This is a genomic window from Sphingomonas sp. BLHR8, assembly GCF_056821725.1.
In genome coordinates, this window is sequence record NZ_JBPDIM010000001.1 from 1,241,385 (window position 1) to 1,468,267 (window position 226,883).

Sequence of the window (226,883 nt, forward strand, 5' to 3'; positions counted from 1 at the left end):
GTCGGCATGTTCGTCGCGCAGGGCGCGCGCGGTCGGCTGCGCGACGCGATGCGCTGCAATTTCTTCGACCATGTCTGGCCTCCCGTCGCGGAACAGATCCGCCTGCTCGACCTCGACCCGGCCGAGCTGATCGACCGGGCAAACGCCTAGAGAGCTTCGCTCGCCCAGCGCGCGTAAATCGCATTGGCGGGGTCGAGCTGGCGCGCCTTTCGCAACAATTCCTCCGCATCGCGCGGCCGCTCGCCAACGCGCCACAGGGCGCGACCGTAGACGGCGCTGGTCCGCGCACTCATCGGCATCAGGCGATAGGCGCGGGCCGCGTGCGGCAGTGCGTCTTCGGGACTCCCGATCTCGATCAGCGAGTGCGCCAGTTGCGCGAGGAGGAGCGCGTCGTTCGTCCCCAATCGCGATACCGCCGCCGCATATGCCACCGCCGCGTCCGCCCACCGCCCCGCGTCCGCCGCGAAATTGCCGGCCAGCCGCATCGCGCTCGCATCGTCCGGCCATCGTGCCAGATAGGCCGCAACCGTGGCTTCCGCGCCCCGACGATCGCCATTGCCGAGCTGAGCTTCGATGAGCCGCATCGCTGCACCACGATCGAAACGGAGCTCGGCCGCGCGCGTGTAGGCGCCGATCGCCGTCGACAGATCGCCGCGCGCCCGCGCGACATCGCCCACCACCAATGCCGCCTGCGGAACGCCCGGGTTCGCCTGCGCCAGACGCGCAGCCAACGCCGCCGCACCCGCGAAGTCCCCGCCCTTCGTCATGGCACGAATGCGCGCGATGTCCGCGCCGACGCCGCGATCGGTCGCGGTTGCGGGACTGAGCAGCGCCGACCCACCCTGCCCCATCCGGGAAGCCCGCGCGCGCGGTTCGATGGCGGCGAGTGGCTGGCCATAGGCCTCTGCCATCCGGCTCAGCAGCAGCAGCGACCAGGCATCGGCGTCGCTGCGGACCGTCAGCGGATCGAGCAGCGCGATCGCATCGCCACTCGCCCCGCTGCGTGCCACGGCGAACGCCAGCAGACGTCGCGCATCGCGGTCGTCCGGAACACGAGCTAGCAGCCCCGCCGCCTCGTCGCGCGCGCTCGCATCGTCGCGCAGGGATAGCGCGATTGCGGCGCGCAGCAGTGCTTCGCCCGGCCCGCCCGGCCCGCCGCGCGCGAGCAGCGCACGCGCCAGCGCAGGTTCGCCACCGCGAATGGCGAGCACGGCGCGCAGATAGGCGATGCGGCGATTGCCGGGATCGAGGTCCGCCGCGCGACGCAACTGCGCCACCGCCTCCTGCGCCCGCCCCGCTTCGCCCAGCGCGGCGGCGAAGCCGATCAGCGTCGGCACATCTTCGGGCGCGTCTTCGAGCGCGCTGGCGTACCAGGGCAAGGACGAGACCGGCCCCCCGCGCGTCGAGACGACATCGGCCTTTAACAGGCGTGCGGCGACGCCGGATCCTCGCACGCGCAGCGCCGCGTCGGCCGCGGCGTCGGCGCCGAGCATGTCCTGTTCGGCGAGACGCAGCCGCCCGAGCGCAACCCAGGCGGCTTCGCCCCCGCCACTGTCGATCGCGCGCGCGAACGCGGCGTTCGCGGATGCCGGGTCGCCGAGCGCTATGAACGCGTCGCCGCGCACCAGATCGACCGCAGCCCCCGGAGGCGCGGCCGCGACCGACGCCAGTGCCCCCGCCGCATCACCCTGAAGCAGGCGAGCGCGCGCAATATGCACCGCGAGCGGCGCGCCGGGCATGCCAAGCTCGACCGCACGACGCAGGTTGCGTTCCGCTTCCGCACCCCGCCCCAACGCAAGCTGTGCAAGCGCGAGGTCGCGATGAAGGCCAGGGTTGCGCGGCTGCTGTTGCAGGGCCGCCGTGAGGTCGACCCGTGCGCTGCGGGCATCGCCCGCGACCAGCGCCGCCCGCCCACGCTGCGCGGGATCGAAGGTCACGCCGCGGTAAGCGGCCAGCGCGGCGAGCAGCGCCAGGATGACTCCCGCGGCAACGACCAGCCGCCGCCGCTGCGCGCGGCGATGCGTCGACGCCGCAGCGTTCGCACGCGTCGCGCGGCGGCGTTCCTTACGCGCGCTCGGCGGCGAAGCCATGTTCACGCATCAGATCGTAGAGGGTCGGGCGGCTGATCCCAAGGCGACGGGCGGCGGCGGAAATATTATTCTGCGTGACGCTGAGCGCACGGGCGATGGCGTCGCGTTCGGCCGCGTCGCGCACCGCGCGCAGATTGATCGGCTCCGCGTCGCCGCTGACGGGGGACAGGTCGAGGTCCGCGGCCGTCACGATGCCGTTGTCGCACATGATCTGCGCACGTTTGACGCGGTTCTCGAGCTCGCGGACATTGCCTGGCCAACCCCACGCTTCGATCGCGTCGGCCGCCTCGGGGCTGAGCACCGCCGCCCGACCACCCCGCGCGCCGGCGTCACGCTGGAGGAAGTGGCGGGCGAGCAGTCCCGCATCGCCCGGGCGCTGTGCAAGGGAGGGCACGTGCAGCACCAACTCCGCCAGACGATAGTAGAGGTCTTCGCGAAAGCTGCCGTCGGCCACCATCGCCGGAATGTCGCGGTGCGTGGCGCAGACGACCCGCGTGTCGATCGCGATGGGTTTGCGCCCGCCGATGCGCTCGATGCTGCGCTCCTGGAGGAAACGGAGCAGTTTGACCTGCAGCGGCAGCGGGATATCGCCGATTTCGTCGAGGAACAGGGTGCCGCCAGCGGCGCTCTCGATCTTGCCTTCGGTCGTCCGCACCGCGCCGGTAAATGCGCCCTTCTCATGCCCGAACAGCTCGCTTTCGAGGAGCGTCTCCGGGATGGCGGCGCAATTGATGGCGACGAACGGCCCATCGGCGCGCGGCCCGCCGTCGTGCAGCGCGCGGGCGAGCAATTCCTTGCCCGTGCCGCTCGCCCCGAGCAGCATCACGGTCACGTCGGCAGGGGCAATCTTTTCGATCGTGCGCAGCAATTTCAGCATCACTGGCGCTGCCGTGACCAGTTTGCCGAGCGCGGTGGTGTCCGGGAGGGTGGCTGCCGCCAGCCGCCGGTTTTCCGCCTCCAGCGCATGGACATGCGCCGCTCGGGCGAGAATGCCGGTCAAAGTGTCGATGTCGAACGGCTTGGCGTAAAAATCCCATGCTCCCGCCGCGATCGCGTCGAGCGCGCTTTTGCGGGCGTTGTGGCCCGACGCGACGACCACCTTGGTCGACGGCGACAGGCGCAAAATGTCCGCCAGCGTGCGCAGTCCCTCGCTCACGCCGTCCGGGTCCGGCGGCAAGCCGAGGTCGAGCGACACCACCGCCGGCTCGTGCGCGCGCAGGGCGGCAATCGCCTCGTCGTGATTTCCGGCGACCACCACCTGAAACGCATCGAACGCCCAGCGCAGTTGCGCCTGCAACCCGGGATCGTCCTCCACGACCAGCAGCCGCGGCCGCCCGTCCGCGCCCGTCGTGCCGCTCATGCTGCCAGCGCTCCAAGCAGATCGGCGGGAAGCGTCAGGGTAAAGCGGGTCCCCGCCCCTTCGCGGCTCGTCACGTCGAGCCGCCCGCCCTGTCCTTCGGCGAGCCGGCGCGCCTGATAGGCGCCGATCCCGAAGCCGCCCTCCTTGGTCGAGGCAAATGGCCGGAACAGGTCGCGGCGGATGAAGCTTTCGCTCATGCCTCGGCCGCGATCGACGATTTCGACCCGCACGTGCGCGCTCTCGCGCTGCAACCGGATCGTGACCGGGTCGGCCGGGTCGCTCGCATCGATGGCGTTGTCGATCAGATGCACGAGAATGCTTTCGATCGCGGCCGGATCGCCCAACGCTCGCCCGGCCTCGCCGTGTATCTCGACCCCATGCCGCGAACGCGCGCGCAGCGCCACCGCCAGCGCCAGCGCATCGATCTCGACACTGACAGCGCCATCGCTCACCAGCGGTTCGTCCTGCTGGGCCAGGCGGCGGGTCAGGGTCTCGAGGCGATCGGCGCACAGCCGCAGCGTCGTCACCATGTCGCGGCGAAAATCCGCATTGTCGCCATGCCGCTGCGCGTTGCGCGCAAGCACGGTCATCTGGCTTGCCAGATTCTTCACGTCATGCATGACGAAGGCGAAGCGGCGGTGGAATTCCTCGAAGCGTTCGACCTCCGCGAGCGACGTCGCCGCCCGCGACTCGGCCAGCACACTGGCGGCCTGACGCCCCGCGACTTTCAGGAGGTCGAGGTCCTCCCAGTCGAGTTGGCGATCAACCACAGGCGAGGCGAGCAGCGCCAGTCCTTCGACCTCTCCGAAGTGAATCAGCGGGACCGCGATCCACCACCGCCGCAGCTCTTCGCATTCGTCGAGCAGTGTCAGCACGGCTGGCAGGGCGTGGCGCCGATCGCTGAACTGAGCGACATGTTCGTTCGGCCCGAGCGCCCTCGCAAGCGCCTCCACCGGCACGCTGGCGCCCCCGGCCGGCGGATCGACGCCCCGCGACGCGCCGAGTGCCCAGCCCTCCCCCTCGGGAACGAAGATTGCTCCGCCGCGCGCCTCGACGATGTCGGCGACCGCCTTGAGCGCGCGGCTGGCGACGCTCTCCCCATCGCCGTCGCTGCGATGGAGGGTATCGGTGAAGCGCAGCCATTCCGCCCGATAATCGTAGCGATGCTCGAACAGATATTTGAGCATCAGCACGCGGGCGTGCGCACGAAGGCGAGTGGAGACCAGAAACGCGCTCGCGGCGATCAACGCGCCCGTGATGAGCGCGAGCTGCGCCAGCAGGCCGGCCCCCGGGTGCGTCTGGGCGCCGGCGCCCAGCAGCAACAGCCACGCGCCAACGCCAACCAACGCGATCGATCGGAACGCCGCCGGGCGCGACAGGCGCGCATCGGGCGCGGCGAGGCGCGGGATGCCGATCGCGCAACCGACCAGCGCTGCCATCACCACCAAAGGCCGAAGCGCGATCAGCAGCGTCGGCGGGCCGCCGATCAACAGCGTGAAGCAATGGAGGTTGAGGTCGAACGCCCACAGCAGCCCCAGCGCTCCGAATGCGGGCGCGAGTGCGGACCGCTCGCGACCATTGGCCGCGGCGAGGAGATTATGGACCAGCACCAGCCCGCCCGCCGCCGCCACCATCTGGACGATGGACAGTCCCGGAAACAGCGGCGCGGGATTTGCGCCGGCCGCGAGCGTCGGAAGCGCGACCGCCAGCGCGATCGCCTGAAGCGTCGCGATGCCGACGTAGATCGCGCCGAGGGGAGTGACGCGCCAACCGCGCTCGCGACCGCCGGCGATCCCCGCCATCGCCCACAGCCACGCAAAGTTGCGGAACGCTTCCGCCGCCAGCTCGCCCACCTGCGCGGCGGGGCTGCGCTGTCCGACAGTAGCGACGATCAGCCACAGCGCCGTGGCTGCCAGCGCGAGCAAGGCCGCTCTCTTCGCGCGCGCGGGTCGGTTGCTGCGCGCCTCCCGCGCGGCCACGAAGGCGAAGCCGCCGGCGAGCAGCCAGTGCACCCACAGGACCAGCGGCGCCATCAGCGCGCGCCTGAAGGAAACATCACGACCCGGATCGTCTGCAGGATGATGACCAGATCGAGAAACGGCGTGTAATTCTTGACGTAGTACAGATCATATTCGAGCTTCGAGCGCGCATCCTCGATCGACGCGCCATAGGGGTAGTTGATCTGCGCCCAGCCGGTGAGGCCGGGTTTCACCATATGCCGCTCCGCATAATAAGGGATCGCGCGTTCCAGCTGGTCGACGAATGGAGGGCGTTCGGGGCGCGGGCCGACGAAGCTCATCTCGCCGCGGAGGACGTTGACGAGTTGCGGCACTTCATCGAGCCTGATGTTGCGCAGCAGGCGCCCGATGCGCGTGATGCGCGGATCGTGCGCCGCAGCCCAGACCGGCTTCCCCGCCGCCTCGGCGTCGGTCCGCATGGTGCGCAGCTTCAGGATGTCGAACGGCTCGCCATACAGGCCAACGCGGCGCTGACGGTACAATACTCCGCCCCGGCTATCGAGCGCGACGCCGATCGCCGCGACGATCATCAGCGGCAACGTAAGCACCAGCACCACCAGACTGACCGCAATGTCGAAGAACCGCTTGGCAAAGGTCGACAGCCGCTGCCCTGCGGTGAAACCATCGGAGAATATGAGGCTCGACGGGTTGACCGTGGCGAGGTCGATGCGGCCCGTCTCCCGCTCGAGGAAGGTCGCCATGTCGCTCACCTGCACACCGGTCGTCTTGACGCGCAGCAGGTCCTGCAGCGGCAACGACCCGCGGCGTTCCTCGATCGCGAGCACCACCTCGTCCGCGCCAAGCTGGGTCACATGCTCGCGCAGCGTTTCGATCTCGTCGCGCGGACGGGCGTTGGCGATGGTCGTTTCGCTGAGCGACATGCGTACGAATTCGCCGACCCGAAAGGAGGAACCGGGCTTATCGGCGAGCGCCCGCAACCGCTCCGCCCGGGCACCGGCGCCCAGCACCAGCACGCAGCGCTTCAGGCGAAGACCGGGCGCCACCCACCGCGCGGCGTAGCGGATGGCCATGGTGAAGAGGATCGACAGCGGCATCGCGAACGCGAGGTTCGATCGCCACAGCGCGACGGTCGGCATCAGGAAATAGAGGGTCGCCAGCAGGATCACCGCCAGGCTCACCCCGGCCATGATCCGCATCAGCGCAAAATTGCGGGAACGCAGACCGTCGCTGGTATAGGCCCCCACCGCCACCAGCGCGAGCGATGTCACTGCGGCAAAGAAGATCGCGGGGGTCCAGCGATAGCTGAATGGTTCGATCGCCATGCCGATCTGAGCCGCACGCAACAGCCACGCGATCTCTGCGGCGACGACCAGCGCGACGAAATCCGCCAACGCCAGCAGACCCGCGGCGCGAGAGATATAATGGCGGAACAGCCGGAACATGCCGTCGGGACGATCCCTTGACGTGGTCGCGCCATCACCTGACGCTAGTCCCGCTTAGCAAAGCGCCCGTTAACTGTCGGTATATTTTACATGCCAGCATCCAAGTGGGCGCGTGATGCGGTTGCCGTGGACGCGCCGCCACGCCACCTAGCGTGGAGATGGAACGCGTCGATCTTCGCACGATGCTGGGCGCTTACGCCGTCGGGGCCTTCCCGATGGCGGACGCGCATGACGCCGACGAACTCTTCTGGGTCGAGCCGAAGCTGCGTGCGGTCTTCCCTCTCGATCGTTTCCAGCCGTCGCGCTCGCTGAAGAAAGCGGTGCGGCAGAACCGGTTCTCGGTCACCGCTGACGGCGATTTCGACGCGGTCGTCACCGCTTGCGCCGAGAGCGCAGACGGTCGCGAAGAAACGTGGATCAACGCGCAGTTGCGCGACGCCTACACCCGGCTCCACGCGCTCGGTCATGCGCATTCGATCGAGTGCCGTGATCAAAGGGGGGCGATCGTCGGGGGCCTGTTCGGCGTGACGCTGGGGCGAGCGTTCTTTGGCGAATCGATGTTCAGCCGCGCGCGCGACGCCTCGAAAGTTGCGCTGGTCCATCTGGTCGCGCGCTTGCGGCTGGGCGGCTACAGCCTCCTCGACTGTCAGTTCATGACCGACCACCTCGCCTCGCTCGGTGCGGTCGCGGTTCCGCAGCGCGTATATCGCGCCGCGATGCTCTACCCTTCGGTGGCCGGCGTCGTCTCGCGCGCCGGCGTCGCCTTGGGTGCGGGCACCGCCTTGGGCGCGGGCGGCGGGCTCGGCGGTGCCTTGGGCTCGGCCGAGCGGGGGGTCGCGGACGGACGAGCCGCCGGCGTCGGACGGGTCGGCGACTGGGGCGCGCTCGACCGCTGGCTTGCTGCAGGCGCGCCATTCGATGAAGCGGGCGAGCCGCTGGTGCCCGTTGCATCCGATCCCGACGGCGCTTCGATCAGCCCGGTGCGTTCGTCGGCCCCCGGCACTTCCACTTCACCGGGCCATTCCATCGCGCAGCTTTTCACGAACACATCATAGATCGGATGCTGCACGACATTGCGCTCCGGCCGATCCTTGAACAGCCAGCCGGAAAACACGCGTCGCCACTGCCGCTCGCCCGCCTTGAGCACGTCGAGCTGCACAAACGCGCCGGTTTCCTGCGGATTCTCCCACTGCGCGGTGCGCTCGCAACTGCGCAGCCGCACGACGGCGCGACCAACCTGCCGCGCTTCTCCGGGCTTCAGCGTCAGTTCGGTAACGAACCCGTTTCGTTTGTTGAGGAGGCCCAGCACCGCGACGCGGTCGGCATTCGGCGTTACGCCCTCGTACATCTTTGCGACGTCTTCGGAAGGGCGCGCAGCGGCTTTCGCGGCGGGCTGGTTCGGCGGCGGCGGGGGCGCGGCGTCGCGCTCGCATCCGGCGATGAGCAGAGCCCCGCTCGCCGCCAGCACCAACCCTGCGTGGCGCATCATGCCCCGCCGGGGGTCCACGGGCGATAGTCGCCAGTCGCCGAGGCACGACGACCGCCGCGCTCGAGCGCGCCTGCGGGGCGATAGGCGGATGGCGTGCCGGTCAGGTTGGGAGCCGGCGGCGCCACCCATTCGCGCGGCGCAACCTCATATTCGTCCGGCGTCAGGTCATGCGTGCCATGCAGCCAGCCATGCCATTCGGGCGGGATCCGGCTCGAATCATTGGCCCCGTCGTACAGCACCCAGCGACGCCTGCCGTCCTTGGACGCGAAATATGCGTTGCCGAGCGCGTCGGTGCCGACTTGCCGCCCGTGCCGCCGGCTGAACAGACGCGTGCCGAGGGTGGCGCCGTTCCACCAGGTGAAGATCGAAGACAGGAAACCCATGGTGGTCGCTCGCTTATCCGCGCCAGCCTGTCGCGACAAGCACGCGCAGCGATCAGCGCGGCGGTGACCAGCGGACGACGCCGCTTTCGTCGAGACCGAGGCGCGCGGCCGTACCGCCCGGCAGCTCCAGCACGGCGCTGACGATGCCGCCGCTGGTCGTCGGCGTATCATCCTGCGGCGGGCGGTTTTCCGCGATGCGGTCGATCGTCCCGTCCGCGCGGATGAAGATCATGTCGAGCGGGATGAGCGTGTTGCGCATCCAGAAGCTGCCGAACCGCGGCGGGTCGAACGGGAACAGCATTCCTCGGTCGGGGGCCATCGACGTACGGAACATCATCCCCCGCGACTGCTGTTCCGGCGTTTCGGCGACCTCGACCGTGAAGCGGTGGACGCTCGGCCCCTGGGTGATGGTCAGCGCCGTCGTGCGAAGGCCGGTCTGCGCGCCGCTTCCACTGTCGGCGACCCCTGCAGCCCCCCCGTTGGGCGCCGCATTGCACGCAGCGAGCGGGGCAGTGAAGAGCAGCAGGGCTGCAGCGACGCGACCGAACGTCATGATGGCTGATCCGATGCAGAGGTGTATGGTGCGCCCGCTTGTCGCGCCACGCGCCCGCGCTGGCAAGGGTCAGCCCTCCAGCTGTTCACGCGCGTCCTGTTCGTCCGTCCCGCTCGGCATGCGCGCGATCTTCCAGGCGAGGGATGGCGCGTGGCCGGCCCGAATCAGCGCCGCGACCTGCCGCTTGACGAGCGCGGGGTCCTCGACCGCGCTCGCCCGCCATGGACCGATCCGCTTGCGCCGCGCGAAATCGAGCGCGCTGTCGGTGCGCGCCGCAGCGCCGATATCGAGCGCGCCTTCGCGATCGCCCTCTTCGAGACCGTCGTAGCGCAGTTGCTCGACCAGTCGGCGCTCGCCGAGCCCGCGCCGCGTCATGCTGCGGGCGCGGGCGTCGGCGAACGCCGCGTCGTCGACATAGCCCGCCGCCGCAATCCGTTCGACGAGCGCCGCGATATCCGGCGGCGCCGCCCCGCCCCAGCCGCGTTCGCGCACCTTGCGCTCGAGGTAGCGCGACAGGCGCGCGCGCGACGTCGCGAACCGCTCGACATAGCGGAGCGCGAGCGCCGACAGCGCCTCTGCATCGATCGGCGGCGGCGGCGTTCGGTCTTTGCGGCGTTGAGCGGGGCGAGCCATGGCGCGACCGTTCATGCCAGTGCAGTCCCGCATCCGCCAAGGGGCACTGGCGAGCATCGCCTCCTCGCACTATGACGCGCGCATGACAGGGCCTGAGGCATCGCGCGTCGCCGACGCATCGGGGGACGAAATGGACCAGATTTTGGCGACACGGCCGACGGACAGCAGCAGCGAAGATCGGCCTGCTTCGGTGGCGGACGCGCCCGTCCCCACCCCCACTGACGACGGTCGGCCGCGCCGCTACGCCGACTTTGAAACGCTGGGCGAAGCGCTCGACTATGCCGCCAGCGGAGAGCGCGGACTGAATTTCCATGATGCCCGCGGCAAGCTGGTGCGCCCTTACCCTTTCCGCGAACTGCGCGACGATGCGCTGCTCGCAGCGCAACGTCTGCTGGCGAGCGGCGTCGGTCGGGGCGACCGCGTCGCGCTGATCGCGGAGACAAGCCCTGAGTTCGCCGCACTTTTCTTCGGCGCGATCTACGCGGGTGCCTGGCCGGTACCGCTGCCGTTGCCGACCAGTTTCGGCGGGCGCGAAGCCTATGTCGACCAGCTCGCGGTCCAGCTCAACAGCTGCGAGCCCAAGCTGCTGCTCTATCCCCCCGAGATCGCAGCCATGGGCGCGGAAGCCGCGCGCCGACAGGGGACCGAGGGCATCGCCTGGGACGATTTCGCCACCCGCCCGGAGGCCGGGGCAGCGCTGCCGCAGGCGGAAAGCGGCGACATCGCCTACCTCCAGTACAGCAGCGGCTCGACGCGCTTTCCGCATGGCGTCGCGGTGACGCATCAGGCACTGCTCAACAACCTCGCCGCGCATAGCCACGGCACCGAAGTGCGCGACGGCGATCGCTGCATCAGCTGGCTGCCGTGGTATCACGACATGGGCCTCGTCGGCTGCTTCCTGTCGGTCGTCGCCAACCAGGTTTCCACCGACTATCTCAAGACCGAGGATTTCGCCCGGCGTCCGCTCGCGTGGCTCGACATCATCAGCCGCAATCCGGGCTATTCGCTGAGCTATTCTCCCACCTTTGGTTATGAGATCTGCGCCCGGCGTGTGTCGACGCAAACGAACGCCGCCGAACGCTTCGATCTGTCGCGCTGGCGGGTCGCGGGCAACGGCGCGGACATGATCCGTCCCGATGTCATGCAGCGTTTCGTCGACACCTTCGCTCAGTCCGGCTTCGAGGCGTCCGCCTTTCTGCCGAGCTACGGCCTCGCCGAAGCGACGCTGGCGGTGTCGATCATGCCGCCGGGCGAAGGCATCGTCGTCGAACTGGTCAAGGAATGCGAGCTGTCGGGCGTCGATTCCGCCCCCGACCTTCCCGAACGATTCCGCGCCGTCGTCAACTGCGGCCGCCCCGCGCGCGACATGAAGATCGAGGTGCGCGGCGACGATGGCGTCCCCGTACCCGAACGTCAGGTGGGCAAGGTCTGGTGCGCCGGCCCGTCGTTGATGGAAGGATATTTCCGCGATCCCGACGCGACCGCCGCGTGCATGGCGGACGGTTGGCTCGACACTGGCGACATGGGCTATCTCTCGGACGGCTATATTTACATCGTCGGCCGCGCCAAGGACATGATCATCGTCAACGGCCGCAACCACTGGCCGCAGGACATCGAGTGGGCAGTCGAGCAAATGCCCGGCTTCAAGGCTGGCGACATCGCGGCGTTCGCCATCGAAACACCGGGCGGCGAGGAGGGCGCCGGTGTGCTCGTCCAGTGCCGCACGTCCGATCCCGAAGAGCGTCGGCGCCTGCGCGACGCCATCCGCGAGCGGGTCCGGTCGATCACCGGCATGAACGCGCTGGTCGAACTGATCCCGCCCCGCACGCTCCCTCGAACGAGCTCCGGCAAGCTAAGCCGTTCAAAGGCAAGAGCAATGTATCTATCGGGCGACATCACCCCTTATGAGATCGCGCGATAACGCCATTTTCCGCGGCGTTCAGCGCAGGGATAACGGTTCCTAAACCGTCTCTCCCCTACCGCCGGCGCGATGGTTGAGGCAGGGACCAAATTCACAGCGACGATTTGCGGCGAACCCGTGCCGCTTCGCGCAGTCATCCTCGGCGAGGATATCTTCCCCAACGATCTGAGCGATCTTCGTCGCGGACAGATCCGCCAAGTCCAGGTGCGCAGCTGGCTGCCGTTCGTGGCCGCTGCGATCCTCGCTGTCGCCTATACATGGCATGGCTGGCGCGAGCTTCCGCTGGTGGTGGTCGCAGCGCTTGCGGCGATGCCATTGCTCGTCGCCCTGCTTCGTTACGTGACCGGCGCATCGCGCGCGAAATTCTGGATCGATCAGCCCGCAGGCTTCTACCGTCGGGAGGTTGTGCGGGGGACCCTCTCGGCCCTCGCGCTGGTCGCCCCGATCGCATATTTCGCAGCGCTCGGGGATGCCCGCGGGGTGGAGACCGGGTGGATCGGGCTGTGCACCGCGATGGTCCTCTACGCCATCGCCTCCGCCTCCGTGCCGCTGCTGTTCCTGGCTTATATGCCGATGGCCGGGCTGATTGCCGCGGGCCTGCTGATCTACGTTGGCAGCCCCATCGGCGCTCTCTCGGCGGTGATCGTCACCTACGCCTGCGGGCGCGCGATCGTCGCCAACGCCCAGCAGCAGATCGCGGGCGAACTGTGCGGGCGCGAGGCGAGCGAGAGAGGCGAGACGGTCAGTCTCCTGCTCAAGGAATTTGAGGACGCCGGCGCGGACTGGCTCTGGACGCTCGACGCGCAGCGCCGGGTGACCCGGCCCTCCCCGCGCTTCGCGCACGCGATGGGGCGCACCGCCGACCAGCTGCAGGGGACGAGCTTTCTGCAACTGCTCGCCGGCGATGCGTGGGAGACGGGCAATTTCCCCCCCGCGCTTCACGACCTCGCCAACCGCCTGAACCGGCGCGAAGCCTTTTCAACGTTGCTGGTGCCGGTGATGGTCGGCGGGCGGCAGCGTCATTGGGAGCTGTCGGCCTCCCCCACCTACGACCTGCAGAACCAGTTCACCGGCTTTCGCGGCGTCGGCTCGGACGTGACGCAGGCGCGCGAGTCCGCCGACCGTATCGAGCATCTCGCCCGCTTCGATGCGCTGACGGGATTGCCCAACCGGCTGTATCTCAATGAATCGCTTGGTGGCGCGTTGGAGCAGGCGACCGCGTGGCGCCGCACCTGCGCCTTCCTGATGATCGACCTCGATCGGTTTAAGGCGGTCAACGACACGCTCGGCCACCCGATCGGTGACCGGCTGCTGGCTCAGGTTGCGGCGCGCATTAAACAACTCGTCGGCGAAAACCTGATCGCGGGACGCCTCGGCGGTGACGAATTCGGCGTGGTCCTCCGTGAAGTGGAGGATGTCGACAGCGCCGAACAGGTGGGGCGCCGACTCGTCGAGCTGATCAGCCGACCCTATGAGATCGACCAGCACACGCTCTACGTCGGGGCGAGTGTCGGCTACGCGTTCGGCCCGCGCGACGGCACCACCGTCGAAGCCGTCATCCGCAACGCCGACCTCGCGCTCTATCGCTCCAAGGACCGTGGCGGCGGGACCGTGCACGGTTACGAGCCGACCCTTCACGACCAGGCGCGGGAGCGCCGCGAGATCGAAATCGAGCTTCGTCAGGCGCTCGGCCGCAACGAATTCGCGGTGCATTTCCAGCCGGTCGTCTGTGCCGATGGCCGCATCGACGGGTTTGAAGCCCTGATCCGCTGGACCTCGTCCAAGCTCGGCCCGGTGTCGCCGGTCAAATTCATCCCTGTCGCGGAGGACACCCGGCTGATCGGCCCGATCGGCGAATGGGTGCTCCAGACCGCTTGCCGGGAAGCCGCGCGCTGGCCGGCACCCGCCAAGGTTGCGGTCAACGTCTCCGCCGAACAGCTGTCGCTGCCCAATTTCACGCAGAGCGTCATCAAGGCCCTGTCCCATAGCGGCCTCGCGCCATCGCGGCTCGAGCTGGAAGTGACCGAGAGCGTGTTCCTGCGCGAAGTATCTGGCGCGATGGCGACACTCGACCAGATCCGCGCGCTCGGCGTGAAGCTGGTGCTCGACGATTTCGGGACAGGCTATTCCTCGCTCGGCTATCTGCGCATGGGCCAATTTTCGACGATCAAGGTCGACCGGAGTTTCGTGAAGGGCGCGTTGGCCGGAAACCCCGAATCCATCGCGATCATCCGCGCCGTGGTCGCGCTCGCCGACAGCCTTGACATGTCGACCACCGCCGAGGGTGTCGAGACACGCGACGAGGCGGAGGCGATCGTGCGTCTCGGCTGTGCGAAGCTGCAGGGCTACTATTATGGTCGCCCGATGCCTGCGGAGGATGCCGCGGGGATCTTCGAATCGCTGCGGCGGGAGAGCGCTTAAACCGGCCCTAACACAGTTCAGCAGGTGCTCGGCACGCTCCGTCGACCGGGGCGGAACCACCGCCACGGCTCACCTTCAGCGTTGCTCGCGTCATCGAAAGCGATTTGAGCCACCTCGGCATGACCGCCAACGGGTCCCCAACACGTTCTCATGGACCTGCGGGGGTTCCTCTCAATGTTTCGTTCGATCCGGATGGCCGCACTTGCCGGCGCGCTGTTTTGCACCATGGCGCCGGCGCCAGCGGCAGCCAAAAATTATCTGCAGTGTGTGCCGTTTGCGCGCGCCCTGTCGGGGATCGACATTCGCGGCAATGCGCGTGACTGGTGGGATCGCGCCTTCGGTCGCTACCAGCGCGGACAGCAGCCGCGGGTCGGCGCGGTCATGGCCTTCGCGCCGACGCGGGGGATGCCGGTCGGCCATGTCGCGGTCGTGTCGTCGGTCGTCTCGGCGCGCGAGCTGCTGATCAGCCACGCGAACTGGTCGCCGATCAACGGCCGTCGCGGTCAGGTCGAGCGCAACGTGCGCGTCGTCGACGTGTCGCCCGCGGGCGACTGGAGCCAAGTGCGCGTATGGTACGCGCCGCTTCGCGACCTCGGCACGCGCGTCAACCCGGTGCGCGGTTTCATCTACCCGAGCGCTGGCAGCGCGCTGGCCGCCAACGAAACCACCGACCGCAACGGCTAAGCCGCACTCGGCGCGGCGCGGACCTCAGCCGGCGGCTTCGTCCATCGGCGGCGCGGCGGGAAGCGCAACCGCGTCGGCCACGCCCACCGCCGGAGAGTCTTCCTGAGCGCCCGGCACGCCAACTTCATCGCCAACCGGCGCCGCCTCCGCCGCGGCCTGCTCGGCCCCGGCCGCTGCGGTCGTGTCGTGGAACCAGGTTTCGACCGTACCGGACAGCTTCAGCGTCATCGGCTGGCCGTAACGGTCGCGCGACTTGCCGGCAGCTACGCGGATCCAGCCTTCGCTGACCGAATACTCCTCGACGTCGGTCCGCTCGCGTCCGTTGAAGCGCACCCCGACGCCGCGCCGCAACAGCTCCTCATCGAAATGCGGGCTGCTCGGATTGACGGACATGCGGTCGGGGGGCGTATCGGTCACGATCTATCCTTTGACTGGCGCGGGGGTGGGGGTCGGAGGGACCCCGCTCAGGCGGCTTCGAGCTTGCGCTTGTGGCGCTTGCGCTCGTGCGGGTCGAGGTGGATCTTGCGCAGGCGGATCGACTTCGGCGTCACCTCGACCATCTCGTCATCGTCGATGTAGGCGATCGCCTGTTCGAGCGTCGCACGGCGCGGCGGGGTCAGCCGGATCGCGTCGTCCTTGCCGCTCGCGCGGAAGTTGGTGAGCTGCTTCGACTTGAGCGGATTGACCTCAAGGTCGTCGGGCTTGGCGTTCTCGCCGATGACCATGCCCTCGTACACCGCCTCGCCCGGGTCGACGAACAGCACGCCGCGCTCTTCCAGCGCGTTGAGCGCGTAGCTGACCGCTTCGCCGGTCGCGTTGGAGATGAGGACGCCGTTCTGGCGGCCCTCGATCGGGCCCTTGTACGGTCCATATTTCTCGAACAGCCGGTTCATGATGCCCGTGCCGCGCGTGTCGGACAGAAACTCGCCGTGATAGCCAATCAGCCCGCGCGAGGGGGCGGAGAAGCTGATGCGCGTCTTGCCACCGCCCGACGGACGCATGTCGGTGAGCTCGGCCTTGCGCAGCTGCATCTTTTCGATGACCGTGCCGGTGAAGTCGTCGTCGACGTCGACCACCACCGTCTCATAGGGTTCGGTGCGCGAACCGCCCTCTTCGCCGAACAGCACCTTGGGCCGGCTGATGCCGAGCTCAAAGCCTTCGCGGCGCATCGTTTCGATCAGCACGCCCAGCTGCAGTTCGCCGCGGCCGGCGACCTCGAAGCTGTCCTTGTCGTCGCTTTCGGTGATGCGGATGGCAACGTTCGATTCCGCTTCGCGAAGCAGGCGATCGCGGATCATGCGGCTCGTCACCTTATCGCCCTCGCGGCCCGCGAAGGGGCTGTCGTTGACGGCGAAGCGCATCGACAGCGTCGGCGGGTCGATCGGCTGCGCGGGGATCGCTTCGCTCACCGCCGGATCGGCGATGGTATGCGCGACCGTCGCAACGGTGAGCCCGGCGAGGCTGATGATGTCGCCCGCGCGCGCTTCGTCGACCGGCACACGCTCGAGCCCGCGAAAGGCGAACAGCTTGGACGCGCGGCCCGCCTCGACCACCTGCCCGTCGATGCCGAGCGCATGGATCGGCTGGTTCACCTTGACGACGCCGGTGGCGACGCGCCCGGTGAGGATACGGCCGAGGAAATTGTCGCGATCGAGCAGCGTCACCAGCATCGAGAACGGCGCGTCGACATCGACCTTGGGCGCGGGAACGTGGTTGACGATGGTTTCGAACAGTGGGGTGAGGTTGCCCTCGCGCGCCGCCATGTCGGGACTCGCGTAACCGTTGCGCCCCGATGCGTAGAGGATCGGGAAGTCGAGTTGCTCGTCATTGGCGCCGAGGTTGAGAAACAGCTCGAACACCTCGTCGAGCACTTCGGCGGCGCGCGCGTCGCTGCGGTCAATCTTGTTAACGACAACGATGGGCTTCAGGCCCAGCGCCAGCGCCTTGCCGGTCACGAACTTGGTCTGCGGCATCGGCCCTTCGGCAGCATCGACCAGCAGGATGACGCCGTCGACCATGCTGAGGATGCGCTCCACCTCGCCGCCGAAGTCGGCGTGGCCCGGGGTGTCGACGATGTTGATGCGCGTCGTCGTGTCGGGATCATTGGCGACGCCGTCGGGGTGCGACCATTCGACGCTGGTGCACTTGGCGAGGATGGTGATGCCGCGCTCTTTTTCGAGGTCGTTCGAATCCATCGCGCGCTCTTCGACGCGCTGATTGTCGCGAAACGTGCCCGACTGGCGAAACAGCTGGTCGACGAGGGTGGTCTTGCCATGATCGACGTGCGCGATGATGGCGATGTTGCGCAGGGACATCGGGTGCTCGAATTTTCCGGGAGGGAGGGGCGGCGCGCCCGTAGCGCATATGCTGCGTTGCGGCAAGGCACTCACCTGCCGCCTGTGCGCGCCAACCTCCTCTTAACTCCGACCGTCCTAAGTCCGACAAAGCGACCGCGACGGACCAGGCGCGGCGCTGGAGACATGATGAGCATGGATTTCGCAAAACTTGCGCCCGGGCTTGCCGACGGCGCCGACCTCACCCAGGCCAAGGCTCTGCGTGACCACGCGCTCGAACGCCTGGCGATCGGGCAAGTGATGGACATCGGCGGCGCGTCGTCGCAGCTGGTGCTTGACGCGACCGCGCTGAAATTGCTTGCGGATGACGCCGATACGACCGTCGCCATGGCCGGACAGGTCGGCAGCCAGGTGAAAATCCGCGTCGGCGACGTGTGGCTGATCGCGGGTATCCGCGAACAGAAAATGCACCCGCGCGAACATGGCCTGATCGTCGCCATCGTCGACTTCCTCGGCGAAGGGGACGAGGAACTGGTCACCGGCCGCATCCACAATTTCCGGCGCGGTGTGACGCGTTACCCGATTTCCGGCAGCCCGGTGTACGCCGCCACCTCGCGCGATCTCAGGCAGATCTACGCTGCCGACAACCGCCCGCATATCGAAGTCGGCACCGTCTATCCCACGCGCGACACGCGCGCGGCGCTCTATGTCGACCCGTTGCTGGGCAAACATTTCGCGCTGCTGGGATCGACCGGCACCGGCAAATCGACCGCGACCGCGCTGGTTCTGCACCGGATCGTCGATGCCAATCCGGAGGGTCATATCGTGATGATCGACCCCCACGGCGAATATGGCGCCGCGTTCAAGGGCAAGGGCGCGCTGTTCGACGTCGACAACCTGGCCATGCCCTACTGGCTGATGAATTTCGAGGAGCATTGCGAGGTGTTCGTGACCTCGCAAGGGGCGGAGCGGCAGACCGACTGCGATATTCTCGCACGCTGCCTGCTCGCGGCGCGCGCCAAGAATAAATCGTCGGAAGGGGTCGCCAAGCTGACGGTCGACAGCCCGGTCCCTTACCTCCTCTCCGACCTTCTCTCGATCCTCACGCTCGAGATGGGCAAGCTCGACAAGGCGACGTCGGCGGCCCCGTTCCTGCGGCTCAAGGGAAAGATCGACGAGCTGCGCGCGGACCCGCGCTACAACTTCATGTTCTCAGGCATGCTCGTCGGCGACACGCTGGCCAGCTTCATCGCCAAGATATTCCGTCTCCCCGCGGATGGACGCCCCATTTCGATTGTCGACGTGTCGGGGGTGCCTTCGGACGTCGTGCGGGTCGTCGTGGCGGTGCTGGCGCGGATGGTGTTCGACTTTGCCATCTGGTCGCGCGACGAACCGCAGCGCCCTGTGCTGCTGGTCTGCGAAGAGGCGCACCGCTACGTTCCCAACGAACGCGACGCCGACCGGTCGAGCGTCGGCCGCATCCTGTCGCGTATCGCCAAGGAAGGGCGGAAATACGGCGTCTCCCTCGGCCTCATCACGCAGCGCCCGTCCGATCTCGCGGAAAGCGTGTTGTCACAGTGCGGCACGATCATCGCCATGCGACTCAACAACGAGCGCGATCAGAATTTCGTGAAGGCGGCCATGCCCGAAGGCTCGCGCGGCTTCGTCGCCGCGATTGCCGCGCTGCGCAACCGCGAATGCATCGTCTGCGGCGAAGGGTCGGCCATCCCGATGCGGATCATGCTCGATACGCTGGAGGAGGAGCGCCGCCCCGCCTCGACCGACCCGCTGTTCAGCAATCTGTGGCGGGAAAGCGGCGGCGAGAAAGAGATTGTCGAACGCGTCGTTCGTCGCTGGCGCAGCCAGGGGCGCTAGCCGACGCGTCCGTCAGCGCGGGTCGCGGGGCGCAGCGGCGGGCACTCGCGCCGTTCCGCTGTTGCGATATTCCTCGCGGATGGAGCCCGAACCCGACAGCCGTGGGTCGGCGTAAACCGGCGGCTCGGCGGCAGCGGGCGCCGAAGCCTGCCCGGCCGGCCGCGGCGGTCCGACCGGCGCGCTTGCGACCGGCGCCGACGCGGCGGGCAACGCCGCGTCGCCCTTGAGGACTGGGACGATCGGCGGGGTCGTCGTGAAACCGGGCGCGGCGGGGACGGGGGTCGTCGGCGCGGCAACCACGGCGCCGAGCTGCTGCGCGATCGGGAGGTAGGGCCCCGGCGCCGGCTCGCGCCCGCTATAGGCGCGGAGGAAGGCGCCCGGCTCACCGAAGCGGCCGCGCCAACGGTGAAAGATGTGCGCGCCGACGACATTGGTCATCACCAGCGCCTTCCCCCAGCGCGGCCACACCGCCTGCGTGTGATAATGGGTGGCAAGCCCGACGCCGGAATAGACGCGCCCGGCGAGCGCCTCTGCCGCGATGCGGCTCGCACGCGACCACTGCTCGCGGTTCGGACGGCGGGCCATCGCGCCGTCGCAGGCAAAGGTGAACTGGCACACCCGCGCCCGCTCGCTGCCCTGAAATACGACGCCGCACACGCTGGCGGGAAAGCTCGGATGCCGCACGCGATTGAGCACGACCTGCGCAATTCCGCGCAGCCCGTCGTCGCTCTCGCTCGCGCCTTCGTAGTAAAGCGCCGCGGTTAGGCAGTAATGCGCCCGCGCGGTGTCGGTCGCGGTTGCGCCCTTGAACGCATAGGGGCGCGCGGGCGGCCCGATGTAGCTTTGCGCCTTGGCGAGCTCGATGCTCATGCCGGCGGCCGGGGCCAGTCCGGCTGCGCCGAGCGACTCGAGCGATGCCGGGTCGGGCAGGCTCGGGTCCAGCGCGCGCGCTTCGGCGAAGCTGCCGGCTTCCACGAGCGCCCACAAGGCGGGGTCGTGCGGGCGTAGCGTGACCGGAACGCTGACGCTGTAGGCACGGGCGTTGCCGACGCTGCCCGCGATGATGGCCACGATCGCTGCCGCGGCGGTTCCGCCGACAATGAGGCGGAGAACGCGCTGCCGCCGTCGGGCACGGTGCGCCATCCGCTCCGCCCCGTCGCGCGCTGGCGCTACGGCGCTAGGCGCGCTGGTCAGCGAGGTTGAGGTCGGCGCTGCTGGCGCAAGCGTGGCGATCGGACGGGCTCCCTTGTCGACCATGGCCTAACACAAAAGCGTTAATCAAAGTCTCGCGCTCAGCGAGCGTCGATCTGCGCCAATCGCTCGCTGACGTCGATCCCGGTCCGCTGCGCGACGGCGATGATGCTCGCCCGCAATTCGCGCGCTTCCGGCGCATCCTTGGGCGTGTCGGCGAGGAGGTCCAGCCAGCCGTCCACCGCGCCGCGTGCGTCGCCGTCCGCCATGTGCAGCGCCGCGGTGAAGAAGCGGGCGCGCGCATGTTTCGGATCGATCGCCAGCGCGCGGGCAAAGGCGGCCCGCGCCCCCGCCGGCACGGGAGCGCCGGCATTGCGGGCGACCATCAGCCGCGCCTCCCCTTCCGCGACGGCGAGGTCGGCGCGCCGTGGCGCTGCTGCGCTTGCCCGCGCAAAGGCTTCTGCCGCGCCGTCGGCGTCACCGCTCTCGATCAGCGCCGCTCCATATGCACCGAGCGCGTCGGGGTCGCCCGCTTGGGCGCGCAGACGCAGCGCCGAAAGCCGCTGCTCGGCCGATACCCGCGCCGCGATGGCTTCGCGCGGGAGCGCCCGGTCGCGCAACCACGCCAGGCCGATCGCCGCGATCAGCGCGATGCCGGTGATCAGGTAAAGCCACAGATCGCGCCCACCCGGCCGTCCGTTGCGGGGAATGTTCGCCGCCTCGCTCACCGCGCCGCGCGCGCCCAGGCGGGTCGGCCGCCGACCCAGGTTTCCATTACCCGCGCGTTGCGAAGCTCCTCGGCGCTCGCGCTCAGCGGATCGATCGCGCGTTCGAGGAGGATGAAGTCGGCACGCATGCCGGGCATCAGCGTGCCCAGCCGGTCCTCGGCCATGCCGGCATAGGCGGCGCCGCGGGTGAAACCGTCGAGCGCCTGTTCGCGCGTCAGCGCTTCCTCCACTCGCCAGCCGCCGACCGGCTGACCTTCGCGGTCGGTGCGCGACACGGCGGCGGCGAGTCCCGCGAACGGGTCGGCGCTTTCGACCGGAAAGTCCGAGCCAAGCGCCAGCCGCGCTCCGGTCCCGCGCACGCTGCGCCAGGCATAGGCTCCGGCGAGCCGCGCTTCGCCCAGCCGCGCGGTGGCCATGAGCCGGTCGCTGGACTGATGCACCGGCTGCATCGACGCGACGATGCCATGCCGCCCCAGCCGCGCGATGTCGGCGGTGTCGAGCACCTGCGCATGTTCGATCCGCCAGCGCCGGTCACCGGGATAGCTCGGAGCGACTTCCTCGATCGCCGACAGAAGTTCGGCGTTCGCGGCATCGCCGATCGCGTGGACCGCGATCTGAAAGCCGTCCATCGACGCGCGGACGACCTGGTTGCGAAGCTGCGACGGCGTGAGCAGCGGCAACCCGCGCTGTCCCGGCGCGTCGCTGTACGGCGCCTTCAGCCACGCCCCGCGCGAGCCGAGCGCGCCATCGAGGTACAGTTTCACACCCACCAGTCGCAGCCGGTCATTGTAGAGCCAGGGCGTCGGACCCGACCCGGCGATCAGCGTCATCTGCTCGGTTCCCGCGCCGTAGCCGATGATCCGGACGTTGAGCCGCCCGGCATCGCCCGCGCGGCGGAACGCCTGCCAGTCTTCGATCGTCGTTCCCATGTCGGCGACCGTGGTCACGCCAAGGCTGAGCAGGCGCTCCTGCGCGCGGGCGAGCGCTGCGTCGCGATCGCGCGCGAGCGGGGCCGGGCGGAACCGTTCGATCAGCGGCATCGCGGCATCGACGAACACGCCGGTTGCGCGCCCCGCGGCATCGCGTTCGATCCGCCCCCCCGCCGGCGCACGCGTGGTGTTGGCAATCCCCGCCACGCGCATCACGGCGCTGTTGGCCCAACCGGCATGCCCGTCGACGCGCTCGAGATAGGCGGGCTTGCCCCCCGTCACCGCGTCGAGTTCCGCCGCGGTCGGAAAGCGGCCGAGGCCCCACAGCTCCTGATTCCAGCCGCGGCCGATGATCCATGGCGCGTCGGGATTGGCCGCGACCCACCGGCGGATCGCCTCCTGCGCCTCGGCAAGGCTGCGAGTGCCGGAGAGGTCGAGCGTCAGCGCCTGGAAGCCGAGCCCCATGACGTGACCATGCGCGTCGATCAGCCCGGGCATCAGCGCCGCGCCGCGCCCATCCTTGCGGAATGTGAGCCGCGCGCTCGGCCGGCTCTCCCCCGGCCCGAGCAGCCGCACGACGCGGCCATCGTCGCTCACGACCATCCCGGTGAAGCGCCGCACCTGCCCTTCCGCATCGAGCGTGACCCCGGCGACATTGTCGATCAGTCCATCGGCCAGCGCGGGGCTCGCAGAGGCGACACCCAGCACCGCAACGGTCAGTTTGAGGAGGTGGCGAACCGTCACTTGGGAAGTCTCCGGATGAGGGCGCTGGCGTCCTGTCGCCCTGCACCCATGGCTTGCAATTCCGCGCAGAATTGGTCGATCATAGCGGCGACCGGCAGGCTGGCGCCGTTGCCGCGCGCTTCTTCGATGGCGAGGCCGAGATCCTTTCGCATCCAGTCGATGGCGAACCCGAAGTCGAACTCGTCGCGCGCCATCGTCGCCCAGCGGTTGTCCATCTGCCAGCTGGCCGCGGCCCCGGTAGAGATCGCCTCGAAGGTCTTGTCGAGATCGAGCCGCGCCGCCTGGGCGAAGCGCAGGGCTTCGCACAACCCCTCGACGGTGATGGCGAGTGCGATCTGGTTCGCCATCTTGGCGATCTGGCCGGTCCCCGCACCGCCGATGTGGACGATCCGTTTCGCGTAGGCTTGCATGATCGGCGTCGCCGCCGCGATCGCGCGCTCCTTGCCGCCGCACATCAGCGTCAGCGTGCCCGCCTCCGCGCCCGGCTGGCTGCCGGTCATCGGCGCATCGGCCACGAGAAGGTCGCGCGAGCCCGCCTCGACCGACAATTGCCGCGCGAGCTTGGCCGACACGGTGCTATGATCGATATGAAGCGTGCCAGCCGCCATCGTGCGATAGGCACCATCGCGCCCGAGCATCGCCTGGGTGACATCGTCGTCGGTGCCCACCACGCTGATCACCACATCCGCTCCGTCGGCCGCCTCCGCCGCGTGCACCACAACGCGCCCGCCGTGTTTGGCGACAAAGGCCTCCGCCTTCGCGTGCGTGCGGTTGACGAGCGTCAGCTCATGCCCCGCCGCGATGAGGTGGCGGGCGATGGGCGCGCCCATGACGCCGAGGCCGATGAACGCGATGCGAGCCATGCGCCGCGTGGCATAGCGGCGCTTTGCCACCCTTTCCAGATGCGATAGAGCGCGCCGCCATGACGCCGACCGAACCCGCCGCCGCCCCGCCCCCCTCGGCCGAGGACGCACAGCGCGCCTTTTCGATCGACGACGTACGCGCGGCGCGGGAGCGGATCGCCGGCGCGGTCATCCGCACTCCGACCATGTACGCCCGCACGCTCAGCGAAATGACCGGCGCGGACATCTGGCTGAAGTTCGAGAACCTGCAATTCACCGCCGCGTACAAGGAGCGCGGGGCGCTCAACACGTTGCTCCTGCTCGAACCCGAGCAGCGCACGCGCGGCGTGATCGCCGCGAGCGCCGGCAACCATGCGCAGGGCCTCGCCTATCATGGCGCGCGGCTCGGCGTCCCGGTGACCATCGTCATGCCGCGCACCACGCCGATCGTGAAGGTGCAACAGACCCAGGGCCACGGCGCGGAAGTCATCCTCGCCGGCGAGAAATATGACGACGCCTACGCCCATGCGACCCAGCTGGGCGAGGAGCGCGGGCTGACGTTCGTGCATCCGTTCGACGACCCGCGCATCGCTGCCGGCCAGGGCACCGTCGCGCTCGAGATGCTGGAGGACGCGCCCGACATCGACACGCTGATCATCCCGATCGGCGGCGGCGGGCTGTTTTCCGGCATGGGCACCGCCGCGCGTGCGCTGAAGCCCGACATCCGCCTGATCGGCGTGCAGGCCGAACTTTACCCCTCGATGTACGCGCGCCTGAACGGGGTCGACATGCCGAGCGATGGCGACACCATCGCCGAGGGCATCGCGGTCAAACAGCCCGGCGCCTTTACCAGCAAGGTCGTCGCATCGCTCGCGGACGAGATCATGCTGGTCGCCGAACGGCATCTCGAACGCGCGGTGTCGCTGCTGCTGCAGATCGAAAAGACGGTGGTCGAGGGCGCGGGGGCGGCGGGCTTCGCCGCGCTGCTGGCGCATGGCGACCGCTTTCAGGGCGCCAAGGTCGGGCTCGTCCTGTGCGGCGGCAACATCGACACGCGCCTGCTTGCCAATGTGCTGATGCGCGATCTCGCCCGCTCGGGTCGGCTCGCGCGGCTGCGCATCCGGCTGCAGGATCGGCCCGGCGCGATGTTCAACCTGATGCGGGTATTCAGCGAAAATCAGGTCAACATCGTCGAGATCTACCACCAGCGGATTTTCACGACGTCGCCTGCCAAGGGCCTCGTCACCGAAGTCGAGTGCGAGACGCGTGATCGCGCCCATCTCGAAACGCTGGTCGGCGCGCTGAAAACCGCCGGTTACCAGGTCGGACTGGCGGAGACCGGCTGACCCGCCACCCCTCGCGGGACATTCATGGTTAAGACTCTTTCACCGATGAATCGCTCTCGTCATAAGCCTCATCGGACAGCATCGAGGGGACCAGCCGCGCCGTGACCGCACCGTTTCGCTTCCCGCGCTTCTTTGTCACTGCGGCCAATCCCTGCCCCTATCTGCCCGATCGTCTCGAGCGAAAGGTGTTCACCGAGCTGACCGGCCTCAGCGCTGGCGAGCTCAACGATGCGTTGGGTCGTATCGGCTTTCGTCGCAGCCAGAATGTCGCGTACCGTCCGAGCTGCGCGGGATGCTCCGCTTGCGTGTCGGTGCGGGTGTGCGCGTCCGAATTCGTGCCCTCCGCGACGCAGCGCCGCACCCTGCGTCGCAACGCCGACCTAGTCGTCGAGGCGCGCTCCGCCTGGGCGACCGAGGAGCAGTACGACCTCCTAACCCGCTACCTCTCCGCGCGGCATCCCGACGGCGGCATGGTCGACATGAGCGAAGGCGATTTCGCCGCGATGATCGAACATTCGCCGGTGGAAACCTGCGTCGTCGAATATCGCGAGCGCGACACGAACGGCCGCCCCGGCCGCCTCGTCGGCGCGTGCATCAGCGACCGCCAGTCCGACGGCCTGTCGATGGTCTACAGCTTTTTCGAACCGGAAGGCACCGTGTCCGAGGACGGCGAGCCGGCGCGCAAGGGGCTCGGCACGTTCATCATCCTCGATCACATCGTGCGCGCCGCCCGCGCCGGGCTCCCCTACGTCTATCTCGGATACTGGGTCGAAGGGTCGCCGCGCATGGCCTATAAAGCGCGCTTCCAGCCGCTCGAGCGACTGACCCCCCACGGTTGGCGGCGGCTCAGCGTGAACGCGCCGCCGTCGCGCGTGGCTCCGGCGGGTTTCGCCCCGGCCTTCGCCTGACGCTCTTTCCCCGCGAGCGCTGCGCGGGTATCACGGGGCGATGCAACTCGCCACCGACCTGCCGACCGACCCGGCGCCCCGCCCCCCGCTGCGCGTGCTGCTGGCAGCGCCGCGCGGTTTCTGCGCGGGCGTCGACCGCGCGATCCGCATCGTCGAACTCGCCATCGAACGCTTTGGCGCGCCGGTCTATGTGCGGCACGAGATTGTCCACAACCGCTTCGTCGTGGACGCTCTGCGCGAGCGGGGGGCGGTGTTCGTCGAAACGCTCGACGACGTGCCCGACGGGGTGCCGGTAGTGTTCAGCGCCCACGGCGTCCCCAAGGCCGTGCCCGCCAAGGCCGAGGCGCGCGGGCTCAGCTATTTCGACGCCACCTGCCCACTGGTGAGCAAGGTTCACCGTCAGGCCGAGCGCGCCCATGATCAGGGGCTGCACGTCATATTCGTCGGCCATGCCGGGCACCCGGAGGTGATCGGAACCTTTGGCCAGTTGCCCGACGGCGCGATGACGCTGGTGGAAACAGTCGAGGATGTGGCCGCGCTGCCGGCCTACCCACTCGGCACGGTCGCGGTTCTGACCCAGACCACGTTGTCGGTCGACGATACCGCCACCGTCATCGCCGCGCTGCGCCAGCGCTTTCCCGGCATTGTCGAACCCAAGGGCGAGGATATCTGCTACGCGACCTCCAACCGCCAGGCTGCGGTCAAGGACATCGCCGCGCGTGCCGAGCTGGTGCTGGTGATCGGCGCACCCAACAGCAGCAACAGCGTGCGGCTCGTGGAAACGGCCGAACGCATGGGCGCCCCCGCACGGCTGATCCAGCGCGCGAGCGAGATCGACTGGGGCTGGATCGACAGCATTTCCGCGCTCGGCCTCACCGCCGGGGCGTCGGCGCCGGAACTGCTGGTGCGCGAGGTGATCGACCTTCTCTCCGACCGCCGCGACGTGACCGTCGAGGAGGTCGTGACGACGACCGAGGGCATGGTATTCAAGCTGCCCCGCGGGCTGGAAGCCCCGCAAGCCGCCGTTCCCGTCGCCTGATGGCTGTCTATACCGCCGTCGCGCCCGATGAGGTCGCGGCGCTGCTCGATCGCTACGGCATCGCCCCGGTGCACAGCATGAAGGGCATCGCCGAGGGGGTGGAGAACAGCAACTATCTCGTCGACGCGGGCGAAGGTCCCTCGCGCGCTCGCTACATCCTCACCCTCTACGAGCGGCGGGTGGACGTCGCCGACCTGCCCTTCTTCATCGCCCTGACCGAACATTTGAGCGCGCGGGGCTGTCCGGTTGCGCGCATGCTGCCCGACCGCGATGGCCGCGTGGTGCAACAGGTTGCCGACCGCGCCGCCTGCCTCATCCAGTTCCTGGACGGCCTGTCGCCTACGCATCCGACGCCGGCGCAGGCGGTCGAAGCGGGCCGCACCCTCGCAACGCTCCACCTCGCGGGGCAGGCTTTCGCGGACCATCGCCTGAACCCCTTCGCCATCGAGGGACTCGCCGCGCTCGCGCTGCTTATCGAAGGGCGCTGCGACGACATGTTGCCGAACCTCGCCAAGGCCGTGGCAGGCCTCGTCGATGCGGAGCGCCTGATCGATGTCGGCGCGCTGCCGAGCGGGGTCATTCACGCCGACGCCTTTCCCGACAATCTGCTGTTCAGCGGCGATCGGGTGAGCGGGGTGATCGATTTCTACTTTGCCTGCAACGACGCGCTCGCGTGGGATTATGCGGTGATGCATTCGGCCTGGTGCTTCAATGCCGATAACCACCTCGATCCGGCGATGAGCCGCGCGCTCAGCGACGGTTACCAGGCGGTGCGTCCATTCACTGCGGCGGAGCGGGCGGCGCTCCCCCACCTCGCCCAGCGCGCGGCCATGCGGTTTACGCTGACGCGGGCGATAGACTGGCTCGAAACCCCCGAGGATGCGCTCGTGCAGCGCAAGGATCCGCGCGTCTATTGGCAGCGGCTCGACAGCTATCGCACACTGACGCCCGACGACCTGCTCGGCGCATGAGCCGCGTCGAAATTTTTACCGATGGCGCCTGCAAGGGCAACCCCGGCCCCGGCGGCTGGGGCGCGGTGCTGCGCTATGGCGATCGCGAGCGTGAACTGTCGGGCGGCGAGAACCCGACGACCAACAACCGCATGGAGCTGATGGCCGCGATCGCCGCGCTCGAGGCCTTGTCGCGGCCGTGCGACGTCGATCTCACCACCGACTCCGTCTATGTTCGCGACGGCATCACCAAGTGGATCCACGGCTGGAAGCGCAACGGCTGGCGCACCGCGTCGCGCGACCCAGTCAAGAATGCCGAGCTGTGGCAGCGGCTCGATGCGGCAGCGGCGCGGCACCGCATTGCCTGGCACTGGGTCAAGGGCCATGCCGGCCATCCGGAAAACGAGCGCGCAGATCAGCTCGCCTGCGCGGCCGCACAAATCGCGCGCTAGTCGCGCCGTAACGCCTTAGCGGAAACGGTCGGGCAGATATCGTCCAGGGTCGACCGCCGCGTCGAGCGGATCGCTCGCGGCAGCATCGCCGACCAGCAACCGCGCCGCCATGCGCGCCACCGCCGGCGCGGTCTGGATGCCGAACCCGCCTTGCCCCGCCAGCCAGAAGAAGGCGGGTTGCTCCGGGTCGGCTCCGACCACCGGCAGCCGGTCGGGCGCAAAGCTGCGCAGCCCCGCCCAGCGGCGCTCGACCTTGGCGACGCGCCAGCTGACGGCATGTTCGAACCGGTCGATGGCGATGGCGACGTCGAGCTCTTCCGGCTGCACGTCGGAGGGCGTGTCCGGGGTTTCATCGTGCGGGCTGACCCAGACCCGGCCACCCGCTTCGGGCTTGATGTAGAAGTCCGCAGCAAGGCTCGCGAGGTGCGGCATTCCCTCCGGCGGGGCCGGGTCGGTCAGCAATTGCACGAGCGTGCGGCGGTACGGGGTAACGCCGATCGGCGCGACGCCGCTGCGCTCTGCGACCGGGTCGGCCCAGGCGCCCCCCGCATTGACGAGCACGGCCGCGCGAAACTCCTGCCCGCCGGCCATGATCGTCCACCCGCCGAGGCCATAAACGGCGCTTTCGAGCGGCGCGCGCACAACGAGCTCCGCCCCCGCGCGCCGTGCCCGGGCGAGGCCGTCGGCGTGGACTGCGGCTACGTCGATATAGGCGCAGGTCGGCTCGCGCACGCCGATGCACCATTCATCGCGCAGGCCGGGGACGATGGTGCGCGGATCGACGCTTTCGAGAGTGATGCCGCTGCCTTCGAACTGCTGCAGGAACGCATCGCGCAGCGGCGCATCGCCCGCGCGCCCGATCTGCACCGCACCCAGCGGCGCGAGCCAGCCGCCCGCCTCCAGCGCCGGTCCCGACGCGGTGGTCAGCGGCTGGATGGCCGCCCCGCCGTAGGTTTCGCTCCAGAAGGCCGCCGAGCGCCCGGTCGCATGATAGCCGGGCATGTCCTCCATCTCGAGCAGCAGGACGCGCGCGTGCGGCGCGACTTCGGCGGCGAGCGTCGCACCGGCGATCCCCGCTCCGACGATGGCAATGTCATAGGTCACGGCGCGACCATAGGCGGGGCGTGCGCGTCGAGAAAGGCCGCGATGCGGCGCATCGCATCGTCGCGGACGGCGTCGGTTTCACGCAGCAGCTCATGCGCTGCGGGCGGAGGATAGAGGTGGGTCTCGGCTCCCGGCAAGCGGACGCCCGCGCGGCGGATCGCTTGCGCGGACACCAGCGCATCGGCCTCCGCGCCCAGCAGCAGGACAGGCGTTGTCACCCCCTCGAGCGCGCCCTTCGCCTCCATCGCGGCAAATGAGGCATAGGCCTCGCTCACCCAGCGCCAGCTCCCGGGGCCAAGCGCGAGCTCGGGCCGCTGCTCCTGCCACCAGCCTTCGTCAGCATAGCGCGCGGCATCGCCGGTGAGCGCAGCGGCGCGCGCCGGTACGATTCCGCGCTCGCCGTCCGCCGGGATCGTCCACGCCGGCGCGTCCGCGCCCCGCCAACGCTCCATCGCGCCCGCCATGGCCCGCCCGAACGCGATCGGAAGGCGCCGTGCGAACCCCAGCATCGGCGACAGCAGCACGACTGCCGCCGGCGCGATGCGCCGCTCCACCAGCGCGCGCAGGGTCAGGTGGCCACCCATCGAATGCGCCACGATGACCCGCGGCGAAGCGCCTTGCGCGCACAAAGCCGCCCAGTCGTCGGAGAGATCGTCGACCCATCGCGCGTAACGATCGACGTGGCCGACGTTGCTTCCCGGTGCGTTCCGGCCCGAGCCGCCCTGTCCGCGCCAGTCGATGCTGTGCACCGCCCATCCGGCATCGGCCCAATGCATCAGCGACTCGAGATATTTCTCGTAATGGTCCGCGCGTCCGCCGAGAAACAGGAGCGTCCCCCGCCGCGCCGCCCTGCCCGCGCCCTCCCCGCCCGTCGGTGCGAGGCGGATGCGGCGGCGCGGCCAACCGTCGCGAGCCGCGACCATATCCTCGATCGCACCAGCCGGGATGGTGCGCCGGTCGACGCCCGCGCGCTGCCGATTACCGCTTTGCTGCGTCATGCTCGAACATGGTTACGGTTTGTGAAGAGGTGGCGTCTAGAGCGAACACCATGGGGGCCGATCAAATTTTGCTGCTGACGTGGCTGCCGCCGCTGCTGCTCGCCGCGATGCTGGTGGCGGCCGCCATGTGGGACCTTCGCAAGCGCATCATCCCGAACCGCCTGAACCTTGCCATCGCGCTCACGGCGCCAATTGCGTGGATCGCGAGCGGGCTCGACCCGTGGCCGGACATTGCCATTCAGATCGGCCTCGCCGCGCTCATCTTCGGGCTGTTCGTCGGGCTGTTCATGCTTGGCGGGATCGGGGGCGGTGACGTCAAGCTGATTGGGGCGGTCGCGCTCTGGATCCCGGCTGACCTGCTCATGCCCATGCTGATTCTGATGGCCATCGCCGGCGGCGTCATCGCGCTGGCGATGCTGCTGTGGCGCGCGCTGAGCCGCGGCCGCACGTCGGCTGAGGTGCCGTATGGCGTCGCCATCGCCTTCGCCGGGCTTTGGGCGATCCACCAACAGTATCTTAACCATTACTCGCTTACCGCTTTCAGTTGAAACAGAACGCCGCGCGACAGGGGCGCGCCGGTGAAGAGGGGCCGCAAGCGTCATGGACGTGAAGAAACTGATCTGGATCCTCGCCGCAGTGGTGGTGGCGCTGGCCGCCGCATTCGGCGTGCTGAGCATCCTGCGCGGATCGGCGGCGCCCGAAGCGCGCGCTGCCGCCGCGCCCGAGCGCATCGGCCCCAAGATCATCATCGCCACCCGGCCCCTACCCGTCGGCACGATCCTCACCGCGGAGGCGCTGCGCTACCAGCCCTGGCCCGAAGGACTGGTCCGCGCCGACCAGTATTTCGTCGAAGGCGCGAGCAACATCGCCGCGCTGACCGGTTCAGTGGTGCGCGTCGCGATGAGCGCGGGCACCCCGATCACGCGCGGCAGCCTCGTCAACCCGGGCGATCGCGGCTTTCTCGCCGCGGCACTGGGCCCGGGAATGCGCGCCGTCACCGTACCGATGTCGGCGGATCAGGGCGTTGCCGGCTTCGTCTTTCCGGGCGACCGCGTCGACCTGCTCCTCTCGCAGGAGATCGAGGGCGGCGACGGGGAAAAGCTCAACACCGCGGAAACCATCGTGCGCAACCTGCGCGTGCTCGCGGTCGACCAGCGCACCACGCCCGCGCAGGTTGAGGGCAGCACCACGCCGATCGTGTTCAGCACCGTGACGCTCGAAGCGACGCCGCGCATTGCGGAAACGATCGCCGTCGCGCGCACCAGTGGCACGATCAGCCTGTCGCTCCGCTCGATCGCCGACTCTGCGGGTGAGCTCGAAGCAGCGATTGCAGCCGGCAACGTCAACGTCGGTCGCGACGGGGACCGCACCGCCGAGGCGCGGCTGCTGGCCGGCAACGACCGCCGGCCCGAAGCGGGCACGCTCGGCGCAACCACCGGCGGCGACATATCGCGCTACCTTCCGCGCAGCGTGCCGAGCAAGGCGCAGGTCGCCGCACGACAGCGCGCGCAGGCCGCCGCCGAACGCGCGCAGATGCAGCAGCCGGCGCCCTCGCCCTACCCTGCCGCCGCTCCGCGCACGGCAGGGCCGCCGGTGGAGGGTGGCGTACAGAATGTTCCGACCGGACCCGTCGTCCGAGTCACGCGCGGCGACCAGGTGACGGTCGTCCCGGTCCGGGGGAATTGAGCATGACCAACGTCTCTTCGCAGCGGACTCGCGGTCCCGTGCGCAACCTCCGCATCGCAGCCGCGCTGGCGCTGGGGACCGCAACGGCGCTGCTCGCCCCGGCCCAGGCGATCGCCCAGGCCCGCACGGCCACGCCCGCGGGTTCGGAACTGCTGCTGTCGGCCGGGCGCGGGCGCCTCATCACTCTGCCGAGCGCGATGAACGACGTGTTCGTCGCCAACCAGGCGGTGGCCGACGTACAAGTCCGCTCGACCACCCAGCTCTACATCTTCGGCAAGGGGCCGGGCGAGACCAGCATCTACGCCACCGACAGGTCGGGACGTGTCGTGTATTCGACCGTCGTCCGCGTCGCGAACAACATCGAAACCGTCGACCAGATGCTCAACCTCGCCATGCCCGAGGCGGACATTCAGGTGACCACCATGAACGGCCTCGTCCTGCTGACCGGGACTGTCGCCAGCCCGGAGGACGCGGCCGAGGCCGACCGGCTGGTGACTGCGTTCGTCGGCGAAGGCACGCGCGTGCTCTCGCGCCTCCAGACCGCGACGCCGCTGCAGGTCAACCTGCAGGTCCGCATCGCCGAGGTGAACAAGTCGGTCGCGCGCCAGATCGGCGGCAACCTCACTAGCCGCGACAACGACGGCAACGGCTTCGTCTTTGTCCCGTCGCGCGGTCGTAACGCCGGGTCGATCACCACCGACCCGCAGACCGGCGGCACCAATTACGTCGTCAACCGCCTGGCGGATGCGGCGACGATCGGTTTTGGCGGGCGGCTGTTCGGGCTCGACCTGCTGGGCACGCTCGACCTCGCCGAACGTTCGGGGCTGGTCGCGACATTGGCACAGACCAACCTCGCCGCGCTCTCGGGTGAAACGGCAGACTTTCTGGCGGGGGGTGAATATCCCGTCCCATCGCCCGACCCGCTGACCGGCGCCATCGCCATCACCTACAAGAAGTTCGGCGTCGGCCTGACCTACACCCCGACGGTGCTGTCGAACGGCCGCATTTCGCTACGCGTCCGCCCGGAAGTGTCGGAGCTGTCGACGGAAGGTTCGATCCGCATCCAGGGCATCGACATCCCCGCGCTGTCGGTGCGCCGGACCGAAACGACCGTCGAGCTGGGTTCGGGCGAAAGCTTCATGATCGCCGGGCTCATGTCCAACCGCTCGACCGGAGCGATCGACCGCACGCCGGGCCTCGGCGACATCCCGATCCTCGGCATGCTGTTCAAATCCGACAGCTTCCGCCGCGGCGAGACGGAGCTGGTGATCGTCATCACGCCCTATCTCGTCCGACCGGTCGCCAACAGCCAGATCGCGCTGCCGACCGACGGCTATCAGGACGCGACCACGGCTGGCCGGCTGCTGTTCAACCAGATGCGCGGCGGCCAGTCGGGCGTCGGCCGGCCGATGCCGACAGTGGAGGGTGCCGCCGGCGCCGCTGTTGCGCCGACGCCGGGTGCCGCTGCCGCGGTGGGCATCACGGCCCCGCCGCCCGCAGCGCAGCGTCCGGCACCCGCCGCCAGCAACCGCGACCGGTCGCGCCGCAATGCGCGCGCCGAAGCGACCCCCGGTTTCAGCTTCGGCAACTGATCGCCGCCGGCTTTTCGCAAAGGAAGACGCATGACGCATCGTCCCCATTTCATGCTGGCCCCGTCGGCGGTGGCGCTGTCGCTGCTGCTCGGTGGCTGCGCGAGCTCCGGCGGCGCGGTCGGCAATCGCACGCTCGAATCGGTCCACCAGCCGGTCGTGCGCCTTGACCACTTCGCCTTCGACGCGGACACCCGCGCGGGCGAGCTGCTCCCAAGCGAAGCGGCGCGGCTCGACGGCTGGCTGAGCGCGCTCGACCTTCGCTATGGCGACCGCATCGCGATCGACGGGTCGCAGGGCGACGGTGGCCGCGCGGTGCGCGACGGCGTCGCGGCGTTGGCGGAGCGTCGCGGCCTGCTGCTCGCGGACAATGCGCCGATCACGCCCGGCGCGCTCCAGCCTGGCTTCACCCGGGTCGTCGTGACCCGCGCGACCGCTCGCGTCGATGGGTGCCCGAACTGGTCATCGCCCGGCGCGCTCGGCACGAGCAATACGACGAGCCCCAATTACGGCTGCGCGGTCAACGCCAATCTCGCGGCGATGATCGCCGACCCGGTCGACCTCGTGCGCACACCCCGCACCGGTCAGAGCGATCCGTTGACCGCCAGCAAGGCGATCCGAGCGTATCGCAACGCGCTACCCAGCGGTCGTGGCGGCTCCCTCGGCGGCAGCGGCGGCAGCGGCGGCAGCGGTGGGGGCAGCGCGGGCGGCGGCAATCAGAACGGAGGAGGGGGCCAGTGAACGCGCCATTCCGTCTCGGCACCCAGACCCGCGATGCGTTCGCCGCCTATCTGTGCGACGACGACACCGCCGAAATCATCAAGCCGGTCGTCGCCGACCTCGGCTGGACGGTCGAAAAGGTCTACAAGGGCGGGCTGCGTAACGCCGTCCAGTCACTGTCGATCACCGCGAGCCCGTCGATCCTGCTGGTCGACCTGTCGGAATCGTCCGACCCGATCAACGACATCAACAGCCTCGCCGAAGTGTGCGAGCCGGGAACGGTGGTCATCGCCATCGGCCAGGTCAACGACGTTCGGCTGTTCCGCGACCTGATGGCCAGCGGCATCCAGGACTACCTCCTAAAGCCGGTGTTCCCCGATCAGGTGCGCGACGTGCTGATGCAGGCGCAGGTCGCACTGTCGACCCCGCGCGGGCACGAACCGGTGGACAAGGTGGACCAGCTGGTCACCGCCGTCGTCGGCGCGCGTGGTGGCGTCGGGGCGTCGACGATCGCGACGTCGATGGCGTGGCTCGCCGGGCATTCGCACAAACGCAGCGCCGCGCTGCTCGATCTCGACGTGCACTTCGGCACCGGCGCGCTCAGCCTCGATCTCGAGGCGGGCCGCGGGCTGATCGATGCGATCGACAACCCGACGCGCATCGACGGGCTGTTAATCGAGCGCGCGATGGTCCGCGCGAGCGAACAGCTTGCCATCCTCAGCGCCGAAGCCCCGCTCAACCAGCCCCTGCTGAGCGATGGCGGCACCTTCTTCCATCTGCGTGAGGAAATCTCGGCGAGCTTTCCGTTCACGGTGGTCGACCTGCCCCGTCACATGCTGGTCGCCTATCCGCACTTGCTGCAGGACATCGACCGTTTCGTGCTGGTCACCGATCTGACGCTGGCCGGCGCTCGCGACACGATCCGGCTGCTGTCGAACGCCAAGCAGATCTGTCCCAATGCGCGGGTGATCCTCGTCGCCAACCGCGTGCTGCCGCAGCCGGAGATCAGCCGGCGCGACTTCGAAACATCGATCGAGCGCAAGGTCGACGTGGTGGTGCCGTTCGAGCCCAAGATCGCGGTCAAGGCGGCGAAGCTTGGCAAGACGCTGGCCGACGCCGCGCGCGGGTCAAAGCTTTCGCAGCCGCTCGAAGCGTTGCTGACGATGATCGTTCAGCCCGATGAGGCCGACGAAAGCGCCAGTGCGACGCCCGACAAAAAGGCGGGCAAATCGCTGCTCAGCAAGCTGTCGGCGCTCCCCAGGAAAGCTAAGGCCTGACGGTTCCCGCCACGCCATTTTCATAATCGACACTTCGGGGCAACCGCCATGGACCTCCTGTTCCTGACCATCGCCATACCGCTGATTCTGGTAGCGATCGGTGCGGTCCTCCTGCTCGGCGGTCCGAATGCCGACAAGCGGGTGCGCGGTCGCCTACAGAAGATGCGGGCGCGGGTGGCGCCCTCGGGCGAAGATGTGCTGGCGGCGCAGATGCGGCGGACCATCGCCGCGCGCCTGCCGACCAAGCAGGGCGGCCTGGTGTCGCTGCTGCCCAACCGCGACCGCATCCAGCTGCGCCTGCAGCAGACGGGCAAGGACTGGTCGCTCAGCAACTACCTGATGATCTCGGTCGGAATTGGCGTGGTGGTGATCGGGATGTTGAGCCTGCAGGGCGCTCCCGTAATGCTGACCCTGCTGATCGGCGCCCTGCTCGGCGGAGCGCTTCCCCACATGGTCGTCTCCAAGATGATCGCGAAGCGCCAGAAGGCCTTCACCTCGCGCTTTCCAGATGCCATCGACCTGCTCACGCGCGGGCTGCGCGCCGGCCTTCCGATTGCGGAGACGCTGTCCGCAGTCAGCGCGGAAATTCCCGGGCCGGTGGGCGTCGAATTCCGTCAGGTGATCGAGCGCGTGCGCATCGGCAAGACGCTGGAGCAGGCGTTGCAGGAAAGCGCCGACGTGATCGACACGCCCGAATTCCAGTTCTTCGTCATCACCCTCGCGATTCAGCGAGAGACCGGCGGCAATCTCACCGAAACGCTCGTCAACCTCAGCGAAGTGCTACGCAAGCGCGCGCAGATGAAGCTGAAGATCAAGGCGATGTCATCGGAGGCCAAGGCGTCGGCCTGGATCGTCGGTGCGCTGCCGTTCTGCGTCTTTGGCCTGATGTACATGATGAATCCCGAATATGTGTCCGCCTTTTTCCCATGGGCCGGCGAGCTTTATGACGAACGCGTCATGGTGGCCGGGCTGGGCGGGCTGGTGTGGATGGGCATCGGCGTGTTCATGATGGCCAAGATGGTCAATTTCGAGATCTGACGGGGGAACAGGACCATGGCACCCAATCCCCCGCCCCTGACGCTGCTCGGCGTCGATGTCATATGGACTGCGACGTTGCTCGCCGCGGTCGCGGTCGGGGCGGTGTTTTTCGCGATCTACCAGGCGACGACCGTGCGCGATCCGATGACGCGCCGCGTGAAGTCGCTCAACGAACGGCGTGAGCAGCTCAAGGCGGGCATCACCGCGTCCACCGGCAAGCGGCGCGCCAAGCTGGTACGCAAGAACGCCACCACCAGCCAGATGCGCGACGTCCTCAGCAAGCTCAAGGTGCTGCAGGACAGCCAGCTCAAGGATGTGCAGCAGCGTCTGGCGCAGGCGGGCGTGCGGTCCAAGGACATCGCCTTCGCGATCATCTTCGCGCGCATGATGCTGCCGATCGTCGTCGGTCTGACGATGGGCATCCTCGTTTACGGCGTCAATTTCTTCCCCGAGTTCAGCGCGTTCAAGAAATTTGCGAGCTTCGCCGTGCCGCTGCTGCTCGCGTACAAGGCGCCCGACCTGTGGCTCAACAACCGCCGGCAGAAGCGCACCGACAAGATCCGCAAGGGCCTGCCCGACGCGCTCGACCTCCTCGTCATCTGCGCGGAGGCCGGCCTGACCGTCGACACCGCCTTCGCCCGCGTCAGCCGCGAGCTGGGCAAGGCCTATCCCGACCTTGGCGAAGAGCTTGCGCTCACGTCGATCGAACTGGGCTTCCTCACCGAACGCCGCCAGGCGCTCGACAACCTTGCCTATCGCGTCAATCTGGAGGCGGTGAAGGGCGTGGTCACGACGCTCATCCAGACCGAGAAATACGGTACTCCGCTGGCGTCGTCACTGCGCGTCTTGTCGGCCGAATTCCGCAACGAGCGGATGATGAAGGCCGAGGAAAAGGCGGCGCGACTGCCGGCGATCATGACCGTGCCGCTGATCGTGTTCATCCTGCCGGTGCTGTTCATCGTCATTCTGGGGCCTGCGGGCTGCAAGCTCGGCGACGCGCTGAGCGCCAACGCCTGACGCTTCGCGCCGCGCCCTCCTGCGAGGATAGGGGGCGCGCGACGGCGAGGTCAGTCGTCGTGATGTCCGCTGCGAATTTCGTTTTCGAGCGTGTCGGCCGCGTCGCGCAGCCGCAGCAGGATCGAGCATAAGGTATCGCGCTCGCCCGGTTCGAGCTGCGCCAGCAACCGCGTTTCGAGCTGCAATGCGATCGGCGCGATTTCCCGATAGAGCGCGTCGCCATCCCCGGTGAGCGCGATCAGATGCGAACGGCGGTCGCCTTCGCGCGACTGACGCTTCACCAGCCCGCGTTCGACCAGCGCGGCGGAGGCGCGGCTGACGGTCACCTTGTCCATCCGCGTTCGGTCGACGAGGTCGCGTTGCGAGCGCGGCCCGCCCTCCCCCAGCACCGCCATCAGCCGCCACTGCGGCACGTTGATGCCAAATCGCCGCTCGTAATGCCGCGCGATCCGCTCCGACACCGCGTTCGACGCGATGGAGAGCTGATAGGGCAGGAAGTCGTCGAGCCTGAGCGTGGTCGTCGCCATCGGACTCAGAGGTCTTCGGGTTTGACGCGGTCGGGTGCGGCAGCGGCAAAGGCCTCCAGCGCGCACGCCGCCGCGTCGGCAGCGACCAGCGTCGGGTAGGGCGACAGGTCGACCTCGAACCGACGCGCGTTGTACATTTGCGGCACCAGAAACACGTCCGCGATGTCGGGCGCAGCGCCGCCGAGATACGGCCCCTCCCTCTCCGCCGCCATGACTTCGAGCGCGGCGAAGCCTTCGGCGATCCAGTGCCGAATCCAGCGGTCGCGGATCTCCTCGCGCAGGCCGAGGTCGCCGGTCAGATATTTGAGCACGCGCAGGTTGTTGAGCGGGTGAATGTCGCAGCCGATCGCCATCGCCATCGCGATACTGCGCGCACGCGCCACGGGCTCATCGGGGATCAATCGCGGTTGGGGGTGCGCGCGGTCGAGCCAGTCGATGATCGCGAAGCTTTGCGTCACCACCGCGCCCCCCGCCTCCAGCGCGGGCACGAACCCTTGCGGGTTGAGCGTGCGATAGGCCTCGCTCTTCTGCTCGCCGGCGAGCAGGCTGGTCGGCGCCGCGGTGTAGGGCAGCCCTTTCAGATTCAACGCAATCCGCACCCGGTAACTGGCCGAGGAGCGGAAATAGTCGTGCAGAACGAGCTCCTCGGCCATCGTCTCGCTCCCGATCAGGCGACGGTCGCCTTGACGATCTTCCCCGGGCTGCGCGGCGGCTCGCCCTTTGGCAGCGCGTCGACATGCTCCATGCCGCTCTCGACCTGGCCCCAGACGGTGTACTGCTTGTCGAGGAAGCGCGCGTCGTCGAAGCAGATGAAGAACTGGCTGTTGGCGCTGTTCGGCGCCGACGTACGCGCCATCGAACAGGTGCCCCGGACGTGCGGTTCGGCGTTGAATTCGGCCTTGAGGTCGGGGAGCTTCGATCCGCCCGACCCAGTGCCGGTGGGATCGCCGCCCTGCGCCATGAAGCCCGGAATGACGCGGTGGAACACGACGCCGTCGTAGAAGCCCTCCTGCGCCAGCTTCGTGATGCGCTCGACATGGCCCGGCGCGACGTCGGGACGCAGGCGAATGACCACGTCGCCGGTCTGACCGTTGCCGGTGTCGAGGGTGAAGGTCAGCGTGTTCGCGGTCATGACGGGCCTTTCGATAGGGGTCTTCCCAAGCGCTATAACCAGCGAAGGGCGCCGCGTCACGGACTTGCGATTTCGCGTCGCCCCGCTATGGGAGACCGCGACGGGGCGGCGTGGTCATCCACGCGCGCCCCGTTTGACATGACTTGACGACAGCCGGAGGGGCGTTCGCATCGGGCGGCGTCAGCGATCGGCCAATGTAAGGAAAACAACATGGCTCATTACGAGCATGTCTTCCTCGCGCGTCAGGATCTCACCCAGGCGCAGGTCGATGCCCTGGCGGAGAGCGCGACGAAGATCATCGAGGACAACGAAGGTTCGGTCGTCCGGACCGAAACCTGGGGCCTCAAGCAGCTCGCCTATCGTATCGCGAAGAACCGCAAGGCGCACTTCGTGATGCTCGCGATCGACGCGCCTGGCGCGACCGTGACCGAACTCGAGCGCCAGTCCTCGATCAACGAAGACATCATCCGTTTCCTCACCATCCGCGTCGACGAGCATGAAAACGGCCCGTCCGCGATGATGCGCAAGAGCGACCGTGCCGGCCGCGGCCGTCGCGAGCGCGATGGTGACGAGCCGCGCCGCGAACGCGACGGCGACGAAGCTCGGGGAGAATAAGACATGGCACGCCCCTTTTTCCGCCGCCGCAAGACTTGCCCGTTCTCGGCCAAGGACGCTCCGCGCATCGATTACAAGGACGTCCGCCTGCTGTCGGGCTTCCTCTCGGAGCGCGGCAAGATCATGCCGAGCCGCATCACCGCGGTGTCCACCAAGAAGCAGCGTGAGCTGGCCCGTGCGATCAAGCGCGCGCGCCACATCGGCCTGCTGCCCTACCTCGTGAAGTAAGGAGCAAGGGCCATGGAAATCATCCTGCTCGAACGGATCGAGAAGCTCGGCGGCATCGGCGATGTCGTCAGCGTCAAGGACGGCTACGCGCGCAACTTCCTTCTTCCCAACAAGAAGGCGCTGCGCTCGAACGAAGCCAACAAAAAGGTGTTCGAGGCGAACCGCGCGCGGATCGAAGCGGACAACGCCGCCCGCCGCGACGACGCATCGAAGCTCGCCGAAAAGGTGGAGGGCACGCAGGTCGTGCTCATCCGCCAGTCGTCGAACGCCGGCCAGCTCTACGGTTCGGTCAGCGTGCGCGACATCGTCGAGGCGCTCACCGCAGAGGGCCACGACCACGTCACCCGTGCGATGGTCGTGCTCGAACGCCCGATCAAGACCATCGGCATGTACGACGTGCGCGTGAATCTTCACCCGGAGGTCGCCTCGACCGTCCAGGTCAACGTCGCCCGCTCGCCGGAAGAGGCCGAGAAGCAGGCGCAGGGCATCAACGTGCTCGAAGAGCAGTTCGCCGAAGCCGCTGCCGAAGAGCAGGCCGCCGCGAGCGAGTTTCTCGACACGCAGGCCGAAGCGACTGCCGAACAGGACGACGCCGCCGCCTGAGCGCTGCGCTCTCCTCCGCGAACAAAAGGCCGCGTCCTCACAAGGGACGCGGCCTTTGGCTTTGAATTTTCCGGCGCTGCAGGACCCCACTCCCCAAGCGGTCTGCGTCACCCCGGACTTGATCCGGGGTCCAGCTTCGCGACGCGGCCGCACCGACACGTCGCCTCAATGTCGATTAGGGCGGCAGCTCCATGCGCGCCAACGGGCGATTCCCGCCACCCCCGAGTTCGTCTTTGCAGGGGAGCACAGGGTCGGTCGAATAACCCACGCCACGCACACGGAAAAGGCCGCACCCCGGTGCAGGGATGCGGCCTTTCGAGACTTACTGAAATAGCCCTCAGCTCATTCGTACTCGCCCACGCCGGCGGTCGGGCGCGGGGGCGCGGCGGCGGTGAGGCGCAGAGCCTCCGCGCTGCGGGCGATGTTGCCGATCTCATCCGGCGAATCGTCGTCGTCGAGCAGCACCTTCTGGTGGCCGCCAATCAGCGCCGCTTCCATATCGTCGGGACGGATCGTTTCCTCCGCGATCTCGCGCAGCGCCACCACCGGATTCTTGTCGCGGTCGCGGTCGATGGTCAGCTCCGACCCGCCCGAAATGTCGCGCGCACGCTGCGCGGCGAACAGCACGAGGTTGAAGCGATTGGGAATCTTGTCGACACAATCTTCGACGGTCACGCGCGCCATGCGGCGGTGCTCCTTGGAAACGGTGCAGCCGGGAAAGCGTGCGCCCTAGCGACGCCGGCGTGAAAGGTCAAGAAATTCGGCAGCCGGTCAGGCCTCGCCGCCGCCATCCTTGTGCGCCCAGAACAGGTAGCAGGGCGGCACGTTGACCCATTCGAACCCGTCGTCGATCCGGCCGAACTGCGCGAGATAATCGCGCGCCTTGCGACGGAACTGATAGACGAGGAACGTGCCCCCCGGCCGCAGCACGCGGTGCGTTGCGTCGGCAATTGCGGGGCCGACGCCCGCTGGCAGCGTCGAAAAGGGCAGCCCGGAAATCACTTGGTCCGCCGCGTCGAAACCGTGCGCGCGGACGATCGCCTCCACGTCGGCCGCCGAACCATGGACGGGGAGGAAACGGCTGTCCGCGATCTCCCGCCGCAGATAGGCAATGAAATCTTCGTTGGTGTCGATCGCAATCAGGGCCGCATCGCCGCGCAGGCGCTCGAGGATCGGCCTGGAGAAGGTGCCGACGCCCGGCCCATATTCGACGAACAGCTTCACCTCGTCCCACGGCACGCGCGACAGCATGTGGTCGATCAGCTTGGGCGAGGACGGGATGATCGATCCGACCATCACCGGGTGCTTCACAAAGCCTTTGAGGAACATCCCCCACGGCCCCATCGCGCGAACCAGGCGGTCGATCCCGCGCGCCGGCAGGCGTTCCTCGGTACGAAGCATGATGTCGGAAGGTCCTCGACAGGAGCGCGCGCTCAGCGTCGCCCAGGGAAGCGACCGCTTTTGCAGAACCGCCGCTCCGATTCAACCGGGCAGCAATGTATCGTCACAGCCGGGCCATCGCCGCGTCGATGTCGTCCATCGTCACGATGCTGGCGACGCTCGCGTCGGGGGCGATGCGCTTGACCATCGGTGCCAGCACCTTGCCGCCGACCTCGACGAAGTCGGTGACGCCGGCCTCCCACATATGCGCGATCGTTTCGCGCCAGCGCACGCGGCCGGTGACCTGCTCGGCGAGAAGTTCCGCGATGCGCGCGCCGTCGCTCTCCGGCGCGGCGCTGACGTTGGCCCAGACGGGCCGGCGCGGCGCACGCGGCGGATGCTGTTCGAGCGCCGCGCGCATCGCCTCGGCCGCAGGCGCCATCAGCGGCGAGTGGAACGGCGCCGACACGGGCAGCTTCACCGCGCGGCGGATGCCGTGATCCTTGGCGACAGCGATGGCGCGCTCGACCGCGGCGGCGTGGCCGGAGATGACCACCTGCGTCGGATCATTGTCGTTCGCGACCGCGAGCACCTCGCCCTCCGCCGCCGCGTCGCACAGGGCCTGCGCCGCACCGAGGTCAGCGCCGAGCAGCGCGGCCATCGCGCCCTCCCCCACCGGCACCGCCGCCTGCATCGCATCGCCGCGCACGCGCAGCAGCCGCGCGGTGGTGGCGAGGTCAAAGCTCTCGCCCGCGCACAGCGCGCTATATTCGCCGAGGCTGTGCCCCGCGAGCGCATCCGCTTTCGCGCCAAGGTCGAGCCCGCCCTCGCGCTGCATCACCCGCAGCGTGGCGATGGCGTTGGCCATGATCGCCGGCTGCGCATTGGCGGTGAGCGTAAGGTCCGCCTCCGGCCCCTCCGCCATCAGAACGGAGAGCTTCTGCCCCAGCGCATCGTCCACTTCCTCGAGCGTCTCGCGAGCGACCGTGCTCGCTGCGGCGAGGTCGCGGCCCATGCCGACCGCCTGGCTGCCCTGACCCGGAAACAGGAACGCGCGCATCATCTCTCCCTTGGGTTTGCAATCAGCCGAGGCGCCCGAACGGCACCACCTTGTTGGCGTTGTCGTGGCCGATGTCGGCGCGGCCGCCGTAGCGGATGTTCGCGCGTTCGCACCAGTATCGTGCGATCCCGACCTCATCGTCGCCAAAGGGGCGGTCGTTGTCCTTGACGTCGCTGATCCGCCCGAGCCGCAGCTCTTTCGGCGGGTGGCGCCACATCGAGCTGGTCACGGCGAACATGCAGCGGTCGACCGAATAGAGATATTCGCTCACCTCTTCGACCATCACGACGCTGTTCGACAGGTCGGGCATCAGCGGCGTGCCGACCAGCATGGCGAGGGTGATGAGGTTGAAGCCGACGTGGGTGTCGCCGGGGCGCATGGTCGGTTCGAGCGCGCGCGGGTCCTTACGCGAAAGCCAGGCAAGCGCCCGGCTCGCCGGCTCCTCGCCGCCGCTGCGGTTGACGTCCACGACCATCGGCCCATGCGCGACGTGCGGAAAACCCGCACGGTAGAGCGCCGCCAGCAGATAGCCCGCGTCGCTGTAGCCCATGTAGGTCTTGCGTCGCGCGATCGGCGACAGGCGCGGCAGAATGTCGGGTGCGATCCGCCCCGCGCCATAGCCTCCGCGCGCGAACCAGATCGCGTCGATGTCCTCGCGGTTGGCGAATTCGATAAAGGCATCGCGGCGCTGCGCATCATTGCCCGCAAAATGGCCATGCCGCATCGGGTCGGGCACAACCTCCTCGTTGGAGACGGTGAAGCCGGTCTCCCCGCCCATGACGTTAGACGATCGCGCGAACACCTGCGGGTGGATGACGAGTTCGACGTCAGGAAACTGCGCCGCGGCAAGCGCGCGGATCTTCTGCACGTGCACCGGCAGCAGATAGACGCTCGGCGCGACCACTCCGATCTTCACGCGGCCACTCCCCCGGTTGCAACTGCGTTGCCGTGCCGGATTTGGGCCGAGCGGGCAAGGGAGGGGCGCGGACGAAGCGCCAGAATGCAGCGTCGCCCCGGACTTGATCCGGGGCTGGTCGCCTCGTCCCGCAGCCAAAAGGATAGCCTTGGCCCGGATCAGGTGCGGGCCGACGAAATACGCATGACAACCCTTGTCCCTCCGCCTTCCCCCGCCTAGCGCGCGGGACGATGAGCGTTCCTGCGAAAACCTTCTTCTGCGGCATCGGCGGGTCCGGGATGCTCCCGCTCGCGCTGATCGCCAAGGCGCGGGGGAGCGAGGTGGCGGGGAGCGATCGTAGCCGCGACGCGGGGCGGTCGGCAGAGAAGTTCGCCTTTCTCGAACGCAAGGGCATCGCGCTCTACCCGCAGGACGGCAGCGGGCTGACATCCCCCGAGCAGACGCTGGTTGCCTCCGCCGCGATCGAGGACAGCGTGCCGGAGGTCGCCAAGGCCCGCGCGCTCGGCGCCCCACGCATGACCCGCGCGGAGCTCAACGCGGCTTTGTTCAACGACGCAGCCGTCGCGGTCGGCATCGGCGGCACAAGCGGCAAATCGACCGCGACGGCGATGCTGGGGCACATCCTGTCACACGTGGGTCTCAATCCGACGGTGATGAATGGCGCGGTGATGCGCAATTTCGCGACCCCCGACATGCCCTTCGCCAGCGCCGTCGTCGGCGACGCGGACCTCTACGTCTCTGAGGTGGACGAGAGCGACGGTTCGATCGCGCTCTATCGCCCGAGCGTCGCGGTGGTCACCAACATCAGCCTCGACCACAAGAGCCTCGACGAGTTGCAGCTGCTGTTCGGCGCGTTCCTCGCCTCCGCCGGGCACGCCATCGTCAATGCCGACGATGCGGACAGCGCCGATCTGCCCGCCACGTCGCGCTTCGGGTTTGCCGAGCACGCCGACGTTCGCGCGGTGGTCGTGCGCCCGCGCGGCGACGGCATCGACTTCACGCTCAGCGCGAACGGGGAGACCCACCCGGTCGCGCTGCGCCAGCCGGGACGGCACAATGTCAGCAACGCGCTCGCCGCCTGCGCCGCCGCCAATGCGCTGGGGGTGAGCTACGCCGACGCCGCGCGCGCGCTCACCAGCTTTGCGGGCACCGCGCGGCGTTACGAGATCGTCGGCACTGCGGGCGGCGTCACGGTCATCGACGATTTCGCGCACAACCCCGATAAGGTCGCCGCGACCCTCTCCGCCGTCGCCGACACGCCGGGCCGCGCGCTCATATTCTTCCAGCCGCACGGCTATGGCCCGCTGCGGCAGATGGGCGCGGAACTGGCGAAGAGCTTTGCTGCCGGGATGCGCGAGGGCGACCGGCTGTGGGTGTGCGACCCGGTCTATTTCGGCGGCACCGTCGACCGCAGCGTCGGCAGCGAGCGGCTGGTGGCGGACATCCGCGCGGGCGGCGGTGACGCCACCCATCTCCCCTCGCGCGAAGAATGCGGAGCGGCGCTCCTGTCCGAGGCGCGCGAGGGCGACCGCATCCTCATCCTGGGCGCGCGCGACGACACGCTGACCGACTTCGCGCGCTCGCTGTTCGAGGGTCTGGCGGCGCGATGAGCGTCGACGAACTCGCCCCCGCGCCGCCGGCCTCGCAACTCGACGAGGACGACCGGCTGCGCCCCGAATTCGTCCGCCAGGTGCTCGCCGCGGTCGAGGCGGGCGACGATGCGGCCGCGCGCGCGCTGGTCGAACCGCTCCACCCCGCCGACCGCGCCGACCTGTTCGAGACGGTCGGCGAAGGCCAGCGCGGCGCACTCGCGCAAGCTCTGGGCGATCTGATCGACGCCGACGTCATCGCCGAAATGAACGACTATGTCCGCGAAGGACTGGTCGACACGCTCGGCCCGGCGCAGGTGGCGGAGATCGCCGCCGAGCTCGATACCGACGACGCGGTCGCGATGATCGAGGACATGGAGGCCGACGATCAGGCCGCCGTCCTCGCCCAGCTCGGCCCCGAAGACCGCGCGGCGATCGAGAACGCGCTCTCCTACCCCGAAGAGACCGCCGGCCGCCTGATGCAGCGCGACCTCGTCGCGGTGGGCGAACATGTCACCGTGGGCGACATCATCGACCGCCTGCGCGAAGATCGGGAGGCGGCGGAAGACTTCTACGAAATCTACGTCGTCGACCCCGCGCATCGGCCGATCGGCTACGTCCAGCTCTCTCGCTTGTTGCGCACCGCGCGGGCGGAGAAAGTGGCCGACATCATGGTCCGCCAGCAGACGCTGATTCCGGTCGACATGGACCAGGAAGAGGTCGCGCTGCGCTTCCAGAAATATGCGCTGATCTCCGCCGCGGTCATCGACCCCGCCGGGCGGCTGGTCGGCATGATCACCGCCGACGACATCGTCCACATCGTCCAGGAAGAGGCGAGCGAGGACGTCACCCGCCTCGCAGGTGCGGGCGATGGCGACATCAACCAGCCGATCCACCTCGCGGTGCGCACGCGGCTTTCGTGGCTGATCGTCAACCTCGGCACCGCCATGCTCGCGGCGAGCGTGGTCGGCATGTTTCAAGCGGAGATCGCCGCACTCGCCCTGCTCGCGGTGCTGATGCCGATCGTGTCGGGCATGGGCGGCAATGCGGGGACTCAGACACTGGCGGTGACGGTCCGCGCGCTGGCCACCAACCAGCTGACCAGCGCCAACACCGCACGCATGGTGGCGCGGGAGATCACCATCGCGCTCGCCAATGGCGCCGCTCTGGGCACGATCATCGGGTTCGGCGTGACGCTGATCTTTGGCAACCCGACGCTCGGCGTGGTCATCGCCGCAGCAATGGCAATCACTAACCTGGCAGCAGGGCTCGCAGGGTTTTTCGTGCCGGTGCTGCTCGATCGCATGGATGTAGACCCCGCCGTATCCTCTGCGGTGTTCGTCACCGCGACGACCGACATCATCGGCTTTTTCAGCTTTCTCTCGCTGGCAGGCGCGGTCGGTCTCGCCGGTTGAGGTGCGCCCCGCCGCGCGCTAGCGTCGCGCGATGATCAGCCGCACCCTCCTCGCGCTCGGCGCGAGCTTCGCCGCCCTCACCGCCACCCCTGCCCTCGCCCGGCCGATGACGCCGGAGGACCTCGCCACCATCCCGCGCGTGGCGGCGCCGGTGGCCTCGCCCGATGGGCGCTGGGTGGTGTTCCAGCGCACCGACACCGACCCCGCGAGCTATGCGCGCACCACCGGCCTGTGGATCGTTCCGAGCACCGGCGGCGAACCGCGCCGGATCGCCGACATCGACGGCGCCAGCGAATCGTCGCCCGCGTTCAGCGCCGACGGCCGCCGCCTCTATTTCACCAGCGCCAAGAGCGGGAAGTCGCAGCTGTGGTTCGTCGCCTTCGACGGTGCGGGCAACGCCATGGGCGCGCCGGTGCAGGCGAGCGACACCATGGCCGACGTCGACGGCTTCCGCCTCGCCCCCGATGGGCGGCAGGTGGTGATGTGGGGTTCGATTCGACAGGATTGCCCGACCTTTGGCTGCGCCGCGGACACCACGCCGCGAGGCTCGGGCCGACTGTACAATGACGGCGAAGGCTTCGTCCGCCACTGGGACAGCTGGAAGGAGCCGGGCACCTTCAACCGCGCCTTTTCCTTCGCGCTCGGCGAGGACGGCCGCGTCGCGGGCGATGCGCGCGCGCTGATGCCCGAAGTGCGCGGCAACACGCCCTCCGCGCCGTTCGGCGGTGCCGAGGAGATCACGTGGAGCCCTGATTCGCGCACCGTCTACGTCACCCGCCGCGTCACCGACCGGGGTGAGGCGCGTTCGACCAACCTCGACATCTACAGCGTTGCCGCTGGCGGGGGGGCGGGCACCAACCTCACCGCCAACAACCAGGCGACCGACACGCTGCCGACGCCCTCGCCCGACGGGCGTTGGCTGGCGTGGGCGGCGATGTCGCGGCCGAGCTACGAGGCCGACCGGCAGGTGCTGATGCTGCGCGATCTGCGCACCGGCGCCGTGCGCGCGCTGACGCAAGGCTGGGACCGTTCGGTCGCTTCGATCGCCTGGGCGCCCGACAGCCGCAGCCTGATCGTCACCGCCCAGGATACGCTCGAGCATCCCGCGTTCCGCGTCGACGCGCGCACCGGCCGCGTCACGCGCCTGACGCAGCGCGGCAACATCGGCGATGTGACCGTGATGCGCGACGGGCGCATCCTCGCCAGCCGCAACGACATCACCGCGCCGACCGAGCTGGTGACGCTCCCGGCTCGCGGCGGCGCGCCGATGACGCTGACCCGTGTCACCGACGCTGCGCGGTCGGGTATCGACGGCTTCGACTATCGCCAGTTCAGCTTCCCCGGCGCGGGCGGCGAGACGGTGTGGGGGCAAATCATCGCCCCGCAAGGGACCGCCGGCCGCCCCCTCCCCACCATCCTGATGATCCACGGCGGCCCGCAGGGGAGCTTTGGCAACAGCTGGTCGACGCGCTGGAACCCAGCAACCTGGGCGGCGCAGGGCATGGCGGTCGTGACCATCGATTTCCACGGCTCGACGGGTTACGGCCAGGCCTTCACCGACAGCATCAACCGCGACTGGGGCGGCAAGCCGCTTGAGGATCTGCGCCTCGGCCTCGCCGCGGCGGCAAGGCTCGACCCGCGCGTGCAGCCCAACAACGCCTGCGCCGCGGGCGGCTCCTACGGCGGCTACATGGTGAACTGGATCGCGGGCAACTGGAGCGATCAGTTCAAATGCCTGATCAACCACGCCGGCGTGTTCGACCTGCGCGCGATGGCCTATGAAACCGAAGAGCAGTGGTTCGACGAATGGGACCACGGCGGCCCGTGGTACCAGCGTGAGAATGCCGAGCGCTGGAATCCGGTCAACTACGTCCGGAACTGGCGCACGCCGATGCTCGTCATCCACGGCGAAAAGGATTTCCGCATCCCCTACAGCCAGGGCCTCGCGTCGTGGAGCGCAGCGCAGCGGCGGGACGTCCCGGCGCAGCTGCTGATCTTCCCCGACGAGAACCACTGGATCCTGAAGGGCCGCAACAGCGTGCAGTGGCACCGCACCGTGTTCGACTGGGTGCGCCGCTGGACGGGGGCGGAGAATATCATGCCGGCGCCGGCGCCGACCACAGGCACGACGACGGGGGAATAACGCCCCCGTCGCCCCGGACTTGATTTGGGGCTGGGCTTTCCCATTCGGCGTCGCAAAGCCTTGGCCCGGATCAAGTCCGCGCCGACGTTGTGGGTCGGGCGGGTTTGAGTCCGCCCTCCATCTTGCCCCGCCGCCCTTGCGCGGTAAGGGCGGGGCATGACGCACCCGCCTGAGCCGACCGCCGCCCCGACCCTCGACAAGACCTTCGATCCCGCTGCGATCGAAGCGAAGTGGAGCGCGCATTGGGAGGCGAGCGGCGGCTATCGTCCGCATCGGCCCGACGCGCAGCCCTTCACCATCGTCAACCCGCCGCCCAACGTCACCGGCGCGCTGCACATCGGCCACGCGCTCGACAACACGCTGCAGGACGTGCTCGTCCGCTACCAGCGGCTGCGCGGCAAGGATGCGCTGTGGGTGGTCGGCACCGACCACGCAGGCATCGCGACGCAAATGGTGGTCGAGCGCCAGATGGCGGAGCGCCAGCAGAGGCGCACCGACATGAGCCGCGAGGATTTCGTTGCGAAAGTGTGGGAGTGGAAGGAGGAGAGCGGCGGCCAGATAACCCGCCAGCTCCGCCGGCTCGGCTGCTCGATGGACTGGAGCCGCGAGCAGTTCACCATGGACCCGCACTTCAGCCGCGCGGTCACCAAGGTGTTCGTCGAATTCTACCGACAGGGCCTCATCTACCGCGACAAGCGGCTGGTGAACTGGGACCCCAAGCTCGGCACCGCGATCAGCGATCTCGAAGTCGAGACACGCGAGGTCGAAGGGAGCTTCTGGCACCTGCGCTATCCGCTCGCCGACGGCGCGCGCACCGCGGACGGCGCGGACCACATCATCGTCGCCACCACGCGGCCCGAAACGCTGCTCGCCGATATGGCGGTGGCGGTGCACCCGGTGGACGAGCGCTACATGGCGCTGGTCGCGAGCGGGGCGAAGGTCGTGCTGCCGATCACCGGGCGCATCGTGCCGATCATCGCCGACGAACATGCCGATCCCGAACTCGGCTCGGGCGCGGTCAAGATCACGCCGGGGCACGACTTCAACGACTTCGAGGTCGGCCGCCGCGCCGACATCGCCGCCGCCGACATGCTCAACATGCTCGATGCGCAGGCGCGAGTGGTGCAGGTCGCCGACGGGCTGATCCCGGCGGAGCTGATCGGCCTCGACCGCTTCGACGCGCGCAAGGCGGTGGTAGCTCGGCTTGAGGCGGACGCCCTCCTCGACCACGTCGAACCGCGCACGATTCAGACCCCCTACGGCGACCGCTCGGGCGTGGTGATCGAACCGTGGCTGACCGACCAATGGTACGTCGACGCCAAAACCCTCGCCCAGCCCGCAATCGAGGCGGTGCGCTCGGGCGAAGTGAAGATCGTCCCCGCCAGCTGGGAGAAGACCTTTTTCCACTGGATGGAGAACATCCAGCCCTGGTGCATTTCCCGCCAGCTGTGGTGGGGGCATCGGGTGCCGGTGTGGTACGCCGACGACGGCCGCGTGATAGTCGCGGAAACTGAGGCCGAAGCACAGGCCGAGGCCGGCGAAGGCATGACGCTGCGTCAGGACGAAGACGTGCTCGACACCTGGTTCAGCTCCGCGCTGTGGCCGTTTGCGACGCTGGGCTGGCCAGAAAGCGACGCCCCCCTCCCCTTCAGGGGAGGGGCTGGGGGTGGGGTCCCTCCGGCGAGCGCCGAGCCAACCGCACCACCCCACCCCAACCCCTCCCCTGAAGGGGAGGGGCTTGTCGCACACGACCGTGCCTCCGCCCTCCCCCGTCATGCTGAACTTGTTTCAGCATCCAGCGGCGAGGCGCTGACGTCGACGACCGCGGAATGGACCCTGAAACAAGTTCAGGGTGACGAAGGCAATCGGGGCGACGAATCTGCTCCCCCTCCCCAGCAAGCCGGGGAGGATTTGCTGGCCCGGCATTACCCCAACGACGTGCTGATCTCCGGTTTCGACATCCTGTTTTTCTGGGATGCGCGGATGCTGATGCAGGGGCTGCATTTCATGGGGGAGGTGCCGTGGCGGACGCTGTACCTCCACGGACTCGTGCGCGCGCCTGACGGGCAGAAAATGTCCAAGTCCAAGGGCAATGTGGTCGATCCGCTCGGCCTCATCGACCGCTACGGCGCCGACGCGCTGCGTTTCTTCATGAGCGCGATGGAGAGCCAGGGCCGCGACATCAAGATGGATGACGCGCGCCTCCAAGGCTACCGCAACTTCGCGACCAAGCTGTGGAACGCCGCCCGGTTCGCGCAGGCCAACGGCATCGGCGCCAGCGACACGCTCGCCGCGCCGGAGGCGACGCTGCCGGTCAACCGCTGGATCATCGGCGAGCTCGCCGACACCGTCGCCGCGGTCGAGGCGGCCTTCGCCGCCTACCGCTTCGACGAGGCGGCGAACGCGATCTACCGCTTCACCTGGGACCGGTTCTGCGACTGGTATCTGGAGCTGATCAAGGGTCAGGTCGACGACGAAACCCGCCGCGTCGCGGGCTGGGTGCTCGACCAGATCCTCGTCACGCTGCACCCGTTCATGCCGTTCGTGACCGAAGAGCTGTGGCACGCGATGGGTGCGCGCAGCTACGACCTGATTGTTGCCAAATGGCCCGAGCCGCGCGCGACCCGCGACGCGCAGGCGAGCGCCGACATCGACTGGCTGATCGACCTCGTCAGCCAGTTGCGCGGTGCCAAGGCGGCGATCGGCCTAGCCCCGGGCGCGCGCTTGCCGCTCCACGTCGCGGGCGGTGATGCGGGCCGGATCGAGCGGCTTTCGGCAGCTCTCGATCGCGTCGGTCGGGTCAGCGCAGTGTCGCACGACCCCCTCCCCGCCGGCACCCCCGCGATCAACCTTGTCGTCGGCGGGGTCAGCGTCGCGGCGCCGATCGGAGACCTGATCGACGTAGATGCGGAGCGCGCGCGGCTCGACAAGGCGCTGTCGGTGGCGACCAAGGACCGTGACGGGCTCGCCGTGCGGCTCGGCAACGCCAGCTTCGTCGAGCGCGCCAAACCCGAAGCCGTCGCCAAAGCCCGCACCGACCTCGCCACGCGTGAGGAGGAGATTGCGGCACTGACCACTGCCCGCGCCGCGCTGGGCTGAGGCCGAGCGGCCCGGTTATTCGGGGCGCACGTCCGCGGCGTTGATGTCACGCGAACGTGGCTGCGGCCTCTCGCTGACGCGCGGCGCCGACTCGCGCACCACGTCATGCACCGGCGCGGGCGTCTCCACCCGCTCGGCCCGGGTCGGCGCACTCGCCTGCGGGCGTTCGACCGACTGTCGCGGCGGGGGAGCGATCGTGTCGCGCCCGGAGCTTTCGACGATCCCGTCGCGCCACCGCCCGCCGTCGGGCGATCGCGCCGCGGCCGGGGCGTCGCGCCGCAGCGGCACCGCTTGCGATCGATCGGCGGGCGCGGTCCACATCGGCGCGCTGCTCCGCCGCCCCGCCTCCAGCTCCGCCTGAGTCGGCTGGCGCGGCTGCGGTGCCACGGGCGGCCGGTACCGGTCGCGGCGACGCCCGTAATACCAGTCGTTGCGCGAACGCCAGTAGGGGTCGCCCCAGCCATAGCTGTTGCCGATGAAAATGCTGCCGACGACCGGCATCCAGGTCGACCAGTCCGGCACGCGATTGCGCGAGCCACGCCAGCGCGTCGACTGCGCCGCGGCCAGCAGCGCGCGGCCGCGCTCCCACGCCGCAGTCGCTTCGCCGGGATCGAAGCCCTGTCCCTGCCAGCCGCGCAGCAGCCCCGAACTCGCGTAGCGCGCCACCGCGACATTGCCGTCGAAGGCGAACGCGCCATCGGCATCGCGCACGAGGTAGGGGGCCATCGCACCGGCATCGTAAAAGAACTGCAGCACGTCGTTGCGGCGCGGTTCGATGATCATCATCTCGCCCGTCCGCGTGCGCCAGGCGTAGGCATAGCCGCCGTCGAAGGGAAAGCCAAAGTCCGGTTCGGCGTTGCCGAACATCCGCGCCAGCATGTCGGCGCGGTCGATCGGGTCGTAGGCCTCGACCGGGCCCGCGTTCCAGCCGGCCCGGTTCATGCCGCTTCGCCAGTCGCCCTCAGCCGAGCCGTAACGGCCATATCCGTCGTCTCGGTAGCCATAGCCATAGCCCTCGTCATAGCCGCCGGGCATCATCATGCAGCCGGATAGCGCCAACGCCCCTGCTGCGACGACCAGCCACCTTGCCTGACCCCGGTGCTGCATTATCTTTACCCCGATCCGGACGCGGCCCCCAGCGAGTGCGACCGGCGCCACCCTTCCGCGTTACGTCTGCACCTTCGCTGAACGTGTCGCGGCTTGCCCGTAACGAACAAATGTGGAACTGCGTGCGGATATGAGCCTCACCCATATCAAGGTGCGCGGGGCGCGCGAACATAACCTCAAAGGGGTCGACATCGACCTCCCGCGCGACAAGCTGATCGTCATCACCGGCCTGTCGGGCAGCGGCAAATCGAGCCTCGCGTTCGACACCATCTATGCCGAGGGGCAGCGCCGCTACGTCGAATCGCTGTCCGCCTACGCGCGCCAGTTTCTCGAGATGATGCAAAAGCCGGACGTCGAGCATATCGACGGCCTCTCCCCCGCCATCTCGATCGAACAGAAAACCACCAGCCGCAATCCCCGCTCGACCGTGGCGACGGTGACCGAGATCTACGACTATATGCGCCTCCTCTGGGCGCGGGTCGGCGTTCCCTACTCCCCCGCCACCGGCGAGCCGATCAGCGCCCAGTCGGTGAGCCAGATGGTCGACCGGGTGATGGCCTTGCCGGAGGGGACGCGCGCCTATCTTCTCGCCCCCGTGGTGAGGGGTCGTAAGGGTGAATATCGTAAAGAACTCGCCCAGTGGCAAAAGGACGGCTTCACCCGCGTCCGCATCGACGGCGAATTCTACGAGGTCGATGAAGCCCCCGCCCTCGACAAGCAGAAGAAGCACGACATCGAGGTGGTGGTCGACCGCATCGTCGTGCGCGAGGGGATCGAGGCGCGGCTCGCCGACAGTTTCGAACAGGCGCTGAAGCTGGCCGAGGGGCTGGCCTATGTCGACCTGGCGGACACGACGGTGGCGGAGGCGGCTGGCGGGGCCTCTGGGGCGGGTCAAGACGCGACGGCGGCGGGCGCGCTCAAGGGCGCCGCCCTCCCCGCCAACCGCATCGTCTTTTCCGAGAAGTTCGCCTGCCCCGTCTCCGGCTTCACCATTGCCGAGGTCGAACCGCGGCTGTTCAGCTTCAACGCACCGCAGGGCGCGTGTCCGGCGTGCGACGGGCTGGGCGAGAAGCTCGAATTCGACGCCGACCTCGTAGTGCCGAACCACAACCTCAGCCTCAAGCAGGGCGCAGTTGTGCCATGGGCGAAGTCGAACCCGCCCTCGCCCTATTATATGCAGGTGCTGGGCAGCCTCGCGAAAGCGTTCGGGTTCGAGCTGACCACGCTGTGGCGCGATCTCCCGCCCGAGGCGCAAGACGCGGTGCTGCACGGCACGCACGGTCGCGCCATCCCGCTAACCTTTCAGGATGGGCGCAAGAGCTACACCGTCAACAAGCCGTTCGAAGGCGTGCTCGGCAACCTCCAGCGGCGCATGGCGCAGACCGAAAGCGCGTGGATGCGCGAGGAACTGTCGCGCTTTCAGCAGCCGCATCCGTGCGAAACCTGCCACGGCGCGCGGTTGAAGCCCGAAGCGCTTTCGGTGAAGGTGGCGGGCGAGGACATCAGCCTCTCCGCGCGTCGCTCGGTGGCGGCGGCGCTGGCGTGGTTCGAGGAACTCGCGCCGCGCCTGACCGAACAACAGCGCACCATCGCCACCCCGATCCTCAAGGAGATCGTCGAGCGACTGGGCTTCCTCAACAATGTCGGGCTCGATTATCTCAACCTCGACCGCACGTCGGGCACCCTGTCGGGGGGCGAGAGCCAGCGCATCCGCCTCGCCTCGCAGATCGGGTCGGGACTGTCGGGCGTGCTCTACGTCCTCGACGAACCGTCGATCGGCCTTCACCAGCGCGACAACGACCGACTGCTGGCGACGCTACGCCGTCTGCGCGATCTCGGCAACACGGTGATCGTCGTCGAACATGACGAGGACGCGATCCGCAGCGCCGACTGGGTGGTCGACATGGGCCCCGGCGCGGGCGTGCACGGCGGCGAAGTCGTGGCGGAAGGCCCGCTCAAGACCGTGCTCAAGAGCCGCAAAAGCCTCACCGCCGACTATCTCACCGGGCGGCGCTCGATTGCGGTTCCGGCGGAGCGACGCGTTGCGAATGCCGAGGACCGCTCGACCCTGCGCACCCGCGCGCCCAAGGCCAAGCGCACCGCGCGCGAAGCCAAGAAGCTGGCGCAGGCGGGCAAATGGCTGACGCTAACCGGCGCGAAGGCCAACAACCTCCACGACGTGACGCTCAAGATACCTGTCGGCACCTTCACCTGCATCACCGGCGTGTCGGGTTCGGGCAAATCGAGCCTCGTCATCGACACGTTGCAGGCGGTGGCGAGCCGCACGCTCAACGGCGCGCGCGTGCTGGCCGGGCCGTACGACTCGATCGACGGGCTCGAATGGTTCGACAAGGTGATCGACATCGACCAGTCGCCGATCGGCCGCACCCCGCGGTCGAACCCCGCCACCTACACCGGCGCGTTCACGCTCATCCGCGACTGGTTTGCGGGCCTGCCGGAGTCGCAGGCGCGAGGCTACAAACCCGGCCGCTTCAGCTTCAACGTCAAGGGCGGGCGCTGCGAAAGCTGTCAGGGCGACGGCGTCATCAAGATTGAGATGCACTTCCTGCCCGACGTCTATGTGACGTGCGAAACGTGCAACGGCGCGCGCTACAATCGCGAGACGCTGGAGGTGAAGTTCAAGGGCAAGTCGATCGCCGACATTCTCGACATGACCGTCGAGGACGCGCACGAATTCTTCAAGGCGGTGCCGCCGTTGCGCGAACGCATGGCGATGCTGGAGGAGGTCGGACTCGGCTACCTCAAGGTGGGGCAGCAGGCGACAACGCTGTCGGGCGGTGAGGCACAGCGAGTGAAGCTCTCCAAGGAACTGTCCCGCCGTGCCACGGGCAACACGCTTTACATCCTCGACGAGCCCACCACGGGCCTACATTTCGAGGACGTCCGCAAGCTGCTCGAAGTGCTGCATGCCCTAGTCGACCAGGGCAACACGGTGGTGGTGATCGAGCATAATCTCGACGTCATCAAGACCGCGGACTGGATCGTCGATCTCGGCCCCGAAGGCGGGGTCAAGGGCGGCGAGATCGTCGCCGAGGGGACCCCCGAGCAAGTTGCCCGCGAGCCGCGCAGCTTCACCGGGCGCTACCTCGCGCCACTGCTGGGGATGACGGCGAGCGAGGAGGCGGCGTGATCGCGCGGTCTACGAAAGTTTCGTGACCCCGGACCTGTTTCGGGGTCCAGCTGACTCGGCGCGACCATACTGAAGCCGTCAGCTCGTCCTAGGATCAAGTCCGGGTGACGGTGATTTGACGATCGGGTGGGCTGTCATGGGACTAAATCCCATGACGTCGGACGGGTTGGCCTTGCGGCCACCCGCCGGCCGGGATCGGCGTCCCTGACAGGACTGGGGCGCAGCTACGCTGCGTCCCTCGCCTCAACCTACGATTTCTTCGTCTTTGAAGAAGTGCGCGATCTCGATCTTCGCGTTCTCTTCGCTGTCGCTGCCGTGGACCGAATTAGCCTCGATCGATTCCGCGAACGCCTTGCGGATGGTGCCTTCGGTGGCGTCGGCGGGGTTGGTCGCGCCCATCACGTCGCGGTTCTTCTTCACCGCGTCCTCGCCTTCGAGCACCTGCACCACCACCGGGCCGGAGGTCATGAAGTCGCACAGTTCGCCGTAAAAGGGGCGTTCCTTGTGCACCTCGTAAAACTTCTCCGCCTGCTCGCGGGTCATGTGGATGCGCTTGGATGCGATGACGCGCAGGCCCGCGTCCTCGAGCATCTTGGTCACCGCCCCGGTGAGGTTGCGGCGGGTGGCGTCGGGCTTGATGATCGAAAAGGTGCGGGTGACCGCCATGGGAGAGCTCCGGATTACGCGGGATTGTGGCGCGCGCCCTAGCGGCGACGGCGCCCACGCTCAAGGGTGGGCGTCACGGCGTCACATCGAAGTTGAGCGTAACGTTGGTCCATTCGCCCTTGTCGATGGCCACCGCGCCGAATGTCCGGGGGCGACCCTCGCCCTGGCGGCGCGCCTCGTAGCTGCGGTTTGAGTCGGTGTCATAGCGTCCCGCATAGGCCATGCCCTGCCGCTTGGAGACGTCCTCGTAGAACCCCACCACCTCGGCCGCGGTCGCCTGCACCGAGAAGGTGGCGATGGTGCCGCCCTGGCTGGTCTTCATCACCTCCAGCGCCCGCGCACCGGTCGCGCCGAGGTAGATGGGAAAGCCATCGGGCAGGCGCGGATCGGGTCGCGATGCCGCGGTCGACGCGGCGGCCTTCGTCGTCGTTCCGCCCGCTGACCGTTCGCCACACGCGGCCAACGTCATCGCCGCCGCCGCCAGTCCCGCCACCATCCAACGCATGTCGTCTCTCCCGTCAGGGGCCTTCCCGCCAACCGCGCGGTCCCTGTGTCCAATAGCGGCAGTCGACCTCCGGTTCCTTGTTCAACCGTCGCCAGAGCCCGCGCGCCTCGTCGATGGTGGCCTGCCCGAACAGGAACAGCGCGCGGGCGTAGGTCAGCGCCTCGTCCCGCCAGCGTCCGTCGACCAGCGCCACCGCCCCCGCCGCCGCCTCCTGTGCACAGGGCGCGGTGCGGCAGAGGCGGATGGGGTCGTCGCTGTCGGCGTCATCGGGAAGCCCGTGCGGCAGGAAGCTCGCCGGTCGGGCGCACCATAGCGCTCGATCGACGGCCATCAGCGCCTCTTCCGCGTCGGCGACGATGGTTAGCGGGAGCCCCGCCGCCATCACCTTTTCCGCGAGCGCCGCCACCACCTGCGCCGGGTCGGCATCGCCGGTGAGGTGGTAGAAATCGACCCGCGTCGCGCTCATCGCCGCTGCGTCAGCCCTTCAGGCGCGCGTCGACAAAGGCGTTGAGCAGCCGCACCCCATAGCCGGTTGCGCCCTTGGCATGGGTCGCGCCCTCCTTGTCCGACCAGACCATCCCCGCGATGTCGAGGTGCGCCCAGTGCACGCCCTTTTCGACGAAGCGCTGCAGGAACTGCGCCGCCGTGATCGACCCGCCTTCGCGCGGCCCGATGTTCTTGATGTCCGCGATCGGGCTGTCGATCAGCTTGTCATACGCCTCGCCCAGCGGGAAGCGCCAAAGCTTCTCGCCGACCGTCGCGCCGGCTGCGAGCAGCTCGCTCGCGAGCGCGTCGTCATTGGCGAAGATTCCGCCATGTTCGCGCCCGAGGCTGATGATCATCGCGCCCGTCAGCGTGGCGAGGTCGATTACCACGTCGGGCGAATAGGTGCGCTGCGCCCAGGTCATCGCGTCGCACAGGATGAGCCGCCCTTCCGCGTCGGTGTTGAGCACCTCCACCGTCTGCCCCGACATGGTGGTGACGATGTCGCCCGGACGCTGTGCATTGCCGTCAGGCATGTTCTCCGCGAGCACGCAAACGCCGACGACATGCGCCGCCACGTTGCGCTTGGCGAGCGCAAGCATCGCGCCGGAGACCGCGCCCGCGCCGCCCATGTCCCACTTCATGTCCTCCATGCCCGGCCCGGGCTTGAGGCTGATGCCGCCCGTGTCGAACGTCACGCCTTTGCCGATCAACACCAGCGGCGGGCCGGAGGACGCGCCCTCCCCCTTCCACTCGAGCGCCAGTATGCGCGGCGGTCGCGCGGAGCCCTGTCCGACGCCGATCAGCGCGCCCATGCCAAGATCGCGCATCTTCGCATCGTCAAGCACGCTCACCGCGATCCCCGCCTCTGCGTGCCCGCGGCAGCGTTCGACGAAGCTTTCGGGGTAGAGGATATTGCCCGGCTCGCTCACCAGCTCGCGGGTGAAGGCGACGCCCTCCGCCAACGCCGCGACATCGCGGACCATCGCCTCGCTGCCTGCGCCCGAGATCGAGAGCGTGGCGAGCACGGGTTTGGCATCGTCCTTGATCTTCGTCTTGTAGCGCTCGATCCGCCAGCTGCGCAGCAGCGCCGCCAGCGCGAAGCGGCGCGCGGCGTCTTCGTCGAGGCCGGTGAGATCGGCGTGGGCACTCGTCGCTTTCGACGCCAGCAGCCGTCCGATCGCGGCGCCGGCGCCCTTCTCCACATCCGCGCCCTCGCCCGAGCCGATGCCGATGAAGATGATCCGCCGCGGCGCCCCGTTCGCGTTCACGAACTGCTCCAGTGCCGACCCCGCGCTGCCGTCGAAACGGGTCTGGTCGGCCGCACCGGCGGCAATTGCCGCAACCTCCCCCGGGGCGCGCGCAAAGCCTTCGTCGAGGCCAGTCTTGCGCACCGGAATGATGAGCGGGGTCGACGCATCGGCGGGCGCGGCGGCGAACTGAATGGTCAGCAAAGAGGGCGTTCCTTGTCGCTAGGCCGCCGCCGTATTGGGACGACCGGATTCCTGGCCTGCGATAGGAGCGTCCGCGCGGCGTTGCAAAGCCTCCCTCGGGCGCTATCAGCGCCAACGGGCGCGGCGACCCCCTTCGCATCCCCGCGCCGGAGAGCGATACTGCCCATGTCCGACGCCCGCCACGACACGCCTTGGGCGATGCGGCGCTGCCGGATGGTCGGCGTCGCGCTGATCGCGCTCGTGGCGACCCCTGCGTTGGGTCAGGAATCGCCGGCGCCGGCCGCTTCGACCGAAGCCGCGCGCACCGTCGATTTTTCAGCCGACACGATCGACTATGACTCAACCGGCGACATCGTCACCGCGCGCGGTCGCGTGCTCCTCGAGCGGGAGGCCTGGCGCGTTCGCGCGGACGAGGTGAGGTGGGACCGGCGCACCGGCGAAGTCGTCGCGCGCGGCAATGTCGCGCTCACCAATCCGGAGGGCGACACGGCGTTCGGGGAGGCGGTGACCCTCACCGATTCGCTGCGCGATGGGATGGTCGACCAGCTGCTGGTCGTGTTCGGCGAAGGCGGGCGGCTGGCGGCGGCGCGGGGGGAGAGGCTCGCCAACGGCGACCTGTGGCTCGAACGCGCGACCTATTCGCCCTGCCCTGTCGAGAACGTCGATGGCTGTCCGAAGCGGCCGACCTGGCTCGTCCGCGCCGACCGCGTGACCTATGACGCCGCGAACGAGCGGGTGCGTTATGAAGGCGCGCGCATCTCGCTGCTAGGCCTTGCGACGCTGCCGCTGCCGCGCTTCTCGCACCCGATCGGGCGGGGGACGAGCGAGGGGTTTCTGACCCCCGACCTCCGCTTCGACAGCGTCAACGGGGTCGAGATCGCAGTCCCCTATTACAAGCGCTTTTCCGACCGGCTCGACCTCGTCGCCACCCCGCACCTGTTCACCAATGCGTTGCCGATGGCGGAAGCGGAGTTGCGCGGCCTCACCGACCGCGGCGCCTACACCGTGCGCGGCTGGCTGACGGCGAGCCGCCAGCTGACCCCCGGCGCGAGCAACGTCGACGGCAGCTTTCGCGCGCGTGGCGCGATCGACGCGGCGGCGGGCTACCAGTTCACACCCAACTGGAGCGCCGACAGCTCGATCCGCTGGGCGAGCGACCGCACCTTTCTGCGCCGCTACGATATCAGCCGCGATGACCGGCTGCGATCGACCGTCGTCGTGCGCCGCCTCGACGATCGCAGCATGTTCAGCATCTCGGGCTGGGCGACGCAGACGCTGCGCGTGGCGGACCCGCAGGGACAGCAGCCCATCGCGCTACCGCTGATCGACTATCGCCGGCGGGTCGATACACTGCCCGTACCGGGCTCGCTCCTGCTCGAGGCCAACACGCTGTCGCTGCTCCGCACCGAAGGGCAGGACACGCAGCGGCTGTTCGCGGGCGGCACCTGGTCGACGCGCGGTCTGTTGCCGATGGGCATCGAATATACGCTGACCGGTCTCGGCCGCGTCGACCTCTACCACACGCAATCGACCGCGCTGTCGCCGATCGTCGACTATCGCGGCAGCGAAGGGTGGCAGACACGCGCCATCGCGCTCGCCGCGGCGGAGGCGAGCTGGCCGCTGGTGGGGGCGCTCGGCGGCGGCATCCAGCGCCTCACCCCGCGCGTGCAGATCGTCGCGGCGACTCCGGTCAACAATGTCGACATCCCCAACGAGGACAGCCGCGCCTTCGAGCTTGAAGACGTCAACATCTTCGCCCTCAACCGCTTCCCCGGTTACGACCGCGTCGAGGACGGTAGTCGGGCGACCTACGGCGTCGAGTGGAACTGGCAACGCCGCGACGTCGCAGTCACGACTCAGGTCGCGCAAAGCTTTCGCCTCGATTCGCAGCCGCAGCTGTTCGTGCCCGGGACGGGGCTCGACGACCGGCTGAGCGACATCGTCGGTCGGACGAGCGTCGCCTGGCGCGATCTCCTTCGCCTCACCCACCGCTTCCGGCTCGACAAGGATGGTTTCGCCATCCGCCGGAACGAAATCGACATGGCGGTCGGCGGCGCGCGCACCTACGCGGTGCTTGGCTACTCGCGGCTCAACCGCGACATCCTTTCCCGCGGGGAGGATTTGCGCGACCGGGAAGAAGCGCGCGTCGGCGGGCGCTGGCAGATCACCCGCAACTGGTCGGCCTTTGGCTCGGCCATCGTCGACCTTACCGGGCCGCGCGACGATCCGCTGGTCATTAGCGACGGTTTTCAGCCGATCCGGCATCGCATCGGCTTTGGCTATGACGATGATTGCTTTGCCTTCAGCCTTACCTGGCGCCGCGATTATATCGACACCGGCGACGCGCGGCGCGGCAACAGCTTCCTCGTGCGGGTGGCATTCCGCAACCTCGGCGTGTAGGAGCGCGAGCGTCCTGTCGCATGGCCGTTCGGCGCGGGTTCAGCACCGCCCGGCCAGATGACGGACCGTTCCGGGCGACCCCGCCCTTTCGTCAAGCAGGACATCGCGTGAAGCCTTCGACCCATACCGCCCCCCGCCGCCCGATCGCCCGCGCCATGCTGGTGAGCGCCGCTGCGGCCGTTGTGGCTGCGCCGATCGCGGTCAGCGCGCAGACGACGCGAACCACCGGCACCCGTCCGGGCGCCACCGCGCCGCGCACCACGACCAGCCGCACGACCGGGACGCGCACGCCGATCAATCGCCCCGGTGCGACGACGGCCGCCGCCCGCGCCGCCGCCGCTCGCGATGCGACCCGCGCGCAGGCGACGACGCCCGCGCCCGCGACGCCTGCACCGGCACCGGCACCGGGGGCGGTGCAGATCCTCCCCGGGCAGACCGGTGGCAACAACGTCTTCCGCCCGACCGCGCGCATCAACGACGAAATTCTGACTGCGACCGACGTCGAACAGCGCGTGGCGCTGGTCCGGCTGGCCAACCGGGGCGTCATTCCCGACGACCAGCTGGCTGGCGTGCGACAGGAGGTGTTCCAGACGCTCGTCGACGAAATCCTCAAGATTCAGGAAGCGCGCGCCAACGACATCACCGTGCCGCAGGCCGACGTCGACGCCGAATTTGCGCGCATTGCCGCCTCGCAACGGCTTACCCCGGCGCAGTTCACGCGTAACCTCGCCCAGGCGGGCTCGTCGGCGACTACCCTCAAACAGCAGATTCGCGGCGACATGGCTTGGCAGCGCCTGCTCGCCCGCAATATCCAGCCGTTCACCAACGTCTCCGAGGAGGAGGTGCGCGGCCGGCTCACGCAGCTTGAGGCACAGCGCGGAGCGGTCGAATATCGCGTCGGCGAAATCTACCTCCCGGCCACCCCGGAAACGCTTCAGGCGACCGCGGAGACCGCGCGGCGGATGATGCAGGCGCTGGCGCAGGGCGCGAATTTCCAGGAGCTCGCGACGCGCAATTCGCGCGCGTCGAGCGCCGCGGCAGGCGGCGACCTCGGCTGGGTCCGGCTCGATCAGCTGCCGACCACGATGGCGAGCGCGCTGGGGGAGATGCAGCCGGGCCAGCTCAACGGGCCGATCGAGGTTCCCGGCGGCGTGTCGGTGTTGCTGCTGATCGACAAGCGCCAGGTGCTGACCGCCGACCCGCGCGATGCGGTGCTGAGCCTCAAGCAGATCACCCTGAGCTTCCCGGCGGGCACGCCCGAGCCGCGCGCGGCGGAGCTTGCCAACAATTTCATCGCGCGCACCCGCACGATCAACGGCTGCGGTCAGGCCGATGCGGTCGCGCAGAGCCTCGGCGCGGAAGTGCGGAGCCAGGACAGCGTCGCGGTGCGGTCGCTCCCCGCGCCCCTGCAGACCGCGCTCACCCAGCTGCAGGTCGGCCAGGTCACTCAAGCGTTCGGATCGCCGCAGACCGGCGTCAGCGTCCTCGTTCTGTGCGGTCGCGAAGCCCCGCAAAGTGCGGCGACACCGTCGGCGGAGCAACTCGCCGATCGTCTGCGCGAGGAACGCATTCAGCTGCGAGCGACGCGTTATCTGCGTGACATCCGGCGCGACGCGGTGATCGAATATCGTTGAGCGAACGGCGCGAAGAGGCTGCGTGCATGCTTTGAAAAGTGTTGGAGGGCATAACGCCCTCGCCATGGAACGAGGTCGATCGTGCCGATAGCTGCCGCGCTAGGCGACCCGGCGGGCGTCGGGCCGGAGCTGTTCGCCCGGGCCTGGGCCGCGCGCCGCGAGCGCGGTCTGCCGCGCTTCTTCGGCGTGGGCTGCGCCCAGTCGGTGCGGCGGGTGTGGGACGGGCCGGTGGTCGATGTGTCCGGGCCCGAAGAAGCGCGCGAGCGGTTCGACGAAGGCTTCCCTGTCTGGACGATATGCGATTCCGGCAACACCGAGCTGGGCGTCCCGAGCGCGGAGGCGGCGCAGTGCGCATTGCAGGCGCTGGAGTTCGGCATCGGCCTCGCCCGCAATGGCGCCGCGCGCGCGCTGGTGACCGGGCCGGTGAGCAAAGACCAGCTCTACCGCGTCGGTTTTCAGCACGCCGGGCAGACAGAATTCATCGCCGATCGCTGCGGCATCGCGCGCAGCAACGCCATCATGTTGCTGGCGAGCGATGCGTTGAAGGTCGTCCCGCTCACCGTCCACGTCCCGCTGCGACAGGTGCCCGACCTCATCACGCAGGAACTGGTGGTCGCGCGCACGCAGGCGGCCGCACGGGGCCTGGCGCGCAGTTTTGGGATCGAACAGCCGCGGCTTGCGCTCGCGGGGCTCAACCCCCACGCGGGTGAGGCTGGCGCGCTCGGGACGGAGGAGGTGGAGGTGCTTCGCCCTGCGGTCGAACAACTCCGCGCCGAAGGGTATGACGTGACCGGGCCCCACTCACCCGACGCGATGTTTACTCCCGCCGCGCGCGCGACCTATGACGCAGCGCTGTGCCTCTATCACGACCAGGGGCTGATCCCGCTGAAGGCGCTGGCGTTCGACGAGGGGGTCAACGTCACGCTCGGCTTGCCGATCGTGCGCACGTCGCCCGACCACGGCACCGCGTTCGACATTGCGGGCAAGGGGGTCGCGAGCCCCGGCCCGACCATCGCCGCGATCCGCATGGCGGCACAGATCGTGCGGTCGCGGCAGGACGCTGCCGCCTCGACCGGAAAGTGAGCGCGGCCACCCGACCGCCGCTGCCCCCGTTGCGCGACGTGATCGCCGCGCATGGTCTGCGAGCGGACAAGGCGCTCGGCCAAAACTTCCTGTTCGACGAACAGCTGCTCGATCGTATCGCGGCGATCCCCGGCGACTTATCCAACCGTCAGGTGTTCGAGGTCGGGCCCGGTCCGGGCGGGCTGACGCGCGCGCTGCTGCGTGCGGGCGCCTGCGTGACCGCGGTCGAGCGTGACCCCCGCTGCATTCCCGCGCTGCAGGAGGTGGCCGCAGCGTTCGACGATCGGCTGACGATTATCGAAGGCGACGCGCTCGCGGTCGATCCAGCCGAGCTGTGCGGGACGGGCCACCACATCGTCGCCAACCTTCCTTACAATGTCGGCACGGCGCTCCTCGTCCGCTGGCTGTCGGGGGCAACATGGCCGCCGGCGTGGGCATCGCTGACGCTGATGTTTCAGCAGGAGGTCGCCGAGCGGATTGTCGCTGCGCCCGACACCTCCGCTTACGGTCGCCTCGCGGTACTCGCGCAGTGGCGCAGCCGCGCTAAGATCGCGATGAAGGTACACCGCAGCGCCTTCACCCCGCCGCCCAAGGTGATGTCGGCGGTGGTACATATCACGCCCGCCCCCGCACCGGCCGGCGTTCGTTCAAGCACGCTCGAACGGCTGACGGCCGCCGCATTCGGCCAGCGCCGCAAGATGCTGCGCCAATCGCTCAAGGGCGTGGCTAACGCTCAGGACGCGATGGCCGCGCTCGGCATCGACTCTACTCGGCGCGCCGAAACGTTGACGATCGCCGAATTCGTCGAGCTCGCGAGAACGCTCGATCAGTTCTGAGTCGGGGCGGGCGGCGCTGCCGGCGTCGGCGCGGGCGTCCGCGCCGCCGTGCGCGCGCCGGCGGCAGTTACGCTCCGGGAAAGCGTGTCCGCCTCCGGACAAGCAGCATTCGCGCACAGCCGCCGCAGTTCGACGAGGTTCGCGCGCGCACGGTCGAGCGCACCACGCGCCACCAGCGCTTCGCCTTGCGCTGCGACGATCGATCGGTCGCCCGGCCGCAGCTTCAGCGCCTCGCGATAAAAGCCGATCGCTTTCCCCGGAAGGTTCTGCGCCGACGCAACCCGCGCCAGCCCGACAAAGGCCGACGCGTTGCGCGGATCGGCGATGAGCGCGCTTTCGAACGCGTTGGCGGCATCGTCCCAACGCCCCGCGGAAGAGGCAGCCTCCCCTTGGCGCTGAAACTGCTGCGACAGCGCGTTGATGGGGGCGTTTTGCGCCGGCGCTGGTTCCGAATGCGCCGTGAGCGCTGCCGCCAGCGCAAGCGCGCCTAGCCCCACCGGCGTCAATCGAATGGCCATCCTGCGCACCTTTTCATTCACCGGCGATGTCCCTCTTCGCCGCTTTGGCCGCGGATCAGCCGGGCCATGAAGAAACCATCGGTGCCATCATGCGCGGGCGTGAGCAAGCGTCCCCCGCCGGCGGGTCGGCCGACCAGCGCCGCCAGCGGATCCTCGGCACGCCAGCCGGGGGACCCCGCCAAGAAGCTCTCGACCTGCCCCGCGCCCTCTTCGCGGGTCAGCGAACAGACGGCGTAGATCAGCGCGCCGCCGGGTCGCACCAGCTGCGCCGCGACGCCGACCAGATGCGCCTGCAATGCCGTCAGCCGCGCCAGCCGGTCGGGCGTGATGCGCCAGCGTGCCTCGGGATTGCGGCGCCAGGTGCCGCTCCCCGAACAGGGCGCGTCGACCAGCACGACGTCGGCCTGCCCAATGAGGTCGTCGAGCGCCGGGAGCTCGCGGCCGGGGTGGAGCAGGCGGCTTTCGATGACGTCGGCCAAGCCCGCCCGATGCGCCCGCGGCGGCAGCTCGGCGAGGCGTCGCCGGTCGCTGTCGCACGCGACGATGCGCCCCTCTCCGACCAACGCCGAAGCAAGCGCGAGCGTCTTGCCCCCAGCGCCTGCGCACAGGTCGATCGCGCGCATGCCCGGCCGCACTCCGCACAGATGCGCGATCCACTGCGAGCCCGCGTCCTGAACCTCGATTGCCCCGGCAGCAAAGGCCGCGCTCTCGGTGACCTGCGTATCGGGCGGATAACGCGTCCCATCGAGCGGGGCAGGCAGCGGCGTTCCGCCATCGGGCAAGGCCGTGGTGAGCCTCGGCCGATGGATGCGAACATCGACCGGCGCGCGATCCACCAGCGCGCGGAGTTCGCCATCGTCGATCAGCAGGTCGAGCCGCGCTCGCAACCAGCCCGGCGCCAGCGTCGCCACGGCGCGAGGCTCGCCTGAAGCGATCGTTGCCGGTCCGCGCGCACTCCCGTCGAACAGCGCGGCGAGCGCAGGGTCCGCGTCCGCGAGCGTCACGAGTGCCGCGCGAGCGTCGGCGGGCGGTTCGCCAAATGCGCGGATCGCCTGCCAGACCAGCGCTCGGATCGCACGGCGGTCGCCCGACCCGGCGTAGCGGCGCTCGGCGAACCAGCGGCGCGCCACCGTGTCCGCCGCCGCGCTCCCTTCGCGCGCGGCCTTGAGGATGGCGTCGGTTAGCTCGATCGCCGCCTGGACGCGCGCTGCTGGCGTCATCGCGTCGGGTAGTTGGGGGCTTCGCGGGTGATGGTCACGTCGTGGACATGGCTCTCGCGCAGGCCCGCGTTGGTGATGCGTACGAATTGCGCGCGCTGCTGCAGGTCCGCGATAGTGGCCGACCCGGTGTAGCCCATCGCCGCCTTAATGCCGCCGACGAGCTGGTGGACCACGTCGCGCGCCGGACCCTTGTAGGGGACCTGCCCCTCGATCCCTTCGGGCACGAGCTTCATCTGGTCCTTGATGTCGCCCTGGAAATAGCGATCGGCGCTGCCCCGACCCATCGCCCCGACCGAGCCCATACCGCGATAGCTTTTGTAGGCACGACCCTGGTAGAGGAACGTCTCGCCCGGCGCCTCCTCGGTGCCGGCCAGCATCGACCCGACCATGATCGAGCTCGCCCCGGCCGCAAGCGCCTTGGCGGCATCGCCCGATGTGCGCAGGCCGCCGTCGGCGATCACCGGCACGCCGCTCGCGTTGGCGGCGCGCGCGGCGTCGGCAATGGCGGTCAGCTGCGGCACGCCGACCCCTGCGACGACCCGGGTGGTGCAGATCGACCCCGGCCCGATCCCGACCTTCACCGCGTCCGCACCCGCATCGATCAGCGCGCGCGTTGCGTCATAGGTGGCGACGTTGCCGGCGATCACCTGCGCCGAATCGGACAGCGCCTTCACCCGCTCGACCGCGCGCGCCACGTCGCGATTGTGGCCGTGCGCGGTGTCGATGATCACCACGTCGCATTCGGCATCGATCAGCGCCTCGGTGCGCTCGAACCCTTTGTCGCCGACCGTCGTCGCCGCAGCGACCCGAAGCCGCCCCGCCGCGTCCTTGGTCGCGTCCGGGTAGGTCACGGCCTTCTCGATATCCTTGACGGTGATGAGGCCGATGCAGTGAAAGTCATCGTCCACCACCAGCAGTTTTTCGATCCGGCGCTGATGGAGCAACCGCCGCGCCTCGTCGCGCGTGACGCCCGGCCGCACAATCGCGAGCGACTGATGGGTCATGAGCTCGCGCACCGGCTGCATGGGGTTGTCGGCAAAGCGCACGTCGCGGTTGGTGAGGATGCCGCACAGCTTGCCGCCCGCTTCGACGACGGGGATGCCGGAGATGCGGTTAGCCTGCATCAGCGCGCGCGCCTCGCCCAGCGTCGCATCGGGTTGGATGGTGATCGGATTGACCACCATCCCGCTTTCGAACCGCTTCACCTGGCGCACTGCAGCGCACTGTTCCTCGACCGTCAGGTTGCGGTGGAGGACGCCGATGCCGCCGAGCTGCGCCATGACGATCGCCATGTCCGCTTCGGTCACGGTGTCCATCGCCGACGACAGGATCGGAATAGCGAGCTCGATCGAGCCGGTCAGCCTGGTCGAAGTGTCGGCGCTCGACGGCAGCACATCCGACTCGGCTGGAACCAGCAGCACATCGTCGAACGTCAGGCCAAGGCGGATATCCATAGCGGCGCGGGTGTCCTGGGTTGGTGGCGGGGCGGGCGGGCAACGCCTCTACCCGCCCGCGCCGCCCCGCGCCAGCCTGTCAGGGCATCCGGTCGAGCGCTCGCACCGCTGCGACGTGCAGGTCCGCGTCGTCCGCTGCACCACCCAGCGGGGTGGCGTCGGTCAGCTCGTCGTCCGGCCCGTGATAAGGGCCCGAGAGGTAGGCCTGAAGCGGTGCCATGTCGGCGAAGCTGCCGCCGGCCATCACCGCCGGAATGCCCTCGGCGACGAACGCGGCGCCATCCTGCCGCATGATGAAGGCGTTCGCTTCGAGATCAGGGTCGACCGCCCGGCCCAGCGCGCGCGCGGTGTCGTCAAGCACCGTGTCGAGCCACGGATTGCTGCCGCGGCCTACGATCGCCATCGGCGCCCCGCGCGGCGGGATCGCGACCGTGTCGACGTTGAGCACGGCGCGGATGCTGGTTTTGGGGAGCGGCAGGTTGGCGACGAACTCGCGCGCGCCGACGAGGCCCAGCTCCTCCGCTCCGGTGGCGACGACATAGACGTCGTGGTCGAGGCGCTGCCCCGCTCCGAGCCGGCGTGCCGCCGCCAGCATCACCGCGATCCCGCTCGCATTGTCGACGGCGCCGTTGCAAATGCGATCGGGCGCGCCCTCCGGCCGACAGGCGGCACCGATATGATCCCAGTGCCCGGTCAGCAGGATTGCGCCGCGTTCCGGCCGCCGCCCCGGCAGCTTTGCCACGAGATTGTAGGTCGGCGCCGGATAAGTCGCGACCGCGGGCACGTCGAGCCGCACCGTCACGCCCAGGTCGCGGGCAGTGTCGAGGTTCTCCGCCGCCGCAGTGGCGCCAACCGCTTGCGCGAACGTCGCCGGAACCAGCCCGAAGGGACGACCCGACGGGACGTCGGCGGTGCGAACCACGCGGCGACCAGTGACGCTCCGCGCGGCGGCCGCGAAGGGTACATTCTCCGGCGCGGCGACAAGCACCGCAACCGCCCCCGCCTCCTCGAGCGCGGCGCGGCGGGCCGGCGCCGAAGCCATCGCCGCCGGGGACGAGCTCATCAACACAACCTTGCCTGAGACACCGGCGGGCGCGCTCGTGTCGCCTGCACGCCCCTCGCCGATATAGACGAGCGGATATTCGCCCTGCACCGCCTGCGTCCCGCTGCGCGCGGCGAAGTCGCCAATGGTTAGCGCGGTGCCGTCGCGACGCCGCGCCGTCATGGTTGCGGCGCGTTGCTGAAGGATGCGCGTCATCGGTACCGGCTGGTACCAGCCGCCGTCGGCCATGCCGCCCGCGAAGCCCGAACGATGGAGCGCAGTGCCGATGTAGCTGAGCGTCAGCGTCTCGCCCGGGGTCGCCCCCTCACGCCCGCCATATTCGTCGCTGGCCAGCACCGCGATATCGTTGCGCAGCTCGGCCTCGGTCACGGGCGCATCCGCGCGCGCCATGGCCACGGTTGCGCTGCTCAGCAGCAACAGTCCCAACATCGTTCGTTTGATCATGATCTCGCCCAACTTGCGTCTGCCCATCGCTCGCCCCTGTGACGCCGCACAGGGAGCGTGACAAGCAACGGTTTTCCATGACAGGCCGCAGCGGGTCGGATAGCATCGCTGGCAACGCACCGGCCCCGGGTCGCCGGCGCAGCCGGGGGTCGTTTCATGAGCTATGGCGTCATCATCATCATCGCCTTGGCGGTGCTGTTCCTGTTCAGCGCCGTCAAAATGGTGCGACAGGGGTTCAACTACACCATCGAACGTTTCGGGCGCTTCACCAAGGTGGCGCAGCCCGGTCTCACCATCATCATGCCGTTCTTCGAACGCGTAGGGCACAAGATCAACATGATGGAGCAGGTGCTCGACATTCCGGGGCAGGAGATCATCACCCGCGACAACGCCATGGTCGGGGTCGATGCGGTGGTGTTCTTTCAAGTACTCGACGCGGCGAAGGCCGCTTATGAGGTGAGCGACGTCTATCGCGCGATCATGCAGCTCACGACGACCAATCTGCGCACCGTCATGGGGTCGATGGACCTCGACGAGACGCTGTCCAAGCGCGACGAGATCAATGCCCGGCTGCTATCGGTGGTCGACCACGCGACGACGCCGTGGGGGGTCAAGATCACCCGCGTCGAAATCAAGGACATTCGCCCGCCCGCGGACATCTCGAACGCGATGGCGCGGCAGATGAAGGCGGAGCGCGAAAAGCGCGCGCAGATCCTCGAATCGGAGGGGCTTCGCGCGGCTGCCATCCTGCGCGCCGAAGGTGAGAAGCAGGCGCAGATCCTCTCCGCCGAAGGTCGCCGCGAGGCGGCGTTCCGCGACTCCGAAGCCCGCGAGCGCGAGGCAGAGGCGGAGGCCAAGGCGACGCGACTCGTCAGCGACGCCATCGCCGGATCGGGCAGCCAGGCGATCAACTATTTCGTCGCGCAGAAATATGTCGAAGCGATCGGCGCTTTCGCCACCTCCCCCAACGCCAAGACCGTGCTGTTCCCGGTCGAGGCGACGCAACTGGTCGGCACGCTGGGCGGGATTGGCGAGCTGATCCGCGACGCGGTCGGCGGCGATACCAAGCCCGCGCCGCAACCGCCCGCTCGTCCCCTACGCCAATCGGCAACCGATCCCCTGCCCGCCTATGCGACCGGGTCCGACGGACTCCCCGTCGTTCCGGCGACCAAGCGACCTGCCGGTAGCTGATCGCGATGGACGGGCTCGATCTCTCCGGCGCCACCGGCTGGTGGCTGGCGGGCGGAGCGCTGCTGCTGCTGCTCGAGTTGGTCGTGCCGGGCGTGTTCCTGATGTGGGTCGGCATCGCCGCGTTGCTGACCGGTGCGGCGGCTCTCCTTATGCCGGGCCTGCCGCTGCTGGTGCAGGCGATCATGTTTGCGGCGCTGTCGCTTGTGTCGGTCTATATCGGCCGCCGCTTTACCTACCACGATAGAGACGAGAGCGAAGACCCGCTGCTCAACGACCGGCTCGCACGACTGCTCGGGGAGACGGTGGTCGTCGCCGAAGCGATCGAGGACGGGCGCGGGCGCGTCACCGTCGGCGACAGCGTCTGGCCCGCCCGCGGTCCCGACCTTCCCGTCGGCACCCGCGCCAAGGTCGTCGCGACCACCGGCGGCGTGCTCGTCGTCGAACCACTCCCCGCCCGCATCGGCACGATCGCGTAACGCGATAAAGCGTCGCCCGACAGCACCCGCGCGATCCGACGTGTCGGCTTAGTTGAGTTGCGATGGTAGCGGAGGAGGGACTTGAACCCCCGACACGCGGATTATGATTCCGCTGCTCTAACCAGCTGAGCTACTCCGCCGTCCATCGGCGCGTCGCGGCGGGCATGGCCCGCGTGCGGCGACGGCGGGGCTATATGGAGCGCCTGCGCAGGGGTCAAGCGGCTGGCCGGCGAAAGCGATGCTCCGCCAGCCCGCGCCACGGCCCGCCGAGGTATTCCCAGATCGCGACGCCGGCGATGGCCAGCGGGCGGGCGGCAAATCCGTCGCTGAGTTCGCGCAACGTCGCGTGAGCGGTGTCCGCATCGACCTTGTTCTGCACCGTGATGTGCAGCCGCGGGCGGGAGCGATCCTGCGGGATGAGGTCGCTCCCGAAGCGTTCGGCGATCTCCTCGCGCACCGCCAGCAGCTCAGGTGAACGCACGTCGAACGCCACCCCGCGTCCGAGCGAGCGCGGCGGCTCAAGCATCGCGGCCGGCACGGTACCGCGCGTCAGCTCGCGTATCAACCGGTCGAGCTCGCCAAATCGCGCGGGCGGCAGGTGGTGGAACAGGCTGACATGCGCCGGCACCACATTCCGCTCGGGCGGAAAATGCGCCCGGCGGAGGCCGTCCAACCAGGCGAAATCAGCCCGCCCGAGCGTCGCGGTGACGATCAGCGGGCCGGTCGGACCCGCGACCTCAGGCGTCGACCGTCTCGCGGACGCGCGCCGGGTTGGCTTTGACCCATGCGAGTACCTTGGCGGGGTCGGTTTCGCCGTATGGGTCCTGATCGCTGCCGCAGTCGTTGCAGCCGGGCTCGACGAACATCCGCGTGATCACGCCGTCGTCGATCACCATCGCATAGCGCCAGCTGCGCATGCCGAAGCCGAGGTGATCCTTGTTGATCAGCATGCCCATGCGGCGGGTAAAGTTGCCGCTGCCGTCGGGCAGCAGCTTCACATGTTCGACGCCCTGCGCCTTGCCCCACTGGTACATGACGAAGGCGTCGTTGACCGAGATGCAGTAGATTTCGTCGACGCCTTCGGCCTTAAACGCATCATATTGCTGTTCGAACCCCGGAAGCTGGCTGTTCGAGCAGGTCGGGGTGAATGCGCCCGGCAGGCTGAAAACGACGATGCGCCCCTTGCCGAACAGCTCGCCGGTCTGCGCATCCTCCCAGCGGAACGGGTTGTCGCCGCCGACGCTTTCGTCGCGCACCCGGGTTTTGAGGCAGATGTCGGGGACTGGTTGGCCGATCATGGTGCAGTTCCTTCGGACAGATTAGGACGCGTTTTCGCGGGCGACCTTTGCAGCGCGGATTTCGCGCCACCGCGCATGATTGGCGTTATGCTCCGCCAGCGTGCGCGCGAAGATGTGCCCGCCGGTGCCGTCGGCGACGAAGTAGAGATTATCGGTCGCAAGCGGATCGAGCGCCGCACGCAGCGATTCGCGGCCCGGATTGGCGATGGGCCCGACCGGTAGCCCGGCCATCGAATAGGTGTTGTAGCCATTGACCGCGTCGATTTCCGACCGGCGAATCTCGCGACCGAGCGGCTTGCCGCGCGTAATCGGGTAGATGATGGTCGGGTCCGCGCCGAGCCGCATCCCCTGCCGCAGCCGGTTGGTGTAAACCCCGGCAACCATCCGCCGCTCCTCCGGCTTCGACGTTTCCTTCTCGATAATCGACGCGAGCGTCACGGCCTGAAGCCGGTTCTGCGGGTAGGCGGTCGGGCTTTTCTTGGCCCACGCCTCCGCGAAGGCGCGGTCCATCGCCGCCTGCATCCGCCGCACGACCGCCGACCGCGTTTCGCCACGGCGATAGGCGTAGGTGTCAGGGAGCAGGCTGCCCTCCGCCGGCACTTCGATCGTGCCGGTGAGCAGCGGAGTCGCGTTCAACCGCTCCCACACCATGATCGACGGCATGCCTTCGGGCACGGTGACGAAGCGCTGTAGCGTCCGGCCCGACTGCAGCAGCCGCAGCACCGCGGCGGTGCTCATGCCCTTGTCGATCTTATATTCGCCGGGCTTGATCGAACCCCCGCGGCCAAGCGTCTGGGCATAGCGGCGGAATGCCGCCGCGCTGTCGACCGCCCCCGCCTCTTCGAGGATTTCGCCCGCGCGCGCGACGCTCGCGCCCTCGGGGATATAAACCTCCATATCGCGCGGCGCGCCGCCGCATGCCGCGAGCAGCAGCAGCACAGGCGCGAACCCCGCAGCAAGCCGACGCGGCACGCGCATCAGGCGTCCTCGACCGCCTTGAGGATGATGCTGGCGTTGGTGCCGCCGAAGCCAAAGCTGTTCGACAGCGCCGCTTTCACCTCGCGCTTTTTCGCGTGATGGGGGACGAGGTCGACGCCTTCCGTCCCGTCATCGGGATCGTCGAGGTTCAGCGTCGGCGGCACGATCTGGTCGCGGATGGCGAGGATGCAGAAGATCGCCTCCACCGCCCCCGCGCCGCCGAGCAAATGCCCGATTGCCGACTTGGTGCTCGACATCGATGCGCCGTGGAGGTCGTCGCCCAGCACGCGCTTCACTGCGGCGAGCTCGATCGTGTCGGCCATGGTGCTAGTGCCGTGCGCGTTCACATAATCGATGTCGCCCGGCTCCATCCCCGCCTTTTTGAGCGCCATGCGCATCGCCAGTTCCGCGCCCTTTCCTTCGGGGTGCGGGGCCGTCACGTGGTAGGCATCGCCCGACAGGCCATAGCCGACCACCTCGGCATAGATTTTGGCGCCGCGCGCCTTGGCGTGCTCATACTCCTCGAGCACGACCACGCCCGCGCCCTCGCCCATGACGAACCCGTCGCGGTTCTTGTCATAGGGACGACTCGCCTTTTCGGGTTGGTCGTTCATGCTCGTGTTGAGCGCGCGCGCCTGCGCGAATCCGGCAACACCGAGCGGATTGACCGTCGACTCGGCACCGCCTGCCAGCATGATGTCCGCATCGCCATCCTTGATCATCCGCGCCGCGTCGCCGATCGAATGCGCGCCGGTCGAGCAAGCGGTGACGACCGCGTGGTTTGGACCCATCAGTCCATATTTGATCGAAACCTGCCCACCAACGAGGTTGATCAGCCGGCCGTGGACGAAGTGCGGAGAAACGCGGCTCGGCCCTTTTTCGTGCAGGTTGACCGACTCGAGCTCGATCCCCGGCAACCCGCCGATGCCGGCGCCGATGGAAACGCCCGTGCGCTCCTTGGTCGCATCGTCCATGTCGGTAAGGCCGGCGTCCTCGAGCGCCTGACCGGCGGCGTCGATACCGTAGACGATGAACGGATCGACCTGCCGCTGGATCTTGTGATCGACCCGTTTGTCGGGGTCGAAGCCCATCGGGTGATCCTTGGGCTTCACCTCGCAGGCGATGGTGCATTTCTGATTGCTGGCGTCGAAGTGCGTGATCTGCGCCGCGCCACTCTTGCCGTCGATCAGATTGCGCCAGGTCGTTTCGACGTCACCCCCCAGCGGTGTCACCAGCCCCAGCCCCGTCACCACTACGCGCCGCATGCGAAACTCCCGTTTGTGCTGCCGCCGCTTCTAGTCGCAAGCGCAGGGGGTCGACAAGGCGGCGACGCTCCCCGCCTGGCGCGCCTTGGCGACGAGGGCGGGGCGTATCTCCCGTCGGTCGCGCACGAAAAAGGCGGCGCCGGGTTCCCCGTACGCCGCCTTCGATCGTCCGCCATCGGCGCCGCAGCGCCGCGCGGGTCAGGCGTTGTTGGCGTCGATGAAGTCGATCGCGTCCTTCACGGTCGAAATCTTTTCCGCCGCATCGTCGGGAATTTCGACGCCGAACTCTTCCTCGAACGCCATCACCAGCTCGACGATGTCGAGGCTGTCCGCGCCCAGATCGTCGATGAAGCTCGCTTCTTCGGTGACCTTGTCCGCTTCGACGCCGAGGTGCTCGACGACGATGTTCTTCACCCGGGTCGCGGTGTCGCTCATGGTTACAGTCCTTGCTCGTATGAACAGAAATTCAGGCGCTGCCCTATCCGCCTCCCCGCGCCCCTGCAAGGGGTTCGCAGCGCACGACACGCCGATGACGGGAGGGCGGCGGAAAGCTCAGATCATCGCCATGCCGCCGTTGACGTGCAGCGTCTGGCCGGTGACGTACCCCGCCTCGCGGCTGCCAAGGTAAGCGACGGCGGCGCCGATATCCGCGCCCTCACCCATCCGCCCCATCGGGATTCGGCCGTTGAGCGCGTCCTTCTGCGCGTCGGGCAGCGCGTCGGTCATCGCGCTGGCGATAAAGCCCGGAGCGACGCAGTTGACCGTCACGTTGCGGCTGGCAACCTCAGCGGCGAGCGCCTTCGACATGCCGATCAGTCCGGCCTTGGACGCGGCGTAGTTCGCCTGACCCGGATTGCCGGTGACGCCGACGACGCTGGTGATCGAGATAATCCGCCCGAAGCGAGCCTTCATCATCGGCTTCAGCGACGCGCGCGCGAGGCGAAAAGCGGCTTCGAGATTGACGCGAATGACCGCGTCCCATTCCTCGTCCTTCATCCGCATGGCGAGGTTGTCGCGGGTGATGCCGGCGTTGTTGACGAGGATGTCGAGCTTGCCGCCAAGCGCCTCGACCGCGGACGGCACCAGCGCGTCCACCGCCGCCCCGTCGCTGAGGTCGCAGGTCATCGTGACGTGATCGCCGCCCAGTTCGCCTGCAAATGCCTGCAGCTTTTCCGCGTTGGAGCCCGACAGCGCGAGCCGCGCGCCCTGCTCCGCCAACGCTCGCGCCACCGCCGAACCGATGCCGCCACTTGCGCCGGTGATCAGCGCCGTCATGCCTGAAAGATCGAACATGGCCGCCGCGGTAGCCCCGCGCGGCGATCGTGGCAACGCGCACAACGACGACGCTCACCCCTTTGCCGCAGGCGCGCTTTCGATTAGGCGAGCGGTTACCTCCCACCCGCTTCGAAAGCGCCATTCCTGCTGCGCAAGCTCTCCTGGACAGCGATCGACCGCTACATCGCCCGGCTGATCGCCGCGCCGCTGGCGGGGACGATGCTGCTCGCGGCGATGCTGCTGGTGCTCGACCGGATGTTGCGGCTGTTCGATTTCGTTGCGACCGAAGGCGGGCCGGTCAATGTGGTGTGGCGAATGCTCGCCAACCTGCTGCCCGAATATCTCAGCCTCGGCATTCCGATCGGGCTGACGATGGGCATCCTTCTCGCCTTTCGCAAACTGGCGACGTCGAGCGAGCTCGACACGATGCGCGCGGTCGGCCTTGGCTACACGCAGCTGCTGAAGGCCCCGTTCGCCTACGCCCTCGCACTCGCCGCGGTGAATCTCGCCATCGTCGGCTATGTCCAGCCGGTCGCCAAATATGCCTATGAAGGGCTGCGTTATGAACTGCGGACCGGCGCGCTGGGCGCTTCGATCAAGGTCGGCGAGTTCGTGAAGATGGGCGACCGCCTCACCCTGCGGGTCGAACGCAGCGAGGATGACGGGGCAAAGCTGTCGGGCATGTTCGCGCGCTTTCGCCTGCCTGATGGTCAGAGCATCGCCGCCAGCGCGGCGAGCGGGCGCTTCCTCGCCACCGAAGACCGCGACACCGTCGTGCTGCGGCTGATCGATGGCATGCTGGTCCACGATGGGCCTGATTTCCCCACACCGCGCACGCTGAGCTTCTCGAGCCACGACTTCCCCATCCCTCTGCCGCAAAGCGAACGGTTCCGCAGCCGCGGCACCGGTGATCAGGAGCTTACTCTGCCCGAACTGGTCCGCGTCGGGGAGGATGACCGAACGCCTGACGCACAGCGTGCGGTGGTGCGCGCCAATTTTCATTTTCGCATGGTCGAAGTCGCCGCGATGTTCGTGCTGCCGTTGCTGGCAATCGCTCTCGCTGTGCCGCCGAAGCGATCGACCTCCGCGCTCGGCGTCTTCCTCGCGATCATCATTCTCGTCGCGCAGCACAAGGTGAATGAATATGCCGCGGGCGTGGCTGCGCTTGGGCGGACCGACCCGGTGCTCGCGCTGTGGGGGCCGTTCGTGCTGTTCACCCTCCTCTACGGCTGGATGTTCTACACCCTCGCCTACAAGCCGGGCGGTCAGCCGATCGGCGCGCTTGAGCGTGTCTTTGCCGGCCTCGGCGCAAGGCTGCGACGGTGGCGCGCGGGGAAGGCGCCGGCATGAACCTGCTGCGATTTTTCCCGTCGCGACGCATCGCGCTCTACATGGCCAAACTGTTCCTGGTGCGGACCTTTGCCATTTTGGCGATGCTGGCGCTCGTGCTGCAGACACTCGACCTGCTGACCGAGAGCGGGAAGATCCTGGCGACGCCGGGCAACGGCGATGCCGAAATCTGGCATTACATGACGCTACGCCTGCCGCAGATCGTAGCCACGTTCCTGCCCTTTTCGGTGCTGCTCGGCACGCTTCTGACGCTGGTGACGCTCAACCAGAACAGCGAGGTGGTGGCGATGAAGGCGGGCGGGATGTCCGCGCACCAGATCCTCGCGCCGCTGTTTCTCGCCGCCCTGTTCGTCGCCGCCGTCAGTTTCGCGTTCAACGATCGCATCGTTGCGCCCGCCGCGGGCCGGCTGGCGGCATGGGAGCGCGTTGAGTTTCGCGAGCTGCCACGCGACACCGGGGTCCGCAACAATCTGTGGGTGCGCAGCGGTGACATGCTGGTCGCCGCCGACACGGCGGGCGGCCAAGGTGCCGCATTCAGCGCCAGCAACCTCACCATCTACGAGCGGGAAGCGGACCGCGTCATCGCCATCCTGTCGGCTCGCCGCGCCACGATGATCGCTCCGGAGCGCTGGCGCTTCGAAGGCGCGCGACGCTTCGACCCCGTCTCCGGCCGCGTCGAGGAGCTGGGCACGATCGAGCGGCGCTTCGACATGACACCGGCACGGCTGACGCTCGAAGCGGTCAACGGCGAAGCGCTGGGAGTGGCCGATTTGCGCCAAGCGATCGCTGCGCTCGACGCCGCCGGTCGTCCGACGCAAGAGCTCAAGACCGCGCTGCATTCAAAATTTGCGGTGCCGCTGTCGGCAGTGCTGATGCCGCTGCTCGGCGCGGTAGCGGGCATGGGGCTCGCGCGGTCGGGCAAGACGCTGGTGCGCGCCGCGGTCGGGATGGCGCTCGGCTTCGGCTATTTTGTCGCGAGCAACTTCGGCATCGCGATGGGTAACCTTGGCGCCTACCCGCCGTGGCTCGCGGCGTGGGGTCCGTTTGCGCTGTTCGCGCTGATCGGCGAGCTCGTTCTCCTGCGCGCCGAGGAATGAGCGCTCAGCGTCGCGGCTCGGTCCGATAATTCCGCACCGGCGCCGCTACGAGCCGCGCCACGAGACCCGGCAGCCCGCGATAATTGGCGCGGTCGTAGGTCGAGCCATCGCCCAAGGCCGCCTTCAGCCGCCGATGCGCCTCACCCAGCCCATGGTAGGGCACACCCGGCAGCAGGTGGTGGAGCGCGTGATAGCGTAGCCCGACCGGCGCCCACAGCGCGGGCAGCAGGCCCGGCGGCGGCACATTGACGCTGTCGAGATACTGCTCGGTCACGCTCATCACCTCACCGTCATTATCCCACAGATGCGCGACGAGCGTGCGGATCTGATTGAGCACGAGCGATGCCGATACGATCGCCAGCGCGATGAGGAACGTCTTGAGCGGGATGAACCCCGTCGCCACGCCGACGATCACCGCGATCGCCCAGGCACTCGCGAGCGTTTCGAGGATCACCCACTCGCGTCGCGCTCCGCCCTCCGCCGGGCGGCGGCGGAAGTCCGGGTTGATGACGAGCCCCGAGTAGCGCTCGACCACCCGCTTGCGCAGTGGCGGGACCACCAGCGACAGCGGCGTGAGGATGCCGTAACGAAACAGCAGCGCAATCGGGCCGAGCGCCGATACCAGCACGAATACCGGCACCGTCCAGGGCTTCATGCGCGCGAGCGGGAGATATTCGGGGTCCTCGATCGTCCCGTAGCGCGTCTTGGCATGATGGAGGTTGTGGATCCCCTCATACATAAATGACGGGATCAGCAGCGGAATGCCGACAACGAGATTGTAACCCCACCAGAAGCCCGGCACCTGCGCGCGCTTCATGTGGGTGATCTCGTGAATGAAGCTGCCCGCGCGATACAGCGCCAGCACCGACACGAGCCCCGCGAAAATCGCCAGCGGCACGCTCGCCGATGTGACCGCGACAGCAAGTGCCGCGTAGCCGAGCAGCGCAGATCCCAGAAAGTCGGGCCAGTAGATCGACGGCTTCGCGGCGTTGAGGTCGCGGGTCAGTTCGGCGGCGGTGCGCAGCATCGCACGGTCTTCGGGCGAACGGCTGGGGCGCACGGGCGCGCTGGTCTTTACGCCGGCTTCCTCCGCATCGATCACCGCGGCATCCACGCCCGGAACCACTGCCCCGCTCATACTCGAACTCATCGATCCGATCCTCTTGGACGTCGCTCTGCTTGAAGCCGCGTGACGCCACGCTTAACCCGGCGGCTGGCCCAGCCATCGCAGTCATGGAGCATATAATATGGCGGACGCGGGAATCGAGATCGTCAACGTCCGCACTCCGCTGGAACGGCGCGAATTCATCGATCTGGCTTATCGACTGAACCGCGGCGACCCCCATTGGGTGCCGCCACTTCGCGATGAAATGAAGGGGCTGATCGATCCGGCGAAGAACCCATGGTTCGGGCATGGTCGCGCGCAGTTGATGCTCGCCCGGCGCGACGGGCGGCCCGTCGGACGCATCAGCGCGCACCTCGACGACCTCGCGCTCGCGCAACCGGCCGAGCAGGGCATGGGTCCCGGCACCGGCAACTTCGGCCTGTTCGAGGCGGAGGATGCGGACGTGTCCGGAGCGCTGCTCGCCGCGGCGGAGGCGAGGCTGCGCGAACAGGGTATGACCCGCGCGCTCGGTCCCCTCTCGCTGTCGATTTGGGATGAGCCCGGCCTCCTCACCCTCGGGCACGACCACCCGCCCACCGTGATGATGGGCCACAATCGCCCGCACTATCAGGGCTGGATTGAAGCGGCGGGATATACGGCAGCCAAGGCGCTGCACACCTGGGACGTCGACATTACCCAGCCGTTCCCGGAGATCGTCCAGCGCATCGTCGCCAGCGGCGAGAGAAGCTCGCGCATCCGGATTCGCAAAGTAGACAAGAGTCGTTTCGATGAGGAAGCGGCGCTGATTCTTGGCATCCTCAACGACGCCTGGTCGTCCAACTGGGGTTTCGTGCCGCTCACCGACGCTGAGATCGCCTATGTCGGCAAGAAGCTGAAGCCGATCGTCTTTGAAGACCTGATCCGTGTCGCCGAGGTCGAGGGCGAGCCGGTCGCGTTCATGATCGTCCTGCCGAACATCAACGAAAAGCTCGCGCAGTTCGATGGCTCGTTGCTGCCATTCAACTGGGCGCGGCTGTTGTGGTGGCTGCGGGCGCCCAAGGTGCGCACGATGCGCGTGCCGCTGATGGGCGTCGTCAAACGCCTGCAGGCAAGCCGGCTTGCGAGCCAGCTCGCCTTCATGATGATCGAATATATTCGCCGCGCTTCCGTCGCAGACTATGGCGCAACGCGAGGGGAGATCGGCTGGATCCTCGACGACAATCAGGGGATGAACGCGATTGCCGAAGCGATCGGCGCCCGGATCAACCGGACTTACACCATTTACGAGAAGGCTCTGTAACGTCGCGTCAGGTGCGGAGTTGAACCCAGGTCGGCGCGTGATCGCTCGCACGCTCGCGTCCTCGGTGCGCCTTGTCCACCCCGGCGTCGGTCAGCCGGTCGGCAAGCGCCGGGCTGAGCAGCAAATGATCGATGCGAAAACCGGCGTCACGCTGCCAGCAACCTGCCTGATAGTCCCAGAACGTCCACACGCCCCCGCTCGGGAAACGGCTGCGCAGCGCGTCGGTCCAGCCCGACGCGGTCAGGCGCCGGTATGCCGCGCGCGATTCAGGCTGCATCAGCGCGTCGGACGCCATCGCTTCGGGACGGAACACGTCATCGTCAAACGGGATGACGTTGAAATCGCCGGCGATGACCGTCGGCCGCTCCTCCGCGAGAAGCGCGTCTGCGCGTTTCTGCAAACGCTCCATCCAGCGCAGCTTATACTCGAACTTCGGCCCCGGCACCGGATTGCCGTTAGGGAGGTACAGTCCCGCAATACGAACCCCCGCGACGTCCGCCTCGATATAGCGGCTGTGATCATCGTCCGGATCGCCCTCGAGGCCGCGCTGAACTTCGATCGGCTGTTCGCGCGCGAGGATGGCGACGCCGTTGAACCCCTTCTGCCCGTGCCACACCCCCTGGTAGCCGGCCTCCGCGACCTCGCGGATCGGCAGCGTCTCGTCGGTGGACTTCAGTTCCTGCAGGCACACCACGTCGGGCTGCGTTTCGCCGAGCCATTCGATCAGCCGCGGCAGCCGCGCCTTGATGCCGTTGACGTTGTAGGTGGCGATGCGCACGCGGTGGGTCAGGCGGCGAAGCTGGAGCCGCAGCCGCAGCCCGACGTCGCATTGGGATTGGTCACGCGGAAGCTCGCGCCACCAAGGTTTTCGACGAAATCGACCTCCGCGCCCGCCACCAGCGGCAGGCTGATGGGGTCGACAACCAGTTCCACGCCATCCGTCGCGGTCATCTGATCGCCCTCCTCCGGCCCTTCGTCGAGCGCGAAGCGATAGGTGAAGCCCGAACATCCGCCGCCATCCACGGCTAGGCGCAGACGTGCCGGCCGGCCCTGTCGGTCAGCAATTGCTGCGACGCGGCTGGCGGCGCTGGCGGTGAGGGTGGGGAGCGCGGTCATGTCCACACCCGACAAATAGAAACGCGCGCCACCTCAAGCAAGGCGACGCGCGTCGAAACTGGGAGAGGGGCGCTGCGATCTTATTCGCGCGGGCCGCCAACCGCGCTGCGGCCATGCCCGGCCGCTGCGACCATCACGCCGTCATCGGCGATGAAGGGGGTCGGGTTGACCGGAGCGCCGGCGATGCGGACTTCGTAATGAAGGTGCGGGCCGGTCGAACGGCCGGTTGAGCCCATCAGCGCGATCAGGTCGCCGCGACGCACGCGCTGACCGGGCTGCACGATGATGCGCGACAGGTGGCCATAGCGGGTCTGCAGCGACGTGCCGTGCTCCAGCTCGACGAAGTTGCCGTAGCCGTTGACCCATTGCGCACGGCCGACGATGCCGTCCGCGGTAGCGTAAATGGGGGTGCCGGTCGGGCCAGGAATGTCGATGCCGTTGTGACGAGCGCGGCGACCGTTGAACGGATCGTTGCGCACACCAAACATCGACGTCAGCGACATCGCATCGACCGGCTTGCGCGACGGAATGGCGAGCGGTTGCGCGGCCGGGCCATCCATGTTGCGCCAAGCCGAAAACAGCGTGCGGAATCGGGTGTCGCCGGAAGCGCCGCCATTGACCCGCTGCGCCAGCGTCGGGCTCGCCGCGACAAACGCCGCCGCCACGTTGTCGGCGCGACCCACCGCGGCGGCGGCTTCGGCGGTGTCGACGACGGTGTCGGGGCTGTCCATGTCGACCGGGGGGACGCTCGGCGCGCTGTTGGCGCTCGCCGCGGTGGTCAATCCAAGAAACGCCAGGGCGGTCAGTCGAAGGGTGGTCGCTCGCATAAACTCGTTCAGCCTTGCCATGCTGGAACCGTGGGAAAGCGCGATTCCAGGTGGGTTTCTGATCGGCCGATGTTTCGGTCCCCGCTCGGGAACCGTCATGCGAGTGAAGTGTTTACCGGGCAACTAACGCAGGTCAAAGCTGCGTCGAGTTGCGGTCGTCGCACGGCGAACCGTTCAAATGAGCCCATTAGCGGGCGTCGGCTCACTCTAACTCGCCTGCTCTGCAAGCTTCGAGCACCTCCTGCGCATGGCCTGCCACCCGGACTTTGCGCCAGATTCGCCGAATGATGCCCTTGGCGTCGATTAGAAACGTCGACCGTTCGACACCCATCGACGACCGCCCGTACAGCCTCTTCTGGACCCAAGCCCCCAGCGACTTAATGAGGGCGCCGTCTTCATCCGACACCGGCTCGACAGATAGCCCGCGTCGCTCCGCAAATCGGTCGAGCTTGGCAGGGGGATCGTTGGATACGCCAATCACCCGGACACCCAGCGATGCGAAGTCCTCACGCAGGCCGGTAAAGTCGAGCGCCTCCTGGGTGCAGCCAGGCGTGTCGGCGCGCGGATAGAGGAACAGGACGCAAGGTGTGCCGACGAGACTGGCCGTCTCGAATGCGGTCCCAGCACGGGTGCGCAGCGACACTGCGGGCAATGCTTCTCCAACGATCATGTCGCCTCCCTCACGTTTCGCCACCAGCGTGCGACCACGTTACGCGCCCAGTCGATCTCTCCAGACAGCGTCGCCCAGTCGTCGGCGCCCGCCGCGACGGCGATGCGGGCGCGGGTCGCTTCATCCGATACGTCGCCTTCGGGCGCCATCAAGCGCACCGCGACGAGCACGCGCGTCAGCCGCTGATGCGCACCTACGACGTCCGCGGGTGCAAGGCGGCGTTCGACCAGCGACGCCAACGCGTTCGACAGATCGGGCTCCGGGGGGGTGCGATGAACGATCTGAAGCACCTGCGCCGCGAATTCGGCGTCGATCAGCCCACCCGACAGGTGCTTCACGTCGAGCCGCCCGCGCGCCGATTTGTGCCGCGCCATCTCCTCGCGCATCGCCGCAGCCTCTGTCCGCACGGCAGCCACGTCGCGTGGCTTGCCGAGCGCATCGTCGATGGCGCGTTCCACTTGCTCACGTGCGGCGGCCAAGCCGAAGATCACCCGGGCCCGCGTCAGCGCGAGATGCTCCCATAACCAGGCCTGTTCGCGCTGATATCGCGCAAAGGCGCGGGTCCAAACCACCAGCGGCCCCTTCGCGCCCTCCGGTCGGAGCCGCGTGTCCACTTCGTAAAGCCGCCCAGCCGCGGTTGGTACCGACAGGGCGGCGATCACCCGCTGACCTAGCCGATTGAAATAGGCGGTTGCGCCGAGCGGACGCGGGCCATCGGACTCCGCGAGCAAATCGTCGGTGGTGAACAGCAGCACGATGTCGAGGTCCGACGCGTGAGTGAGAAGGCCGCTCCCGAGCCGGCCGAGCGCCAGGACGACCAGTTCCGCCCCGGCGATGCGCCCATGCGCCCGTTCGAATTCGGCGATGGTTGCCGCACACAGCACCTCGACCGCCGCCTGAGCCACGACCGCGTAACCGCGCCCGATCGCCAGCGCATCGGTCCGCGCCTCAAGCGTCTGTACCGCCAGCGCAAAGCGCTGCTCGGCGACGACCCGGCGCACCGTGTCGAGCCGCCGTTCATACCCTTCATCAAGCCCACGCGTCATCGCCTGGACGAGCGTTGCATGGTCCGGCGGGTCAAAGGCGTTGGCATCGATCATGGCCTCGATGAGCGTCGGGCGGATCGCCAGCTCCTGCGCCAACGGTGGCGCATGCGCGGCAACCGCGACCAATGTGTCGATCAGCGCGTGACGCGCGTGCAGCAACTCGATCAGGCCCAAAGCGCTCGGCATGCCCGCAAAGGTGCTGTCGAGCCGCTGGAGCACGCCATCCGGATTGTGCGCACTGGCCACACGCTGGAGGATTTGCGGGAGGACGCGTTCAAGCGCGTCGCGGGCAGCGTTGGAGCGGGTAATCCGCAGGCCACCCGAACGCCATCCTTCGATGCGGCGCGCAGCATCGGCGCAATCGACGAACTTCATCGCCGCCAGCATCGCCATCAAGGCGTCCCGCTCATGCGGCACGTGTTGATCAATCGCGTCTTCATCGTCGACCCCGCCAATATCGCGGAAAATCGCGGACACTCGCTCCGCATGCTGCGCAAGATCGGTGTAGAGCGCATCCGGGGCATCGCAGCCGGCGAGGATCGCCACATCATGCGCCTCTTGCTGATCGACGGGCAGCGCGTGCGTCTGGCGGTCGTCGCGCATCTGCACGCGATGTTCGACCGTCCGGTAGCGGCGATAGGCGCTCGCCAAGGCTTCGCCATCATCGTCGGAAAGGTGCCCGGCGACGCTCAGTGCGCGCAATGCGTCCAGCGTCGCGGGCGCGCGCAGCTGCGCGTCGCGCCCGCCGTGGATAAGCTGCAACGCCTGCGCCGCGAACTCTACCTCGCGAATGCCGCCGCGCGCCTTCTTGATGTCCCATCCCGGTCCGACCAAAAGCGTCGACCGGGCGTTTTCGCGGATACGGCGCGCCATGTCGCCGATGCGCCGCAACTGCCCGAAGTCCGCCGAACGCCGCCAGACGAAGGGCGCGATCTCGCGAAGGAAGTCCCGGCCCAATTCGATATCGCCCGCGCAGGCGCGGGCACGGATGAAGGCCGCCTGCTCCCATCCGACCGCCTGCGATTCATAGTAGGCGATCGCGCCTGCGACCGGCACGACGATTGGCGTCACTTCGGGCGTAGGCCGCAGGCGCAGATCGACGCGGTGAACATATCCCTCGGCCGTCCGCTCGGCGAGCAGCGCGACCCACCGTTTGGCGACGCGCAGCGCGACCTCCGCCGGGTCGCGCCGACGCACGGGCGGGAGGCGCTCGGCGTCGAACAGCAAGATCGGGTCGATGTCGGAGGAGTAATTGAGCTCGCGCGAGCCATGCTTGCCGAGCGCGAGGATGGCAAAACCGTGAGTGTCCCCGACGCCCGTCACTTCCAGCATGGCCTGACGCGCCGCCGCCGCCGAATTGCGGTCGGCCTCGTCACTGAGCGTGTTGACCACTTGCTCGAGCGACCATTCGCCGGCCAGATCCGCCAAGGCGACGATCAGCGCGACGCGCGAGCGCCGCCGGCGCAAGGAAGACGCAAGGTCGCCGTCCAGCGTCCCCGCTTGCGCCAGCGCAGCGTCCGGGCCGCGCTCCGCGAACAGCGGTACGATGTCCGGGGCTTGCTCAGCGACATGCGCGAGAAATGGCGAATGAGCGCGGGCACGCTCGATCGCGGCACCACGATCGAAGCGCGCAACCGACAACGCGTCAGCCCTCGCTGAGCTGGTCGACCTGTCCGAGGATACTGGTCATTGCGGCCGAACCGCCGAGATCGTCCGACGTCCGTTTCGGCAGTTCGCCGCGCGTGATCAGCGCTTCAAGTGCGGCGCGGCCGCGCGCGACGCGACTTTTGATCGTGCCGACCGCCACGCCGCAGATTTCTGCCGCTTCTTCATAGGCAAAGCCGCCGGCACCGATCAGGATCAACGCCTCGCGCTGCGCCGTCGGCAATTGCTGCATCGCACGGTGGAGGTCCGACAGCTCAACATGCCGATCCTGCGAGGCGGGTGCCGCGAGCGTGCGTTCCGCCGTCAGATCGTCCCACTCGCCGCGAAAGCGATTGCGCCGCATCTGCGACAGAAAGGCGTTGCGCAGAATGATGAAGGTCCACGCACGCATGTTGGTGCCCGCCTGGAACCGCTTGCGCGCGTTCCACGCCTTTAGCAGTGCCTCCTGTACCAGATCGTCCGCCAACTCGCGCGAACCGGCGAGGCTGCGCCCAAATGCACGCAGGTGAGGAATGACTTCGGCCAGCTGCGTGCGGAAGTCGTCATCGCTGAGCGATGTCCGCTCAACCTGCGGCGTCTCGTGCTGCACGCTTGTCAAAGGACTCGTCTTCCCCCTTCTCGACCGGCGGCTAGAGCATAACGCCGGCCCGTGACGGGGCCGTGACGGTCAGCTCGCCGGAACCGTCGCTTCGTCGAAGAACAGGGCCTGTGCAATGGTGGCCTTGAGCGTCGTCTGCTGGAACGGCTTGGTGATGAGAAAGGTGGGTTCGGCCCGCTCGCCCGTCAATAGCCGCTCGGGGAAAGCGGTGATGAAGATCACCGGCACGTCGACCTCGGCCAGAATGTCGGCCACCGCATCGATTCCCGAGCTGTCGTCGGCAAGCTGAATATCGGCGAGGATCAGACCCGGCTCGGATTCGCGTGCAAGCGACACCGCCTCGTCGCGCGTGACGGCAATCCCGACCACATCGTGACCAAGGTCGCGGACGATCGATTCGATATCCATCGCGATGATCGGCTCATCCTCGATGATAAGAACGCGCGAGCGGGTTTGGCGGTCGATTTCGCCGATGGCCTCCTGAATCAGGTCGTCCACATCGCTCTCGTCGACATCGATGATCCGCGCGATGTCGGCGTGACCGAAACCCTCGAGCGCCGACAGCAGCAGCGCCTGACGCGGCAACGGCGTGACCGATGCCAGTCGGGCGCGGGCCACGCCCTCGTCCCCGTCGGCATCGCGCCCCGTCGCCTCATCCCCCCGGTCGTCATGCGCGCTCGACCAGATGCGATGGAACAGCTCGAACAAGGCGACGCGCGGCGCGCCTTCGTCAAAATCGGCCGGCGCCTCGATGATCGTCTGCAGCGTTGCGCGGACGAAAGCGTCCCCGCTTGTCTGCGACCCGGTCATTGCGCGAGCGTAACGGCGCAGGAACGGAAGATAAGGAGCAAGCTTCTGACCGAGCGACATAAGAGGTCCTGTTCCAGGAAGACGCGGGTTCGGTACCTCACGCCCATGGTGATCGGCCCGGCGAGCGGGCAGTCGGGACCCTCCCTAACGACATTTCTGCGACACGCCAATTCCCCGCTGCGAACCTTCAGCAAGCCTCCCGTCGCGGGAAAAAATGCGGGAACGCTTTGGCGTCAGGAGTAGTTACCCGCCTACATAAAAGTTAGTAGCGCCAGCCATCGACCCCTTTTGAGGCTCTCATTTTCCTATGCCGGCTCACACTTCCACGCACTCCGACCCCGCTTCGCCCCGGCCCGATGCCGATCGGACGGGCGGTGAGGCGGTGCGTACCGCGGAGGCTGCGGCATCGAAGGCTGGCGCGTCTCCAAAGGGGCGAAGCTCCGGGGAGCGTGGCGAAGCTCTGGACCGCGTCGCGGCCTCGCTCCGCAACGCGTATGAGTCGACCGTGACGGAAGCGGTGCCGGACTCGATCCTCGATCTGCTTCGTCAACTGGATTGACTGGCCAAGCGCCGGGCGTCGGCGAAACTGCTCTGACCCCTCCCGGCCGGATTCCGCAGTTCAGAAAGCAGGTCGTGCGCGCGGTCGGGAAAGCGGGATCGAAAACCGCGCGGTGGCTGCTCGTCACGCTTCTGGTGGCGCTCGCGCCGGTGGGCCTTTTGTCGTTCATTGCAGCGTTGCAAAGCGCACTGGATAACGAACGTCAGCGGATCGCGACGATGACGCTGGTCGCTCAGCGGCAGGCCGCGATGACCGACCTGCGCTTGCGCGAGGACCGGGCGGCGATCGCGCGCGCGCTCGTCACCGCGGAGGCGGCTGGGGGCACCCTCCCGCAGATTGCACGGCTGGGGGTCGCGGCGGATCATCGATGCGTCATCGTCCAACGCACGCGACCCCCACGTGAAGGCGCACGCCTCCGCCTGGTCGATGGCGCAAGCGGGCGCGACCTCTGCACCGGTGAGGCAGGCGAGCAGCCGGTCACCGCCGACACGTTACGTATCGATGCCGCGCGGCAGGAAGCGGCCATTGCCACTCCGCTTGGCGGCGGTGCGCTGCTCGACACTGTTTACAGCGGCACAGCTCTTGAGATGATGGCCCCGGCGATCAACGCAGGCGCTCGCTACCGGTTGGAATTGCGCGCGGGGGAGGATCTGCTGTCGCTGCGCAACCTGCTTGGTGGGCCCCGGCGATTCACCGAACGTGGCCGGGCGGTGCAGATCCCCGGGACGGGTGGAGCAACGATCGTCGCCAGCTCGCCGACGGTCCTGCTTCGTCTCGACGTTCTGACGACCTTGCTGACCCCGCTCGCCATGTGGCTGCTTGCGGCGGGGATGGCATGGTTCGTCGCCGACCGCATTCTGCTCGACCCGATCCAGCGCCTATCCCGCCGTATGCGGGATTTTACCCCCGGCGAAGTGATTGCGGCTCCGCCGCCGCGGTTCATGAACGCGCCGGAGGTGCTCGACCTCGGTCACAATTTCGAGGCGCTCACGCGTGAGGTCGCGGACAGTCAGACCGAAATGGCGCAAGCGCTTAGCACGCAAAAGGCGCTGACCAAGGAGGTTCACCACCGGGTCAAGAACAACCTCCAGATCATCCTGTCCCTCATCAACCTGCACAGCCGTCAGCCTACGCGGTCAAAGCCGGCGCATGAGGTCTTCCGCACCGTCCAGCGACGGGTCGAGGCGTTGGCGGTCGTGCACCGTCATCTCCACGCCGAATCGGAAAGCGCGCGGGGCATCGATCTCGGCGCCATGCTGTCGGAATTGCTGGTTGGTCTCGGCGGCAGCTTGGCGATCTCGTCGAAGAATATGTTGACGATCGACGCGCAGACCGAGGTCGGGGTGGTTCAGGACGTAGCCCTTCCGGCGGCCTTCTTCGTGACCGAGCTGGTCGAGCTGGCCCATCTGATCGATGACACGGCCCCGACCCATGTCGACCTTGCGATGCGCGGTGCCGACGAGATTGCGCTGCACGTCACGAGCCGAGCGCTGGCCGGGCACGGCGGTGAGTTCGCCGAAGACCATCTCATCTACGACCGCGTGCTGACCGGCCTCGCGCGGCAGTTGCGGCGGGAGGTCGTGCGCGATGAAGAGATCGGGCGCTATTCGCTCACCGTGCCGACGGTGGTTCAATCGTCTCGGTCGGCCGCATAATAGTCGGACCGGAACTGCCGGACATAGTCGACAAATCGTTGCTGCTCGATCGCGGCTCGCATCCCGGCCATTAGCGACTGGTAGAAATGGATGTTGTGCTGCGTCAGCAACATCGCTCCCAGGATCTCGCCGCTGCGGACGAGGTGGTGCAGGTAGGCGCGGGTCCATCTCGTGCAGACCGGGCACTCGCAGCGCGCGTCGACGGGCTGTTGGCTTTCGGCATGCCGGGCGTTGCGCAGGTTGACCGGACCAAGGCTGGTAAAGGCCTGCCCGTTGCGACCCGACCGTGTCGGCAGGACGCAGTCGAACATATCGACGCCGCGCTCCACCGCACCGACCAGATCGTCCGGCTTCCCCACCCCCATCAGGTAGCGCGGCGCATCGGCGGGTAGCATGGCGGGAGCGCTGTCGAGAACGCCGAACATCGCCTCCTGCCCCTCCCCCACCGCAAGACCCCCGATGGCGTAACCGTCCAAGCCGATCTCCTGCAGCGCGTCCGACGATTCGCGGCGTAGCGCTGCATCGAGGCTGCCCTGCTGGATCCCGAATAGCGCCGCTCGCCCCGAGTGGGCGGCATCGCCATCGAACGCCTCGCGGGATCGCCGCGCCCAACGCATCGACCGACGCATGCTCGCCGCGGCCCGATCGCGGTCCACGCCAGCGGGTGGACATTCGTCGAACACCATGACGATGTCCGAGCCCAGGCGGCGCTGGATGTCGATCGAGCGCTCCGGGGTCAGGAGGTGACGCGACCCATCAAGGTGCGATCTGAACTCGACACCATCTTCGCTCTGCCTGGTCAGCGCGGACAGGCTCATCACCTGATATCCGCCGCTGTCGGTCAGGATGGGGCGATCCCACCCCATGAACCTGTGCAGCCCGCCGAGCCGCTCGAGCCGCTCCGCCCCGGGCCGCAGCATGAGGTGATAAGTGTTGCCGAGGATGATGTCGGCGCCGCTCGCCCGTACTTCATCCGGGCGCATTGCCTTGACCGTCGCCGCGGTTCCGACCGGCATGAAGGCGGGCGTTTGGATCGAACCGCGCTGCATGTGGATGACACCGCGGCGCGCGGCACCATCGGTGGCCTGGACGGAAAAGCTGAAGCGAGGGTTGTTCACGCGCCGCCCGTAACGAAAAGGGGGCGGTGTCGCCACCGCCCCCTTCCAATCTGGCGTTGTCGCGCTGACGAGATCAGAACTTGAAGATCAGACCCGCCGTCCCGCGAATGGTGTCGAAGCCGAGCGTATCGACGCCGACCCGCACACTCATGCCGCCGAGGCGGGCACCGCCGAATTCAACGCCGGCGCCGACCAGATAATCTCCGCCAGTCGTGTCGAGCGTCGCGGGCGGCGTCGGCAGGATGTCGCTCACATCCAGCTTCACCCACTGATACCCGCCGCGCACATAGCCCTGGCTGGTTTCCGAAAGCGGGAACGCGAGGCGGCCGGCGACGCCATATTCGTTGTCGATACGACCGGTGCCGACATTGAAGTTGCCTTCGACACCGACCTTCACAGCCTCCGACAGCGGGAAGTCGACACCCCCGACAACGCCGAAGATGGCGCCTCCGGTCGAGATATCGTAGTTGCCGAGCTCGTCGCCGCCGTCGAGCTCATGGTAGCCTCCGGTGACGCCGAGATAGGGCTGCGCCGGCAGGGGGGCGGTCTGCGCCGAGGCGGCTGTCGCGCCAGCAAAAGCAGCGACGGTGGCGGCAAGAACCGTGAGCTTACGCATCGAAAATCTTCCTTGTGTTTGACGCCCTTGTCGGCGCCGACGGCCCCGGACATGGGTGGCCGACCCTGAACGACAAGCAACAAGCGGCGAATTTCGTCGCAACATCGCGAGACATTCGACATTGATGCGAAGCTGCAACGGTTTCTGTCGATGCGTTCAGCTTAGGCCGCCAGTTCCAGCGCGATGCGATGCGCTGCGGCCAGGTCGTCGATAAACCGCCGCCGTTCTTCCGCCGCAACATCCCGGTCGGGCAGACGCAGCAGGTAGCTCGGGTGCACGGCGATCCGCGCTACTGTACCGTTGGCGAGGTGGTGCGTTTCGCCACGGCTGCGCGCGATCGTCACAGGCTTCCCCAGCAGGCTTCGTGCCGCACTGGCCCCAAGCGCGAGCACGAGGCGCGGTCGCACCAACTCCAGTTCCTGATCGAGCCACCAGCGGCATGCGCTAATTTCATTGGCGGTCGGCGTCTGGTGAATGCGCCGCTTGCCGCGCACGGTGAAGCTGAAATGCTTGACCGCGTTGGTGATATAAAGCCGTCCGCGATCAATCCCGGCTTCCGCCAGCGCATCGTCGAGCAACTGTCCCGCCGGCCCGACGAACGGACGGCCCGCCAGATCCTCCTGGTCGCCCGGCTGTTCGCCGACAAGGACCATCGCCGCGTCGATCGGACCTTCGCCGAACACCAGTTGCGTCGCGTTGGCGTGCAGCGGGCAGCGCGTGCACCCTCTCGCCTCCTCCCGCAGCGCCGGCCATGCGGCCGAACTGTTGCTGAGTTCGGAGTCTGGACGGGTTTCGAATGCCATTTTCACGCTATCCATCTTCGCTGCGGACGCATCCAGCATCGACGCCGACCGCGCCTGCGCTCCCGCGATCAGTTCCGGGATGAGGCTCGTCTCCGGCATGTTCGCCCAATATTTCTTGGGCATTTCATTCAGCATGGCCTTCACCTTGACCCGCGCCGGGTTGAAGATGCTGGCGTAATAACGCCGCCACGTGTCCTCGACCGGGTCACCGTCGGGCGCATCCCCCCGAACCGCGCCCGGCCCTTCGCTCAATCGCTCACCGTCCCAGTGCAGCGACAATTCGGGCGTCAGGATCGACCAGCGCATCGCGGCGAAGCGGTTGACGAAGAAGCCGGCGTTGGCGCGCACGATATGATGCTCCGGCTCGAACCAGGCGACATATCGCTGGCCGCCATCATCGCTCTCCACCGCGCGAAAGCGAACGAATGCGTGCATCTTGTGAATGTCCCGCCGCACCGATTTCGACAGAGCCTCGATCCGCGCAACCAACGCATCGGCGCGATCGTCGAGCCGGCGCGCGCGGGCCGCGAGATCGGCGATGAGCCGGTGACACAGAACAAACCGTTCAGCGTCCGAATGCAAAAGCGCGGTCGACACAAGCGCAAGCGCGCCCTTCGGCACGGACAGCGCCGCCGGTTCGCGCACGGGTTTCAGGTCGACACCGGCGCTCGCGAGGAGATCGCCACCGCCCTCCCCCACGACCCAGCGGATACGCTCGGGTGCGATGCCGCGCGCGATGGCGCTGCGGACATGCGCGCGCCATCCGTCGACATCATCTTCGTCCGACAGGCGAGCGACGTAGGCCGCTTCCGCCGTCACGCGACGAGATCGGTAAATGCGTCGAGCTGAACCGCTGGCGGGCGCACGAAGGCATCGAGATCGCTGCGATCGGCCAGCAAGGTCGGTCGCCAGTCGGCGGTGACGATAAATGGCCGCAGCTTCTTGATCGATCGGCTGATGCGCGCGACGTCATCCATGCGCAGCCGACGATCCCGCCGCGCGGCAATGATCGCGTTGACCGCCTTCGGCCCCAGTCCGGGAACACGCAACAGCATCTCTCGCGACGCGCTGTTCACGTCGAGCGGAAAGATATGCCGGTTGGCGAGCGCCCAAGCGAGCTTCGGGTCGATGTCGAGCGGCAGCATGCCCTCCCCGTCGGTCGCGGCGGCGACCTCGGTGGGGGAAAAGCCATAGAAACGCATCATCCAGTCCGACTGGTAGAGGCGATGTTCGCGCATCAGCGGCGGCGATTTGAGGGGCAGCACCGTGCTCGCGTCCGGGATCGGCGAGAACGCGCTGTAATAGACGCGCCGCATGCCGTGACGGCGATACAGCGACTCCGCCGTCCCGATGATAGTCGCGTCATTGGCCGCATCGGCGCCGACGATCATCTGTGTTGACTGCCCCGCGGGCGCGAATTTTGGCGCGTGGCGATAGCGTCTGCGCGCGTCGCGCGTGTCGGTGATCGCCTCCGCCATCCCCGCCATCGCCCCGTCGATCTGCTGGGCATCCTTGTCGGGCGCGAGCTGCCGCAGTCCGCCGATCGTCGGCAGCTCGATATTGATCGACACGCGGTCCGCCCACAGCCCCGCCTCGTGCACCAGCTGGGGGTCGGCGTCGGGGATTGTCTTGAGGTGGATGTAGCCGCGGAAGCCATGGTCAACGCGTAGCGCTTTTGCGACGCGAATAAGTTGCTCCATCGTATAGTCCGACGAGCGGATGATGCCCGACGACAGGAACAGCCCTTCGATATAGTTGCGGCGATAGAAATCGAGCGTCAGCGCGACCACTTCTTCCGGTGTGAAGCGCGCTCGCCGCACGTTGCTCGATTTGCGGTTGATGCAATAATGGCAGTCGAAAATGCAGCTATTGGTCAGCAGCAGCTTGAGCAACGAGATGCACCGTCCATCCGGGGCATAGGCATGGCAGATGCCCGCCCCGGTCGTCGAGCCAATACCCTTTCCGTCGCGGCTGTTGCGTTTCGATCCGCCCGAGGACGCGCAGCTCGCGTCATATTTCGCGGCGTCGGCGAGAATCTCCAACTTCTCCGAGAGCGAAAGCTGCGCCATTCGTACCATATATGTTCACGGCCGCCCCCTGTCGAGGCGACGTGCCAATAACATCCTCGCCGACCGCTGCGTTCCCGGGGGCCGAACGGAAAAAGGGCGCCGGAGCCAAGCTCCGACGCCCCCCTTATTCTTGCGATCGAGCGGATCAGAAGCCGATCGAAAGCGTCGCGCTGACGGTCCGCGGGGCACCGATCTGAGCGTTCGGGAAGCTCGTCTGATAGAGCCCGCCCTGGTAGCTGCCGACGTAGAGCTCATCGAACAGATTGTAGACGTTGAGCTGAACGAACGTCCGCTCGAGGCCCCACTGCGCAAGGCTCAACCGCGCGTCGAGGTTCACCAGCCAATAGGGGTCCGTCGCCGCCGGATAGACCTGCTGCGAAACGTTGTTGATGACCGCAATCACCGGCACGTTGGTGTCGAACAGATAGCGCTCACCCGTGCGCTTGGCGGTCACGCCGAGCTCAAGCGGACCGAGGATGCCGCGCGCCGTCGCACCATAGGTGTAGACCGGCGCACCCGCTTCACGCTTGCCGGCCGTCGGCGCGAACACCGGCTGGCCGTTGACGGTGCCGATGCGAATATCTTCCTTGATGTCCGACCACAGGTACGAACCGAAGGCGTAGAGGACGAGGTTCGGACTGGGCGCGAACGACACCGACCCGTCGAGGCCATATTTGTCGACGCGGCCGAGGTTGCGATACACCGTCCGCTGCGTTTCTTCGTCGAACGCCGAGGCGAGACGGTTCTCGTAGCGCGTGTACCAGCCCGACAGCTGCGCCTGCACCCGGCCGCTGCGATAGCGCAGGCCGAGGTCGAAGTTGTCCGACGTCTCCGGCTCAGGCCGCGCAGCATCGCTGTCCGGCGCAAAGAAGAAGCTGTTATAGAGCGCGTCCGTGCCCGGCACCTGGATGCCGCGCGAATAGTTACCGAACAGGCTCAGCGCGTCGGTGAGGTCATAGGTGAGGCCGGCGTTGGGCAGCACCGCGCTATAGTTCAGCACGCGCTGCTGCGGCCCCTGCACCGTCGGGTTAAGGCCCGCGTAGGTCGCATTGCGCGCATTGCCTTCACCGAAGCAGTCGACAAAGCCCGAATCCGACGTCGTGAAGCAGTAGTTGTTCAGCTCACGCCGGAAGAACGGCGCGCGCAGACCGAGGTTGACCACCAGCGGACCGAACTCGCCGCGATATTCGCCCGCGATCTGATGCAGAATGGCGTAGGACAGACGGTCACGCTTTTGCAGCGTGGCGCCAGTCACGTCAGTCAGCCCACCATTCACCGGGAAAACGTCGAGCGGCTCGCCGTTGACCTGCAGGCCGCCGACCTCGCCGGTCTGGCGGTGACGCGCGCGATCCCACGAATAGGCGAGGCGCACCGTGTGCTCGTCGTTGATGTCGTAGCGCAGGCCCGCGATCACGCCGTAACGATGCGTCTGCGTCTGGCTCGGCGCCAGCAGCGTCACTTCGTCGAGCAGGTCACCGTCGCCATTGAGGTCGCGCCCGAAATAGGGGCGACCGCGGACGTAGCCCGTCACATTCGTGATCGCACCCGCGGCAGGGTCGACATCGGCGACGCCTTCACGCGCGGCCACGGTGCCGCCGCCGTTCGCCTTCACATACTGGTAGCTCGGGTCGACGGTCAGCGTGAACTGGCCGAAGGTGAAGCGCGACGAACCGCGGATGTTGCCGGTGTTCGACGGATTGTAGCGACGGTCGAATTCGGTGCCGCAGCTCGTCGCCGCGTCGGCAACGCCGGGGCGCGCCGCAACGAACGTCGAGCACGGGAAGTTGATGTTGTACTCACGCTCGTCGTTGGTGAGCGGGAAGCGGTTGCCCGAACCCGCACCGACGACGCGGTTGGCGTCGAGCCGCAGCGGCACCGAACCAAAAAAGTTGTTGCGGTTCTGGTTATAGTTGCCGGCGACCGAGATGAAGTCGCCCTCGCCGCCGATCGGCTGCCAGATGCGCGCGTTGAACTGCTGCTTGTCAACGCGGCCGTAGTTGTTGAACGGGTTGTCGTTGGTCGCCTTCGACGCGGCCACGAACATGCGCGTGCCCCACGGCGTGAACTCGCCGAGCTCGAGCTTCCCGAACACGCGGAAGAAATTATATTCGCCGATCGAGGCCGACAGCATGGCGCCCAGCTCTTCGCTCGGCACGATCGTGCGATAGTTGACGGTCGAACCCGACGCGGCGGCGGTCGGGCTGTCGACGTCGGTCGAACCGAGGTTGACGTTGACCTGCTCGATCAGCTCCGGATCAAGCTGCTGGTTCGAATAGATCGCATAGTTGCCCGAATCGTTGAGCGGCACGCCGTCGAAGGTCAGGCTGATCCGGTCCGCCGAAAAGCCGCGGATGGTCAGCTGGCCGCCCGACGAACCATAAGCGTCGTTGTTGGTGAAGTTGACGCCCGGAACGACGTTGATCGTGTCGAGGATCGTCTGGCCGGGGTTCTGCCGTTCGATCGTCTCCTGCGTCAGGACCTGCTTGGCCTTGGTCGTGTCCGGGGTGATGACGCCGCCCACGCCGCGGTCGGTGCGGCTGCCGGTGACGACGATCGCATCATCCTCTTCGAAATCGACCGAGCCCGTCGACTGCGCAAACGCGGCGCCCGGGACCATCAGCGCAGCGAATGCAACGCCGCGGAACAACATGCTTTTCATCGTCAAACCCCTGTTGGCCTGTGCGCCACTGGCGCCGGCGATCTCGCGTGAAGACCCAGTCCCAATCGGCGTGGTATGTTATGATTCGTGGACGCGCCTGAGCGCCGGACCCGCCTTTGGCGCGCCCGTGCGTCAGTTATGTTACAAAATCAAGTCCGCAGCGGAACTCGCCGCGTCAGGCGGCGTTTTCGGCGCCCTCGCGGCCGTGGTCCGCAAACACCCGGATCGGCTCTTTGCGCCCTTCGACCACGTCCTTGTCGATGACGACTTCGCTCACCCCGTCGAGCTGAGGCAAATCGAACATCGTGTCGAGCAGGATCGCTTCAACGATCGAGCGGAGGCCGCGCGCGCCGGTCTTGCGGACGATCGCCTTGCGCGCGATCGCGCCCAGCGCGTCGTCGGTGAAGCTGAGCTTCACATCTTCGAGGTCGAACAGCTTGGCATACTGCTTGACCAGCGCATTGCGCGGTTCGGACAGGATCTGCACCAGCGCCGCCTCGTCGAGATCCTCGAGCGTGGCGATCACGGGCAGTCGCCCGACGAATTCGGGGATGAGCCCAAACTTGAGCAGATCCTCCGGTTCGACGCTCTTCAGCGTCTCGCCCGTCTTGCGCTCCTCCGGCGCGGCGACGTGCGCGCCAAAGCCGATCGACTTCCCCTGCATGCGGTCGCCGATGATCTTTTCGAGCCCGGCAAAGGCGCCGCCGCAGATGAACAGGATGTTGGTCGTATCGACCTGGAGGAATTCCTGCTGCGGATGTTTGCGCCCACCCTGCGGCGGGACGCTCGCAACTGTCCCTTCCATCATCTTGAGCAGCGCCTGCTGCACGCCCTCGCCCGACACGTCGCGGGTGATAGACGGATTCTCGGCTTTGCGGCTGATCTTGTCGATCTCGTCGATGTAGACGATGCCGCGCTGCGCCTTCTCGACATTATAGTCGGCGGCCTGCAGCAGCTTGAGGATGATGTTCTCGACATCCTCGCCGACATAACCCGCTTCGGTGAGCGTCGTCGCGTCGGCCATGGTGAAGGGCACGTCGAAGGTGCGCGCCAGCGTCTGCGCCAGCAACGTCTTGCCGCACCCGGTCGGCCCGACAAGGAGGATGTTCGACTTGGCGAGCTCGACCTCGTCGCCCCCCTTGCCGCTGTGGTTCAGGCGTTTGTAGTGGTTGTGCACCGCCACCGACAGCACGCGCTTCGCCGCGGCCTGTCCGATGACATAGTCGTCAAGAACCTCGCAGATTTCGCGTGGGGACGGCACGCCACCGCCCTTCTTGGCGGGACCGCTGCCCTTGGCCTCTTCGCGGATGATGTCGTTGCAAAGCTCGACGCATTCATCGCAGATGAAGACGGTGGGTCCGGCAATCAGCTTGCGGACCTCGTGCTGCGATTTGCCGCAGAAGCTGCAGTAGAGCGTCGACTTGGAGTCGCTGCCGCTGATCTTGGTCATTCGAACCCTTCGATGGCGTGCGAAGCCGGTTGTGGCACGGCCTGAAGCCTCACCATACCCCCGAGCGCCTTAACATTGTCATGGCAGGATATGCGCGTGTCGTCCGGGCCTCGCAACCCCGACGCGCCCGCCCCGCCCCTCAGCTCGTCGACTTGTCCGCCTCGGGTGCGGGGGTGACCGGCGTGATATCCGCGTTGGCAGGACGCTGGTCGAACACCTGGTCTACAATGCCGAACGCCTTCGCTTCCTCGGCCTCGAGGAAGGTATCGCGGTCCATCGCCCGTTCGATATCTTCGAGGCTCTTGCCGGTATATTTGACGTAAAGCTCGTTCATCCGGCGACGAATGCGCAGGATTTCCCGCGCCTGAATCTCGATATCCGAAGCCATGCCCCGAGCGCCGCCCGAAGGCTGGTGCACCATGATCCGCGCGTTGGAGAGCGCGATGCGCATCCCCGGCTCGCCTGCCGCCAGGAGGAAACTCCCCATCGACGCCGCCTGCCCGATGCACACCGTCCCCACGCGCGGACGGATATATTGCATCGTGTCGTGGATCGCCATGCCGGCGGTCACCACGCCGCCCGGCGAGTTGATATACATGTAGATGTCGCGCGTCGGATTCTCGCTCTCGAGAAACAGCAGCTGCGCGACGATCAGCGACGCCATATTGTCCTCGACCTCGCCGGTCACGAACACGATCCGTTCGCGCAGCAGGCGCGAGAAAATATCGAAGCTGCGTTCGCCACGGCTCGACTGTTCGATGACGATCGGAACGAGGGCGTTGGTCAGCGGCGCAATTGCGTCGCCCGGAAACATCGGGGTCATGAAAAGTCCTGGCAGTGGAACCGCGGCCTATATCGGGCCGCGCTCGCCCCACGCAAGGGGGCGCCGGTTCGCGCGCCGGGAGCCCGCCCTCCCCCTTGATCTTACCGGCGCAACCGCCGACCTAGCATCCATCCACTCAGCGGAGACTTTCCCTTGATCCACGACCGCCCGACCCCGTTCCGCCTCGACGATCCGGAGCCGGAAACCGACGTCGATCGCCCGAACCCGGTCGGCACGCCGGCGCTGATGGCAAAGTTTCTCGAGGCGCGGACGGTGTTGATCTTTGGCGGGATCGATCAAAAGCTGGCCGAGCGCGTCTGCACGCAGCTCCTGTACCTCGACCACATCAGCCACGAACCGATCAAGCTGCTGATCAATTCGCCCGGCGGGCATGTCGAGTCCGGCGACACCATCCACGATCTCATCCACTATATTGCGTCGCCCGTGGCGGTGGTCGGGACCGGATGGGTTGCGAGTGCCGGGGCGCATATTTTCCTCGGCGCGGCCAAGGAGCGGCGTTTCTGTCTGCCCAACACGCGCTTCCTCATCCACCAGCCCTCGGGCGGGGCGGGCGGGCGCGCGACCGATATCGAGATTCAGGCCAAGGAAATCATCAAGATGCGCGAACGTTTGGCGCGCGTCATCGCCGATGCGACCGGTCAGGACATCGAACGCGTGCGCAAGGATATCGACCGCGATTACTGGATGAGCACCGAAGAAGCGATCGACTATGGCATCCTCGGCAAGGTCATCCGTTCGGTCAGCGAAGTGACCTTCTAGGTTTTTCAATCCGCATGAAAAAAGGCCCCGGCGCAAACCGGGGCCTTTTTTTTCATGTTCGGACCTGACGGCTTATTCGGCAGCCGGCTTCTTGGCGCGTGACTTGGGCTTGGGCGCAGCGGTGTCGGCGGACGCCGGCGCTTCGGCCGCACCAGCATCGTCACCGGCCTTGGCCGCCTTGGGCTTGCGCGCAGCCTTCGGCTTGTCCGCCTTCGTTGGAGCCTCGGTTACGGCCGCGGCTGCGTTCGCTTCCTCCGCAGCATCACCGCTCTTCGACGCTGTTTCGTCACTCGAGGCAGCCTTGCCCTTCTTCGCCGCCGGCTTCGCCTGATCATGATCGTGGTCGTGGTCGCAATCCGGCCCGTGGACGTGAGCCGCAGGCGCAACGTCCTCGTCCGCCTCGATCGCTGCTTCCAGCTCGGCGCGCGTCACTTCGCGATCGGTGACCGTGGCCTTGCCAAACAGGAAGTCGACTACCTTTTCCTCGAACAGCGGTGCCCGCAGTTGCGCAGCGGCGAGCGGGTCGTTCTGGATATACTCGACGAAGCGCTGACGATCTTCGGGGCGATATTGCTGCGCTGCCTGCGCGATCAGCCGGTTCATCTCGTTGCTGTCGATGGTGACCCCGTTGGCCTGGCCGATTTCCGACAACAAGAGTCCAAGCCGCACGCGACGTTCGGCGATCTTGCGATATTCATCGCGATCATTTTCGAGCTCGGCCCTAGCGGCTTCCGGGTCGGCCTCGTTCGCGATTTCGCTCTCCAGCTGGCGCCAGATCTGCGCGAACTCCGCTTCGACCATCGACGGCGGCACCTCGAAATCATGCGCGTCCGCCAGCTGGTCGAGCAGGCGCCGCTTCATGTGCGTGCGGGTGAGCCCATTATGCTCCTGTTCGACCTGCTCGGTCATGATCTTGCGCAGCTGGTCGATGCCCTGCAGCCCGAGTTGCTTGGCGAAATCATCGTCGAGCTTCGTCTCGGCCGCCTGCTTGACCGCAGTCACGGTGACCGCGAACACCGCGTCCTTGCCCGCAAGATTCTCGGCGGGATAGTCGGCCGGAAAGGTGACTTTCACCTCGCGCTCGTCGCCGACCTTGGCGCCGGCAAGCTGTTCTTCAAAGCCGGGGATCAACTGACCCGAGCCGAGCTCGACCGCCATCCCGCTGCCCGTGCCGCCATCGAAGGCGACCCCGTCGACGCTGCCGGCGAAGTCCATCACCACCTGGTCACCAGTCGCGGCGGAGTGACCTTCCGGCGCGTCCTCGAAGCGCTTGGACTGGCTGGCGATCCGCTCGAGCTGCGCGTCGACCGCGGCGTCGTCGACCGGCACCTGCAGTCGTTCGAGCTTCAGATCGTCGAGCGCGGGCACGTCGAACGCCGGCAGGACTTCGAGCGCGACCTTGACCGCCGCGTCGCCGCCGACCTCATAGCCTTCCTCAAGTTCGATGGTCGGCGCCATTGCCGGGCGCAGCTTCTCGCCCGCTACCAGCGCATCGACGCCCTCACGCACGCTGCGCTCCAGCGCCTGCTGCATCAGCTGCGGGCCGTGCATCTTGCGGACCAAATTCGCCGGCACCTTGCCGGGGCGGAAGCCGGGCATGCGCACCGACGGCGCGATCGCCTTCAGCTCGGTATCCACCCGCGCCTCGATGTCGGCAGCGGGGATGGTCAGCGTGTAAGCGCGCTTGAGGCCTTCGTTCAGCGTCTCGACGTGCGGCATCGGTCTCTTTCTCAAAGCTCTTGGCGAGCGGTAGCTGGACGGGTCACATCCAGCCGCCGCCCGGACGGAAATTCTCGCGTCGAACCGGCCATGCGGACGGCTTGGTTGGTGCGGGCGAAGGGACTCGAACCCCCACGTCTTTCGACACTGGAACCTAAATCCAGCGCGTCTACCAATTCCGCCACGCCCGCAGCGCCGTCACCAGCCACCTGCCCCAAGGGAGCCCGGAAGCGCGGTCGACGTGAACGCGCGGCTCTATAGCAAGCGCGCCCTCAAGGGCAAGCGAGCGCGGGAACGTGCCGTGCCTCGCCCGCGTTGACTCGCTGAACCCTGCACCGTCCTGCCCAGCAGAGCTGATAAGGAACGATGATGGCGAGTGACCCCAACGCCCCGCTGCCGAACCCCGGCGCGCCCGATCTCCCGCTCAACCCAGTCCCCTCGCCGCCGTCGGAGGCGCCGGGCAATCCCAACCCAGCGGAAATCCCCGAAGACCCCTCGCCAGGTCATGCCGATCCCAGTCAGATCCCGGGCGGCGGCGACGTCATCCAGCCGGGCAACACGCCCGACGAGATCGTGCCCCTCTGATCGTCAGAGATCGATCAGCAACCGGGTCGGGTCTTCGATCGCTTCCTTGACGCGCACCAGGAACGTCACCGCCTCGCGACCGTCAATCAGACGGTGGTCATAGGAGAGGGCGAGGTACATCGTCGGGCGCACGACAACCTGGCCGTCGCGCACGACCGGGCGCTCCTCGATGCGGTGGAGCCCCAGCACCGCGCTCTGCGGCGGGTTGATGATCGGCGTCGACATCAGCGACCCGAACACGCCGCCGTTGGAAATGGTGAAGGTGCCGCCCTGCATCTCCTCCATCTTGAGCGTGCCGGCCTTGGCGCGCGCACCGAAGTCGCCGATCGCCTTTTCGATCTCGGCGAAGCTCATTTGGTCGGCGTTGCGAACCACCGGCACGACGAGGCCGTTGGGCGCCGACACCGCCACCGACACGTCGAGATAGTCGTGATAAACGATCTCATCGCCTTCGATCGCCGCGTTGACCGCCGGCACATCCTTTGCCGCCAGCGCCACCGCCTTGGTGAAGAAACCCATGAAGCCGAGGCGGACCTGGTGCTTCTTCTCGAACAGGTCCTTGTACTTGGTACGCGCCTCGATGACCGCGCTCATGTCCACATCGTTGAACGTGGTGAGCAGCGCGGCGGTGTTCTGCGCCTCCTTCAGGCGCCGCGCGACCGTCTGCCGCAGCCGCGACATGCGCACGCGCTCCTCGCGCCGCTCGCCGCCGGCGGCGGGCGCGGGGCTCGGCGTCGGGGCACTTGCGGGAGCTTCCGGCGCCTTCGCCGCCGCCTCGATATCCGCGCGCGTCACGCGGCCGTCTCGGCCCGAGCCGGCGACAGCGGCCGGGTCGATCCCGGTTTCCCCCGCCGCACGACGGGCTGACGGCGCAAGCGTCGCCGGATCGGCGCTCTTTGCGGGCGAATCCGTCTTGGCTAGCTGAGCCTCCGTCGGAGCCGGCTTCGGCTCGCTCGCCACCGCCGGCGCGGACGCAGCCGCCGCAGCGCCCGACCCCTCTTCGATCGTCGCGATTACCGCGCCGACCGCGACCGTGTCGCCTTCCTGCGCGACATAGGCGCCCATCACCCCCGCCACCGGGCTCGGCACCTCCACCGCCACCTTGTCGGTTTCGAGGCTGGCGATCGGCTCGTCGAGCGCAACCGGGTCGCCGGGCTTCTTCAGCCACTGGCCGATGGTCGCCTCGGTTACCGACTCACCAAGCGTGGGGACTTTGACTTCCGAGCTCATCACGTTCCTCTGAAGCTGCGCTGGGGCTTTGGGTTCCGCCCCTAACGATTGCACGCGGCAGGGTCCACCAGCGCGGTCAGGCCCCCGCCTTGCCGACCTCGCTCGGTTTGGAGGTGGGGTTGCCGCCCTCCGCGCGCACGCGGCGGATTTCGCCGCGCACGCTGAGGCCGAGCGCGTCGGCGACCAGCGCCGCCTGCTCGGTCTGGTGGCGACTCATCAGCCCCGTTGCAGGCGACGCTGCCGGCGCGCGACCGGCGTAACGGGCACGCATCCCCGCCTTGCCCGCCGCCGCGAGCGCATCTTCGATGAACGGTTCGACGAAGAACCAGGCGCCGTTATTCTTCGGCTCCTCCTGGCACCACACCACCTCTTCGAGGTTCGGCATCTTCGCCACCCGCGCCGCCAGCGGTTCGCCGGGGAAGGGATAGAGCTGCTCGAGGCGCACGACGGTGGTGTCGCCGAGGCCATTCTTGTCGCGCGCTTCCATCAGGTCATAAGCGACCTTGCCCGAACACAACACGAGCCGCTTGACCGCCTCGTCGGCGGGCGCGGTGCGGTCGGACATGATGCGCCGGAAGTGCGCTTCGCCGATGAAATCCGCCCGCGCCGATACCGCCAGCTTGTGCCGCAGCAGCGACTTCGGCGTCATGATCACCAGCGGCTTGCGGAACGGACGAAGCATCTGGCGCCGCAGCACATGGAAATAGTTGCTCGGCGTGGTGATGTTGCAGACCTGGATATTGTCGCCTGCGCACAGTTGCAGGAAGCGTTCGAGCCGCGCCGAGCTATGCTCCGGCCCCTGACCTTCATAGCCGTGGGGCAGCAGCATCACGAGCCCGTTGGCGCGGAGCCATTTGGCCTCGCCCGCCGCTATGAACTGGTCGATCATGGTCTGCGCGCCGTTGGCAAAATCGCCAAACTGGGCTTCCCACAGCACCAGCGTGCGCGGATCGGCGAGCGCATAGCCATATTCGAAGCCGAGCACGCCGTATTCGGAAAGCGGGCTGTCGAGCACTTCGAACTTCGCTTCAGGCAGCGTCGCGAGCGGGACGTAGCGGCGTTCGCTCGCCTGATCGACCCACACCGCATGTCGCTGGCTGAACGTGCCGCGGCCTGAATCCTGCCCCGACAGGCGGACATCGTGCCCCTCCGCCACCAGCGTGCCGAAGGCGAGGCTCTCCGCCGTCGCCCAATCGAACACGTCGCCTTCGCTGGCAGCGAACATCGCCGCGCGGCCGTCGATGACCCGCTTCAGCGTCTTGTGCACTTCGAGGTCGCCGGGGATGGTGGTCAGCACCTGCCCGACGCGATCGAACAAGTCGTCGTAGACGCCGGTCGCGACGTTGCGGCGCCCCTCCTCGGGTTCGGCCGGCGCATGCAGTCCCGACCAGCGCCCTGCGAACCAGTCGGCCTGATTGGCCTTGTAGCTGGCGCCGGCGGCGAACTCTTCCTCCAGCCGCGCCACGAACCCCTGCCGCATCGCGTCGGCATCGGCATCGCTAACCACGCCCTGCTGCGTCAGCCGCTCCTGGTAAAGCGTCGACACCGGCGGATGCTGGCGGATCGCCTGATACATGACCGGCTGGGTGAAGCTCGGCTCGTCGCCCTCATTGTGCCCGAAGCGGCGGTAGCACCACATGTCGATCACGATGTCGCGCTTGAACCGCTGGCGGAAATCGATCGCCAGCTTGCACGCGAAGGTCACGGCCTCCGGATCGTCGCCGTTGACGTGCAGAATCGGCGCCTGAATCCCCTTCGCGACGTCCGACGGATAGGGCGAGGACCGCGCGAACTGCGGGCTGGTCGTAAAACCGATCTGATTGTTGACGATGAAGTGAATGCAACCGCCGGTGTTATACCCACGCACGCCCGAGAAGCCGAGGCATTCCCAAACGATGCCCTGCCCGGCGAAGGCAGCGTCGCCGTGGATCAGCACCGGCAGCACTTCGTCGTTGGCATCGAGATTGTCGCGCATCGTCTGCTGCGCGCGCACCTTGCCCAGCACGACGGGGTTCACCGCCTCCAGGTGACTGGGGTTGGGGACGAGGCTCATGTGCACCTCGATCCCGTCGAAGCTGCGGTCCGACGAGGTGCCGAGGTGATATTTGACGTCGCCCGAACCGGCCACGTCATCGGGGTTGGCACTGCCGCCCGCGAATTCGTGGAAGATCACGCGGTACGGCTTGGCCATCACGTTCGCGAGGACGCTCAGCCGCCCTCGGTGCGCCATGCCGTACACGATCTCGCGCACGCCATATTGGCCGCCGTACTTGATGATCGCCTCGAGCGCGGGGATCATCGATTCGCCGCCGTCGAGCCCAAAGCGCTTGGTGCCGACATATTTGCGGGCGAGGAATTTTTCCCACTCCTCCGCTTCGATCACCTTGTTGAGGATCGCGCGCTTGCCTTCGGGCGTGAAGTCGATCGCCTTGTCCGCGCCCTCCATCCGGTCCTGAAGAAACCGACGCTCGTCGAGGTCGGTGATGTGCATATATTCTATGCCGACCTTGCCGCAGTAGTTGGCGCGCAGCACCGCTAGCAGCTCGCGAATCGTCGCCCATTCCAACCCGAGCGTTCCGCCAAGATAGACGCGTGTGTCGAGTTGGTCCGCACCGAAGCCATGATATTCGGGCGTCAGGTCCGCCGGAATCTCGCTGTGCTTGAGGCCGAGCGGATCGAGGTCCGCCGCCAGATGCCCGCGCACGCGATAGGTGCGCACCAGCATCATCGCCCGGATCGACGCATCCGCCGCGGCGGTCGCCTGCGCCTCGCTCAACGCGGGCACCGCGCCCGCCTTCGCCGCCTTGTCCGCCGCGGCCTTGACCGCGACCTGCATCTGCGTCGGGTCGAGCCCCGCGGTCAGCGCGTCGGTGTCGAGCAGAGGCCACGCATCGCGCGCCCACGAGGGCCGAGCTTCGGGGGTTGCGAAATCCTGGGGGGAGAGGTCGTTCACAGCTCTATCCGTTAGGCGGCGGGTCTCACCGCAGCCCTAATGGCAACTCCAGCGCACGTCACCATGCGAAGGGCGTTATTGCGGCCGCGACGCAATCGACTCCGCGATGCGTCGCAGCCGGCAATCGTCAGCCCTTGAGCACCTCGACCAGCGTGGTACCGAGTTCACTGGGGCTCGCCGCGACTTTGATGCCGGCGGCTTCCATTGCGGCGATCTTGTCTTCGGCGCCGCCCTTGCCGCCCGACACGATCGCGCCGGCGTGGCCCATGCGGCGACCGGGAGGCGCGGTGCGGCCGGCGATGAAGCCGACCATCGGCTTCTTGCGGCCGCGCTTGGCTTCGTCGGCGAGGAATTGCGCTGCGTCTTCCTCGGCGCTTCCGCCAATCTCACCGATCATGATGATCGATTTGGTTTCGTCGTCGGCAAGGAACAGTTCGAGCACATCGATGAAGTTGGTGCCGTTGACCGGATCGCCGCCGATACCGACCGCGGTCGACTGGCCGAGCCCGGCGTTCGTCGTCTGGAACACCGCCTCATAGGTGAGTGTGCCCGAACGCGACACCACGCCGACGCTGCCCTTCTTGAAGATCGAGCCCGGCATGATGCCGATCTTGCACTCGTTCGGCGTCAGCACGCCCGGGCAGTTCGGCCCGATCAGTCGGGACTTCGAACCTTCGAGCTTGGCCTTCACCTTGACCATGTCGAGCACCGGGATGCCTTCGGTAATGCACACGATCAGCGGCATCTCCGCCTCGATCGCCTCGATGATCGAAGCGGCGGCGAACTTCGGCGGCACATAGATGCACGACGCGGTGGCGCCGGTGCGCTCCATGCCCTCGGCGACCGAGTTGAACACGGGCAGGCCGATATGCGTCGTCCCGCCCTTCCCCGGCGTCACCCCGCCGACCATCTGCGTCCCGTAGGCGAGCGCCTGTTCGGTATGAAAGGTACCGGTCGCCCCGGTCATGCCCTGCGTCAGGACCTTGGTGTTCTTGTCGACGAGGATGGACATGAGGGTCGAGCGCTCCAATTATCTTCGATGGGTCGCAGATGGGGATAAAGGCTGCTCGAGGTCGAGCGGCCAGGACGCCATTGGCCCAAAATTATCGTCCGCGCCAGCGTCTAACGCAATTCCGCCAGCGGCCGGCGCGGTCAGACGTGCTTAGCGCGTGGCAGGCATCGGGACAGTGATGATACGAAATCCGGGGCTTTCCCGCGTCCCGGTCTGCGCAAGGTGCATAAGCGTTTCCGGCGTACTGAACACGGGGTCGCCCGATGACCGCCCGCGGGCGGTGAAATGGGTCGATAGGGTCGCGACAAGCTGATCGAACGCGCTTGCGCCGGACAGCCGTCCCACGATTGCGCAGGTCTGGCTGCCACTTGCGGACGCAGGCGGGAGCAGGAGCAGCGGATCACCGTGACCCTTGGAAAAGATCGGCAAAGGCGTCCCGGTCGGACGACCGTTCACCTCGGCCCGAGCACGCCTCCAACCGAGCTCTTGTACGCGATCCGCCGCGACGACGCCCGGCCCGACAGCCGCGATGCAATCACGCACTCCTGCAACGACGGCCTCAGGCTGCGCGGTTGGAATCTGCGCCGCGACGGGCGTTGAGAAGGCCAACGCCAAGGCGACAGCCCCGGCACGCCCCGCCATCAGAGACTTGCACACGCAAATTTCCTCTCGCTTAACCCTCAGGCGAGGCTTGGATCGAGCGTCTTGCACGCGGTCAGCAGCTCTTCCACCGCGTCGGTCGAGACCTTGAGGTTCGCCTTTTCCGAATCGGAGAGGTTGATTTCGACCACCTCCTCGATGCCGCCCGCGCCGATCACCGCGGGAACGCCGACGTAAAGGCCGTTGAGCCCGTATTTGCCGTCGACATAGGCCGCGACCGGGAGGATGCGCTTCTGGTCGCGGAGGTAGGCTTCGGCCATGGCGATGGCGCTCGTCGCGGGGGCGTAAAAGGCGCTGCCGGTCTTGAGCAGACCGACGATTTCACCGCCGCCACCGCGGGTGCGGGTGACGATTTCGTCGAGGCGCGCGGCGTCGACGCCCTTGATCTTGGCCATGTCGGCGACGGGGATGCCGCTGATGGTGGAATAGCTGAGCACCGGCACCATCGTGTCGCCGTGGCCACCCAGCACGAAGGCGTTGACGTCGCGCACGCTCACACCGAACTCCCACGCGAGGAAGGTCGCGAAGCGCGCGCTGTCGAGCACGCCCGCCATGCCCACGACCTTGTTGTGCGGCAGACCCGAGAACTCGCGCAGCGCCCACACCATCGCGTCGAGCGGATTGGTGATGCAGATCACGAAAGCGTCGGGGCAGTTGGCCTTGATGCCCTCACCCACCGCCTTCATGACCTTGAGGTTGATGCCGAGGAGGTCGTCTCGGCTCATCCCCGGCCGGCGCGGAACGCCCGCGGTGACGATCACCACGTCCGCGCCTGCGATGTCGGCATAATCATTGGTGCCGGTGATTTTGGCATCGAAGCCATCGACCGGGCCGCACTGCGCGAGGTCGAGCGCTTTGCCCTGAGGCACGCCCTCGGCGATGTCGAACAGCACCACGTCGCCCAGCTCGCGCAGCGCGGCGAGATGCGCCAGCGTGCCACCGATATTGCCTGCGCCGACGAGCGCGATCTTCTTGCGAGCCATGTGCGGTTGGACCCCTGTCTCAAGCGGTTCGGATTCGCCGCGCACCGGCGCGCGCAGCCTCGCGGCGTGCGTTAGGCGCGGGGGGTGCGATTGGCAACGGGTTCCCGGGCGCTTCCCCCCACCCCTTGTGGGGAGGGGGTGTCATTACGTCAGTGCGAGCCGTGCCCGCGTTCGAGCCAGTCGTCCGACAGCATTTCTTCGATGCGGCTGACGGTGCGCTCGAACTCGAACGCGCCGTCGCCGGCGGGATAGAGCTCCGCCGGAAGCGCATCGGCGCTGGCCAGCAGCTTCACGCCATATTCGTAGAGCGCATCGATCAGCGTGTTGAATCGTGCGGCTTCGTTGCGGAGCTCCGGCCCCATGCGCGGGATGCCGACGATGATGACGGTATGATAATTGCGCGCGATGGCAAGATAGTCCGCCGCACCGCGCGCCTCTCCGCACAGCCGCTTGAAGGAAAAAACCGCGACGCCCTTCAGGCTTTTGGGAACATGCAGCGTGCGGCCTCCGCCGACGTCGAGTTCAGCCGAGGGCACGCTGTCGCGGTCGTCGACCTGCCAGTCGGTCATGCGAAAGAAGGCGACCGACAGCGCGGCCGTGGCTTCCGCGCCATTAGGCACGTGCCAGCGCGTCAGCCCCGCCATGCGGTCACGGCGATAGTCGGTCGGACCATTCAGCGCGATCACCTCCAGCCGCCGCTCGATCAGCGCGATAAAGGGCAGGAAATGCTCGCGGTTGAGGCCGTTGAGATAAAGCTGGTTCGGCGCGCGATTGGAGGTGGTAACGATCGTCACCCCGCCCTCGATCAGCGCTGTGAACAGTCGCGACATGATCATCGCATCGGCACTGTTGTTGACGATCATCTCGTCGAAGCAAAGCAACCGCGCCTCCCCCGCCATGTCGCGAGCGACGGCGATGACCGGATCGCCCGCCTCGCTCGCACGCGCAGCGCGCAGCCGGGCGTGGACCTCGGCCATGAAGGCGTGGAAGTGCGCGCGACGTTTGTCGGCAACGGCGACCTGATCGTGGAACAGGTCCATCAGCATCGACTTGCCGCGGCCGACGCCACCCCAGAGGTAGATGCCCGCGGGCGCCTCTGCCCGTCGGGCAAGCCCGATACGCATGAGGAAGCGCTGGGGCCTGGCCTCGGCGCTCAGCGCGTCGGCCAGCGCGTCAAGCCGCATCGCCGCTGCGCGCTGCTCGGCATCGGGCCGCAGCTCGCCGCCCGCGACCAGCGCGTCGTAAGCGGCGAGGACAGCGCTCATCGCGGCGACGGTTTGCGAATGGTACCGGCGAAGCTCGCCACCATCGTATCGCCTTGCACGACGAGCCCGCGCAGAAAAACGAGCCGCCCCGTCTCGCGCACCAGTTCGGTCACCGCGTCGAGCGGCTCGCCGATGCGACCCGCCCCCACGAACTGCGTCGACAGGTCGAGCGTCACCGCCGGCCCTGCGCCCATCACCCCGAACTGATGCGAAGCGGCGAACAGCGCGATGTCGATGAAGCCCAGCGTGACGGCGCCGTGCACGTGATCGCCGAGGTTGCTGTGCTGGCGCGTCGGCAGCATCCGCACCCGCGCGACAGGGCGTCCATCGGGCAGATCCGCCTCGCGCCGTACCGACAGCGGTTCGAGCAGCGCGTTGAAGCGCGTCGGATCGGCGAGGTTCCAGCTGACCCAACCGTCAGCAAGCGGCGCCGACACAAAGTGCGTGCCCGCCCGCTCGCCCGCCTCACCGGCGAGCCGCGTGGTCGGCGCGAGCCCCTTCATCACCTCGCTCAGACGGTGCGCTCCACCATCAGCTTCTTCACCTCGGCAATCGCCCGTGCGGGGTTGAGCCCCTTGGGGCAGGCGTTGGCGCAGTTCATGATCGTGTGGCAGCGGTAAAGGCGGAACGGGTCTTCCAGCTCGTCGAGCCGTTCGCCCGCAAATTCATCGCGACTGTCCGCCAGCCAGCGATACGCCTGCAGAAGAATCGCCGGACCCAGGAACTTATCGCTGTTCCACCAGTAGCTCGGGCAGCTCGACGAACAGCAGGCGCACAGGATGCATTCGTAGAGGCCGTCGAGCTCGGCGCGCTGCTCAGGCGACTGCAGCCGCTCCTTGCCCGACGGCGCCGTCGTCTTGGTCTTCAGCCACGGCTCGATCGAGGCATATTGCGCGTAGAAATGCGTGAAGTCGGGGACGAGGTCCTTGATCACCTCCATCGTGGGCAACGGCGTGATCGTCACATCGCCCTTCAGATCCTCGATCGCCGTGGTGCACGCGAGCCCGTTGAGCCCGTTCATGTTCATCGAACACGACCCGCAAATCCCCTCGCGGCACGAGCGGCGAAAAGTCAGCGTCGAATCGATCTCGCCCTTGATCTTGAACAGCGCGTCGAGAACCATCGGGCCGCAATCGTCGAGATCGATCTCGAACGTGTCATAGCGCGGATTCTGGCCGCTCTCTGGGTCGTAGCGGTAAATCTTGAACCGCTTGACCCGCTTGCCGCCCTCCACGCGATTGACGACGCGCGGGGCGCTGATGCGGCTGTTGGCGGGCAGGCGGAATTGAGCCATCGGTGTTCAAGTCTCTCGGTCAGACGCGCGCGGATGGGACTTGGGCGCGGCCCTTCGCACTTGGCTTGTCGCACGGCGCGTTGCAAGTATTTGCGTCAGCGATCGCCGCCGGGTTCCGCCCGCCCTTGCGCCAGCATCCGCCGCGCCGCCGCCACCGCGTCGTCAAGCAGCGGCGCATCCCGCCGAAACGGACGAGCGAGCGGCATGACGCTGCCGGCATGGGTCATGCCCGGGTAAAGCTGAACCTCTACCGGCGCGCCCACCCGGCGCAGCGCGGCACTGAGGTTGTCGATATTGCGCCGTTTGACGCTCGTATCCGCCGTCCCCCACGCGAGCCACATCGGCGGGGCATCCGCGCGAGCGAAATTGACCGGCTGCGTGTCGCCGATTGGCTGCGCGCGGCCCATCACGCGATCCGAGCCCGAGCCCGGCTCGAACGGCAGCCAGTCGTACGGACCGGCAAGGCCGATCACCCCGGCCACCACCGCATTGTCGCTGCCCAGCCAGCGGCGGTCGAGCGCCACCAGCGTCGCGATATGCGCGCCGGCGCTGTGCCCGGCGAGCACCAGCCGCTCCCCATCGCCGCCGTAGCGCGATGCATTGTGTCGTGCCCAGCGCACTGCCGCAGCGGCATCCTCCATGAAGCGCGGCCACCGTCCAGCCTCGCCCAGACGATAGCCCGCCACCACGGTTACAAAGCCACGGCTCGCAAAGGCGCGGCCAGCGAAGCCATAGGCTTCACGACTGCCGCTCGTCCAACCGCCGCCGTGAAACCAGACGATCACCGGCGCACGCTGACCGGGCGCGAGCCGTGCTGGCGCCCAGACATCGACTCGCTCCACTTCGTCCGGGCCGTAGGAGACCGCTCGCGCGACCTGCCGCACCGGAACTTCGCGCGCGTCGGGCGGGCTCAGCCGATCGAGCAGATTGAGGAGGCCGGGCTGCGTCCAGCCCGAGGCGGACCCCGCCCCCACCGCCATCAAACCGAGCAGCGCCGCAAGCCTGACCAGCCACTTTCGCATTATCAGCCTCTTTGACTTGCCTTGCGCTCCACAGGCCCGCACAGTCGCACCATGACACAGCTTTGGCTCATCGTGAATCGTGCGAGCGGCAGCTTCGATGAGGCGATCATCGAGCAAGTCCTCGAAGCGGCCCAGCAGCACGGCGGCACGCTCGCCAAGGTCGTGTCGCTGCCCGACGATGAACTGCCAACCCGCGAGGCGCTGGAGGCCGCGGGGGTCGACATGCTCGCCATCTATACCGGCGATGGCACCATCAACGGCACCTGCGCCAGGATCGGGGAGTGGCCGGGCCGCGTGCTGGTCCTGCCGGGTGGGACCATGAATCTGCTGGCGCGACGCCTCCACGGCGACGACGCCGATCCCGCCGAGATCGTTGCGAGGGCACTTTCGACGCCCGATCGCAGCCAGTCGGTGACGGTGCTCGAAAGTGATGATCCCGAGCTCGACATCACTGGGCTCGTCGGGGCGTTCGTCGGGCCGACCACGGCCTGGGGGGACGTGCGAGAGGTGCTGCGCCGCCGCGACATCGGCGGCCTCCTCGAAGCGATCCCTCGCGCGGTGCGCGAGACATTTCAGGGGCACCAGGTGTTCGTTGCCGGCAGCGATCGGACGTATCCCGCGATCTATGTCGAGCCGGTCGACGGGCGGCTCGACCTGATGGGCTACAGTGCGGACGGCGCGGGCGATCTCCTCAGCCACGGATTTGCCTGGATGGGTGGCGATTTTCGCAACGGCCCCCACGACGACCTGGGCTCCTGCACCGAGGTCACGATCAATTCGCAAGCGGGCACGGTCGGCTTGCTCGTCGATGGCGAGCGCGGTGAGGCGGGGACCCCGCTCGTCCTGCGCGCGCGCACGTCGCCGTTGCAGTTTGTCGCCACCAAAAGCGATGCTACCGCGCCGGCATGATCCGACTTTTCCACGCGAGCGACCTTCATTTCGGTTGTGAGGACCGCGCCGCGCTCGACTGGTTCGCCGCCTGCGTGGAGCGGGAGAAGCCCGAGGCGTTGGCGATCACCGGCGACCTCACCATGCGCGCGCGCCAGCGCGAATTCGACGCCGCGGGGGACTGGATCGCCGCATTGAAGGCGCCGGCGACGGTCGAGGTTGGCAACCACGACCTCCCTTATTTTAACCCGCTCGAACGCTTCACCCGCCCATACAAGCGCATCCGCCGCATTGAGCGGCTGGTGGAACGCGAGATCGAATTGCAGGGGCTCGCCATCGTCCCGCTTAAGACCACGGCGCGCGCGCAATGGCGGCTCGACTGGTCCAAGGGCGCGGTCGGCGACAAGGCCCTCGCCAAGACGATGGATGCGCTCGCGAAACTGCCGCCCGACCCACAGCGCGTCACGCTGATCACCGCGCACCATCCGCTCGAGGAGGCGGGGACGCGCGGCCAGGCGCTCACCGCGGGGGGCAAGCGCGCGCTCGCAGCGCTCGCGGGCGCTGGCGTTACCGCGGTGCTGTCGGGTCACGTCCACGACGCGTTCGACCTGATGCGAGAAACCGCCAACGGCCCGATTCGCATGATTGGGGCGGGCACACTGTCACAGCGCATCCGCTCGACACCCCCATCCTTCAACGAACTGCGCATCGCGAACGGCATCGTCGACGTGCGCGTGCGGACCTACGGCGAAAACCCGCCGACCGAGGACATGCAGATCCCTGACGTGCCCGAGGATTCGCAGGTGCGCCCCGGGGAACCCGTTGCCCCGCGCGCGGCGCCGTCGACCACGAGTTGAGAGCGGACGCGCTGCCGCGTCACTCGCGCCACCAGCGCTGGGTCCAGATATAGGCGCCCGGAATCGGCTCGCCGCGACCGTTGCGCGCGGGTTCGAACCGAAAGCGCTGGGTGATGAGCTCGCAGGTGATACGGTCGAGTTCCGGCTGACCGCTCGACCGTAACGTGCTGCAACCACTGACTCGCCCCGACGGGTCGATCAGCAACCGGACGGTCGTGTCACCGGTGCCCTGAAAGCGGCGATATTCCCGCGGCAACTGGCGCTCGGTGAATGCCCCCGACCGATATATGACGCGGCTTCCTCCACCGCCGCCCCCGCCATCGCCGCTGCCCCCCGCGCCGCTGCCTGTGCCAGTACCGACGCCGCCCGCCCCGGTGCCGGTGCCCGCGCTGGCAGCGCCCGCGCTGTTGGCGTCGCTGGAGCCTCTGACCGGGGCTGCCAGCGGCGCGTCGACTTTCAGCTTCGGCGGCGGGGCGACGACCTCGCGCGGCGTCGCCTTCTTCGCCGGGGGCGCGGCGGCAGCCTCCTTGCGCGGTGGGCGGGGGTCCGCCCGCTTTTCCGGCTTGGGAGGTGGTGGCGGCGGCGGAGGCGGCGGCGGCGGCGGCGGTGGCTCGACCTTGACGGTGCTCGCGCGCAAGCTTTCGACCAACTCACCGGGCGTCGGCATCCGGATGCCGTTGACCAGCCCCCAGCCGATTAGCGCCGCAATGGCCAGCGATGCTGCCAGTGCGACCGTCCGCACGCCGCCGTCGCTGCTATCCCCATAGGCCATGACCGCCAACCTAATGCGGATGACTGGCCAAACAATGAACCACGCCGAGCGGCCGATCTCCAACGAAAAGGGGGAGGAGTGTTGCCACCCCTCCCCCTTTCCGAAACTTGCGAAATCGCCGTGTTTTAGCGCTTCGAGAACTGGAAGCTGCGGCGAGCCTTGGCCCGGCCGTACTTCTTGCGCTCGACCACGCGGCTGTCGCGGGTGAGAAAGCCCGCGGCCTTCACCGCGCCGCGCAGCGCCGGTTCGTAACGGGACAGCGCCTGCGCGATGCCGTGCTTGACCGCGCCGGCCTGGCCGGAAAGCCCACCGCCCTTGACCGTCGCGACCACGTCATACTGACCATCGCGGCCGGCAACGCCGAACGGCTGGTTGATGACGAGGCGCAGCGTCGGACGCGCGAAATAGATTTCCTGGTCGCGGCCGTTGACGACGATCTTGCCCGTGCCCGGCTTCACCCAGACGCGCGCGATGGCGTTCTTACGGCGACCGGTGGCATAGGCGCGACCCTGCTTGTCGATCTGCTGCTCACGCAGCGGCGCGGTCTGCACCGGCGCGGCAGGCGCCTCGTCGGTGCCGGTGGCGATCGTGCCGATGTCGGCGAGCGAGTTGACGGTATCGGCCATTACGCACCCACCTTGTTCTTGCGGTTCATACCCGCGACGTCGAGAGTTTCAGGGTTCTGCGCGAGGTGCGGATGCGTGTCCCCGGCATAAATCCGCAGGTTGCGCATCTGTTGGCGACCGAGCGGGCCGCGCGGGATCATGCGCTCGACCGCCTTTTCCAGCACGCGCTCCGGGAAGCGGCCGGCGAGCACCTTGTCCGCGGTCACTTCCTTGATGCCGCCGACGTAGCCGGTGTGCTTGTAATAGGTCTTGGTCTTGAGCTTGTTGCCCGTGAACCGAACCTTGTCCGCATTGATGATGACGACGTGATCGCCATTGTCGACGTGCGGGGTGAAATCCGGCTTGTGCTTGCCGCGCAGCAGGTTGGCGACGATCGTCGCGACGCGGCCGACCACCAGCCCGTCCGCGTCGATCAGCACCCATTTCTTGTCGACGGTCGCGGCGTTCGCCGATCGCGTCGTCTTGGTCAGCGCCTTCATCGAAGGGTCCTCGAACAAGGGAGCGGCCGCGCAACGCAGACCGCTCAGCATAACAATCGCCACCCGGTCACCCGAGCGACGTTGCAGGCGCCTCTACGCGATGGCGTAAAAAGATCAAGTCTCCTGCGGCTTCCACGACAGGTATCTAGTTACCGTTGCCCGATGCGGTGCGCGGAGGTCGTTGCCGCCACGACCAAAAGCGCGGCCGACGCCTGGTGAGCGACGGCAATCCACAGTGCGACGCCCGACGTTAAGGTCGCGATGCCGAGCAGGAATTGGAGGGTGACGAGCGCGTGCAGCGCGCGCCCTTCGGCACGGCCTCCGGCCCGAACGGCGCGCACGCCAAGCCAGATCATCGCACCAAAGGCCACCACCGCCCACCAGCGATGCGCAAATTGCACGACCACCGGATTATGAACCAGGTCGGCGAGCGCATTGGGCAGCATGGGCGTGCCCGACGGAAACAATTCATCGCCCATCAGCGGCCAGGTGGGGAACGCGTAGCCAGCACGCAATCCCGCGACGAACGCTCCCCAGAGGATCTGCACCGCCAGGATCGTCAGCGTTATCACCGTGACCCGCGTCAGCAGGGCGGGGTGCGCAGCCTCGTCGCGTGCCTTCTCCGCGAGGTCCCGGGCGGTCCACACGATCCCCCCGAGCAGGATCAGCGCCAACGAAAGATGGACCGCGAGCCGCAGGTGAGAGACGTCGACCCGCCCGCTCAGTCCCGATGAAACCATCCACCAGCCGACCGCGCCCTGCAGACCGCCCAGCGCCAACAGAGCCGACAGCCGCACCCCGTAGCCGCGCGGGATTGCCCGACGAACCGCGAACCATAGCAGCGGCAGGGCGTAAACGACGCCGATCAGCCGCCCCAGCAGGCGATGCGCCCACTCCCAGAAAAAGATGAACTTGAATTCGTCGAGCGTCATCGACGCGTTGACGGTCTGCGCTTCCGTCGTCGTGCGGTAGAGCGCGAACGCATGTTCCCAGTCGGTCTGGCTGATTGGAAACACGACGCCGGTGATCGGGCGCCATTCGGTGATCGACAGGCCGGATTCGGTGAGGCGCGTGATCCCGCCGACGATCACCATCATCACGATCAGCGCCGCGACGACATAAAGCCACCGGACCATCGAACGCAGCTGGCGCGTGTCCGACCCGGCAATGCTGTGCGAACGTGGGGGAGCGAGCATCGGCCCGCTATCGGACTCTGCGCGCGCGTCCGCAAGTCAGACCTTGTGCACGATCCCGTACGCCAGCAGGCGACGCGCGAGCGCCTCCCCATGCGCATAGTCGAGGTCCGCGATGCGAAACGGACGCCCGTCCAGCGCCCGCGTCAGCGCCGCGCCGCTGTCGGCGATGAACCACAGCACCCCGCCAGGCGCGAGCAGGCGCCAACGATGCTCGCCGGCATCTTCGCGCTCCAGGCGGACGAGGACATGCGGCACGCGGGCAAACTCGGCTTCGGCCACGTCCGCGCGCGCGCCGAGGATGGTCCCGTCGTTAAATGCCGCGCGGGTCCGGAGAAAGCTGTCCGACAGGATGTCCATCGCCGGATCGAGCCGCATTTCGCGCGCGAGAGTTCCCCCGAGCTCCGCGAGCGTCGCGCGCGCCTCAGTCCGGTCGAAATCCGGGCGAGCGTAGCCGGCCGGGAGGCTGCGGCGAAAAGCGGGTTCGCGCAGCGCGACCTCCGACACCGCCTCGAGCACCAGGTCGGCCCAGGTCCGGCTGATCACACCGGCGGTGATGTGCAGGCTGGCTTCCGTGCCGGACGTGGCAGCGTCATGCATCAGGCCGCGCGGCACGTAGGCGACGTCGCCCGCGCGCAGCGTGAACTCGGCGACGCATTCGCCCTTTATGTGGCGACCGGAATGATAGCGTTCGCCGCGATACGGCGTGTCGAGCGGCACATTGTAAAGCCGCCACAGCTTCTCCCCCTCGACCTGCATCACGAACACATCATGATTGTCGAAGTGGGTCGGAAAGCCCTGCGCGTCGCTCGGCGTCAGATAAAGGTTGGTTTGAAGGTGCGCTGACAGCGCCCATTCGAGGCCCTGGCACAGCCGTCCCAGCGCCGGCACCAGCCGCTGCCCCTGGTTGATGATGACCGTCGCGCCCAGCCGATAATGCTGCGCCACGGCGCCGCGGTCGATGCAACCCTGATCATCGATATAAGCGCTGTCGGCGACGCCATCGTCACGGCTCGCGTCCGCGAGCAGCAGGTCGCCCTCCTTGAGGTCGGTGCCGGTGACGATCCGATCGATCTCGGCAATGCTGACGAGCGAGCGAAACCGGTCGCTGGCTGCGCCCGCTTCGGCAGCACGGACGACCAGCCAGTCCCGCTCGTAAACTTCCTCGAGGAAGCGCGCCGCCGCCGCCCGGCCCAACAAGGCTGCCAGCGGATCGCGGTGCCAGTCTGCGTGATCGAGCATGCCCCTCCCCCCGCGGCGCCGCAACATCTTGGACGCCGGATATAGAAAAGGCGAGACGCGATCCTTCGCGCTCGCCCTTTTGATCGAATCGCTGCGCACCGTCACGGCGCGCAGCGTTCGATTGCCGTTAACCCGGACGCCCGCGGCCCACGCCGTCGGTGGGATCGCTGTCGGTGCGACCCGTGCGACCCTGGCCCGCCGAGTCGGTCGGATCGCTGTCGCTGCGCCCGTTATGCGTTCCGCGGCCGCGGCCCGCGCCGTCGGTCGGGTCGCTGTCCGTGCGGCCACGGTTGCCGCCGCGACCGCGACCAGCGCCGTCTGTGGGATCGCTGTCGGTGCGACCAGTGCGGCCCTGCCCCACGCTATCGGTCGGATCGCTATCGCTGCGCCCGGTTCCCGACCCACGGCCGCGCCCGGCCCCGTCGGTCGGATCGCTATCCGTCCGCCCCGTGCGGCCACGACCCGCCGCATCGGTGGGATCGCTGTCCGACACCTGCGCGCGCGCAGCCGTCCCGCCGAGGACGGTCGCCGCACCGGCAATGGCGACGCCGCCCATCACGCGGCCCAGGAAAGACCGGCGGTCGAGCTTCGATTCTTCGGACATTCGAACCCCCAAAATTCACAGGCCACGTCGGCCCTGCCAGAACTGCCCTGCGCATAACGTCGGCAGTTGCCGGCAATATGAACAATCGGGATTGCGGTTTCTACCCCCTTTTGGGGGTGACCTAGGTACAATGTCGTGGAGCGCACAAATGATATGTTGTAACATCGCGCTGTCCGCTCTAGATAACGCGCATGCGCCCCTCCGCCACTCATCACCACCGATGGTTTGATCGTGCCGGGGTCTTCCTGTCGCTCGCCTGCGCCGTGCACTGCACCCTCGGTGGCTTGCTGGTGGCATCGCTGGCAAGTGTGGGGGCGATGTTCGGTGGGCATGAGGTGCATCAGATCGGCCTCGTCCTCGCCATCCTGATCGGAGGCGGCGCGCTGTGGTTTGGCATCAGTGCCGGCCGACCACTGCGGGTGGTCCAGCTCGGCGTCGCCGGGCTGGCGCTGATGGCGTTGGCGCTGATCGCACCGCACGACCGTCCGATGTGGGAGACGCTGCTGACCCTCGCCGGCGCCGCGCTGCTGGCGCTTGCCCACGTGCTGAACCTGCGTACGTCGCGAAAGGCCGCGGCCGCCTGAAGCGCTTGGCAGCCGGCACCGGCGGCACTAGCTTGCGGCCATGCCTGCCGCGCTCGATCACGACCACCACGCTCACGGACGCGCGTTGACCGTGGCGGCACGGCGCGCGCTGGAGAGCGCGGGCGAACAGTGGACGCAAATGCGTGCTAACGTCTTCGACGAGCTTGCCGCACAGACGCGCCCCGCCTCCGCCTATGACATCGCCGCAAGGCTATCCGATCGCGCGGGTCGTCGCATCGCGGCCAACAGCGTCTATCGCATTCTCGCGTTGTTCGTGGCGAACAACCTTGCCCGCCGCATCGAAAGCGCGAACGCGTTCATGGTCAACAGCCATCCCGGCTGCGTGCACGATTGCATCTTTCTGATCTGTGAGAGCTGCGGCGCGGTCGCGCATATCGACGACGATGCTTTGGCCAACGACGTGCGCGCCGCATCGCGCGAAAGCGGATTTCGACCGACGCGCCCGGTCATCGAAGTGCACGGACGGTGCGCGGCGTGCGCGGCAGCCGACGCGTGAACTCGACAGGCCGCCTTGAGCAGGATAGCGCCTAGCACATGACCGAGGCTTCCCCGACCCCGCTGCTCGACCAGGTTCACCTGCCCGCCGACCTGCGTAAATTGTCGCAGGAAGAGCTGCGGCAGGTCGCGGACGAACTGCGACACGAAACGATCAGCGCGGTCGGCGTGACCGGGGGGCATCTCGGTTCGGGGCTGGGCGTGGTCGAGCTGACGGTCGCCATCCACCACGTCTTCAACACGCCCGACGACCGGCTGGTGTGGGACGTCGGGCACCAATGCTACCCGCACAAGATCCTGACCGGCCGCCGCGATCGCATCCGCACGCTGCGCCAGGGCGGCGGGCTGTCGGGCTTCACCAAGCGCAGCGAGAGCGAATATGACCCGTTCGGTGCGGCGCATAGCTCGACCAGCATTTCGGCCGCGCTCGGCTTTGCCATCGCCAACAAGCTGACCGGCGCCCCGGGGAAGGCAATCGCCGTGATCGGCGACGGGTCGATGTCCGCCGGCATGGCCTATGAGGCGATGAACAATGCCGCCCAAGCCGGCAATCGCCTCGTCGTCATCCTTAACGACAACGACATGTCGATCGCGCCGCCGGTCGGTGGGCTGTCTGCCTATCTTTCGCGGATTGTGTCGAGCAGGGAATTCCTCGGCGTGCGCGATGCGCTCAAGCGGCTCGCGCGCAAGCTTCCGGAGCCGCTGCACAAGGCGGCCCGCAAGACCGACGAATTCGCCCGCGGCATGGCCATGGGCGGCACCCTGTTTGAGGAGTTGGGCTTCTACTATGTCGGTCCGATCGACGGGCATAATCTCGACCATCTGATCCCGGTGCTCGAAAATGTGCGCGATGCGGCAGATGGGCCGTGTCTCGTCCACGTCGTCACCAAGAAGGGCAAGGGCTATGCCCCGGCCGAAGCGAGCGCCGACAAATATCACGGCGTCCAGAAATTCGACGTCGTCACCGGCGAACAGGTAAGGGGCCCCGCTGGTCCCCCCGCCTATCAAAATGTCTTTGGCGATACGCTCGCCAAACTCGCGGAAAGCGATCCGCGCATCGTTGCCATCACCGCCGCGATGCCGTCGGGCACGGGCGTCGACCGCTTTGCCCAGGCGCACCCCGACCGCGCGTTCGACGTCGGCATTGCCGAACAGCATGCGGTGACGTTCGCGGCCGGACTTGCGGCGCAGGGTCTGCGCCCCTTTTGCGCGATTTACTCCACCTTCCTCCAGCGCGCCTACGACCAGGTCGTGCATGACGTCGCGATTCAGAACCTCCCCGTCCGCTTCGCCATCGATCGCGCGGGGCTGGTGGGCGCGGATGGCGCTACCCACGCGGGCAGTTTCGACGTCACCTACCTCGCCACGCTGCCCAACTTCGTCGTGATGGCCCCCTCGGACGAGGCGGAGCTGGTGCACATGACCTACACCGCCGCTCTCCATGACAGCGGGCCGATTGCGTTCCGCTACCCGCGTGGCGGCGGCACCGGCGTGGCGCTGCCGGAGACGCCCGAGCAACTCGAGATCGGGAAGGGTCGCATCGTTCGTCAGGGCCAGAAGGTCGCGATCCTGTCGCTTGGCACCCGGTTGGGCGAGGCGCTCAAGGCGGCCGACCAGCTTGATGCTAAGGGCCTCAGCACCACGGTCGCCGACCTACGCTTCGCCAAGCCTTTGGACGAAACGCTGATCCGCCAGCTCCTTACCACGCATGAGGTGTGCGTGACGGTCGAGGAAAACGCCGTCGGCGGTTTCGGCGCGCACGTGCTGACGATGGCCAGCGATTCCGGGCTGATCGACGCAGGCCTGAAGCTCCGGACACTGCGGCTCCCCGACCTTTTCCAGGACCAGGACGCGCCCGACAAACAGTATGACGACGCCGGGCTCAACGCGCCGCACATCGTCGAAACGGTGCTGCGGGCGCTGCGCCACAACAGCGCCGGCGTCGAGGATGTCGGCGTCGCGTGATCCGCGGGCCCGGGGCGTCTGGGCCTCTCGTGAAACTCAGGCGAAGCGTTCCCGCACCTGCATCAGCGCCAGCGCTGCGCGCGCCGCGTCGCCGCCCTTGTCGAGCTGCGCGGGGTCGGCACGCCGGATCGCCTGGGCTTCGTTTTCAGTGGTGAGGATGCCGTTCCCGACCGCGAGGCCGTCCAGCGTCAGCGCCATGATGCCGCGTGCGCTCTCGCCGGCGACGATGTCGAAATGATAGGTCTCGCCACGGATCACCACGCCGAGGGCAACGAACGCATCATACGCCCCGCCCTCGCTCGCCAGCGAAATCGCGCCGGGGATTTCGAGCGCGCCCGGCACCGTGAGCACTTCGACGGAATGGCCCGCCGCCTCCAGCGCCGCCCGCGCCCCGGCGAGCAGCATGTCGTTGAGGTGCGCATAGTAACGTGCTTCGACAATCAGCACCTTCGCCATCAGCGTGCTCCCTCGACCGTCTCACCCGGGATCGAACGTTCGCCCACGATTTCAAGCCCGTAGCCTTCCAGCGCCACGAGATTGGTGTGGGTCGGGGTTAGCAATTCCATTCGGTGAACGCCCAGGTCAGCGAGGATCTGCGCCCCGATGCCGTAGCTGCGGAGGTCCATGTTGGCGGGCACCGACGCCCCGTCGCGGGTCGCTGGGGCGGGTGCGGGCGGCGCCGCGCCCGGATCGCCGGCGGGCATGAGCAGGACGATCAGGCCACTGCCCGCGCTCCCGACTGCCTCCATTGCGCGCTGGAGCCGCCGCTTGCGCGGTCCCGGCGCCCCGAGCACGTCATGCGCGACCGACAGGGCGTGCATGCGCACCAGCGTCACCCCGTCGGGGTCCACCGCGCCCTTTTGCAGCACCAGATGCGTCGCGCCATCGACCCGGTTGCGATAGCGTTTCAAGCGCCAGTCCCCGCCGTAATCGCTCTCGAACGGCTCGTCGGCGATGCATTCGACCAGACTGTCATTGCGATGGCGATAGGCAATGAGGTCGGCGATGGTGCCGATCTTCAGCCCATGCCGCCGCGCGAAGGGGATGAGATCGTCGAGCCGGGCCATGGACCCGTCCTCGTTCATGATCTCGCAGATCACGCCCGACGGGTTCAGCCCCGCGAGGCGGCTGATGTCGACCGCGGCTTCGGTGTGGCCGGCGCGCACCAGCACGCCGCCGTCGCGTGCCGTCAGCGGAAAGACGTGGCCCGGTGTGACGATGTCCTCGCGTTGCCGCGATGCGTCGATGGCAACGGAGATGGTGCGCGCGCGATCGGCGGCGCTGATGCCGGTCGTAACGCCTTCGCGCGCTTCGATCGATACGGTGAAGGCGGTCTCGTAAACGGTGCCGTTCGACCGGCTCATCGCCTCCAGCCCAAGCGCGTCGCAGCGCGCCTTGGAGAGGGCCAGGCAGATCAGCCCACGCCCGTGCATGGCCATGAAATTGATCGCGGCGGGCGTCGCCATCTGCGCCGGAATGACGAGGTCGCCTTCATTCTCGCGATCTTCGTCGTCGACGAGAATGAACATGCGCCCGTTGCGCGCCTCGTCGATGATTTCCTCGGGCGTCGCCATTGGCGAGGCATCGCTGCCGTAGGCGAGCCAGTCCTCCAGCTTGCGTAGCGTCTCGGCGGTCGGGTTCCAGCCGGGCGCGTCGAGGTCGCGCAGGCTGTTGGCATGCAGCCCCGCAGCCCGAGCGAGACCGGATTTCGTGACTTCGCCGTCAGCAACGAGGCCGCGAACGCGCGAGATAAGGTCGGTAGCCATTGGAGAGAACTATCACAGTCTGGTGTGACCGCCAACCAATGAATCACATTGTCAACTTTTAAGCACGTCCTTCATCCGCTTCAAATAGCGCGCGAGCGTGTCGATCTCGACGTTGACCTGTCGGTCGACCCGCCAGTCGGCAAGCGTCGTGACGTCCCAGCTGTGCGGAATGATGTTGACCGACAGCGTCGTACCACCGTCCGCTGCGTCAGCCACTTCGTTAACGGTGAGGGACACGCCATCCAGCGCGATCGAGCCCTTGGTCGCCACAAACGGCGCGAGCGCGGCCGGGACGCGTAGCTGCACCCGGCGGCTGTCGCCGACCGGGTCGATCGCAACCACCGCGGCGACTCCGTCGACGTGGCCGGTCACGATATGGCCCCCGAGTTCATCGCCGACTCGTAACGAGCGTTCGAGGTTCAGTCGCGCCCCCTCGCGCCACATGTCGGGCGCGGTGCGCGCCACCGTTTCGGCACTCACGTCGACCGCGAACCAGTCATCGCCCTTGTCGACGACGGTGAGGCAGGTGCCCGAGCACGCGATCGACGCCCCAATCGCCACCGTATCAAGCGGCTGACCGGTGCCGATGGTCAGCCTGAGGTCACCGCGCGGCTCGACGCTGCGGACGGTCCCGATGTCGGTTACGATGCCAGTGAACATCCGTTCGCTCCCAGATCTGCGCGGCGCTCGTAAAGCTCCATGCGATCATCGCCAAGATTTCTCGCTTCGACCAACCGCCAGCGTCCATGCGCCGCGGACAGGTTGGCGAGCCGGATCGCGTCCAGTGCCGCCGCGCCGTCCCCGCCGATCAGGAGCGGCGCCCGATACAGGAGGAGGCGATCCACGCAATCGGCGGCGACGAACGCCGCAGCAGCGCCAGCGCCGCCCTCCACCAGCAGGTCATTCACCCCAACCAGCGTGTGCAACTGCTCCACACCCTCCAGACGCTCCCAGCCGGCAGCACCGCCCGGCAGAGGCCGGCGCGTGAGGATGAGACGTCGTAGCGGCAGACGCTCGACGCCCGGCAGGCGAACATCGAGCCGCGGTGCGTCGGTTTCGAACGTGCCCCGCCCGACGAGGATAGCGTCCATCTCCGCTCGCACACGATGCGCGTGGGCGCGAGCAACGTCGCCCGTAATCCAGCGGCTCTCCCCGGTGGCGAGCGCTATCCGACCATCGAGGCTCGTCGCCAGCTTGAGCGTGACGCGCGGGCGCCCCAGCGTCTGACGGGTAAGGAACCCGCCGAGCGCCTCGCGCGCATCGCCTTCGCCGGTTCCGGCCGCGACCTCCACACCGGCGGCGCGCAGCAGATCGAACCCGCCGCCGCTGGTGCGGGGATCGGGGTCGGTCAGCGCGGCAACGACGCGTGCAACCCCGGCCTCCGCGAGGGCAGCGGCGCAGGCCGGTCCGCGCTCGCTTCGGTGCGCGCAGGGTTCGAGCGTGACATAGGCGGTCGCGCCGCGCACCGCGTCGAGCGCCTGCGCCAGCGCCACGCCCTCCGCATGGGGACGACCGCCGGGCTGGGTCCAGCCGCGTCCGACGACTCGGCCATCGCGCACGATGATGCAGCCGACGGCGGGGTTGGCGCCGGTCGTGCCGAGCCCACGGCGCCCAAGCGCTATCGCCGCCGCCATCCAACGCGCGTCTTCCGGCGCTGCTGTCACGGGCGCGGGGGTGCAGCGGCGGCCGTTGAAGTCGCGTTGTCGGCAGCACGGCGCGGCAGCGGCGGCGGCGCGGCGTCGCCTCGCGCCTGCGCGGCGTCATTCTCCGCGATGAGCCGCTCGATCTCGCGTCGGGCGTCGTCGAATTCGGTGTCCGCCGCCTGCTGGTCGTAACTCTGCCCGATTGCACGCCCGACGGCGCCGTAAGCTGCGCGCCGCTTGCGATTATTTTCATTGTCGACGAGCGCGCGGTTCAGCCAGTCGCGGCGAACATCGAATTCGCTGCGGTCGGCGCGCCAGCTGTCGAAATAGACCACCCGCGGCCCTTCCGCGCGCGGGGCTTCCTGCCGGAATATGCCCCACATGACGAGGCCGGCGATGGTGATCGACAGCCCGAGCAAGGGCCAGCGATGGGGGCGGTCCGCCCGCACATAATGGATGAAATCGCGCATCCCGCCCGCCACATCGGCCGAACGGCGCCGCGCGCCGAACACTTCGCCCAGTTCGTCTGCCATACGATCAGGATAGGGGGGTGGGGCGGATTTTGCGAGAGCCGGATGGGCACGCTAGACAGAGCGCATGACGCAACACGCTCGCTTGTCCGCCATCGCCGCCGTCAGCGTCGGCGCCCTTGCGCTCTCGGCCTGCGCCGGGGGGAGCGCCATCCCGCCGGCGCGGTCGAGCGCAGGGGTGCCGAGCCGCACCGCCGACCGCCCCGCGGGCAATCTCCATCGCGCGCCGGCCCTCCCCACCGCGCGGGGCACCGCGAGCGGCCTCACCGGAAGCGACGCCGCCGCCCTCTCCGCTGCGTTCGGATCGCCCAGGCTCGACGTGGCGGAGGGACCTGCGCGCAAGCTTCAGTGGGTGGGGCCCGGCTGCGTCCTCGACGCCTACCTCTACCCCGTGCGCGATGGCGCGGCGCCGACCGTCACCCACGTCGATGCGCGCACCCGCGAAGGCTTGGACACCGACGTCGCCGCCTGCGTGTCAGCCCTGCGGCGGCGCTAGGCGCGGTCGGTGCGCACCGCTCCTGCGGCGCGCACGTCAGCGATGGTCGGCATGCCGTTGACTGCCATCAACAGGTCCGCTTCGGCGAGGATGCAGCGCAGGACGTGCGCGGCGCCCTCCGCCCCTTCGAGCGCGAGGCCCCAGGCGTAGGGGCGGCCGATCCCGACCGCCCGCGCGCCGAGCGCCAGCGCCTTCACCACGTCGGTACCCGAGCGCACCCCGCTGTCGAATAGCACCGGCGTATCGCTCGCCGCCGCGACCACGCCCGGTAGCATGTCGATCGCCGCGATGCCGCCGTTTGCCTGCCGCCCTCCATGATTGGAGCAGTAGATCGCATCGACGCCCGCATCGACCGCGCGACGCGCGTCGTCGGGATGGCAGATGCCCTTGAGCGCGATCGGCAGCTTGGTCGCGCCGCGTAGCCAGGCAAGGTCGTCCCACGTCAGCACCCGCCCGAACATTTGCCCGAACAGCATGATCGCCGCGGCCAGGTCCTCCTGCGGCGGCTTGGCGAGCTTCGAGCGGAAGACGGGATCGCTGAAGTAATTCTCGAGCACCGCCCCGCGGAGCTGCGGGAAGTTGCTGGCGTTGAGGTCGCGCGGGCGCCAGCCGGTGACCCAGGTGTCGAGTGTCACCACCAGCGCCGCATAGCCCGCCGCTTCCGCGCGCATGATGAGGCTCTCGGCGAATTCGGTGTCACGCGGCGTGTAGAGCTGGAAGAAGGCCGGCGCCCCCTTCAATTCCTCCGCCACACGCTCGAGCGAATCGTTGCCGAGCGTCGAAAGCATCAGCGGTACACCGGTCGCCACGCTCGCCCGCGCGGCATGGAGGTCGCCGTGGCCGTCGGGGGTCATGATGCCGTTGACCCCGATCGGCGCCATGAAGATCGGTGTGTCGTAGCGGCGCCCGAACAGCTCGATTCCCACGTCGCGGGTCGATCCGTCGACCAGCATGCGCGGCACCATGCCCCAGTGGTGAAACGCGCGGACATTTTCGTCCTGCGTATGCTCATCGCCGCAGCCGCCCTGCACATAGTTCAGCACATGCGCCGGCATCGCCGCCTCCGCCCGTGCGCGCAGCGTTTTGGCATCGACCGGCAGCCGGGGGAGAATGCCCCGCGTGCCCGCAGCGTAGATCAGATTCTGAAAGTCGCCCCAGTGCGGCATGGTCATCCTTTGATCCCGTCCCCTCCTCACAAGTGCGAGGAGGAGGTGCGTCACACCTCAGCCATCTCGAAATCCGCCTTGCCGCTGCCGCATTGCGGGCAGATCCAGTCATCGGGCACGTCCGCCCAGCGCGTACCGGGGGCGAGGCCTTCGAGCGGGTCGCCGGCTTCCTCGTCATAGACATAGCCGCAGTTGAGGCACTGCCAGACCTTATAGGGCTCCATCACGCCACCTCGAAGCGGATCGGGACATGCTTTGGCCCGCAGACGAAGCTCGACAGCGTGCGCTGCGGCGGCGCGGTTAGCTCGACGCGCTTCATGCGCGGAAACAGCTCCTCCCAGAACAATCGCATCTCCAGCCGCGCGAGGTGCTGGCCGAGGCAGACGTGCGGGCCATAGCCAAAGGCGACGTGGCGGTTGGGCTGGCGGTCGATGCGGAACTCGAACGGATCGTCGAACACATCCTCGTCGCGGTTGGCCGAGTGGTAGGGCAGCATCAGCCACTCGCCGGCGCTGAACAGCTCCTGCGTCAGCCGCATGAGGTAGGGTTCGTCCTCTTCCGGCAGGCCGAGCACGCCCATGATCACCCGCAACGGGTACCAAAAGGCGATCTCCTCGGCGAAATCGCATTCGGGTGCGCGGGCGAGCATGTCGTCGAAATATTGTTTGGCGATCGTGCGTACGCGCGCTTCGAGCTGGCGCACCGCGGCGGGGGTCATCGCCGGAAAGACCACGCCGCGCAGCGCCTTGTGCTCTGCCCCGTCGACCGCGACCAGGCTGCGGATGAGGTTGCCTTCACCGCCGGTGAGGAAGCGCACCGCCGCCTCGTTCTGCATGTTCGAGACGACCGAACTGCGCGGCCCGTTGAGGAAGTCGCTCGCGCGGCGCTCCACCTCCATCACGTCGGCGTGGCGGGAGACGACCCAGAATTTGTCGAACTCGCGCGGCTGTGCCTGCGCGAAGGGGGTGTCGCGCCGAATCTGTCGAAACGCCGCATCGATCGGCTCACCCGCCTGATAGGCTTCGGGGGAGACGATGGTGTCGGCGAGCTGCTGGTCGATCATGCGTTGCTCTCTCTTCCCACGCGCCCGCCTGTTCGCGGCGGATCACCAGGAAGAGTGGACGGGATCGGGCCGCGCTTGGCAAGGGCGCACGCCGCGGACGCTACGGCAGGCTTACGGCGTCAGCACCGTATCCTCGGCGACCGGCAGCAGCCCGGGATAGTCGAGCGTGTAGTGGAGCCCTCGGCTTTCCTTGCGCGCGAGCGCCGAGCGCACGATCAGCCTGGCGACCTCGACCAGGTTGCGCAGTTCGATGAGGTCGGGGGTAACGCGGACGTTGCCGTAATATTCGTCCACCTCGCGACTGAGCAGTTCGACGCGGTGCATCGCGCGCTCGAGCCGCTTGGTTGTCCGGACGATGCCGACATAGTCCCACATGAAGCGCCGCAGCTCGCGCCAGTTGTGCGCGACGATCACCTCCTCGTCGGGTTCACTAACGCGGCTTTCGTCCCACCCGCGCACCGGCGGCGGGGGCGGCAATTCGTCGAAGCGCGTGATGATGTCGCGCGCCACCGCCTCGCCAAACACAAAACATTCGAGCAGCGAATTGGAGGCCAGCCGGTTGGCGCCGTGCAGCCCAGACATGGTGCACTCGCCCGCGGCGTAGAGGCCGGGAAGGTCGGTGCGTCCGTTGCGATCGACCACGACACCGCCGCAGGTGTAATGCTGCGCTGGCACGACCGGGATCGGCGCCTGCGTAATATCGATGCCGAGCCCGAGCAGCTTTTCGTAGATGTTGGGGAAGTGCCCCTTCACAAAATCCGCGGGCTGGTGGCTGATGTCGAGATGGACGTAATCGAGCCCGTCGCGCTTGATCTCCGCATCGTTCGCGCGCGCCACAATGTCGCGCGGCGCCAGTTCCGCCCGCAGATCATAGTCGGGCATGTAGCGATGCCCGGTCTTGGGATTGATCAGCCGCCCGCCTTCGCCGCGCACCGCTTCGGTGATGAGGAAGTTTTTGACGTCGAGGTTGTAGAGGCAGGTCGGGTGGAACTGCATGAATTCCATGTTAGCGACCCGCGCGCCCGCCCGCCACGCCATCGCGATGCCGTCGCCGGTCGCCCCGCGCGGCGCGGTGGAGAACAGGTAGGTGCGCCCCGCCCCGCCCGTCGCCAGCAGCGTCGCTCGCCCGGTGAAGGCCTCCACCCTGCCGCTCGCCTTATCGTAACCGTAAACGCCCCAGACGTTGCCGGCGCCCGAATAAGCCTCCTGGTGCCGCGAGGTGATGAGGTCGATCGCGACAATGTCGGGGCGCAGCGTGATGTTGGGATTGGCGTGCGCTGCGCGCTCAAGCGCATGCTGCACCGCCCACCCGGTCGCATCGTCGACATGGACGATGCGCCGGTGCGAGTGCCCGCCTTCGCGCGTCAGGTGCCAGCGCTCGCCAAAGGCGACGCCTTCGCCATCCGCGCCCGGATTGAACGGCACGCCGAGCGCGGCCAGCCGCTCGATCGCCGCGGGGGCGCTTTCGATCACGAATTCGACGATGTCGCGGTGGTTGAGGCCTGCGCCGGCGACCATCGTGTCTTCGATATGACTGTCGAACGTGTCGCCCGCGTCGAGCACCGCCGCGATGCCGCCCTGCGCCCAGGCGGTCGATCCGTCGCTCAACGCCCCCTTGGCGAGAACGAGGACGCGACATTTTTCGGCGAGGCTCAGCGCCGCAGTCAGCCCGGCTGCACCCGAACCGATGATCACCACATCATGCAACATCGGCCTGCCCATAACCGTTTCGTATCTGGAACCAACCGCGTTACAACCGGTTCGCAACTTTAACGACCGGTCCGGTCGGGAAAAGGGAGGGTATCCAATGAACAAGCTCACCATGGCCGCGGTTGGGGCAGCGATGATGGCGGCAGCTCCGGCGATCGCGCAAGACGCGACCACCGACACGACGCGCACGACCGAAACCACCACGCAGGAAGGGCGCGACGGCTTCCAGTGGGGAATCCTTGGCCTGCTCGGCCTTGCAGGCCTGCTCGGTCGCGGCAAGCGTGAAGAGCATCATCACACGACCACCACCCGCACCCATGCGGACCCGGTCGGTCGTCCCGGCACTGCCGATCCGACGGATCCCAACGGCCGCAATCGCCTCTGACAGAAGCGATCGGTTGTGACGAAGGCCCTGCCGCGCTGCGGCGGGGCCTTTTTCATGAAGCGCGAGTGAGACCCAGGAATACGTCCTCAAGGTCCGCTTCGCGCGTCGATACGTCGACGACTTTCAGCCCCGCCGACTGAGCGATCGCCAGCACATCGCCCGCGTTGGCGCGATCCTTGTTGTAGGTGATGGTGATCTCGCGCTCGCCGGTCTGCTCGACCTTTTCGAACGCGCCCCCCTCTGGCAGCGCTACGGTCGCACCGGGCTCGAGCGTCAGCACAACCGCTTTCTCCCGCGCCATTCCGACGAGGTCGCGAGTCGGCTGGTCGGCGATCAAACGGCCGTGATTGATGATCGCGATGCGATCGCACAGTTGCTCCGCTTCCTCGAGATAATGGGTGGTCAGCACCACCGTCACCCCTTCGTCGTTGAGGCTTTTTACGTAGTTCCAGAGCTGCTGGCGGAGATCGATGTCGACCCCGGCCGTCGGCTCGTCCAGCACCACGATCGGCGGGGCATGCACCAGCGCCTTCGCCACCAGCAGGCGCCGTTTCATCCCTCCCGAGAGTGTGCGGGCATAGGCGTGCGCCTTGTCCTCCAGCCCGACCGCTGCCAGCAGCTCCATCGAACGCCGACGCGCTTTGGGCACGCCATAGAGTCCGGCGACCAATTCCAGCGTCTCGAAGGGCGTGAAAAAGGGGTCGAAGACAATCTCCTGCGGGACGATGCCGATCGACGCCTTGGCGTTGCGCGGGTGCTCGTCGATGTCGAAACCCCAGATGCTCGCCCGCCCGCTGGTCTTCATCACCATCCCCGACAGGATGTTGATCAGCGTCGATTTCCCTGCCCCGTTGGGACCCAGCAAGCCGTAGATGCTGCCGCGCGGCACCGACAATGACACCCCATCGAGCGCGCGTTTGCCGCCTTTGTAGGTTTTTGAGAGCTGGTCGATGACGATCGCAAGGTCGGATGACGATTTCATGCGGTGTGGATACTCGCCTCGGGTTCCAGTGCAAACCGTGTCGGCCAGTTAACGCCGGGCTAACCATGTCGCTGAACCGAGTCTTGCGGCACTGCCGGCTAACCCTCGATGCGTGATGGGGACCAGACCACACAAGGCGGGCGCGACGCGTCCGGCGGCCTTGCGCCGTGCGGTTCGTGACGGCCTAGCGTCGGCGACCGTGCTGATGTTGCTGGCGTCGTCCGGGGCGTTCGCGCGCACCGGTCGGGCGCAGGCACAGGTCACGCGGCCGCTGACGCTCGTCAACTCAGGCCCGCTCGATTTCGGACAGATCACGGCCGGGCAACGCGGCGCTACGGTCACTGTGAGTCCCGCCGGGGTGCGCTCGATCAACGTCAATTTCGGCTTTGGCAGCGCGCCGACGTTGGTCGGCGGGAGTGTTCGCGCAGCGCAATTCGTCGGCATGGGCCGGCCCGGTCAGACGGTGCTGATTTCGACCACGACGAACAGCATCACGCTAGCCAATGCCAGCAATGCGCGGATGACGGTCAATAATTTCCAGATGGCCGCCAACCCGGTGACCCCGCTGACGACCACCCCGCGCCAGTTCACCATCTCCAGCACGAATGGTTCGTTCGCCTTTTCCGTCGGCGGGTCGTTGGTGGTGGGCGCCAACCAAGCGCCCGGCCAATATGTCGGCAGCTTTACGGTCAACATCGAATATCAGTGACAGGAGCCCCTTCGCCGGCCATTGCCGACACGAGACCGCTTTGCTAGCCGCGCAAGCCATGCTCCGACCGCCCGAAATCGTCCGCACCGACACGCCGCGCAACGCCTGCATGGGCGCCAGCGACGTTGCAGGGACAGCGCTCGGCCATCCGCGGGTCTGGCTCCAGATCGATCCCGATATCGGCCATGTCGATTGCGGCTACTGCGACCGGCGTTTCGTGCTGATCGGTGGGCCGGCCGATGATGCCAACGCCGGCGCCGGGCGCGACGTCGGGGACGGCGCGGGGCTCTGACATCCGCAAAGGGTGGCGTAGCGACCATCGCGCCGCCATATCGCGCTGCATGACCCGACCGGTTGACCCAGGCACGCTGCTGTTTCCCGATCATGCGCTCGATCCCGACGAGGCGCTCGCGATTACGCGCGCCGCGATCGGTAGCGCCGAGGATGGCGAACTCTACCTTGCCCATCACGAAAGTGAGACGCTGGGATTCGACGACGGGCGGCTGACCACCGCCGACCGGTCGAGCGATGCGGGCTTTGGCTTGCGCGCCGTCTCGGGCGAGCAGACAGGTTTTGCGCACGCCAACCGCATCGACGCTGCGACGATCCGCCGCGCGGGCGATTCGCTGCGCCTGATCGAGCCACATCGCGGAGCGCCTTCCCCGCCCCCGCGAGCGACGAACGCGCGGCTCTATGACGATGCATCACCGCTCGACGCCCCCGGCTTCGCTGACAAGGTCGCGCTCTGCCAGCGCATCGATGCCGCCGCCCGCGCGCGCGATCCGCGCGTCGTGCAAGTCAGCGTGAGCCTCTCGACGAGCTGGAACGTCGTCGCCATCGTCCGCGCCGACGGCATGCGGACACAGGACGTGCGCCCGCTCGTGCGCCTCAACCTCAACATCGTCGCCGAAGCGAACGGGCGTCGCGAAAGTGGCAGCTTCGGCATCGGCGGCCGAAGGCAGGCGGACGATCTGCTCGACCCCCTCACCTGGCAGCGCGGCATCGACGAGGCGCTGGCGCAGGCGCTTCACAACCTGGAGGCGAAGCCCGCCCCCGCGGGCACCGCGATGGTCCTGCTTGGTCCGGGCTGGCCCGGCATCCTGCTGCACGAGGCCGTCGGCCACGGCCTCGAAGGCGACTTCAATCGCAAGGGCACCAGCGCGTTCGCCGGCCGGATGGGCACGCGCGTCGCCGCACCCGGGGTTACAGTGATCGACGACGGCTCGCTCCTCTCCCCCGTTGCCGGCGCGCGCCGCGGTTCGCTCAGCATCGACGACGAGGGCACGCCCACCGGCGAGACGATCCTGATCGAAGACGGCATCCTCGTCGGATATATGCAGGATCGGCAGAACGCTCGGCTGATGGGCATGGCGCCAACCGGAAACGGCCGCCGCGAAAGCTTCGCGCACCCGCCGATGCCGCGCATGACGAATACGTACATGCGCGGCGGGAACGACGACCCCGCCGAACTGTTGAGCCGGGTCAAGGACGGCATTTACTGCACGAGCTTTGGCGGGGGACAGGTGGACATCGTGTCGGGGCGCTTCACCTTTTCCTGCACCAAGGCGTGGAAGGTTGAAAACGGCGCGCTCGCTTATCCCATTCGCGGCGCAACCTTGACCGGCGACGGCCCGGACGTGCTGACCCGGGTGATCGGGATCGGCAACGACCTCGCGTTTGATGAAGGTATCGGCATGTGTGGCAAGGGCGGCCAAGGCGTTCCCGCGGGGGTCGGTCAGCCCACCTTGCTCATCGACGCCATGACCGTCGGGGGGACAGCCGCATGACCGGGGCACCGGACGAACGTGACGAGGACGCCCTGCCCCCGCCGCCGCCGGCGGACTGGGCGAAACGCACGCTGAAGTTCTGGTTCGATGACCACGACCGGCAGCACTGGTTCAACGGCGGCGATGCATTCGACGCCGAGGTGAGCGAGCGGCTTGGTCCGTGGCGCGACGCGCTGCGTCACCATCCCGTCGAGCACTTCCTAGACGACGCGGACACCGCGCTCGCGGCGATTGTCCTGTTCGATCAGGCGCCGCGCAATATCTTTCGCGACAGCGCCGAAGCCTTTGCGACCGACGAGCATGCGCTCGCCATCGCGCGCGAGGCGGTTGCGCGCCAGTTCGACAACGGCCGCACGGTGGACGAGCGTCTGTTCCTCTACCTTCCCTTCGAGCACAGCGAAGATCTCGACGATCAAAAGGAAGCCGTCCGGCTGGTCTCGCAACTGGGCGATGCAGAATACACCGATTACGCGCAGCGCCATCTCGAGGTGATCAAGCGTTTCGGCCGTTTTCCGCACCGCAATGCCGTGCTCGGCCGAGCGGATCGACGGGGGGAGCGCGAAGCGGTCGCTGCCGGAGCGGCATTTTGATGTCTGCGGACAAGTCGGGAGATACGCTCAAGGTCGCGACCTATAATATCCACAAGGCGATCGGACTCGACCGCCGCCGCGATCCCGAACGCATTCTGACCGTGCTGCACGAAATCGACGCGGATGTCGTCGCATTGCAGGAGGCCGATCGGCGCTTCGGTCGACGCGCAAGTGCGCTCCCGATCGACATGATCGACAACCATGGTCGCTATGTGCCCGTGCAGCTCGACACGCGGCCTGACAGTATCGGTTGGCATGGCAACGCGATTCTCGTCCGACGCGGGGTGAAGGTGCTCGCCACCCGCGTCGTTCCGATTCCAACGGTCGAACCGCGTGGCGCCATTTCGGTCGACCTCGCCATCCGCGACAAGCGAGTGCGCGTCGTCGCGATGCATCTCGACCTGTCCGGCATCCGTCGTCGCCGGCAGGTGCAGGCGATCCTCGCCCATTGCGATGAATGCGAGCCGGCACTGCCGACGGTCATGATGGGCGATCTCAACGAATGGTGTCCCCAGGGCGGGGCGCTGCGCGAGTTTACCGGACGCGGGCATCACGTCCTCGCACCCGGGCGCAGCTTTCACACGCGCCGGCCAGTCGCGATGCTCGACCGGATCATTCACTGCGGCGCGGTCTCGGCCAAAAACTGCGGCGTTCATCACAGCGCCAACGCGGCGAAGGCGAGCGACCACCTGCCGGTGTGGGCCGAACTCGCCGTTCGGTGATTGCGTCAGACGCAATCGTCGTTTTTTCGATTGCAACTCGCATCGAATCGCGCATAGTCCCGGCACGAGTTTCGGGAGGGGAGAGCCCGGAAGGCTGGCCGGAGCGCGCTACAGCGCCTCCGGCCTTTTTTTGCGCGGCGCGTCTCGCTACGCGCAGCGGATGATCACCATCCGCGACACCGACATCATCGACAGCGTCGCCGACGCGCTGCAGTACATCAGCTACTATCACCCGCTCGACTATATCCGCGCGCTGGGCGACGCCTATATCCGCGAGGAGAGCCCAGCGGCGAAGGACGCGATCGCGCAGATCCTCACCAACAGCCGCATGTGCGCGGAGGGCCACCGCCCGATCTGTCAGGACACCGGCATCGTCACCGTGTTCGTACGCTGGGGGCAGGATTGCCGGCTCGAATCGAAGCTGTCGTTGCAGCAGGTGGTCGATGAAGGGGTGCGCCGAGCCTACCTCCATCCCGACAACCCGCTGCGCGCCTCGATCCTCGCCGACCCGGCGTTCAGCCGCGTCAACACGCGCGATAACACCCCCTGCGTGCTGCACGTCGAAATGGTGCCCGGCGCGACCGTTTCGATCGACGTCGCGGCGAAGGGCGGCGGCAGCGAGAACAAGTCCAAGTTCAAGATGATGAACCCCAGCGAATCGATCGTCGACTGGGTGGTCGAGACGGTGCCGACGATGGGCGCGGGCTGGTGCCCGCCGGGGATGCTCGGAATCGGCATTGGCGGCACCGCGGAAAAAGCGATGCTGCTCGCCAAGCAGAGCCTGATGGCGCCGATCGACATGGCCGAGTTGAAGGCGCGCGGGCCGCGCTCGCCAATCGAAGAGCTGCGCATCGAGCTGCACGACCGCGTCAATGCGCTTGGCATCGGCGCGCAGGGACTAGGCGGGCTCTCGACCGTGCTCGATGTGAAGATTCTCGACTGGCCGACGCACGCAGCTTCGAAGCCGGTGGCGATGATCCCCAACTGCGCCGCCACCCGCCACGCGCACGTCACGCTCGACGGCAGCGGCCCGGCGAAGCTGCCGTTGCCCGACCTTTCGCAGTGGCCCGACGTCGCCTGGGCGCCCGACGCGGCGGCGAAGCGCGTCGACCTCGATACGCTGACTCGTGAGGAGGTGGCGAGCTGGCAGCCGGGCGACCGCCTGCTGCTCAACGGGCGCATGCTCACCGGTCGCGATGCCGCGCACAAGCGCATACGCGACATGCTCAGCCGCGGCGAGCCGCTGCCGGTCGAGTTCGCTGGCCGCGTCATCTATTATGTCGGCCCGGTCGATCCGGTGGCGGGCGAAGTCGTCGGCCCCGCGGGTCCGACCACCGCGACGCGGATGGACAGCTTCTCCGACATGATGCTCGACCTCGGTCTCCTCGCCAGCGTCGGCAAGGCCGAGCGCGGCCCCACCGCAACGCAAAGCATCGCCGCGCACGGCACCGCCTATCTGATGGCGGTGGGCGGCGCGGCCTATCTCGTCGCGCGTGCGATCACCGCCGCCAAGGTCGTCGCATTCGAGGATCTGGGCATGGAGGCGATCTACGAATTTGCGGTGCGCGACATGCCCGTCACCGTCGCCGTCGACGCCCGCGGTGCCAACGTCCACGTCACCGCCCCGCAAGTCTGGCGCCAACGCATCGCGGAGAGTGTCAAAGCGTAAGTCTTCATGCTTGGCTGAAGCAGCGATTTTTAGGTTCGATCCGCAGCTTGCGGAATGCGAGGCGACGTTTAAGCTCCGACCCAAGAGGTAATTTTGTGACGGACGAGCTTCAGGATAGGAGACATCGGCACAGACGGCGGTGGCGGGGTTTGGCGTTCGCCGCGCTGCTTGTGCCAGCTACGGCCTTCGCCAGTCCGCGTGTCCTGATGTTTCCCGAGCGCACGCCGATCGGTGACACCGTCATCTATTCGGTTTCGCCGGTGGACCGCATTGCAATGGCGCAAGTCCTTCTGCGCGCCGACGAGCTCGCCAGGGAAGGACCCTTGGGCAACATAAAGGTCGGTCGACGAGTTTATCTGACCGATGGCGGGTGGCGGTGGAAGTTGCTGTCAGCCGGGGGCGGTGGCACGTTTGGCTTTACTCGCCCGATCAGCGACATTGTCGATGACGCTGTGGTACTAAATCGCGCGAACATCGCCCGAGACGAGATTCGCGGACATAGCGGGATCGGCGGGCGACGGACGTTGAGCGGGACAACCGCGCACGAACGCGCGCACATCGCCGCGCGACAACGATACGGCGCTATCGCGCTCGTCTTCACACCAGCCTGGCTGCGGGAAGGTCTGAGCGACGTGGTCGCCCAAGAAAGCAGCCTTTCCGCTGACGACGTTATGAAACTTGAGGAGACGGGAACACGTCACCCGGCCTTGCTCTATTATCATGGCCGCAGGCGCGTCGCAGATGAGTTGGCGCAGGCTGGGGGCGACGTAGATAAGATGATGGCCCGCCATGGGGTGCGTCGCTAGCGCGTTTGACGTGACCCCGCTCCCTCCCGAAAGTTGGCTGTCCGTCGGGCTCGTGTTCATGCTCGGCGTCGCCAATTTCGCCATGCATCGTTGGGTGCTGGAGAGCGGCGATGATCGCGTGCTGGAGGCGCTGGCACCGATTCGGCGGCTGCTCGGGCATAACGCAAGCTACGTGCTCGAATATGTGCTGCTCGCGCTGGCGATGGGCACGGCGACGCGGGCGCACCTGCTCGCCCCGGTCCTCTACGGCGTTTACACGTCGATGAGCGCGCTCACCGTCGTCTGGGTGAAGCGCGGCTGATCGGCCCGGGGTAGCCGGCGGCGGTGAGGGCGGCCTCCTCCGCCGCGCTGAAATCGGACCGGGTTCCGCGCGCCGCGCCATTTTCCGGAAGGCCGGTGACGATCCACACTACGCCGGTGCGCCGGCGGGGGTCGATGAAGAGACCCGAGCGTAGCGAATAGGCTTCGCCCGAATGGCCGAACCGCGTCACGCCGTCGCCGAAGGGGTCGTCGCGGCATCCCGCGCGCGGTGTGGCGAGCGCGTGGAGGGCGAGCCCGTAGCGGCAATAAAAGCCCCCCTCCCCGCCTTCGCCGATATCCGCGCCGAGCCCGCGGACGTGCGCCGGCGACGACAGCAACGCACGCACGGACGCTGGGCGGAGGACGTTATCGCCGCCGCGCAGCAGCATCTGGCCGATCCGCGCCAGACCCCGCGCGGAAATCCGCAGTCCACCTTGCGGCGAAAACGCGCTGCCATTGTGCGCGAGGCGATAGCGAGAAAGGTCGCAACTCCCGTCGGTCGCCGGCGTCACCGGACAAGCGGGCAGAACGCCGCGCAAATCGTCGCGGGCGACCTCTCCCGAAGGGCGGTAGAGCGTCTGCGCTCGCGTTGCCGCATCCGCCGGGCAACCCGACCAGTTGAAGCACGCCTCAATGCCGAGCGGTTGAAAGAGCAAGCGTTGCATCAACCGATCAAAGCGCTCGCCGGTGGCGCCTTCCATGGCGGCGGCAATGATCGGAAAGTTGGTGTTGGCGTAACGAAAGTCCCCGCCCGGCGCACGTCGCATCTCCCAGGCGTCGGGATTGCGAAGGTGCGCTTCGAGGTCTCCATCGAGCGGCAGGGTATAGCCTGCGGCATCGGTCAAACCTGCGCGATGCGACAGCAACTGCCGCAGGGTGATCGTCCGGGCGGGAAAGCCCGGATGGCGCAGTCGCCAGCCAAGGTAGCGGGACACGTCAGCGTCGAGATCGACGCGGCGCTGCTCGGCGAGGCGCATCACCGCGATGGCGACCGTCAGCTTCGAGATCGAGGCAACGCGCACAAGCCGGTCCCCGTCGACCGGGTGACCAGCGACATCCGCGACTCCTTGCGCCAACCGCGTCTGCTCCGCTCCGGTCGCATCGAATCCAAGCACGACCCGCGTTCGCCAGGTCGCCGGGTCGTCGGCGGGGGGCGCCTCCGGCGGGACGGCGGGCGCGGGCACCGGTGTTGGCTCAACGCCTTGGCTCGACGCGGGCGAGGTCAGCATCAATATGGGTCCGAGCAGGAAACGCATGGCACCACGCTATCGGCAATCGCTCACCGCGCAAGGATCACCGGTCCATTCGCCAAGTCGAACAGGCTAATCGATAAAAGCGACCGTAGTCCCCTTGTCGGGCAAAGTCGGTCGCCTTAGATCGGCCTCGTACGACCCGGGCCCCTCTGGCGCGGTGGCTGACCCTCCCCCCTTCTGGTCGCCGCTGCGTGATGTCGGTTCGTATCGGGACTGCCGCGTCCGCGCGGGTTGCCCGAGGGTCCGGCGTAGATACCCTCCTCCCCCTAACTACGCCGGACCCGTCCCCGGGCAACGGCCCGCTGTGCGCTGCACGGCGGGCCGCGTTCCGTTCACGTCAACGGAGCCAAGGGGCACGAAATGGATTTATGGGCGGATTTTGCGGGCACGCCGGTCATTTTCTGGCTGGGCTTTCTCGCGCTGGTCGTTGTGCTGACGGCGTTCGACCTCGGCCTGCTGCACCGCAAGAACACGGAAATGGGGATCGCCGAATCGCTCAAGCTGTCGGCCTTTTATATCGGGATCGCCATGCTGTTTGGCGTGTGGGTCTGGATCAAGCGTGGTCCCGAACTCGGCATGGCCTATTACACCGGTTTCTTTATCGAGAAGGCGCTGTCGATCGACAATGTCTTTGTGATCAGCCTGATCTTCACCTACTTCGCGATCCCGCGCATGTATCAGTATCGCGCGCTTCTGTGGGGGATCATCGCGGTGATCGTCCTGCGCGGCATCATGATTGCTGCGGGCGCGGCATTGGTGCAGGAATATTATTGGGTTCTCTACATCTTTGCAGCGTTCCTGATCTTTACTGGGGTGAAGATGATGTTCGCCGGCGACCAGGAAATGGACGTCGCGCGCAATCCGGTGGTCCGGTTCCTGTCGCGTCACCTCAACGTGACGCCGCAACTCCATGGCGAAAAGTTTATCGTCCGGGTTCCGGACCCCAAAACCGGCAAACTCGTCCGTGCGGTGACCCCGCTTTTCCTGGCGCTGGTGGTGATCAACCTTGCCGACCTCGTGTTCGCCGTCGATTCCGTGCCAGCAATCTTTGCGATCACGACCGATACGTTCATCGTTTACACGTCGAACATCATGGCCATCCTTGGCCTGCGCGCGCTCTACTTTGCGCTCGCCGCGATGGTGCATCGGTTCCACTATCTCAAATATGCGCTGGCCATGGTGCTGGTGTTTATCGGGTCGAAGATCTTCGTCGCCGACTTTCTGCTCGGCGGGGGGAAGTTCCCGACGTCGATCAGCCTTGGCGTAACCTTTGCGCTGATCCTTGGCGGAGTCCTCTACTCACTGTGGAAGACGAAAAAGGACGATGCCGCAATTGCGCACAGCCGCCCGCCGACAACATAAACTGGAGTCTGGGGGACCTACACGGCCCCGCAACGTCGGAGCCATACCAACGAAATTGATGTCGCCGACCCTACTCCCGCTGCACGCGGGGGAGGGCTGCGCGTCAGGCGAAGGAGCGCACAAACTCCGGCGTGCTGACATGCACGCCGCGCCGGCGATCGATCGCGTAGCTGACGATCCGACGAATAATCTCGGGTGTGCAGGGCTTCTGCACGACGCCGAAGGCGCCGGGCACGCCGCCCTTCAACAAGCGCGGGTTGCCGGTGATGAACAGCACAGAGATGCCGCGCGCGATCAGCGATTGGGCAATCTCCACCCCCGTCGGACCATCCGAGAGGTTGAGGTCGACCAGTGCGAGGTCGGGAGTTTCGTTGGCGAGCGCCAGCGCTTCGTCCGTGTCCGACGCAATCCCGACCGACTGGCAGCCGGCATCCTCCACTGCGCACTCGAGGTCCGCAGCAATCAGAAACTCGTCTTCCACGATCATAACCCGGGCCAAAACGCACTCCGATGACATCACAAAACTACCTGTAATGCGCGCGAACGGCTGATGAGCGCTCGGGTTCCAAAGCTTTTCCGTCCGAAGCTAACATGGGCGGGTTGTGGTTAACGGCGCGTCAACGGCTTCGCAAGCCGGCGGTCACCATCCTGTCACGCAATTGGGCATCGACGACAACGCCGATCCGCTCGACCGCAACCTGCTAAGCGCGTTCGCCTAGCCCGTGAACGCGGCCGCTGTTAGGACGCCGCGCATGGCGCGCAACCACCTCTATCTCGTCGACGGCTCAGGCTATATTTTCCGCGCCTACCATCGCCTCCCGCCGCTGACGAACCCGCAGGGCGTGCCGGTGGGAGCGGTGTACGGTTATACGGCGATGCTGTGGAAGCTCGCCGACGGGCTCGACAAGGCGGAGGGGCCGACGCACCTCGCGGTGATCCTCGACCACAGCGCCGCCTCTTTCCGCAACGAGATGTACGATCAGTACAAGGCGCACCGCCCGGAGCCGCCGTCCGACCTGGTGCCACAGTTCCCGCTCATCCGTGACGCCACCCGCGCCTTCTCCCTGCCGTGCATCGAACTCGAGGGCTATGAGGCGGACGATCTGATCGCGGCTTATACGACGCAGGCGCTCGGACTCGGCTGGGACGTGACGATCGTGTCTGGGGACAAGGACCTGATGCAGCTCGTCACCCCCGACAAGGGCGACGGCAGCCCGCACGTCGACCTTTACGACACGATGAAGAACGCGCGCATCGACGTCGCGGCGGTGGAGGAGAAGTTCGGCGTCGGCCCCGACCGGCTCGCCGATGTGCTCGCGCTGATGGGCGACAGCGTCGACAACATCCCCGGCATCGCGGGCATCGGTCCCAAGACCGCGGCGAAACTGATCCAGGAGCATGGCGACCTCGAGAGCGCCCTCGCCGCGGCGGCGACGATGAAGCCGGGCAAGCTGCGCGACAACCTCATCCAGTTCGCCGACGATGCGCGGCTGTCGCGGCAGCTGGTCGAGCTGTGCCGCGACTGCCCGACGCCCGAACCGCTGGAGAGCTTCAAGCTCGACGGCATCCCGCCCGATCCGCTGCGCGCGTTCCTCCTCGAACATGGCTTTCGCGCGATGGCCAACCGGCTCGAGGGCGGCGCGGCGAGCGGGCCGGTGCGCCCATCGACAATGGTCGAGCCGCTCCCCGGCACCGCGCGCGGCCAGCGTAACGCCGCACGGCCGCCCAGCGCGGGCGAGGGGCTGCCCAAGCGCCCCGACATCGACCACAGCCGCTACAGCCTGATCACCACCGCAGAGCAGCTCGACATCGTCATCGCCGCGGCGCGGCAGTCGGGGACGCTCGGGCTGCATGTGGTTTCGGACACGAGCGTGATGCACCAGCCGCTGATCGTGGGTTTGGGGCTGGCAATCCAGCCGGGACAGGCGGCCTATGTCCCGCTCGGTCACCGCGGCGCGGACCTGCTGGCTGCGCCGCCGCAGCAGCTCGACACCGCCGCCGCGATCGCGCAGCTGGCGCCGCTGCTGGCCGATGCGAGCGTGCTCAAGGTCGGCCACGACCTCAAACCCGAGCTGCTGTTGCTGGGTGAGGCGGGGGTCTGCGCGGCCGGCTATGACGACACTATCCTCCTCTCCTTCGCGCTCGACGCGGGCAATCAGGGCCATGGTTTCGAGGAGGTGGCGCGGCGGCTGACCGGGCACGAGCCGCTGACCGCCAAGGGGCTCACCGGTTCGGGCCGCAACGCAGTGCCGCTGGCAGCGCAGGAGCCCGCCGCGGTGATGACGCTCGCCTGCGAGCGCGCCGAACTCGCGCTGCGGATGCACGAGGTGCTGAAGGACCGGTTGTGGCGCGAGGGCGCGACGCGGGTGTACGAGATGGTCGACCGCGGCCTCGTCACTACGGTTGCCCGGATGGAACGGCGCGGCGTGCTCGTCGACCGCGCGGAGTTGGCGCAGCTGTCGGAGGTGTTCTCCACCGAGACCGCTAAGCTCGAAACCGCGATCTTCGCTGAGGCGGGCGGTCCGTTCACCATCGGCAGCCCCAAGCAGCTGGGCGAGGTGCTGTTCGACCGGCTCGGCCTCAAGGGTGGACGCAAGGGCAAGTCGGGCGAATATTCGACCGACCAGAGCGAACTCGAACGTCTGGAGCGCGACGGGGTGAAAGTCGCGCGCCAAGTGCTCGAGTGGCGCCAGCTGACCAAGTTGCGCTCCACCTACACCGACGCATTGCAGCAGCAGATCGACCCCGTCACCGGCCGCGTGCACACGCGCTACAGCCTGACTGGCGCGCAGACGGGGCGGCTATCCTCGACCGACCCGAACCTTCAGAACATCCCGATCCGCACCGTAACCGGGCGCCAGATCCGCGAGGCGTTCGTCGCCGCGCCGGGCAACGTGCTGATCGCCGCCGATTACAGCCAGATCGAGCTGCGGCTGGCGGCGCACATGGCCGACGTGCCGCAGCTGAAGGAGGCGTTTCTCGAAGGCGCGGACATCCACAACCGCACCGCGCAGGAGCTGTTCGGCGAGGTCACCCGCGATACCCGCGCCAAGGCGAAAACGGTCAACTTCGCCATCCTCTATGGCATCTCGCGCTGGGGCCTCGCCAGTCGGCTGGAGATCGGCCAGGACGAGGCGCAGGCGATCATCAGCCGCTATTTCGAACGCTTCCCCGGCATCAGCGACTATATGCAGCGCACGCTCGAGGAGGTGCGCAGCTGCGGTTACACGCAGACCCTATTCGGGCGACGGACGTGGTTCCCACGCATCAATTCACGCAACCAAGCGGAGCGCGCGGGCGCCGAGCGCGCGGCGATCAATGCTCCGATCCAGGGCACCAGCGCCGACATCATCAAGCGCGCGATGACGCGCATGGACAAGGCGCTCGGCGATGCGGGGCTGGGCGAGGTGAAGATGCTCCTTCAGGTCCACGACGAACTGCTGTTCGAGGCACCCGAGGGGCTGGTCGAAGCCGCGACTCCGGTGATCCGCGAAACGATGGCCAATGCGGCGGGGCCGTCGGTAACGCTGGACGTGCCGCTCGGCGTGGATGTCGGCTTCGGCAAGAGCTGGGGCGACGCGCACTGAGTTGACGTCGATCAATCGACGACGCATTCAAGGCGAAGGGGATCGCCTTGCAAGCGATAAAGGGGACTTCCATGACCAAATTTCCCAAGGCACTGGCGGCGGTGCCGTTGATGGCGGGCGCGCTGATCGCCACGTCGGCGACCGCGCAAGACGCCGCGCTCCGCGCCACGTACGCCACGGTGCGCCTCGTCGCCGGCTTTCAGCCCGATCCGTGGTGGGTGCCGGTGCAGTCCGGGGGCAACATCGACGCATCGAAGCTGAATGGCTGCCGCGGCATGGTCAGCGCCGCGCCAGACGTCGAGCTGACCTACAGTGCCGGCAATCTGCCGCTCTACCTGCAGACGTTCGCTCAGAGCGACACGACGCTGGTCGTCAACGGACCCGACGGCCGCTGGTACTGTGACGACGACAGCGGTGGCGGACGCAATGCGCGGGTCATCTTCCAGCGCCCGCAAAGCGGCACCTACGACATCTGGATCGGCAGCTATGGTGGCGGCATCAACAACGCCCAGCTTCGAGTGAGCGAGGTCCAGTAACGGCGAATGCCTCTGCGCTCCGGCGGAGCCATCAGTCCGCCGGAGCGCGGGTCGGCAGGCGCACCAGGACGAGGCCTGCGGCGACCAGTACGCCCCCGATCGACTCGATCGGCGAGAGGCCCTCGGCATAGACGATCCAGCCGATCAGCGCCGCCACGACCGGTTGGGTCAGCAGCGTCAGCCCGACGACGAGCGCGCTGTAATGCGGCAGCGCGTACACCAGCAGCCCCTGCCCGATCACCTGGCTCGACAAGGCCAGTGCAATCACCGGCCACCAGACCGTCGGCACGATCGTCTCACCCAGCACGGCCGCGATCCCGAGCAGCGGCAACATACCCGCAGCGCTGGCGATGGTGAGCGTCTGGAACGGCGACAGCCCGCCGCGCGCGCGCTGCATCGCGAGCACGTATCCGGCGTACAGCACCCCCGCCAATACGCACAGGAGATCGCCGACCAGCCGCGCGTCGCCCGCCTGGCCGCTGTCGTGCATCAGCATCGCGGCGCCCGCCACGGCGAGGCTGATCGCCAAGGCTTCGATGCGGGTCGCCCAGCGCCGCGCGACGATCAACGTCGTGACTGCAAGGATCAGGCTGGCGGCGTTTCCGAACAGCGTCGCGTGCGCCATCTTGGTCATCAGAATACCGGCGTGCCAGCTCGCGAGGTCCGCAGCGAAGAAGAGCCCGGCCAGCACCGCAAGCATGATCAGGCCACGCGAGGGGGTAGTTCCTTGAAAGTCGCGGCGCGCAAACAGGAGCAGCAACGGCAGCGCCAGCGCCAATCGCCAGAACGCCGCACTGACCGGGCCGACATCGGCCAGCCGCACGAACAGCGGCCCCGCCGCCAGCGTCGCGTTGCCGACAAGCAAAGCAAGAAAGGATCCCCGCGGCGGCGTGCGTGTCTCGGCGACGGTGGCCGTAGCGTCGGCGGCGGGGTGGCTTGCGGCGGTCATGGGCGCGCCCTAGCTCCTCGGACCAGCGCCGACCAGCGTCTCACCCTGCGGAGTTCGTTCCAATATGCCCGACCTTTTCGACCCCATCCGCTTAGGCGCGATCGAAGCGTCCAATCGCATCGTCATGGCGCCGCTCACCCGCGGGCGCAGCGACGTGCCCGGGCATATTCCCCAGACGGCGCTCAAGGCCGAATATTACACGCAACGGGCAGCGGCAGGGCTGATCATTGCCGAAGCAACCGGCATCAGCGTCGAAGGCCTCGGCTGGCCCAAAGCGCCGGGGATTTGGTCGGACGAGCAGGTCGCGGCATGGGCGCCGGTGACGCAGGCGGTGCATGATGCCGGCGGACGTATCGTCCTCCAGCTCTGGCATATGGGCCGGCTCGTGCATCCCGACTTTCTCGACGGCGCGCCGCCGGTCAGTGCCAGCGCCACCACCGCGCCAGGATACGCGCACACCCCCAGCGGCAAAAAGGACTATGAGCAGGCGCGCGAGCTCGCCATCGAGGAGATGCCGCGGCTGCGCGAGGATTATGCCCGCGCCGCGACAAATGCGATGCGCGCTGGCTTCGACGGCGTCCAGCTCCATGCCGCCAATGGCTATCTGATCGATCAATTCCTGCGCGACGGCACCAACCAGCGTGGCGACACTTATGGCGGTCCGATCGAGAACCGTATCCGGCTGTTGTCGGAGGTAACCCAGACGCTGATCGACACCGTCGGCGCGGAACGCGTCGGCGTGCGCCTGTCGCCCAATGGAGAAACGCAGGGTTGCGACGATCGCGATCCCGCCGCGACCTTCACCGCCGCGGCGGCGGAGCTTCAGCGGTTGGGCATCGCCTGGCTCGAGCTGCGTGAGCAGAAAGAGTATGGCAACTTCGGCAAAACCGACGTTCCCCGCGTCAGTCCGTCGATCCGCCGCGTGTTCACCAACCCGCTCGTGCTCAATCAGGAATATCGCCGCGACAGCGCGCTCGCCGATCTGTCGAGCGGCCTTGCCGATGCGATCAGCTTTGGACGGCCGTTCATTTCAAATCCCGACCTCGTCGAACGGCTGCGGATCGATGCCGAGCTGGCGCCCGATGATTACCGGACCTGGTACTCGGACGGGCCGCATGGCTACACCGACTATCCGACGCTCGCGCGCGGCGAGGCCGCCTAGGCTTATCCGACGGGGCCCGTCCGCCGATAGCTGAGCGCTTCGGCGACGTGAATGCGGCCGACGCGGTCAGCCTGGGCGAGGTCGGCGATGGTGCGCGCCACGCGCAGCACGCGGGTGTAGCCGCGCGCGGTCAGGCGCAGCGTGGCCGCAGCCTGCGACAGCAGCGCCTGCCCAGCCTCGTCCGGGGTCGCGCACGCGTCGAGCACCGCGCCGTCGGCTTCGGCGTTGGTGCGCGCAGCTTCGCCTGCGTATCGCGCGGTTTGCCGGGCGCGCGCGTCGGCGACGCGGGTTGCGACCGTCGCGCTGCTCTCGGACAGGCTGCGCGTCACCAGGTCGGCGGCGCTCACCGCTTCAACGTCGACCGCGAGATCGATCCGGTCGAGCAACGGGCCCGAGACCTTCGCCTGATAGTCGGCGGCGCAGCGCGGCGCCCGGCTGCACGCGCGCGACGCATCGCCGAGCCAGCCGCAGCGGCACGGATTCATGGCCGCGACCAGCTGCACGCGGGCGGGGAAGGTGACGTGGGCATTCGCCCGCGCGACGCTGACGACGCCGGATTCGAGCGGTTGCCGAAGCGAATCGAGCACGCCGCGCTGAAACTCGGGCAATTCGTCAAGGAACAGGACGCCGAGGTGGGCGAGGCTGACTTCGCCCGGCCGCACGCGCAGCCCGCCCCCGACCAGCGCGGCCATCGATGCGCTGTGATGCGGCGCGCGATAGGGGCGGTCGCGCATCATCCGCCCGCCCTCCAGCGCCCCCGCGACCGAGGCGACCATCGAAACCTCGAGCGCTTCCGCCGCCGTCAGATCGGGCAGAATGCCCGGCAGGCAGGATGCGAGCAGCGACTTGCCCGCACCGGGCGGGCCGACCAGCAACAGGTTGGATATGGCTACACCGATCATGCGAAAGCCTGTGGCTTGGCGATCAAACGGCAACTAGTGGGCCGTTTCCGGACAGTCTGCTATCGAGCGCCGGACCTGGTCACGCGGACGTTCGGCTTACGACCCCATTGGGGTCATTTGGAGATTTGAGTGTAACTCCCGAGAGCGGTCGCAGAACTGTGCTTCACTCTCCGTCCAACAGCCCGACAGTATTTCCTTCCGGATCGCTGAACTCCGCATAGCGAAGAGTGTCGAACCCTTCGACTTTCACTGGGTCAGGAACCTCGATGCCCGCCTTCCGCAGCCGGGCGATCTGCGCGTCGGCGTCGGCGACGTGTAGCGTAACGGTCACCGGCTCACCCTTGGCATTATCGAGTACCTGAAACCATACGCCCTCGCGCAGATCCCACTCATGACAACTCGGCATCGGTTCGCGATCCCAGTCCCGGCCGAGTAGATCGCTCCACCATTTCGATTGCGCCGCGAAATCCTTGGCGTTCACGCTCAGGAAGACATTGTCGACTTTCATAACAGTTCTCTGGATTTATTCTTGTTGCCAAAATCCAACTCGCACGACGGCTACCAAGTTCCAGCCGCCCAGCCTCACGTCAGCTATCCTGCCTCGATTGCTGAAAGCAGACAGTCGCAAAACCACTCAATTGCAGCCAACCGCACCTTTCGAGGCGCAACCCGAAAGCGGTCGACCAGGTGAGGTCGACCGCCCGAAGGTGTCAGATTTCCGTGCGCTCCGCCAGTAGTAGTGCGTCTTCGACATCGACCCCAAGATAGCGAACGGTGTTCTCGATCTTGGTGTGACCTAGAAGTATCCGAATTGCGCGGATGTTCTCCGTAGCGCGGTAGATCATCGCGGCCTTCGTCCGTCGAAGCGAGTGCGTCCGGTACTCAGATTTCCGTAGGCCAATCGCGGTAACCCACTCATCCACCAAACGCGCATACTGGCGCGTGCTCATGTGTCCGGCGTGGTCGATCCTGCTTGGAAAGAGGTGCTCGCTGGTCGAGCCGCCCCGAGGTTCTAACCAGGAAAGCAGGGTTGAACGGATATCGGCTGTGAGCTCGAACTGAACTGGCCGATTGGTCAGACCGGTCGCCATCCGCGCTGGCGGCTTGCTCCTTTGGCGGCTGTTCTGTTCGCCTCGCTCGGCGCAATAGTCCGCGTCGTCTCCGGAACCGGTCCGATCCCCTTGCAGGAAGGATGGCTCCTCGCCGGCGAGCTTTGGATGCTTGGGTTCGGCGTTTTTCTTATTTACTTCGCACCGATGCTTGTTCTTCCGCGGGTGCGTCGTGGATCGCGCTAGGTCAATGTCCCCTCCAGGCACGCATCCGTTCTGCATGCCCTTGAAATTCCTGCCGTGCGATGGCCCGCAGATGAACCTCGTCCGGCCCGTCGGCGATGCGGAGTGAGCGCATTCCGGCATAGGCCTGTGCAAGCCCGAAGTCATCGGACAAGCCGCCCGCACCATGAGCCTGCATCGCATCGTCGATGACCCGCAAGGCCGTTCGCGGTGCGGCAACCTTGATCATCGCGATTTCCCGTCGCGCGGCCTTGTTGCCCACCTTGTCCATCATGTCGGCGGTCTTGAGGCAGAGCAGGCGCGTCCTTTCGATGTCCAACCGCGCCTCGCCTATCCGCTGCTCCCATATCGACTGATCCGCCAGCCGTTGTCCAAAAGCCACTCGCGACAGAAGACGGTCGATCATTTTCTCGATCGCCACCTCCGCAGCGCCGATTGCGCGCATGCAGTGATGGATTCGTCCCGGCCCGAGACGGACCTGCGCAATTTCGAACCCCCGGCCTTCGCCCAGGATGATGTTCGAGGCGGGAACCCTGACGTTGCGCAGCAGGACTTCCGCGTGACCATGAGGGGCATCGTCGTATCCGAACACCGGCAGCATCCGCACGACTTCGACCCCATCGGCATCGAGTGGCACGATGATCTGCGATTGCTGGGCGTGTCGTTCCGCTTCCGGATCGGTCTTGCCCATCACGATCGCCATCTTGCAGCGCGGATCACCGACTTCGGACGACCACCATTTCCGCCCGTTTAGAACGCAGTCGTCACCTTCCCTGCGAATGGAGGTCTGGATGTTCGTGGCGTCCGATGACGCCACGTCCGGCTCGGTCATCAGGAATGCCGAGCGGATTTCACCATCCAGTAGCGGCCGCAGCCAAGTGGCCTTTTGCTCTGGCGAGCCATATCTGTGCAGCATTTCCATATTACCGGTATCAGGCGCCGAGCAATTGAATGCTTCGGAGGCAAAGCCCACACGGCCCATCTCCTCGGCGCACAATGCGTATTCGAGATTGCTCAGTCCGGCACCGCGGTAGTTCTCGTCGTCACTTTCAGAAGGTGGAAGGAAGAGGTTCCATAGCCCCTCGGCGAAGGCACGAGCCTTGAGTTCCTCAATGACAGGCGGAGGCGACCAGCGGGAAATACCTTCAGCCTGCATATGCTCATCATAGGCAGGAACTGCTGGATAGACGAACGAACGCATGAAGCTGCGCACCCGGTCACGCCATGCGGTTTGTCTCTCTGATAAAGTGAAATCCATCTGTGCATCTCGCTAGTCGAGGTCGTTCTTCGACATCGATTTCACGTGAATGCTACTTTGCCGTTCCACAGTTCGCCTTGATGCAGATCATAGCTCACCGCGTCCGTCGAACGTGCGCGATATCGCGAGCGGAAATGATCTGCCGCAAACCCATCAGGAAGCGGACAGGCTAGGCGGCGTGGACAAATTGGAGCCAGTATCTGGCGGCGGCGATATGGACCATGCTTAGGAAGCTTTCGGCGAGCTGGTCATATCGAGTGGCGATGGCGCGGTTGATTTTCAGGCGACCGAAGAATCGTTCGATGTGATTGCGTTCCTTGTAGAGCGCTCGGTCATGTTCGATCTTGACCCGGCGATTTGAGCGGCCCGGGATGACGGCCTGGATGTTGCGACCTGCAAGGTCGGTTCGGATGGCATCGGAGTCATAACCCTTGTCGGCCAACAGCGCCGTAGGTGGGCGCTCAGGCAAGGCGATCAACGTGTCGTAGGCCTTGCAATCGGCTGCTTCGCCGACCGTCAGGTGGAAGGCGATGGGTCGTCCTCGGGCATCGGCCAGACAGTGAAGCTTACTGGTGAACCCGCCCCGCGAGCGGCCAAGAGCGCGTCGACAAGCCCCCCTTTCCCGCCCGCCGCCGAGACGTGGGCGCGAACCGTGGTGCTGTCTATGCTGTAGTGGCCGCTGTCCGCCATGACCTCGGCCAGGGTGACCGATAGCGCCTCCCAGACCCCGGCCTCGCTCCAGCGCCGGAAGCGCCGGTAGATCGTGTTCCAGTTGCCGTATCTGGGCGGCACATCGCGCCACGGCGTCCCGCAACGCAGCCGCCAGAGTAGACCGTTGCTGATGGAGCGGTTCTCTTCAGGCGGTCGCCCACGGCCCCGGTTTGCCACGTCAATCGCTCGAGGGCCTCAAGGCCGCCAATGACGACCAGCAGTCCGGTATCAACATCGTGCGTCGCGCCCTGCGCGCCCCGGCTCGCCAGATTGCCGAGAACGCGGGCGAGGACGGTGCCTATATCGTCGGCAAGCTGCTCGAAGGCGACGACTAAAACCATGGCTTCAACGCCGCGACCGGCGAATATGAAGACCTGGTGAAGTCGGGTGTGATCGATCCAGCGAAGGTGGTACGCACCGCGCTGCAGGATGCGGCTTCGGTTGCCTAGCTGCTGATCACCACCGAGGCGCTGGTTGCCGAACTGCCGAAAGAAGACACGCCCGCTCCGATGCCGGCGATGGACTTCTGAGGCTGCCATTTCTCTTGGAAGCGGGATAGGCGCTCGCATGGGCGCGCCGGTCTTTTTTGGTCTGTAACCGCGCTGGCTACGGCTTCAGACAGGCCCTATTCCTGTAGCTGCTCAAGCCGCTCCTGCCTATCCTGATCGCGAACAAGCCAGAATACCGCACCGAGTGCCAGCACAGCTCCTGAAAGCGCGGCGACTTTCGCGGCGCTCGTGTCTGCCAAATCCAGGATGATGAACTTGCGCACAATTGCCAGCAGCGCAATCAGGATTATCGTGCGCACCTGCAGGATACCGAAACCCCTGTCGGCAGCTACGAGCAATGAGCGCTTGAACTCAAGCGCAATCACAACGGTGAAAATCATGCCGAAGACAGCCTGGAAGGTGGAAAAATCGAGCGGATCGAGAGCGCCCAAGACAAGACTTGTGACAACTTCGCGCAGCAATGACCAAACCGCCGCGATCACGACGATTGCAATTATTCCGCTGAGAACGATAACAACTGCGTCCTCGAATTTCTCGTAGAGAGACATCGCAGACCATTCTGCACGTGTCATTTTGCGCAATCTCAGACAATTCGCGAGCATTAGTTTATCCTTGCGGCCGTCTTTTAAACATTCTTCACTACAGCATCGGTTTGTCCAAGCAGGATGTTCAGCGGAGGGGCAGGGCTCCTTCGGAAGCCCCGGATACAGGGTAAGGTGCTGGAATGGTATTTCGATGCCAGTCTCGTCGAACGCCTGCTCGATCCTGCGGAAGAACTCCCTGCGCACTTTCCATTCCGCCCTGGCTTCACCTTCGGGCGCAGTCGCAAGATGACGGCACTTTCACCTAGCGCTTCCACACCGACAATCTCGGGTTCATCAATTATGCGCTCGGCAAAGGCGCGATCCTGCCCCATCTGCGAGGCAGCGCAGTGCATAATGCCCAACGCCTCGTCTGTCTTTTTTCGATAGGCGATACCGACATCGATCACCGACCTGGAATATACCATGGTCATGTTCACGATATGGGTAATGTTCCCACATGGCACGAATATCACGTTGCCATCGTAATCGCGCAGGCGAACGCTTCGCAGCGTGATTTCTTCTACCACTCCAATATGGCCACCGATCTCGACTATGTCATCGACGCGCAGCTGCCCTTCAAGCAGAATGATGAATTCGGAAAAATAGTCTTTCACACGGCCCTGCGCGGCAAAACCTGCTGCAATTCCGGCCACTCCCGCAGCAGTCAGCAAAGGCGCTATGGATACGCCCATGATCGAGAGCAATGTCACCCCGGCAACTGACCATATCACGATGCGCCTGCATATCAGACCAGTCCTGTATGCAGTTGTAACCCTCCCAACAGAATCTGGATCACTCCGTTTGCTTGTCATCTTCTGTTTTATGCGCCGCATCAGGCGCGAAGGCACAGCTGCCGCCATCGAAGCGAGAAACACGACCAACACGATCCGCACTGCGTCTTTAAGCAAGGATGAGGAAACGGAGAGAGTTCGCAATTCAAATTCGTCGATTACATTTTCCACCTGATACTCGCTTATTTTCGACTGTATCGACCTTTCGGCCTAGCCAATTGTTGCGCCCGTAAATGCTGGCGGGTCGGAGGCAGGAAAGCTTTCGAGCAGCGCTTCATCCACCGGGTCGAACTCCTTCTCGCGCTCAGCCCGCTCACCGGCTTGCGCACCTCGATACAGCCGGTTTTGGGAAATCTGTTTGCCCTCTCCTGACCATCGTATCGGCCAGTTCCCGGGCGCATCAGAGCCACGATAGAGTTGGTCGATCTTAGAACTGAGATGCCGCGACTCCGGATTGTGGATGACCCTGTATTCCCACCCCTGTCGCTCGGCGAATGCGATAGCGCTGTCCCGGTCAGGAAACTGAACACGGATATGGCGATATGGATCATCATTGGTGATCCATCCCGTGTATGCGTCGTAGCCCAGTGATCTTCTCGCCTCGAACTCAAGGTACCACGGTCGCGGGCGGTGCCCGCCCTGAAGCGTGGAGCGCGGCTCCTGATAGATCTTTGCCATTGGAATTTCGGCGGAAATAGTATTCGTGCCGGGCTGCTTCGATAGGCGCGGCGGGCAATTATGGCCTCTGTGCATGTTCAAGTCCTTTACCCTTCTATCGTCACTGCCCGTTACGCTTCGTTCAGATCATCGAGCCGTTCCATCTGTCGAGAGTTCCGGCGGATCAGTTCCTGTGCGGTGTCATTCTTGGCGCTCCCGACCTCGTCAAGCATGTCGCATCGCATGCCGAGGGTCAGGTGGGCGACGGCATGCATTCATCGATAAGAGCCGGGCCGGAGTCGCGTTTTGCGGCGATTTCTGCGACTTTTTCGATCGCTGCCATGTAAACCGAGTTCTTCTGGTCGAACAGATGGACGCGGGCCTCTTTGCTGAGTTCGAGTTCGGTCTGGCGGTTGAGTAACATCGCGGTGAGAAAGATCGTCGCGACAGCGCCAAGGAAGACAAGGATGGTTTCCTGCACGAACGGAAATCTGGACGCGCCGACATAGAGCTCATGGTAAAGCGCATATCCAAAGACCAATGCGGCAAGGATGCCAGGAGCCATACGATCTCACGAATGCGCGGCCTTGTTACCTCCATCGCCCGCCCTTGCAGTCGGATGCTTGCCGACCCGCTCCGAATCTAGTGCCCCGCCGAGGCGATACTTCGGGATAGGCTCATGTGATTGATCCTGAAGCCAGAAACCGCTTCATGATGCGGCAAAGCCACCTAGCTCGCCGACTGCGTCAGTGCATCATCCCCCTTCGATGCGCGCCGCAAGCGAAAGCCAAGGAGCAGCATGACCGTTCCGAACATCGCGGCGTAGAACGCGAGGACCCAGCCCAAGGCGAGGAATGTCTCGACGGGAGCAGTCAAGAGCATCCAGATTACGAAGCCGGCCAGCGCAAGGGACAACAGACCCCCTAGCCCGAGCCAAAACTCGCCCTTGATTTCCTTGCGCAGCCGAATGGCGGTCACGATCTGGGCGATGCCCGAGGCAGACGACCAGAATGCGATCATCCACCAAAAGAACAGCGAAAGCACGAAACTGGCCATCATTGGAGTAATCAGCACAACAATACCAGTGCCGATGCCGACCACGCCGTTGAATGCCAGCCAACCCCACTTCTCACCCGCGCGGATGTTGCGAAAAGCCGCGATAAGCGAGAATATTCCGTCTGCCATCGAGAAGGCGCCGAAGATGATTGTCAGCCCGAGCAAGGCGCTGGCAGGCAACAGCACCGCGAGCACCGCAAGGATCAGCGCAAGCACACCGCGCAAAACGAATGTCCACCAGTTTCCTGCTAGACTACAGACCGGGAAAGGGATTTTATGTGCCAGTGTTGCCATATCGATAGCCCCATACGTTGAGATCGGAATTCAACGAAGACAATATTTCTGACGGTACGCTGCCTTCATTGCATAACGGACCGCCAGGGTATAGCTCTCAATTCTTTGTCGGCTGTACTGCTTCGCGGGCCTTGCCGAAAAGCCCCTTGATGCGTTCGAATAAGCGAGTTGCAGCATTGCCCCCGCCAGTCTCTCGCTCAAGTTCTTTGATCGCGTCCTGCAGATCGTCAAGATCCTTCTTGGTTGCATAACCGAGCGCTTGCGCCATCTCGATTTGCTCACGGGCCTTTAGCAGTTCCGCAGCGATTGCCTGGTTGTCTTGTTCCGTGCGGTTCTCCTTTGCCGCAACGAGCCGCGCAGCCTCGACGCTTGCCTCTGCACGGACGATCGGCAAGGGAATTACGGTTTCGGTCACGACAATGGTGCTCAGGGCGTTTAGCAAGACGAGCTTGGCCTCCTGAGGCTTCTGTTCGTTCAGCAGTGCGGCCGCGCGTTTGATGGCATCAGGATAGGTACCCAGCGGAAGGTTGCTGGTCCGGATAACCATCTCGCTTGCGAGGCTTTCCATGAGCCGCCTCGCTTCCTGCAAACGTCCATTGTCAGTCAGATCCGCGATCCGGTCGGAGAGCGCCTTGACATCGCCTGGGGTTGCAAGAACATCATGTTCGATGACCGAATTGGCCACCGGAGCAAGTGCCAGCATAGGTTCGCGCGCCAGGATGATCTCAAGTTTGCCCGTGGCCCTGGCCAGAGCGTCGATCGCCTCCTGATTATTGCCCGCGTGAATGGCGTTGATAGCCGCCTGCGTTTCATCGAGAGCGGAAACCGCTTCCGCCAGCAGAGTTCCGAGTTGCGCCTGATCCTTAGCCGCGGCGCCGCGCGCAGCCTGATCCGTATCGGTTGCGCTAGCCGAAGCTTCCTGTCCGTCCGCCGCCTCCTCGGCATTATCGGAACAGGCCGTAGCCGCAAGCAATGCGATGACGGCAACGCCATGGGCAAGATTTCTGAATTTCATGGCTGAACTCCCTCTTTGATGGTTGGACCACAAGTTGGTTTATGGAAGTAAAGCTTAATCGGCAGGGGGGGGCAACTTAAGCGGATCCCGGAATGATACGAGATGCCGCACACCTTCCCTGTCCAAAATAAGGACTGCCTCGATATTATCGTCGTAGCCTTTGGTCTGGATATCGACCGGATGAGGGATCAGGTGAGCAAGCCCCTCAAGGGCGATGACCACGACATCGTCTTTGTGATCATAGGTGATACCGAGGATTGGAAGAAATTCGGCCTCGATCTGATCGCCCAAATCCAGCGATTGGACCTCGATTTCGGCGCGCAGGCCATGCAACCGCTTGCTGATGCGATCGCACAATTCTGCCCACTCGATTTTGGCAATTTGCTCCATCACTACCTCCATCAAGGTTTCAAACGGGTGAAATCGCTGACGGCGCCTCCGTTCGTAAACTCGCGAAAGCCGCATCTCAATGCCGTTTCCGCTATCCTCGCCGACTCGACAGTCATCTGGCGATGCGAGCGTATCATAGGAAGCAGATCGACCCGCCCATTTATTTGTGTCAGGACCAAAATGGCTTTTCTATCTAGGTTCAGGACCCATTAGATCGCTTGCGCGGGAGGCAATCGGTTGATTCAATGGCAGCATCAAGGAGGTGGTGCTGTTGTCAGATCTGTGGTTGTTGAGCGAGGCGCAGATGCGCCGGATCGAGCCCTATTTCCCCTGTCGCACGGCATTCCGCGGGTCGATGATCGCCGTATCGTGAGCGGCTGTCTGCGACGGCAAGGGCCGCCCGTGATCATGCTGCTCAGCGAAGGGCAGATGAGCGACTACAAGGGCGCTGCGCTGATGATCGATGCCTTCCCCAAGGCCAGGGCTTTGCTCGCCGATCGGGGCTACGATGCCGACTGGTTCCGCGCCGCGCTGGCCGAGCGTGGCATAGCCGCCTGCATCCCGTCAAAGAACAACCGCAAAGTCCCCATCCCGCACGACACAGCCCTCTACCGCCAGCGCCACAAGGTCGAGAACATGTTCGGCAGGCTCAAGGACTGGCGACGCATCCACACCCGCTACCACCGATGCGCCCACACCTTCATGTCCGCCATATGTATCGCTGCAACCGTCATCTTCTGGCTGCCGCAATGAGTCCTGAGCCTAGAGGCTGGCGTCGTTGCGGGTTGATATGTGAGCAGACGGGAATTCGATTTCCTGCTAGTGCCTACTCAAAGTCCCATTTAAGATTTTAATTACGCTTGGAGACCCTTTGCGATGAACCTCGAGAAATTCACCGACCGGGCCAAGGGCTTTCTACAGAGCGCCCAGACAGTTGCCGTCCGCATGAGCCATCAGCGCATCACGCCAGTCCATATTCTCAAGGCATTGCTCGAAGATGAGGAGGGCATGGCCGCGCAGCTCATCCAGCGAGCAGGCGGTAGCCCCCCTGCCGCCATTGGCGAGGTTGAAAAGTCATTGCATAAATTCCCGGCGGTTTCCGGCTCCGGAGCGCAGACGCCGCCCGCCCTAGACAATGATTCGGCTCGCCTGCTCGATCAGGCCGAACAGCTGGCAAAGAAGGCCGGCGACAGCTTCGTTCCTGTACAGCGCATATTGCAGGCCATGGCCCTTTCCGACAGCACCGACGCAGGCAAGGCTTTGCAGGCTGCCGGCGTGAATGCGAAGTCGCTCGAGGCGGTGATTCAGGAAGTGACCGGCGGTCGCACCGCAGACAGCGCAAGCGCAGAAGAGAGCTACGATGCGCTCAAGAAATACGCCCGCGACCTGACCCAAGCGGCGCGCGACGGCAAGCTCGACCCGGTGATCGGCCGCGACGAAGAGATTCGTCGCACAATCCAGATTCTGGCCCGCAGGACCAAGAACAATCCCGTTCTTATCGGTGATCCCGGCGTGGGCAAGACCGCGATCGCCGAGGGGCTGGCGCTGCGCATCGCCAATGGCGATGTGCCCGACAGCCTCAAGGGCCGCACGCTAATGGCGCTTGACATGGGCGCGCTGATTGCGGGTGCGAAATATCGCGGCGAATTCGAGGAACGCTTGAAGGCCGTGATCGACGAGGTGAAAAATTCCGATGGGCAGATCATCCTGTTCATCGACGAGATGCACACTCTGATTGGCGCGGGCGCCAGCGAAGGCAGCATGGACGCCGCGAACCTCCTGAAGCCGGCGCTGTCGCGCGGCGAGTTGCACGTGATCGGCGCTACTACGCTCGACGAATACCAGAAATATGTCGAGAAGGATGCGGCACTCCAGCGGCGCTTCCAGCCGGTCTATATCGTTGAGCCGAGCGTCGAGGACACGATATCCATCCTGCGTGGTCTGAAGGAAAAATACGAACTGCACCACGGGGTAAACATTACCGACAGCGCGATCGTGGCCGCTGCGCAGCTATCCGATCGCTATATCCAAAACCGCTTCCTTCCCGACAAGGCGATCGACCTGATGGACGAGGCGGCGAGTCGCATCCGCATGGAAGTAGAAAGCAAACCCGAAGAGATCGAAAACCTCGACCGCCGCATTATCCAGCTCAAGATCGAGGAAAGCGCGCTCGCTAAGGAAAGCGACGAGGCGAGCAAGGACCGGCTCGCCACCTTGCGCAAAGAATTGGCCGAGCTCGAGCAGAAATCGAGCGAGCTGACCACGCGCTGGCAGAACGAACGCGACAAGATTCAGGCTGAGGCAAAGATCAAGGAACAGCTCGACCTGGCCCGGCTCGAGCTGGAGCAGGCGCAGCGCGCGGGCGACCTGCGAAAGGCGGGCGAGCTGTCCTATGGCACGATACCGAGCCTCGAAAAGCAGCTTGAGGAGGCACGTGGTGCAAATAAGACTGCGTTATTGCGCGAGGAAGTGACCGAGGAGGACATCGCCTCTGTCGTCAGCCGCTGGACAGGCGTGCCGGTGGACAAGATGATGGAAGGCGAGCGCGAGAAGCTGCTCAAGATGGAAGAGTTTCTCGGTCGTCGCGTGATCGGGCAGCAGCAGGCGGTACAGGCTGTCTCGAAGGCCGTGCGCCGAGCACGCGCTGGCTTGCAGGATCCCAACCGGCCATTGGGCAGCTTCCTGTTCCTTGGCCCTACGGGCGTTGGCAAAACCGAGCTGACCAAGGCGCTGGCCGAGTTCATGTTCGACGACGAGCGCGCCATGGTGCGCATCGACATGAGCGAATTCATGGAAAAGCACGCGGTCGCCAGACTGATCGGCGCGCCTCCGGGTTATGTAGGTTACGAGGAAGGCGGCGTACTTACCGAGGCGGTGCGGCGGCGACCTTACCAGGTGGTACTGTTCGACGAAGTGGAGAAGGCGCATCAGGACGTGTTCAACGTTCTGCTGCAGGTACTCGACGACGGTCGCCTGACCGACGGGCAGGGCCGGGTGGTGGACTTCTCGAACACGCTGATCATCTTGACCAGCAACCTCGGCAGCCAATTCCTCTCCAGCCTCACCGACGATCAGAAGGTGGAAGATGTCGAGCCGCAGGTGATGGACGTGGTGCGCAGCCACTTCCGCCCCGAGTTCCTCAACCGGCTTGATGAAATCATTCTGTTCCATCGCCTGAGCCAAGAACACATGGCACCGATCGTCGATATCCAGGTCAAGCGCGTCCAGAAGCTGCTGAAGGACCGGAAGATCACGCTCGACCTCACCGAAGGCGCGCGCAACTGGCTCGGTCGGGTGGGTTACGACCCGGTATATGGCGCCAGGCCGCTCAAGCGAGCGGTACAGCGCTATCTGCAAGATCCGCTGGCGGAAAAGCTGCTGGCCGGCGAGATCCCTGACGGTTCGACCGTCAAGGTGGACGAGGGCGAAGAAGGTCTCGTTTTCGTCATTCCATCCCAGATCTGAGCAGCGCGAGCGCACGACAAGCAAGGGAAGGGCGCGAATGGAAGCCGACAAGATCAAGGTAGTTTGCCCACATTGTGAAGCGGTCAACGCTATCCCGCCTGATCGGCCAGCTCAGGCCGCAAAATGCGGCAAATGCCACAAGGCGCTGTTCAATGGTTCGCCCGTCGACCTGCTGGGCCAGAAGTTCGATCGCCATATCACACGATCCGACATACCTGTTGTTGTGGATTTCTGGGCGACGTGGTGCGGTCCCTGCCGCGCCATGGCTCCATCATTTGCCCAGCTCACGATTGCAATCGAACCGCGCGCCAGGTTCGCAAAGGTCGATATCGACAAGGCTCCCCAACTTGCCGCCCGGTACGGCGTGCAGGGCGTCCCCGCCTTGTTAATATTCAAAAATGGACGGCTGGCCGATCAACCATCCGGTGCCTTACACCCCTCAGCGCTTCGCCAATGGGTGGAGGCACATATTGGCTGACCCGCATTGCCCCCGCATCCTAATTTCAGGTGATTTAGTTAATGGCAGATCCTTATACGATACTCGGCCTATCGCGCACTGCAGATCAGTCTGCAATCAAGAAAGCCTATCGCAAACTCGCCAAAGAGCTTCATCCTGATCGCAACAAGGACAAGCCAGATGCGGCGGCCCGGTTCGCGGAAGTCACGCAAGCATATGATCTTTTGAGCGATGTCGAGCAACGCGCACGATACGACCGCGGCGAGATCGACGAGCACGGCAACCCGCGCGCACCTTACGGTTTCGAAGATTTCCAGGGCCATGGGCCGTTCTCGGGCGGAGGACCCTTTCGATCGGCGCAGGATGGAGCGACATCCTTTCATTTCTCTGGCGATTCGGAGGAATTGGGGGACATCTTCGCCGATCTCTTTGGGCGGGGTCGCGGGGCTGGCGGGCGCGAATATCGCCCGCGAGGAAGCGATGTGCTCTATGCGGTAAATGTCCCGTTCGAAAATATCGCCACTGCAAAACCATTCGCAATCAACCTCGATGGCGGCGAACAAATCGAGGTCAAGATCCCTCCGGGAACCCAGAGTGGAGATCGCCTGCGCGTTGCGGGCAAAGGGCGGCCCGGACTGGGAGGGCGCGGTGACGCGATTCTTGAACTGACCGTCACGCTCCACCCTTTCTTCCGACAGGATGAGGACGACATTCGCCTCGACCTGCCAATCCGGTGGGACGAGGCCGTACTCGGCGCAAAAGTGCGCGTACCCACGATCGATGGACCGATCATGCTAACAGTGCCGAAGGGATCCACCTCGGGCAGAATTCTGCGCATCAAGGGTAAAGGAATGGCGCGTCGCCAAGGTGGGCGCGGCAATCAACTGGTGCGGTTGATGGTTGACCTTCCGCAGAACGATAAAAGCTTGGAAGCGTGGGCCAAGGAATGGCGAGAAAAGAATGAATACAATCCCCGCTCGAAGCTGGGGGTCTAATGTGATAACATTGGGACAGGCAAGGCCGATCCGAAACGCATAATCTGGATCAGCGGAGAAGCGACTAGAGGTACATTTTCGCATAGGAGGCCGGTCATGAAGCGTCAATTTCAAAGTGGCTTTCGGGACATGATGCCAGCAGGAACGTTGTTAATGACCCCTCTGCCATCGACGGAAGACCTGACAAGCATGCTTGCCGTGCTGGCTGCGGGCCTGGAAACGTTGGAATTCGCCGATGAGCAGGAGGCGATCAAGCTTCGTCGCAAGATGCGTATGGCGCTCCTCAATTCGGCAAGATTAGTGAGCAAATGGTCTGTTCTGGCTGCTAATTCGCCGCTTCAGGAATTGGTCGATGTGCCAGAATTGATCAAGCATTTGATGGACCAGATCCAGTCAGGGATTCCAGTGGAGGTGGAGTTTGAAAAGATACTTGAAACAGGTTTGTGGCCGGTTCGGGTTGCCCCTGCCTCTTTCGCCAGCGCTTTATCGGCCCTGCTTGAAAATGCATTCCTGGCTGCAGGAGGAAATGGTGGGAAAGTATCTTTGCGCTTGAGGAACCGCCCAGAAATTGACGCTCTCCCCGAGCGGATTGAAATTGAAGTTGCTGACAATGGCCCTGGGCTCAGACCCGATACGATCGCGCTGGCTTTCGAGCCGTTCTATTCGAATTGGGGCGCTGATCATCGCCTTGGGCTCGGACTTACTCATGCACAGCGCTTCGCACAGAAGTCTGGAGGCAGCATAAGCTTGGTGCCTCGATCACCCCGTGGGGTCCGCGCAGTCTTGTGGCTGCCGCGCGCATACGACCATTCCACCAGCCGATCCAGCCAGAGCGCTGACGTGATCCTTCTGCGTTAGGGGAACGACGAACCCACGCCCGAACACATCTTAATCTATTGTTTTCTGGAGCTCCAATCCATGTCTAAAGTTATCGGCATCGACCTCGGAACAACCAACAGCTGCGTTGCCGTTATGGAAGGCGGCAAGCCCAAAGTGATCGAGAATTCGGAAGGTGCGCGCACCACGCCGTCCGTCGTCGCCTTCACCAAGGATGGCGAACGCCTGATCGGCCAGCCCGCCAAGCGCCAGGCCGTGACCAACCCGGATAACACCCTGTTCGCGATCAAGCGCCTGATCGGTCGGCGGTTTGACGATCCGACCACCAAGAAAGACATGGAGCTTGTTCCATACAAGATTGTCGAGGGGCCCAACGGCGATGCATGGGTTGAAGCGGGCGGTGAGAAGTACAGCCCTTCCCAGGTTTCCGCTTTCATCCTGCAAAAGATGAAGGAAACCGCCGAAGAGTACCTGGGCCAAAAAGTCGAGAAGGCGGTAATAACAGTCCCGGCCTACTTCAATGATGCCCAGCGCCAGGCGACCAAGGATGCCGGCAAAATCGCCGGTCTCGAAGTCGAGCGCATTATTAACGAGCCGACTGCTGCGGCGCTCGCCTATGGACTCGATAAGGATGAAGGCAAGACTATTGCTGTTTACGACCTCGGCGGCGGTACGTTTGACGTATCGATCCTCGAAATCGGTGATGGCGTATTCGAGGTGAAGTCGACCAATGGCGATACCTTCCTCGGCGGCGAAGACTTCGACAGCGCGGTGGTGGAATATCTGGCCGACTCCTTCAAGAAGAAGGAAAATATGGACCTCAGACCCGACAAGCTCGCCCTGCAGCGCCTCAAGGAAGCGGCGGAAAAGGCCAAGATAGAGCTGTCAAGCGCGGCACAGACCGAGATCAACCTTCCCTTTATCACTGCGCGCATGGAAGGCGGCACCACGACGCCGCTGCATTTGGTCCAGACAATCACCCGCTCCGACCTCGAAAAACTGGTTGACGGCCTGATAAAGCGCACGCTCGAACCCTGCAAAAAGGCCATGGCTGACGCTGGGATCGACAAAGGGGCGATAGACGAAGTGATACTGGTAGGTGGCATGACCCGCATGCCCAAGGTACGCGAGGTGGTCGAGGATTTCTTTGGCAAGAAGCCGCACACTGGCGTTAACCCCGACGAGGTTGTCGCCATGGGTGCCGCCATCCAGGCGGGTGTCTTGCAGGGCGACGTCGAGGATGTTCTCCTGCTCGACGTGACCCCGCTGTCGCTCGGTATCGAGACGCTGGGCGGCGTGTTCACCCGCATGATCGACCGCAACACCACGATTCCGACCAAGAAAACGCAGACCTACTCGACCGCGGATGACAACCAGCAAGCCGTCACCATCCGCGTGTTTCAGGGCGAACGTGAGATGGCGGCCGACAACAAGCTGCTCGGCCAATTCGATCTGGTTGGGATTCCGCCTGCGCCGCGCGGCGTGCCGCAGATCGAGGTCACGTTCGACATCGACGCCAACGGCATCGTGAACGTTTCGGCCAAGGACAAGGGCACGGGCAAGGAACAGCAGATCCGTATCCAGGCATCGGGCGGTCTCAGCGAAGCCGACATCGACCAGATGGTGCGTGATGCCGAGAAGTTCGCCGAGGAAGACAAGAAGCGGCGTGAAGCCGCCGAGGCTCGCAATCAGGCCGACAGCCTGGTCCATGCGACCGAAAAGCAGCTCGAAGATCATGGCGACAAGATTGCTGCCGACACCAAGGCAGCCGTCGAAGCTGCGATCGCCGAAACCAAGACGGCGCTTGAAGGCGACGATCACGATGCGATCAACGCGAAGGCTCAGGCCCTCACCGACGCTGCCATGAAGATGGGGCAGCAGATCTACGAGAAGGAGCAGGCCTCTGCCGCCGGCTCTGCCGATGCCGGTAGAGCTGCCGGTTCGGAAGCTTCGGATGATGAAGAAGTCGTCGACGCCGAATTCTCCGAGGTCGATGACGACAAGAAAGACTAAGTACGGGGGTTCAGGCCGTGTCGGACAATGCAAAGAATGGCGAGAACGAGGACGGATTGCCCTCGACAGTTGGTAAAAGCGTAGAGTCGGAGGTCCTGCCGGAACCGGAAGAAGGGGACGCGTTACAGGATCGATTGCTTCGTGCACTGGCGGAAGCTGAGAATGCGCGAAAGCGCGCAGAAAAAGCGGGAGCCGAAGGTCGACAGGCCGGGATGGCGCAACTGTTATCCGAATTAGCACCAGCGCTCGACAATCTCGACCTTGCCTTGGAGGCCTTGGCGGGTTCACACGAGATCGAGCCATCGTTGATCAAGGGGCTGGAGGCGACGCGGCGAGCAATCAACGATGCCTTGCACAAGGCCGGGGTAAAAATACTGCGTCCTTCGATTGGCGAAGATCCTGATCCCCACGTGCATGAAATTATCGGCACCGTGGCGAGTACGGGATCCAATACAGGCCAGATCGTGAGCGTCGCGCAGTCAGGTTACATGATTGGGCCCAGACTGGTTCGCGCCGCGAGAGTCATTGTTTCACGAGAACGTGATGCTTCCTGACGTGACATGACCAGCCTCTTTCGGCGCGGAACCGGCGGCCAAGCGAAAAGGCCTGGAGACGGACCGCGTTATAGCGGCGAGCTGACGTGACCCCCAGCTGGGATTAGAGCCGGGCTGACGGGACCCCCTGATTTTCCTCCAAGTTGGATTAGAGTCCGGCCCTAGTAGAAGGACGGACGAGATGAAGAGAACGAGGTTTTCAGAAGAGCAGATCATCGGAGTGCTGAAGGAGGCTGAGGCGGGTGCGAAGACTGCTGACCTGGCTCGGCGGCACGGTGTGTCGGAAGCGACGATCTACAACTGGAAGTCGAAGTATGGCGGGCTGGAGGTGTCCGATGCCCGCCGACTGAAGGAGCTCGAGAGCGAGAACGCGAAGCTCAAGCGTTTGCTTGCCAATGAGATGCTGGATCAGGCCGCGTTGAAGGATCTTCTGGCAAAAAAGTTTTGACGCCCGCCGCGCAGCGAGAAGCTGTTGCTCATCTCCAGGCGTGCCATGGGATGAGCGAGCGGCGGGCGTGCCGTGTCATCGATGCTGATCGCAAGAGCGTGCGCTACCGTTCCACCCGGGACGATGACGTCGATCTGCGTGAGAAGCTGCGCGAGCTGGCCAACCAGCGTCGGCGGTTCGGTTATCGCCGTTTGCATATCCTGCTGCGCCGGGAGGGCGTGATGATCAACCGCAAGAAGACCCAGAGACTTTACGAGGAGGAAGGGCTTGCAGTCAGGCGACGACGAAGCCGCAGGCGTGCTGTCGGCACAAGAGCGCCTGCTTCGGTTCTGGCGTTCCCGAACCAGCGCTGGAGCCTGGACTTCGTGCACGACCAGATGGCATCCGGCAGGCGGTTCCGGGTGCTCAACGTGGTCGATGACGTGACGAGGGAGTGCCTGGCAGCGGTGCCGGACACGTCGATCTCTGGGCGCCGTGTCGTGCGCGAGCTGACCGCGCTGATCGAACGGCGTGGCAAGCCCGGCATGATCGTCAGCGACAATGGGACGGAACTCACCAGCAACGCCGTGCTGGCATGGTGCGGCGAGATCGGCGTCGAGTGGCATTACATCGCGCCCGGAAGGCCGATGCAGAATGGCTATGTCGATAGGTTGGCTCCGCCGCCCTACGGGTCAATGGCCGGATGCGGGACGAGCTCCTCAACGAGACGTTGTTCCTGAGCATGGCTCACGCCCGGGTCGAGATCGCTGCCTGGGTGGAGGACTACAACCGGGAGAGGCCGCATTCTTTCCTCGACTACAACACCCCGGCGGCGTTCGCCGCCGAAGTGGATAAGCAATGGCCTGCTTCGCTACGCCCTACGGGCTCCGCTACGCAGCCCATTGCTTCAACCGCGCTGATGCGCAAAACAACCGCCCGGCTCTAATCCCAGCTGGGGGAAAGCTGGGGGTCACGTCACTCTGAGAAACTGGCGCCCCGGAAGATTTCGGTGAAGGCCGGATAAGAAGGAGGAGCGATAATGAAGATCAAGGATCTTGTGCCATGGACGCGCTCTGAGAACCCGCGCCAGCCCGTACCGAATGCTGTGCAGGAAGAACCGCATCACTCTCTCAAACGTGACATCAACGCGCTTGTCGATAAATTTGTCGAGAAGATCGGCAACCTCGATTTGCCGTGGCAGGATAATGAAGCCAAATCGGATGTAGTCCAGGCAGGCGATGTAGTCGAAATTTCGATTGAGTTGCCCGGCATGGATTTGGCTGACATCGATCTTTCAATTTCGGGCGACATGCTGGTGGTGAAAGGAGAAAAGAAGGTCGAGCGGCAGGAGGAAAAGCAAGGATACTTCCTCTCAGAGCGGGCCTACGGGCAAATCTATCGCGCCATTCCCCTGCCCCCGGGCCTCGACACCGATGCCGCCAAGGCCGATCTGAAACACGGCGTATTGACCATTTCAATACCGCAGTCGGCCGAAGCGCGATCCTCGATGAAGAAGATTTCGGTCAACAAGGTATAACCTAGTCCGGGCGGGCCTTAGGCCGCCCGGACATACCGCCACCGGCTAAGCACAAGCGCTTTAAATCTGGTCTCGTAATATGATTTGCGTGAAAGAATTGCTCTTGCGCTTCCAGCGACGAGAAAGCACGCAGCATATGTCCGATCGAGAGGATGATCAAACAGTCGACGCGGTTGAAATCCGGGAAGTGGTTGGACTTGTTTACAATCACAACGCTCTTGAAGAAATGGCAACACAACTGGTTGCTGCAGGGGTCGACCGCAATGACATATCCCTCATGGCCGATTGGAATACGGTCATCAAAAAACTCGGCCTGACCTATCCCGATCCGGGCGCGGTCGTCGACAACCCCGAGACTCCGAGGCGACGCCTAACGACCAGGGATGAACATGCCACGGTCACCGGAACCGTTTTTGGAACCTTGATTGCGACCGGTGCCTTAGCAGCCGGAGTACCCATCATAGCTTCAGGAGGTGCAATTCCGCTTGCACTTGCGGCATGTACTGCTGGCAGCGGAATAGGATCGATGTTGGCCAAACTTGTTCGCAAGAATTTGCTGACGCGGGATGATGCCGATGCAATCGAGCACGATATAAATCGCGGCGGCATTGCAGTTTTTGTCAGGGTGGATAACGCGGATGAGGAGCAACGCGCAATCAACATCATGAGGCGCAATGGTACGCATAATGTCCATGCTCATACCATCACATTACGCAAGGAATTGAGCGACCTCTTGCTCGCAAACGTACAGCCCGATCCATGGCTAGCCGACGACTGACACGACAGATAAGGCCTTGCCGCTCATTGTAAATTTGCGCGCAGCGCAGATGTCAAGGATTGTCTACATCATTGGAAGTCAACGCGCGGGAAATTTTCTCGACCTCATCTTTAGGAAGATCGACAGCCGACAATACCAGACGTGCCAAATCCATTCCCAGATATAGCTCCGGGTCTAACTGCAGGATCCGCTGGTCGGTGTGCATCGTCTCATCCCTATTCTGAGATGTGCCGAGCAAGACGATTTTCCCGTGAGCGTTTCCTTCGAGAAACCAGTTCACAATCCGGTTTTGCCTTTGCAAAGACGGTTTCGTTATCACGATTGCATCCGCGACGTTTGCGCGCGCCGCCTCGAGCGTAGCGGTGCGACCCGGGTCGCCGAGAATGACTGGCAGCCCTTCTTCGCGAGCGGTCAAATAAAGTCTCAAATCTGGTTCGATCATCACAAAGTCGAGTTCTGCCAGCCTCACCGCTTTCGCCGCTAATCGCGCAAGGTTGTCCGCGCCGCAGAAAACGATGTGATTGATGGAAGCCCTGACTTCGCGAGCGACTTCCACCTCCTCCCTTTGCGGTAGATTGGTCATTCTGGACTTCCCGCCGCAGAGGTTCCGCGCGATGGTTTCCGAAGATCGGAAAAGAATTGGCCCAAGACCCATCGAAACGACAAGCGCCAGCAGCAGTGGCTGGCCCATTTCGGTCGATATCAGCGAAGCGGTAAGACCTCCGGAAAGGAGCAAAAGTCCGAATTCCCCACCATGCGCCAGAATTACAGCCGTCTGCAGCGCATCACGCGCAGAGGATCCGGATATCTTCAGTGCGATAAAATTCAGCAATGCTTTTGCAGGAAGGAGAACCAATAGCCAGGCAAGGACCGCCAGCGGACTGCTCCCAAGCTGGCTCAGGTCCAGCTGCAAGCCGATCGAGACGAAGAAAATACTGGCGAAAACGTCCCGAAAAGGCCGCAAGTCTTCCTCGATCCGGTGCCGGACATCGCTTTCACCCAAAATAAGTCCCGCTAGGAATGCACCCAGAGCAGCGGAAGCTCCGGCGAGATGGGCGGATTGCGCTGCCATGGCAATAATCGCGAGAGCGGCAAGGACCAGCAGTTCGGAATTGCCGCGCCGATAGATTGCCATCAGCAGGCTGTGGAGTACAGGCCTCGCCAAAACCAGCGCGACTGCGAAGATTGCCAGGACCTTGAGGATTTCGAGCGATATCTCGACCGGACCGGGCTGTCCTCCAGATTGCCAGATCGCGAGCATGGCAAGTAGTGGAATGGCCGCCAAGTCTTGAAAGACCAGCACCGAAATGGCCATACGCCCGTGCCGGGTGGTCAATTCCCCGTGGTCTGCCAACTGCTTTGCCGACAATGCGGTCGAGGACATTGCGACCGACGCACCCAGCAAGATCGCGGGCGCGATTCCCCACCCCAGGCACCAAACGAGGCTTCCCACGGGCAGCCCGACAAGAAACCCCTGCAGCGCGCCAGCCTTTAGTATTTTGCCCTTGTCACTCCAGAATTCGGTAAGCGAAAATTCCAAGCCTACCATGAACAACAGGAGGATAATGCCTGCCTCGGCCATGAAGTCCAGCGCCGGACCATCGGGAAACAATCCGGTGACTGAGGAACCCAGAAGAATACCGACAGCAATATAGCCCAGGATCGTTGGAGCCTGCATGATATGAAACAGCAAGCCGGCCGCCAGGATGGAAACAAAGAGAATCAATACAGAGAAAAAGAGTTCTTCCATTATCGCCTCATGCCAGTTTCAAAGGATCGGCGAAAAGAGCCGCGCAAAGCCATATCGCAGTTTCAAGAAATATGACATGCTGGATAGGTCGGTCGGCCTCACTTTCTTCGACGCAGCTCTGATTCGGGCGAAATCATCACCAAGCTCCAGCGCCAGCCTGCGATCGTAAATTTCCAGGTTGAATTCGAAGTTCAGGCGCAGGCTACGCGCATCCCAGTTGGCCGAGCCGACACACACCCAGGCATCGTCAATTATCATCAGCTTGCCATGATCGAACGGGCCGGGACGCTCATAAATGCAGACGCCGTGTTCGATTATCTGCCAGTAATGCGCTTTAGATGCCCACTGCACGAACGGATGGTCGCTGTTTTGCGGGACCACGATCTCGACCCGAACCCCTCGCAAAGCAGCTGCGCCCAGCGCGGCAATAGTAGGCTGATCAGGCAGGAAATAAGGGGTGCGAATGCAAACCTTTTTCTGAGCGGCATTGATTGCGCCTATAAAAATCCACCGCATCCGGTCCAGCGTTTCGTCAGGTCCGGATTCGATCCCGCGCGCAAGGCTACATCCGTCGGTGATCGGACCGCCCGATTTGCCAGTCCAGAAGCTTTCGTCCAGCTCTTCTTCCTTGCTATCGTTCCAGTCCCGCTCGAAGGTCTCCCGCATTTGCCCGACGACTGGACCCGAAACCTCAAGGTGCAGATCGCGGAAAGCGCTTTCCGGGGCCTTGGGACACCAATAGGGCCTATGGATGTTCATGCCGCCCGTAAAGCCCCGGTACCCGTCAACGATGAGCAGTTTGCGATGATTGCGCAGATGCAACACGTGCAGGCGTGCCGGAATCACAGGGGGATTGAACAGGGCGACATCAATACCGTGAAGCCGCAACGCTCCGTAGGCGTCCGATCTGGATAACCTGGCATAGGCATCATCGATCAGGACCTTGACGCTGACCCCGCGCGACCGCGCTTTCGCGAGCGCGTCGACGAACAGAGCTCCAATCCCCTTGCCCTCGAAGATGTAAGCGGCAAGAGCGATGGAATGCCTAGCTTCCGAAATTGCCTGGAGCATCTGCGGATAGGCGTCTGTACCCCCAAAAAGGGGAATGCAGCGATTTCCGGGCAAGAGCTCTTTGCGTGACACGGTTCCCCCGAAACGCGCAAGACCAGCCAGATGACGCGGCAAACCCCTGCCCGCCGAACCTAGATTCGAAAATTCGCTTTTCGCTGGGCGCGCCGCGCGTAGCCGCGTTGCGTTGCGGTTGACCCGATTTATCCCGAATAGAAGGTAGCAAAGCGAGCCGGCTAGAGGAACAAGAGCAACCGCGAGCAGCCAGATGGTCGCTGACCGCGGATCGCGCTTGTGGATGACCGCGTGGCTGGCGGTGGCAATCGCAGCGATAAACGCGATTCCACCTACCATCCAGCCTAGAGACGAAGTTTCGGCGATATTCATACCTGGCGCGCATCGGTGCCTGACGGCAGCAGCGTCAACCGTTGCTCTGAAAAATTTCTTCCCAAGAGTTGGCACCCGACTCGGCGAGGCGCGCGTCCAGAAGGGCGGATACCTTTTCGAAAATCTTCGATCTCATCGAGCGCGCGGTCGAACACTTCCGAAACCTGCTTTGGTGCGAAGAGATCCTGCTGGCGCAAGACGAACACCCTGCGCCAGAGATTCGGCAGGTCGCGCAGAGCCGCGACCACGCCTGCAACGTGCACCTCATCGAGCGCGTCTTTGGTCTGCGAGCGCTCAACTGGCAGGACATTGGCCAACGTGACATGATCGTCGGGTTGATAGAATTCGTAGAATTCCTCTTCGACCATAGCTTCCGCTTCATCTTCTGCATCTTGCGGCACTTCGTTGTCTACCGGTATGGCCGACATCGAACTCTGCTGAGCGGCGATTTCCGCGTCGATCACCGCGAAGACTTCGCGCAAGGCGGCAATCTGTATTTCCCCTGGATCCATGACCCCATGATCGCTCGCAATGACGCGCATGATGGCTTCGTCAACAATATCGGCGACTTCGGCATAGCCGGTTGGAAGTTTGCTCACGGCACGCAGATAGGCCAATTCACGCCTGGCAGCTGTTTCCAACTTGGGCCGGATTGGGCCGGATTTCGGCCAGTCTCGCCTCTATCAGGCTGCGCTCCCTTTTAGGGCGCTGATCGGCCCCGGCCGTGAGCTTGTGGAGACGCTCGCGCCGCCTGTTGCGGGCGAATTCGGTACCATGGGCCAGTCTTTCCAAATGCCTGCGAGTAGCAGATGTTAGCTTGTCGATGACGTCCCTGGCCAATGAACGTAGATCATCTCCCTTGCTGTGAACGCCCACGGTCTTTCGGCCGGGCAAATGCAAATGCGCCGCCAGGCTGAATGTCGCATCTTTGTCCCGCGAGCGCCCAAGAATAGCTTGGATACGGGTAGCAGATGCTCCGCGTGCACGGAAAATTGGTTGAAGGGCCCCGACAGCCTCCTCCAGCAAAGCCGTGCACACGGTTGCCGCATCCTGTTTCGATGTAGTTTCGTCTGTAACCGACAGGCTGATGAAGATTGCCATGCTCTTTATCCTGCGATGAGGTGTTGTGCACGCTGTGTCCGTCGTCAGAACACTCGGCACAACTCGCGGCGTAGATTGGCGGAGTGCGGGCCTCGTCTCGGGGTTGATGTTATGCGGCGAGCTTGAGGTGTTGCAAGCGTCGATATTCGAAATCGTGAGTATCCCATTGTCTTTTCTCCTAGGCCATCATTGGCCAAGGGAGAGCATCCGAAGAAGGTAAAGATCTGGGCCGGGAGCGGACTGTCGGCTTAGCAGGTTCAGCTACGAGGAAGCGGTCGACCGTCAAACAATCGACCGCCCTCAAGGCCGGACTTATACCTTCGCTTGAGCTAAATCTCTGTCCTTTCGGCAAGCAGCAGCGCATCCTCGATGTCGACACCGAGGTAACGAACGGTGTTCTCGATCTTGGTGTGGCCGAGCAGGATCTGGATGGCGCGGATGTTACCGGTCGCCCGATAGATCATCGCGGCCTTCGTGCGTCTGAGAGAGTGCGTGCCATAGTCCTCTCTGCGCAGACCGATTGCGGTCACCCACTCATCGACGAGGCGGGCATATTGACGTGTGCTCATGTGGCGGGTGTGTTTGACGCGGCTTGGAAAGAGGAACTCGCCGACCGAGCCGCCGCGGTGTTCTAGCCAAGCAAACAGGGTCGCACGAACATCGCTAGTGAGCTCGAACTGGACAGGCTTGCCGGTCTTCTGCTGGACCACCATGGCGCGCGTACGGATGTCTGCACCCGTTACCACATCGCCGATCCGAATCTTGACGAGATCGCAGCCGCGCAACTTGCTGTCCAAGGCCAAGTCGAAAAGCGCTCGGTCGCGTAGCCGCTTCTCCCGGTCCAGGTGGAAGCGGATTGCCCAGATTTGCTTCTGCGTCTGCGACGACGTTGGAGCGGATTGGTCCTGTTCTCGAGCGCGGATTTGTCAGTCAGATCGAATATGACCGGCGTCGCGAAGCTCTGCTGGCTCAGCAGCGTCAACTCGCACAACTTCGGGCCAATGCGGCCGAATTGGCCGCTAAGGAACAACAGAAGGCTGCGGAACTCCGGCGCATCAGGGTTGAGGCGGCAGCAAATGTCGATGCCGCTCGAAACGCCATTCAGAATGTTCGGATTCAGGAGGCGCGCATGTCGTCAGAGCGTGCCTACCAGCTTCGTTCTCCGATAGACGGGCGGGTTACCGCCATCCAAGGCGCGGTCGGGCGGGCGGTTGAGATGCCCCTGCCGCTTATGACCATCGTGCCCACGCAGACAGACCTGAAGGTGAGCCTGTTCGCCCCGAGCCGCGCAATCGGCTTCGTTGAGGAGGGTCAAGAGGTCCGTATCCTGTATGATGCGTTCCCCTACCAGCGGTACGGCAGCGGTGAAGCCACCATCAGACAGGTGTCGCGGACCACAATAGCGCCGGCCGATCTTCAAGCGCCGTTCCGGTTCGACGAACCCGTGTATTATGTGGAAGCGTCCCTCCGGCGACAGACCGTTACCGCGTTCGGCAGAGACCATCATCTGCAACCCGGAATGACGCTTCGCGCGAACATTATTCTAGATCGGTCTTCGTTCGCGGATTGGCTCCTTCGGCCCCTGCGGGCGGTCATGAGGCGATCGGACCCGTGAAAAGGACGTCGGAGCGGACCGCGGTCCCCGTCCTTTTTCAGCGCGCGGTCGGGAGAGTAAAATGCGCAGCTTGACTTTACAGGAACTCGACGTCGTTAGCGGCGGCTACGACGAGAGCGGCGATATCGTCGTTACCGCTTACAGATCTAAAGGCTTGTCCGATTTCGATCGCATGTTGCTGGAGAATGCTCTTCGACAAGAAAGCTACATGGACGACGACCGTTGGTCCGACGGCGGCGGCGGCGGGGTTGCCGGCACGATTGAAGATTTTCTCGAAGACCGCGAAGCAGTCTTCAAAGCTACTGTTAAGGCTCTGATCCCTGGCGATCCGATCACCAAGGAAATCGTCGCTGAAGCCGTCGCCCAAGTTCGCAACTTCTTAATCACGTTGACGTCTCTGGAGACCAAGGCGGCTCTTTCCAACTGGTTCGATCGCAACGTTGAGAAGGTGGCCAACTTAGTCTTTTCAGACTACAACAATCAGACCGGCGGCGTAAGCAACCCGGTCGATTTTTTCCGTGGCCTCTTTGGTCAGCCCGGCGATCCGGCGCCGTTCGACCCTGATTAGGCATTAGGTGAGTAGCGCAACATGGGGGCTGAAAGATCCGTCCTGACCCTCATGTTGCGTTCGCTCCTGTGCGCCGCCTTGACATTTGCAGCTACCGCACACGCGTCGGGGAGCGGTCTGCCTGCGGACGCCCGCGACCCGACGTCGCTCAGACTTATTTTGGACATCGGTTCGGCCACCAGCCTCTCAAGTCAATGTCCGGATCAGCATCTCATCGAGCATGTTTACGCGCGCTTGCTGGATGACATGCTCCGGAGAGAAACTGCATGGTCCTACGAACTTGATGCCACCTCGAGCTTCGACAAAATCTTGTTCGAACTTCGGGTCCGGGTTCCGTCGGGAGGGCAGCCCGTCTTAATGAGGTTGATCGACGAAGCTTTTCGCGCGCAGCCGCCCGATGCACTTATCGCCTACGAAAGTGTTCAAATCGCTTTCGAGGAAAGCGCTCACATTGCAGGCACCACACTTCCCGCGCCACTTCGTCCTCTCGACGACAGTTCGGCCGGCTGTGGAGGATTTCGCAAAGAACTTGCAACGCCCGAGAGGCGCTCAACTTCGCTATCGTCTCGCCTATCGATCTATCAGGTCATGCCCGCCCTCCCCGCCGAGCTCCGGCCATTGCGACGCAGCGTGCCCGTCCAAGGCGCGCCCCCCCCGCCGAACCCCGTTCAACTCGCCCAACCAGCGCATTCTGGTGCCCTGTTGATTTCTTTGCAGACCGGCACCGGCGCGTACGAGCATGCTTATGTTCTCGCCCGACTTGGTCATGCCCTGGCCAGCCACCGAATTCCCGCCACATTCGTGCGTCCGTACGGCATAGGGCGTTTCATCGCTCCAGTTCCACTCGACCTACTCGCGGCGGTCCAGCAAACCTTCGACACGGAACTCCCGACGCCCGTTGAAGTACAGTCCGCGCTTCGGCGAGTTTGCCAAGCTGCCTTGGCTGGCGACCGGACCGACGCTGAGACTTGGGCGACCGCTGGCGCACTTCACCCATATTTCTTCCTTCAGGAGCATGATCCCGCGTGCGAACAGAGTACCGACACACCAATCGGCACTCGGGCGGGGCCAGACAGCGCAATACCGTCATGGCGCATCGAGTCCGTTTCCGCCGCCCTTCTCCTACTTGGACCAACTCTCCGTAGGAGCCTACCAGCAATCAGCCTCCAAATCTGCGAAGTCGGACCGGCCCGCCCCCTAAGCGCGCATGACTGGCGATTGCTGGTTTACGCGCTGCGTGCGCATGCTCGGTTTGACGATGAAAGCGCTCTCGACATCCGCCTAGACCGTAGCGAAGGGCCGTGCGCAGACATCAGTGTAATGATTGCGCCGGCTCACTCCGAAATCGCCCTCCAACGACTCTTGGCATTTGACGGTACGGATACCCGCTTCGCTCGGAGGCTGACATCCGCGCGACGTCTTTGCCGAACTACAAATACTGCCCGTGGTTGCTCCAGCGACGCCGCTCGCCGATTGTTCAAAGTGATCCGTACCAACCAAAATCGGAATGATGAATGAGAAACTGTCCAAACTGCGGGCACCCACTGAACTTGCGCTCCTTTTTTGCTCGTTTGCCTGACTTGCGGCGGCGCTGTGAGTTTTGCAAAACGCGACTTAGCCACCCCGGCATATGGAACTTTATGATATCTTTGATTTACGGCGTTCTGTCGCTCGGGCTATATCTCTCTATCCAGAATAGTCTTCTAGAGACCGCGGTCGTGGCGGTGGTGGGTCTGGCTGTTCTCCACGTGCAAGCTGCTTTTTTGCCACTGCGCGCCGAACCCGATCGAACGACGCGCTAATTTGGACTTTTTGCCTCGCTCGCAGATGCGAAAGCCAAAATGAAGATCTATCCCGACGCATCGCGCCGCACCGAGTTCATCGGTCAGTCGGAAGCTGCCGAGTGCGGCATCGCCTGTCTCGCCATGGTTTCGTCATACCACGGCCTGAAGACAGATTTGGCAGCAATGCGACAGCGCTTCAGCGTGAGCCTAAAGGGGCAACTCTCAAGACCCTGATGCGCATCGCCGAGCAAGTCGGCTTCAACGCGCGGCCCCTCCGGGGGGAGATCGAAGATCTGGGACAGGTGCACCTGCCGGCAGTTCTCCATTGGGATGCAAATCACTTTGTCGTCCTCAGCGAGATCAAAGGACTGGGCGCCAAAAGGTACACGATCCTTGATCCGGCGCATGGGAAAATAAGCCTCAAGCGAGCGAGGCTCAAATCCCTGCAGGAAAACTTCTCACGCATAAACTTCGAAAGAGGGGAAAAAGCGTGACGCCTGATAGATTTTTATCACAACATCTGCTCCGGACTGCGACCAAATTTCTAGGACCTGTGACCGTTCTAGATCTCGAAACCCGCTTCGATCCCCTCTTGGTCGGCCTCACTACCTCGACCAAATCGGCGAACGTCTTCGCTCAGCGGATTGTCAGTTGCGCAATCCTGAAAGCTTGCGAGCCGAGCATCGGGACATGGGAGGTCGACAGCCTCACGTCACACTCCGATCATGAGGAAGACGTTCTCGCGGCGATAGACGCTGCCTTGGCCACACCGACAACGCTCGTGACCTACAACGGCATTCGCCACGACCTGCCTGTCATCAGACGCCGGATCATGCGCTTCCGCCGCTTCGACCTGCAGTACGCCGCGGCCAGTCGGCTCGACCACCTCGATCTCTACGAATGTCCTCCTCTGCCCCCGGGAGGGGTCGCAGGTAGTCTTCAAGACCGGTGCGCTAGCCTCGGCATCGACTCGAAAACTTACTTGGAAGCGGACGAGGACGAGCGGCCGCGAGCAGTGCTGAAAGGTGAGACGGACGTCGTCGCGACATTCGTACTCCTGCTGCATGAGCTAGCCGCACTGCGCGGAGACGGACGCGTCTGGGCCTCAGGCATGGATGCGCTTCGACAAGCCGACCACGGCGCACTACGGAAAAAAGGCCACTTGCGCCGCATCATCGGCTGACGCTCGAGGCGGTGCTTAAGAGGGAAGCTTTTCCTACCCCCCAAAGGCAGGTCCCAACCACGAGCGCAGTGTTGTGATCCCATGCCGCGGTAGGCGGTACACTCGGCGATCGACGCGTCCCAATGTGCCAATCCGAGACGGGTGTCGTTCCAATTGTTCCGGACCTATTGAATCGTTGAACTGACTCGCTAGGTATGTCGGGATCGGTGCCGGAACGGCTGGCGCCACAGTTCGAAAGGCGGAGCGATGCGCGACGTCGAACATAACGGCTCACTTGGCGAGACGCCTTCGGAGACGCGGGTCTGGGCGCTTGACCCCCTCGCCGAGGCATCAGGCGAAACGCTGAGCGTCACGCAGGTCGAACTCGTCCGCGTCGCCATGGTCGCAGCCGAAACCGGCGCGAGGATGCAGCGTGATGGGATCGCGGTTGATCCGATGGACTGGATGATCTCACCGCGCAAACTGTTCGACGGCCGCCCCGCCATCGAAGCCGCGATGAAGCGCGACGGATGCACGGTCGCTCTGCTCCTTCACGGCCTCGGCCTCGACCTCGACGCCGATCCGACCTTCATCAATGAAGTGCTCGCCTCCCGGCGGAGGGCGCCCGGCCATGACTGAGCCGCCGAAAGACGATGTGCGCGAATTGCGCAGGATCGCCCTCCCCCCGGGTCCGACCGCCGTCGGCGCAGCCGACGCCATCGCAGGCGTCGCGGCCGTCATCGATGTCGAGACCACCGGGCTCGATGCAGCAAGCGACAAGATCATCGAATTGGCTGTGCGCCGATTCAAGTTCGACGCGGCGGGCAACATCGTCGAGATCGGGAAGTCGTGGTGCTGGCGCGAAGATCCCGGTGCTCCGCTGGCGGAGGATATCTCTCGCCTGACCGGCATCCGTGACGAAGACCTCGTCGGTCAGATGATCGACACCGAAGCGGCGGTCCGGATCATCGGCTCGGCAGACTTGGTGATCGCGCACAACGCGAGTTTCGATCGGCCGTTGGTCGACCGTCGACTGCCGACCCTCCCGCCGAAGGCCTGGGCCTGCTCGTGTCGCGAGATCGATTGGACGGGCGCCGGCTTCGAAGGACGCTCTCTCGGCTGGCTCTGCGCACAGGCCGGCTGGTTCTACGATGCCCACCGCGCCGATGGCGACGTCGACGCTGTGATCCAGCTGCTGTCGCACCGGCGCAGCGACGGCACGACGTTGCTGTCAGAACTCCTTGCCAATGCTGCTTCGGAAAGCTGGCTGATCGAGGCGATCGGCGCCGACTACGCGGTCAAGGACGTGCTCCGGCATCGTGGTTACCGCTGGGACCCCAAGGCCCAGCACTGGTGGCGCGAGGTGTCCGACAGCGACCGCCTCGCCGAAGAGTATTGGTTGGCGGGCGAAGTCTACGCCCCGGACAAGCGCTCACGCGCTATGGCGCCGCGGATCACTCGCAGAACCGCCCACGAGCGGTATCGCTAGGCGGGAGCAAAGAGAGATGAAAAAGAAGCGCTCCATCGGTTTGACCCGCGCAGCGGTCACGATCCCTCCTCCGATGTCGATCAGCGGCACTGTTATCCTGCCGGCGGCGGTTTTCCGTGTGCCCAGTCGCCGACCGTTCGGTAACGGTCCCTGGCGCGACGAATATGAAAAGATCAGCTGGGTCGACGAGGCGACGGGCCTCAACTGCATCATCCTGCGCCAGCGTGACGGCACGCTGTCCGGCTACGTCGGTATCAGCAGCAAGCATCCGCTGTTCGGCTATGCGCACGAGGCGGTGCCGGACGCCTTCGGGCTGCACGTGCATGGTGGTCTCACCTACTCGTCGCTTTGCGAGGCCATGGCGCCCGAACCGATCTCGGTGTGCCACGTACCAACGAGTCCGGCCAAGCCCCAGCTGCTCCTCGCTCCTCGCTCGGTCGAGGAGGAAGTGTGGTGGTTCGGCTTCGACAGCAATCACGAGACTGACTTGGTGCCGATCACCCCGAAACGTGCCCTGCGTGAGAGCGGCCAAATCTACCGCGATCAGCATTTCGTATATCGGGAGTGTGTAGGGCTGGCAGCAGGACTTGAGGCCATTCGCCGCGGCGCAAAGTTGCTCGGCCTTACCGGTCATGACTGTGAGGGCAACGGGGCATGAAACCTGCGCCCGAAAGTAAGCGTTACGAAGATCGGCGCGATCCGCTGCTGCCGTGGGGCTACTGGTACACCCTTGTCGAATCCGATGATCGGGGCAAACCGTTCGAAGACGAGAACGGCATGCGCTGGGGCTCGTTGCGCGAAGCGCTATGGGAGCAGCGCTTCGGCATGGCGACCGTTAGCCACAGCGAGCTCGATCGACAACTCGAGTTTCTGCTCTCGGTCCTCGTCATCCTCGACCGTCGCAATCCCGACATCGAAGAGAAGGTATACGACATCTTCTCGACTGACTGGCCCGGTCAGGCATTCTACGCCGCATGGATGCATGGGCAGCGCTTGTTGATCACGGTCAACGGGGCTGCGCTTTTGAATTCGCCGCTGACGCCCGAGGCAAAGGCCATCCTCGCGATGTTGGCGATGACAAGGGCACCGGCCGAAGCCCCGGTCGCGATGGGCATGACGTGGATCCGGGCGCGCGGAGGCCGGCAAGGAAAGCAGGATCGCGAGAAGCTGAGAGACCTGCTCCTCCGTCAGGAGCGCTTTGCGGAGCATCTCCCGTATCGATTCATCCGTGGCGAGACTTTGTCCAAGCCGACGATTACGTTGGTTGGGGACCGGCTTGGGCCCAATCTGCCGATGCGCAGGGTGGTCTGGTCGATGATGTTCGGCGACGAGTATTCACGCGACCGCATGTATCTTTGGCTACACGAACGCATCGATCGCTGGGTGAAGTGGGGTGAGATTGCCCACATCCGCGGTGCGCGAGCACTAAGCGAACACCTGCTCGGGCTGGCTTTCTGCGAAGTCGAAATCGAACTCGCCTGATGAGCGCCGTGTCGTGGTCGAAAATCTCGTTACCCGCCGAGCGCGGCCGCAAGGATGGGCTTGGACCCGAGCCGCTCGTGCGGGTTTGCGAGCATATCGAGCCCGATGCGATGACGAGCGTCTATGGCCACGTTTCGCCAGCGGAACATTACAGTTCGTTGCTGAACGAACTGCCGCTGCGCGGCTGGGCGGGCCTCAAGCGCGATGCTGTGGGCACACTGCAGATGATCGCGTCGCTGCGTACGGCGGCGCCCTGGATGGACGCTGCGACTGATAGCTTGGAGCGCCAGATGGAAATCGCCCTCTGGACAGGCCGCCCCTGGGCCGCGTTCAGACCTTTGCTGCTGGTCGGTCCGACAGGCACAGGCAAATCTCACTATGCCAGTCTGGTCGCCGAGTCAGCAGGCTTACCGCTCGTGTTGCTGCCGATAGGTGGAGACAGCGACAATCGTTCGCTTGCCGGCACCGCTCGAGGTTACACGGGAGCACAGCCGGCGCTTCCCATCGTGGCAATGGCCCAGCATCGCACCGCCAATCCGCTGATCGTGCTGGACGAGGTCGAGAAGGTGTCCAGCGACCGCCGTTACGGCAATCCGCACGACACGCTGCTCGGCATGCTTGAGCCGGCTACCTCCCTTCACTGGTACGATCGATGCCTGATGGCACCGGTCGACCTCCGGCACGTGCTGTGGATAGCCACAGCAAATACTTTGTCCGGAGTGCCCGTTCCATTACGTTCGCGGTTTGAAATGGTGCACGTCGAAAGCCCGACAACGGACCAGATGAGAGACCTGCTGCTTAAAATGGAACGCGAAACGCTTCGGGACTGGGGGCTCACTTATATCGACCGTCTCTCAAAGCCGATCGAAGTCGAAAGCCTCCTAGGGGTTCATCAAGCGTCTGGCTCGATCCGATCTGCACAACGCGCACTCCAGTCTTTGCTTGCCGACCGGCTCCGATCGAGCCGTCTGATCATGCAATAACCTGCCGCAGTCTGCGCGCGTAAAGGAACTCCGTTAGTCGACGGCATTGATTTGCCCGCCGGTAGATCTTCAAGTGTGCGAGCCGCGATCCCAACTCGGCCCTCGTGCAGGCCACCGAAGATACGAAACAGGCTCGCCCCCCACAGTAGGGCGCCAACCGCCCGGTGCACGGCACGAGCCGGGCCTGAAACCTACGCGAGCGTGAGCGGATTTTGCGAGCGTCAAAAAGACTTTCGCAAGCTCACTCTCAAAGTCCGGCCGAGAGGATCGAGATAGCCGGATTGATAGATGATCGGTGTCGAGCCGTTTCGATCGGTGACGTGCGGGCGAGTGTTAAAGAGATTGGTGATGCTCAGTCCGATCCTCGTCCCCTTGATCCAACCAGGAGCGCTCGCTCCACCCAGTCGCTCCGCGGGATTTGCGAAAAGGCTGAAATTGACCGTCGTGAAATCAGAAAGCGTGAGGTCGGGGTTCGGACTCGTTGGCGCTGGAGAGAAACTGCGGGCCGCCGCTTTGCTGCGCCAGTCAACCGTCAGCCGAGCGCCGAACCAGGATTGGAAGACCCCGGCTTGGAAGCTGAGCTGATGTCGGGGCGGCACCCCTTGGATGTCGGTTGCGAAGCCCTCGAGAAGATCGAACGTGGGCCCTCCCATCGGCGCCGTGAGTTCGTTCGTGATGTTCCAAGTGTGATACAGAGCGATCGTGTAACGACTGCTCAAACTCTCAATCCGCCGAGCGTCATCGCTTCCTGGGGCGGCCTCAACAACCACTGTCCCAGGAGGTAACGATGCACGCATCGCCGCCTCGCTCGGATAAACCGTCACGTTCGAGTAAAAAGTTCCTTGGGGCGGGGGCGGGCCTTTGGTGAGTTGCCTGCTAAAGCTTATGCCAGAACGGAGGATCCGTTGTCTCGCGCTTCGAGAGTTCACGGGCCTGGCGTCGATTAGCTGCAGCCTGCCTTGGAGATCGCGTAAGAACCGTTCCGGAAAAACAAACTCGAAATCGCTGCTACCCACATTGATGGTCGAAATCGGGAAATCTACTCGTGCATCGACGTAGTTGAGGCTGAGGCCGAGATCGGTCTCACTGAACGGCTTGCTGTAGAGGCCTAGGCTGAACTCCCTCCTGGCCTCGGGACGCAACAGCGAGTTCCCGCCGGATATGCGCGTGACATCGACCGTTTCACCTCGGAGGGGGTCATAGACACGAAGCCCCGGGGTCAGGAGCTGGGGTGCACCCAACTGTTCAACCGACGGAGCGCGCTCTTCACTGGTGAGAGAGGCGTAGATTTTCAGGGCGGCGACCGGCGACCAGTTGAGACCAGCGCCGTAAGTTTCCAAAAGGCCGGCATCCGACAATCGGGCAACAGCAACGTTCGCATTCGCGGAGAGGACGCCCAACCAAGACGGCCGTGCGCGCGTGCCCATTATGGGAACGTCCAAGCTGCCTTGAACCGATACTCTATTCCTCTGCAGCTCGGTCTCCGGACCGTTTTGCGCCAAGACCGATGACCCCAGGAAGTTGAGCGTACTCACCCCGGCACGAAGCGAGAGGGTGGCGGCACCGGCCGGCAGGGTGACGAAGGGCCCACCCAGAACAAAATCCGCATCGACGAGGGTGCTCGTAGAAGCCGCTCGATCAGGAGACGATCGCGTGCCGCCAGCCTGGCTCAGGATCTCGGTTTCCGTCCGGTCGAGGGTTGCAGCCAGGGTCCAGATCCACCTTTCCCTCCGCCCATTCAAAACGACACCAATATGAAAAGCATTGCTGTCAATTTCGCGTTCGAGCGGGCCCTGCGACTGTAAGCCGAACAGGAAGGTGTTCCTGTCGCTTGTGAAACGGGTATTCAGCGTGGCGGACAGATTACTGGATAGCGGCCTCGACAGAGTGCCGTTCAGCGACAGCCGCTGGCTGTCCGGAAGAAGAGTGCGAAAGTCTCCGAGGCCAGGGCTGCCCTCAGGCGATTGCAGATTTCGCTCGCTTTCGAGCAACGCCCCTGCTCCTCGGTAAGTAGCATCGATGTTGAAGCGAGTGTTGTCCCTGATCCGCAAAAAGCCACCGGAGAATTCCGTATCGGTGCGCCCCCCTTCCGTCGGAATAGCCAAGTTGATTTCTCCAGTGCGCCTGGAGAACCGCTCGAAAGTTACAACGTTGACGACCTTCTGGTTGGGGCGATAACCGTAAGCGAGCGCCAGGGCTTCTGGAAACACCTCCATTCGTTCGATCGCCTCGGTCGGGATGCGGGCGATGTCGGCGAAGCTCGATACTCGTTGACCGTTTAACAGCACGATGGGAGGGCTTTCTTCGCCACCCTGTATACTGGTCGCGACCGGCCCCAAGCCTCGAATAAGCGTTCCGATGTCGGTCGCATTATAGGTCCTGATCTCGAAAGGTCTTAACACCCTCTCCGGCGGTATTTTGCCGATCACCGCGCCTCGCTCAGGCCTCCCGGTCACAACGATTTCGCTACCGCCAGCCGCAGGAGGAGACGCCACCGGGGTCGGCCCGGGTTGCGAGGCTTGAGGCCTCCTTTGCGCCGCTGGAGTTCCTTGAGCAGCGGGACTCGACGCAGGCGCCTGTTGCTCCTCTATCACTGGGGCGCTCGGTTCAGGCGCAGCGGCGCAAGCCGTGCAGAGCATGAACTCAGTCATCAGAAATGGAAGAGTTATCATCTCGCGCGTCAGCCCGTCACGATCGAATACTCAGGGGTGGGAGCAAAACAGCAAGGGGGGGCTCCGTGGCCATCGATATCGCCAGCTACCTGGCCACTGCCGGCTGCGCTTCGCTTTCAAACCAGCGCACGAAGTCGGCGTTCATTAGCGCAAGCGAACTCCCCTCCCTGCCGTAGCCAAGACGGTCCGGGAGCCACAGTTCAAGATCTTCACCACGCGTGAAGGCTTGGGCTAGTTCGGCGACGATGCTCGGCCTGCCGGTCTTCTCGGCTAGGAACTCATACAGACAACTCACTGTCGCATAGAACGGCATCGTCTGAGGCGATGAAACAGCGCTACTTGTGAACGCCTGCCCCGCCTCCCTGACAACTGGAGCCTCAAGCTCGGGATGGTCCATCCGCAGCAAGGACGCGAGGCTCAACAGCCGCAGATTTGCGGCGTCCCGCCTCCTGGCGGCACGCTGGTCGGCACCCTCGAACGCGATGGCCGCCATCTCGTCGAGCCAATCGGGGGCGTCCGTTCCGTATCGATTGGCGTGGGTGGACGGAACGAGGTGACGCGCAAACAGATGGTGAGCTATCTCGTGTCGAAGCAGAGAGATGGCAGGGCGCGACTTAAAGCGGCGCGAACCATGAGGGAACGTCCAGGTGTAGGTCACAAGGCCGCCGTCGGTGCCGCCCCAACGAGCGTCGCCGCTGCCCTCTTCGACAATCGCAAACCTCGCGTCTTCGAGCAAGAAGACACTGTCGGCAGCCCGTCGAGCCGCCGCGCCTTCGGTGATCGCTGCGGCGACATCCCGAGGATCGACAGCAACGTAGCCAAAGTCAGCGTCGACTTTCTGGTATCCGGCTGCCAATCCCCCATCGATGGAGAATGCGCCCGCTACCAGCAATGCGATCAGCGGGGCAGACGACAGAGTCACAGCGGATCTTACATGCGACGAAGTGTCTGCGGCAGGGCACTGCCGTCCGGCAACGTAATAATGCCCGTCAGCGTGTTCCTGTCCGATCCACGCTCGAGAGAGAAAACGAGATTGGGCCGCGACATATGCCTAAACGTGACTGCAGCCTCGGTGATCTCAACATCGTTGAGCGGATACAGTGAACCGTCTCTCTTTGAGACGAACCACCCACGCCATGCACCGTTCTCGACGTGAAAACGGAAACGAAGAGAGCCTTCGCCAAAGGGCGCCTCCCAGTCGCCTTCGAGACCATGTCCCTCGTTCGCAGGGGCAGTGGCAGAAACGGCAGGAGCACTCGCGGCCGATGGGGATGAACCCGCACCAATCAGCGACAGCCCAGCGATTATGAAGGTCTTGATCTTCATCTCTTCTTCCTACCGCTCTTTGCCAACTTCGCCCCGTCAGGAGGTGACGGGCGTCAAACCTTCGCAGCGCCCGTCACCCAGTTCAAGTGTTACCGGCTTCCGTCACTGTTGATCGTGCAACGAGTGGTCGACTCACCGCTGCCGTCCGGGTTCAGAATTTCAACGGTCACGCAGACCGATTGACGGACACCCTCGGTCGTTGAGGCTGCATTGGCCGAGAAGGGAACCGAGAGAGCCATCAGAGCAGAAGCTGCCAATCCGAACTTGATCATAACATCCTCCCTTTTTAGGGGCGTATTCGCGTGTTCGAATACGTTGAGCAGTCCACATCCGTTTTGAACGAGCAGCAACCTCAATTCGGTCCGAAACGAACTCAACATATGGGCATGGCTGACAGGAATGCGCTGATCCACTAACGCCGGTCGAACTGTTCGCGGAGGTCGCAGCGCAGAGCCCCGGACTTAGCGTCTGCTCACGCATTCGGTCGGCGGCGGCCGCTGTAACCAGATTAGCGCGTGGGGTTATGCGCACAGAGCCCGGGCGCCATTGGGGATGTGAGCCTGTCAGCCGCGACATCGAGGCCATCGCAGACATGGTGTGTTTTGTCGAGACCCTGACCGATGCACTCCATCGGCATCCGCTCACCTAGCGGAAAACCCGTCAGAGGCAGAGGCTAGGAAATGCGGCTTCCCCAGCTTGGTTCGCTTGATGACGCGAACGCCGATTTGTCACGGGTGCGGCCGGGATCTGCTAGGCACCCAACATACGCGGTTCACCCACATTTGAACGCCATTTGACGCCTAGGCGGAGCAGCGCCAGTAGCGAGGAACCATGCTACATAAAGATGAAGTGCTCGACCGGCTTGCCGATCGGGGGAATGTCGCACAGTTTGTGGCGTTCCGCCCTACAGACAGGAAGTTGCCGAAACAGACTTTCGCCCGCATCCGCGGCCATTCCCCAAACGATCGCTTTTTGAACCCTCGCCAAGCGATCGACGCGCTCCTCACCGCGAGTAGCGAAGGCCGGGTCAACGTGCGGAGCTACCTGCCAGACGATCCCCGCAGCAAGGATTTTGTCTACGGCTTGGGGACAACCGACGATGCAGTCGATACCCTCATCAGCCTAACCAGCGCAGGTCTCCACACCATCGTCAACGAGACCATCGACGTGTGCGACGGCGGCGTCTCGGGCGTCGTGCAAGGCGGGACGATCGAATTCACCCCCGACGACACGCCCCGGGGTGTCGAAAAGCCTGGAATCGCATCGTTGCCGTTCGATCAAGGCCTTAAGTTGCTTGAGATGGTCTACGGCTTTGCTCCCGAACTCGCCTCGGCCGAAGGTGACCGAACTGAGTTTAGCATCCATCCAAAAGCTCGCGGCTGGCGTCACTCTCACACCATTCTATGGGAGCATGAAAGCGGACTTGTCTCTGCGCCCCACACCGCCCTGCGGTGGCCCAACCGGTTCAGCCGCATGATCGGCGACAAAGCCTTCGGCCTGATGATGGCGGATCACCTGAGGGTACCGGTTCCCCGCACGCTCGTCATACCCCGTCGCATCGCACCGTTCCGGTTCGGTCGCCAAACCGGTTGCGGGGAAATATGGACGCGAACCTGCCCAACGGAGCCTCAACCCGGCCTCTACACGACCGTCAAAGGCTGGATCGATCCGTTCGCACTACTTCAAGCCGAGGATCCGACGAAGGAATGCTTGGCCTCCGTACTGTGCCAGGACGCAGTGCCAGCCCTCTATAGCGGCGCGGCCATCGTAAACGAGCTCGGGAAGCTGACGATTGAGGGCCGGTCCGGTGAAGGGGATCGGCTCATGCTCGGGCTGGACCGCCCGGAGCAACTTCCCGAAAAAGTCTTGGATGACGTTCGCGCAGTCCACGCTCGGCTCACGGAACCACTCGGGCCCGTGCGGTTGGAGTGGGTGCACGACGGCGCTCGGGTCTGGGTTGTGCAACTCCATCTCGGCGCCACCAAGAGCGATGGCGTCACCGTCGTACCCGGCGAAGCAGAACGGTGGGTAGAGATCCCAGTCGAACTCGGACTTGCCAATCTGCGTGCCACCCTGAGCTGTCTCGAGCCCGGCGACGGCGCACTACTTGTCGGCGATGTCGGGATGACCAGCCACATTGCCGACCTCGTTCGTAAAGCTGGCCTACCAGCCCGCCTAACGCACCAGTCCTCTCAGGGCTGATCCTCCGGCCCAGCGTCATCGCTGAGCCAAAGCTCCTCCAGGACGTCGGAGTTGCGAACCCGATGAACTGCTCGAACATGCGTCGCCACATCCGGGACGGCGCGTTCGACCAGCAACTCGACAACATTGTTTGCGGGCCCGCGGGTGGCGGACCGCTCGGTGAATGGAAAGTCCGAGATGCGCTTGAAGGTCGCGGCGCCGCGTGACTGCGGCTTGAACAGGGTGCTGCCGCTGTTGATGGGACTCAGCCAGATTCGGTCCCGGTGTGCCGCCACCAACCCGCGCGTGTCGATCGTTAGCACCGTCTGGGGTCGGTCGCGATAAGCTCGCGCCCTGAGGAGGGTCCAAATGCGCTCACGCGACAGCCAGAAGAAACTGCGGGAGTTGAGCAACGCGTACCAATCGGCTGGCGTCACACCAGGCTCAAGACAGCCGATCAAGGCGCCGTCGCTCATTGGCTTTTGATCACGCAAGACTGCGCCAGGCAGGCCGATACGATGCAAGGCAACGGACTGGGGCCGGCGTTGTCGCAACAACGCATCCCGCCGGGCACCTGTGACGCCGTAAGTGTCCACCAATGCCTCGGCGCTCATCAGTCCGTGGTCGCGGATAGCAGGCCACGCGCCGTCGTGAGCCATATGCCAGAGGCGTGGATACGTCTCGACCAGCTCATCTTCGGTCATTGCCAGTCTCCTCGCTCCAATACGCCATCCGCCGCAAAAGCTTTGGATACAAGACCCACTTTTAAACCGGTGACGGCCTCGACGCGCCGTATGAAGTTCAACGCTTCAGGACTGAGACTCGCAAAGTCGCGCGCTCCACGATTTGCAGCGCCGAGATAGTCGACGAACGTTAGCGCTATCATCGTCGCCCCATTAAGCTCGGTAGCACGCCTCAGCTGACCCCAATCAAAATCGGCGATCCTGCGCAGGCGACCGGATACCGTGCCCTTCTCGGCTTCTTTCAACTCGTTTTCCGGAATGCCCGATCTGTTAGAAACCTCCTCCCACGTAATCTCATTGCCCATGTAGCCCGACGTTCCACCGACCCGGATTGGCAGCGTGCGGACGACCATAATCACATCACGAACCCGCAGGTGCGAGATGCCCGCATCGGACAAGCAGCCCGATGAGGACGTTTCCCTGGATGTCACCCATGGATATGGCCCATGGTGGATGCTGAGCGCAGTGCCCTGAGTTCCCTCGACAAGAACACGCCCTCCATCGCGGTACACGCTGTCTAAGACCTCCCGGACGTCGCTGACGTAGTCAGCCAGTTCAGGAACATCTCGCGCCAGTCTGACCGGCGGACCGAACATTGCACCTTTTCCGCGATTGGCGATCTTGCGTGCCGCCGCCGCTCCCACGCCTTGCTTGGTCGTGGCGATCGAGGCGAGCTCTTCCTCCGCCCGCCGATCTGCATCGTCGATCACCATGGCCTGCGGGTCGATCGATAGACGACGATTGGTCAGAGCGTGGTCAATAATCTCTTTGAGTAGCGTCGGCAGCCAGAGCGTCGAGCCGGCGGCAATTAGTATCTTGGCGTCTGGGTTTGAGCCTGTACCCGACGGGAGTTGCACAAATTTGTACGGCGGATCGAACACGCGATGGCCGGCATTGGGTCCGCCGATCCGCACCAGCGCCGCATAATCGTTCGCAATCGCCGCGCAGATATTGCCCTTACCCTCGCTGCCATATTGGCCGCCTACTACAACGTCTACGAGCCGCTCGATCGGTGGGATATCACGACTGAGAATCGCCATGACCGTTACCGCAAGCGTTTCCGCACAGGAATAATCAGTCTCGAGAACGACGTCGGCGACGTCGGCGAGCTCGTGAACCTTGGCCTCCGTGCCGTGCGCTCGCGCTTGTGCGTAGCTTGAGAATTCTCGCAACGACGTCTGCCTGCCCGCATAGCGGCGCTCGAGCTCCTCCGCTTCAGCCCGGAGATGCACATGGAAAACACAATCGCCCCATCGATCGCGCAGCGATTGAATTTGCTCAATGGTTCGCGCTGCATCGAAAAGCAGCACGTCAGCGGCCTTCGAACCTAGGGCGCTCTCTACAACCTCGAGGACCCACCGACCGTTGGTCTCGTCATCGAGACGGGCACCGGAGTCCTGAAGCCACGCGCGCTCATCCTTCGCCCCTTCTCGCTGCAGCAGCCACGCCCTCGTCGACACCCTTGTCACGTCGAAGAGTTTCTGCAGCGCATCAGCGAAGGACGATTTGCCGACGCCGATCGGCCCAGACAGCACTAAAATTTGCAAATCGCCCCTCCCAGGTGGCCGGCCTTGACAAAGGCTCGGGACCATAAGCCCCGCCACCCGGTGCGCGAACAAAACTGTGTCCAAATAGAACTCAAATCAGGTGTGGATAAGCCTGTGGATGCTTCGCTGGGATCGCCCTGGCGAGGTTGGCCTCGCCCTAAGAACGTGAAATGAAGGAGGATGAACATGTACCAGCGCGTGGTAGCCGTTAATGTGGCAAGGGGGCCGACGATCACGCTTGCCAGCGGCAAGCTGTTCGACTTCCTCGACCCACACGGCAGCGATTTTGACATCGACGACATCGCCCACGGTCTGGCGCATGTGTGCCGCTACGCGGGGCAGTGCCGGGCATTCTACTCCGTTGCCGAACACAGCATGCTCGTCGCCGATACAGTAGATGAATTCGCCTATGAGGCGCTGCTGCACGACGCCGCCGAAGCGTTCATCGGCGACGTTACTCGACCACTCAAACAACTGCTGCCCGAGTACAAACGCATCGAAGCAGCTGTCGAAAACGCGATCATCGAACGTTTCGGCATGGATCGACGCTACAGAGAAATCGTCAAACAGGCCGACCTCAGGGTACTTGCCGCAGAACAGGCTCAAATCATGGCGGCTGGGTGCGCGGACTGGGCGGCAAGCGGGGGGATCGAGCCCGCGCCCATCACCGTCCGACATCTGTCGCCCGCCGCGGCCAAACGCGCGTTTCTGGCACGCTATCGAGGCTATCTTGCCACGCGGTGATAGCGCCAGCATGCGACCGACGAACGCATCACACGATCGCTCCCTCTCGAACGGCCTGCACTCTGCTAACGCATGATCACGCCATAAGGCGGCGCTTCAGCCGAACCGGCGAGAAATGCCCGAGCCCACTTCGTTTAGCACGTCGACGATAGACGCAGCCGTTTCCTCAGAGAGCTCGACGAACACTCGCCGCCGGTCGGCGCAGTCATGCACCCGTTGCACCATACCGCGACATTCGAGATCGCGCAGATAACGCAACGCCGTTGTTGTAGGGACCAGCGAAGCCAGGCACGCACTCGACACACTGGTTTGGCAACCGCGCCGCTCGCGCACGAATAGATCTAGCAGAATATTCCAGCTACCATCAACGAACTCTCCCTCAAAAAGCCGTTCGGCCACGAGAAGCCGAAGCTTTAGAAGGAAAACTGCCACCTCATGCGCGGCGACTTGCGTGGTCTCGACAGCCCCGTGTCTCGCCGCCTGATCGGTACGGTTCTGCATCACAGGAATCCATCGGCAGCCATGCTGCTCCACTCTCCGCGAGCAACAATAATATGATCGACAAGCCGGATACCGGCCGCGCGCAGAATAACTTCGCTGGCTATTGTCGACGAGATGTCAGCGAGCGAAGCTCGGGCGTCGCCCGACGGGTGATTGTGCACGAAGATGATGGTCGCTGATCCGCACAGGACAGCATGGCGCACAAGGCCTCCGACCCGCGCGCGCACACCACTCACTCCGCCATCGGAGTAAGCGCTGGCGGACAGCAGTCGCATGTCGGCATCCGCGTACAACACAACGAAGCGCTCTGATCGATCCACATCGTCCCACCTGGCCGCCCAGGCCGCAACGCCGGGACTGGTCAGCAGATCGAGCCCAATCAGAGCAGACCGTGATAGGGGCGAGGCGGATGGCGCACCGACGCGGGTCCGGCGATCGTCACCGCGATCAACAGCACGACAGGCATTAGCCAAGAGAGCGCAGTTTGCATTACGCCGTACGTGTAGCTCTCGATGCCAGGCAGCAACAATCGGACCGGATGGGCGATCAACAGAACTCCCTGAAGAGACGTCATCACCATCGGCCAAACCCGATCTGCCCGCAGCGAAACGGTCAAGAAGAGCGCGCAAAGCAAAGCATCCAGGATAAAATGTGAGAGAAATATGCCTCCCGGGTGGTACGGGATGAGCCAGTCGAGGACCGGGTCCAACCCTTGAACCCCCACAAGCACAAACCCGCCCAACCTCTCTATCTGCCCGCCCCGACGCAGTGCCACGAGTGCTACCAGCAGCGTCAGCAGGAGATAGAGAAGTGGACGGATCGCCATTATGAAGCGCGCTGCGCTTCAACGAGGTGGCCCGACGGTTTGCAGTCTTCGTGAACGTCGGGCACATACAGTGCGCGCACATCATCTAGCGAGGAGTGCACCCGGAGGATGTCGCTCGACGCTTCCACCAGGCTTTTCTGTGCGGCGACGAGCCGAAGAATTGCGGCCTGCCCCGTCGCCGCCGGCGCATCGCTCGACAGACGAGCGCGCATCATCTCCTGCAGCAAGCCCGCCGACGTGAGCAACGCCTGATCAGTAGCTTGCTCAGCCTCACGCACCGCTCGCCCAATGCGCATCGCTGCAACTGACTTATCGGTAGTGGTCATCACTCAATCCTTTGCGAGCGATGCGTCCCTAGTCCGACAGAAGGGTGTCCAATGTGAGGGCAATCGAGGTGCCGATGAGGAGGATCACGACAATCAGCACCATCATAGCCACGATCACTAACAACCTTCCGCCGGCCCCCAGGCCGAGCACCGCGAGTTGGAGGCGATCGAAGGGAGCGGACCGAACTTGGCGAAATGCTACACCGCTATCGCAAAATTCAAGGACGCTCGACTCGTCGCCGACCTCCTCGTTATCGGCAGCTACACAGCCACCATCGAGCCGGACCGCGTCGCATGTGATCCCGTCATACGTGGCCATTTTCACATATATTCGAGCGGCTTCGTCGCGGCTCGAAGCACCCAGCACGGCGATCGCTCGCTCCAAACGAGCGTCAACCGCATGCTTGGACAGCGAAAGGCGCCGGGCGATCTCTTTGGAACTGAGGTGCTCGAAGGCGACGAGCTCAAGTGCCTCTCTCTGCTTTGGCGACAGCAACCTCAAGTCCGGACCGGAAGGATCAGCCATCACTTCCGCCTGCCGCGTCCCGGCAGGTGCCGATCTGCCCGGCTCCTTCGACCCTATGTATCGCGAGGCTGATGTCCGCCGCCGCTGTGTGCAAACCCTGCTCATCCGCTATCCGAAGGGCGTCACGGAGGACCAGTAGGAGCTCACGATGCGCGGATCCCTTAGCTGACCCGATCCTCACTACCGCGCGCGCGTCAGTTGCGGTTCCGCCCATCCCTACGTGGTAAACCAGGCACAGTGCCGACGCAATGAGGCTCCTTTTTGGTGCCTCCTGGGGCCGCATTCCCGAAGAATTGTCGCGGTGGCACGCCCCACTGCTACCAAGACAGCATCGAGGAACGACAATTGGCTGCATCGGAAGAACTCGAGAAACTGCGCGGGCGCTCGATCACGAAGCTCGGCGACGACGACGCGCTCGAGCACATCGGCATCCTGATAGACGCCTCGAATGACGCCGGCTACGGCCGCGGCGCAGACCGTGCTCTCCACCTGCTCGACGAGCTCGCCAGGCGCGAGCTCGCGCCCCGCGACGGCGCCCTGGTCGAATACTTCCGCGCCAACGCCTGGAGCGTGAAGGAAGAGATCGCGGGCGACCGCGGCTCGTGGGCCTGGGAGCATCCGGAGCGCGAACAGCAGATGCTCGCCCTTTCGCGGGCGGCGGTCCATCCCGGCTTCGTGGATCTCGACTTGCTTCGGTGCTGCCAGATCCTGACCAACCGCGCGAATCAGCTCGACACTATGGGGCGCTTCATCGACGCGATCGAAGGCTGGGACCACGCGCTTATGATCATCCCCCGTTTCGCGATGGCGCAGGCCAACCGCGGCTACGGGCTCAAGCGTTACGGCGGCCTGCTGGACGACAACCGGCACCGCGCAATATTTCAGCTCCACGCGCACGACGGCTTGGTCGCCGCCAGCTCGGCCGGCGCGATATACGATTCCGAATACCCCGACGCCCTGCTCCAACAGATCGCCGACGCCGCGGGGTCGTTCGCCCAGGCCGGGGACCTTGACCGTATCAGGGAACTCCAGGACCTTGACGGCCCGTCGCTCGGACGGAGCAAAGCCGAGCGCGCCTATCGGGAATGGTGCCTCAGGCGCCGGCTGTTCCTGAATCCTTTGAACGACATCGGCCCGCATTCGGCGGCGGCTACCGACGACCTTGTGCTGCCGCCGATCCTAGAGGGCTTCGGAGACCGCCCGGACGCCCATCTTCCGCCCCCGGTCATCGGCTTCTTCAATCAGATGAAGCAGGAATACGCGTCCGCCCGGTTCATGCTCTACGAGGGGCTCAAGCACACCGGCACGCACTTCGCGGACCGTGGCGTGCAGCTGTTCGACACCCTCGACTACCCGATGCACTCGCTCGCTACTGAACGCATCCGCACCGCCTTCCGCGTCGCATACTCGCTGCTCGACAAGGTAGCATTCTTGGTCGACCACCACTTCAAGCTGGGGAAGATTCCCGACCGCATCAACTTCCGGAACGTGTGGATGGCGGAGGGAAGGCCGCGACTGCTCGACCGGTTCAAGGAATACGAAAACTGGCCGCTGCGGGGGCTCTACTGGCTCTCCAAGGAATTGTTCGACGGGAACCTGAACAAGACGACGGGTCCGGACGCGCGCGAGCTCCACGAAATTCGCAATGCGCTCGAGCACAAGTATCTGCAGGTCCACGAGGGGTGGGCCTGGAATCTCATGATAACCTCGCCCAACTCCCGGGGGCTCGGACTCTCGATCGCCAGCGACCGTCTCGAGGCGAAGGCCCTGCGGATGATGAAGATGGCGCGGTCGGCGCTCATTCAGCTCGCGCTTGCCATCGGGGTCGAGCAGCGGGCGAAGGCCGTCCCCGACGAGCTTATCGGCACGATGCCCCTGATCGGGCTCGACGACCGCCGCAGGAGGCGCAACCCATCCTGACGGTGCCCCCACGCTTGTTACTGTGGGCATGCCGATACAACATCTGCCATCACCGCAGATGACCGAGAGGATATCGTCTCACGGCACCTCAACGCGGGGGCACAGCTGCGGGCGCGTAAAATTTGAGTCCTGAATAGTTCTAGGGACATCAATTGGATAATTGTATGAGTGTTGATGCCTCCTGCTCTGCCTGAGCACGCGTCTGGTCTTGAGCCGTCAGGAGACAGGCCGCTAACTTAGCGCCTATGGGAGAAAGCGGACGTCAGTCCGACGCAAGAAATTTGGGAGGCCCGCGGACTGCGTCGCAGGGTATTATGCAACCCTTCAAGGGAATCTCATGAAGCACCTCCAAGCCATAGACGAGATAACTAATTCGCTTAGTCTGCTGCACCGGCGGTGTGCGCCGGAGCTGACTGTTCGCCCAAGGTGTTCCCGGTAAGCGGCTTCCAGCTAAGCGCTTGTCCAGTAGGACAACCGACTGCCCGTGTCCCAGTCACGGGGAAGCTCAGAGCAAATGACAAGGATAGATTGTGTGTCGAATGATGGTCCGGCCCCATTTCGGATTCTGAGCCTCGATGGTGGCGGCGCCAAGGGGTTTTATTCGCTCGGTGTCCTGCGAGAAATTGAAGGCCATGCCGGCAAGCGCCTTTGCGAAGTCTTCGACCTGATCTTCGGGACAAGCACGGGGGCAATCATCGCGTCGCTGCTCGCCCTTGGGCACTCAGTCGATGAGATTTACGCGTTGTACGCAGAGCACGTCGTGCGCGTCATGAAGCGCAAGTCATCGCGCGAGAAGACCGCTGCGCTCTCTGACCTTGCCCGCGAGGTCTACCGCGACACCCAGTTCGATGCTGTGAAAACCGGCATCGGCATCGTTGCCACGAAGTGGGAGATTGAGCGCCCCATGATCTTCAAGGCGAGCGTGGCCCAAGCACATGGGCGCAAGGGCACATTTGTTCCCGGCTTCGGCGTGCCGGTGGGCGACGCGGTTGTCGCCTCATGCTCGGCCTACCCCTTTTTCGAACGAAAGTTGGTGACCACCGCCCAGGGCGACCGCGTGGAGCTGGTCGACGGGGGCTATTGCGCCAACAATCCCACACTCTACGCGATCGCGGACGCCTTGAGCGCGATGGAGCAGCCCGCCGCCGCGCTACGCGTCGTCAGCGTCGGAGTTGGTATCTACCCGCAACCCAAGCCAACTCTATTCAGTACAATCTGGTTCGCGCGATATTTCAAAAGTGTGCAGCTCCTCCAAAAGACTCTTGAAATCAACACCCAGTCGATGGATCAGCTTCGGCACATTCTATACAAGCACGTCCCGACGGTCCGCATCAGCGACACTTTCGAGCGGCCGGAGATGGCTACCGATTTGTTCGAGCACGACCTCGATAAACTGAATCTATTGCGCCAGCGCGGGGTAGAGTCATTCGCTAAAAGGGAACTCGAGCTTGCGGCGTTGCTGTCGTAGCCGGACCGAGCCCTTGCTGGCGCAGTTGCTTGGCAAGGACTCGCCACGCCTCCTGTTCACGCTTTGTGCTTGAATCCAGCACGTTACGTCGGTAGACTGGTAGACCAACTAAGCTGCGGATAGGGTCCGTCCAATCGACTTCGATTTGCCAGAGGAAGACTATGTACGACGCGTCCGCTGAACTGCTGGGCTACCATAATGCCGAGGTGAACCTACCCAGCACTGAGCGCACCAACATGCGCAAGCGGCGGGACGCCAATCGCGCCCGATTGAAGAAGGGCCTTGCCGATGCCGGTAAACCCGCACCGATTGGGCAGCACACGCAAGGCTCCTACGCCATGCACACGATGGTGCAGGATGAGAACACCGATTACGACATCGACGACGGCGTCTACTTCCGTAAGGATAAACTCGTCGGCCCGAACGGTGGAGAACTGTCGGCCCTGAGCGTGCGCCAGATGGTTTGCGACGCGCTCCAAGACGATCGCTTCAACACGCCTCCTGAGGTGCTCAAGAACTGCGTACGGGTCTACTACAACGAGGGCTTTCACGTTGACGTGCCCTCCTATCGCCGGATCGAATCCACCGATCCTTGGACCGGAAAGGCGGTCTACTCCTACGATCTGGCGAGCTCCGACTGGAAGGCCTCAGACGCACTTGCGGTTACTCGCTGGTTCAAGCAGCGCAATGAGCATCATAGTACCGATTTTGACGACACGGATGGACAGTTCTGCCGCGTAGTGCGACTGCTCAAGGCCTTCGCGCGAAGTCGATCATCGTGGAAGTCTCTGACTGCGACCGGCTTTATGATCACCAAACTCGCCGACGACTCGTTTTCGGCGTCCGCTGGTCGCGACGACATTGCGCTCCGAGAGACGATGAAGGCGATCCGCTGGCGTCTGGAGCGGAACGCGACCATTGCCCACCCCACCATCAACGGTGAAACGATCGGGCACGACAACGATGCCCGACCGGGTCACTTCAAGGATCGGCTGATGGAGAACCTGAAGCATCTGGAAGTGCTCGACACCGCCGACTGCACGCATGAGGCCGCTATGGCCGCGTGGGACAAGGCGTTCTATACTGATTGGTTTTCGCAACAGCCGCCACCAGAGGAAGGGAGTGACGGCTCAGGGAGCAAGAGCGCCCGCTCGCCGACTCGGCCCGTCGAGAAACGCGAGGGTGGTCGCTACGCGGGGTCGGCGTTGCCTTGAGTTTTCTCGCAACGAGGCGTTTGGCGGCGATCGAGCAAGTCAGGGCCTGGGTCGAGACTGAAATTCCCAACGCTCAGCGTCTTTCCAGCGCACAGCTCCTGGCGCTCGGGCTCAATGAAAGCTGGGACGGATGGAGGTTGCCGCTTCCCGGCAGCGAAGCAGGTTCGTTGAACCTGCTCCTCAATGCCGAGTTCCCCTATTCACTGCCGCGCTTCTCGCTGGATGGCCGCAGCGACCTGCTGCGTGCCCCGCACATCGAAGCAGGCGGGCGGCTCTGTCTCGCTGGTGACGGTGGCCGGGCAGACACGCTCGATCCAGTGGCCGTGGTCGAATATTCCCACCGCGAAGCGCTTGCGCTCATCGCCGAAAACGAAGCCGGCGGCAACCGAGACGATTATCTGCTCGACTTCGATGCATATTGGCGGCGCGATGTCACCCGCGACTTCCCAATCCGCACGTGGCTGCGCCCCGAGGCACGCAGCCGAGCCTTAGCGGCGTGGCACGGTCAGGAATTCTACCTCGTCGCGGAGAACACCGACGACTGCCGCACGTGGTTGAACAACCGCTACGGAGTCGACGACACTCGAACGTTCAAGGACGCCGTCGTCATTTGGCTAGATCGCCTGCCCGAGCCGGACAACTTTCCCAACGACGCAGGCTCGTTACGACGCTTGGTCGCTGAGCGCTCACCGGATGGTCTCAGGATATTCGACCGGCTCATGACCACCATGATCGAGCGGGCGACCGTGGTGCTAACCGGAGCCACGTCGGCAGGCGAGATCGCCCAAGCACCGGCTGTGATCGAAGATCCCAACGTGGCAAGAGCCAGCGGGAAGGCTCCGAAGCCGAGAGTGTCGAAGGGGTTCCGACCAGGGCACGTTCCGCCCAACATTTTGGCTGTCCGACGTTCGGCCCGCCGGGTAACCGTGGAGCGGGTCGACGCCTGGCTAGGTCGGATGCGCGCCGGCGAAGGTGGACAGCTCGCGGAGAAGCGTGTTGCCGTGCTCGGATGCGGCTCAGTGGGCGCCGGTGTCGCGAAGCTGCTGCTTCAATCTGGCCTGGGTCGCGTTGTGTTGGTCGATCCTGACACCTTCGCTTGGGCCAATTTGGGCCGCCATGAGCTCGGCGCAAACAGCATCGGGAAGAACAAGGCAGCGGCACTCGCGGACCAGTTCAGGCCGATGTACCCGCACGCGCGCGAAGTCCGGGCGGAACCGCTCAGTTGGCAATCGCTCTTGAGGCGAGAGCCCGACGCACTGCGCGGTTGTGATCTGGTGCTTTCGTTGATCGGCGACTGGAATGCCGAGAGTGCGCTAAACGACCTGCAGAGGTCCGGCACGGGGGAACTCAGTTCACCGGTCCTGTATGGATGGCTCGAAGAGCAGGCCGGCGCGGCGCACGCCCTTGCTATTGGATGCAACGGAGCCTGTCTTCGCTGCGGCTTCGGCGCGACGGGGACAATACGGATTCCCGCGACCGCTTGGCGCCGCCAGAGCCCAGTCGCGTGCGGTGGCCCGACGAGCATCTACGGCGCGATCGAACTCGCACCCGCACAGGCCGCCATCGCTTCCCTCGCCCTGGATCTCCTCCTCGGCCGCTGTTCAACGCCAGTCAGGCGCGCTTGGCTGGCCCCTCAGCTGGTGCTTGAGCATGGCGGGGGATATTGGCATCCATCCTGGGTCGATCGCTTTGGAGACCCTGGTCGCGGGGGCGTTCTGACCGCAACTCCTTGGCCGGAAGATCCTGAGTGTCCATGCCCTCATCACCCAGCGACCTAACTTTCACCGACCCGACTGGGGATCTTCGCGTCTTAGTTCGTGGAGCTGTGCTTCTGCACGTCTCACACCATCGCCAAACTTCGTGCTGGAGACGAGAGGCTGGTGGACAGCTATTCGCGCGAATTCATGGGGACGAATGGTCAGTCGAGCAGGCCACCGGACCACGGCAAAGCGACTTTCGTAGCCGTTTCGGCTTCCGTCCCAATCGGAAAGCCGAGCAGCAAGAAATAGTAGAGCGCTTCACTGCGGGATTACACTATGTTGGAGACTGGCACACCCACCCCGAGAGCAGTCCGAAGCCGTCTTCGACTGACCTATCAAGCATGAATGATATGGTGAGCGCCTCGCGTCATGAACTGCCGGGGTTCCTTATGATGATCGTCGGCACACGGCCTGGCCCCTCCGGTATTTGGCTGTCCATTCACCATGCGAATGGTGAGTGGAGCCGCCTTGATCAGTCGCAACCAACAATGGACGACACTTGATTTTTGCCTGCTGCTTGGTTGGAGGCCGCCATCCGGGTTTACCAGTGCGTCATCACTTGATCCCATAGTTTCGCGGGCCGCTTCGATGGCGGCTCCACCGGCTCAGCGACGCATGGCTCGTGCGGTCTTCCCTTAGGACCTGCATTTTATTCAGGAACAGCATGCGAGTTCGACACCCTCGGCGGCACAAGCGGCATCGCCGCTTTCCACGGAAGTTAAGGATCCATTGCATGGTGGGCGGGTTTGACGCACCAAGCCACCATCCTGGATCAGCTGAACGAACGGCGGTTATCGGAGGCTCAGTGCGGTCCTGGCGAATGGCAGGGATGGGGCGCGTAGCTGCCCTGCCGCTGCGATCAAGGGGCATCACCGAGTTGCGGCAAGTATCACAGCAACTGTCTCGTCAGGTTGGTCTAACATTGGAAAGTGGCCGCTTGCCTCAAACCAGTTCACGTCGGCGGAAGGAAAGGCGGCCTTTGCACGCGCCGCCTGTCTCGGCAGGCATAAGCGATCGTGGCGACCCCAACCGATTACGATCCGCCGAGAGAGATCGGCTGCTGGACCAATTTGCTCAGGCCCGCTGGCGAGATCATTCACCAGAGCATCGAATGTTGACGTATCACTTAAGCTTTCAAGCTCGGTCGCTACAACTGTCGGGTCGAGCGCCCAAGGGTGAGCCGACAGCTGCGCTAGCAGCGCTGTGCGTGACGCGGCGTTCTTGCTTAGCGTTGGCAGCATAGGCCGGATTGCCCGAACCAACCGCCCCGAGACACCGATGGTAACTTTGAAGAATGTGCGTTCCCAGCCGCGCCAAAAGCCGCCAGGATCAAGGGCCACCACGTTGCCGACCAAGCCACGCCGCGCAAGCTCCAGCGCGATCCGCGCACCCATTGAGCTACCGACGACGTCGATTCCTTCAAGTCTGTGTTCCGCGATGTAACGCTCGACGCTATCAACGAGGCCGTTGAAGGTCCCGCTATCCGGGCCGGCTGGACTTGCGCCGTGTCCGGGAAGATCAACCGCTATAAGCGACCGCTCAGCACTGAGGGCGTCCATGACGGTGCTCCACGACTTCCAGCTCCCGCCGAGACCGTGAAGTAGTAGCAGCCGGCGGCCAGACCCGCGTTGAACTTCGTGCATTCAGCTAAACTCCGATTGGTTACCCTAAACCATCGAGATTGACCTTCGGGACCGACGATCGGTCATCGAATTGATGATACGAGTTAAGTCAGTCGGGTCATCGCGCGACCGACCGCTTCTAGGTTACGTGATCGCGGCGTCGAATGACCGATATTGGGCGCAAAGCGGACGCCCGCAGCGATGACCTGTTGAACGTAGCGACGCATGCGTCGAATGCGATCGCCGAGGGCGACGTCGAGCTGGCGTTGCATCGCTCGGATGGAACGAGACAGGCAATATGAGTCGATGACCATCTCGACCTCGATCGCGTCCAGTCGCAGATCGTGGTTCGCCATCCCCCCGGCCCTTCAGCGTCGCGCTTTGCATCCGCCATCGAAGGCCTCTCACTTGCTCTGCTAATGGGAGGGCCAATAGTCACTACGTCGAAACGCGACAGCAGCGATTGCGGCCGGTCAGCGTATTCGCAGTGAGCACCCACTGAACGGGACGGAGGTCGGCAGACCCCATCACTCACGCACCGATCATACCAGCAACGAGCAGTGCTCAGCTCGAGCATTCCGAGCAGCGTGTCGTGAGGATTGCCGTGACGGCGATCGCTCGACACCTTCTCGAACTCTTCCAGCTCGATCAGCGGATTGGCACTGCGATGCTGGGCCATCGCAACAATGGGAAGCGCGGGCTGCGCGCCGGTGTAGCCACGAGCCGTTCCTGCAAGAGACCGGTTGTCGCCGTCGCCGCCCACTGGCGGCAGCACCAAGGATAGGCTGGCCGTTTCCGCCATCAAGCTTGCATAGTGGGATTTGCCGGTGCCCGTCGGACCAACCAGCAGTAACGGTCGAAACGCGACCCGTTCAAGAATGTCGGTGGCGACGTCCATCCAAGGTGCGACGGCGCGTAACGACGCTATCATCTGCAACGTGCCCGAAGCGTCGCGTCTCAAGCCCGACCAGCCGCAGAGCGGGAGTTCGTTCAGCAGAACGGCGTAGTGATCTTATGGGGAGTGATGGCCATATGTGCTGACCATCGCCTAAGGCTCGATATGGGTGCAGACCCCAACCGATGGCTCGGGTCTCCGCTGTTGCAACGTATCGCCACCATCCAGCGATGTGACTTTTGTCCACGACACCGGGCTCACTAATCGAGCTCGATCTCAACATTGCAGAAGGCGAGGCCAAGCAGGTGCTCGCTAAGCGCTCGCGCGCCGCGAATGTGGGCGACCTCACCCCACTTCACCCAGCGATCGATGCGCTCGTGCAACCACAGATACATGCGGTCCCGCGAGTACTCATCGCCGAACACCATCGACCAAACCACCCGCCGCATCGGCAGGTTCGGGCCGAGTAGTCGCCCCACCAGCGTGATGGTCGGCTTCGACATCGTCTCGCCGCGAATGAACCGATAGGGAAGCTGTTCGGCAAAGCTTTCCTGCCTGAGAAGCAGATCCTGCAGCTTCTCGCGATCATGCTCCCCGGCCCTGCCCCCGCGCGCCCGAACCCACGTGAGGCCCATCGCGACGGGAGCATCCGCCGCCGCGCGCGTCATCGCCAGCATGGCGAGAATGGCTTTGGCTTCGGGCGTCAGCGGCGAGTTCAAGAGCGCCGCTCGGTTGACCGTCAGCAGCAGCCTCTGTCCGTGCATCCAGGCGGCGTAAAAGCTCTGCCCCGGCCAGTCGGTGCCAAAGATGTCGAACACGCGCTCTTCGATGTTGGGCTGCCGGCGATCGAGGACGACGAGAACCGACAGCAGGAACTCGAGCTGACGATCGAGGTCAGCGCGGCTTAATGGAGCCATCCCGAAGCGATCCTCCCACAGTGCTTCGCGCAACGAATTCCAGCGCACGCCGTCCTCGTCCTGCAAAGGGCCGCTGAGATCGTCGGAGCCCACGCGCGTGAACCAATAGCCCCACGGTAGCTGCGGATCGCGCGCTTCTTCGTAAGGCCGGCTGTCGGACCCGCGCGTCATGATTCGTCTCCCGCGGCATCGTCGAACACCGCAGGCTCCGGGTCGACGGTCCGACCGCGGGCGATCGCGGCGAGTCCGGCGGCGAGCCGCACGCACTCGCGGTAGACGAAATGCTGATCCCGATACGTCTGACCGCTTTCGCGCAGAGCCTGCTTCTGCGCCATCGGCACCAGGTCAGTCTCGTGGTTGGTGTCGAAACCAAACCACCACACATCCTCCTCCACCGAGCGATGGGCCAAGATCAGCTGAGGCTTCTTCGCCGGGCGAGAGGGGGTGTGGCAGACCGAAATGGGCTCGGGAACCTTGGCCTCGCAACGCGAGGCATAGGTAAGCCCTCCGTGAACGTGCAGTCCCAGCGCGTCCGGCACCGCTTCGTGCGCGTATCCGAACAGCGGGTGTGCGATCTCAACGCCAACGTAGCCCGACAGCGTGCCGTCACGCTGCCGCAGGATGATGCAATTGAGGCCCGTTGCCTGATCAACCCAGCTGATCTTCTCGTACTCACCGCGCCATGGCCCGTCTTCGAGCGGCCGTCGCGCCGGGACGCGAAACAGCGCGGCCGGGGTGATGACCGTTCCACCGATCGGGACCGGAGGAGGCTGGACCACCGGAAGGTTGGTCGCCGCCTTCAAAGTTTTATTTTCCATCTCTCACTCCCTCTCAGCGATACCGGTCGAGGGCGGTGCGGCGGGTGATGCGCGGCGCCATGGCGCGCGAGCGCTTGTCGGGTGCGTAGACCTCGCGAGCGAGCCAATATTCTTCGTCCATTCGGTCGCGGTCGAAAACTTCGCGCCACCAGTGCTGAGCCTTGGGATTCCAGCGGTAGCCGCGCTGCCGGAGAGCGTCTTTCACCGCATATTCGGCGCCGATCGCTTCGATCAGCCAGCTATCGGAGGCGGCATTGGTGACGAGTTCGGACAGCAAGGTCGAGCCGTCGCTACGCTGGTGCGACAGCAGCTGGATTACGGCGTCGACATCGCCGTCGGCACGGTGCGCGTCGTAGAACCAGCCAGCCTGTGCACACAGCCAACCGAGCGAGCGCCCCTCAAAGCCAGCACCGCGCCAATCGATCTCGTGGCACGAACAGGCCCATGCCTTCGGCGGAAGGGAAGCAAGCCGACGCTCGATCAGCGGACGATCGAAGCTCGCGTTGTGGGCGATCACCAGGTCCGCCGAGGCGATGATCTGCAAGGCAGCATCTTCGTCGATGCGCTGGCCGACCAAGTCCTGGTCGGTGATCCCGGTCAGACGCGAAATGTCCTCGGGCAGAGGGACCCCGGGATCTTCACGCCAGCACCGCGCAGCACCGATCTCGAGGATGCGACCACCATCGTCGAACTTGAACCGGCGCACTGCCAATTCGATGATGAGGTCGGTGTTCCCGTCGAGCCCCGTCGTCTCCACGTCGACCACCACTGCGACCCTGTGCGGCGCCGAGATATCACCCAGTCCGGTATCGCCAACACGCAAGGCGATCCGACGCAACTGACGCACGTCTGTCTGCTTGCCGTCATCAACGGCCCCCACCGCACCTGCGGTCACCGCAATTTCCGTCTCTGACCCAGCAGTAGGACCCGACAACCCTGCTTTGTGGAGCATATCTCACCTCCCTGCGAGCGGGCGACGCTCGATGGCTAGGTAGATGGGCTCTGTCACGCATAGTTCAATGGTTCTTGAACCGCCAATGTGTTTTTTGTTCTTGTTTCCCCCGAGCCCTCAGCACCAGCGAGCATCGCTGCCGAATGCCGAAGGCCACAAATATGGGGCCTCTTTGGACGACGCTCGGTGAGTTTGCCTACCGTGCGCCCCCTCGGGTTGTTACAGCAGGCATTTAGGATGGCATGAGGAGCAGTGCATGAAGCGACGGAACATTGGCCTGACCGCGATTCTGAGCGCGGGCGCGGTCGGCGTTGGCTCGTGCGCGGCGACGCTCCCCAGGACCGAAGCCTCCCTCGATCGTTTTGAAACAGTGAGCGCGGCAGGCTGCGAGAGCGTCGCGGGCGGAGGGCGGGCAACTGTCGTCATCCTGGAACCAGAGCGCGCCAAGAGATGGGTGTGCAACCCCGCACGCGCGAAAGTTAGGTTCGCCCCCGCCTCAACTTATAAGATTCCGCACACCCTTATAGCGCTCGAAACCGGAGTTGCGGCCGGGACCGACATTGTCTTCTCTTGGGATGGCAGGGATCGCGGAGTGGCCGCTTGGAACCGTGATCTGACGTTGCGTGACGCTGTCGCGAGCTCCGCCGTGTGGGTGTTTCAGCGGCTCGCAGCCCATATCGGTTACGGCGCCGAACGCGAATGGGTCCGGAGACTGCAATACGGTAACCAGAATGTCGGTGGCCCATCTGACCTGCGTCATTTCTGGCTGTCGGGTCCGCTCGCTATCAGTGCTAACGAGCAAATCGAATTTCTGCAGCGTCTGGCGATGCGCAGGCTTCCAGCGTCCGAAGCCAACTTAAGACAGACGATCGATAGCTTAGACGTCGGGCGGACGACTGACGGCTATCCCATTTACGGCAAGACCGGTGCGATGCTCCCGATCGACGATGACGGCTTTCTGAGACAGTCGCCCGAAGGCCTCCTTCGGCCGAATGTTGAACGAACCGGATGGTTTGTCGGCTGGATCGATCGACCTAGCGCCCAGGGAGGGCCGATCTACTTCGCGCATAACCTCGACCTCGCCCTGCCCAACGCGATGAATGGGCGAACCGCATCGCTCTACGCAGTCCTAAGACACAACGGACTCCCGGCACCGGAATGATGCGTCAAGGGGTTCGACGGGAGCGTTCGCGAACGCTCCCGTCGATCAGCGAAGACACCACCTTTCTATAGCGCGCTGTCCCTGCCCGCCGGAGCGATCTCTCGTACCGGCGCAGTGACGGGTGCACGGACAATTGGCGAAGCCATCTCGGCTTTCTCGGCCAGACCCCTGGCGCACCCCGCAAAGCCCAAAAGGGTCGCGGCGAGCATCAGGATGGACAACAGCTTTTCAGCGAGGCTCAATTCGGGCGGGCCGTCCTCAGGGTGTGGCCAATCGCGGGGCATCTCGTCTCTCTCGACTAACGACTGCGCGCCCGACGAAAACCGGCAGCTTGCGCCTCGGCTTCGGAGCAGAACGTGGCTTCGGGTCGCGTACGCGCGTAGTAGGGGTCGCTTGGCAGGTGATAGATCTGCTCGCCCTCGCGGTTGACGTTGCCCTTGATCGTGCAACCGCCGGCCGAACCGACCGCGCGCTGCGCCACCGCCGTTGCGGCACGACTTTCCCCTCGGAAAACTTCGGGCCGGACGAGATCTGGGTCCGCCCAAGCGCCCCGCCGCTGCTCCCGCGCAGCGTCCTCGTCGGCCTGATAATCCAAACTGTAGCGCGAGAACGCGACCGCCATCCCAGCGCGAACCATCATCGCGCCAAGGTCAGTAGCGCCGACGCGGCAGACGGCCACGATCCGGTCGTAGGCATCGCGATCGCGCGGGCTGCAGATAACCGACTGGCCCTCGATGAACCGACGCAGGGTATTGCTGGCCTCGCGGCCCCGGGCCTGCTCGGTCTCGAACGCGTCCACTCCGAAAAGTCTGACACGCTGACCTTGCACCTCGAGAGTGTCGCCATCAACGATCGTAGCCGCACCGACCAGCGCGGGCACCGGCGCGGCACGAGCAGCCCCCGGCGCCCCCCCGCTGGGCACAGGATGCTCGACCTGTGGCAGCATTCGGACCATCGGCACCTGCCTTACAGCCGGAGATGCCCCCGCCGGGCTTCGGGAGCGCGCTCCGGCAGGTACCGGCTCGCACGCGATTCCGTCACCATCGCCGTCCAATCGAGGATTGTAGCCCGCCTCCCCCCGGCGCATCGGAGCCGCGCCCGCTGCACGAGCGGCCGCACAGCTCTGGTAACCACTCGCTTGAGCGCGATAGGCTGGGAGCACAGGGCGAGCTTGCGGCTCTGAGGCTGCCCCTCGATGACAATGCCGCGTGCCAGCACGTCGATCGAAGTGGCATCCGTCGGCCGCGAGGCCGCCCGGATGCAACAACAGCAAGAAAGCTGCGACGATCATTCCCCTCTCCCATCGTGACGCGCGGCTTCGGCGCGTGAATGCGGCATCTACCACTGCGACCCAGAGATCAATGGACCAAAGTACACAACGGGGCCTTCTTAAGGCGTCGATGACTATTTCGAGTACAACGCCGCGCCGAATTCGGGCGGGATTTCAAGGTATATCTGGAGTGAAGTCTTTTCTGAGCATGTGCTCAGATGGAAAAGGACTTGGCAAAATGATCGCTCAGACCGAACATAATGGACGTCCCGTCACGTTCCGCCACGGACAGGACAGCGAGAATTTCAGGAAGGAATGGGGCGGAGACCTCGGCAGGCCCGTAACGGGCAGCGTCTCTTCGTCTGAGGTCGACCGCTTCCTCACGAAGCTTAATGGCGTCACATCAGTCGACTATGAAACGCTCAAGCGACAGAACCCCAACGAAGATCTGCCGACCGGATTCGTGGCATTCCGACTCTACGATGCGAAAACGGGCGATCTGATCGGTGGTACGAAGGTCGCAAACGCTGCCTCGAAACCAGTCAATCTGCATGACATCTACTTCATCGTTCTCCAGTCGCCCTATTTCGAGGTGACCGCGTGGAATGGCACGGTCGCCCGATCGAACAGCTTGCCGGGTTGTCTCGACCTGGAACTCGACATCGCTATACTTGAGCGCCTCGCGATGCCGGCTTGGGAGCTGTAACTGGCCTTGATAATGAGGACTTGATCCAGTCTACGTCCTCAAACCGGGTGCGAAAAAGTTCGTACAGCGCATGAAGCCCAGCAAGGCTATCAGCGCGCCTCGTCCAGTCGCCGGTAATACGGCGACGGACGAGGTTGGCTCGCGTCCTTACCGTCAGATGGCTCACCCCATCATTGTCAGCATCAATCATCGCGAGAATTGCCGCGAGGTAGACAGCGGCATGCGGGCTTACTCTTGACGGCGAATGCCAAACGAAACGTTTGCCCTCAATCTCGATTTCAACGTCTGTCCCTCCGGAAGGCGGATAGGTCACCGAACTTTCGACGGTTACGGTAGCCCTCGTCGCTTTTTGCCCTCGCTGTAGCCTCGCCATCAGGATCTCCATTGTTGAAAGTCCGATGTGCCAGGCCGCCAATTAAAGCTGTGTTATGAAAACAGTCAGTCGATCCAATGTGGACATGATCGGGGCCATACGTAACGCATGACCTGGGTACCGAATTGCCTTCATCGCCATGGCGCCCGCACGGGGGTAAGGCGGGTGCTTTCGTCACACGGACGCGCGACCCGTCTTCGGTCCGCGTCCAGCCGCTTATCAGGCGTGCACATCCAGGGAGACCGACGCGCCGTGGACCTCCTCGTCGGCGAGAAGCGCCCTCATGGCACCTGCGTCCACGTCCAAGCCAAAGCCGAGGCCATGGAGGAGGATCGCCTGCGTGCACGCCTCGAGATTGCTACACGCTTCAATAGCGAGCGGCCGTGAAAGAGTCGACGCGGAGCAACCATCCACGCGAGGGGATCGTGCGACAGGCCGTCACGCTGCCGTGTCTTCGCACAGTAGTTGCGCCACCGGCAGCTCTCCGATGGACCTCCAGTATGTATCCCGCCAGCCCTTCGGGCGTTCGAGCCTCACGACGGGCGAGGACTTTTTTCAGACTGCGAAAAGCAGCAAACTCGTGGCGGAGTCGCGATTGGCGCAGGGATTGCGGCGGACGTCGAGCATCCGAGGTGAACGGGCCCAATTTGTCAAAGAGCCCTGTGTAGGCTTGCGCGAGAGCTTGCCCGCTCTCTTGTGCCTGAGTCTGCATACGAAGCAGAGATTGTCCGTCAGTAACCGGGGCGACGGACGCAGACCGTAGGAATCCCGTCGTTACAAACGACAGATCACCGACATCATCGCCGTCCGGAAACCGGAGCAGACTTGGTAGCCTAGTAATCACCCCCCGCGCTGCTGCCACTGGCTAGGCCTCGTTCGGCTTACGCGTCAGCATGTAGCCTGCGCGTTTCCGGCAATGTCGTTTTCCACGTCCAAAACGGAACCTTTTTGTTCCCTCTTTCCGTGCTCGCTGCGGTGATAAAAGTAGCGTTCTGGCTCTCGTCCCAAGCGCCAAAGCAGCCGAGCGGTATCAGAAGTGGCACAGGTAGGGAGATTGGATTGGGAACCAGCACGGCTCTGCTTTGGAAGAGCCGTGATTCCTGCATCTCTTGATCGCAGGCCACCTCGGCAAAGGCGAACCAAGGCTGAAAGGCAGCGAGCTTAGCCGCAGACTCGCGGCTTCACTCGGCCGCAACATCCCTGAAATACCTGTCCGGTGAAGGCGATGCCACTGAAGCGGCCGATCATGAAAGCCTGGCCAGCGATCAAATCCCATAACGGCAGCACGATCGGCGTCAGCAGATATCATCGCACCTGATACCGGTCCGAGGCACACGTCCGCGACGACCTACCACCGCCGACATCGGCAACACTCTGCGGCGCAGCACTGACCACGTAGCAACGGCAAGCGGCTTGAATTGCGAACCGACAAGTTGCGACCCAGCTCTACCTATCTTGCTGGTTGTCATTGTTGCCCGCATCCCGAGACAACCGTTTTTGCAGTAATTGACGGAGGACGAATTGTCTAATCAAGAAATCGTTGACCAGTCCAACTTGACCTTGCGTTCCGAGTACACTTTCCGGAGGTCTCTGAAGTTCGTGCTGAACGAGTATGGCGAACCAGTTCTGATCGACGCGGGCACGAGCTCCCGGAAGATTTGCGACTTCGACGCCACAGCGTTGGCAGAAATCTCAGAGAGCAAGGCTCTGCTTACAATTGTTCAACTGCTATGGGATGTCGCGCGCGACGAGTTTTCCGCGGGCTATCACTTCGGCGCCCGATGGCAGCGCGAATGCTTTGCGAGAAAGGATCCGGACTGGGCATTTCGCCTGTTTCGGGCCATGGGTTTGATGCCCTACCAAGAGGAAGGCGCAGAACTCGACGATTGATCCGTTGTGGACACATATCATCAAGCCTGGCCGCCGGTCGATTTATGACGCCCTTCTGTCTTGAAAAAGGGGGGCAGTCTTGCCGATTTCCGATGTTGTAGTCTCGATCGCTGATATTCTTAACGCAGAGGGCTACGACGTCGTCGCACGAGAACTCCGGCGGGAGTTCACCACGGAGTCGCCTCCAGATACAGACCGAAACGTTACGACAATTGCGCAGAGGATGTCGCCCAGCAGCAGTGCTGCGGAAGACAAACGAAGAATGACTGTCGATTTTCAAACGGCACGCGCTTATCCGCTCGCGGAGTCCTCACCTCCAAAGACCACATTCGGGGATCAACCAGAACGCGATCAGATTACTCACGCAATCGCGTTTCTTCGTTGGCGACTGGTACGGCCAGAGAAAAAGTTAGCGGAAGCCGAACGCCTCGCGGGTCATCTCGTTGAAGGCCGCGACATGCCGGTGCGGATTGAGTTCGTCAACAACGAGACGGAAAGTTCTTTGAGACGATCCGATAAAGCCGGAAGCGTCGGCCACGTTAATCGGCTCGACGAAGTACTGAGCGAGATCTTGGCTTGGAGCCTGTCTCAGTGAAGCTGCCAAAGGGTCTAGCAAAGAAACTGCGCGCCGCGCTCCACCAACTAGGGGCAACCCACTCGATAGCCACAACGCAACTCCTGCCCGGGAAGGCGTTAGAAACTTGGGTCCTCTTGCAGCTAGCTGTTCACGCCAAGAATGCTGGCGGCTGGCTCGTCACCATATGTCAAGGTGACGGGCATCCATGTCGCTCCGGCCAGACATTCAGATTACCTCAAAGCGGAGCGGGCATTCGCTCCTCAAATGCGTCCGGGCCTGGCTTCGTTCGTCTAATCAAAACCAACGACCGCCGAGTTCAAGTCGAACTTCATCAAGATTTGAGGTGGATGGGGCGAAGTGACACCTCTCACGAGTGCGATATCTCCCTCGTTCCGACCGCAATCGCCGATCCACTCAGAAACGCCATCGTCGGGGACCGCGATCGATATCCAATCGGCCTGCCTATCGCAGCCTTTGAATGTAAGGATCGAAGGGATAGTGCAGTCACTGACGAAATGCGTCAGAAACTCGCAAGGCTGTTCGACCTTGCCCTTGTCAGAGCCGGGCGAAACCCCGTCCGGATCAGGATGTTATCGACGTTAACTAACGGCGGATGGGGCCTCTCCTATCCATCATATCGCGGAAGCTTTAAAAAGGGATGTTACGGGATCGTTCGGACGACAGGCTTTCAGCCAGGCTGCCGAAGTTTGGGAGCGTATTACTACATCGACTGCCACGACAATGTGTACTCTGGTAACGGATCTATTCTGAAGATTGCACGGAGGTTTCTCAACGTGATCGACCTTATCGATCCGATCCACGGGATTTGAGTGATCGTTGCAGCGACCCTCGGCGTGCGTCTTCGCATATCTCGAGGCGTTGCGGTTCGAGGGGTCGCAGCATCGTCGCCCAGACCGCAGGCGCAGCGAAGCTTGCGATCCCGCGGACAGAATGTTGGTCGTCATCGCGGGGACGCCGGTGTGTTGTCGACCCCATGAAAGCAGACGGCATTCAGCGCGATCCCGCCCCCTTCGCTGATGTAGCGACGGCTCGATGGGGCCATGATGTTTCGCCTCGCGCGGGCCGCCTTCGCAAAAATCACAACTCGACCCGGTCGATTGACATCGGCTTCAGATCGAGCGCGCGCATTGATACTCACGGGCCGGAGGCGCGGGAGGGTCAGCGAGTAGCGGCGCTGGAGATTTTCAGGTGGCGCAGATGCCCGCGCTGCAGGAGCGTCGCCGCGTACGGCCGGCGATCCCGGCTATACCGACCGCCCCCCCCCAAGACGGCCACTGCATCGCCTGTGCGTGATCAACAACGCCGTCAGAACCTGCACAACATCTGATAGTTCAATGATGGGTTAATTAGAAAACCACCTTGATTCTCTCCCCATGAGAGATATCTTCGCTGCATGGATCCAATCGGAATGGTGGCGCCACTTAGCGCGCTGGCACAGCCTACAAGGCTCGCGATTTTTGTCACCATTGCCGCGGAAGCGGATGGGCTAAACTCGACTGACGTTGCCGAACGCACCGATACGCCTCGCTCCAACACGTCGACCCATCTTAATATTCTTCGTCACGCCGGCCTGGTGACGGCGACCCGGTCAGGACGAGAAATACGTTATCGAGCTGAACGACGCTTGGTCGAAGAGATGGCCGCATTCTTGCGCGATGCCGTTGCTACGGAAACAAATGGCGGTAAACGTTAGCCGAGGTCGCGGAAACGAGCGCGCTGTCGCTTAAGCAATTTGCCGTAGCGGCAACACGCAACCCCTTGAGCCTAGTTCGCGAACCTTTGACCGGGCCGGCGAGTCGAGGGTGATCGTGTCTCGCGCGGTCTCTCACCGCCCCCGGCAAAACTAACATTTTCGATCGTGAGCCCGCTATCTCTATTCGAGTGATCGCCTCGCCAGTCGTCCAACTTCGTCCACGGCAATAGCGGCACGGGAATAACCGCCTCTTAGAAGTCGTGTGATCTGCACTAGGGTCAGGACTCATTGGTCACAGTCAGAAGATGACGGTGGCAGCGAGTGCGGTGGCGGAGAAGAAGGCGGTTGGGCATCGGTCGTAGCGAGTAGCGACGCGGCGCCAGTCCTTCAGGCGGCCGAACATGATCTCGATACGGCTGCGGCGCCGGTAGCGGCGCTGGTCGTACCTGACGGGCTCGTTGCGGGATCGCCGACCTGGGATGCAGGGCTGGATGCCCTTGGCTTCCAGGGCGTCCCTGAACCAATCCGCATCATAGCCGCGGTCCCCGAGCAGCCATTGCGCCTTTGGAAGGTCGTCGAGCAGCGCTGCCGCGCCGATGTAATCGCTGACCTGCCCGGCGGTCATGAAGAAGCTTAGGGGGCGGCCGTTGGCATCGCTGACGGCGTGGAGCTTGGTGTTCATGCCACCTTTGGTGCGGCCGATCAGGCGACCAAGGTCCCCCTTTTTACCCCCAGGCTCGAAGCCGTGCGGTGTGCCTTCAGGTAGGTCGCATCGATCATCACCGTCTTACGTTCAGCGCCTGCGGCAGACAGCCCTTCCATCATTCGGGTGAAGACGCCCATCTCGCCCCACCGCTTCCAGCGGTTGTAGAGCGTCTTGTGCGGTCCATAGTCCTTGGGCGCGTCACGCCAGCGAAGCCCATTGCGGTTGACGAAGATAATTCCGCTCAGCACCCGGCGATCGTCAACCCGCGGCCTGCCGTGGCTCTTCGGAAAATACGGCTTGAGCCGCGCCATCTGCTCTTCCGTCAGCCAATAAAGGTCGCTCAAATCCAGTCTCCTTGCGGAGCCTGAATCAGATCACGCGCCTCACATCAATGGGTCCTGACCCTAACCGTCGAAGGGGCGGCCCCGTTGGAAGCATCTCCGATCGTTGCGACGCCAGCGCCGCTCAACCCGGACAATAGCTGTGAGCAGCAGGATACATTATCGCCTGGGCCAAACCTCGCCGACCCACCTCCCAGCCGCCGCGATAGTTGGGACGTAGCGTCGTGGGACGGATTGCTTCGAGATCATCCTAGCGACTGTGGATGACCCACCTGATTACGGCGGCTAAAGTTCCATTCTGGATGCAGATAAGGCCCTTGAAGGCGACGTCGGCAGGCCGTGTGCGTTTGAGGTAGGTTCGGAATGAGGAATCTTGTGATGCGTATCGCTTTCACGACATCGCTGCTTGCCATTTGCGCCGCCCTCGGTGTGGCGGCTCCGGCGACTGCTCAGGGGGAACAGACTCCCACACTTACGCCGGCGCAGGCGCTTGAGAGTGACGCGCAGAGTTACGCCAGGGCGTATTCGGTGCCACTGGACGAAGCGAAGCGCCGGATGCTCATCATGGGCAGCTCTGGCGCTGAGGTAACCCAGCTTGAAACTGATATCGGGAGCAATCTTGCTGGCACCTACTTTGATCATAGCGGCACCTTCTCGTTGGTTGTTCGCTTAGCGGGGGCCGCGGACCTTCCCGACCGATCCTTGACGATCGAAACCAGCCGTAATGATCTTGGACCGACTCAACTCGAGCTGCCGGTGCGCTTTGAACCGGGCGCTCCAGTGACGCGTGCCCGAGCGAAGGAGATCATCAAGAACAACAATGACCTGCTCCGCTCTCTCCTCCCGACGCTTCAAGGGTTCGGCCTCGACGAACGTACCGGCGAGTTGTCGATCCTGGTTCAAGGGGCGAGGACCGAGCAGGCCCTTTTCGATGCGCAGGAGGCTACCGTAGCCCAGCGGCTGGGCATGCCCGTGCGGATCGAGGCTGCCCCGGCGGCGCTCACACCCCGTGCCGTGCGGGGTGGGTCAGCGCTTCATCTCACCGACGGCACCCCCTGGTGCACAACCGCCTTCATCGCGAAGAACGCGGGCAACACGGTCGGCGTCCTAACTGCGGGCCACTGTGGTGACGACCCACAGCAGTGGCGCGAGGGAACTACTGGCTATCCGCTTACCTCTAGTGTACACTTCAACGGTTTTGAGGATTACGCTTTTCTGACGGGAAATGTCTCGTTCCTCCCGCAGTTCTACGGAAATCGAAACGAGGCAGCGCGTGTGCTGAAAGGTCAGCGCTTCCGAGAGGGATCAAGCACCGTTGAGCGCACCGCAACGACTGCGGGAAGCTACATTTGCGCTTATGGGCGGAATACCGGGCCCCGGTACGGTCAGTCCTGTGGGGAGGTGACCTCTAAATACTTTGATCCCAATTATCCGCATCCCGGCTGCTCAAACGGTCCGACGTACCAAGACTGCTACTCCAATTTTGTCGAGATCCGCGCCCGGGGAACGGAAAAAATGTACTGCATCGGCGGAGATAGCGGCGCGCCAGTATTCACCTACGATGTCGCGTGGGGAATTGTGTCCGGATGCGCCACCTATGCGAATTCCGAAGAGACGTATAACATCGTTTATACGCCGACGGACGAGCTCAGCTATGGCAACTACAGCTTGGTCTACGGGTGAGTGATATGTCGCGGATTGGGTGTTTGCTGCTGTTGGGACTGACCTGCGCGTGCTCACCGACATCGCAGACCGGAGATCCTTTGCCGTCTGTCAAAGACTCCGGTAATCCAATGACCCCATTAGCTGACCAACCCATCCTGCTCACTTACCCGGCGCCTTCAAGCGCGGTGCGGCATGCAATGGGACTAGAAGGAACCCTTGTTCTTGAGGGTCGCTGCTTTTTCCTGAGAACGCCCTCCTTCCGGTTCCTGCTCGCGTTTCCCGATGGTTCGCTGTGGATACCCCGAACGCAGGAGATCAGAATGGGAAGTCAGAGCCTTCGGGTGGGCTCTCGGGTGAGGCTGAGCGGGGATAGTCAGCAGTCAGCAGGTTCCGTCGCCCCCGGCTTCGATCCTCAAGGTTGCGACGCAGCCCGGATATTCCGCGTGGCCCCCTGGCTGGTGCGGTAGTGCGCGTGAGTCGGACGTCAGACGTCGCCCCGTCGGGCGTCCCGGAAATAGGATAGCCCGCACGCCACCATCCCGCCAAGGGGCCAAATCGTCTTGATCATAAAGACGAAAAAGCTGGAGCAGCGCTTCCCCACCTCCGCTCGACGTGCCACCCTCGCCAACGTACCGTGCGCAATTGCGCCGGTGGCTGTGCGATCGCTCCAGGCAAGCTGCGAGTGTCATGCCCCGCCCCGCGACATACACCTGACCTCACTAGGACCACCGTGAGCCTGTCACCAACGCTGGCGCTGGGGAGCGGCTGCTCGCGACCCCCTCAAGTGCGCGGTCGCGATCAGTACACCGTTCAGCGCCAAGGGATCAGAGGTAATCGAAAGTCGGCCTTAGCCCGATACGAGTCTGAGCTTAGGTCGCCCGCGCCGAGGCTTCCACGGTGCGGACGAGTGACCGCCGCTCGGCAGCGTCGGCGCTGACGGACGAGGACCTTCGATGTCGGCCCAAGGAATATGAGCTAGATGCTTCTGCCGCGTCAGACCAAGTTTGTCCGCCACATCGTCCGGCATAAGGTCGAGTGTCTCGAAGCTATCGACAACATCAAATTGGGCTCCGTGGGTAGTTCGCCTCACACCTCTCACCCGAAGTCCCGCAAGACACCTAGGTGCGGCTAGGATCAGCTGCCCGAGCGGACGGTTCAAGCCCCCCGCAACGAACAGCGCCGATGGAATAGTCTCCAAAGACGTCGTCAGCAGCCCATCGCGTTCAAGATATCGAAACGGGGACGCCGCTAGTTCAATCGCAACCAAGCCCTCACCATCGATGAGTTCGCCCTTTCCTCCGCCTAGCGCCTGCCGCAATCGACGACAGCCTTCGTGGCGAGCTTGCACCAGCACCTTGCCACGAGCATTTTGCCCCTCGCTCAGTGTTGTCGCGAATTCATCAGGGGTCATGCCGGCTTGGCGATACGCCCGAGCCACAACGCCCCCCACAACGGTGAGCCAGTTTGTCGGCCCATATGCCTCGCGCAAATCGTCAATGCGCCGTCCAACACCGAGACGGTCCACTGTTGGTAGCTTGGGAATGGAAAATTCATTCATGATCTTTTAACTTCCTGCAATTATCGGCGAAGCCGCCGGGCCGGGCAGGCTCCGAGCCTTTTTCCCTCCACCCTACTGCTTTACTGATCTCTGGATCAGGAAGATGGTCTTCCGTCTGCCTCGGGCTGGCGGAGCGTCATTGGTCGCTCGTCTCCGAACGCTGGCCCGGGCGACGCAAATGGTAACGCCTTCGTCCCCTAGTGGGGTACGACGGTTGGGCGGTGCGGTCTTGGTGCCATGGCGGTGGCGTCGGGTGGGCTGACTTGGGGCAGCGCCTCGACGCGCCTGCGGCTCTATTAGCTGGGCTTTCGCACGTGGAGGAGTGCCGGCCCGCTAGCACTGCAGGGTGTGCGCTGATCGCCGGGCCGGGACGCGGTGGGTCGCCGACCCCCTAAAGGCTGGCCGATAGGTCAAGGTTCGCCGGTACAGCCGCGAATTTTGCGATCGTACGAGAGTGTAACCTCTATAGAGCTATAGAGGATGTCGCACTCCAGGTAATAAACGATACCCGGGGTGCAAAAACCACTATAGCGCTATAGTAGTTATAACGCCCACTCCACCGTCGACGCTTTCCTGCGCCACTCACCGCCGTCGCGAGAGCGCACTCGGCCGATCACCGCCGAGGAGAAATCTATACGGCGTCGCGGCTGACGCAGCGATGTGCCATCCGCAAAGGCTGTCGTCAGCCGCTGGCGTACGTCTGAGAGCATGATGCGTAGTCCTATCCTCATCCGCGCGAACCTTCCCGCCTACTGGACCCATTGAAGCAGGCTCCGCCTAAGGCATCCGACGCGAAGATTTCTTGGTGGCGCGTTACAAGGCAAGTCGGCCAGATGGCCGATCCCCGCGCACAATGACGTCGCAACGGCCCCACAAAGACAGGATCGCCTGGACTGCCCGAGCGAACGTCGGCGACCTTCAAAGTCAAATCGTTAAGACGCCTTGCTTAGTGTGACCCGCGCTACGCGCCATAACTCAACTTCAGGGAATGGAGCAATCTGAGCCATGGAACCGATGAACGACAACGCAGCCGTCACATCGAACGACCTGATTAGCAACATCAGAGCTTTCGAACGCAAGCTAATGGAAAGGGCAAAGACCGCCGGGCTTTGCTCGATGATCGCCGACGAACGTATCAGTATCAAGCTGAGCGAGGGCGAGCCGTGCGATGCCGCTCACATTAGCGCCGAGTTCCGGGCCGGCTTGGGGATGGACCATGTGCTGTTGGCCATGATCTCGGGAGAGGATATCGACACGCCCGAGGACCAGGCCGCCCTTGCGGAAAACTTCATCCTCAACATGAAACGCGCGATCGACCGCGCGCCGGAAGCTGCGGCCAGCCGCCGCGCTATCGCCACTGCCGCTGCAGAGGTGTTTGCGGACGCCGCCGCCGAGAGCATCGATGTCGAGCTTCTTCGATTGGAGCCGGCCCCCATCCACGTCGTCGGAAAGCCGCGGGTCGAGGACGAGAATGCGCAGGTGTTCTACGTGCATGTCGTCATGCCGCACCTCGAAGGCACCACCGTGACGCGCGCCAGCTACACGATTGATGCCTTCGACGCCGAGGAGTTCGCAAACTATCTCCGCAACCGGACGCTTCCCGAGGTTCGCGGCATCCTGCAGGCTCGCGCCACGCCGGAGTCGGCCGCCTGAATGCCAGACGCCGGGCTGATCGAACGTTACGCATTCGATCAATCCGGAGCCCATGCCGCAAGACTTCGACCTTCGCAAAGATCACCAACGTCGAGCGGCGTCAGAAATTCGTCGCAGCGCGCGGCTCATAATGGGTTTGCGCCCACACCGTCGACGCCTTGCTGCGCCGCTCCCCGGCCTAACGAGCGTGCGCTCGGCCGATCACCGCCGAAGAAAAATCGATACGACGTAGCTGCCGACGCAGCGGTGCGCAGTCGGGATAGGCTGTCGTAAGTCGCTGGCGTATGTCTGAGAGCATGGTGAGTAGCCCTGCCCTTGTACGCGCAAGATCGACGTACGGGTCGCCAATACCCAGCTCGTGGTAATAGACCTCAAAAAATTCGGGTCCCTGAAGCGCCTGGCTGCCGATCTCCATGCCGAGCCAGTCCTCCAGTGTGGAGCGCAAAGAGTTCATACGCTGATGCACGCTCCAAGGACGTTGGTCGGAACGTAAAACGGCTTTGATCATACGCCCTACTTGCCGGTGACCTTCGATGCCCAAAGCTCCCTTAGGCCGTCGTCGAGACGTACCTACGTTGTAGCTGTACGGAAGAGTCGTGGCGCTTTCCGTGGGAAAGACCGTGCCACGACAGCGCGCGCGTCGGTAATCCTGCGGGGTCAGCGCCAAGGGGCTGACAAACGGCGTCCAGCTCGGATCGGAGACTCCGTCCCAGACTCGCTCGAGCGGGTGCGCAGGAGTGGCCTCGATTTTCGTTTTGAGCCGAGCGAGAGAATATTCGACCGTCGACTCGGCCGCGATGTAGAGATCGCAAGCGTAAGGATTGTACATACCCGGCCAGTCGGTCTTCAGGATCTCCCAACCGTGTCGCCGAGCCCAAGCAGCCCGCTCGCCGTCTCTTGACCGGTCGCTGTATGGCTCGTCGACCAGCACGAATGTTCCGGTGCGCGGATCGACCCAGTGAGAGCTATGGTCCGTGCCAGGTAGTTCGTCCAGGCCGCGGTCGCGCCGCAGCGGGCGACTTTGATAGGGCGCCGGCCTTAATCCGGTGTGCTCCATGAAGCGAAGCGATCTCTCCGCTTGGAAGATAGCGGCCTGAGCCTCCGACTGCGATCGGTAAAGGTCGTCACACACGAAATGATCGGCGGCGACCATACGCAGGTTGCCGAAGCCCCGTACCCGCCGAAGGCCTGATCGATCGCATATCTCGTGAAGGGGCTTCGGTAGATCGATGCGAAGCGTTTCCCTCCCGACTTGGCTGCGCCGATCACGGTCCAGCCAGTATGTCGTCAGATAAAGATACGGAGGGGTTTCCTCGGACCGTCGCCCGAGGACCCGCCTCGCATGACGGTAATTTTCGCAGCCGGCAGCCCTGGCCGCAAGATCAAGCGCCGCGGTGTGACGCAAGCCTGACTTCTTCCGGTAATCACCAGCGAGGCGCTTTAGGCCGTCCAGCGTCGTAGGACGCACATCGTCAATCAACATTGCCACTCTCCTGGCCTGGTTGAGAGCGTCACTCGCCGACCGCCTTCCAGACACGGAAAGTCTGTTGATAGGCTAGATACTATACGACAGCGCTGCCAGCAGCTTTGGAAACGGCGAGTGCCACGCTCCTGCCCGAGAGCGACCTTCCTGCTAATCCTAAGGCCCTCGAGCTTCAAGCCGAAACCGACACGCCATTGGATCATTCGTGAGACCCCACTGTGCTCATCAGGCCCGGCAAGACGTCTAGCTCACGCGCCCACAATCCGGCCAACTCTAGCTTGCGATAAGCATCCAAGGGGATTTATTTTGCCACTCAGGACGGGTCTGCGGAAAATTCGCTCGATACGGGCCGGACCCCTGCAATCGGGCGCCTCAAAGTAATAATCCCTCCGCCTCAAGTATCATCTGCTCCACTTAAAGTGTTCTCAAGTCGTCTTTGGCAGTGCGAGATTTGAGGATGGGAGTTTTTATCAGGCCATCCACACATCGCTGTTTCTTTACGGGACAGGTGTGTTAGGGCAGAAAAAACGTGCTGCTATTGATGCCGTTCACGTTTTCCGTATCTCCTCGACGTGACGCAGCCCCTTCAACCTTGCCTGCCATTCGTTCAGCCGTTCGCACCGGCGCGCGATCGCTTCGTCGTATTCGACACTGGCGACGTCCTCGGGCCCGAAGGTCGTTGCCGGAAACTGAGCTCAGCTCTCCGCACAGCGGTGGCAGCGCTGTCGCCTGAAACGATGCGCAAGCTGCTCCCGCCATTGCGGGATTACCTCAACTTGGAAATGGCGGCAGGCGAAGACTGGCGCAGCATCTGGCGAGAAGGAGAAGGTGCGGCGGAAGCACGGCAAATCGCCTTCTATCGGCAGCGCGGCCATACCATCGGCCGACGACGCCCGCTCGACGGCGCCATCGCCCTGAGCCACCCGAAGGCCTCATACGCGCGCTTCGATCGATTGGCCGTTCAGTTGCTCTACGATCTGCTTGAGCAAGCCGGACTCGTCGAGCAGAACTACAGCCTGGTCGGGTTTTTCGCGCAGGCCGACATCGAAAGACGCGCAGAGTATATCAAGCTGCTGCGCGACCGCGGCCGGCGCCCGGACCATATCGGCCGTCGCTTCCTCGCGCCTCAAGTCCGGACGGGCGTCTCGATCCCTTTGGATCCGAGAGCATGCGCCGACCTGCTCATCGAAGATCTCGACCGTGTGAAGGCCCCCGAGATCATCCGCGACATGAACGAAATCTTGCGGCTCAACGGCAAACGGCCGCTCGCCGTATTGCACGCGAACGCACTCGGCTGGGCGATGCATGGTGCGAGAGACACTGTGGCCTGCCGCAATAAAGGTCGCGGGCAACGCATCACCGAGGCGGTTTTCGCCATGCCCCCCGACGTCGAAATGCGGTTGCGCGATCGCCTCGCATCCGAGCCCTCTCCGAGGAGCGATGGAAAGACGCTTCTGGAGGAGATCGAAGCGAGACGTCCGGATCTCAGAAGCTCCAAGAAGGAAACCAAGGCGTCCGCTCAGAAATTCCTCGCATCGGTCGCGATTTTTCCTCGACCGAGCGCGCGAACCAGCATCGACACCTTCCTGACTTACGACGGGCTTCGATACTGGACGGAGAAAGGCAGAAAGGCGCGACAGTCCCTTCACGACCTCCCTGGCAATCGCTTCAGCGACGGTCTTCGCGAACCGACACTACGCGACTACCGCCGCGCCTCCATCACTCAGCACATTCTCGAACTCTTCGCGCGCACGCAACACGGCTCGCCCGAGCGGCTGCAGGGCCTGACGCATATTGCGCGCCTCCACGACCAGAGTAGCGACCAAAGCAAGACTTACGCAGACTGGGCGTATCAGCGCGAGGCTCTGGAAGCCGCGCGGCAGCTGTTCGAGAAGAACGGTGCTCGCAGTGCGCGCACTCTCCCCATCACGATGCCTGAAAAATCATGCACTAGCGACGACTTGGCGCATAGGCTCGCTCACCTGGCGGCGCGCGAGAGGGCGTGCTCATGATCGGGCGGGATCAAAAGCGGGATGCCATCGGCGAATGGCTCGAGCCTCATGTCGCCGCCCGACGCCTGAGATTGTCGACGAACAGCCTGCTTCGAGCCGCCTACTATGGCGCTATCCCGATCGAGCCTGTCGACGAGGAAGATTGGCGCCTGTTGATCGACCGTGACTGCAACAGTGGGAAGGCGATCTACGACGCCTTCGTCGCGAAGGTGACCAAGTGGGATTACGATCAGGCGCTCGCCCACAGGCAGGTACGCATCGCGCTAGATATCCCCGCCGCGCAGCCATGGCCGGTTGAACTCGATCACTTCCTCCTGCGCCTGCTAGGCGAAGACGGGCTCATCTGCGCTAATTTGCATATCTTCTGTCCAAGTAATAACCTAGTGGCGACCGAGCACGTCAAGCGGCTCGCCGCCATTGCGAATTGCGATCGCCCGGCGCCAAGCCGACACAGGCCCGCCACTTGCGATCTCGGTGCTGTGCTGGCGGAATATCCAAGTTTGCGGTTGCCGAACACATGCGCGACCAATCCCGACACTCCCGCCCCGGATGAAAAATGGCTCGGAACGGCGTTTCGGCGCCGACACTGCGCCGAGCTTGCATGCGCCGCCTTGCTGATCTGTGACGACGGAACAACCGAGAATGCGGCCTGTATCGGCAAGGCCTTCGAGATACTGGACGAGAAACTCGAAGGCTTCGGCGCATGCCACCCGCTTACGGACTGCCGATTGCTAAGTGCTCTGCAGAGCATTCTCGACGATGCGGAGATCAAGCAGATCGGTAAGGATCAGCGGCTATGCGCGGTGATGTTCGTCTTGGGCAGCCTGCAGAAGATGGCCTTGTACGCAGCCCGCCATGATGGAGCGCTAGCGCGCTTCGCATCATTGCTCGACCGCAAGATCTACGACCACTTCGATGTGCGTCGTCGCCTTGGTCGCCTCCAGCGTAAGCGCGTCTTAGAATGCCAGCGAAATCGCAAGTCCGAGGCCGAGCAGATAACCGACCGGCTGCACGAATTCAGAGTCGCAATCAGGATACGGACGCAGCAGGCGATGATCTGCGCCGAGGGCCTGTCTGACGCTCGATCGAGCGCGCTCGAACATTTCGCCATGTACGATGGCGGTGACGATGCTACACCCTTTTACGAGATCCACATTCCGATCCCGGGTCTGGGGACGGACGCATGCCCCACGTACACGACCCAAGTCACGGGGTGGCGTATCTGGCGCGAAGAAGACTACTTGGCGTCGCTGGCGGTCGAGCCGGACACCTTCGCTAATCACAGCGGTCTATCCGACCGACAACGTCATTCGCTCGCACGTCAGAGCGGCATCTTCCCGAAGAACAGCAGATCCGGACAGGCCGACGCGACAGATGCCAGTCTGATCACTGAATACATCGGCTCGGTAGCCGATGGCTCCGTCAACGCGGTCGAGCCGCACTTCGTCACCATCGCACGGCTCGGTATGCTCGATGCGGCAAAAAGCTCATCGCAAAGTGTTTTTTACGCGCAGAGGGCTTTCGCTGCGGCCCACCAACTGGGGATAAGCGAAAGTCTGACCATACCCAACGGATTAGCTGGCAACGACTCGATCCACCGGTGGTCTCGACGTGTCGGACGATGCGCCATCCCGGTCGGTCAAATCACCCTCGCGATGCGGATCGCACACTGCAACGCGGATATCATTTGCGACAGCCTCGCTCGAGAGGTCGAGGTCCGGCAGATCGTCCAAACGCCTGCGTGCCTAAGCAACAAGCTTGGACCTACACAATCGAGTCCTGGATTCAGGGCAGTCCCCAAAGGCCAAAAAGGCTCAAAGGACTTCCTGCTGTCCATGACCACCCTCGAAGAATGTCTAGATCTCGCTCGTGATTTGGCGCACTTCCATGACCTCGAGGAAGGCTACCTGCCGAACGTACCGGCGACTGATGCCCTACGAAAAAAATGTCCGAAAGCAGCGCCATTCCTGTTTCAGTGGGAGGGCCAGGCTCTTTCTGGAAGCGCCATGCGGTACCTGCTGGCCCTACTTGGTGCCGGTTTCGGTCGGGTAACGCCGCACCTGCTGCGACATGCGGCATCCAACTACTACCGGACCGAGGGGCTTCAAGAACGCGCAGTCCAGCACTTGCTCAACCATAAGTCGCTGGCCCTGACCGAATACTACATGACGTCGACGCCCAAGCAGATTGCCGAACGACAAATCGAAAAAAACGAAAAGCAACGAAAGCTCGTTCGCGACGCGGAGCGTCGCTCGGGTCCGGTTGGGTGATGGCTAACGATGCGTTCTCGCTGCCCACCCAAGATTCCCTACAGGCGGGGCCCCGCCAAGGGCACGATGCCGCTTCTCGCGGATCTACAGATCACGCGCGCGGAACATATGCTGCAGACGGCTGAGACTCTCATCGACCGAGGGGTCGAGCCAACGCTCAGCGCGTTGGCGGCTGAGAGCAAGTACCTGACGCTCGGCTTCCTCAACGCCAACTCGAAGTTGCTGGCGCCGGCGCGCACCCGATGGCGCAAGCTCCGCGGGCAACCGGATGTCTCCGCCCCATCCTCGATAGACGTCGACGGCCAACCGGACCCAATCACCGACCCGCTCCTATTGGCGGAGGCGCGACTTGAGCGAGCACGAGCAGAGCTCGCTGCGGAACGTCGAGCTCACGCGGAAACCAAAAATGAGTTGAAGGAGGCTCGACATATGATGCGATTGTTGCTGCTTGAAGGGTTAGAGGATTAGCAGCCCTATCTGCAGGTGCTCGATACTGAGGTGACGCACGGCACCTCTGCTGCCGGCAACCTCCCCGCATCCTTGCAATCGCGCCTACCGACAGCCCTCGGAGAGGTGCGGCTGGCCGCTGCTCATCAAACTGCGAGAGCCCTTAGGGGCGGGGGCAGCGTAAAACTATCAAACCGTCAAAACGCTAGCCCGCGCAGAATTGCGGCATTGAAGCCACCTCCGATTTCTCGCCTCACCGCGAAACCGCATGCCGCGATGGAAAGCTCGCAAGAAAAAGAGGAAGTCGGGATCTCGCGGCGATCGCCGAATGAGGCTCCCAACACGCGCTGTTTGACACGGTGTGCCCCGGGCTTACTCAAACGAACTACGCTTCCGCTGTGTTGTTCTTATCCCAACTGATCGAGAACGGCACCAAGTTTAGAAGCAGCGCAGCCAATGCCCACCAAAGCCCGACGATGGACGTCAAAGCGCCGGACAGCGCCAAGTCACCTGCGGCAACAGGCGCAAACGATCGCGCCACGAGCAAAATGTTAACCAGCAGCATAGTGGCGAACCATCCCCAAGCAATCGCACGGTGCTGATCACAACGCCACAGTATGCGTCGAAGGGAAGGAATCATCGCTCGCCTGCCAAAAGTCGTCGTCAGAGTCGAAATAGCGCCTTCCGAGCGTAATTACGAATCCGTTTTTTGGATTGCTTGTTGTCGAGGTGAACTTAGACAGAGAGGAAAGACGAATGGACCTTACCCATCCAGAGACGTGGCGCCGCCACGCCGCACGCATAATCCGCGTCGAACTGGCGAGAAAAGATATCAATTACAAGCAGTTGGCAGCTATGCTGAAGGCATTAGATGTTGAGACGACCAACCTTGACATTAGCGCTAAACTGCGGCGAGGAACCTTCCCAGCAGAATTCCTGCTGCAGGTGCTTTTCGTACTCGGGGTCTCACACATCGAGGTGACACCCCCGGAGGCCAACAAAACCTGCTTAGATGCCGTTTGTTGACCGCTGCGGAGTCGGAATTGCGCGAACGTTGTTGAGAGGATGATCTCACTGAAACCGGCCGCCGCTTTCTGGCTTAATTACGACATCAACTTGGAGCAGCTCCCGATGAGCGATGAACAGAACCGTCTCGCCGAACTCACAGCGCAAACAATCGGGGCATATGTCAGCAACAACAGCGTGAGCGCTTCGGACCTGCCACAGCTAATCAAGAACGTGGCTGCGGCGTTCATGTTCGAGCAGATCGATACGGAAGCCGCAGCGCCCAAGCAGGAGCCGGCCGTGTCGATCCGGGCCTCCGTCAAACAGGATTACCTGGTCTGCCTCGAAGACGGCAAAAAAATGACGATGCTAAAGCGCTACCTGATGACGCGCTATGGCATGACGCCTGATCAGTATCGCGCAAAGTGGGGGCTGCCGGCCAACTATCCGATGGTCGCTCCTAATTATCGCGACCGTCGATCGCAGCTCGCGAAATCGATGGGCCTCGGTGCGAAGGGTCGCGGCAACGCGCCAGTGGCGCCGCAGGCCGTTGA

209 protein-coding genes, 2 tRNA genes and 10 pseudogenes (2 of these 221 cut by a window edge) are annotated in these 226,883 nt (G+C 65.0%); 98 read left to right on the forward strand and 123 right to left on the reverse strand.

The window, feature by feature from the left end:
• Positions 1-150, forward strand: partial view of a GntR family transcriptional regulator gene (locus ACRYJK_RS06145; RefSeq protein WP_482666659.1) — the 3' end only. Its footprint begins 198 nt before the window's first position; the window shows 150 of its 348 coding nt (coding positions 199-348); its start codon lies beyond the left edge, outside the window; it ends in the stop codon at positions 148-150.
• Here the strand turns inward: ACRYJK_RS06145 and ACRYJK_RS06150 are convergent.
• The 4 genes from ACRYJK_RS06150 to ACRYJK_RS06165 are packed head-to-tail and all read right to left on the reverse strand — an operon-like array spanning position 147 to position 6,871.
• A complete protein-coding gene (locus tag ACRYJK_RS06150; RefSeq protein ID WP_482666660.1) occupies positions 147-2,090 on the reverse strand; it encodes a tetratricopeptide repeat protein in 1,944 nt (647 codons plus the stop codon). The two genes, ACRYJK_RS06145 and ACRYJK_RS06150, sit on opposite strands and share 4 nt — an antisense overlap.
• On the reverse strand, positions 2,065-3,450 hold the full coding sequence (prsR, locus tag ACRYJK_RS06155) for a PEP-CTERM-box response regulator transcription factor (RefSeq protein ID WP_482666661.1): 1,386 nt from the start codon (positions 3,448-3,450) through the stop codon (positions 2,065-2,067). The genes ACRYJK_RS06150 and prsR overlap by 26 nt, the downstream gene beginning before the upstream one ends.
• Positions 3,447-5,483 carry an XrtA/PEP-CTERM system histidine kinase PrsK gene (gene prsK / locus ACRYJK_RS06160; protein ID WP_482666662.1) on the reverse strand — a complete coding sequence of 679 codons (2,037 nt, stop codon included), beginning with the start codon at positions 5,481-5,483 and terminating at the stop codon, positions 3,447-3,449. Before prsK ends, prsR begins: the two co-directional genes overlap by 4 nt.
• Positions 5,483-6,871 (reverse strand): TIGR03013 family XrtA/PEP-CTERM system glycosyltransferase, encoded by a 1,389-nt coding sequence (locus ACRYJK_RS06165; protein WP_482666663.1) that lies wholly within the window; start codon positions 6,869-6,871, stop codon positions 5,483-5,485. Before ACRYJK_RS06165 ends, prsK begins: the two co-directional genes overlap by 1 nt.
• Before the next feature lie 215 nt (positions 6,872-7,086).
• Here ACRYJK_RS06165 and ACRYJK_RS06170 point away from each other — a divergent pair.
• A pseudogene (locus ACRYJK_RS06170) lies at positions 7,087-7,527 on the forward strand (leucyl/phenylalanyl-tRNA--protein transferase); the annotation flags it as partial.
• Positions 7,528-7,592: 65 nt separating this feature from the next.
• Here the strand turns inward: ACRYJK_RS06170 and ACRYJK_RS06175 are convergent.
• The 4 genes from ACRYJK_RS06175 to ACRYJK_RS06190 form a co-directional block, all read right to left on the reverse strand.
• Positions 7,593-8,360, reverse strand: a complete 768-nt coding sequence (locus ACRYJK_RS06175; protein WP_482666664.1) for a DUF2155 domain-containing protein — start codon at positions 8,358-8,360, stop codon at positions 7,593-7,595.
• On the reverse strand, positions 8,357-8,743 hold the full coding sequence (locus ACRYJK_RS06180) for an NADH:ubiquinone oxidoreductase subunit NDUFA12 (RefSeq protein WP_482666665.1): 387 nt from the start codon (positions 8,741-8,743) through the stop codon (positions 8,357-8,359). The genes ACRYJK_RS06175 and ACRYJK_RS06180 overlap by 4 nt, the downstream gene beginning before the upstream one ends.
• 52 nt (positions 8,744-8,795) lie before the next feature.
• The gene (locus ACRYJK_RS06185; protein ID WP_482666666.1) at positions 8,796-9,296 is read right to left on the reverse strand and encodes a DUF192 domain-containing protein; all 501 of its coding nucleotides are present in this window, start codon (positions 9,294-9,296) and stop codon (positions 8,796-8,798) included.
• Between the two features lie 69 nt (positions 9,297-9,365).
• The gene (locus tag ACRYJK_RS06190) at positions 9,366-9,929 is read right to left on the reverse strand and encodes a RecX family transcriptional regulator (protein ID WP_482666667.1); all 564 of its coding nucleotides are present in this window, start codon (positions 9,927-9,929) and stop codon (positions 9,366-9,368) included.
• Here ACRYJK_RS06190 and ACRYJK_RS06195 point away from each other — a divergent pair.
• The 3 genes from ACRYJK_RS06195 to ACRYJK_RS06205 all read left to right on the forward strand — a co-directional run bounded on the left by ACRYJK_RS06195 (position 9,928) and on the right by ACRYJK_RS06205 (position 14,955).
• A complete protein-coding gene (locus tag ACRYJK_RS06195) occupies positions 9,928-11,850 on the forward strand; it encodes a fatty acyl-AMP ligase (protein WP_482666668.1) in 1,923 nt (640 codons plus the stop codon). The two genes, ACRYJK_RS06190 and ACRYJK_RS06195, sit on opposite strands and share 2 nt — an antisense overlap.
• Before the next feature lie 117 nt (positions 11,851-11,967).
• Positions 11,968-14,271: a putative bifunctional diguanylate cyclase/phosphodiesterase gene (locus ACRYJK_RS06200; RefSeq protein ID WP_482666669.1), complete on the forward strand. Its 2,304-nt coding sequence runs from the start codon at positions 11,968-11,970 to the stop codon at positions 14,269-14,271.
• Between the two features lie 174 nt (positions 14,272-14,445).
• Positions 14,446-14,955 (forward strand): CHAP domain-containing protein, encoded by a 510-nt coding sequence (locus ACRYJK_RS06205; protein ID WP_482666670.1) that lies wholly within the window; start codon positions 14,446-14,448, stop codon positions 14,953-14,955.
• Positions 14,956-15,105: 150 nt separating this feature from the next.
• Here the strand turns inward: ACRYJK_RS06205 and ACRYJK_RS06210 are convergent.
• Together ACRYJK_RS06210 and typA are read right to left on the reverse strand one after the other, a co-directional pair.
• A pseudogene (locus ACRYJK_RS06210) lies at positions 15,106-15,372 on the reverse strand (DUF3297 family protein); the annotation flags it as partial.
• Between the two features lie 47 nt (positions 15,373-15,419).
• Entirely contained in the window at positions 15,420-17,270 is a 1,851-nt protein-coding gene (gene typA, locus ACRYJK_RS06215; RefSeq protein WP_482666671.1) for a translational GTPase TypA, read from the reverse strand.
• A gap of 168 nt (positions 17,271-17,438) precedes the next feature.
• Here typA and ACRYJK_RS06220 point away from each other — a divergent pair, with 168 nt between their 5' ends.
• Complete coding sequence (locus tag ACRYJK_RS06220) at positions 17,439-19,124, forward strand: ATP-binding protein (RefSeq protein ID WP_482666672.1); 1,686 nt, start codon at positions 17,439-17,441, stop codon at positions 19,122-19,124.
• A 12-nt stretch (positions 19,125-19,136) separates the two neighbouring features.
• Here the strand turns inward: ACRYJK_RS06220 and ACRYJK_RS06225 are convergent, their stop codons facing one another.
• From ACRYJK_RS06225 to ACRYJK_RS06240, 4 genes are all read right to left on the reverse strand, one after another.
• Positions 19,137-20,267 carry a cell wall hydrolase gene (locus tag ACRYJK_RS06225; protein WP_482666673.1) on the reverse strand — a complete coding sequence of 377 codons (1,131 nt, stop codon included), beginning with the start codon at positions 20,265-20,267 and terminating at the stop codon, positions 19,137-19,139.
• Between the two features lie 149 nt (positions 20,268-20,416).
• Positions 20,417-21,043, reverse strand: coding sequence for a tetratricopeptide repeat protein (locus ACRYJK_RS06230; RefSeq protein ID WP_482666674.1), 627 nt, complete (start codon positions 21,041-21,043; stop codon positions 20,417-20,419).
• The gene (locus ACRYJK_RS06235; RefSeq protein ID WP_482666675.1) at positions 21,040-22,716 is read right to left on the reverse strand and encodes an amidohydrolase; all 1,677 of its coding nucleotides are present in this window, start codon (positions 22,714-22,716) and stop codon (positions 21,040-21,042) included. The genes ACRYJK_RS06230 and ACRYJK_RS06235 overlap by 4 nt, the downstream gene beginning before the upstream one ends.
• The gene (locus tag ACRYJK_RS06240) at positions 22,713-23,609 is read right to left on the reverse strand and encodes an NAD(P)-dependent oxidoreductase (RefSeq protein WP_482666676.1); all 897 of its coding nucleotides are present in this window, start codon (positions 23,607-23,609) and stop codon (positions 22,713-22,715) included. The genes ACRYJK_RS06235 and ACRYJK_RS06240 overlap by 4 nt, the downstream gene beginning before the upstream one ends.
• 29 nt (positions 23,610-23,638) lie before the next feature.
• Between ACRYJK_RS06240 and ACRYJK_RS06245 the strand changes: the two genes are divergently transcribed.
• From ACRYJK_RS06245 to rnhA, 5 genes are all read left to right on the forward strand, one after another.
• Positions 23,639-24,904: a threonine ammonia-lyase gene (locus ACRYJK_RS06245; protein WP_482666677.1), complete on the forward strand. Its 1,266-nt coding sequence runs from the start codon at positions 23,639-23,641 to the stop codon at positions 24,902-24,904.
• A gap of 101 nt (positions 24,905-25,005) precedes the next feature.
• Positions 25,006-25,812, forward strand: coding sequence for an arginyltransferase (locus ACRYJK_RS06250; RefSeq protein WP_482666678.1), 807 nt, complete (start codon positions 25,006-25,008; stop codon positions 25,810-25,812).
• A gap of 40 nt (positions 25,813-25,852) precedes the next feature.
• Positions 25,853-26,851, forward strand: coding sequence for a 4-hydroxy-3-methylbut-2-enyl diphosphate reductase (ispH, locus tag ACRYJK_RS06255; protein WP_482666679.1), 999 nt, complete (start codon positions 25,853-25,855; stop codon positions 26,849-26,851).
• Entirely contained in the window at positions 26,851-27,822 is a 972-nt protein-coding gene (thrB, locus tag ACRYJK_RS06260) for a homoserine kinase (protein WP_482666680.1), read from the forward strand. The genes ispH and thrB overlap by 1 nt, the downstream gene beginning before the upstream one ends.
• Positions 27,819-28,253: a ribonuclease HI gene (rnhA, locus tag ACRYJK_RS06265; protein ID WP_482666681.1), complete on the forward strand. Its 435-nt coding sequence runs from the start codon at positions 27,819-27,821 to the stop codon at positions 28,251-28,253. Before thrB ends, rnhA begins: the two co-directional genes overlap by 4 nt.
• Positions 28,254-28,268: 15 nt before the next feature.
• On the opposite strand, the gene ACRYJK_RS06270 is transcribed toward rnhA, so the two are convergent.
• Both ACRYJK_RS06270 and ACRYJK_RS06275 read right to left on the reverse strand, forming a co-directional pair.
• Positions 28,269-29,357, reverse strand: coding sequence for an NAD(P)/FAD-dependent oxidoreductase (locus tag ACRYJK_RS06270; RefSeq protein ID WP_482666682.1), 1,089 nt, complete (start codon positions 29,355-29,357; stop codon positions 28,269-28,271).
• Complete coding sequence (locus tag ACRYJK_RS06275; RefSeq protein ID WP_482666683.1) at positions 29,354-30,355, reverse strand: alpha/beta fold hydrolase; 1,002 nt, start codon at positions 30,353-30,355, stop codon at positions 29,354-29,356. The genes ACRYJK_RS06270 and ACRYJK_RS06275 overlap by 4 nt, the downstream gene beginning before the upstream one ends.
• 50 nt (positions 30,356-30,405) lie before the next feature.
• Between ACRYJK_RS06275 and ACRYJK_RS06280 the strand changes: the two genes are divergently transcribed.
• The 7 genes from ACRYJK_RS06280 to ACRYJK_RS06310 are packed head-to-tail and all read left to right on the forward strand — an operon-like array spanning position 30,406 to position 37,682.
• Positions 30,406-30,903 carry an A24 family peptidase gene (locus ACRYJK_RS06280; protein WP_482666684.1) on the forward strand — a complete coding sequence of 166 codons (498 nt, stop codon included), beginning with the start codon at positions 30,406-30,408 and terminating at the stop codon, positions 30,901-30,903.
• A 52-nt stretch (positions 30,904-30,955) separates the two neighbouring features.
• On the forward strand, positions 30,956-32,041 hold the full coding sequence (gene cpaB, locus ACRYJK_RS06285) for a Flp pilus assembly protein CpaB (RefSeq protein WP_482666685.1): 1,086 nt from the start codon (positions 30,956-30,958) through the stop codon (positions 32,039-32,041).
• A 2-nt stretch (positions 32,042-32,043) separates the two neighbouring features.
• The gene (locus ACRYJK_RS06290) at positions 32,044-33,633 is read left to right on the forward strand and encodes a type II and III secretion system protein family protein (RefSeq protein WP_482666686.1); all 1,590 of its coding nucleotides are present in this window, start codon (positions 32,044-32,046) and stop codon (positions 33,631-33,633) included.
• Between the two features lie 30 nt (positions 33,634-33,663).
• A complete protein-coding gene (locus tag ACRYJK_RS06295; protein ID WP_482666687.1) occupies positions 33,664-34,371 on the forward strand; it encodes a CpaD family pilus assembly protein in 708 nt (235 codons plus the stop codon).
• Complete coding sequence (locus ACRYJK_RS06300) at positions 34,368-35,627, forward strand: CpaE/TadZ family protein (RefSeq protein WP_482666688.1); 1,260 nt, start codon at positions 34,368-34,370, stop codon at positions 35,625-35,627. Before ACRYJK_RS06295 ends, ACRYJK_RS06300 begins: the two co-directional genes overlap by 4 nt.
• 48 nt (positions 35,628-35,675) lie before the next feature.
• Positions 35,676-36,665, forward strand: coding sequence for a type II secretion system F family protein (locus tag ACRYJK_RS06305; protein WP_482666689.1), 990 nt, complete (start codon positions 35,676-35,678; stop codon positions 36,663-36,665).
• A 15-nt stretch (positions 36,666-36,680) separates the two neighbouring features.
• On the forward strand, positions 36,681-37,682 hold the full coding sequence (locus tag ACRYJK_RS06310; protein WP_482666690.1) for a type II secretion system F family protein: 1,002 nt from the start codon (positions 36,681-36,683) through the stop codon (positions 37,680-37,682).
• A 50-nt stretch (positions 37,683-37,732) separates the two neighbouring features.
• Here the strand turns inward: ACRYJK_RS06310 and ACRYJK_RS06315 are convergent, their stop codons facing one another.
• The 3 genes from ACRYJK_RS06315 to ACRYJK_RS06325 are packed head-to-tail and all read right to left on the reverse strand — an operon-like array spanning position 37,733 to position 39,341.
• A complete protein-coding gene (locus ACRYJK_RS06315; protein WP_482666691.1) occupies positions 37,733-38,209 on the reverse strand; it encodes a MarR family winged helix-turn-helix transcriptional regulator in 477 nt (158 codons plus the stop codon).
• A gap of 5 nt (positions 38,210-38,214) precedes the next feature.
• Positions 38,215-38,862 (reverse strand): maleylacetoacetate isomerase, encoded by a 648-nt coding sequence (gene maiA / locus ACRYJK_RS06320; RefSeq protein WP_482666692.1) that lies wholly within the window; start codon positions 38,860-38,862, stop codon positions 38,215-38,217.
• A gap of 14 nt (positions 38,863-38,876) precedes the next feature.
• Complete coding sequence (locus ACRYJK_RS06325; RefSeq protein ID WP_482666693.1) at positions 38,877-39,341, reverse strand: peptidylprolyl isomerase; 465 nt, start codon at positions 39,339-39,341, stop codon at positions 38,877-38,879.
• A 210-nt stretch (positions 39,342-39,551) separates the two neighbouring features.
• On the opposite strand from ACRYJK_RS06325, the gene rpsF reads away from it, so the two are divergent.
• From rpsF to rplI, 3 genes are read left to right on the forward strand one after another with little or no spacing between them, the layout of a single operon-like run.
• Positions 39,552-39,956 carry a 30S ribosomal protein S6 gene (gene rpsF / locus ACRYJK_RS06330; protein WP_482666694.1) on the forward strand — a complete coding sequence of 135 codons (405 nt, stop codon included), beginning with the start codon at positions 39,552-39,554 and terminating at the stop codon, positions 39,954-39,956.
• Between the two features lie 3 nt (positions 39,957-39,959).
• Positions 39,960-40,184: a 30S ribosomal protein S18 gene (rpsR, locus tag ACRYJK_RS06335; protein ID WP_482666695.1), complete on the forward strand. Its 225-nt coding sequence runs from the start codon at positions 39,960-39,962 to the stop codon at positions 40,182-40,184.
• Positions 40,185-40,196: 12 nt separating this feature from the next.
• Entirely contained in the window at positions 40,197-40,787 is a 591-nt protein-coding gene (gene rplI / locus ACRYJK_RS06340) for a 50S ribosomal protein L9 (protein ID WP_482666696.1), read from the forward strand.
• A gap of 342 nt (positions 40,788-41,129) precedes the next feature.
• Here rplI and rpoZ read toward each other — a convergent pair whose 3' ends face one another.
• From rpoZ to ACRYJK_RS06360, 4 genes are all read right to left on the reverse strand, one after another.
• Positions 41,130-41,471 carry a DNA-directed RNA polymerase subunit omega gene (rpoZ, locus tag ACRYJK_RS06345; protein ID WP_482666697.1) on the reverse strand — a complete coding sequence of 114 codons (342 nt, stop codon included), beginning with the start codon at positions 41,469-41,471 and terminating at the stop codon, positions 41,130-41,132.
• Between the two features lie 87 nt (positions 41,472-41,558).
• Complete coding sequence (locus ACRYJK_RS06350; protein WP_482666698.1) at positions 41,559-42,188, reverse strand: class I SAM-dependent methyltransferase; 630 nt, start codon at positions 42,186-42,188, stop codon at positions 41,559-41,561.
• Positions 42,189-42,291: 103 nt separating this feature from the next.
• A complete protein-coding gene (gene fabD, locus ACRYJK_RS06355) occupies positions 42,292-43,227 on the reverse strand; it encodes an ACP S-malonyltransferase (protein WP_482666699.1) in 936 nt (311 codons plus the stop codon).
• A gap of 22 nt (positions 43,228-43,249) precedes the next feature.
• Positions 43,250-44,143, reverse strand: a complete 894-nt coding sequence (locus ACRYJK_RS06360; RefSeq protein ID WP_482666700.1) for an LD-carboxypeptidase — start codon at positions 44,141-44,143, stop codon at positions 43,250-43,252.
• A 230-nt stretch (positions 44,144-44,373) separates the two neighbouring features.
• Here ACRYJK_RS06360 and ACRYJK_RS06365 point away from each other — a divergent pair, with 230 nt between their 5' ends.
• From ACRYJK_RS06365 to ACRYJK_RS06380, 4 genes are all read left to right on the forward strand, one after another.
• Positions 44,374-45,753, forward strand: a complete 1,380-nt coding sequence (locus tag ACRYJK_RS06365; RefSeq protein WP_482666701.1) for a glutamate ligase domain-containing protein — start codon at positions 44,374-44,376, stop codon at positions 45,751-45,753.
• Entirely contained in the window at positions 45,750-47,147 is a 1,398-nt protein-coding gene (gene mgtE, locus ACRYJK_RS06370) for a magnesium transporter (RefSeq protein WP_482666702.1), read from the forward strand. Before ACRYJK_RS06365 ends, mgtE begins: the two co-directional genes overlap by 4 nt.
• Positions 47,148-47,178: 31 nt before the next feature.
• Positions 47,179-49,290 (forward strand): S9 family peptidase, encoded by a 2,112-nt coding sequence (locus tag ACRYJK_RS06375; RefSeq protein WP_482666703.1) that lies wholly within the window; start codon positions 47,179-47,181, stop codon positions 49,288-49,290.
• 156 nt (positions 49,291-49,446) lie between these two features.
• Positions 49,447-52,389, forward strand: coding sequence for a valine--tRNA ligase (locus tag ACRYJK_RS06380; protein WP_482666704.1), 2,943 nt, complete (start codon positions 49,447-49,449; stop codon positions 52,387-52,389).
• A 15-nt stretch (positions 52,390-52,404) separates the two neighbouring features.
• Here ACRYJK_RS06380 and ACRYJK_RS06385 read toward each other — a convergent pair whose 3' ends face one another.
• Positions 52,405-53,496 carry a hypothetical protein gene (locus ACRYJK_RS06385; protein WP_482666705.1) on the reverse strand — a complete coding sequence of 364 codons (1,092 nt, stop codon included), beginning with the start codon at positions 53,494-53,496 and terminating at the stop codon, positions 52,405-52,407.
• A gap of 130 nt (positions 53,497-53,626) precedes the next feature.
• Here ACRYJK_RS06385 and uvrA point away from each other — a divergent pair, with 130 nt between their 5' ends.
• Positions 53,627-56,647: an excinuclease ABC subunit UvrA gene (gene uvrA / locus ACRYJK_RS06390; protein WP_482666706.1), complete on the forward strand. Its 3,021-nt coding sequence runs from the start codon at positions 53,627-53,629 to the stop codon at positions 56,645-56,647.
• A 243-nt stretch (positions 56,648-56,890) separates the two neighbouring features.
• Here uvrA and ndk read toward each other — a convergent pair whose 3' ends face one another.
• From ndk to ACRYJK_RS06410, 4 genes are all read right to left on the reverse strand, one after another.
• A complete protein-coding gene (gene ndk, locus ACRYJK_RS06395) occupies positions 56,891-57,313 on the reverse strand; it encodes a nucleoside-diphosphate kinase (RefSeq protein ID WP_482666707.1) in 423 nt (140 codons plus the stop codon).
• 73 nt (positions 57,314-57,386) lie between these two features.
• On the reverse strand, positions 57,387-57,818 hold the full coding sequence (locus ACRYJK_RS06400; RefSeq protein WP_482666708.1) for a hypothetical protein: 432 nt from the start codon (positions 57,816-57,818) through the stop codon (positions 57,387-57,389).
• A 13-nt stretch (positions 57,819-57,831) separates the two neighbouring features.
• Positions 57,832-58,284, reverse strand: a complete 453-nt coding sequence (locus ACRYJK_RS06405) for a DNA polymerase III subunit chi (RefSeq protein WP_482666709.1) — start codon at positions 58,282-58,284, stop codon at positions 57,832-57,834.
• Between the two features lie 10 nt (positions 58,285-58,294).
• Positions 58,295-59,752 (reverse strand): leucyl aminopeptidase, encoded by a 1,458-nt coding sequence (locus ACRYJK_RS06410; RefSeq protein ID WP_482667411.1) that lies wholly within the window; start codon positions 59,750-59,752, stop codon positions 58,295-58,297.
• A 168-nt stretch (positions 59,753-59,920) separates the two neighbouring features.
• Here ACRYJK_RS06410 and ACRYJK_RS06415 point away from each other — a divergent pair, with 168 nt between their 5' ends.
• The 4 genes from ACRYJK_RS06415 (at position 59,921) to rsmA (ending at position 65,708) form a co-directional block, all read left to right on the forward strand.
• Complete coding sequence (locus tag ACRYJK_RS06415; protein WP_482666710.1) at positions 59,921-62,155, forward strand: LPS-assembly protein LptD; 2,235 nt, start codon at positions 59,921-59,923, stop codon at positions 62,153-62,155.
• Positions 62,156-62,262: 107 nt separating this feature from the next.
• Positions 62,263-63,789, forward strand: a complete 1,527-nt coding sequence (locus tag ACRYJK_RS06420; RefSeq protein WP_482666711.1) for a peptidylprolyl isomerase — start codon at positions 62,263-62,265, stop codon at positions 63,787-63,789.
• A gap of 81 nt (positions 63,790-63,870) precedes the next feature.
• On the forward strand, positions 63,871-64,872 hold the full coding sequence (pdxA, locus tag ACRYJK_RS06425) for a 4-hydroxythreonine-4-phosphate dehydrogenase PdxA (protein WP_482666712.1): 1,002 nt from the start codon (positions 63,871-63,873) through the stop codon (positions 64,870-64,872).
• Entirely contained in the window at positions 64,869-65,708 is an 840-nt protein-coding gene (gene rsmA, locus ACRYJK_RS06430; RefSeq protein WP_482666713.1) for a 16S rRNA (adenine(1518)-N(6)/adenine(1519)-N(6))-dimethyltransferase RsmA, read from the forward strand. Before pdxA ends, rsmA begins: the two co-directional genes overlap by 4 nt.
• Here the strand turns inward: rsmA and ACRYJK_RS06435 are convergent.
• The 4 genes from ACRYJK_RS06435 to ACRYJK_RS06450 form a co-directional block, all read right to left on the reverse strand.
• Positions 65,699-66,226, reverse strand: a complete 528-nt coding sequence (locus tag ACRYJK_RS06435) for a tetratricopeptide repeat protein (protein WP_482666714.1) — start codon at positions 66,224-66,226, stop codon at positions 65,699-65,701. The two genes, rsmA and ACRYJK_RS06435, sit on opposite strands and share 10 nt — an antisense overlap.
• A 17-nt stretch (positions 66,227-66,243) precedes the next feature.
• Positions 66,244-67,446, reverse strand: coding sequence for an RsmB/NOP family class I SAM-dependent RNA methyltransferase (locus ACRYJK_RS06440; RefSeq protein WP_482666715.1), 1,203 nt, complete (start codon positions 67,444-67,446; stop codon positions 66,244-66,246).
• Complete coding sequence (guaB, locus tag ACRYJK_RS06445; RefSeq protein WP_482666716.1) at positions 67,443-68,900, reverse strand: IMP dehydrogenase; 1,458 nt, start codon at positions 68,898-68,900, stop codon at positions 67,443-67,445. The genes ACRYJK_RS06440 and guaB overlap by 4 nt, the downstream gene beginning before the upstream one ends.
• 79 nt (positions 68,901-68,979) lie before the next feature.
• Positions 68,980-70,407, reverse strand: a complete 1,428-nt coding sequence (locus tag ACRYJK_RS06450) for a M28 family metallopeptidase (RefSeq protein ID WP_482666717.1) — start codon at positions 70,405-70,407, stop codon at positions 68,980-68,982.
• Positions 70,408-70,563: 156 nt separating this feature from the next.
• Between ACRYJK_RS06450 and ACRYJK_RS06455 the strand changes: the two genes are divergently transcribed.
• Positions 70,564-71,598 carry an SPFH domain-containing protein gene (locus tag ACRYJK_RS06455; protein ID WP_482666718.1) on the forward strand — a complete coding sequence of 345 codons (1,035 nt, stop codon included), beginning with the start codon at positions 70,564-70,566 and terminating at the stop codon, positions 71,596-71,598.
• 5 nt (positions 71,599-71,603) lie between these two features.
• Complete coding sequence (locus ACRYJK_RS06460; protein WP_482666719.1) at positions 71,604-72,074, forward strand: NfeD family protein; 471 nt, start codon at positions 71,604-71,606, stop codon at positions 72,072-72,074.
• A 63-nt stretch (positions 72,075-72,137) separates the two neighbouring features.
• Here ACRYJK_RS06460 and ACRYJK_RS06465 read toward each other — a convergent pair.
• The 7 genes from ACRYJK_RS06465 to fabG form a co-directional block, all read right to left on the reverse strand.
• Positions 72,138-72,214 (reverse strand) — tRNA-Met (locus ACRYJK_RS06465).
• 74 nt (positions 72,215-72,288) lie between these two features.
• On the reverse strand, positions 72,289-72,747 hold the full coding sequence (locus ACRYJK_RS06470) for a 2'-5' RNA ligase family protein (protein ID WP_482666720.1): 459 nt from the start codon (positions 72,745-72,747) through the stop codon (positions 72,289-72,291).
• A 64-nt stretch (positions 72,748-72,811) separates the two neighbouring features.
• Positions 72,812-73,372 (reverse strand): redoxin family protein, encoded by a 561-nt coding sequence (locus ACRYJK_RS06475; RefSeq protein WP_482666721.1) that lies wholly within the window; start codon positions 73,370-73,372, stop codon positions 72,812-72,814.
• 21 nt (positions 73,373-73,393) lie between these two features.
• Positions 73,394-74,350, reverse strand: coding sequence for an endolytic transglycosylase MltG (gene mltG, locus ACRYJK_RS06480; RefSeq protein ID WP_482666722.1), 957 nt, complete (start codon positions 74,348-74,350; stop codon positions 73,394-73,396).
• A complete protein-coding gene (fabF, locus tag ACRYJK_RS06485) occupies positions 74,350-75,615 on the reverse strand; it encodes a beta-ketoacyl-ACP synthase II (RefSeq protein ID WP_482666723.1) in 1,266 nt (421 codons plus the stop codon). The genes mltG and fabF overlap by 1 nt, the downstream gene beginning before the upstream one ends.
• Before the next feature lie 198 nt (positions 75,616-75,813).
• A complete protein-coding gene (locus ACRYJK_RS06490) occupies positions 75,814-76,050 on the reverse strand; it encodes an acyl carrier protein (protein ID WP_482666724.1) in 237 nt (78 codons plus the stop codon).
• A 117-nt stretch (positions 76,051-76,167) separates the two neighbouring features.
• The gene (gene fabG / locus ACRYJK_RS06495; protein WP_482666725.1) at positions 76,168-76,908 is read right to left on the reverse strand and encodes a 3-oxoacyl-[acyl-carrier-protein] reductase; all 741 of its coding nucleotides are present in this window, start codon (positions 76,906-76,908) and stop codon (positions 76,168-76,170) included.
• A 129-nt stretch (positions 76,909-77,037) separates the two neighbouring features.
• Between fabG and ACRYJK_RS06500 the strand changes: the two genes are divergently transcribed.
• Together ACRYJK_RS06500 and lptG are read left to right on the forward strand one after the other, a co-directional pair.
• Positions 77,038-78,240 (forward strand): LptF/LptG family permease, encoded by a 1,203-nt coding sequence (locus tag ACRYJK_RS06500; RefSeq protein WP_482667412.1) that lies wholly within the window; start codon positions 77,038-77,040, stop codon positions 78,238-78,240.
• On the forward strand, positions 78,237-79,337 hold the full coding sequence (lptG, locus tag ACRYJK_RS06505; protein WP_482666726.1) for an LPS export ABC transporter permease LptG: 1,101 nt from the start codon (positions 78,237-78,239) through the stop codon (positions 79,335-79,337). Before ACRYJK_RS06500 ends, lptG begins: the two co-directional genes overlap by 4 nt.
• Before the next feature lie 4 nt (positions 79,338-79,341).
• Here the strand turns inward: lptG and ACRYJK_RS06510 are convergent, their stop codons facing one another.
• The gene (locus ACRYJK_RS06510; RefSeq protein WP_482666727.1) at positions 79,342-80,487 is read right to left on the reverse strand and encodes a fatty acid desaturase family protein; all 1,146 of its coding nucleotides are present in this window, start codon (positions 80,485-80,487) and stop codon (positions 79,342-79,344) included.
• A gap of 97 nt (positions 80,488-80,584) precedes the next feature.
• On the opposite strand from ACRYJK_RS06510, the gene ACRYJK_RS06515 reads away from it, so the two are divergent.
• Positions 80,585-81,742 carry an N-acetyltransferase gene (locus ACRYJK_RS06515; protein WP_482666728.1) on the forward strand — a complete coding sequence of 386 codons (1,158 nt, stop codon included), beginning with the start codon at positions 80,585-80,587 and terminating at the stop codon, positions 81,740-81,742.
• Positions 81,743-81,749: 7 nt separating this feature from the next.
• Here the strand turns inward: ACRYJK_RS06515 and xth are convergent, their stop codons facing one another.
• The 7 genes from xth to ACRYJK_RS06550 form a co-directional block, all read right to left on the reverse strand.
• Positions 81,750-82,520, reverse strand: a complete 771-nt coding sequence (gene xth / locus ACRYJK_RS06520) for an exodeoxyribonuclease III (RefSeq protein WP_482666729.1) — start codon at positions 82,518-82,520, stop codon at positions 81,750-81,752.
• Positions 82,521-82,528: 8 nt separating this feature from the next.
• On the reverse strand, positions 82,529-82,858 hold the full coding sequence (erpA, locus tag ACRYJK_RS06525; RefSeq protein ID WP_482666730.1) for an iron-sulfur cluster insertion protein ErpA: 330 nt from the start codon (positions 82,856-82,858) through the stop codon (positions 82,529-82,531).
• A gap of 80 nt (positions 82,859-82,938) precedes the next feature.
• Complete coding sequence (locus ACRYJK_RS06530; RefSeq protein WP_482666731.1) at positions 82,939-83,685, reverse strand: M23 family metallopeptidase; 747 nt, start codon at positions 83,683-83,685, stop codon at positions 82,939-82,941.
• A gap of 202 nt (positions 83,686-83,887) precedes the next feature.
• Positions 83,888-84,355: a peroxiredoxin gene (locus tag ACRYJK_RS06535; protein ID WP_482666732.1), complete on the reverse strand. Its 468-nt coding sequence runs from the start codon at positions 84,353-84,355 to the stop codon at positions 83,888-83,890.
• Entirely contained in the window at positions 84,352-87,042 is a 2,691-nt protein-coding gene (gene glnE / locus ACRYJK_RS06540) for a bifunctional [glutamate--ammonia ligase]-adenylyl-L-tyrosine phosphorylase/[glutamate--ammonia-ligase] adenylyltransferase (RefSeq protein ID WP_482666733.1), read from the reverse strand. Before glnE ends, ACRYJK_RS06535 begins: the two co-directional genes overlap by 4 nt.
• A gap of 4 nt (positions 87,043-87,046) precedes the next feature.
• The gene (locus tag ACRYJK_RS06545) at positions 87,047-87,664 is read right to left on the reverse strand and encodes a sigma-70 family RNA polymerase sigma factor (protein WP_482666734.1); all 618 of its coding nucleotides are present in this window, start codon (positions 87,662-87,664) and stop codon (positions 87,047-87,049) included.
• A 69-nt stretch (positions 87,665-87,733) separates the two neighbouring features.
• Positions 87,734-88,534 carry a response regulator gene (locus tag ACRYJK_RS06550; protein WP_482666735.1) on the reverse strand — a complete coding sequence of 267 codons (801 nt, stop codon included), beginning with the start codon at positions 88,532-88,534 and terminating at the stop codon, positions 87,734-87,736.
• 247 nt (positions 88,535-88,781) lie between these two features.
• Between ACRYJK_RS06550 and ACRYJK_RS06555 the strand changes: the two genes are divergently transcribed.
• Both ACRYJK_RS06555 and ACRYJK_RS06560 read left to right on the forward strand, forming a co-directional pair.
• Complete coding sequence (locus ACRYJK_RS06555; RefSeq protein ID WP_482666736.1) at positions 88,782-89,033, forward strand: NepR family anti-sigma factor; 252 nt, start codon at positions 88,782-88,784, stop codon at positions 89,031-89,033.
• Positions 89,034-89,107: 74 nt separating this feature from the next.
• A complete protein-coding gene (locus ACRYJK_RS06560; protein WP_482666737.1) occupies positions 89,108-90,688 on the forward strand; it encodes a sensor histidine kinase in 1,581 nt (526 codons plus the stop codon).
• On the opposite strand, the gene tgt is transcribed toward ACRYJK_RS06560, so the two are convergent.
• The 7 genes from tgt to ACRYJK_RS06595 form a co-directional block, all read right to left on the reverse strand.
• Positions 90,664-91,806: a tRNA guanosine(34) transglycosylase Tgt gene (gene tgt, locus ACRYJK_RS06565; RefSeq protein WP_482666738.1), complete on the reverse strand. Its 1,143-nt coding sequence runs from the start codon at positions 91,804-91,806 to the stop codon at positions 90,664-90,666. The two genes, ACRYJK_RS06560 and tgt, sit on opposite strands and share 25 nt — an antisense overlap.
• Before the next feature lie 73 nt (positions 91,807-91,879).
• Entirely contained in the window at positions 91,880-92,422 is a 543-nt protein-coding gene (locus ACRYJK_RS06570) for an outer membrane protein (protein ID WP_482666739.1), read from the reverse strand.
• A 161-nt stretch (positions 92,423-92,583) separates the two neighbouring features.
• Entirely contained in the window at positions 92,584-94,044 is a 1,461-nt protein-coding gene (locus ACRYJK_RS06575; protein ID WP_482666740.1) for a UdgX family uracil-DNA binding protein, read from the reverse strand.
• Positions 94,041-95,294, reverse strand: a complete 1,254-nt coding sequence (locus tag ACRYJK_RS06580) for a putative DNA modification/repair radical SAM protein (RefSeq protein WP_482666741.1) — start codon at positions 95,292-95,294, stop codon at positions 94,041-94,043. The genes ACRYJK_RS06575 and ACRYJK_RS06580 overlap by 4 nt, the downstream gene beginning before the upstream one ends.
• 145 nt (positions 95,295-95,439) lie before the next feature.
• The gene (locus ACRYJK_RS06585) at positions 95,440-97,953 is read right to left on the reverse strand and encodes a TonB-dependent receptor (protein WP_482666742.1); all 2,514 of its coding nucleotides are present in this window, start codon (positions 97,951-97,953) and stop codon (positions 95,440-95,442) included.
• Positions 97,954-98,128: 175 nt separating this feature from the next.
• The gene (gene clpX, locus ACRYJK_RS06590) at positions 98,129-99,403 is read right to left on the reverse strand and encodes an ATP-dependent Clp protease ATP-binding subunit ClpX (RefSeq protein ID WP_482666743.1); all 1,275 of its coding nucleotides are present in this window, start codon (positions 99,401-99,403) and stop codon (positions 98,129-98,131) included.
• A 139-nt stretch (positions 99,404-99,542) separates the two neighbouring features.
• Positions 99,543-100,226 (reverse strand): ATP-dependent Clp protease proteolytic subunit, encoded by a 684-nt coding sequence (locus ACRYJK_RS06595; protein WP_482666744.1) that lies wholly within the window; start codon positions 100,224-100,226, stop codon positions 99,543-99,545.
• Between the two features lie 153 nt (positions 100,227-100,379).
• Between ACRYJK_RS06595 and ACRYJK_RS06600 the strand changes: the two genes are divergently transcribed.
• Positions 100,380-101,006 carry an ATP-dependent Clp protease proteolytic subunit gene (locus tag ACRYJK_RS06600; RefSeq protein WP_482666745.1) on the forward strand — a complete coding sequence of 209 codons (627 nt, stop codon included), beginning with the start codon at positions 100,380-100,382 and terminating at the stop codon, positions 101,004-101,006.
• A 72-nt stretch (positions 101,007-101,078) separates the two neighbouring features.
• On the opposite strand, the gene tig is transcribed toward ACRYJK_RS06600, so the two are convergent.
• Positions 101,079-102,725: a trigger factor gene (gene tig / locus ACRYJK_RS06605; protein ID WP_482666746.1), complete on the reverse strand. Its 1,647-nt coding sequence runs from the start codon at positions 102,723-102,725 to the stop codon at positions 101,079-101,081.
• A gap of 106 nt (positions 102,726-102,831) precedes the next feature.
• A tRNA-Leu gene (locus ACRYJK_RS06610) sits at positions 102,832-102,916 on the reverse strand.
• Between the two features lie 178 nt (positions 102,917-103,094).
• Here ACRYJK_RS06610 and ACRYJK_RS06615 point away from each other — a divergent pair.
• Positions 103,095-103,310, forward strand: coding sequence for a hypothetical protein (locus tag ACRYJK_RS06615; protein ID WP_482666747.1), 216 nt, complete (start codon positions 103,095-103,097; stop codon positions 103,308-103,310).
• Positions 103,311-103,313: 3 nt separating this feature from the next.
• Here the strand turns inward: ACRYJK_RS06615 and odhB are convergent, their stop codons facing one another.
• The 8 genes from odhB to ACRYJK_RS06655 form a co-directional block, all read right to left on the reverse strand.
• The gene (odhB, locus tag ACRYJK_RS06620) at positions 103,314-104,540 is read right to left on the reverse strand and encodes a 2-oxoglutarate dehydrogenase complex dihydrolipoyllysine-residue succinyltransferase (RefSeq protein WP_482666748.1); all 1,227 of its coding nucleotides are present in this window, start codon (positions 104,538-104,540) and stop codon (positions 103,314-103,316) included.
• Positions 104,541-104,616: 76 nt separating this feature from the next.
• The gene (locus tag ACRYJK_RS06625; RefSeq protein ID WP_482666749.1) at positions 104,617-107,493 is read right to left on the reverse strand and encodes a 2-oxoglutarate dehydrogenase E1 component; all 2,877 of its coding nucleotides are present in this window, start codon (positions 107,491-107,493) and stop codon (positions 104,617-104,619) included.
• 127 nt (positions 107,494-107,620) lie between these two features.
• Positions 107,621-108,505, reverse strand: coding sequence for a succinate--CoA ligase subunit alpha (gene sucD, locus ACRYJK_RS06630; protein WP_482666750.1), 885 nt, complete (start codon positions 108,503-108,505; stop codon positions 107,621-107,623).
• Between the two features lie 680 nt (positions 108,506-109,185).
• Positions 109,186-110,148, reverse strand: a complete 963-nt coding sequence (gene mdh, locus ACRYJK_RS06635; RefSeq protein ID WP_482666751.1) for a malate dehydrogenase — start codon at positions 110,146-110,148, stop codon at positions 109,186-109,188.
• Positions 110,149-110,297: 149 nt separating this feature from the next.
• A complete protein-coding gene (gene zapE, locus ACRYJK_RS06640) occupies positions 110,298-111,413 on the reverse strand; it encodes a cell division protein ZapE (protein WP_482666752.1) in 1,116 nt (371 codons plus the stop codon).
• On the reverse strand, positions 111,410-111,916 hold the full coding sequence (locus tag ACRYJK_RS06645) for a PaaI family thioesterase (RefSeq protein ID WP_482666753.1): 507 nt from the start codon (positions 111,914-111,916) through the stop codon (positions 111,410-111,412). Before ACRYJK_RS06645 ends, zapE begins: the two co-directional genes overlap by 4 nt.
• Positions 111,917-111,924: 8 nt before the next feature.
• Positions 111,925-112,707, reverse strand: a complete 783-nt coding sequence (locus tag ACRYJK_RS06650; RefSeq protein WP_482666754.1) for a succinate dehydrogenase iron-sulfur subunit — start codon at positions 112,705-112,707, stop codon at positions 111,925-111,927.
• A 95-nt stretch (positions 112,708-112,802) separates the two neighbouring features.
• Positions 112,803-113,729, reverse strand: coding sequence for an alpha/beta hydrolase (locus tag ACRYJK_RS06655; protein ID WP_482666755.1), 927 nt, complete (start codon positions 113,727-113,729; stop codon positions 112,803-112,805).
• A gap of 51 nt (positions 113,730-113,780) precedes the next feature.
• On the opposite strand from ACRYJK_RS06655, the gene ACRYJK_RS06660 reads away from it, so the two are divergent.
• The gene (locus ACRYJK_RS06660) at positions 113,781-114,638 is read left to right on the forward strand and encodes a diacylglycerol/lipid kinase family protein (protein ID WP_482666756.1); all 858 of its coding nucleotides are present in this window, start codon (positions 113,781-113,783) and stop codon (positions 114,636-114,638) included.
• Positions 114,635-115,474 carry a metallophosphoesterase family protein gene (locus ACRYJK_RS06665; RefSeq protein ID WP_482666757.1) on the forward strand — a complete coding sequence of 280 codons (840 nt, stop codon included), beginning with the start codon at positions 114,635-114,637 and terminating at the stop codon, positions 115,472-115,474. Before ACRYJK_RS06660 ends, ACRYJK_RS06665 begins: the two co-directional genes overlap by 4 nt.
• 19 nt (positions 115,475-115,493) lie before the next feature.
• Here the strand turns inward: ACRYJK_RS06665 and ACRYJK_RS06670 are convergent, their stop codons facing one another.
• From ACRYJK_RS06670 to ACRYJK_RS06695, 6 genes are all read right to left on the reverse strand, one after another.
• Complete coding sequence (locus ACRYJK_RS06670) at positions 115,494-116,246, reverse strand: energy transducer TonB (protein WP_482666758.1); 753 nt, start codon at positions 116,244-116,246, stop codon at positions 115,494-115,496.
• A gap of 125 nt (positions 116,247-116,371) precedes the next feature.
• Positions 116,372-116,872: a 30S ribosomal protein S9 gene (rpsI, locus tag ACRYJK_RS06675; protein ID WP_482666759.1), complete on the reverse strand. Its 501-nt coding sequence runs from the start codon at positions 116,870-116,872 to the stop codon at positions 116,372-116,374.
• Complete coding sequence (gene rplM, locus ACRYJK_RS06680; RefSeq protein WP_482666760.1) at positions 116,872-117,351, reverse strand: 50S ribosomal protein L13; 480 nt, start codon at positions 117,349-117,351, stop codon at positions 116,872-116,874. Before rplM ends, rpsI begins: the two co-directional genes overlap by 1 nt.
• Before the next feature lie 149 nt (positions 117,352-117,500).
• On the reverse strand, positions 117,501-118,547 hold the full coding sequence (locus tag ACRYJK_RS06685; RefSeq protein WP_482666761.1) for a COX15/CtaA family protein: 1,047 nt from the start codon (positions 118,545-118,547) through the stop codon (positions 117,501-117,503).
• A gap of 36 nt (positions 118,548-118,583) precedes the next feature.
• Positions 118,584-119,786, reverse strand: coding sequence for a cupin domain-containing protein (locus tag ACRYJK_RS06690; RefSeq protein ID WP_482666762.1), 1,203 nt, complete (start codon positions 119,784-119,786; stop codon positions 118,584-118,586).
• Between the two features lie 127 nt (positions 119,787-119,913).
• Entirely contained in the window at positions 119,914-120,390 is a 477-nt protein-coding gene (locus tag ACRYJK_RS06695; protein WP_482666763.1) for a hypothetical protein, read from the reverse strand.
• A gap of 191 nt (positions 120,391-120,581) precedes the next feature.
• Between ACRYJK_RS06695 and ACRYJK_RS06700 the strand changes: the two genes are divergently transcribed.
• The 3 genes from ACRYJK_RS06700 to dxs are packed head-to-tail and all read left to right on the forward strand — an operon-like array spanning position 120,582 to position 123,455.
• Positions 120,582-120,974, forward strand: a complete 393-nt coding sequence (locus ACRYJK_RS06700) for a MerC domain-containing protein (protein ID WP_482666764.1) — start codon at positions 120,582-120,584, stop codon at positions 120,972-120,974.
• Between the two features lie 40 nt (positions 120,975-121,014).
• Positions 121,015-121,491: a Fur family transcriptional regulator gene (locus ACRYJK_RS06705; protein WP_482666765.1), complete on the forward strand. Its 477-nt coding sequence runs from the start codon at positions 121,015-121,017 to the stop codon at positions 121,489-121,491.
• 38 nt (positions 121,492-121,529) lie between these two features.
• Complete coding sequence (gene dxs, locus ACRYJK_RS06710; RefSeq protein WP_482666766.1) at positions 121,530-123,455, forward strand: 1-deoxy-D-xylulose-5-phosphate synthase; 1,926 nt, start codon at positions 121,530-121,532, stop codon at positions 123,453-123,455.
• Between the two features lie 36 nt (positions 123,456-123,491).
• Here the strand turns inward: dxs and ribH are convergent, their stop codons facing one another.
• The 5 genes from ribH to ACRYJK_RS06735 are packed head-to-tail and all read right to left on the reverse strand — an operon-like array spanning position 123,492 to position 127,397.
• A complete protein-coding gene (gene ribH / locus ACRYJK_RS06715) occupies positions 123,492-123,911 on the reverse strand; it encodes a 6,7-dimethyl-8-ribityllumazine synthase (RefSeq protein WP_482666767.1) in 420 nt (139 codons plus the stop codon).
• Positions 123,911-125,221: a 3,4-dihydroxy-2-butanone-4-phosphate synthase gene (ribB, locus tag ACRYJK_RS06720; protein ID WP_482666768.1), complete on the reverse strand. Its 1,311-nt coding sequence runs from the start codon at positions 125,219-125,221 to the stop codon at positions 123,911-123,913. The genes ribH and ribB overlap by 1 nt, the downstream gene beginning before the upstream one ends.
• Positions 125,222-125,272: 51 nt before the next feature.
• Positions 125,273-125,881 carry a riboflavin synthase gene (locus ACRYJK_RS06725; RefSeq protein WP_482666769.1) on the reverse strand — a complete coding sequence of 203 codons (609 nt, stop codon included), beginning with the start codon at positions 125,879-125,881 and terminating at the stop codon, positions 125,273-125,275.
• Positions 125,863-126,855: a bifunctional diaminohydroxyphosphoribosylaminopyrimidine deaminase/5-amino-6-(5-phosphoribosylamino)uracil reductase RibD gene (gene ribD / locus ACRYJK_RS06730; RefSeq protein WP_482666770.1), complete on the reverse strand. Its 993-nt coding sequence runs from the start codon at positions 126,853-126,855 to the stop codon at positions 125,863-125,865. Before ribD ends, ACRYJK_RS06725 begins: the two co-directional genes overlap by 19 nt.
• A 26-nt stretch (positions 126,856-126,881) precedes the next feature.
• Entirely contained in the window at positions 126,882-127,397 is a 516-nt protein-coding gene (locus ACRYJK_RS06735; RefSeq protein WP_482666771.1) for a hypothetical protein, read from the reverse strand.
• Between the two features lie 64 nt (positions 127,398-127,461).
• On the opposite strand from ACRYJK_RS06735, the gene ACRYJK_RS06740 reads away from it, so the two are divergent.
• Positions 127,462-127,890 (forward strand): hypothetical protein, encoded by a 429-nt coding sequence (locus ACRYJK_RS06740; protein WP_482666772.1) that lies wholly within the window; start codon positions 127,462-127,464, stop codon positions 127,888-127,890.
• Here ACRYJK_RS06740 and ACRYJK_RS06745 read toward each other — a convergent pair.
• From ACRYJK_RS06745 to nadB, 4 genes are all read right to left on the reverse strand, one after another.
• Positions 127,887-129,062 (reverse strand): alpha-hydroxy-acid oxidizing protein, encoded by a 1,176-nt coding sequence (locus ACRYJK_RS06745; protein ID WP_482666773.1) that lies wholly within the window; start codon positions 129,060-129,062, stop codon positions 127,887-127,889. The genes ACRYJK_RS06740 and ACRYJK_RS06745 overlap by 4 nt on opposite strands.
• Positions 129,063-129,106: 44 nt before the next feature.
• On the reverse strand, positions 129,107-129,280 hold the full coding sequence (locus ACRYJK_RS06750; RefSeq protein WP_482666774.1) for a rubredoxin: 174 nt from the start codon (positions 129,278-129,280) through the stop codon (positions 129,107-129,109).
• Complete coding sequence (locus ACRYJK_RS06755; protein ID WP_482666775.1) at positions 129,280-130,119, reverse strand: cytochrome P450; 840 nt, start codon at positions 130,117-130,119, stop codon at positions 129,280-129,282. The genes ACRYJK_RS06750 and ACRYJK_RS06755 overlap by 1 nt, the downstream gene beginning before the upstream one ends.
• Positions 130,120-130,230: 111 nt before the next feature.
• Complete coding sequence (gene nadB, locus ACRYJK_RS06760) at positions 130,231-131,829, reverse strand: L-aspartate oxidase (protein ID WP_482666776.1); 1,599 nt, start codon at positions 131,827-131,829, stop codon at positions 130,231-130,233.
• A gap of 97 nt (positions 131,830-131,926) precedes the next feature.
• Here nadB and ACRYJK_RS06765 point away from each other — a divergent pair, with 97 nt between their 5' ends.
• On the forward strand, positions 131,927-132,214 hold the full coding sequence (locus ACRYJK_RS06765) for a WGxxGxxG family protein (RefSeq protein WP_482666777.1): 288 nt from the start codon (positions 131,927-131,929) through the stop codon (positions 132,212-132,214).
• A 52-nt stretch (positions 132,215-132,266) separates the two neighbouring features.
• Here the strand turns inward: ACRYJK_RS06765 and ACRYJK_RS06770 are convergent, their stop codons facing one another.
• Positions 132,267-133,196: an ABC transporter ATP-binding protein gene (locus tag ACRYJK_RS06770; RefSeq protein WP_482666778.1), complete on the reverse strand. Its 930-nt coding sequence runs from the start codon at positions 133,194-133,196 to the stop codon at positions 132,267-132,269.
• 115 nt (positions 133,197-133,311) lie between these two features.
• On the opposite strand from ACRYJK_RS06770, the gene ACRYJK_RS06775 reads away from it, so the two are divergent.
• The 8 genes from ACRYJK_RS06775 to ACRYJK_RS06810 all read left to right on the forward strand — a co-directional run bounded on the left by ACRYJK_RS06775 (position 133,312) and on the right by ACRYJK_RS06810 (position 139,780).
• Complete coding sequence (locus ACRYJK_RS06775; protein ID WP_482666779.1) at positions 133,312-133,905, forward strand: DUF4402 domain-containing protein; 594 nt, start codon at positions 133,312-133,314, stop codon at positions 133,903-133,905.
• A gap of 58 nt (positions 133,906-133,963) precedes the next feature.
• The gene (locus ACRYJK_RS06780) at positions 133,964-134,197 is read left to right on the forward strand and encodes a zinc-finger domain-containing protein (RefSeq protein ID WP_482667413.1); all 234 of its coding nucleotides are present in this window, start codon (positions 133,964-133,966) and stop codon (positions 134,195-134,197) included.
• Between the two features lie 49 nt (positions 134,198-134,246).
• Positions 134,247-135,692 carry a TldD/PmbA family protein gene (locus ACRYJK_RS06785; protein WP_482666780.1) on the forward strand — a complete coding sequence of 482 codons (1,446 nt, stop codon included), beginning with the start codon at positions 134,247-134,249 and terminating at the stop codon, positions 135,690-135,692.
• Entirely contained in the window at positions 135,689-136,282 is a 594-nt protein-coding gene (locus ACRYJK_RS06790; protein ID WP_482666781.1) for a DUF924 family protein, read from the forward strand. The genes ACRYJK_RS06785 and ACRYJK_RS06790 overlap by 4 nt, the downstream gene beginning before the upstream one ends.
• Positions 136,282-137,004, forward strand: coding sequence for an endonuclease/exonuclease/phosphatase family protein (locus ACRYJK_RS06795; protein ID WP_482666782.1), 723 nt, complete (start codon positions 136,282-136,284; stop codon positions 137,002-137,004). The genes ACRYJK_RS06790 and ACRYJK_RS06795 overlap by 1 nt, the downstream gene beginning before the upstream one ends.
• Positions 137,005-137,164: 160 nt before the next feature.
• On the forward strand, positions 137,165-138,673 hold the full coding sequence (locus ACRYJK_RS06800; RefSeq protein WP_482666783.1) for a fumarate hydratase: 1,509 nt from the start codon (positions 137,165-137,167) through the stop codon (positions 138,671-138,673).
• Between the two features lie 170 nt (positions 138,674-138,843).
• On the forward strand, positions 138,844-139,479 hold the full coding sequence (locus tag ACRYJK_RS06805) for a hypothetical protein (RefSeq protein ID WP_482666784.1): 636 nt from the start codon (positions 138,844-138,846) through the stop codon (positions 139,477-139,479).
• Between the two features lie 10 nt (positions 139,480-139,489).
• Positions 139,490-139,780, forward strand: a complete 291-nt coding sequence (locus ACRYJK_RS06810; RefSeq protein ID WP_482666785.1) for a hypothetical protein — start codon at positions 139,490-139,492, stop codon at positions 139,778-139,780.
• Here the strand turns inward: ACRYJK_RS06810 and ACRYJK_RS06815 are convergent.
• Positions 139,752-141,035: a serine hydrolase domain-containing protein gene (locus ACRYJK_RS06815; protein ID WP_482666786.1), complete on the reverse strand. Its 1,284-nt coding sequence runs from the start codon at positions 141,033-141,035 to the stop codon at positions 139,752-139,754. The genes ACRYJK_RS06810 and ACRYJK_RS06815 overlap by 29 nt on opposite strands.
• 357 nt (positions 141,036-141,392) lie before the next feature.
• On the opposite strand from ACRYJK_RS06815, the gene ACRYJK_RS06820 reads away from it, so the two are divergent.
• A complete protein-coding gene (locus tag ACRYJK_RS06820; RefSeq protein ID WP_482666787.1) occupies positions 141,393-142,394 on the forward strand; it encodes a TerC family protein in 1,002 nt (333 codons plus the stop codon).
• Between the two features lie 103 nt (positions 142,395-142,497).
• Here the strand turns inward: ACRYJK_RS06820 and ACRYJK_RS06825 are convergent, their stop codons facing one another.
• On the reverse strand, positions 142,498-142,911 hold the full coding sequence (locus ACRYJK_RS06825) for a response regulator (RefSeq protein ID WP_482666788.1): 414 nt from the start codon (positions 142,909-142,911) through the stop codon (positions 142,498-142,500).
• Between the two features lie 235 nt (positions 142,912-143,146).
• Between ACRYJK_RS06825 and polA the strand changes: the two genes are divergently transcribed.
• Both polA and ACRYJK_RS06835 read left to right on the forward strand, forming a co-directional pair.
• Positions 143,147-145,981 (forward strand): DNA polymerase I, encoded by a 2,835-nt coding sequence (polA, locus tag ACRYJK_RS06830; protein ID WP_482666789.1) that lies wholly within the window; start codon positions 143,147-143,149, stop codon positions 145,979-145,981.
• Positions 145,982-146,052: 71 nt separating this feature from the next.
• Entirely contained in the window at positions 146,053-146,517 is a 465-nt protein-coding gene (locus ACRYJK_RS06835; RefSeq protein ID WP_482666790.1) for a hypothetical protein, read from the forward strand.
• 31 nt (positions 146,518-146,548) lie between these two features.
• Here ACRYJK_RS06835 and ACRYJK_RS06840 read toward each other — a convergent pair whose 3' ends face one another.
• Positions 146,549-147,466 carry a DMT family transporter gene (locus ACRYJK_RS06840; protein ID WP_482666791.1) on the reverse strand — a complete coding sequence of 306 codons (918 nt, stop codon included), beginning with the start codon at positions 147,464-147,466 and terminating at the stop codon, positions 146,549-146,551.
• A 64-nt stretch (positions 147,467-147,530) separates the two neighbouring features.
• Here ACRYJK_RS06840 and ACRYJK_RS06845 point away from each other — a divergent pair, with 64 nt between their 5' ends.
• On the forward strand, positions 147,531-148,628 hold the full coding sequence (locus ACRYJK_RS06845; protein ID WP_482666792.1) for an alkene reductase: 1,098 nt from the start codon (positions 147,531-147,533) through the stop codon (positions 148,626-148,628).
• A 2-nt stretch (positions 148,629-148,630) separates the two neighbouring features.
• Here ACRYJK_RS06845 and ACRYJK_RS06850 read toward each other — a convergent pair.
• The 3 genes and pseudogenes from ACRYJK_RS06850 to ACRYJK_RS06860 form a co-directional block, all read right to left on the reverse strand.
• Positions 148,631-149,509: pseudogene (locus ACRYJK_RS06850) on the reverse strand (YifB family Mg chelatase-like AAA ATPase); the annotation flags it as partial.
• Between the two features lie 184 nt (positions 149,510-149,693).
• Positions 149,694-150,038 carry a VOC family protein gene (locus tag ACRYJK_RS06855; protein ID WP_482666793.1) on the reverse strand — a complete coding sequence of 115 codons (345 nt, stop codon included), beginning with the start codon at positions 150,036-150,038 and terminating at the stop codon, positions 149,694-149,696.
• Between the two features lie 202 nt (positions 150,039-150,240).
• Positions 150,241-150,606: pseudogene (locus ACRYJK_RS06860) on the reverse strand (tyrosine-type recombinase/integrase); the annotation flags it as partial.
• A 36-nt stretch (positions 150,607-150,642) separates the two neighbouring features.
• Between ACRYJK_RS06860 and ACRYJK_RS06865 the strand changes: the two are divergent.
• Positions 150,643-150,825: a hypothetical protein gene (locus tag ACRYJK_RS06865; RefSeq protein WP_482666794.1), complete on the forward strand. Its 183-nt coding sequence runs from the start codon at positions 150,643-150,645 to the stop codon at positions 150,823-150,825.
• Position 150,826: 1 nt separating this feature from the next.
• Here the strand turns inward: ACRYJK_RS06865 and ACRYJK_RS06870 are convergent, their stop codons facing one another.
• The 3 genes and pseudogenes from ACRYJK_RS06870 to ACRYJK_RS06880 form a co-directional block, all read right to left on the reverse strand.
• Complete coding sequence (locus ACRYJK_RS06870) at positions 150,827-152,080, reverse strand: acyl-CoA dehydrogenase family protein (protein WP_482666795.1); 1,254 nt, start codon at positions 152,078-152,080, stop codon at positions 150,827-150,829.
• A gap of 169 nt (positions 152,081-152,249) precedes the next feature.
• Positions 152,250-152,882 carry an IS5 family transposase gene (locus ACRYJK_RS06875; RefSeq protein ID WP_482666796.1) on the reverse strand — a complete coding sequence of 211 codons (633 nt, stop codon included), beginning with the start codon at positions 152,880-152,882 and terminating at the stop codon, positions 152,250-152,252.
• Positions 152,852-152,968 (reverse strand): annotated as a pseudogene (locus tag ACRYJK_RS06880) (transposase); the annotation flags it as partial. The gene ACRYJK_RS06875 and the pseudogene ACRYJK_RS06880, both read right to left, overlap by 31 nt.
• Positions 152,969-152,970: 2 nt before the next feature.
• Here ACRYJK_RS06880 and ACRYJK_RS06885 point away from each other — a divergent pair.
• Positions 152,971-153,321: pseudogene (locus ACRYJK_RS06885) on the forward strand (TCP-1/cpn60 chaperonin family protein); the annotation flags it as partial.
• 95 nt (positions 153,322-153,416) lie between these two features.
• Here ACRYJK_RS06885 and ACRYJK_RS06890 read toward each other — a convergent pair.
• The 7 genes from ACRYJK_RS06890 to ACRYJK_RS06920 all read right to left on the reverse strand — a co-directional run bounded on the left by ACRYJK_RS06890 (position 153,417) and on the right by ACRYJK_RS06920 (position 158,087).
• Positions 153,417-153,872: a phosphate-starvation-inducible PsiE family protein gene (locus tag ACRYJK_RS06890; RefSeq protein WP_482666797.1), complete on the reverse strand. Its 456-nt coding sequence runs from the start codon at positions 153,870-153,872 to the stop codon at positions 153,417-153,419.
• A gap of 53 nt (positions 153,873-153,925) precedes the next feature.
• Entirely contained in the window at positions 153,926-154,846 is a 921-nt protein-coding gene (locus tag ACRYJK_RS06895) for a mechanosensitive ion channel family protein (protein WP_482666798.1), read from the reverse strand.
• 39 nt (positions 154,847-154,885) lie between these two features.
• Positions 154,886-155,353: an NADH dehydrogenase ubiquinone Fe-S protein 4 gene (locus tag ACRYJK_RS06900; RefSeq protein ID WP_482666799.1), complete on the reverse strand. Its 468-nt coding sequence runs from the start codon at positions 155,351-155,353 to the stop codon at positions 154,886-154,888.
• A 232-nt stretch (positions 155,354-155,585) separates the two neighbouring features.
• Positions 155,586-155,897, reverse strand: coding sequence for a hypothetical protein (locus ACRYJK_RS06905; RefSeq protein WP_482666800.1), 312 nt, complete (start codon positions 155,895-155,897; stop codon positions 155,586-155,588).
• A gap of 164 nt (positions 155,898-156,061) precedes the next feature.
• Positions 156,062-156,682 (reverse strand): HdeD family acid-resistance protein, encoded by a 621-nt coding sequence (locus ACRYJK_RS06910; RefSeq protein WP_482666801.1) that lies wholly within the window; start codon positions 156,680-156,682, stop codon positions 156,062-156,064.
• A 97-nt stretch (positions 156,683-156,779) separates the two neighbouring features.
• Positions 156,780-157,697: a YfdX family protein gene (locus tag ACRYJK_RS06915; protein WP_482666802.1), complete on the reverse strand. Its 918-nt coding sequence runs from the start codon at positions 157,695-157,697 to the stop codon at positions 156,780-156,782.
• Between the two features lie 54 nt (positions 157,698-157,751).
• Complete coding sequence (locus tag ACRYJK_RS06920; protein WP_482666803.1) at positions 157,752-158,087, reverse strand: DUF5335 domain-containing protein; 336 nt, start codon at positions 158,085-158,087, stop codon at positions 157,752-157,754.
• Between the two features lie 271 nt (positions 158,088-158,358).
• Between ACRYJK_RS06920 and ACRYJK_RS06925 the strand changes: the two are divergent.
• From ACRYJK_RS06925 to ACRYJK_RS06970, 10 genes and pseudogenes are all read left to right on the forward strand, one after another.
• A pseudogene (locus ACRYJK_RS06925) lies at positions 158,359-158,840 on the forward strand (IS5 family transposase).
• A 123-nt stretch (positions 158,841-158,963) separates the two neighbouring features.
• Positions 158,964-161,552: an ATP-dependent chaperone ClpB gene (gene clpB, locus ACRYJK_RS06930; protein WP_482666804.1), complete on the forward strand. Its 2,589-nt coding sequence runs from the start codon at positions 158,964-158,966 to the stop codon at positions 161,550-161,552.
• Positions 161,553-161,589: 37 nt separating this feature from the next.
• Positions 161,590-162,030, forward strand: a complete 441-nt coding sequence (trxC, locus tag ACRYJK_RS06935) for a thioredoxin TrxC (RefSeq protein WP_482666805.1) — start codon at positions 161,590-161,592, stop codon at positions 162,028-162,030.
• Between the two features lie 41 nt (positions 162,031-162,071).
• The gene (locus ACRYJK_RS06940; RefSeq protein WP_482666806.1) at positions 162,072-163,004 is read left to right on the forward strand and encodes a DnaJ C-terminal domain-containing protein; all 933 of its coding nucleotides are present in this window, start codon (positions 162,072-162,074) and stop codon (positions 163,002-163,004) included.
• Between the two features lie 96 nt (positions 163,005-163,100).
• Positions 163,101-163,862: a sensor histidine kinase gene (locus ACRYJK_RS06945; RefSeq protein WP_482666807.1), complete on the forward strand. Its 762-nt coding sequence runs from the start codon at positions 163,101-163,103 to the stop codon at positions 163,860-163,862.
• Positions 163,863-163,922: 60 nt separating this feature from the next.
• Positions 163,923-165,854 carry a molecular chaperone DnaK gene (dnaK, locus tag ACRYJK_RS06950; protein WP_482666808.1) on the forward strand — a complete coding sequence of 644 codons (1,932 nt, stop codon included), beginning with the start codon at positions 163,923-163,925 and terminating at the stop codon, positions 165,852-165,854.
• Positions 165,855-165,871: 17 nt separating this feature from the next.
• Positions 165,872-166,408, forward strand: a complete 537-nt coding sequence (locus ACRYJK_RS06955) for a nucleotide exchange factor GrpE (protein ID WP_482666809.1) — start codon at positions 165,872-165,874, stop codon at positions 166,406-166,408.
• Between the two features lie 181 nt (positions 166,409-166,589).
• Positions 166,590-167,781, forward strand: a pseudogene (locus ACRYJK_RS06960) (IS3 family transposase).
• A gap of 93 nt (positions 167,782-167,874) precedes the next feature.
• The gene (locus ACRYJK_RS06965) at positions 167,875-168,372 is read left to right on the forward strand and encodes an Hsp20/alpha crystallin family protein (RefSeq protein WP_482666810.1); all 498 of its coding nucleotides are present in this window, start codon (positions 167,875-167,877) and stop codon (positions 168,370-168,372) included.
• Between the two features lie 88 nt (positions 168,373-168,460).
• Entirely contained in the window at positions 168,461-169,150 is a 690-nt protein-coding gene (locus tag ACRYJK_RS06970; protein ID WP_482666811.1) for a hypothetical protein, read from the forward strand.
• A 52-nt stretch (positions 169,151-169,202) separates the two neighbouring features.
• On the opposite strand, the gene ACRYJK_RS06975 is transcribed toward ACRYJK_RS06970, so the two are convergent.
• From ACRYJK_RS06975 to ACRYJK_RS06995, 5 genes are all read right to left on the reverse strand, one after another.
• The gene (locus ACRYJK_RS06975; RefSeq protein WP_482666812.1) at positions 169,203-170,900 is read right to left on the reverse strand and encodes a cation:proton antiporter domain-containing protein; all 1,698 of its coding nucleotides are present in this window, start codon (positions 170,898-170,900) and stop codon (positions 169,203-169,205) included.
• 18 nt (positions 170,901-170,918) lie between these two features.
• The gene (locus ACRYJK_RS06980; RefSeq protein ID WP_482666813.1) at positions 170,919-172,355 is read right to left on the reverse strand and encodes a phospholipase D-like domain-containing protein; all 1,437 of its coding nucleotides are present in this window, start codon (positions 172,353-172,355) and stop codon (positions 170,919-170,921) included.
• Positions 172,352-172,972 (reverse strand): hypothetical protein, encoded by a 621-nt coding sequence (locus tag ACRYJK_RS06985; protein WP_482666814.1) that lies wholly within the window; start codon positions 172,970-172,972, stop codon positions 172,352-172,354. The genes ACRYJK_RS06980 and ACRYJK_RS06985 overlap by 4 nt, the downstream gene beginning before the upstream one ends.
• Before the next feature lies 1 nt (position 172,973).
• Entirely contained in the window at positions 172,974-173,456 is a 483-nt protein-coding gene (locus tag ACRYJK_RS06990) for a hypothetical protein (protein ID WP_482666815.1), read from the reverse strand.
• Between the two features lie 329 nt (positions 173,457-173,785).
• The gene (locus tag ACRYJK_RS06995) at positions 173,786-174,379 is read right to left on the reverse strand and encodes a tyrosine-type recombinase/integrase (protein WP_482667414.1); all 594 of its coding nucleotides are present in this window, start codon (positions 174,377-174,379) and stop codon (positions 173,786-173,788) included.
• Between ACRYJK_RS06995 and ACRYJK_RS07000 the strand changes: the two genes are divergently transcribed.
• The 9 genes and pseudogenes from ACRYJK_RS07000 to ACRYJK_RS07040 all read left to right on the forward strand — a co-directional run bounded on the left by ACRYJK_RS07000 (position 174,346) and on the right by ACRYJK_RS07040 (position 182,539).
• Positions 174,346-175,071 carry an HlyD family secretion protein gene (locus ACRYJK_RS07000; RefSeq protein WP_482666816.1) on the forward strand — a complete coding sequence of 242 codons (726 nt, stop codon included), beginning with the start codon at positions 174,346-174,348 and terminating at the stop codon, positions 175,069-175,071. The two genes, ACRYJK_RS06995 and ACRYJK_RS07000, sit on opposite strands and share 34 nt — an antisense overlap.
• A 61-nt stretch (positions 175,072-175,132) precedes the next feature.
• The gene (locus tag ACRYJK_RS07005; RefSeq protein ID WP_482666817.1) at positions 175,133-175,639 is read left to right on the forward strand and encodes a hypothetical protein; all 507 of its coding nucleotides are present in this window, start codon (positions 175,133-175,135) and stop codon (positions 175,637-175,639) included.
• A gap of 1,925 nt (positions 175,640-177,564) precedes the next feature.
• Positions 177,565-177,917, forward strand: a pseudogene (locus ACRYJK_RS07010) (cysteine peptidase family C39 domain-containing protein).
• A gap of 59 nt (positions 177,918-177,976) precedes the next feature.
• Positions 177,977-178,606 (forward strand): ribonuclease H-like domain-containing protein, encoded by a 630-nt coding sequence (locus ACRYJK_RS07015; RefSeq protein WP_482666818.1) that lies wholly within the window; start codon positions 177,977-177,979, stop codon positions 178,604-178,606.
• A 246-nt stretch (positions 178,607-178,852) separates the two neighbouring features.
• A complete protein-coding gene (locus ACRYJK_RS07020; protein WP_482666819.1) occupies positions 178,853-179,224 on the forward strand; it encodes a hypothetical protein in 372 nt (123 codons plus the stop codon).
• Positions 179,217-180,074 (forward strand): 3'-5' exonuclease, encoded by an 858-nt coding sequence (locus tag ACRYJK_RS07025; protein ID WP_482666820.1) that lies wholly within the window; start codon positions 179,217-179,219, stop codon positions 180,072-180,074. The genes ACRYJK_RS07020 and ACRYJK_RS07025 overlap by 8 nt, the downstream gene beginning before the upstream one ends.
• Before the next feature lie 16 nt (positions 180,075-180,090).
• Positions 180,091-180,732: a hypothetical protein gene (locus ACRYJK_RS07030; RefSeq protein ID WP_482666821.1), complete on the forward strand. Its 642-nt coding sequence runs from the start codon at positions 180,091-180,093 to the stop codon at positions 180,730-180,732.
• Positions 180,729-181,556 carry a hypothetical protein gene (locus tag ACRYJK_RS07035; protein WP_482666822.1) on the forward strand — a complete coding sequence of 276 codons (828 nt, stop codon included), beginning with the start codon at positions 180,729-180,731 and terminating at the stop codon, positions 181,554-181,556. Before ACRYJK_RS07030 ends, ACRYJK_RS07035 begins: the two co-directional genes overlap by 4 nt.
• Positions 181,556-182,539, forward strand: a complete 984-nt coding sequence (locus tag ACRYJK_RS07040; RefSeq protein ID WP_482666823.1) for an AAA family ATPase — start codon at positions 181,556-181,558, stop codon at positions 182,537-182,539. The genes ACRYJK_RS07035 and ACRYJK_RS07040 overlap by 1 nt, the downstream gene beginning before the upstream one ends.
• 221 nt (positions 182,540-182,760) lie before the next feature.
• Here the strand turns inward: ACRYJK_RS07040 and ACRYJK_RS07045 are convergent, their stop codons facing one another.
• The 4 genes from ACRYJK_RS07045 to ACRYJK_RS07060 all read right to left on the reverse strand — a co-directional run bounded on the left by ACRYJK_RS07045 (position 182,761) and on the right by ACRYJK_RS07060 (position 186,809).
• Entirely contained in the window at positions 182,761-184,968 is a 2,208-nt protein-coding gene (locus ACRYJK_RS07045) for a TonB-dependent receptor (RefSeq protein ID WP_482666824.1), read from the reverse strand.
• Between the two features lie 328 nt (positions 184,969-185,296).
• A complete protein-coding gene (locus tag ACRYJK_RS07050) occupies positions 185,297-186,133 on the reverse strand; it encodes a hypothetical protein (protein ID WP_482666825.1) in 837 nt (278 codons plus the stop codon).
• Positions 186,134-186,141: 8 nt separating this feature from the next.
• Entirely contained in the window at positions 186,142-186,537 is a 396-nt protein-coding gene (locus tag ACRYJK_RS07055; protein WP_482666826.1) for a hypothetical protein, read from the reverse strand.
• A gap of 89 nt (positions 186,538-186,626) precedes the next feature.
• Entirely contained in the window at positions 186,627-186,809 is a 183-nt protein-coding gene (locus ACRYJK_RS07060; RefSeq protein WP_482666827.1) for a hypothetical protein, read from the reverse strand.
• 559 nt (positions 186,810-187,368) lie between these two features.
• On the opposite strand from ACRYJK_RS07060, the gene ACRYJK_RS07065 reads away from it, so the two are divergent.
• Complete coding sequence (locus tag ACRYJK_RS07065) at positions 187,369-188,739, forward strand: hypothetical protein (protein WP_482666828.1); 1,371 nt, start codon at positions 187,369-187,371, stop codon at positions 188,737-188,739.
• On the opposite strand, the gene ACRYJK_RS07070 is transcribed toward ACRYJK_RS07065, so the two are convergent.
• Positions 188,730-189,422: a DUF7002 family protein gene (locus ACRYJK_RS07070; protein WP_482666829.1), complete on the reverse strand. Its 693-nt coding sequence runs from the start codon at positions 189,420-189,422 to the stop codon at positions 188,730-188,732. The two genes, ACRYJK_RS07065 and ACRYJK_RS07070, sit on opposite strands and share 10 nt — an antisense overlap.
• Positions 189,419-191,008 (reverse strand): adenylosuccinate synthetase, encoded by a 1,590-nt coding sequence (locus tag ACRYJK_RS07075; RefSeq protein WP_482666830.1) that lies wholly within the window; start codon positions 191,006-191,008, stop codon positions 189,419-189,421. The genes ACRYJK_RS07070 and ACRYJK_RS07075 overlap by 4 nt, the downstream gene beginning before the upstream one ends.
• A 186-nt stretch (positions 191,009-191,194) precedes the next feature.
• Here ACRYJK_RS07075 and ACRYJK_RS07080 point away from each other — a divergent pair, with 186 nt between their 5' ends.
• On the forward strand, positions 191,195-191,752 hold the full coding sequence (locus tag ACRYJK_RS07080; protein WP_482666831.1) for an HD domain-containing protein: 558 nt from the start codon (positions 191,195-191,197) through the stop codon (positions 191,750-191,752).
• A 96-nt stretch (positions 191,753-191,848) separates the two neighbouring features.
• Here ACRYJK_RS07080 and ACRYJK_RS07085 read toward each other — a convergent pair whose 3' ends face one another.
• The 5 genes from ACRYJK_RS07085 to ACRYJK_RS07105 are packed head-to-tail and all read right to left on the reverse strand — an operon-like array spanning position 191,849 to position 193,931.
• Positions 191,849-192,253, reverse strand: a complete 405-nt coding sequence (locus tag ACRYJK_RS07085) for a hypothetical protein (protein ID WP_482666832.1) — start codon at positions 192,251-192,253, stop codon at positions 191,849-191,851.
• Positions 192,253-192,573, reverse strand: a complete 321-nt coding sequence (locus ACRYJK_RS07090) for a JAB domain-containing protein (protein ID WP_482666833.1) — start codon at positions 192,571-192,573, stop codon at positions 192,253-192,255. Before ACRYJK_RS07090 ends, ACRYJK_RS07085 begins: the two co-directional genes overlap by 1 nt.
• A gap of 59 nt (positions 192,574-192,632) precedes the next feature.
• A complete protein-coding gene (locus tag ACRYJK_RS07095) occupies positions 192,633-193,079 on the reverse strand; it encodes a hypothetical protein (RefSeq protein WP_482666834.1) in 447 nt (148 codons plus the stop codon).
• Complete coding sequence (locus tag ACRYJK_RS07100; RefSeq protein ID WP_482666835.1) at positions 193,079-193,405, reverse strand: hypothetical protein; 327 nt, start codon at positions 193,403-193,405, stop codon at positions 193,079-193,081. The genes ACRYJK_RS07095 and ACRYJK_RS07100 overlap by 1 nt, the downstream gene beginning before the upstream one ends.
• Before the next feature lie 28 nt (positions 193,406-193,433).
• Positions 193,434-193,931, reverse strand: coding sequence for a response regulator transcription factor (locus ACRYJK_RS07105; RefSeq protein WP_482666836.1), 498 nt, complete (start codon positions 193,929-193,931; stop codon positions 193,434-193,436).
• A gap of 345 nt (positions 193,932-194,276) precedes the next feature.
• Here ACRYJK_RS07105 and ACRYJK_RS07110 point away from each other — a divergent pair, with 345 nt between their 5' ends.
• The 5 genes from ACRYJK_RS07110 to ACRYJK_RS07130 all read left to right on the forward strand — a co-directional run bounded on the left by ACRYJK_RS07110 (position 194,277) and on the right by ACRYJK_RS07130 (position 200,796).
• Positions 194,277-195,851, forward strand: coding sequence for an LA2681 family HEPN domain-containing protein (locus ACRYJK_RS07110; protein WP_482666837.1), 1,575 nt, complete (start codon positions 194,277-194,279; stop codon positions 195,849-195,851).
• A 532-nt stretch (positions 195,852-196,383) separates the two neighbouring features.
• Positions 196,384-197,319, forward strand: a complete 936-nt coding sequence (locus ACRYJK_RS07115; RefSeq protein ID WP_482666838.1) for a patatin-like phospholipase family protein — start codon at positions 196,384-196,386, stop codon at positions 197,317-197,319.
• 161 nt (positions 197,320-197,480) lie between these two features.
• Positions 197,481-198,533: a cyclic GMP-AMP synthase DncV-like nucleotidyltransferase gene (locus ACRYJK_RS07120; protein ID WP_482666839.1), complete on the forward strand. Its 1,053-nt coding sequence runs from the start codon at positions 197,481-197,483 to the stop codon at positions 198,531-198,533.
• Between the two features lie 20 nt (positions 198,534-198,553).
• The gene (locus tag ACRYJK_RS07125) at positions 198,554-200,311 is read left to right on the forward strand and encodes a ThiF family adenylyltransferase (protein WP_482666840.1); all 1,758 of its coding nucleotides are present in this window, start codon (positions 198,554-198,556) and stop codon (positions 200,309-200,311) included.
• Positions 200,287-200,796, forward strand: a complete 510-nt coding sequence (locus ACRYJK_RS07130; protein ID WP_482667415.1) for a Mov34/MPN/PAD-1 family protein — start codon at positions 200,287-200,289, stop codon at positions 200,794-200,796. Before ACRYJK_RS07125 ends, ACRYJK_RS07130 begins: the two co-directional genes overlap by 25 nt.
• A 366-nt stretch (positions 200,797-201,162) precedes the next feature.
• On the opposite strand, the gene ACRYJK_RS07135 is transcribed toward ACRYJK_RS07130, so the two are convergent.
• The 5 genes from ACRYJK_RS07135 to ACRYJK_RS07155 all read right to left on the reverse strand — a co-directional run bounded on the left by ACRYJK_RS07135 (position 201,163) and on the right by ACRYJK_RS07155 (position 205,440).
• A complete protein-coding gene (locus tag ACRYJK_RS07135) occupies positions 201,163-201,936 on the reverse strand; it encodes an alpha/beta fold hydrolase (protein ID WP_482666841.1) in 774 nt (257 codons plus the stop codon).
• A gap of 83 nt (positions 201,937-202,019) precedes the next feature.
• Entirely contained in the window at positions 202,020-202,271 is a 252-nt protein-coding gene (locus ACRYJK_RS07140; RefSeq protein WP_482666842.1) for a hypothetical protein, read from the reverse strand.
• 799 nt (positions 202,272-203,070) lie between these two features.
• Entirely contained in the window at positions 203,071-203,898 is an 828-nt protein-coding gene (locus ACRYJK_RS07145) for a hypothetical protein (protein WP_482666843.1), read from the reverse strand.
• Positions 203,895-204,545 (reverse strand): hypothetical protein, encoded by a 651-nt coding sequence (locus ACRYJK_RS07150; RefSeq protein ID WP_482666844.1) that lies wholly within the window; start codon positions 204,543-204,545, stop codon positions 203,895-203,897. Before ACRYJK_RS07150 ends, ACRYJK_RS07145 begins: the two co-directional genes overlap by 4 nt.
• Positions 204,546-204,558: 13 nt before the next feature.
• The gene (locus ACRYJK_RS07155) at positions 204,559-205,440 is read right to left on the reverse strand and encodes a 3'-5' exonuclease (protein WP_482666845.1); all 882 of its coding nucleotides are present in this window, start codon (positions 205,438-205,440) and stop codon (positions 204,559-204,561) included.
• A 313-nt stretch (positions 205,441-205,753) separates the two neighbouring features.
• On the opposite strand from ACRYJK_RS07155, the gene ACRYJK_RS07160 reads away from it, so the two are divergent.
• Positions 205,754-206,659 (forward strand): penicillin-binding transpeptidase domain-containing protein, encoded by a 906-nt coding sequence (locus ACRYJK_RS07160; protein WP_482666846.1) that lies wholly within the window; start codon positions 205,754-205,756, stop codon positions 206,657-206,659.
• A gap of 298 nt (positions 206,660-206,957) precedes the next feature.
• On the opposite strand, the gene ACRYJK_RS07165 is transcribed toward ACRYJK_RS07160, so the two are convergent.
• Entirely contained in the window at positions 206,958-207,539 is a 582-nt protein-coding gene (locus ACRYJK_RS07165) for a thermonuclease family protein (RefSeq protein WP_482667416.1), read from the reverse strand.
• A 153-nt stretch (positions 207,540-207,692) separates the two neighbouring features.
• Positions 207,693-207,950 (reverse strand): annotated as a pseudogene (locus ACRYJK_RS07170) (excalibur calcium-binding domain-containing protein); the annotation flags it as partial.
• 217 nt (positions 207,951-208,167) lie between these two features.
• On the opposite strand from ACRYJK_RS07170, the gene ACRYJK_RS07175 reads away from it, so the two are divergent.
• The 4 genes from ACRYJK_RS07175 (at position 208,168) to ACRYJK_RS07190 (ending at position 213,189) form a co-directional block, all read left to right on the forward strand.
• On the forward strand, positions 208,168-208,635 hold the full coding sequence (locus tag ACRYJK_RS07175; protein WP_482666847.1) for a hypothetical protein: 468 nt from the start codon (positions 208,168-208,170) through the stop codon (positions 208,633-208,635).
• A gap of 1,972 nt (positions 208,636-210,607) precedes the next feature.
• Positions 210,608-210,898 (forward strand): hypothetical protein, encoded by a 291-nt coding sequence (locus tag ACRYJK_RS07180; RefSeq protein ID WP_482666848.1) that lies wholly within the window; start codon positions 210,608-210,610, stop codon positions 210,896-210,898.
• A gap of 79 nt (positions 210,899-210,977) precedes the next feature.
• Positions 210,978-211,493, forward strand: a complete 516-nt coding sequence (locus tag ACRYJK_RS07185) for a hypothetical protein (RefSeq protein ID WP_482666849.1) — start codon at positions 210,978-210,980, stop codon at positions 211,491-211,493.
• Positions 211,494-212,904: 1,411 nt separating this feature from the next.
• Positions 212,905-213,189 (forward strand): ArsR/SmtB family transcription factor, encoded by a 285-nt coding sequence (locus ACRYJK_RS07190; RefSeq protein ID WP_482667417.1) that lies wholly within the window; start codon positions 212,905-212,907, stop codon positions 213,187-213,189.
• Positions 213,190-213,487: 298 nt separating this feature from the next.
• Here ACRYJK_RS07190 and ACRYJK_RS07195 read toward each other — a convergent pair.
• Positions 213,488-214,239, reverse strand: a protein-coding gene (locus ACRYJK_RS07195; RefSeq protein ID WP_482666850.1) for an IS5 family transposase whose coding sequence is annotated in 2 segments (ribosomal slippage) — positions 213,488-213,906 and positions 213,906-214,239 — 753 coding nt in all. Because the reading frame shifts where the segments join, the coding sequence is not laid out codon by codon here.
• 375 nt (positions 214,240-214,614) lie between these two features.
• Between ACRYJK_RS07195 and ACRYJK_RS07200 the strand changes: the two genes are divergently transcribed.
• Positions 214,615-215,919, forward strand: coding sequence for a S1 family peptidase (locus ACRYJK_RS07200; RefSeq protein WP_482666851.1), 1,305 nt, complete (start codon positions 214,615-214,617; stop codon positions 215,917-215,919).
• A gap of 829 nt (positions 215,920-216,748) precedes the next feature.
• Here ACRYJK_RS07200 and ACRYJK_RS07205 read toward each other — a convergent pair.
• Positions 216,749-217,459, reverse strand: coding sequence for a hypothetical protein (locus ACRYJK_RS07205; protein ID WP_482666852.1), 711 nt, complete (start codon positions 217,457-217,459; stop codon positions 216,749-216,751).
• Between the two features lie 1,014 nt (positions 217,460-218,473).
• Between ACRYJK_RS07205 and ACRYJK_RS07210 the strand changes: the two genes are divergently transcribed.
• Entirely contained in the window at positions 218,474-219,112 is a 639-nt protein-coding gene (locus ACRYJK_RS07210; RefSeq protein WP_482666853.1) for a hypothetical protein, read from the forward strand.
• A 178-nt stretch (positions 219,113-219,290) separates the two neighbouring features.
• On the opposite strand, the gene ACRYJK_RS07215 is transcribed toward ACRYJK_RS07210, so the two are convergent.
• Positions 219,291-220,595 (reverse strand): DUF5623 domain-containing protein, encoded by a 1,305-nt coding sequence (locus ACRYJK_RS07215; RefSeq protein WP_482666854.1) that lies wholly within the window; start codon positions 220,593-220,595, stop codon positions 219,291-219,293.
• A 713-nt stretch (positions 220,596-221,308) separates the two neighbouring features.
• Between ACRYJK_RS07215 and ACRYJK_RS07220 the strand changes: the two genes are divergently transcribed.
• From ACRYJK_RS07220 to ACRYJK_RS07230, 3 genes are all read left to right on the forward strand, one after another.
• Entirely contained in the window at positions 221,309-222,607 is a 1,299-nt protein-coding gene (locus ACRYJK_RS07220) for a hypothetical protein (RefSeq protein ID WP_482666855.1), read from the forward strand.
• Entirely contained in the window at positions 222,604-224,877 is a 2,274-nt protein-coding gene (locus tag ACRYJK_RS07225; protein WP_482666856.1) for a tyrosine-type recombinase/integrase, read from the forward strand. The genes ACRYJK_RS07220 and ACRYJK_RS07225 overlap by 4 nt, the downstream gene beginning before the upstream one ends.
• Positions 224,878-224,943: 66 nt before the next feature.
• Positions 224,944-225,345: a hypothetical protein gene (locus ACRYJK_RS07230; RefSeq protein ID WP_482666857.1), complete on the forward strand. Its 402-nt coding sequence runs from the start codon at positions 224,944-224,946 to the stop codon at positions 225,343-225,345.
• Positions 225,346-225,709: 364 nt separating this feature from the next.
• On the opposite strand, the gene ACRYJK_RS07235 is transcribed toward ACRYJK_RS07230, so the two are convergent.
• On the reverse strand, positions 225,710-225,889 hold the full coding sequence (locus tag ACRYJK_RS07235) for a hypothetical protein (protein ID WP_482666858.1): 180 nt from the start codon (positions 225,887-225,889) through the stop codon (positions 225,710-225,712).
• Between the two features lie 191 nt (positions 225,890-226,080).
• Between ACRYJK_RS07235 and ACRYJK_RS07240 the strand changes: the two genes are divergently transcribed.
• The gene (locus ACRYJK_RS07240; protein ID WP_482666859.1) at positions 226,081-226,350 is read left to right on the forward strand and encodes a DUF6471 domain-containing protein; all 270 of its coding nucleotides are present in this window, start codon (positions 226,081-226,083) and stop codon (positions 226,348-226,350) included.
• Positions 226,351-226,389: 39 nt separating this feature from the next.
• Positions 226,390-226,883, forward strand: partial view of a Ros/MucR family transcriptional regulator gene (locus ACRYJK_RS07245; protein WP_482666860.1) — the 5' portion only. The gene runs 142 nt beyond the window's last position; 494 of the gene's 636 nt are visible here — the first part of the coding sequence; its start codon is at positions 226,390-226,392; its stop codon lies off the right edge, out of view.

Excerpts from the sequence above, each read along its gene's own strand:
- ACRYJK_RS06515 (WP_482666728.1), top strand. The coding sequence starts at position 80,585 with ATGGCGGACGCGGGAATCGAGATCGTCAACGTCCGCACTCCGCTGGAA.
- ACRYJK_RS06755 (WP_482666775.1), bottom strand. The coding sequence starts at position 130,119 with ATGATCGACCAGCAGCTCGCCGACACCATCGTCTCCCCCGAAGCCTAT.
- ACRYJK_RS07135 (WP_482666841.1), bottom strand. The coding sequence starts at position 201,936 with ATGCACGAAGTTCAACGCGGGTCTGGCCGCCGGCTGCTACTACTTCAC.
- ACRYJK_RS06615 (WP_482666747.1), top strand. The coding sequence starts at position 103,095 with ATGGCGAGTGACCCCAACGCCCCGCTGCCGAACCCCGGCGCGCCCGAT.
- ACRYJK_RS06735 (WP_482666771.1), bottom strand. The coding sequence starts at position 127,397 with ATGGCAGACGAACTGGGCGAAGTGTTCGGCGCGCGGCGCCGTTCGGCC.
- ACRYJK_RS06245 (WP_482666677.1), top strand. The coding sequence starts at position 23,639 with ATGACGCCGACCGAACCCGCCGCCGCCCCGCCCCCCTCGGCCGAGGAC.
- ACRYJK_RS06695 (WP_482666763.1), bottom strand. The coding sequence starts at position 120,390 with ATGTCCGAAGAATCGAAGCTCGACCGCCGGTCTTTCCTGGGCCGCGTG.
- ACRYJK_RS06820 (WP_482666787.1), top strand. The coding sequence starts at position 141,393 with ATGGATTTATGGGCGGATTTTGCGGGCACGCCGGTCATTTTCTGGCTG.
- ACRYJK_RS06910 (WP_482666801.1), bottom strand. The coding sequence starts at position 156,682 with ATGGCAACACTGGCACATAAAATCCCTTTCCCGGTCTGTAGTCTAGCA.
- erpA (WP_482666730.1), bottom strand. The coding sequence starts at position 82,858 with ATGACCGCGCTCCCCACCCTCACCGCCAGCGCCGCCAGCCGCGTCGCA.
- ACRYJK_RS06915 (WP_482666802.1), bottom strand. The coding sequence starts at position 157,697 with ATGAAATTCAGAAATCTTGCCCATGGCGTTGCCGTCATCGCATTGCTT.
- ndk (WP_482666707.1), bottom strand. The coding sequence starts at position 57,313 with ATGGCGGTCACCCGCACCTTTTCGATCATCAAGCCCGACGCCACCCGC.
- ACRYJK_RS06365 (WP_482666701.1), top strand. The coding sequence starts at position 44,374 with ATGAGCGTTCCTGCGAAAACCTTCTTCTGCGGCATCGGCGGGTCCGGG.
- ACRYJK_RS06825 (WP_482666788.1), bottom strand. The coding sequence starts at position 142,911 with ATGTCATCGGAGTGCGTTTTGGCCCGGGTTATGATCGTGGAAGACGAG.
- ACRYJK_RS06655 (WP_482666755.1), bottom strand. The coding sequence starts at position 113,729 with ATGCGAAAGTGGCTGGTCAGGCTTGCGGCGCTGCTCGGTTTGATGGCG.
- ACRYJK_RS07070 (WP_482666829.1), bottom strand. The coding sequence starts at position 189,422 with ATGACCGAAGATGAGCTGGTCGAGACGTATCCACGCCTCTGGCATATG.
- ACRYJK_RS07240 (WP_482666859.1), top strand. The coding sequence starts at position 226,081 with ATGGACCTTACCCATCCAGAGACGTGGCGCCGCCACGCCGCACGCATA.
- ACRYJK_RS06765 (WP_482666777.1), top strand. The coding sequence starts at position 131,927 with ATGAACAAGCTCACCATGGCCGCGGTTGGGGCAGCGATGATGGCGGCA.
- ACRYJK_RS06770 (WP_482666778.1), bottom strand. The coding sequence starts at position 133,196 with ATGAAATCGTCATCCGACCTTGCGATCGTCATCGACCAGCTCTCAAAA.
- rnhA (WP_482666681.1), top strand. The coding sequence starts at position 27,819 with ATGAGCCGCGTCGAAATTTTTACCGATGGCGCCTGCAAGGGCAACCCC.
- maiA (WP_482666692.1), bottom strand. The coding sequence starts at position 38,862 with ATGGCCGAGGAGCTCGTTCTGCACGACTATTTCCGCTCCTCGGCCAGT.
- mdh (WP_482666751.1), bottom strand. The coding sequence starts at position 110,148 with ATGGCTCGCAAGAAGATCGCGCTCGTCGGCGCAGGCAATATCGGTGGC.
- ACRYJK_RS06460 (WP_482666719.1), top strand. The coding sequence starts at position 71,604 with ATGGACGGGCTCGATCTCTCCGGCGCCACCGGCTGGTGGCTGGCGGGC.
- ACRYJK_RS06795 (WP_482666782.1), top strand. The coding sequence starts at position 136,282 with ATGTCTGCGGACAAGTCGGGAGATACGCTCAAGGTCGCGACCTATAAT.
- ACRYJK_RS06195 (WP_482666668.1), top strand. The coding sequence starts at position 9,928 with ATGGCGCGACCGTTCATGCCAGTGCAGTCCCGCATCCGCCAAGGGGCA.
- ACRYJK_RS06405 (WP_482666709.1), bottom strand. The coding sequence starts at position 58,284 with ATGAGCGCGACGCGGGTCGATTTCTACCACCTCACCGGCGATGCCGAC.
- ACRYJK_RS06900 (WP_482666799.1), bottom strand. The coding sequence starts at position 155,353 with ATGGCAAAGATCTATCAGGAGCCGCGCTCCACGCTTCAGGGCGGGCAC.
- ACRYJK_RS06855 (WP_482666793.1), bottom strand. The coding sequence starts at position 150,038 with ATGAAAGTCGACAATGTCTTCCTGAGCGTGAACGCCAAGGATTTCGCG.
- ACRYJK_RS06800 (WP_482666783.1), top strand. The coding sequence starts at position 137,165 with ATGATCACCATCCGCGACACCGACATCATCGACAGCGTCGCCGACGCG.
- ACRYJK_RS06665 (WP_482666757.1), top strand. The coding sequence starts at position 114,635 with ATGATCCGACTTTTCCACGCGAGCGACCTTCATTTCGGTTGTGAGGAC.
- ACRYJK_RS06685 (WP_482666761.1), bottom strand. The coding sequence starts at position 118,547 with ATGCTCGCTCCCCCACGTTCGCACAGCATTGCCGGGTCGGACACGCGC.
- ACRYJK_RS07100 (WP_482666835.1), bottom strand. The coding sequence starts at position 193,405 with ATGACCACTACCGATAAGTCAGTTGCAGCGATGCGCATTGGGCGAGCG.
- ACRYJK_RS06550 (WP_482666735.1), bottom strand. The coding sequence starts at position 88,534 with ATGTCGCTCGGTCAGAAGCTTGCTCCTTATCTTCCGTTCCTGCGCCGT.
- ACRYJK_RS06745 (WP_482666773.1), bottom strand. The coding sequence starts at position 129,062 with ATGACCATGCCGCACTGGGGCGACTTTCAGAATCTGATCTACGCTGCG.
- ACRYJK_RS06175 (WP_482666664.1), bottom strand. The coding sequence starts at position 8,360 with ATGATGCGCCACGCAGGGTTGGTGCTGGCGGCGAGCGGGGCTCTGCTC.
- ACRYJK_RS06305 (WP_482666689.1), top strand. The coding sequence starts at position 35,676 with ATGGACCTCCTGTTCCTGACCATCGCCATACCGCTGATTCTGGTAGCG.
- ACRYJK_RS07025 (WP_482666820.1), top strand. The coding sequence starts at position 179,217 with ATGACTGAGCCGCCGAAAGACGATGTGCGCGAATTGCGCAGGATCGCC.
- fabF (WP_482666723.1), bottom strand. The coding sequence starts at position 75,615 with ATGCGGCGCGTAGTGGTGACGGGGCTGGGGCTGGTGACACCGCTGGGG.
- ACRYJK_RS06490 (WP_482666724.1), bottom strand. The coding sequence starts at position 76,050 with ATGAGCGACACCGCGACCCGGGTGAAGAACATCGTCGTCGAGCACCTC.
- ACRYJK_RS06790 (WP_482666781.1), top strand. The coding sequence starts at position 135,689 with ATGACCGGGGCACCGGACGAACGTGACGAGGACGCCCTGCCCCCGCCG.
- ACRYJK_RS07005 (WP_482666817.1), top strand. The coding sequence starts at position 175,133 with ATGCGCAGCTTGACTTTACAGGAACTCGACGTCGTTAGCGGCGGCTAC.
- ACRYJK_RS06555 (WP_482666736.1), top strand. The coding sequence starts at position 88,782 with ATGCCGGCTCACACTTCCACGCACTCCGACCCCGCTTCGCCCCGGCCC.
- prsR (WP_482666661.1), bottom strand. The coding sequence starts at position 3,450 with ATGAGCGGCACGACGGGCGCGGACGGGCGGCCGCGGCTGCTGGTCGTG.
- ACRYJK_RS07120 (WP_482666839.1), top strand. The coding sequence starts at position 197,481 with ATGTACGACGCGTCCGCTGAACTGCTGGGCTACCATAATGCCGAGGTG.
- polA (WP_482666789.1), top strand. The coding sequence starts at position 143,147 with ATGGCGCGCAACCACCTCTATCTCGTCGACGGCTCAGGCTATATTTTC.
- ACRYJK_RS06220 (WP_482666672.1), top strand. The coding sequence starts at position 17,439 with ATGAGCATGGATTTCGCAAAACTTGCGCCCGGGCTTGCCGACGGCGCC.
- ACRYJK_RS06595 (WP_482666744.1), bottom strand. The coding sequence starts at position 100,226 with ATGACCCCGATGTTTCCGGGCGACGCAATTGCGCCGCTGACCAACGCC.
- prsK (WP_482666662.1), bottom strand. The coding sequence starts at position 5,483 with ATGGCGCCGCTGGTCCTGTGGGTGCACTGGCTGCTCGCCGGCGGCTTC.
- ACRYJK_RS06725 (WP_482666769.1), bottom strand. The coding sequence starts at position 125,881 with ATGTTCACTGGCATCGTAACCGACATCGGGACCGTCCGCAGCGTCGAG.
- ACRYJK_RS06295 (WP_482666687.1), top strand. The coding sequence starts at position 33,664 with ATGACGCATCGTCCCCATTTCATGCTGGCCCCGTCGGCGGTGGCGCTG.
- ACRYJK_RS06150 (WP_482666660.1), bottom strand. The coding sequence starts at position 2,090 with ATGGCTTCGCCGCCGAGCGCGCGTAAGGAACGCCGCCGCGCGACGCGT.
- ACRYJK_RS07130 (WP_482667415.1), top strand. The coding sequence starts at position 200,287 with ATGCCCTCATCACCCAGCGACCTAACTTTCACCGACCCGACTGGGGAT.
- ACRYJK_RS07190 (WP_482667417.1), top strand. The coding sequence starts at position 212,905 with ATGGTGGCGCCACTTAGCGCGCTGGCACAGCCTACAAGGCTCGCGATT.
- ACRYJK_RS06475 (WP_482666721.1), bottom strand. The coding sequence starts at position 73,372 with ATGATCGGCCAACCAGTCCCCGACATCTGCCTCAAAACCCGGGTGCGC.
- ribB (WP_482666768.1), bottom strand. The coding sequence starts at position 125,221 with ATGGCTACCGACCTTATCTCGCGCGTTCGCGGCCTCGTTGCTGACGGC.
- ACRYJK_RS07080 (WP_482666831.1), top strand. The coding sequence starts at position 191,195 with ATGTACCAGCGCGTGGTAGCCGTTAATGTGGCAAGGGGGCCGACGATC.
- ACRYJK_RS06690 (WP_482666762.1), bottom strand. The coding sequence starts at position 119,786 with ATGCTCGATCACGCAGACTGGCACCGCGATCCGCTGGCAGCCTTGTTG.
- clpB (WP_482666804.1), top strand. The coding sequence starts at position 158,964 with ATGAACCTCGAGAAATTCACCGACCGGGCCAAGGGCTTTCTACAGAGC.
- ACRYJK_RS07030 (WP_482666821.1), top strand. The coding sequence starts at position 180,091 with ATGAAAAAGAAGCGCTCCATCGGTTTGACCCGCGCAGCGGTCACGATC.
- ACRYJK_RS06385 (WP_482666705.1), bottom strand. The coding sequence starts at position 53,496 with ATGCAGCACCGGGGTCAGGCAAGGTGGCTGGTCGTCGCAGCAGGGGCG.
- ACRYJK_RS07235 (WP_482666858.1), bottom strand. The coding sequence starts at position 225,889 with ATGCTGCTGGTTAACATTTTGCTCGTGGCGCGATCGTTTGCGCCTGTT.
- ACRYJK_RS07160 (WP_482666846.1), top strand. The coding sequence starts at position 205,754 with ATGAAGCGACGGAACATTGGCCTGACCGCGATTCTGAGCGCGGGCGCG.
- guaB (WP_482666716.1), bottom strand. The coding sequence starts at position 68,900 with ATGGATATCCGCCTTGGCCTGACGTTCGACGATGTGCTGCTGGTTCCA.
- ACRYJK_RS06670 (WP_482666758.1), bottom strand. The coding sequence starts at position 116,246 with ATGGCCTATGGGGATAGCAGCGACGGCGGCGTGCGGACGGTCGCACTG.
- ACRYJK_RS06840 (WP_482666791.1), bottom strand. The coding sequence starts at position 147,466 with ATGACCGCCGCAAGCCACCCCGCCGCCGACGCTACGGCCACCGTCGCC.
- ACRYJK_RS06700 (WP_482666764.1), top strand. The coding sequence starts at position 120,582 with ATGCGCCCCTCCGCCACTCATCACCACCGATGGTTTGATCGTGCCGGG.
- ACRYJK_RS06870 (WP_482666795.1), bottom strand. The coding sequence starts at position 152,080 with ATGGATTTCACTTTATCAGAGAGACAAACCGCATGGCGTGACCGGGTG.
- ACRYJK_RS06785 (WP_482666780.1), top strand. The coding sequence starts at position 134,247 with ATGACCCGACCGGTTGACCCAGGCACGCTGCTGTTTCCCGATCATGCG.
- ACRYJK_RS06315 (WP_482666691.1), bottom strand. The coding sequence starts at position 38,209 with ATGGCGACGACCACGCTCAGGCTCGACGACTTCCTGCCCTATCAGCTC.
- odhB (WP_482666748.1), bottom strand. The coding sequence starts at position 104,540 with ATGAGCTCGGAAGTCAAAGTCCCCACGCTTGGTGAGTCGGTAACCGAG.
- fabD (WP_482666699.1), bottom strand. The coding sequence starts at position 43,227 with ATGCGCGCGTTCCTGTTTCCGGGTCAGGGCAGCCAGGCGGTCGGCATG.
- clpX (WP_482666743.1), bottom strand. The coding sequence starts at position 99,403 with ATGACCAAGATCAGCGGCAGCGACTCCAAGTCGACGCTCTACTGCAGC.
- ACRYJK_RS07140 (WP_482666842.1), bottom strand. The coding sequence starts at position 202,271 with ATGGCGAACCACGATCTGCGACTGGACGCGATCGAGGTCGAGATGGTC.
- ACRYJK_RS06435 (WP_482666714.1), bottom strand. The coding sequence starts at position 66,226 with ATGGCCATTCGATTGACGCCGGTGGGGCTAGGCGCGCTTGCGCTGGCG.
- dxs (WP_482666766.1), top strand. The coding sequence starts at position 121,530 with ATGACCGAGGCTTCCCCGACCCCGCTGCTCGACCAGGTTCACCTGCCC.
- ACRYJK_RS07210 (WP_482666853.1), top strand. The coding sequence starts at position 218,474 with ATGAACGACAACGCAGCCGTCACATCGAACGACCTGATTAGCAACATC.
- ACRYJK_RS06535 (WP_482666732.1), bottom strand. The coding sequence starts at position 84,355 with ATGATCGTTGGAGAAGCATTGCCCGCAGTGTCGCTGCGCACCCGTGCT.
- mgtE (WP_482666702.1), top strand. The coding sequence starts at position 45,750 with ATGAGCGTCGACGAACTCGCCCCCGCGCCGCCGGCCTCGCAACTCGAC.
- ACRYJK_RS06225 (WP_482666673.1), bottom strand. The coding sequence starts at position 20,267 with ATGGCGCACCGTGCCCGACGGCGGCAGCGCGTTCTCCGCCTCATTGTC.
- dnaK (WP_482666808.1), top strand. The coding sequence starts at position 163,923 with ATGTCTAAAGTTATCGGCATCGACCTCGGAACAACCAACAGCTGCGTT.
- ACRYJK_RS06400 (WP_482666708.1), bottom strand. The coding sequence starts at position 57,818 with ATGCGTTGGATGGTGGCGGGACTGGCGGCGGCGGCGATGACGTTGGCC.
- thrB (WP_482666680.1), top strand. The coding sequence starts at position 26,851 with ATGGCTGTCTATACCGCCGTCGCGCCCGATGAGGTCGCGGCGCTGCTC.
- ACRYJK_RS06275 (WP_482666683.1), bottom strand. The coding sequence starts at position 30,355 with ATGACGCAGCAAAGCGGTAATCGGCAGCGCGCGGGCGTCGACCGGCGC.
- ACRYJK_RS07200 (WP_482666851.1), top strand. The coding sequence starts at position 214,615 with ATGCGTATCGCTTTCACGACATCGCTGCTTGCCATTTGCGCCGCCCTC.
- ACRYJK_RS06945 (WP_482666807.1), top strand. The coding sequence starts at position 163,101 with ATGAAGCGTCAATTTCAAAGTGGCTTTCGGGACATGATGCCAGCAGGA.
- cpaB (WP_482666685.1), top strand. The coding sequence starts at position 30,956 with ATGGACGTGAAGAAACTGATCTGGATCCTCGCCGCAGTGGTGGTGGCG.
- ACRYJK_RS06580 (WP_482666741.1), bottom strand. The coding sequence starts at position 95,294 with ATGGCGCAGCTTTCGCTCTCGGAGAAGTTGGAGATTCTCGCCGACGCC.
- ACRYJK_RS06310 (WP_482666690.1), top strand. The coding sequence starts at position 36,681 with ATGGCACCCAATCCCCCGCCCCTGACGCTGCTCGGCGTCGATGTCATA.
- ACRYJK_RS06845 (WP_482666792.1), top strand. The coding sequence starts at position 147,531 with ATGCCCGACCTTTTCGACCCCATCCGCTTAGGCGCGATCGAAGCGTCC.
- ACRYJK_RS06180 (WP_482666665.1), bottom strand. The coding sequence starts at position 8,743 with ATGGGTTTCCTGTCTTCGATCTTCACCTGGTGGAACGGCGCCACCCTC.
- ACRYJK_RS07105 (WP_482666836.1), bottom strand. The coding sequence starts at position 193,931 with ATGGCTGATCCTTCCGGTCCGGACTTGAGGTTGCTGTCGCCAAAGCAG.
- ACRYJK_RS06645 (WP_482666753.1), bottom strand. The coding sequence starts at position 111,916 with ATGAAGGGGCTCGCGCCGACCACGCGGCTCGCCGGTGAGGCGGGCGAG.
- ACRYJK_RS06780 (WP_482667413.1), top strand. The coding sequence starts at position 133,964 with ATGCTCCGACCGCCCGAAATCGTCCGCACCGACACGCCGCGCAACGCC.
- ACRYJK_RS06835 (WP_482666790.1), top strand. The coding sequence starts at position 146,053 with ATGACCAAATTTCCCAAGGCACTGGCGGCGGTGCCGTTGATGGCGGGC.
- ACRYJK_RS07065 (WP_482666828.1), top strand. The coding sequence starts at position 187,369 with ATGCTACATAAAGATGAAGTGCTCGACCGGCTTGCCGATCGGGGGAAT.
- sucD (WP_482666750.1), bottom strand. The coding sequence starts at position 108,505 with ATGTCCATCCTCGTCGACAAGAACACCAAGGTCCTGACGCAGGGCATG.
- ACRYJK_RS06205 (WP_482666670.1), top strand. The coding sequence starts at position 14,446 with ATGTTTCGTTCGATCCGGATGGCCGCACTTGCCGGCGCGCTGTTTTGC.
- ACRYJK_RS06570 (WP_482666739.1), bottom strand. The coding sequence starts at position 92,422 with ATGCGTAAGCTCACGGTTCTTGCCGCCACCGTCGCTGCTTTTGCTGGC.
- ACRYJK_RS06585 (WP_482666742.1), bottom strand. The coding sequence starts at position 97,953 with ATGAAAAGCATGTTGTTCCGCGGCGTTGCATTCGCTGCGCTGATGGTC.
- ACRYJK_RS06530 (WP_482666731.1), bottom strand. The coding sequence starts at position 83,685 with ATGCGAGCGACCACCCTTCGACTGACCGCCCTGGCGTTTCTTGGATTG.
- ACRYJK_RS07085 (WP_482666832.1), bottom strand. The coding sequence starts at position 192,253 with ATGCAGAACCGTACCGATCAGGCGGCGAGACACGGGGCTGTCGAGACC.
- ACRYJK_RS06705 (WP_482666765.1), top strand. The coding sequence starts at position 121,015 with ATGCCTGCCGCGCTCGATCACGACCACCACGCTCACGGACGCGCGTTG.
- fabG (WP_482666725.1), bottom strand. The coding sequence starts at position 76,908 with ATGTTCGATCTTTCAGGCATGACGGCGCTGATCACCGGCGCAAGTGGC.
- lptG (WP_482666726.1), top strand. The coding sequence starts at position 78,237 with ATGAACCTGCTGCGATTTTTCCCGTCGCGACGCATCGCGCTCTACATG.
- ACRYJK_RS06350 (WP_482666698.1), bottom strand. The coding sequence starts at position 42,188 with ATGCTTCGTACCGAGGAACGCCTGCCGGCGCGCGGGATCGACCGCCTG.
- ACRYJK_RS07150 (WP_482666844.1), bottom strand. The coding sequence starts at position 204,545 with ATGGAAAATAAAACTTTGAAGGCGGCGACCAACCTTCCGGTGGTCCAG.
- ispH (WP_482666679.1), top strand. The coding sequence starts at position 25,853 with ATGCAACTCGCCACCGACCTGCCGACCGACCCGGCGCCCCGCCCCCCG.
- ACRYJK_RS06290 (WP_482666686.1), top strand. The coding sequence starts at position 32,044 with ATGACCAACGTCTCTTCGCAGCGGACTCGCGGTCCCGTGCGCAACCTC.
- ACRYJK_RS06660 (WP_482666756.1), top strand. The coding sequence starts at position 113,781 with ATGACACAGCTTTGGCTCATCGTGAATCGTGCGAGCGGCAGCTTCGAT.
- ACRYJK_RS07215 (WP_482666854.1), bottom strand. The coding sequence starts at position 220,595 with ATGTTGATTGACGATGTGCGTCCTACGACGCTGGACGGCCTAAAGCGC.
- ACRYJK_RS06920 (WP_482666803.1), bottom strand. The coding sequence starts at position 158,087 with ATGGAGCAAATTGCCAAAATCGAGTGGGCAGAATTGTGCGATCGCATC.
- ACRYJK_RS06325 (WP_482666693.1), bottom strand. The coding sequence starts at position 39,341 with ATGACCGCGAACACGCTGACCTTCACCCTCGACACCGGCAACGGTCAG.
- trxC (WP_482666805.1), top strand. The coding sequence starts at position 161,590 with ATGGAAGCCGACAAGATCAAGGTAGTTTGCCCACATTGTGAAGCGGTC.
- ACRYJK_RS07205 (WP_482666852.1), bottom strand. The coding sequence starts at position 217,459 with ATGAATGAATTTTCCATTCCCAAGCTACCAACAGTGGACCGTCTCGGT.
- ACRYJK_RS06750 (WP_482666774.1), bottom strand. The coding sequence starts at position 129,280 with ATGGAGCCCTATAAGGTCTGGCAGTGCCTCAACTGCGGCTATGTCTAT.
- ACRYJK_RS06510 (WP_482666727.1), bottom strand. The coding sequence starts at position 80,487 with ATGAGTTCGAGTATGAGCGGGGCAGTGGTTCCGGGCGTGGATGCCGCG.
- ACRYJK_RS06455 (WP_482666718.1), top strand. The coding sequence starts at position 70,564 with ATGAGCTATGGCGTCATCATCATCATCGCCTTGGCGGTGCTGTTCCTG.
- ACRYJK_RS06980 (WP_482666813.1), bottom strand. The coding sequence starts at position 172,355 with ATGAATATCGCCGAAACTTCGTCTCTAGGCTGGATGGTAGGTGGAATC.
- ACRYJK_RS06965 (WP_482666810.1), top strand. The coding sequence starts at position 167,875 with ATGAAGATCAAGGATCTTGTGCCATGGACGCGCTCTGAGAACCCGCGC.
- ACRYJK_RS06975 (WP_482666812.1), bottom strand. The coding sequence starts at position 170,900 with ATGGAAGAACTCTTTTTCTCTGTATTGATTCTCTTTGTTTCCATCCTG.
- uvrA (WP_482666706.1), top strand. The coding sequence starts at position 53,627 with ATGAGCCTCACCCATATCAAGGTGCGCGGGGCGCGCGAACATAACCTC.
- ACRYJK_RS06375 (WP_482666703.1), top strand. The coding sequence starts at position 47,179 with ATGATCAGCCGCACCCTCCTCGCGCTCGGCGCGAGCTTCGCCGCCCTC.
- mltG (WP_482666722.1), bottom strand. The coding sequence starts at position 74,350 with ATGCGCGTGCCGCGTCGGCTTGCTGCGGGGTTCGCGCCTGTGCTGCTG.
- ACRYJK_RS06775 (WP_482666779.1), top strand. The coding sequence starts at position 133,312 with ATGGGGACCAGACCACACAAGGCGGGCGCGACGCGTCCGGCGGCCTTG.
- ACRYJK_RS06890 (WP_482666797.1), bottom strand. The coding sequence starts at position 153,872 with ATGACACGTGCAGAATGGTCTGCGATGTCTCTCTACGAGAAATTCGAG.
- ACRYJK_RS06905 (WP_482666800.1), bottom strand. The coding sequence starts at position 155,897 with ATGGCTCCTGGCATCCTTGCCGCATTGGTCTTTGGATATGCGCTTTAC.
- nadB (WP_482666776.1), bottom strand. The coding sequence starts at position 131,829 with ATGTTGCATGATGTGGTGATCATCGGTTCGGGTGCAGCCGGGCTGACT.
- tig (WP_482666746.1), bottom strand. The coding sequence starts at position 102,725 with ATGCCGCACGTCGAGACGCTGAACGAAGGCCTCAAGCGCGCTTACACG.
- rpoZ (WP_482666697.1), bottom strand. The coding sequence starts at position 41,471 with ATGGCGCGCGTGACCGTCGAAGATTGTGTCGACAAGATTCCCAATCGC.
- ACRYJK_RS06650 (WP_482666754.1), bottom strand. The coding sequence starts at position 112,707 with ATGGCTCAATTCCGCCTGCCCGCCAACAGCCGCATCAGCGCCCCGCGC.
- zapE (WP_482666752.1), bottom strand. The coding sequence starts at position 111,413 with ATGAGCGCTGTCCTCGCCGCTTACGACGCGCTGGTCGCGGGCGGCGAG.
- ACRYJK_RS07020 (WP_482666819.1), top strand. The coding sequence starts at position 178,853 with ATGCGCGACGTCGAACATAACGGCTCACTTGGCGAGACGCCTTCGGAG.
- ACRYJK_RS06940 (WP_482666806.1), top strand. The coding sequence starts at position 162,072 with ATGGCAGATCCTTATACGATACTCGGCCTATCGCGCACTGCAGATCAG.
- ACRYJK_RS07230 (WP_482666857.1), top strand. The coding sequence starts at position 224,944 with ATGCCGCTTCTCGCGGATCTACAGATCACGCGCGCGGAACATATGCTG.
- ACRYJK_RS07055 (WP_482666826.1), bottom strand. The coding sequence starts at position 186,537 with ATGAAGATCAAGACCTTCATAATCGCTGGGCTGTCGCTGATTGGTGCG.
- ribD (WP_482666770.1), bottom strand. The coding sequence starts at position 126,855 with ATGGCGGCGGCGATAGCGCTTGGGCGCCGTGGGCTCGGCACGACCGGC.
- ACRYJK_RS06440 (WP_482666715.1), bottom strand. The coding sequence starts at position 67,446 with ATGACGCCAGCAGCGCGCGTCCAGGCGGCGATCGAGCTAACCGACGCC.
- ACRYJK_RS06185 (WP_482666666.1), bottom strand. The coding sequence starts at position 9,296 with ATGACGTTCGGTCGCGTCGCTGCAGCCCTGCTGCTCTTCACTGCCCCG.
- ACRYJK_RS06280 (WP_482666684.1), top strand. The coding sequence starts at position 30,406 with ATGGGGGCCGATCAAATTTTGCTGCTGACGTGGCTGCCGCCGCTGCTG.
- ACRYJK_RS06415 (WP_482666710.1), top strand. The coding sequence starts at position 59,921 with ATGTCCGACGCCCGCCACGACACGCCTTGGGCGATGCGGCGCTGCCGG.
- ACRYJK_RS07225 (WP_482666856.1), top strand. The coding sequence starts at position 222,604 with ATGATCGGGCGGGATCAAAAGCGGGATGCCATCGGCGAATGGCTCGAG.
- ACRYJK_RS07035 (WP_482666822.1), top strand. The coding sequence starts at position 180,729 with ATGAAACCTGCGCCCGAAAGTAAGCGTTACGAAGATCGGCGCGATCCG.
- ACRYJK_RS07175 (WP_482666847.1), top strand. The coding sequence starts at position 208,168 with ATGATCGCTCAGACCGAACATAATGGACGTCCCGTCACGTTCCGCCAC.
- ACRYJK_RS07145 (WP_482666843.1), bottom strand. The coding sequence starts at position 203,898 with ATGACGCGCGGGTCCGACAGCCGGCCTTACGAAGAAGCGCGCGATCCG.
- ACRYJK_RS06740 (WP_482666772.1), top strand. The coding sequence starts at position 127,462 with ATGACGCAACACGCTCGCTTGTCCGCCATCGCCGCCGTCAGCGTCGGC.
- ACRYJK_RS06815 (WP_482666786.1), bottom strand. The coding sequence starts at position 141,035 with ATGCGTTTCCTGCTCGGACCCATATTGATGCTGACCTCGCCCGCGTCG.
- rpsI (WP_482666759.1), bottom strand. The coding sequence starts at position 116,872 with ATGGCCGATACCGTCAACTCGCTCGCCGACATCGGCACGATCGCCACC.
- ACRYJK_RS07095 (WP_482666834.1), bottom strand. The coding sequence starts at position 193,079 with ATGGCGATCCGTCCACTTCTCTATCTCCTGCTGACGCTGCTGGTAGCA.
- ACRYJK_RS07040 (WP_482666823.1), top strand. The coding sequence starts at position 181,556 with ATGAGCGCCGTGTCGTGGTCGAAAATCTCGTTACCCGCCGAGCGCGGC.
- ACRYJK_RS06165 (WP_482666663.1), bottom strand. The coding sequence starts at position 6,871 with ATGTTCCGGCTGTTCCGCCATTATATCTCTCGCGCCGCGGGTCTGCTG.
- rplM (WP_482666760.1), bottom strand. The coding sequence starts at position 117,351 with ATGAAGGCGCTGACCAAGACGACGCGATCGGCGAACGCCGCGACCGTC.
- ACRYJK_RS06190 (WP_482666667.1), bottom strand. The coding sequence starts at position 9,929 with ATGGCTCGCCCCGCTCAACGCCGCAAAGACCGAACGCCGCCGCCGCCG.
- typA (WP_482666671.1), bottom strand. The coding sequence starts at position 17,270 with ATGTCCCTGCGCAACATCGCCATCATCGCGCACGTCGATCATGGCAAG.
- ACRYJK_RS07060 (WP_482666827.1), bottom strand. The coding sequence starts at position 186,809 with ATGATCAAGTTCGGATTGGCAGCTTCTGCTCTGATGGCTCTCTCGGTT.
- rpsR (WP_482666695.1), top strand. The coding sequence starts at position 39,960 with ATGGCACGCCCCTTTTTCCGCCGCCGCAAGACTTGCCCGTTCTCGGCC.
- ACRYJK_RS06380 (WP_482666704.1), top strand. The coding sequence starts at position 49,447 with ATGACGCACCCGCCTGAGCCGACCGCCGCCCCGACCCTCGACAAGACC.
- ACRYJK_RS06450 (WP_482666717.1), bottom strand. The coding sequence starts at position 70,407 with ATGATCAAACGAACGATGTTGGGACTGTTGCTGCTGAGCAGCGCAACC.
- rpsF (WP_482666694.1), top strand. The coding sequence starts at position 39,552 with ATGGCTCATTACGAGCATGTCTTCCTCGCGCGTCAGGATCTCACCCAG.
- ACRYJK_RS06990 (WP_482666815.1), bottom strand. The coding sequence starts at position 173,456 with ATGGCAATCTTCATCAGCCTGTCGGTTACAGACGAAACTACATCGAAA.
- ribH (WP_482666767.1), bottom strand. The coding sequence starts at position 123,911 with ATGGCGAAGGTGCTGATTGTCGAAGCACGTTACTATGCGCACCTCAAC.
- rplI (WP_482666696.1), top strand. The coding sequence starts at position 40,197 with ATGGAAATCATCCTGCTCGAACGGATCGAGAAGCTCGGCGGCATCGGC.